The 219,131-nt window shown below is 36.6% G+C and carries 192 protein-coding genes and 4 pseudogenes; 180 read left to right on the top strand and 16 right to left on the bottom strand.

Annotated elements, in window-relative coordinates; all coding sequences use genetic code 11:
* The first annotated feature begins 383 nt into the window (after positions 1–383).
* From APF76_06740 to APF76_06725, 4 genes are all read left to right on the top strand, one after another.
* On the top strand, positions 384–2,024 hold the full coding sequence (locus APF76_06740; protein KUO50151.1) for a hypothetical protein: 1,641 nt from the start codon (positions 384–386) through the stop codon (positions 2,022–2,024).
* Between the two features lie 49 nt (positions 2,025–2,073).
* A complete protein-coding gene (locus tag APF76_06735) occupies positions 2,074–3,498 on the top strand; it encodes a trimethylamine--corrinoid methyltransferase (GenBank protein ID KUO50150.1) in 1,425 nt (474 codons plus the stop codon).
* Positions 3,499–3,532: 34 nt separating this feature from the next.
* Complete coding sequence (locus tag APF76_06730) at positions 3,533–4,516, top strand: trimethylamine methyltransferase (protein ID KUO50149.1); 984 nt, start codon at positions 3,533–3,535, stop codon at positions 4,514–4,516.
* A 99-nt stretch (positions 4,517–4,615) separates the two neighbouring features.
* The gene (locus APF76_06725; protein ID KUO50148.1) at positions 4,616–5,017 is read left to right on the top strand and encodes a trimethylamine methyltransferase; all 402 of its coding nucleotides are present in this window, start codon (positions 4,616–4,618) and stop codon (positions 5,015–5,017) included.
* A 284-nt stretch (positions 5,018–5,301) separates the two neighbouring features.
* Here APF76_06725 and APF76_06720 read toward each other — a convergent pair whose 3' ends face one another.
* Complete coding sequence (locus APF76_06720; protein KUO50147.1) at positions 5,302–5,952, bottom strand: hypothetical protein; 651 nt, start codon at positions 5,950–5,952, stop codon at positions 5,302–5,304.
* 431 nt (positions 5,953–6,383) lie between these two features.
* On the opposite strand from APF76_06720, the gene APF76_06715 reads away from it, so the two are divergent.
* The 3 genes from APF76_06715 to APF76_06705 are packed head-to-tail and all read left to right on the top strand — an operon-like array spanning position 6,384 to position 9,602.
* Positions 6,384–6,929 carry a hypothetical protein gene (locus APF76_06715; GenBank protein KUO50146.1) on the top strand — a complete coding sequence of 182 codons (546 nt, stop codon included), beginning with the start codon at positions 6,384–6,386 and terminating at the stop codon, positions 6,927–6,929.
* Complete coding sequence (locus tag APF76_06710) at positions 6,930–7,265, top strand: hypothetical protein (protein KUO50145.1); 336 nt, start codon at positions 6,930–6,932, stop codon at positions 7,263–7,265.
* A 54-nt stretch (positions 7,266–7,319) separates the two neighbouring features.
* Positions 7,320–9,602, top strand: a complete 2,283-nt coding sequence (locus tag APF76_06705; GenBank protein KUO50144.1) for a hypothetical protein — start codon at positions 7,320–7,322, stop codon at positions 9,600–9,602.
* Between the two features lie 120 nt (positions 9,603–9,722).
* Here the strand turns inward: APF76_06705 and APF76_06700 are convergent, their stop codons facing one another.
* The 3 genes and pseudogenes from APF76_06700 to APF76_06690 all read right to left on the bottom strand — a co-directional run bounded on the left by APF76_06700 (position 9,723) and on the right by APF76_06690 (position 14,274).
* Positions 9,723–11,654 carry an acetyl-coenzyme A synthetase gene (locus APF76_06700; protein ID KUO50143.1) on the bottom strand — a complete coding sequence of 644 codons (1,932 nt, stop codon included), beginning with the start codon at positions 11,652–11,654 and terminating at the stop codon, positions 9,723–9,725.
* An 845-nt stretch (positions 11,655–12,499) separates the two neighbouring features.
* Positions 12,500–13,636: pseudogene (locus APF76_06695) on the bottom strand.
* A 14-nt stretch (positions 13,637–13,650) separates the two neighbouring features.
* Positions 13,651–14,274, bottom strand: a complete 624-nt coding sequence (locus tag APF76_06690) for a hypothetical protein (protein ID KUO50142.1) — start codon at positions 14,272–14,274, stop codon at positions 13,651–13,653.
* A gap of 295 nt (positions 14,275–14,569) precedes the next feature.
* On the opposite strand from APF76_06690, the gene APF76_06685 reads away from it, so the two are divergent.
* The 3 genes from APF76_06685 to APF76_06675 all read left to right on the top strand — a co-directional run bounded on the left by APF76_06685 (position 14,570) and on the right by APF76_06675 (position 16,553).
* Entirely contained in the window at positions 14,570–15,115 is a 546-nt protein-coding gene (locus tag APF76_06685; protein ID KUO50161.1) for a hypothetical protein, read from the top strand.
* A 23-nt stretch (positions 15,116–15,138) separates the two neighbouring features.
* Positions 15,139–16,050, top strand: a complete 912-nt coding sequence (locus tag APF76_06680) for a hypothetical protein (protein ID KUO50141.1) — start codon at positions 15,139–15,141, stop codon at positions 16,048–16,050.
* A gap of 257 nt (positions 16,051–16,307) precedes the next feature.
* Positions 16,308–16,553, top strand: coding sequence for a hypothetical protein (locus tag APF76_06675; protein KUO50160.1), 246 nt, complete (start codon positions 16,308–16,310; stop codon positions 16,551–16,553).
* Positions 16,554–16,632: 79 nt separating this feature from the next.
* Here the strand turns inward: APF76_06675 and APF76_06670 are convergent, their stop codons facing one another.
* Positions 16,633–18,546 carry a carbon monoxide dehydrogenase gene (locus APF76_06670; protein KUO50140.1) on the bottom strand — a complete coding sequence of 638 codons (1,914 nt, stop codon included), beginning with the start codon at positions 18,544–18,546 and terminating at the stop codon, positions 16,633–16,635.
* Positions 18,547–18,692: 146 nt separating this feature from the next.
* On the opposite strand from APF76_06670, the gene APF76_06665 reads away from it, so the two are divergent.
* From APF76_06665 to APF76_06655, 3 genes are all read left to right on the top strand, one after another.
* A complete protein-coding gene (locus tag APF76_06665; GenBank protein ID KUO50159.1) occupies positions 18,693–19,037 on the top strand; it encodes a hypothetical protein in 345 nt (114 codons plus the stop codon).
* Positions 19,038–19,239: 202 nt separating this feature from the next.
* The gene (locus tag APF76_06660; protein KUO50139.1) at positions 19,240–19,662 is read left to right on the top strand and encodes an inosine-5-monophosphate dehydrogenase; all 423 of its coding nucleotides are present in this window, start codon (positions 19,240–19,242) and stop codon (positions 19,660–19,662) included.
* Positions 19,663–19,676: 14 nt separating this feature from the next.
* Complete coding sequence (locus APF76_06655) at positions 19,677–20,498, top strand: hypothetical protein (GenBank protein KUO50138.1); 822 nt, start codon at positions 19,677–19,679, stop codon at positions 20,496–20,498.
* Here APF76_06655 and APF76_06650 read toward each other — a convergent pair.
* Positions 20,488–21,114: a hypothetical protein gene (locus tag APF76_06650; protein KUO50137.1), complete on the bottom strand. Its 627-nt coding sequence runs from the start codon at positions 21,112–21,114 to the stop codon at positions 20,488–20,490. The two genes, APF76_06655 and APF76_06650, sit on opposite strands and share 11 nt — an antisense overlap.
* 207 nt (positions 21,115–21,321) lie before the next feature.
* Between APF76_06650 and APF76_06645 the strand changes: the two genes are divergently transcribed.
* Positions 21,322–22,656: a hypothetical protein gene (locus tag APF76_06645; GenBank protein ID KUO50136.1), complete on the top strand. Its 1,335-nt coding sequence runs from the start codon at positions 21,322–21,324 to the stop codon at positions 22,654–22,656.
* A gap of 212 nt (positions 22,657–22,868) precedes the next feature.
* Here the strand turns inward: APF76_06645 and APF76_06640 are convergent, their stop codons facing one another.
* A complete protein-coding gene (locus APF76_06640) occupies positions 22,869–23,756 on the bottom strand; it encodes a hypothetical protein (protein ID KUO50135.1) in 888 nt (295 codons plus the stop codon).
* Positions 23,757–23,997: 241 nt separating this feature from the next.
* On the opposite strand from APF76_06640, the gene APF76_06635 reads away from it, so the two are divergent.
* The 3 genes and pseudogenes from APF76_06635 to APF76_06625 all read left to right on the top strand — a co-directional run bounded on the left by APF76_06635 (position 23,998) and on the right by APF76_06625 (position 26,603).
* Positions 23,998–24,912: a selenide, water dikinase gene (locus tag APF76_06635; protein KUO50158.1), complete on the top strand. Its 915-nt coding sequence runs from the start codon at positions 23,998–24,000 to the stop codon at positions 24,910–24,912.
* A 39-nt stretch (positions 24,913–24,951) separates the two neighbouring features.
* Entirely contained in the window at positions 24,952–25,920 is a 969-nt protein-coding gene (locus APF76_06630) for a hypothetical protein (protein ID KUO50134.1), read from the top strand.
* A gap of 332 nt (positions 25,921–26,252) precedes the next feature.
* Positions 26,253–26,603: pseudogene (locus APF76_06625) on the top strand (hypothetical protein).
* Positions 26,604–27,081: 478 nt separating this feature from the next.
* On the opposite strand, the gene APF76_06620 reads toward APF76_06625, so the two are convergent.
* Positions 27,082–27,693, bottom strand: coding sequence for a hypothetical protein (locus APF76_06620; GenBank protein KUO50133.1), 612 nt, complete (start codon positions 27,691–27,693; stop codon positions 27,082–27,084).
* A gap of 252 nt (positions 27,694–27,945) precedes the next feature.
* Between APF76_06620 and APF76_06615 the strand changes: the two genes are divergently transcribed.
* The 17 genes from APF76_06615 (at position 27,946) to APF76_06535 (ending at position 46,740) form a co-directional block, all read left to right on the top strand.
* The gene (locus APF76_06615) at positions 27,946–28,833 is read left to right on the top strand and encodes an acetaldehyde dehydrogenase (acetylating) (protein KUO50132.1); all 888 of its coding nucleotides are present in this window, start codon (positions 27,946–27,948) and stop codon (positions 28,831–28,833) included.
* A gap of 45 nt (positions 28,834–28,878) precedes the next feature.
* Positions 28,879–29,835 (top strand): 4-hydroxy-2-oxovalerate aldolase, encoded by a 957-nt coding sequence (locus APF76_06610; protein ID KUO50157.1) that lies wholly within the window; start codon positions 28,879–28,881, stop codon positions 29,833–29,835.
* A gap of 28 nt (positions 29,836–29,863) precedes the next feature.
* Positions 29,864–30,640, top strand: a complete 777-nt coding sequence (locus APF76_06605) for a hypothetical protein (protein KUO50131.1) — start codon at positions 29,864–29,866, stop codon at positions 30,638–30,640.
* 54 nt (positions 30,641–30,694) lie between these two features.
* A complete protein-coding gene (locus APF76_06600) occupies positions 30,695–31,615 on the top strand; it encodes a hypothetical protein (protein ID KUO50130.1) in 921 nt (306 codons plus the stop codon).
* 250 nt (positions 31,616–31,865) lie between these two features.
* Entirely contained in the window at positions 31,866–33,458 is a 1,593-nt protein-coding gene (locus APF76_06595; GenBank protein KUO50129.1) for a hypothetical protein, read from the top strand.
* Positions 33,459–33,668: 210 nt separating this feature from the next.
* Positions 33,669–35,228 (top strand): hypothetical protein, encoded by a 1,560-nt coding sequence (locus APF76_06590; protein ID KUO50128.1) that lies wholly within the window; start codon positions 33,669–33,671, stop codon positions 35,226–35,228.
* Positions 35,229–35,485: 257 nt separating this feature from the next.
* Positions 35,486–36,481: a C4-dicarboxylate ABC transporter substrate-binding protein gene (locus APF76_06585; protein ID KUO50156.1), complete on the top strand. Its 996-nt coding sequence runs from the start codon at positions 35,486–35,488 to the stop codon at positions 36,479–36,481.
* A 75-nt stretch (positions 36,482–36,556) separates the two neighbouring features.
* Positions 36,557–37,057: a hypothetical protein gene (locus APF76_06580; GenBank protein ID KUO50127.1), complete on the top strand. Its 501-nt coding sequence runs from the start codon at positions 36,557–36,559 to the stop codon at positions 37,055–37,057.
* Complete coding sequence (locus APF76_06575; protein ID KUO50126.1) at positions 37,058–38,338, top strand: C4-dicarboxylate ABC transporter permease; 1,281 nt, start codon at positions 37,058–37,060, stop codon at positions 38,336–38,338.
* 39 nt (positions 38,339–38,377) lie between these two features.
* Positions 38,378–40,042: a dihydroxy-acid dehydratase gene (locus APF76_06570; GenBank protein KUO50125.1), complete on the top strand. Its 1,665-nt coding sequence runs from the start codon at positions 38,378–38,380 to the stop codon at positions 40,040–40,042.
* A 103-nt stretch (positions 40,043–40,145) separates the two neighbouring features.
* Entirely contained in the window at positions 40,146–40,940 is a 795-nt protein-coding gene (locus tag APF76_06565; GenBank protein KUO50155.1) for a 3-methyl-2-oxobutanoate hydroxymethyltransferase, read from the top strand.
* Between the two features lie 141 nt (positions 40,941–41,081).
* On the top strand, positions 41,082–41,837 hold the full coding sequence (locus APF76_06560; GenBank protein KUO50124.1) for a hypothetical protein: 756 nt from the start codon (positions 41,082–41,084) through the stop codon (positions 41,835–41,837).
* Positions 41,838–41,894: 57 nt separating this feature from the next.
* A complete protein-coding gene (locus APF76_06555) occupies positions 41,895–43,598 on the top strand; it encodes a dihydroxy-acid dehydratase (GenBank protein ID KUO50123.1) in 1,704 nt (567 codons plus the stop codon).
* Between the two features lie 63 nt (positions 43,599–43,661).
* Positions 43,662–44,000: a cupin gene (locus tag APF76_06550; GenBank protein ID KUO50122.1), complete on the top strand. Its 339-nt coding sequence runs from the start codon at positions 43,662–43,664 to the stop codon at positions 43,998–44,000.
* A 256-nt stretch (positions 44,001–44,256) separates the two neighbouring features.
* Entirely contained in the window at positions 44,257–44,646 is a 390-nt protein-coding gene (locus APF76_06545; GenBank protein ID KUO50121.1) for a GntR family transcriptional regulator, read from the top strand.
* A 4-nt stretch (positions 44,647–44,650) separates the two neighbouring features.
* On the top strand, positions 44,651–45,760 hold the full coding sequence (locus tag APF76_06540) for a hypothetical protein (protein KUO50120.1): 1,110 nt from the start codon (positions 44,651–44,653) through the stop codon (positions 45,758–45,760).
* Between the two features lie 71 nt (positions 45,761–45,831).
* On the top strand, positions 45,832–46,740 hold the full coding sequence (locus APF76_06535) for an abortive infection protein (protein KUO50119.1): 909 nt from the start codon (positions 45,832–45,834) through the stop codon (positions 46,738–46,740).
* A gap of 81 nt (positions 46,741–46,821) precedes the next feature.
* On the opposite strand, the gene APF76_06530 is transcribed toward APF76_06535, so the two are convergent.
* On the bottom strand, positions 46,822–48,057 hold the full coding sequence (locus tag APF76_06530) for a hypothetical protein (GenBank protein KUO50118.1): 1,236 nt from the start codon (positions 48,055–48,057) through the stop codon (positions 46,822–46,824).
* A gap of 348 nt (positions 48,058–48,405) precedes the next feature.
* Here APF76_06530 and APF76_06525 point away from each other — a divergent pair, with 348 nt between their 5' ends.
* Positions 48,406–49,362 (top strand): glutaminase A, encoded by a 957-nt coding sequence (locus APF76_06525; GenBank protein KUO50117.1) that lies wholly within the window; start codon positions 48,406–48,408, stop codon positions 49,360–49,362.
* 283 nt (positions 49,363–49,645) lie between these two features.
* On the opposite strand, the gene APF76_06520 is transcribed toward APF76_06525, so the two are convergent.
* A complete protein-coding gene (locus APF76_06520; GenBank protein ID KUO50116.1) occupies positions 49,646–49,849 on the bottom strand; it encodes a DUF378 domain-containing protein in 204 nt (67 codons plus the stop codon).
* A gap of 281 nt (positions 49,850–50,130) precedes the next feature.
* Between APF76_06520 and APF76_06515 the strand changes: the two genes are divergently transcribed.
* From APF76_06515 to APF76_06230, 58 genes are all read left to right on the top strand, one after another.
* Complete coding sequence (locus tag APF76_06515) at positions 50,131–51,039, top strand: hypothetical protein (GenBank protein ID KUO50115.1); 909 nt, start codon at positions 50,131–50,133, stop codon at positions 51,037–51,039.
* Between the two features lie 35 nt (positions 51,040–51,074).
* A complete protein-coding gene (locus tag APF76_06510) occupies positions 51,075–52,082 on the top strand; it encodes a hypothetical protein (GenBank protein ID KUO50114.1) in 1,008 nt (335 codons plus the stop codon).
* Positions 52,083–52,137: 55 nt separating this feature from the next.
* Entirely contained in the window at positions 52,138–53,298 is a 1,161-nt protein-coding gene (locus APF76_06505) for a hypothetical protein (GenBank protein KUO50113.1), read from the top strand.
* A 171-nt stretch (positions 53,299–53,469) separates the two neighbouring features.
* Complete coding sequence (locus APF76_06500) at positions 53,470–54,132, top strand: hypothetical protein (GenBank protein KUO50112.1); 663 nt, start codon at positions 53,470–53,472, stop codon at positions 54,130–54,132.
* A gap of 223 nt (positions 54,133–54,355) precedes the next feature.
* Positions 54,356–55,714: a hypothetical protein gene (locus tag APF76_06495; GenBank protein ID KUO50111.1), complete on the top strand. Its 1,359-nt coding sequence runs from the start codon at positions 54,356–54,358 to the stop codon at positions 55,712–55,714.
* Between the two features lie 256 nt (positions 55,715–55,970).
* Positions 55,971–56,513, top strand: a complete 543-nt coding sequence (locus tag APF76_06490) for a MerR family transcriptional regulator (protein ID KUO50110.1) — start codon at positions 55,971–55,973, stop codon at positions 56,511–56,513.
* Positions 56,514–56,653: 140 nt separating this feature from the next.
* Complete coding sequence (locus APF76_06485) at positions 56,654–57,862, top strand: hypothetical protein (protein ID KUO50109.1); 1,209 nt, start codon at positions 56,654–56,656, stop codon at positions 57,860–57,862.
* A gap of 13 nt (positions 57,863–57,875) precedes the next feature.
* Entirely contained in the window at positions 57,876–58,862 is a 987-nt protein-coding gene (locus APF76_06480) for an ornithine carbamoyltransferase (protein KUO50108.1), read from the top strand.
* A gap of 51 nt (positions 58,863–58,913) precedes the next feature.
* Positions 58,914–60,020: a hypothetical protein gene (locus APF76_06475; protein KUO50107.1), complete on the top strand. Its 1,107-nt coding sequence runs from the start codon at positions 58,914–58,916 to the stop codon at positions 60,018–60,020.
* Positions 60,021–60,132: 112 nt separating this feature from the next.
* On the top strand, positions 60,133–61,458 hold the full coding sequence (locus tag APF76_06470; protein ID KUO50106.1) for an amidohydrolase: 1,326 nt from the start codon (positions 60,133–60,135) through the stop codon (positions 61,456–61,458).
* 117 nt (positions 61,459–61,575) lie between these two features.
* Positions 61,576–62,619 carry a hypothetical protein gene (locus tag APF76_06465; protein KUO50105.1) on the top strand — a complete coding sequence of 348 codons (1,044 nt, stop codon included), beginning with the start codon at positions 61,576–61,578 and terminating at the stop codon, positions 62,617–62,619.
* 277 nt (positions 62,620–62,896) lie between these two features.
* Positions 62,897–63,565, top strand: a complete 669-nt coding sequence (locus APF76_06460; GenBank protein KUO50104.1) for a hypothetical protein — start codon at positions 62,897–62,899, stop codon at positions 63,563–63,565.
* Positions 63,566–63,582: 17 nt separating this feature from the next.
* Positions 63,583–64,974 carry a hypothetical protein gene (locus APF76_06455; GenBank protein KUO50103.1) on the top strand — a complete coding sequence of 464 codons (1,392 nt, stop codon included), beginning with the start codon at positions 63,583–63,585 and terminating at the stop codon, positions 64,972–64,974.
* Between the two features lie 130 nt (positions 64,975–65,104).
* On the top strand, positions 65,105–67,411 hold the full coding sequence (locus tag APF76_06450) for a hypothetical protein (protein KUO50102.1): 2,307 nt from the start codon (positions 65,105–65,107) through the stop codon (positions 67,409–67,411).
* The gene (locus APF76_06445) at positions 67,408–68,277 is read left to right on the top strand and encodes a hypothetical protein (GenBank protein ID KUO50101.1); all 870 of its coding nucleotides are present in this window, start codon (positions 67,408–67,410) and stop codon (positions 68,275–68,277) included. The genes APF76_06450 and APF76_06445 overlap by 4 nt, the downstream gene beginning before the upstream one ends.
* Positions 68,278–68,751, top strand: coding sequence for a (2Fe-2S)-binding protein (locus APF76_06440; GenBank protein KUO50100.1), 474 nt, complete (start codon positions 68,278–68,280; stop codon positions 68,749–68,751). It abuts the gene before it with no gap.
* A gap of 28 nt (positions 68,752–68,779) precedes the next feature.
* Entirely contained in the window at positions 68,780–70,678 is a 1,899-nt protein-coding gene (locus APF76_06435; protein ID KUO50099.1) for a hypothetical protein, read from the top strand.
* Between the two features lie 102 nt (positions 70,679–70,780).
* Positions 70,781–72,361 (top strand): hypothetical protein, encoded by a 1,581-nt coding sequence (locus tag APF76_06430; protein ID KUO50098.1) that lies wholly within the window; start codon positions 70,781–70,783, stop codon positions 72,359–72,361.
* A gap of 325 nt (positions 72,362–72,686) precedes the next feature.
* Positions 72,687–73,763 (top strand): hypothetical protein, encoded by a 1,077-nt coding sequence (locus tag APF76_06425; GenBank protein KUO50097.1) that lies wholly within the window; start codon positions 72,687–72,689, stop codon positions 73,761–73,763.
* A gap of 223 nt (positions 73,764–73,986) precedes the next feature.
* Entirely contained in the window at positions 73,987–75,540 is a 1,554-nt protein-coding gene (locus tag APF76_06420) for a hypothetical protein (GenBank protein KUO50096.1), read from the top strand.
* Positions 75,537–76,616: a hypothetical protein gene (locus tag APF76_06415; protein KUO50095.1), complete on the top strand. Its 1,080-nt coding sequence runs from the start codon at positions 75,537–75,539 to the stop codon at positions 76,614–76,616. Before APF76_06420 ends, APF76_06415 begins: the two co-directional genes overlap by 4 nt.
* Before the next feature lie 167 nt (positions 76,617–76,783).
* Entirely contained in the window at positions 76,784–77,704 is a 921-nt protein-coding gene (locus tag APF76_06410) for a hypothetical protein (protein KUO50094.1), read from the top strand.
* Positions 77,705–77,870: 166 nt separating this feature from the next.
* Positions 77,871–78,953 carry a hypothetical protein gene (locus APF76_06405; GenBank protein ID KUO50093.1) on the top strand — a complete coding sequence of 361 codons (1,083 nt, stop codon included), beginning with the start codon at positions 77,871–77,873 and terminating at the stop codon, positions 78,951–78,953.
* A gap of 55 nt (positions 78,954–79,008) precedes the next feature.
* On the top strand, positions 79,009–79,635 hold the full coding sequence (locus tag APF76_06400; GenBank protein KUO50092.1) for a hypothetical protein: 627 nt from the start codon (positions 79,009–79,011) through the stop codon (positions 79,633–79,635).
* 93 nt (positions 79,636–79,728) lie between these two features.
* A complete protein-coding gene (locus APF76_06395) occupies positions 79,729–80,727 on the top strand; it encodes a hypothetical protein (GenBank protein KUO50091.1) in 999 nt (332 codons plus the stop codon).
* A gap of 67 nt (positions 80,728–80,794) precedes the next feature.
* On the top strand, positions 80,795–81,553 hold the full coding sequence (locus APF76_06390; protein KUO50090.1) for a hypothetical protein: 759 nt from the start codon (positions 80,795–80,797) through the stop codon (positions 81,551–81,553).
* Between the two features lie 34 nt (positions 81,554–81,587).
* Entirely contained in the window at positions 81,588–82,616 is a 1,029-nt protein-coding gene (locus APF76_06385; GenBank protein ID KUO50089.1) for a hypothetical protein, read from the top strand.
* Positions 82,613–84,085, top strand: a complete 1,473-nt coding sequence (locus APF76_06380; GenBank protein KUO50088.1) for a hypothetical protein — start codon at positions 82,613–82,615, stop codon at positions 84,083–84,085. The genes APF76_06385 and APF76_06380 overlap by 4 nt, the downstream gene beginning before the upstream one ends.
* 55 nt (positions 84,086–84,140) lie before the next feature.
* On the top strand, positions 84,141–84,890 hold the full coding sequence (locus APF76_06375) for a hypothetical protein (protein ID KUO50087.1): 750 nt from the start codon (positions 84,141–84,143) through the stop codon (positions 84,888–84,890).
* A 34-nt stretch (positions 84,891–84,924) separates the two neighbouring features.
* Positions 84,925–86,268, top strand: coding sequence for a hypothetical protein (locus APF76_06370; GenBank protein ID KUO50086.1), 1,344 nt, complete (start codon positions 84,925–84,927; stop codon positions 86,266–86,268).
* A 14-nt stretch (positions 86,269–86,282) separates the two neighbouring features.
* Positions 86,283–87,413, top strand: a complete 1,131-nt coding sequence (locus tag APF76_06365; protein ID KUO50085.1) for a hypothetical protein — start codon at positions 86,283–86,285, stop codon at positions 87,411–87,413.
* On the top strand, positions 87,406–88,827 hold the full coding sequence (locus APF76_06360) for a hypothetical protein (protein KUO50084.1): 1,422 nt from the start codon (positions 87,406–87,408) through the stop codon (positions 88,825–88,827). The genes APF76_06365 and APF76_06360 overlap by 8 nt, the downstream gene beginning before the upstream one ends.
* Entirely contained in the window at positions 88,824–89,840 is a 1,017-nt protein-coding gene (locus APF76_06355) for a hypothetical protein (GenBank protein KUO50083.1), read from the top strand. The genes APF76_06360 and APF76_06355 overlap by 4 nt, the downstream gene beginning before the upstream one ends.
* A 40-nt stretch (positions 89,841–89,880) precedes the next feature.
* On the top strand, positions 89,881–90,756 hold the full coding sequence (locus APF76_06350) for a hypothetical protein (GenBank protein KUO50082.1): 876 nt from the start codon (positions 89,881–89,883) through the stop codon (positions 90,754–90,756).
* 178 nt (positions 90,757–90,934) lie between these two features.
* The gene (locus tag APF76_06345; protein KUO50081.1) at positions 90,935–91,564 is read left to right on the top strand and encodes a hypothetical protein; all 630 of its coding nucleotides are present in this window, start codon (positions 90,935–90,937) and stop codon (positions 91,562–91,564) included.
* A 282-nt stretch (positions 91,565–91,846) separates the two neighbouring features.
* A complete protein-coding gene (locus APF76_06340; GenBank protein ID KUO50080.1) occupies positions 91,847–92,722 on the top strand; it encodes a hypothetical protein in 876 nt (291 codons plus the stop codon).
* Between the two features lie 40 nt (positions 92,723–92,762).
* On the top strand, positions 92,763–93,683 hold the full coding sequence (locus APF76_06335; protein KUO50079.1) for a hypothetical protein: 921 nt from the start codon (positions 92,763–92,765) through the stop codon (positions 93,681–93,683).
* Positions 93,684–93,720: 37 nt separating this feature from the next.
* Positions 93,721–94,575: a hypothetical protein gene (locus APF76_06330; protein KUO50078.1), complete on the top strand. Its 855-nt coding sequence runs from the start codon at positions 93,721–93,723 to the stop codon at positions 94,573–94,575.
* The gene (locus APF76_06325; protein KUO50077.1) at positions 94,563–95,429 is read left to right on the top strand and encodes a hypothetical protein; all 867 of its coding nucleotides are present in this window, start codon (positions 94,563–94,565) and stop codon (positions 95,427–95,429) included. Before APF76_06330 ends, APF76_06325 begins: the two co-directional genes overlap by 13 nt.
* A gap of 280 nt (positions 95,430–95,709) precedes the next feature.
* Positions 95,710–96,687 (top strand): hypothetical protein, encoded by a 978-nt coding sequence (locus tag APF76_06320; GenBank protein ID KUO50076.1) that lies wholly within the window; start codon positions 95,710–95,712, stop codon positions 96,685–96,687.
* A 171-nt stretch (positions 96,688–96,858) separates the two neighbouring features.
* Positions 96,859–98,298, top strand: coding sequence for a hypothetical protein (locus APF76_06315; protein KUO50075.1), 1,440 nt, complete (start codon positions 96,859–96,861; stop codon positions 98,296–98,298).
* A gap of 5 nt (positions 98,299–98,303) precedes the next feature.
* Positions 98,304–99,470, top strand: coding sequence for a hypothetical protein (locus tag APF76_06310; protein KUO50074.1), 1,167 nt, complete (start codon positions 98,304–98,306; stop codon positions 99,468–99,470).
* A gap of 14 nt (positions 99,471–99,484) precedes the next feature.
* Positions 99,485–99,913: a hypothetical protein gene (locus tag APF76_06305; GenBank protein KUO50073.1), complete on the top strand. Its 429-nt coding sequence runs from the start codon at positions 99,485–99,487 to the stop codon at positions 99,911–99,913.
* Between the two features lie 28 nt (positions 99,914–99,941).
* Complete coding sequence (locus APF76_06300; protein ID KUO50072.1) at positions 99,942–101,552, top strand: hypothetical protein; 1,611 nt, start codon at positions 99,942–99,944, stop codon at positions 101,550–101,552.
* Positions 101,527–102,597: a hypothetical protein gene (locus APF76_06295; protein KUO50071.1), complete on the top strand. Its 1,071-nt coding sequence runs from the start codon at positions 101,527–101,529 to the stop codon at positions 102,595–102,597. Before APF76_06300 ends, APF76_06295 begins: the two co-directional genes overlap by 26 nt.
* A 6-nt stretch (positions 102,598–102,603) precedes the next feature.
* Positions 102,604–103,668: a radical SAM protein gene (locus APF76_06290; protein ID KUO50070.1), complete on the top strand. Its 1,065-nt coding sequence runs from the start codon at positions 102,604–102,606 to the stop codon at positions 103,666–103,668.
* Positions 103,665–104,639 (top strand): hypothetical protein, encoded by a 975-nt coding sequence (locus APF76_06285; protein ID KUO50069.1) that lies wholly within the window; start codon positions 103,665–103,667, stop codon positions 104,637–104,639. The genes APF76_06290 and APF76_06285 overlap by 4 nt, the downstream gene beginning before the upstream one ends.
* Before the next feature lie 169 nt (positions 104,640–104,808).
* Positions 104,809–105,363, top strand: a complete 555-nt coding sequence (locus APF76_06280) for a hypothetical protein (protein KUO50068.1) — start codon at positions 104,809–104,811, stop codon at positions 105,361–105,363.
* Between the two features lie 176 nt (positions 105,364–105,539).
* Entirely contained in the window at positions 105,540–106,208 is a 669-nt protein-coding gene (locus APF76_06275; GenBank protein ID KUO50067.1) for a hypothetical protein, read from the top strand.
* A 10-nt stretch (positions 106,209–106,218) separates the two neighbouring features.
* Positions 106,219–107,583 (top strand): hypothetical protein, encoded by a 1,365-nt coding sequence (locus tag APF76_06270; protein KUO50066.1) that lies wholly within the window; start codon positions 106,219–106,221, stop codon positions 107,581–107,583.
* 57 nt (positions 107,584–107,640) lie between these two features.
* Positions 107,641–108,654, top strand: coding sequence for a hypothetical protein (locus APF76_06265; protein ID KUO50065.1), 1,014 nt, complete (start codon positions 107,641–107,643; stop codon positions 108,652–108,654).
* 75 nt (positions 108,655–108,729) lie between these two features.
* Positions 108,730–110,307: a hypothetical protein gene (locus APF76_06260; protein KUO50064.1), complete on the top strand. Its 1,578-nt coding sequence runs from the start codon at positions 108,730–108,732 to the stop codon at positions 110,305–110,307.
* Positions 110,304–111,383 carry a hypothetical protein gene (locus APF76_06255; GenBank protein KUO50063.1) on the top strand — a complete coding sequence of 360 codons (1,080 nt, stop codon included), beginning with the start codon at positions 110,304–110,306 and terminating at the stop codon, positions 111,381–111,383. The genes APF76_06260 and APF76_06255 overlap by 4 nt, the downstream gene beginning before the upstream one ends.
* The gene (locus APF76_06250) at positions 111,383–112,297 is read left to right on the top strand and encodes a hypothetical protein (GenBank protein KUO50062.1); all 915 of its coding nucleotides are present in this window, start codon (positions 111,383–111,385) and stop codon (positions 112,295–112,297) included. Before APF76_06255 ends, APF76_06250 begins: the two co-directional genes overlap by 1 nt.
* A 13-nt stretch (positions 112,298–112,310) precedes the next feature.
* Entirely contained in the window at positions 112,311–112,781 is a 471-nt protein-coding gene (locus APF76_06245) for a hypothetical protein (GenBank protein KUO50061.1), read from the top strand.
* A 6-nt stretch (positions 112,782–112,787) separates the two neighbouring features.
* A complete protein-coding gene (locus APF76_06240) occupies positions 112,788–115,031 on the top strand; it encodes a xanthine dehydrogenase (protein KUO50060.1) in 2,244 nt (747 codons plus the stop codon).
* Between the two features lie 185 nt (positions 115,032–115,216).
* The gene (locus APF76_06235; protein KUO50059.1) at positions 115,217–115,420 is read left to right on the top strand and encodes a hypothetical protein; all 204 of its coding nucleotides are present in this window, start codon (positions 115,217–115,219) and stop codon (positions 115,418–115,420) included.
* 109 nt (positions 115,421–115,529) lie between these two features.
* Positions 115,530–116,678 carry a hypothetical protein gene (locus tag APF76_06230; GenBank protein KUO50058.1) on the top strand — a complete coding sequence of 383 codons (1,149 nt, stop codon included), beginning with the start codon at positions 115,530–115,532 and terminating at the stop codon, positions 116,676–116,678.
* A gap of 5 nt (positions 116,679–116,683) precedes the next feature.
* On the opposite strand, the gene APF76_06225 is transcribed toward APF76_06230, so the two are convergent.
* Positions 116,684–117,070 carry a hypothetical protein gene (locus tag APF76_06225; protein KUO50057.1) on the bottom strand — a complete coding sequence of 129 codons (387 nt, stop codon included), beginning with the start codon at positions 117,068–117,070 and terminating at the stop codon, positions 116,684–116,686.
* Positions 117,071–117,333: 263 nt separating this feature from the next.
* Here APF76_06225 and APF76_06220 point away from each other — a divergent pair, with 263 nt between their 5' ends.
* From APF76_06220 to APF76_06100, 25 genes and pseudogenes are all read left to right on the top strand, one after another.
* The gene (locus APF76_06220) at positions 117,334–118,149 is read left to right on the top strand and encodes a hypothetical protein (protein KUO50056.1); all 816 of its coding nucleotides are present in this window, start codon (positions 117,334–117,336) and stop codon (positions 118,147–118,149) included.
* Positions 118,146–119,072 (top strand): cysteine synthase, encoded by a 927-nt coding sequence (locus tag APF76_06215; GenBank protein ID KUO50055.1) that lies wholly within the window; start codon positions 118,146–118,148, stop codon positions 119,070–119,072. Before APF76_06220 ends, APF76_06215 begins: the two co-directional genes overlap by 4 nt.
* A 234-nt stretch (positions 119,073–119,306) precedes the next feature.
* Entirely contained in the window at positions 119,307–120,356 is a 1,050-nt protein-coding gene (locus tag APF76_06210) for a dimethylamine methyltransferase (protein ID KUO50054.1), read from the top strand.
* 54 nt (positions 120,357–120,410) lie between these two features.
* Entirely contained in the window at positions 120,411–120,701 is a 291-nt protein-coding gene (locus tag APF76_06205) for a dimethylamine methyltransferase (GenBank protein ID KUO50053.1), read from the top strand.
* A 107-nt stretch (positions 120,702–120,808) separates the two neighbouring features.
* Positions 120,809–121,450: a dimethylamine corrinoid protein 3 gene (locus APF76_06200; protein ID KUO50052.1), complete on the top strand. Its 642-nt coding sequence runs from the start codon at positions 120,809–120,811 to the stop codon at positions 121,448–121,450.
* 629 nt (positions 121,451–122,079) lie between these two features.
* Complete coding sequence (locus APF76_06195; GenBank protein KUO50051.1) at positions 122,080–123,159, top strand: hypothetical protein; 1,080 nt, start codon at positions 122,080–122,082, stop codon at positions 123,157–123,159.
* A gap of 7 nt (positions 123,160–123,166) precedes the next feature.
* Positions 123,167–124,795, top strand: a complete 1,629-nt coding sequence (locus APF76_06190) for a hypothetical protein (GenBank protein ID KUO50050.1) — start codon at positions 123,167–123,169, stop codon at positions 124,793–124,795.
* Positions 124,796–124,799: 4 nt separating this feature from the next.
* Positions 124,800–126,353: a D-lysine 5,6-aminomutase subunit alpha gene (locus APF76_06185; protein KUO50049.1), complete on the top strand. Its 1,554-nt coding sequence runs from the start codon at positions 124,800–124,802 to the stop codon at positions 126,351–126,353.
* Positions 126,354–127,106, top strand: coding sequence for a hypothetical protein (locus APF76_06180; protein ID KUO50048.1), 753 nt, complete (start codon positions 126,354–126,356; stop codon positions 127,104–127,106).
* Positions 127,107–128,144, top strand: coding sequence for an L-erythro-3,5-diaminohexanoate dehydrogenase (locus APF76_06175; protein KUO50047.1), 1,038 nt, complete (start codon positions 127,107–127,109; stop codon positions 128,142–128,144).
* Between the two features lie 11 nt (positions 128,145–128,155).
* Entirely contained in the window at positions 128,156–128,560 is a 405-nt protein-coding gene (locus APF76_06170) for a 3-aminobutyryl-CoA ammonia lyase (protein KUO50046.1), read from the top strand.
* Position 128,561: 1 nt separating this feature from the next.
* Complete coding sequence (locus APF76_06165; GenBank protein ID KUO50045.1) at positions 128,562–129,401, top strand: 3-keto-5-aminohexanoate cleavage protein; 840 nt, start codon at positions 128,562–128,564, stop codon at positions 129,399–129,401.
* Between the two features lie 13 nt (positions 129,402–129,414).
* On the top strand, positions 129,415–130,077 hold the full coding sequence (locus APF76_06160; protein ID KUO50044.1) for a branched-chain amino acid dehydrogenase: 663 nt from the start codon (positions 129,415–129,417) through the stop codon (positions 130,075–130,077).
* Positions 130,070–130,732 carry an acetate CoA-transferase gene (locus APF76_06155; GenBank protein ID KUO50043.1) on the top strand — a complete coding sequence of 221 codons (663 nt, stop codon included), beginning with the start codon at positions 130,070–130,072 and terminating at the stop codon, positions 130,730–130,732. The genes APF76_06160 and APF76_06155 overlap by 8 nt, the downstream gene beginning before the upstream one ends.
* 100 nt (positions 130,733–130,832) lie before the next feature.
* Positions 130,833–132,014 carry an acetyl-CoA acetyltransferase gene (locus tag APF76_06150; GenBank protein KUO50042.1) on the top strand — a complete coding sequence of 394 codons (1,182 nt, stop codon included), beginning with the start codon at positions 130,833–130,835 and terminating at the stop codon, positions 132,012–132,014.
* 45 nt (positions 132,015–132,059) lie between these two features.
* Positions 132,060–132,908 carry a 3-hydroxybutyryl-CoA dehydrogenase gene (locus tag APF76_06145; GenBank protein ID KUO50041.1) on the top strand — a complete coding sequence of 283 codons (849 nt, stop codon included), beginning with the start codon at positions 132,060–132,062 and terminating at the stop codon, positions 132,906–132,908.
* 73 nt (positions 132,909–132,981) lie between these two features.
* Positions 132,982–133,749, top strand: a complete 768-nt coding sequence (locus APF76_06140) for a crotonase (protein ID KUO50040.1) — start codon at positions 132,982–132,984, stop codon at positions 133,747–133,749.
* Positions 133,750–133,860: 111 nt separating this feature from the next.
* Positions 133,861–135,315, top strand: coding sequence for an AAA family ATPase (locus APF76_06135; protein KUO50039.1), 1,455 nt, complete (start codon positions 133,861–133,863; stop codon positions 135,313–135,315).
* Positions 135,312–136,247, top strand: a complete 936-nt coding sequence (locus APF76_06130) for a hypothetical protein (protein ID KUO50038.1) — start codon at positions 135,312–135,314, stop codon at positions 136,245–136,247. Before APF76_06135 ends, APF76_06130 begins: the two co-directional genes overlap by 4 nt.
* A gap of 133 nt (positions 136,248–136,380) precedes the next feature.
* Positions 136,381–137,955: a hypothetical protein gene (locus tag APF76_06125; protein ID KUO50037.1), complete on the top strand. Its 1,575-nt coding sequence runs from the start codon at positions 136,381–136,383 to the stop codon at positions 137,953–137,955.
* Between the two features lie 334 nt (positions 137,956–138,289).
* Positions 138,290–139,522, top strand: a complete 1,233-nt coding sequence (locus tag APF76_06120) for a lysine 2,3-aminomutase (protein ID KUO50036.1) — start codon at positions 138,290–138,292, stop codon at positions 139,520–139,522.
* A gap of 800 nt (positions 139,523–140,322) precedes the next feature.
* On the top strand, positions 140,323–141,807 hold the full coding sequence (locus APF76_06115; GenBank protein KUO50035.1) for a hypothetical protein: 1,485 nt from the start codon (positions 140,323–140,325) through the stop codon (positions 141,805–141,807).
* Between the two features lie 117 nt (positions 141,808–141,924).
* A complete protein-coding gene (locus tag APF76_06110; GenBank protein ID KUO50154.1) occupies positions 141,925–143,136 on the top strand; it encodes a glutamate-1-semialdehyde 2,1-aminomutase in 1,212 nt (403 codons plus the stop codon).
* An 80-nt stretch (positions 143,137–143,216) separates the two neighbouring features.
* Positions 143,217–144,836 (top strand): hypothetical protein, encoded by a 1,620-nt coding sequence (locus tag APF76_06105; GenBank protein KUO50034.1) that lies wholly within the window; start codon positions 143,217–143,219, stop codon positions 144,834–144,836.
* A 413-nt stretch (positions 144,837–145,249) separates the two neighbouring features.
* Positions 145,250–147,448: pseudogene (locus tag APF76_06100) on the top strand.
* A gap of 233 nt (positions 147,449–147,681) precedes the next feature.
* Here the strand turns inward: APF76_06100 and APF76_06095 are convergent.
* A complete protein-coding gene (locus APF76_06095; protein ID KUO50153.1) occupies positions 147,682–148,986 on the bottom strand; it encodes a histidine kinase in 1,305 nt (434 codons plus the stop codon).
* A gap of 253 nt (positions 148,987–149,239) precedes the next feature.
* On the opposite strand from APF76_06095, the gene APF76_06090 reads away from it, so the two are divergent.
* The 18 genes from APF76_06090 (at position 149,240) to APF76_06005 (ending at position 167,188) form a co-directional block, all read left to right on the top strand.
* A complete protein-coding gene (locus APF76_06090) occupies positions 149,240–149,611 on the top strand; it encodes a hypothetical protein (protein ID KUO50033.1) in 372 nt (123 codons plus the stop codon).
* An 11-nt stretch (positions 149,612–149,622) separates the two neighbouring features.
* The gene (locus APF76_06085; protein ID KUO50032.1) at positions 149,623–151,194 is read left to right on the top strand and encodes a bifunctional ADP-dependent (S)-NAD(P)H-hydrate dehydratase/NAD(P)H-hydrate epimerase; all 1,572 of its coding nucleotides are present in this window, start codon (positions 149,623–149,625) and stop codon (positions 151,192–151,194) included.
* Positions 151,187–152,314, top strand: a complete 1,128-nt coding sequence (locus tag APF76_06080; GenBank protein KUO50031.1) for a hypothetical protein — start codon at positions 151,187–151,189, stop codon at positions 152,312–152,314. The genes APF76_06085 and APF76_06080 overlap by 8 nt, the downstream gene beginning before the upstream one ends.
* 137 nt (positions 152,315–152,451) lie before the next feature.
* On the top strand, positions 152,452–153,021 hold the full coding sequence (locus APF76_06075) for a xanthine phosphoribosyltransferase (protein ID KUO50030.1): 570 nt from the start codon (positions 152,452–152,454) through the stop codon (positions 153,019–153,021).
* Positions 153,022–153,118: 97 nt separating this feature from the next.
* Complete coding sequence (locus APF76_06070; GenBank protein ID KUO50029.1) at positions 153,119–153,394, top strand: CopG family transcriptional regulator; 276 nt, start codon at positions 153,119–153,121, stop codon at positions 153,392–153,394.
* A 1-nt stretch (position 153,395) separates the two neighbouring features.
* Positions 153,396–153,746 (top strand): PemK family transcriptional regulator, encoded by a 351-nt coding sequence (locus APF76_06065; GenBank protein KUO50028.1) that lies wholly within the window; start codon positions 153,396–153,398, stop codon positions 153,744–153,746.
* Positions 153,747–153,823: 77 nt separating this feature from the next.
* Positions 153,824–154,525 (top strand): hypothetical protein, encoded by a 702-nt coding sequence (locus APF76_06060; protein KUO50027.1) that lies wholly within the window; start codon positions 153,824–153,826, stop codon positions 154,523–154,525.
* Between the two features lie 46 nt (positions 154,526–154,571).
* Positions 154,572–155,735 (top strand): amidohydrolase, encoded by a 1,164-nt coding sequence (locus APF76_06055; protein ID KUO50026.1) that lies wholly within the window; start codon positions 154,572–154,574, stop codon positions 155,733–155,735.
* Between the two features lie 187 nt (positions 155,736–155,922).
* On the top strand, positions 155,923–156,405 hold the full coding sequence (locus tag APF76_06050; protein ID KUO50025.1) for a hypothetical protein: 483 nt from the start codon (positions 155,923–155,925) through the stop codon (positions 156,403–156,405).
* Positions 156,386–157,093: a hypothetical protein gene (locus tag APF76_06045; protein KUO50024.1), complete on the top strand. Its 708-nt coding sequence runs from the start codon at positions 156,386–156,388 to the stop codon at positions 157,091–157,093. The genes APF76_06050 and APF76_06045 overlap by 20 nt, the downstream gene beginning before the upstream one ends.
* Positions 157,094–157,582, top strand: coding sequence for a ribosomal-protein-alanine acetyltransferase (locus APF76_06040; GenBank protein KUO50023.1), 489 nt, complete (start codon positions 157,094–157,096; stop codon positions 157,580–157,582).
* Entirely contained in the window at positions 157,576–158,586 is a 1,011-nt protein-coding gene (locus APF76_06035; GenBank protein ID KUO50022.1) for a tRNA threonylcarbamoyl adenosine modification protein TsaD, read from the top strand. The genes APF76_06040 and APF76_06035 overlap by 7 nt, the downstream gene beginning before the upstream one ends.
* Before the next feature lie 93 nt (positions 158,587–158,679).
* Positions 158,680–160,113, top strand: coding sequence for a hypothetical protein (locus APF76_06030; GenBank protein ID KUO50021.1), 1,434 nt, complete (start codon positions 158,680–158,682; stop codon positions 160,111–160,113).
* 196 nt (positions 160,114–160,309) lie between these two features.
* Positions 160,310–161,647 (top strand): hypothetical protein, encoded by a 1,338-nt coding sequence (locus APF76_06025; protein KUO50020.1) that lies wholly within the window; start codon positions 160,310–160,312, stop codon positions 161,645–161,647.
* Positions 161,648–162,087: 440 nt separating this feature from the next.
* Positions 162,088–162,579 carry an NADH dehydrogenase gene (locus tag APF76_06020; protein KUO50019.1) on the top strand — a complete coding sequence of 164 codons (492 nt, stop codon included), beginning with the start codon at positions 162,088–162,090 and terminating at the stop codon, positions 162,577–162,579.
* 14 nt (positions 162,580–162,593) lie between these two features.
* On the top strand, positions 162,594–164,441 hold the full coding sequence (locus APF76_06015; GenBank protein ID KUO50018.1) for an NADH dehydrogenase: 1,848 nt from the start codon (positions 162,594–162,596) through the stop codon (positions 164,439–164,441).
* A 56-nt stretch (positions 164,442–164,497) separates the two neighbouring features.
* Positions 164,498–165,556: an NADH dehydrogenase gene (locus APF76_06010; protein KUO50017.1), complete on the top strand. Its 1,059-nt coding sequence runs from the start codon at positions 164,498–164,500 to the stop codon at positions 165,554–165,556.
* A gap of 48 nt (positions 165,557–165,604) precedes the next feature.
* On the top strand, positions 165,605–167,188 hold the full coding sequence (locus tag APF76_06005) for a formate dehydrogenase (GenBank protein KUO50016.1): 1,584 nt from the start codon (positions 165,605–165,607) through the stop codon (positions 167,186–167,188).
* Positions 167,189–167,352: 164 nt separating this feature from the next.
* On the opposite strand, the gene APF76_06000 is transcribed toward APF76_06005, so the two are convergent.
* Positions 167,353–168,171 carry a hypothetical protein gene (locus APF76_06000; protein ID KUO50015.1) on the bottom strand — a complete coding sequence of 273 codons (819 nt, stop codon included), beginning with the start codon at positions 168,169–168,171 and terminating at the stop codon, positions 167,353–167,355.
* Positions 168,172–168,562: 391 nt separating this feature from the next.
* On the opposite strand from APF76_06000, the gene APF76_05995 reads away from it, so the two are divergent.
* The 7 genes from APF76_05995 to APF76_05965 all read left to right on the top strand — a co-directional run bounded on the left by APF76_05995 (position 168,563) and on the right by APF76_05965 (position 174,991).
* Positions 168,563–168,742, top strand: coding sequence for a hypothetical protein (locus APF76_05995; protein ID KUO50014.1), 180 nt, complete (start codon positions 168,563–168,565; stop codon positions 168,740–168,742).
* On the top strand, positions 168,721–169,959 hold the full coding sequence (locus tag APF76_05990; GenBank protein ID KUO50013.1) for a hypothetical protein: 1,239 nt from the start codon (positions 168,721–168,723) through the stop codon (positions 169,957–169,959). Before APF76_05995 ends, APF76_05990 begins: the two co-directional genes overlap by 22 nt.
* A gap of 5 nt (positions 169,960–169,964) precedes the next feature.
* Positions 169,965–171,932, top strand: coding sequence for a LysR family transcriptional regulator (locus APF76_05985; protein KUO50152.1), 1,968 nt, complete (start codon positions 169,965–169,967; stop codon positions 171,930–171,932).
* The gene (locus APF76_05980) at positions 171,905–172,879 is read left to right on the top strand and encodes a cyclic pyranopterin phosphate synthase MoaA (protein KUO50012.1); all 975 of its coding nucleotides are present in this window, start codon (positions 171,905–171,907) and stop codon (positions 172,877–172,879) included. Before APF76_05985 ends, APF76_05980 begins: the two co-directional genes overlap by 28 nt.
* A gap of 1 nt (position 172,880) precedes the next feature.
* The gene (gene moaC, locus APF76_05975; protein ID KUO50011.1) at positions 172,881–173,366 is read left to right on the top strand and encodes a cyclic pyranopterin monophosphate synthase accessory protein; all 486 of its coding nucleotides are present in this window, start codon (positions 172,881–172,883) and stop codon (positions 173,364–173,366) included.
* Positions 173,367–174,284: a molybdenum cofactor biosynthesis protein gene (locus APF76_05970; protein ID KUO50010.1), complete on the top strand. Its 918-nt coding sequence runs from the start codon at positions 173,367–173,369 to the stop codon at positions 174,282–174,284.
* A 476-nt stretch (positions 174,285–174,760) separates the two neighbouring features.
* Positions 174,761–174,991 (top strand): hypothetical protein, encoded by a 231-nt coding sequence (locus tag APF76_05965; GenBank protein KUO50009.1) that lies wholly within the window; start codon positions 174,761–174,763, stop codon positions 174,989–174,991.
* 215 nt (positions 174,992–175,206) lie between these two features.
* Here the strand turns inward: APF76_05965 and APF76_05960 are convergent, their stop codons facing one another.
* On the bottom strand, positions 175,207–175,980 hold the full coding sequence (locus APF76_05960) for a hypothetical protein (GenBank protein ID KUO50008.1): 774 nt from the start codon (positions 175,978–175,980) through the stop codon (positions 175,207–175,209).
* Between the two features lie 641 nt (positions 175,981–176,621).
* On the opposite strand from APF76_05960, the gene APF76_05955 reads away from it, so the two are divergent.
* From APF76_05955 to APF76_05910, 10 genes and pseudogenes are all read left to right on the top strand, one after another.
* The gene (locus APF76_05955; GenBank protein ID KUO50007.1) at positions 176,622–177,701 is read left to right on the top strand and encodes a hypothetical protein; all 1,080 of its coding nucleotides are present in this window, start codon (positions 176,622–176,624) and stop codon (positions 177,699–177,701) included.
* A 78-nt stretch (positions 177,702–177,779) separates the two neighbouring features.
* Positions 177,780–179,981, top strand: coding sequence for a dehydrogenase (locus APF76_05950; GenBank protein KUO50006.1), 2,202 nt, complete (start codon positions 177,780–177,782; stop codon positions 179,979–179,981).
* A complete protein-coding gene (locus APF76_05945) occupies positions 179,982–180,524 on the top strand; it encodes a 4Fe-4S ferredoxin (protein ID KUO50005.1) in 543 nt (180 codons plus the stop codon).
* A gap of 13 nt (positions 180,525–180,537) precedes the next feature.
* Positions 180,538–181,701, top strand: a complete 1,164-nt coding sequence (locus APF76_05940) for a hypothetical protein (GenBank protein ID KUO50004.1) — start codon at positions 180,538–180,540, stop codon at positions 181,699–181,701.
* Between the two features lie 98 nt (positions 181,702–181,799).
* On the top strand, positions 181,800–182,426 hold the full coding sequence (locus APF76_05935; GenBank protein ID KUO50003.1) for a hypothetical protein: 627 nt from the start codon (positions 181,800–181,802) through the stop codon (positions 182,424–182,426).
* A 16-nt stretch (positions 182,427–182,442) separates the two neighbouring features.
* Entirely contained in the window at positions 182,443–183,693 is a 1,251-nt protein-coding gene (locus APF76_05930; GenBank protein ID KUO50002.1) for a hypothetical protein, read from the top strand.
* Positions 183,694–183,812: 119 nt separating this feature from the next.
* A complete protein-coding gene (locus tag APF76_05925; protein KUO50001.1) occupies positions 183,813–185,048 on the top strand; it encodes a hypothetical protein in 1,236 nt (411 codons plus the stop codon).
* A gap of 469 nt (positions 185,049–185,517) precedes the next feature.
* Positions 185,518–185,847 carry a PadR family transcriptional regulator gene (locus tag APF76_05920; GenBank protein ID KUO50000.1) on the top strand — a complete coding sequence of 110 codons (330 nt, stop codon included), beginning with the start codon at positions 185,518–185,520 and terminating at the stop codon, positions 185,845–185,847.
* Between the two features lie 17 nt (positions 185,848–185,864).
* Complete coding sequence (locus tag APF76_05915) at positions 185,865–186,653, top strand: low-complexity protein (protein ID KUO49999.1); 789 nt, start codon at positions 185,865–185,867, stop codon at positions 186,651–186,653.
* Between the two features lie 102 nt (positions 186,654–186,755).
* Positions 186,756–187,526 (top strand): annotated as a pseudogene (locus APF76_05910) (ABC transporter permease).
* Between the two features lie 214 nt (positions 187,527–187,740).
* On the opposite strand, the gene APF76_05905 reads toward APF76_05910, so the two are convergent.
* Positions 187,741–188,853, bottom strand: a complete 1,113-nt coding sequence (locus tag APF76_05905) for a hypothetical protein (GenBank protein ID KUO49998.1) — start codon at positions 188,851–188,853, stop codon at positions 187,741–187,743.
* Between the two features lie 440 nt (positions 188,854–189,293).
* Between APF76_05905 and APF76_05900 the strand changes: the two genes are divergently transcribed.
* From APF76_05900 to APF76_05870, 7 genes are all read left to right on the top strand, one after another.
* Complete coding sequence (locus tag APF76_05900; GenBank protein KUO49997.1) at positions 189,294–189,584, top strand: molecular chaperone GroES; 291 nt, start codon at positions 189,294–189,296, stop codon at positions 189,582–189,584.
* A 30-nt stretch (positions 189,585–189,614) separates the two neighbouring features.
* Complete coding sequence (gene groEL, locus APF76_05895; protein KUO49996.1) at positions 189,615–191,264, top strand: molecular chaperone GroEL; 1,650 nt, start codon at positions 189,615–189,617, stop codon at positions 191,262–191,264.
* 749 nt (positions 191,265–192,013) lie between these two features.
* Positions 192,014–192,235 carry a hypothetical protein gene (locus tag APF76_05890; GenBank protein ID KUO49995.1) on the top strand — a complete coding sequence of 74 codons (222 nt, stop codon included), beginning with the start codon at positions 192,014–192,016 and terminating at the stop codon, positions 192,233–192,235.
* Positions 192,225–193,361 (top strand): 2-oxoglutarate ferredoxin oxidoreductase subunit alpha, encoded by a 1,137-nt coding sequence (locus APF76_05885; protein KUO49994.1) that lies wholly within the window; start codon positions 192,225–192,227, stop codon positions 193,359–193,361. Before APF76_05890 ends, APF76_05885 begins: the two co-directional genes overlap by 11 nt.
* The gene (locus APF76_05880) at positions 193,362–194,183 is read left to right on the top strand and encodes a hypothetical protein (protein KUO49993.1); all 822 of its coding nucleotides are present in this window, start codon (positions 193,362–193,364) and stop codon (positions 194,181–194,183) included.
* Positions 194,183–194,752, top strand: a complete 570-nt coding sequence (locus APF76_05875; protein KUO49992.1) for a 2-oxoglutarate ferredoxin oxidoreductase subunit gamma — start codon at positions 194,183–194,185, stop codon at positions 194,750–194,752. The genes APF76_05880 and APF76_05875 overlap by 1 nt, the downstream gene beginning before the upstream one ends.
* 18 nt (positions 194,753–194,770) lie before the next feature.
* Positions 194,771–196,015, top strand: coding sequence for a glutamate dehydrogenase (locus APF76_05870; protein KUO49991.1), 1,245 nt, complete (start codon positions 194,771–194,773; stop codon positions 196,013–196,015).
* A gap of 60 nt (positions 196,016–196,075) precedes the next feature.
* Here APF76_05870 and APF76_05865 read toward each other — a convergent pair whose 3' ends face one another.
* Entirely contained in the window at positions 196,076–197,449 is a 1,374-nt protein-coding gene (locus APF76_05865) for a citrate synthase (GenBank protein ID KUO49990.1), read from the bottom strand.
* A 198-nt stretch (positions 197,450–197,647) separates the two neighbouring features.
* Here APF76_05865 and APF76_05860 point away from each other — a divergent pair, with 198 nt between their 5' ends.
* The 20 genes from APF76_05860 (at position 197,648) to APF76_05765 (ending at position 219,101) form a co-directional block, all read left to right on the top strand.
* Positions 197,648–199,453 (top strand): transcriptional regulator, encoded by a 1,806-nt coding sequence (locus APF76_05860; GenBank protein ID KUO49989.1) that lies wholly within the window; start codon positions 197,648–197,650, stop codon positions 199,451–199,453.
* Positions 199,454–199,472: 19 nt separating this feature from the next.
* A complete protein-coding gene (locus APF76_05855; GenBank protein ID KUO49988.1) occupies positions 199,473–200,432 on the top strand; it encodes a hypothetical protein in 960 nt (319 codons plus the stop codon).
* Positions 200,433–200,557: 125 nt separating this feature from the next.
* Complete coding sequence (locus APF76_05850; GenBank protein ID KUO49987.1) at positions 200,558–201,247, top strand: hypothetical protein; 690 nt, start codon at positions 200,558–200,560, stop codon at positions 201,245–201,247.
* A 224-nt stretch (positions 201,248–201,471) separates the two neighbouring features.
* Positions 201,472–202,011, top strand: a complete 540-nt coding sequence (locus APF76_05845; protein KUO49986.1) for a hypoxanthine phosphoribosyltransferase — start codon at positions 201,472–201,474, stop codon at positions 202,009–202,011.
* A 17-nt stretch (positions 202,012–202,028) separates the two neighbouring features.
* Positions 202,029–203,570, top strand: coding sequence for a GMP synthetase (gene guaA / locus APF76_05840; GenBank protein KUO49985.1), 1,542 nt, complete (start codon positions 202,029–202,031; stop codon positions 203,568–203,570).
* Between the two features lie 120 nt (positions 203,571–203,690).
* Positions 203,691–204,299, top strand: coding sequence for a hypothetical protein (locus tag APF76_05835; protein ID KUO49984.1), 609 nt, complete (start codon positions 203,691–203,693; stop codon positions 204,297–204,299).
* 132 nt (positions 204,300–204,431) lie between these two features.
* Positions 204,432–204,746, top strand: a complete 315-nt coding sequence (locus tag APF76_05830; protein KUO49983.1) for a hypothetical protein — start codon at positions 204,432–204,434, stop codon at positions 204,744–204,746.
* A gap of 341 nt (positions 204,747–205,087) precedes the next feature.
* On the top strand, positions 205,088–205,591 hold the full coding sequence (locus APF76_05825; GenBank protein ID KUO49982.1) for a N5-carboxyaminoimidazole ribonucleotide mutase: 504 nt from the start codon (positions 205,088–205,090) through the stop codon (positions 205,589–205,591).
* A 27-nt stretch (positions 205,592–205,618) separates the two neighbouring features.
* The gene (locus APF76_05820) at positions 205,619–206,914 is read left to right on the top strand and encodes an adenylosuccinate lyase (protein ID KUO49981.1); all 1,296 of its coding nucleotides are present in this window, start codon (positions 205,619–205,621) and stop codon (positions 206,912–206,914) included.
* 102 nt (positions 206,915–207,016) lie between these two features.
* The gene (locus APF76_05815) at positions 207,017–207,730 is read left to right on the top strand and encodes a phosphoribosylaminoimidazolesuccinocarboxamide synthase (protein ID KUO49980.1); all 714 of its coding nucleotides are present in this window, start codon (positions 207,017–207,019) and stop codon (positions 207,728–207,730) included.
* Complete coding sequence (locus APF76_05810; GenBank protein KUO49979.1) at positions 207,731–207,979, top strand: phosphoribosylformylglycinamidine synthase; 249 nt, start codon at positions 207,731–207,733, stop codon at positions 207,977–207,979.
* Positions 207,980–207,982: 3 nt separating this feature from the next.
* On the top strand, positions 207,983–208,681 hold the full coding sequence (locus APF76_05805; GenBank protein ID KUO49978.1) for a phosphoribosylformylglycinamidine synthase: 699 nt from the start codon (positions 207,983–207,985) through the stop codon (positions 208,679–208,681).
* A gap of 2 nt (positions 208,682–208,683) precedes the next feature.
* Positions 208,684–210,885 (top strand): phosphoribosylformylglycinamidine synthase, encoded by a 2,202-nt coding sequence (locus APF76_05800; GenBank protein ID KUO49977.1) that lies wholly within the window; start codon positions 208,684–208,686, stop codon positions 210,883–210,885.
* Positions 210,870–212,273, top strand: coding sequence for an amidophosphoribosyltransferase (locus APF76_05795; protein ID KUO49976.1), 1,404 nt, complete (start codon positions 210,870–210,872; stop codon positions 212,271–212,273). Before APF76_05800 ends, APF76_05795 begins: the two co-directional genes overlap by 16 nt.
* On the top strand, positions 212,270–213,298 hold the full coding sequence (locus APF76_05790) for a phosphoribosylaminoimidazole synthetase (protein KUO49975.1): 1,029 nt from the start codon (positions 212,270–212,272) through the stop codon (positions 213,296–213,298). Before APF76_05795 ends, APF76_05790 begins: the two co-directional genes overlap by 4 nt.
* Positions 213,283–213,894, top strand: coding sequence for a phosphoribosylglycinamide formyltransferase (locus APF76_05785; GenBank protein ID KUO49974.1), 612 nt, complete (start codon positions 213,283–213,285; stop codon positions 213,892–213,894). Before APF76_05790 ends, APF76_05785 begins: the two co-directional genes overlap by 16 nt.
* Positions 213,895–214,088: 194 nt before the next feature.
* The gene (gene purH / locus APF76_05780; protein KUO49973.1) at positions 214,089–215,615 is read left to right on the top strand and encodes a bifunctional phosphoribosylaminoimidazolecarboxamide formyltransferase/inosine monophosphate cyclohydrolase; all 1,527 of its coding nucleotides are present in this window, start codon (positions 214,089–214,091) and stop codon (positions 215,613–215,615) included.
* A 15-nt stretch (positions 215,616–215,630) separates the two neighbouring features.
* The gene (locus tag APF76_05775; protein ID KUO49972.1) at positions 215,631–216,896 is read left to right on the top strand and encodes a phosphoribosylamine--glycine ligase; all 1,266 of its coding nucleotides are present in this window, start codon (positions 215,631–215,633) and stop codon (positions 216,894–216,896) included.
* A gap of 148 nt (positions 216,897–217,044) precedes the next feature.
* Positions 217,045–217,968 (top strand): hypothetical protein, encoded by a 924-nt coding sequence (locus APF76_05770; GenBank protein ID KUO49971.1) that lies wholly within the window; start codon positions 217,045–217,047, stop codon positions 217,966–217,968.
* A gap of 302 nt (positions 217,969–218,270) precedes the next feature.
* Complete coding sequence (locus APF76_05765) at positions 218,271–219,101, top strand: hypothetical protein (protein ID KUO49970.1); 831 nt, start codon at positions 218,271–218,273, stop codon at positions 219,099–219,101.
* The last annotated feature ends 30 nt before the right edge of the window (positions 219,102–219,131 follow it).

Raw genomic sequence — 219,131 nt, 5'->3', positions numbered from 1 at the left:
CGACCGTAGTTCTAGCATTGTGTTTTAGCAATGCGTAGAAATACTAGTGCAGAGCCGACCGTAGTTCTAGCATTGTGTTTTAGCAATGCGTAGAAATACTAGTGCAAGGCTAGAAGATGGGGGTCTTAGCGGTGATAGTCATCGGATAAATGTAGTGTACTTATAAAAGTTATAAGTATAGGTTATAACAGATAGTTATTAGTTCAAGTAAACTAATGACATTTTAGAATTGGTAAAAAACAATTGGAAATTGTATAATTTTTTCAAAGAATTAAAAAAATATTTTCTGGCTAGGGGGTGATGTTTTTTGATAGTATCTATCCTGAAAAGATTATGCAGAATTTAGGGGTTCATCAAATTAATTTGGAGGTGCATAAGTCGTGATGAAAGAGATTGATGGTAAAGTATTTTGGCCTTTAACAATAGTTATTTTAACGATTAGTCTTTATATGTTTTTGGATCCTCAAGGAGCAACTACCATAACAAGTGCAGCATTTAATTTTGTTGTAGTTAATTTCGGTTGGCTCTTCTTAGTAGTCGGGGCATCCAGTTTTTTATTTTTAGGCTATGTTGCATTTACTAAATATGGAAATATTAAATTGGGAGAACCAAATGATAAACCTGAATTTGGGACATTCAGTTGGGGAGCAATGCTTTTTACTGCTGGTTTAGGTGTAGGTATTCTATACTGGGGAATTAATGAATGGGCAAATTTTGCCATTAACCCTCCGATGGGCGTTGAGCCAGGCACCCCAGAAGCTTTTACGTGGGCCACCTCATATAACATGTTCCATTGGGGGCCAACGGCTTGGGCTCTTTATACTATTCCAACTATTCCAATTGCATATGCTTACTATATTCGTAAAAAGCCTGTAGTTAGAATGAGTGAAGCATGTAGACCTATCTTAGGTAAATATACTGATGGTCCTCTTGGTTCAATAATTGATATCTTAGTTTTATTTGGTGCAATAGCTGGTACTGTTGCAGCTTTAGGTATAGGGACCCCACTAGTAGCAGAAGCCCTTCATCATTTGACTGGTGTGCCTGTCACTCTAGGGTTAAACATAGGCATAGCAGTATTTTGGGCTATGATCTTTACTGTGAGTGTTTATTTAGGACTAGCAAAGGGACTTTCAAAACTTAGCAGTCTAAATGCCTATTTAGTTATAGGAGTTATGGCCTTTATTTTGGTGGTAGGCCCAACACTATTTATTATAGATACAACTCTAAATGGAGTAGGTAATATGTTTCAAAACTATATAAGAATGAGTACCTGGACCGCACCATTTACAGACAGCATGTTCCCGCAGTGGTGGACTGTATTCTACTGGGCATGGTGGTTGGCAATAGGTCCTTTCATGGGCATATGGGTTACCAGGATTTCAAAGGGAAGAACACTTAGACAGGTGGTTTTAGGTGAAGTAATATTCGGTAGTACAGGTACCTTTATGATTCATGGTATTTTAGGTGGTTTTGCACTTTTTCAAGATGTCAATGGCATAGTACCTGTTAGAGAAATCATTGCAAGTGGAGCGACATATGCAGGACAAATTGCAGTTGTAGAAACAATCACCTCATTACCTTTTGGAAATATTGTTCTTGCTGTATTCACAATTACAGGTTTGATTTTCATGGCAACTACTTTGGATTCTGTGGCTTATACTTGCGCTATGGTTAGTTCAAAAGACTTAAGAGGAACAAACCTGGAACCAGCCAGATGGCATAGAACATATTGGGCAATCCAGTGTGGTTTAATAACTGTGGCATTAGTCTACTTGGTTGGGCTCGGTCCCTTACAAAGTATGTGTGTAACATCAGCTCTTCCATTAGTCTTTGTTTTCATCATCATGGCTATGGCTTTTATGAGGTCTGTCAAAAGCGATTTTGGGCATATGAGTGCAGAAACTATTAGTAGTGGTATGTATCTATTAACTGATGGAAAGGTTACAGAAGTTATATCTCCTCAAATTGAAGGTTCACAGGCATATACTGCAGCTACCAAAGAAGTAGAGAATAACGAATAATATTCGCAATGTTAACCTTAGCTTAACAACATATGAGGGAGGATGTTTGATGACATTAAAAACGAAGCTAGAAGTTATTTCAAAAGAGGACTTTACCAGAATTCATGACGCATCCATAAAAATTCTTCAAGAAACGGGTATAGTATTTCATCATAAAGAAGTATTGGAAATATTCAAAAAACATGGTGCTAAGACTAATGACAAAACTGTTTATCTTTCCAGAAGGATGGTCGAAAATGCGTTGAAGACATGCCCTAGTACATTTAAATGGAAAGCTAGAAATAATAACCGGTCCGTAATAGTAGGAGAAGGGTTTTTAACACAGCCAAATGCAGGTCCCGTATATATACAGGATTTGGATGCTGGTCGTAGATTAGCAGTTTTGCAGGATTATAGTAATATTCAAAAGCTTTGTCAGGCGAGTGATGTTATAGATTTGGTTGGTTCTATTCCCATAAATCCTAGTGACGTTAATACAAACGAAAAACATTTGTATATGCTTTATGAAACAATAAAAAATACAGATAAACCTCTTATTGGACATACCGTCTACAGCAAACAGGCACAAGAAATGCTTGATATGACAGAAATTGCAATGGGGAAAAATGATTTTTTGAAAGAGAATTATTGCATAGGTGTAATCGTTAATTCTCTAAGCCCCTTAGCTTATTCTGATGATGCAATAGAAACCATAATACAATATGCCAAGCGAAATCAGATAATTATTATCGCACCTGCAGCTATGGCAGGGGTATCAGGTCCAATAAATCTTTTTGGAACAGCCGTTTTAACAAATGTTGAGATTCTTGCTGGAATAGTATTAACCCAGCTTATTAATCCAGGTAATCCGGTAGTATATTCAACTGCTTCCAATGTGGCTAATATGAAAAGGGCCAGTTTTTGTGGAGGATCACCAGAAACGATGTTGATGAATATTGCCAATTTACAAATGGGCTTGGAGTTTTATCAATTACCCGTTCGTACTATGTGTGGTATTACTGACGCAAAAACAATAAACTGCCAAGCAGGGTATGAAACCCTACAAAGTTTAATAATGGCTATGCTAGGGGGTGCCCATATGGTTGTTCAATGCTTGGGGGTTCTGGATACCCTTATGACAACATCCTATGAAAAGTTTATTATTGATGAAGAGTTAATTAGAAGGGTTATATGTATTTCTAAAGGGATAGATACTTCTGAGCAGGCACTTTCCTTAGAATTAATTCAAGAAGTAGGTCATAATGGATCTTATTTAACACATAAAGACACTTTTGACCATTTCAGAGACAGATGGCTGCCTACTATGAGTGATTGGGAATCTTATGAAGGTTGGAAGAAAAATGGTTCAGAGGACATTGAAATAATCGCAAATAGAAAATATAGAGAAATATTAAAGAACGCTCCAGAAACATTAATTGATGATGAATTAGATAAAGATCTAAAAACATATATTAATAAAACTTTTAAGAAATAATGAGTTAAGATGGTTTTTGACAGGAGGAATAGTATTGAGAAGAAATTGTCAAGTAGGTTTTAATAGGATTGCTGGTTTCGGGCTGAATCTATTTAGTGAAGATGAACTCTATGCAATTCATTGTGCTATCCTGGAAATTTTGCATTATACTGGACTTAAGGTAGAAAGTAAAGAAGCCCAAGATATTTTTTATAGTAATGGATGTTATGTTGATCGCCAAAAAAATATTGTAAAGATTCCACCTCATGTTGTAGAAGATGCAATACGTTCCGCACCCAGCACCTTTTTCTTAGCCGGAAGAGACCCAAAAAATGATTATGTTGTAGGTGATAAAGGTTCAGCATTTTTTAACTTCGGTGAAGCTCTTAATATATATGACCCATTTACCATGGAGTATCGAAAGACTACTAAAAAAGATGTTGGTAATGCTGCTCTAGTTTGTGATGCTATAGAAGAAATGGATATTTGTAACAGAGCAGTTGGTTCTGATGAATATCCAGGACAAATGCAATCATTGCATAACGCAGAAGCAATTTTTAATAACACTACAAAGCATTGTTTTATTGGACCTAATAGTGGATATAATTACAAGAAAATTGTAGAGATGGCTTCTGCTATTCAAGGAGGAATGGATAAGCTAAGAGAAAGACCTATTTATAGTGCTACCGTTTGTCCTACCAGCCCTTTACAATTAACACCGGAAATGTCTGATGTTGTTGTTGAAGCAGCCAGAGCAGTTTTACCGGTAAATATCGTGTCTATGGCCATGGCTGGTGCTAGTGCACCTGTAACCTTAGCAGGAACTCTTGTTACTCAAGGGGCAGAGGTTCTAGGTGGTATTGTATTAAATCAATTAACACATAAAGGTGCCCCTGTTACATTCGGAGCTGTCAGTACCATTATGGATTTGCGGATTGCTACAGCACCAGTAGGTGCTCCTGAACTAGGAATGCTTAGTGTGGCAATGGCAGAACTTGCTAAATATTATCTAATACCCAGTTTTGGCGCAGGTGGATAGTCAGACAGCAAAGTTCCTGATGCCCAAGCAGCCCATGAAAAAGCCGTTAGTTCCGTTCTATCCGCAATGGGCGGGGTTAACCTAGTTCTAGGAGTTGGAATGCTTGAAGGTGGACTGACATATGATTATGCTCAAATAGTCATGGATTGTGAAATGATTAAAATGATAAGAAAAGTAATAGGCGGAATTGAGGTTAATCAAGAAACATTGGCAGTGGATGTCATCAGTCAGGTAGGGCCCGCTGGTGAATTCATGAGTCATGCTCATACTTTCCGTCATTATAAGGCAGAACAATCTCAAAGTAAATTAATTGATCGAAATATGCGTAGTACATGGCTGGCTAATGGTGGAAAAGACTTTACTGAAAGAGCCTATGAAAAGGCTAGGTACATTCTTGAGAACCATAAGCCTGAGGCATTATCAGAAGGTGTGAAATCTAAAATACGTGATATTATTGAAGAGGCAAATGGGTATTATGGATTAAAAGATGATGTGCGCTAATTATTTATAAGATTATAAACTTTAGACATATATTTAGAATCCTTATACAAAATCCGGCTCTTTCGATAATGGTCTATACTGCCTAAGTTAAAAGTTGCTAAGCAAAAAGTAAGAGAAGCTTGGGCTATAGAAAAAGTCCAATTAACAATTTGCTGATAAAAAAGCTGGATTACCGTGAAATAGGTAATTCAGCTCTTTTTATACAACGCCCTAGAGATAGAAAGATAGTTACAACAAAAGAGTTTATAAACTACAAGGAAGAATTGCTAGAAGCTTTAAGGTAACTAATTCTTCCAAGTTCTTTTGACCTTTATGACTAGGAGTAAACCCTTTTCAATGGTGATAGTTGCCATATTGTTAATGAACTCATTGCTTAGCCCCCGAGTAGATGCAAAATATAATATTTCTCCATTTAGAGGAAATTTTAAACCCTCAGTTGTAACACCTGAAACGTCTTCAGTCAAAGGGTAAAGGGAAAGATAATCATCAGAGTTTCCATTGATGGTTATTTTTTTATTAAATAATTGTACCTGGTGGTATTCATCAACAATTGATGCTTTAATATCATTTCGTAGAGGCAACAATAGGATGTTGATGTTATTTAATGTTTGGTCAAGGCGATTACCTAGAGCACCAAATATCACTATTTCTTCTGGTTGGTACTCTATTGCCTTTTCTAGAGCAATTTCTAAATCTGACATATCCTTTTCACAAGGGTATTTTTCAATTGTAGTACCAAGATCAAGAAGTTGCTTATATACTGTCTTATCTATAGAATCAAGGTCTCCAACCACCATATCTGGTCTAACCCCAATGCTAAGTGCATAGTTTGCTCCACCATCTGCACAAATAATATAGTCATTTGATGTAATTAGTTCGCTATAAAAGTTCATATTATTGTAGTAGCCATTAGAAAAAACAATTATTCTTTTCAAGTCTTACCCCCCCTTGGCCTCAGGTGAATTAAATATCATTTATATCTTACCTAATACAATTATATCCAAATATAACTACTATTACAATGTAGCAAAAGATAGCTTATACTATACTTTATCCGATGACTAACTACCACTAGCCTTGCATGGGTTCAGCTATGTCAACAAGTTGACAAGTTTCACTCCAAGACTCCCACCTCTTGCTTTGCACTAGTATTTCTACGCATTGCTAAAACACAATGCTAGAACTACGGTCGTAGGTGGGAGATAAGTGGTACTAAGCCCCTGGATAACGGTTTCTAATATTCAGATGGAGTCAAAACTCCACCTGAATAAAGAATCCTGTTTATAGATAAAGCTATCTTTTAATTTTTTTTGCGACTTTTTTGATTAAAGATGTGTCTAATAGGGTGAAGGAGAGGACGTGAGTCATGACTAGGGCCCCCGGGGAACTTATAAAGAGATTATTAGTAAGTGATGAAACAGCATATGTGGAACTGGTCAATACATATGGCGAAAAGCTTCTCCACCTTGCATACATGGTAGTGGGAGATAGACAACTAGCAGAAGACGTGGTACAAGAAAGCTTTTTAGCACTATATGCGAAACTTCAAAATTTCAGGGGAGAAAGCTCTCTATCCACCTGGCTAACTAGAATTACTTTGAATAAAGCTAAAAACAAAATCAGACCTAAGTTGTTTCAAAAAATAGCATATTTCTGGGAGATAAATGCGACTGATACGGCACCTTTACCCCAAGATAATTATGAAAAGCAAGAAAAGCAGTCTATAGTAAGAGAAATAATGCTCTCCTTACCAATAAAGTATAGAGATGTCCTTTACCTTCATTATTTTGAAGAACTGAAGATTAAAGAAATTGCAGAAATCCTCGATGTTAGTCAATCAGGTGTTAAGACAAGGCTTCAACGGGGCAGGAATCAAATGAAGGATTTACTAAAAGAAAGGGGGCTGGACTAAGTGAGTAACAGGGGCATAAAAGATGACTTAAATTTGGATGAAAACATAAAAGATCTATTTCAAAAGAATATGACTGATATTAAACTTGATAATTTTTTTAAAGAAAAGCTAATAGCCATGAAAAATGATGTCAAACCAGTTTCACCAGTTCGTGCGTTTTTGGAAAAGGAAATTTGCATACCTGTAGCTTCAGTTTCAGCCGCCGCAGGAGTCATGATAATAGTGGCAGGATTTTTAATAAATTCATTATTGCTGCCAGGTGAAATACCACAACCAAAGTATCAAATTATTGAGATGATGCAAATCTCGGAAGCTCAATTGAATGTTAAGGATTAATTAAGTGACCTTTTAACGTTAATAAATTAAGAAAAGCAAAAGGGTGATATTTTCATGAAAAGCCATATTAGATTTAAAGTTAAACATCTACTTGGTGTAATTGCCGCGGCTATAGGGATAGTAGCGTTGAGTTATGTCTTTATGCCTTCTGCCATGATGTTCATTGCAGAAGGCTACTATAGAGAAGGTGAGCAGGCAGAGGCAAAAATATACTATGATAGAATGAATCAATACTTTCCAAAGCACTGGAAAACTCCTGAAGCCTTAGAAAGGGCAGCTCAAATAGCTGAAAGTGACAATTTGCTTATGGTTTCACCTATGGGCATAGGAAGTGCTCCCAGGTCTTCTGGAAATGTCTCCAAGGAAGCTCTAAAATACTATGAAATTTTAGCTGACAATTTTCCCGATACATGGCAGGGGGAAAGAGCTATCAAGGAATTAGCTATTCAAGAAATAAGAAATTATATAAACCTAGGCAATATTTCTGCAGCCCTTGAAGTAATAAATAACTATTTTGAGAAACAAACACGTGTAAGCTGGCACTATGATGTAATTTTGGAGGTAGCAAGGGCTTTAAAAACAAAGGGATATCATAATGAAGCTGCTAATTTAATTGAAGATTCAATTGAGAACATGGATGGCATCCAAAATTCTCCTGATACGTTTGAGCTACTAGCAGATATCTATGGCGTATTAGGTAATAAAGAAAAAGCTTTATTTAACTACAATCGGGTTTTAGAAAGTCATGAGGAGATATTAAAGCTTGAAAGAGAATATGCTGGCGATGAGTATGATAAAGGGACTAATATCTATTATGAAGAAAAAGAGGATGAAATAAATCGGAAGATTTCAATGCTCACTACAAACCCAATAAATACTGGTTCAATAATTGGGAGTATAACCATAGCAGGCAAGCCGGTAGCTGGTGTTGAAATGATTTTGCAGCCTTTACCCAATCCTAATGAATATTCCATGGGTTCCATGGATGCAATATGGTTGCCAAGCAATGAAAAGGGTGAATTTTCTTTTGAAAGTATTATACCTGGCAGATATGGGTTAGGTTTTGTAGTAGATCTTGAGCAGGTGGGTGATGTGGTTTTAAAGGGTGGACGTTTTCCAAAATCTATCATTTATGTTGAGGAAGGCCAAACATACAGATGGGATTTTGAGTTAGTTGATACTATGAAAATAGTTGCGCCAGCAGATGGTGAGGTAATTCAAGGCGACTATATTGATCTAACTTGGGAGCCGTATGAAGGTGCTGCTTACTATACATTAGAGCTTGGGACATATTTTGAAAATGGTTCAGGCAGTTCAGGATATGGAGAAAAGTATTATTCAAACAGTACTAGGTTTAACATCCAGGAACTAAAATCCATCCAGACAGGCATGAGCTATGATGAAGAAGGTCCAATGCCCCAGTCGCTATTTGGATATGCAATGCCAGGGGGACGGTTCTTCTGGTCAGTTTCCGCTCATAATCATGATGGAAATGTTCTAAGTTCATCCCAAGGCTATTTAAAAAGCCAAGATAGTGATTTTTCTTTCCCTGAAGAAGAATTAAGTGAAGGTGATAAGCTACTGCTTGAAAGAAAGTATGGTGAAGCAATTGCAGCTTATGAAAAGTCACTAGAAAAAGATACTGAAGACATTCATTCCATGTCAATGCTTGCAAAACTATATGGGATTTCAATAAATGAAACTATAGGGGAATATAAGTATTCAGATTTAGATAAAGCATTAGAATACTACCATAAGCTCTATGATATAACTGGAGATGTAGGATATTTAGATAGTATTACAGGTATTTATTATATCCACAAGGAAGATTTTGAAAAGGCGCTGGATATCCTTAAAGAAATAGAGAAAGAACAAGCTCTAAATGACTGGCAAAAGCAGCAGGTTGCGAAGCTAGAGAGTCATTTTGGAAACTATGGTCCTGCCTTAAATAAACTGATAAGTTCTGAAAGAAGATTTCTAAGTGAAGAAGCAGCTTTAAGGATAATTACAGGGGATTTTTCAGATGCACTTAATGAATACAATCTTAGTAATGTTGAAGAAGTATGGCAAGAAGCCTTAAGCCAATATGAAAGAGACTATGCTATGGTCGATAGTGATCTTCAAAATTCAATTAAAGATATGCCTGCATTAGAAGCAATTACTATGCTAGATAATAAAGACCTAACACCCAATGAAGAATTTATAAAGCTCTCACTAAAAGTGCTCGACCCTACATTTAGACGCAGCTCAACTGAAAATATTGAAATGTTTATTAATAAATATTCTTCTAAGGATCCTGATTTAGCAAGATATGCTAAAATATTATTTATGGATTAATTAATAAAGCAGAGTAAAAAAATAAGATAGTTTTAAATTGGGGGCTAATACCGGCCCCTAATTTATACTATCTTTCAAAATAAGGTGGATATTGTGAGTATAAGGCAAATCGTCATTGAGTTAATTTGCCTGCAACAGTTTAAGCTGTTCAATAACATTTGTATCTGCAAGTGTAGTTGTATCTCCTAAGGACCTATTTTCTGCAATATCTCTCAATAAACGTCTCATGATTTTACCGCTGCGTGTTTTTGGTAGTTCTGTAAAGAATATATTCTCCGGTCTTGCCAAAGCACCAATTTTTTCTACCACATGCTGCTTAACTGCCTTTGCAAGCTCGGCACTATCTTCAAACCCTTCTCTAAGTGTGATAAATGCTACAACCGCTTGACCTTTTATCTCATGGTTCTTTCCGATTACCGCTGCCTCAGCAACAGCTGGGTGATCAACCAAAGCACTTTCTACTTCCATGGTTCCTATTCGGTGCCCAGCCACATTTATTACATCATCAATTCTGCCCATTATCCAGAAGTAACCGTCTTCATCGATTTTTGCACCATCTCCCGTAAAGTAGGTATTTTCGAATCTACTCCAATACTGGAAGATATATCGATCTGTATCCCCATAGATATTTCGTAGCATTGCAGGCCATGGTGATTTTAGTATAAGAAAACCTCCAGTACCTTTAGGTACTGGATTTCCAGCTGCATCGACAATTTGGGCGTCTATACCAGGCAAAGGTACAGTAGCTGATCCAGGCTTTGTTGAAGTAATGCCAGGTAGTGGAGCTATCAGAATCATGCCAGTTTCAGTTTGCCACCAAGTGTCAACAATAGGGCATTTTTCACCGCCAATATGCTTGTGATACCACATCCATGCCTCGGGATTTATAGGTTCACCAACGGTACCTAAAAGTCTTAGACTTGATAAATTTTTCTTCTCGGGCCACTTTGAACCCCACTTCATAAATGACCTTACTGCAGTTGGTGCGGTATAGAAGATAGTTATTTTATATTTCTCAATAATATCCCAGAAACGATCCTTTTCTGGCCAATCTGGTGCTCCTTCATACATTACCGTTGTAGCACCATTGGCTAAAGGACCATACACAATATAGCTATGGCCTGTTATCCAGCCAATGTCTGCAGTACACCAATATATATCGTCTTCTTTTAAATCAAAAACCATCTTATGTGTTGAGGCAACTCCTGTTAAATAGCCACCTGTGGTATGTACTATACCTTTTGGTTTGCCAGTTGTACCGCTTGTGTAAAGTATAAATAGCATATCTTCTGAATCCATTTCTTCAGCTGGGCAATCTTCAGAACTATTTTCCATTAGTTCGTGCCACCAATAATCTCTACCATCCTGCATTGCTGCAAGAGCATTGTCTCCAATACGACCAACTACAATAACACTCTCAACAGTGGGAGTATTTTCTAAGGCTGTATTTACACTATGTTTTAGAGGTATAACCCCACCTCGTCTATAACCACCGTCAGCGGTTATAACAAGCTTTGATTGGCAATCATTAATACGTTCTGCCAATGCTTGTGAGCTAAAACCACCAAATACAATACTGTGGACCGCACCGAGACGGGTACAGGCAAGCATAGCAATAGTCAACTCTGGAATCATTGGCATATATAGAGTAATCCTATCTCCCTTTTTAATTCCCTGATTCTTTAATACATTTGCAAAACGCTTGACTTCTCTGGTTAATTCCTTATATGTTAGAGTCACAGAATCCCCAGGCTCTCCCTCCCAAATGATAGCAGGTTTATTTCTGCGAGGTCCTTCGGCATGTCTATCTAAACAATTGTAAGCTACATTGATTTTTCCATTCAGAAACCACTTTGCAAAGGGTGGTTCCCACTCTAGAACTTTATCCCACTTCTTAAACCAGTATAGTTTATCTGCTTCTTTTCCCCAATAAGTCGTGACATCCTCTGATGCAGATTTATATATACTATTACTCTTAATATTTGCTTGCTGTGTAAAATTGGAAGGCGGCGAAAAACTTCTCTCTTCTCTTAATAACTCTTCCAAAAATATTCCTCCATTCTTTGTTTCCGAATTATAAACAGCTAATCTAAATGAACTAAGAATCTTGCTTTATTCTATATTACGTTGTTAGTAAAAGAAAATAAAGAGAAATGAGGTTGACTGTAGGATATTTGAGTTAATATGAGTGTTTTTGGAGGTAAATGGATGATGGATGCAAAATAAAAAAGACTCCTTATGGGGAGTCCTAAATGTCAAATTCCAAGCATACAAAGCTTTTTAAACCGTTCTATGGTCTCTTCATTAACCTTTTTTCCTACTCTAACAGAGAACATATTTGCAGGATGAGAGATAATTTCTGGCTCATCTGTTACCCAGGTATCAAAATCTACTGAGGTTAATAACTTTTCCATTAAGTTTCTATATTCCCACATCTTAAGGTTTGTATCTTCTAAATCCCAATGCCAGTAGTACTCATTGGAAATCACAACTTTATCTTCAAAGTGATTTGTTGAAAAAGCAACCTCAAGAATTTTAGAAGCTAACCCATAATGTCGCCAATATTTGCTAACTTCAATTCCACCTAATTCTAGCATTTGTGATAATTCAGGGTGGCTCCAGCGTTGGTAATCATCAGGCCTATGAAATGTTACATATCCAACAACTAAGTTGTCATGGCGGGCTATAAAAACTCTTCCTTCAGGCAAAGCTGATATCTCTATAAGAGCACTTTTTTGTTTTTCATGGCTTCTAAAAGCTTTTAGACATGGTTCTAAATCTAGTGCTTTTAAGTAATCAGGGGTTACAGGGCCTTCTATAACAATATAGCCAACTGGTGTTTCTAATCTTAATTGTTCTAAGGAATTATTTTTTGCTGTGATGATGACACCTCCTTGGCTTTGTAAAAGACGAGTCAAGGTGATTATATTTTTTTCTTTAATTTCATTTATGCGAGAGTGGGCTTTATAAGAACAAGGTTGGTCATTTAGCGTTTCCAATAGAGGAACTGGGCTAAGCTTTTGCCAGTTTTTTAACCATTCATCAGGCAAGAGATTTGGAAGAACTCGATCTGACACTTCCCCCCATACAAAAGACCAGGCACGGGGGACAACATTCCAAATATCATAACCTCCACCCCCTACAGCAACCCATCTTCCTTGAGCATATTCATGGGCTAGTTGATGAACACGTTTCGGTATATAGGAAAGGGTTTTATTAGTTACTGAAATATGGCTTAATGGGTCTAAATGGTGAATATCACATCCATTTTGACTAATGATTATATCAGGTCTAAATTTTTTGGTAATTTCAGGCAAAAGATTTTCAAGACATTCTTGATATGAGGAATCGTTGGTATAGGGTTCCATAGGTAGGTTTATGCAGTTTCCCTTACCTAATCCAACACCTAACTCATCAATGTTACCAGTTCCGGGAAAAAGATAACTACCCGACTCATGTATAGATACTGTTAAAACATTGGGATCACTATAGAAAAACCACTGCACTCCATCACCGTGATGGGCATCAGTATCAATGTACATAACTTTTAGCTGATATTTTTTTCGCATCCAAGCAATAGCCACAGCTATATCATTGTATATACAAAAACCTGAAGCCTGATTCTGCTGGGCGTGATGTAAGCCACCACTAATATTAATGGAATGAGTAGCCTGATTTTCAAGAACTACTTCAGCCGCCTTAATGGTGGCTCCTACTGCAAGGCTGGCTGCTAAATGCATATTTCTGAATATGGGATTGTCATCAGTTCCTAGACCGCATGACAGGCTTCTGCCAGTTGGAGATTTTTCCAGACATGCATTTTTCACCATTTCAATGTAAGGTGGATCGTGTACAAGAGCTAAATCTTCAAAGGAGGCAGGCGATGGTGAAAGAATATCACTTGAACTAAGGACACCCATTTTTATAAGCAAATCAGTAGTTAATTCTAGGCGAAGGGGGTCAAAAGGGTGCCTATCAGTAAACTTATATTTGCATAATTGCTGTGAGTATACATATTTCCCAGAACCGGGCATAGCAGAGTGCCTCCTTATGGCCACAATACTTTAAAACCAACTTTTCTGACCTCTTTAATGATTCCTTCTGGATTCATTGTTCCTACACGCATAGTTAGCGTACTAAATCCAGGTTTATCTTTTACTTTTCGAAGAAAGACGTTATTGATATTAATGTCCATCTTCTTCATGATTTCAGCTATGTCCGCTAATATGCCAGGTCTATCTAAAAACTCCACAATAATTAGAGAACCCGGTGTTTCGACTCCCATTAATTCAACAAGTGCCCGAATTAAATCTCCATGGGTTATAATACCTACTAGGTTGCCTCCATTAATAACTGGTAAACAACCAATTCTATTATGATAAAGTAAACGGGCTGCTTCATCTACTGAGTCTAATGGATGGGCAGTTATTACCTCAGTATTCATTATTTGGTCTACTGTAATAGATTGTATTAAGCTAATGTTTTCGCCTTCTAAAGTCGAAGGTTTTGCATCTCTTAAGTCCCTGTCAGACACTATTCCCACAATCTTTTCATCTAAAGCAACGGGCAGGTGTCTTATTCTGTGGTTATTAACTAATTTTAGTGCATCATATATATTGGTATTGGAAGATATGGTAATCACTTTTTTTGTCATTATTTCCTCTACTAGCATAGTAACATCCTCCTTACTTGCAAAATTGAAATAATTAAACCTTTTCTACCTTTACATGATAATTCCTCCTTGAAAAAAGTTTTTCATTAGGTTTAATATTTTGCTCTAAAGCTTACAGTATATCTAGAGGATGATTTGTAATATATTGCATACAAATTATTTAGTTTAAATGTCTTGGAATAATTTACATTACTTATGAGACAAGGTAGAATAATTATAGAGAGATACTAATATTATTATGATAACTAAGAAGGGAGGGAGCAATAAGGGAATAGAGCCTTATTGCGCTCATATTATGGAAATATTGCTAGGTATCGTCGGTGTTCTTATACTAATTGCAGTTTTTATGTACAATAGGCTGATTACATTAAGAAACTCTGTGAAAAATGCATGGTCCGGGATAGATACTCAATTACAAAGAAGGTATGATCTTGTGCCAAATCTTGTCGAGACAGTAAAGGGTTATGCGGCTCATGAAAAAGATGTGTTAGAAAGTGTAACAAAGGCCAGAACTGCGTTTTTAAATGCAGGTTCAGTCAAAGAAACAGCTCAAGCGGAAAATATGATGGCTGGAGCCCTCAAGTCTCTTTTTGCAGTATCTGAGAACTACCCTGATCTTAAAGCATCTCAAAATTTCTTGATGCTACAGGAAGAGCTTGCTGGAACAGAAAACAAGGTTGCCTATGCTAGGCAAAGGTATAACAATTCTGTAATGGATTACAACACTGCTACTCAAAAGTTCCCGGCAAATATATTTGCCAATATGTTTAATTTTAAGGAAGCTGATTTCTTTGAAGTTGAGAATCTTGAAGTTCGCCAAGCTGTAAAAGTTAAGTTTTAACAATAGTTAGGAAGGTAGATATTATGGGAATTTATCAACAGATACAAAGGAACAAAAGGAAGACATATGTCTTTTTAGCATTCTTTATCTTTTTGATAGTGGCTGTTGTTTATGCCACAGGTATAATGCTAGACCCTGGAACTGCTTATGTTTTTGCCACTATTGCTTTTATTTTTACTTTAGTAGGTAGCTTTTTTTCATATTATTATAGTGATAAGATACTATTAAAGATGGCAAAAGCCAGGCCAGTTTCTAAAAAAAAGGAACCCTATCTATATCATACAATTGAAGGGGTAGCAATTGCAGCAGGCATCCCAACACCAAAAGCCTATGTAATTGAAACAGATGTGCCAAATGCTTTTGCTACAGGGCGCAATCCTGACAATTCAGCTGTGGCAGTTACCAGGGGACTAATGAATATGCTAAATAGAGAAGAGCTTGAGGGAGTAGTAGCCCATGAAATGGCCCATATTAAAAACTATGATATATTATTTGCTACTTTAGTAGTTGTTCTTGCTGGCACATTAGTGTATTTATCATTTATCTTGAGAAATGCCTTTTTCTTTGGCGGCATGAGGGGTGGTAGAAGAGGGGGAGGCAAAGCTAATCCCATTATTATGATTGTTGGTATCATAACAATAGTGCTTGCTCCAATTGCTGCAAAGATAGTTCAAATGGCAGTATCTAGAAATAGAGAATACTTGGCTGATGCAACTGCCGCAAATACGTTGGGATATCCATTAGGATTGGCCTCAGCACTTGAAAAGCTAGGAAAGCATAGTAATCCTGCTAAGGCACAAAAAGATGGTTTTGCCAATGAAGCTAATGCAGGGCTTTTTATAGTAAATCCCCTATCAAAGAGAATCAATGTTAACTCTTTGTTTAGTACCCACCCTTCAATTGAACAACGAGTAGCCAAACTGAAAAATATGTAGATGTTTTTTAAGGTATAAAATATCTTAGATGGCGATGAATTTGTATGCCTAGAGTGACTATTTAGTGAATACTACATAGCTAGTCAGAATGTATTTAGTGTCTGTCTATCTAAGGTTAAAGTAATTTAATGGATGATGAACCATTAAATTTAAAAATTGTAAATATAATGTAGCAGATATATTCTCCTTTCATAGTATAAATTAGATAATTGAAAGGAGAGATAAAGATGTCTATGTTTTATAATAGTGACAAAAAGATAGAGACTTCCGACAATCTATCAGCACGTCAAAAGGGTTGTCCCCAATTACCAGGTACTTTACTTCGTATTTTTATTCCACCAGGAGCTGTGATAAATCTACTGAATCTATTAGAAGTAAGTTCACCTGGGGGAATATGCATTATTGTAAGGATACCTTTATTAGGTGATAATTTAAACTTTAGCCAAATCCTTGATAGTATTAAAGCAGCTGGAGGCACAGTAGAGGTAGTTAACCAGAAGTAAGTTATCCAATAAACATGTGGTAGCAAAGAAGATCGGGCCTTTTAAAATAAAAGACCCGATTTTTTACTTTAGACTTTATTCAAATGCCTAGCTTTTGTCTCTTTTTATTTATATGATCTTCTATTGCCTGGGCAATTTCTGCTGGATTATCACCAATAGCAACCTTTCCACCTGTTATTCCTTCAAGGTCCTCGGTTAACAGTTTGGTAAGTTCAGGTCCACCTGTAACAGGAGGTGTTGGTGATAGGTGAGTGTATAGACCATAGGCCAAAGCAAAGAGTCCATCTATAGTTGCTTTTTGCTCCATCCATTCTGGTGCACTAACAGCAACAGGTAAATCGGATGTATCCACTCCTAAAGCATCTGCTAGGGCTGTTACCAGCATGGAGATTCGTCCCGTGTCTGTACAAGTCCCAAAGGGAAGTACAGGTGGAATGCCAAGGGAACTACATACCTCTTTTAAGCCTTCTCCCGCATACTGCAGGGCATCCATATTTGCCATGCCAGCTACCTCTAAACCATGGTTTCCGCAGCCTCCTGCTAGTATTAGGATATCTCTCTTGACCAACTCTTTGGCAAGGTTAACTGTTACCCAATCCTGAGGACCATTTTTTAAAGATGCACAGTTTACTATTGCTACAACGCCTTTTATCTTACCAGCCTTAATCACATCCAGTAAGGGGTCTAGTTTTCCACCTAAAGCATTAAGTATTGATTCTGTTGAAAAACCCGCAACAGCCTTTGTCTTCATCTGAGGTACATATGGCTTTACGTGCTCCCTTCTTATTGGATAGTTCGCGATTCCCCACTCTAGTAGTTTATGAGCAATTGCTAGTCCTTCGGGAGGTTTGTAATCAAGATTTTTTTCAACCTTGGGTACTCGAACTAAATCATTGATGGATACCAAAGTAACCTTGTATTTTTCACCATAGGGGTGTAGGTTTGGTGGTGAACAGTTTTCATCCATTGCGAAGACATCAACAGTACCAGTAGCAAGTAGTGGTTCAATTGCCAGCCAGTTTCCTGTATGCCCTACAAACACCTCATCCATCTCAAAACGCTGAAGTAATTCTTGCCCAGTTTCAATAGAACCTATTACCCTAATTCCTTTGGCACCTGCCCGTCTTGCTTTTTCCTGCCACTCAGGCTTTCTAGCTTCATAAATTGTGGCAACACCTACCCATGGTTCATGGCCGTTAAATACTATGTTTACGTAATCTGGATCCATGACCCCAAGATCCATATCCACCTCATGGGGTACTGGTGTTCCAAAAAGGATGTCTTGAACCATCTCCAACGGTATCTGAGCTCCATATATACAGGCTATTCCTAACCTCATGGCTTTTTTTGCTAGGGATATATAGTCTCCATCAACGTTTGTCAAGCAGCTAGCAGTTGCATCTTTGATTTCGTGTAACACTCCTGCCGGGAATATGGCCAGATCCTGCCACAGCTTTTGCCTCTTCTGTGGAGCAAAGACCTGGATGAGTTTGCTTGGTTCCTGGTAATCCTTTGATAATTCAGCTATAAAGTAATCAGCTAGTCTTTCAGCAACCTGTTCCTGGGAACCAGATGTATCAATTCCAAGCTTTTGTGACATGTCATACAGTTTGTTTTTGTCTTTAATTCCAAATGGGGTTTTGCCTTGAGCTGTTGATTTTAGTGTGCTAAATGCCATGAAGGCATGGTGAGCATATGTAGCTGTACCCATAACATTTCGTAACAGCATATCCCTCATGGCCATGGCATCTGGGCTTATACCACAGACTCCTAACTCAGCGCCAGATTTATTTGAAATTCTACAGGGACCATTACTACAAAGCTGGCAACTTACTCCATCAGTACAAAAGTTACAGCGAATCTTTTCCTGAGGATCCATACGGTCAAAAACATTACTCATTTCGTCAGGCACTAATCGGTTTTCATACATGTTCTGAACAGAATCATGATAGCTAATACGTCCATTTAATCTGTGTATCATTTCCTTGGCCATTTACATTCCTCCATTTACGTATTCTTTAGTTAGTATTGGAAAATACTTTAAAAAAAATCACTTTAGTTCTCTGGAATATTATGGATAGTCATAATGAAGCTATGTTTTCTGTGATAAATATCATAGAAATTCAAGATGCTTATTATATAATTGTCCTAGAAAGGGGAATGATTATGGCAAATAAAGACAAGGACATAAAAATACTAGTTGATTTCATAGACATATATTGTAAGAAAAACCATGAGGAAAGTAAGAAGTACCTCCTTGATGGACATAATATTTTGTTGTGTAAAGAGTGTATGGAGTTAGCTTTGTATGCCATAAAAAAAAGAAAATTTTGCAAAAAGGATCCGAAGCCAGCTTGTAAAAAGTGTGATACTCCATGTTATTCAGCAATCTACAGAGATAAAATTCGTAAAATTATGAAGTTTTCTGGGATCTATTATGTTAAGAGGGGGAGGTTAGATTACCTATATCACTACTTATTCTAATGGCGTTACTAAGATTCCCGATTAAGAACTATTCGAAATAAGATACATATAATATAGTCCTGAAATTGGATATTAATTTTTTATGAAGTTTACTATGCTTTTCTTGTTATAGTTAGACTTTTGCATTATCATTATAGTTAGCTATGAACAATTTTCATAAGCATAATCTAATTTGATTATGCTTAGAAGGGAGTTTTTACGTATGATTATTCCATTTTTTCTCACACCAAAACAGGAGGTTATAATATTATCTCCCAAAAATACAATGAGGCAGGCTTTAGAGAAAATGGAGCACCATAGATACTCTGCTATTCCATTAATTGATGAAAAAGGAAAGTATGTAGGCACAATAACAGAAGGTGATTTGCTCTGGAAGATAAAGAACACTCCCGGTTTAAGCTTTGAAAATACCAACAAAATATTATTGACTGAGGTTCCATGGCACATTAAAAATAGACCAGTAAAGATTACTGCAAGAGTGGATAGCCTGTTAATGCTTGCTATATCTCAAAACTTTGTTCCTGTAGTGGATGACAATGATGTTTTCATTGGAATTGTTAAACGTAGTGATATTATAGAATACTGTGCCGACTTATTAGAGAAGAAAGAAGGAAAGGTTGGCTAAGGAAAGGCATTTGCATGAATATAGAATCAAAGTATTGGGAAGTTCCACTAAATGATCACGAAAAACACCATATTGATATGGAATTGGTTGAAGAATTAAATGAAAGATATGATGATGAGGAGGAAGCCGAAATAGTCGGTAACCCATTTCTTAGGGATTTAGCTATTAGGGTAATAGGTATAGTTACCGTATTAGTTTTCATACTGTTAATTCTGGGTAATGGGTTCAAAATTTTCACGCTCCCTTCCATTGATTTTTTAGCCAAATCGAGAGAATTGGCTGGGAATCCTGAAATAGGGCAATTAAGAGAATCAGTAGTGGTTGTTAATGCCATGCGTAGCAAGGGGACAGGCTTTAATATATCGCCAACGGGTTTGATTGTTACTAATTATCATGTGATTAGTGACTCCAGAATAGTGTATGTAAACTTCATTGATGGAGATATTTATCATGTAAAAGAAATAGAGAGTTTCCCAGAGATTGACTTAGCTATTTTAAAGATAGATGGAGAAGATATTCCTGTTATTGATCTTGAAAAGGAAGAAACACCTAGAACAGGTGATGAGGTTTTAATAATAGGAAATCCCCTTGGCTTTACAAGAGTCATTAATAAAGGCCAAATCACAGGAATTACCAGATTAAATGGGTGGGATAAAGAAGTTTTAATGATAGAAGGAGCTATTCATAAAGGTAGTAGTGGCAGTCCTGTATTTAATGACGAAGGCAAAGTGATTGCTGTTGTGTTTGCTACTTTAAGATCTAATACAGATAATGATGATCCTGTAGGCTTGGCGGTTCCTATCAATCATCTTTTAGAGAGGCTGTCTATTCATTAATGAATGGCACAAAAGCAAAACCAGGATAAACTTCTTCTTCGTAGCTTCTAGAGGTAATTTTGTTGAGTAGTTTCAAATGTCCATAAGCATTGTCAAGAGGAATTACCATTTTACCCCCTGTTTTAAGTTGCTCGGTTAATGCAGGGGGTATAGTTTTTGCCGATGCATTTACCAGTATCCTATCAAATGGAGCATTTTCAGGCCAACCTTTTGCACCATTTCCCTCCATAAATAAAACGTTTTCATATCCCAGCTTGGATAAGTTTTCTTCCCCAAATTTTTTTAATGAATTAATTCTTTCAATAGCATAAACATTCCCGTCTTCACCCACGAGCTCTGACAGTAATGCTGTTGTCCATCCTGAACCTGAACCAACATCCAATACATGATGCCCATTTTTTGGTTGTAAAAGCTCTAGCATGAATATAACTGTAAGAGGCTGGGATATTGTTTGACCTTCCTTTAATGGTAGTGGTCTATCCTGATATACGTACTCTTTATATTCTGGGATAATAAAATTGATCCTGTCTACCTTTAAAAGAGCTTCCTTTATTGATGAAGTTTTTAATACACCTCTATTTTCAAGCTTTTGTACTAGTTCTTCTAAGCTTTCCATAGTATCCTCCAGATAATAGATCTTACAAACATATTATTACCAAAAAATAGTTCTTTATGGGTTATTTTTATTATTGTTTAAAAGTCTAATAGTAGCAAGCTTAAAACATCTTTTCATATTTTAACAAAGTAACTACAAATTAAACAGGGAATTTATATATTTATGGAGAATATCATTATTAATATAACATAATACGGGGGGCAATGAATGGAAAAATTATTTGTGCTGGACACAAGCGTTTTGTTGCAGGACCCTAACTCCTTATATGCTTTTGAAGAAAATGAACTTGTAATACCTGCGGTTGTTTTAGAGGAGATTGATAGTAAGAAAAGACAGGCTGATGAATTGGGTCGCAATGCTCGACAAATAGCACGTACCCTTGACAGTCTGCGAAAGAAAGGAAAGCTCGATAAAGGAGTCGATCTAGGAAATGGAGGAAAACTACGAATTGAACTCAATCACAGACATATTACTTGTTTGCAAGGTGTTTTCCATGAAATAAACAACGATAATAGAATACTAGCTGTTGCTCTTAATCTTTTTGAAGAGGAACAGAAAAAAGAAAAACCTCGAAAAGTTTATCTTGTTAGCAAGGACGCTTTAATGCGTATTAAGGCAGACACATTGGGAATTCCTGCCCAAGATTATCTGTCTGATATGGTTATAAAACAAAATGACCTGTATCCAGGTTATGAAACACTAGAAGTAGATCCTTTGATTATAGATAAATTTTATAGTGAAAAATTCCTCGACATTTCTATTGAACCCTTTTCCAAATATCAAGTTTACCCGCATGAATTTTTTGTTTTAAAAGATAAGCTTGGCTCATCAAAATCTGCAGTTGCCTATTATAACGATGAGAAGAAGGCCCTTGAGCACCTTTGGATTTCTGATAAAGATGTCTGGGGTATTTATCCAAGAAACCTACAGCAGAAAATGGCTATGCAGCTTTTGTTAAGCGACAATATTCCTTTAGTAACCTTGACTGGTAGAGCTGGTACGGGAAAAACACTCCTAGCCTTAGCCGCCGGCTTGTATAAAACGGAGGAATTAAACTTGTTCAATAAGCTTTTAGTAGCCCGACCCATTGTTCCTATGGGTAGAGAACTAGGTTTTCTGCCAGGTGACAAGGAAGAGAAGCTACACCCATGGATGCAGCCAATCTATGATAACATGGAGTTTTTGTTTGGCACACATAAAGAAGGGAGACTTGAAGATATTCTAGTTGGGTTAAAGAAAGTAGAAGTGGAAGCCCTAACTTATATCCGAGGTAGGACCCTCCCTAATCAGTTTATTATCATTGATGAGGCCCAAAATCTAACAAAGCATGAAGTAAAAACTATTGTATCAAGGGTAGGAGAAGGCAGTAAGATTGTCCTTGTTGGAGATCCAGAACAAATTGATCATCCATATATGGACTTCACTAGTAATGGTTTAACATATCTAGTAGAGAAATTTAAGGATCAGTCTGTTGCTGCTCATGTTACCTTAGAAAAAGGAGAAAGATCTACTTTAGCACAGCTTGCATCACAGCTTTTATAAGGATATTCTACCAATCCACAAGAAACGCCTGTTTTTGTCTCGAACAGGCGTTTCTGCTTTGTTAGGGGCACTTAGACACGGTCTAATGGAAGGAATATGTATATAAGGATTGTATAATTAAAATATATGAGTCCTAGCTGAACATTTGATAGATAATGTGTAACTTCCAATCACAGATGCTATGCATTCATTAATGTTGAATTAATGGTCTGTTAGCCATTAATTCTAATGAAATTTTTCTTTAACAATGCTGAAAAAGCTAATGCTGCTGGAGAGAGCCTTGCTCCTTTAGGATAAACCAACAAGAATGGGCGTGTTGATTTCATTTGCTCGAGTGGAAGTAGAAGTCCTAATTGTAGCTCATATTCAAATGTGTATTTAGATAAAAAAGCAATTCCCATATTATTAATAACTCCTCGTTTGATTGCCTCTGTATCTCCTAAAGTCATTTTGCTCTTTGGTGAGATATTTCTTTTTACCAATAAATTATTCAATAAACGCTGGGTATCAGACCCATCTTCTCTACAAAGAAAGGTCTCCTCGGACAATTGTTTCAGAAGACTGGTAGACTTTATAAACCTATGATCCTTTGCTACTACTAAATAGAGCATGTCATCAGCAAAGTGTTCCTGATACAGTTGTAGGATATCTGTTTCACCAGCCACCAACCCTACTTCAACACTACCCTCAGCAGCCATTTTTTCTATTTCCCTGCTGTTTCCTATTTTTAAGTTAATTATAATTCCAGGATTTTTACAGTTGTATTGGGCTAACATGTTTGGCAGAAAATAATTAGCAATGGTGGTGCTAGCTCCGATAGTGAGTTCCCCACAAGTCAAATCTTTAAATTCTAACATTTCCTTTCTTGCCTCTATCGAGAGATTTATAATCTTTTCTGCATATACCATTAATCTTCTGCCTGCATCTGTAATAATTACCTGACGACCTTGCCTGTTAAAGAGTTGTAATTCTAACTCTTTCTCTAGTGCTGCCACCTGTCGAGATAGTGCAGGTTGACTTATGAATAACTCATTGGCAGCTTTGGAAAAATTACCACTAGTTGCAACCTGATAGAAAGCTCTTAAGTTTGAAAAATCCATGTGTTACCTCCTTGCTATACGCATACTGCATAGATATCATGTTATATATGCATTTCCATTATAACAAAAGTCATGCTATATTAGAACAAATAAAAAACGTCGAGGTGTTGGAATGAAACAAGAACTATTATTTAAGCTAACAGCCTATTCTCCAGGATCTGGTTGAGCCTGTAAGATAGGTCCAGCGGACCTAGAGCAGGTACTAAGTTGTTTGCCATCAGTAAAAGATGATAAGTTATTAATTGGTCTAAAGGAAGATGCAGCTGTATATCAAATAAATCCATCATTGGCTATTGTACAGACAGTTGATTTTATAACACCTGTGCTTAATGATCCATATGCCTTTGGTGCTGTAGCTGCAGCCAATGCTATCGGGGATATCTATGCTATGGGTGCTAAACCCGCCTATGCCTTAAACATAGTGGAGTTTCCAGTTAAAAGCTTACCCTTAAGTATATTACAAGAAATTTTAAAAGGGGGAACTGATAAAGCTTTAGAAGCGGGAGTTACAATTGCTGGCGGACACTCAGTAGAAGATAATGCACCCAAATATGGTATGGCTGTAACTGGATTTGTGAATCCAGCTCAGATGGTAAGAAAATCTGGATCCCAGAAGGGAGATGCGTTGTTTCTAACAAAACCATTAGGAATAGGTATTTTAACTACTGCGATTGATCGTGGATTGACGGGTAGTGAAACAGAACAAGAAATATATAATATCATGGCACATCTAAATAAAGGAGCTTCGGAGGCGATGATAGAGGTAGGTGTTCATGCTTGTACAGATATAACGGGTTTTGGGTTGTTAGGGCACTTAAGAGAGATGATGAATGGCAGTAATACTTCAGCTCAGGTTTTTCTAAACAAGATTCCATTAATAGAAGGTGCTAAAGAATTAGCTAAAGCTGGAGCAATCCCTGCTGGGACTCACAATAATTACCGTTATATTAGAAATAACGTTAAGTGGGAAAGACATAGCTCTAAGGAAGAAGAAATGCTTTTATGTGATGCTCAGACAGCTGGGGGTTTGTTGATAGCTGTTTCACAAGAAAAAGCAGAACAATTAAAAACAGCATTAATGAAGGCAGGTTGCTTGGTAACAGCAGAAATTGGACGAGTGATAGAAAAAAGTGAAAGGGTTATTGAGGTTTTTTAATAAATACTTGGAATTAAAAAAGCATAAGGAGGATTTATCATGAAGTTTACACCTTTTAAATTTCAGTTGCCCTTAGCTGCAGGTGGAGTTGCACTAATGGCTTTCAATTATTTAATGTTTGCAGTACCACATGGGGAAGGACTAATAACAATATCAAATATAACATGGGCTAAACTATCCTTGGGTCAAATCTTTACATTTTACCCTTTAATTGGAATTATGTTAGCATTAACTATAATAAACTTGCTCTTTAGTATTGTTTTTGTGAAAAGCCTCATTCAATGGTTGTTCAATAATAAGGAATATAAGGATTTTATGAATGGAGCACCAACACAAAACATAGGGATTTTAGTACCTATTGCCTCTCTGTCTATGAGTGCAAATGTGATCTTGGGTCCAGTAGGTTTTTTTATTCCAGAATTATCATCTAATTTGCAATCTATGATGTTACCAGCATTAATCTTTTATGGCTTCTTATTGTGTATGCTGTTTGTGCTTGAACTTAAGCTTGTAAAAGCCTGGTTTTGCCAGCCACTTGATTTACCTAAATTAAATTTTGTTTGGTTAATTGACGTTTTTGCATTTGGTGTAGTTAATTTAACTGGTTCTGGAATTGCCTCTATGGCAAGTGATAGGGTGATCTCGTCTATAGCAGCTTTTGCTTCATTTTTTGCGTTAAGTGTTGGGATTTTCTTATTAATAACTAAATTGACATATTTGGTTTATCTACAGATACAATCCAGCAGCTTACCTCCAAAGCAGGTTCTGCCAAGCTACTTTATAGTAGTTCCCATTACCTGTCTGTTCGGATTTAGTTTTTATAGAATTACATCCTATTTGAGCTCGCATTTTGAATTTAATGTAGATGTTTTATCCTTCTCATTTATTAATTTTTCCTACGTTATCACAATCAGTTGGGCTATTTTTTGTTTATACTTGCTAAGTGATTACTTTAAGAACTATTTTTATAAAAGTGATTTTTCTCCAACCCAATGGAGTATGGTCTGAGCTTTTGTTGGCTCTCAAGTTTTGGGAGTTTATGTTTGGGGAAATTACTATCCGAGTACAATACTTCTAGTTTTAAATTATGTAAGTATAATTTTTGCAACGATCCTATTTACCTTTATTTCAATTAAATTTTATCAGGCAGAAAAGAAAAATAGCTTAGTCATAGCAAAAGGTTCGCTCCAATCGTCCAGAGCATAGTTTGAATTATTACTGAAAGGAGGCTGAGGTTTGATAGACTGAAAAATTTGGGTTCAGGTGCCATTTTGCTGGATTTACTATAGGGTTGAATATTAAGAAATAGAAAAGTTTAATTTAGAAAGGATAGGTGACAAATGAATTGCTTATTTATATTAAATGAAAGTCCTTACGGTTCTGAAAAAACATATAATGCTTTACGACTAGTTATGGCATTACAAAAAGAACAAAACAACGACGTGATAGTTAATTTATCAGCAGATGGAGTTTACAATGCTGTTAAAGGTCAGAATACCCCCCAAGGATTCTATAATGTGGAGCGTATGTTTAAAGGCATTTTGGCAAAAAAGGGCAAAGTAAAACTCTGAGGTTCCTGTATGGACGCTCGTGGATTGAGCGAAGAAAATATGATAGAAGGCACAGAAAGGAGTTGCATGGCAGAGTTAGCTGAACTGACTGAAAAAGCCGATAAAGTTTTTATATACTAAGCTTGCTAGTTCCATGTAGTAAAGGGATTGTTGTCCAAAGAGATTTAAGTGATAAGGCTTTTATCATGGATGCTGTAAAGTGAGTCGTATATACGTACCCGAAATTATTATAGCTTAAAATTGGTATATAGAATGGCATCTAAATTAGCAATGGGTGAATAATTCTATTCATAGTCTGTATTGCTATTTTATATTTTGAGGTCATTCAAACTGAGAATTGGCATGTTTTTCATATCAAAAGCCTTCCAAAACGGAGCTTGCTATAAAAACAGGGGTGCTTCAATACAGACCCCTGTTTTTTTGTACTATCAGAAAGTATAAGTTCAACAAGGTAGATAGTATTCACAAAGACTAAGGCTCCCGCCTGCGTCAAAGACTTGGCGCACTATAGTACTGGTATTTCTACGCATTGCAAAAGACACAATGCTAGAACTACTGGCGCAAGCCAAGTTTTGTTTTAGTGTTTAAATTTAAGAAACTATTCTTTAATGCTTTCTTTGTTAATCAGATCTCCTAACCTCAAGTGAGGATCTTTACTATCCAATTGTATTTCGAGATATTTTTCAAGATAAGGCCGAATATCCTCTTTACAGGCAACATCAGCTATTTTTACTGCAAGTTGTGGATGCCTACCCAACTTGCCCCCAACAATAAGTCGCCAGAATTCTTGACCAGTACTTATCGCTTCCTGTGCACAAAACTTTAGGCAATCCCCACAGCCTATACATTTTTCCAAATCAACTAAAACCTTATTACTGCCGTCCAAAAAAAGTGCACCTTCCCTGCACTGCCTTATACAATTTTCACATAAGGTGCATTTCTCTTCAAAAACCTCAGGGTATATTGCTTTGTAAGCTCCAAAATCTTTTATTTGTGGTTGGGAGCAGCAATTTGGGCATCCTGCTAAGCTGATCTTAAAAACCTTGGAGTGCTTAAGGCTATCTTGTAGTACTTTTTGTCTTCTTAAAGAATAATTCGTGTTTTTGAGTGCTTCAGTAACATATTTTACTAGCTCGCCTGGATCGCCTAAAGCCCTGGGGCAACTATCTTTGGCGCGGCAGCATTCAATTTTTACAAGCTCATTTTGCATTTAAAATCCTCCAAAAATCATTCTTGTATCATTATACATTTATTGAGGAGTTTTGGAAGAGGTTTCTCATGAAATGATTCTGCGCTAAACTTAAAGAAATTATTTTTGCTAATTAAAAGGAAATTTTAAGGACATGAAGAATTATATCTGTATAATATAACTAAATGGTGTTTAGCATTACTAAACAACGGAATTACATCTTTGATAGTGCTGGGTGTCATAAAAGTTTAAATCATATGGAGGTATAGTTAAATGGCACAAAAAATTAAAGTAGCAATTATTGGTCCTGGAAATATTGGGATTGACTTAATGTATAAGTTAATGGAAAGTAAGTATGTAGACCTAGACATTATGGTAGGTATTGATCCAAACTCAGAAGGACTTAGACTTGCCAGAGAAAATGGGTTTAGAACGTCCGATAAAGGTATTTCTGCAATTCTTGGAAATGATGAGATTAAAATAGTCTTTGATTCAACAGGAGCTAGGCCTCACTTAAAACATGCTCCATTATTAGAAAAGGACGGAAAAGTGGCTATTGATTTAACTCCGGCTGCAGTTGGTCCTTATGTAATACCTACTGTAAACCTAGATGAGTATATAGATAGCCCAAATATCAATCTAGTAACCTGCGGGGGGCAAGCTACAATTCCCATGGTAGCAGCAGTTAGCCAGGTGGCAGAAGTTGAATATGCAGAAATAGTAGCAACTATAAGCAGTAGAAGTGCGGGACCGGGTACCCGTCAGAACATTGATGAGTTTACCAAGACAACTGCAAAGGGAATTGAAATAGTAGGTAGAGCTAAAAGAGGAAAAGCAATAATTATATTAAACCCTGCCGAACCACCTATTATGATGAGGGATACAATCTATACTAAAGTAAAAAATCCAGATGAAAAGGCTATCAGGGAATCAGTAGCAGCTATGGTTTCCAAGGTCCAAGAATATGTACCTGGTTATAAATTGAGAGTTCCTCCAATAATTGATGGAGACAAGGTCACTATTATGGTGGAAGTGGAAGGTGCAGGTCATTATTTGCCTAAGTATTCTGGTAACCTCGATATAATAACCTCTGCAGCAAAAGCAGTTGCTGATAAGATAGCCCAAAAAATTGTCAAGGATATTGAAAAGGAGGTAGTTTAATTGCAAAAGCGAATACGTATAGTTGATTCAACATTACGAGATGGTATGCACGCTGTTAGTCACCAGTTTTCACCAGAAGATATGGCACAAATCGCTACGGCATTAGATGAAGCAGGTATAGATACCATTGAAATTGGGCATGGCGATGGTTTAGGGGGGACTTCATACCAATATGGATTTGCCAGAGCTTCTGACGAAGAATATTTAAAAGCTGTTTCTGGAGTGTTAAAATATGCTAAACTAGATGTATTATTATTACCAGGAATAGGAACGAAAAAAGACTTGGAATTTGCTGCAAAGTATAATGCCAAAGTTGCTAGAATAGCAACACACGTTACTGAAGCAGATGTTGGAGAACAGCACATTAAGTTAGCTAAGGAACTTGGAATGGAAGCTATAGGGTTTTTAATGATGTCCCATATGGTAACCCCTGAAAAAGTTGTAGAGCAAGCAAAGCTTTTTGAAAGCTATGGTGCAGATGTAGTGTATGTAACAGACTCAGCAGGAGCCATGGTTCCTGTCGAGATTGCTGCGAGGATCAGAGCAGTAAAAGAAGCGGTGAGCATTCCGGTTGGACATCACGCACACAATAATTTGAGTTTAGCATTAGCTAATACGTTAGCAGCTATTGAAGCAGGTGCTGATATGGTAGATGGTACATGTAAGGGATTAGGTGCAGGAGCTGGAAATACCCAAACAGAGGTATTAGTAGCAGTTTTAAATAAGCTAGGATACGAAACTGGTGTAGATCTATACAAAATAATGGATGTTGCTGATGATATAGTTGCTCCTAAAATGAAAAGGCCACAGGTCATAGATAAAAACTCTCTTAGCATCGGTTATGCTGGAGTATATGGAAGCTTCTTATTACATGCAGAACGCGCAGCAGAGAAATTTGGTGTTGATGCAAGGGATATACTAATTGAGTTGGGACAGAGAAAGACAGTTGGTGGTCAAGAAGATATGATAATTGATGTTGCTTATGAATTAAGTAAAAAATAGAAGCTTGTAAAACTGGAGGATTATCTAAATGGGGGAGGACAAAAATAATCTTAAGTCAGTTGATAAGGCATTCCGGATCATTGAACTTATGGCACAGGAAAGTCGACCTATGGGTGTTACAGAGATTAGCAAAAAGCTAAACATAAATAAGAGTACAGTTCATGCAACTTTAAACACATTAATCGGAAGAGGGTATTTCGAACAGGATGCTGAAGGTGGTAAATATAAATTAGGTATTGCATTTACTTTTATTGCTAATGCCTCATTAAACGGAATTGATTTCCGCAGCAAAGCAAAACCCATTATAAAACGCCTTTCGCAGCAGATTAATGAAACTGTACACATGGTCATAATGCGCCAGGGAAAAGTGGTTTATATAGAAAAGCAGGAAAGTATTCAATCCATGAGAATTCATACTGAAATAGGTAAAAGTCAACCTTCCCACTGTACAGGTGTTGGCAAGGCCATATTGGCATGGATGGATGCTGAAGAGAGGGAACAAATAATTAGAGAATATGGACTTCCTAAATATACAATTAATACTATTACAGATGAGGAAGTCTTTAATCAACATCTAGAGGATATTAGAAAAAAGGGATATGCAATTGATGATGAGGAGAATGAGGAAGGTTTAAGGTGTGTAGCTGCACCGATTATGGACCATTCAGGCAAAGTAATAGCTGCAATCAGCATTGCTGGGCCAACAACAAGAATGACCTTGAATTCTCTAAAAAAAATGGCTGAATTAGCTGTAGCGGCTGGCTTAGAAATCTCCAAAGAACTAGGTTTTAAGGGTCAGGCTTGACAAATTGACATTTTTGAAGGCATAAACAATGAAGTGTAGGGTGGTAGATGTAGATTGTATTTAAATGTTATAGAAACCATTGGTATATTCTTTTTATTAATATTTATGGGATTAGCGGCTAAACAGTTAAAATTGTTAAATGGTAACATAAGTCCTGCTTTGACACAATTAGTTATGAATTTAACTTTACCATTACTTTTATTAACTGCCTTTGATTTTGAATTAGAACTTGAATTAATAAGGCAAAGCTTATTAGTAGCCTTCACCTCCTTAGTAATTATAGTAGTGACTGCTCTAATGTTTAGACAAACAGTTAAGTACTCAAATACTGTGGAGAAAGAGAAAAACCTTCTAGAGTTTCTGTGTTTGTTTGGAAATACGGTTTTTATAGGCTTTCCAATTGTATTAGTAGTATTTCAAGAGACGGGTTTATTTTTAGCAATTATTTTTAATCTGGTTAATGTAGTTATAGTATGGACTTATGGGTTGTGGTTAATGACTCCAAAGGACATCAAAGTTACCAAATTAAAATTTCTTAAAGAACCGACTGTTGTTGCTATGTTCGCAAGTATTGTGATGGTCGCATTAAAGCTGAGAATACCATCTCCGTTTCTGGAAACCTTTGAAACAATTGGTTCAATGACATTTCCATTGTCCTTTATAATAATAGGGCTTACATTGGAAATTGATAAAATAAGGTTTAAGGAATTAAGAAAGTACTTTGCCATAACTTTTATACGATTACTTTTTATACCCATACTTTTATTTGTGATACTAAAACTGGCTAGTGTTTCTCTTATGGTTGCAGGTGTGGTTATTATTATGGCAGGCACACCTTCTGGTGTTCTTGCAACAATTTTTGCAGAAACGTATGAAGGCAACGTAAGAATGGCTAGTGAAGGAGTTGTGTTTACTACATTAGTAAGTATCGTAACAATCCCAGTTTTATTATTTCTTATCTTTAAGTTTTATTAAACAGGATTATTCAGACAACACAGAGCTACTAGTATGATATATAGAAACAGCGGTAAAAATCAGTACGACATGGTTGACGCTGTTTTTTTGTACGTTTCAAGTTATATATGTTATTATATAACTTGTTCAAAGGCTAATATGCTCTTGTATGGTCGACTGTAAATTTGATAATAGTTAAACGTAAAGTGTAATAAATGCCAAAGCCTTAATATGTAAGCTTTAATAAACTATAGAATATTAGGTGATACAGGTGAATGAACAAATTCAAAAAACAATTCATAAACTATTTGATTTAGAAATCATAGATGAACAGCATTATGAATGGGGAGACTTGTATTGGCTACAAATGGACCCAGACGGTTTTAATACTCAGCCAACCCTTTCTTTTGGCACAGCATTTCCAGGTAAAGAACAAGAGCTACACACACATGCTGGATATATAGAAATTTTGTATGGTATAGAAGGGGAAAGTATTCACATAATTAACGGAAGAAAGCTTGTTTTAAGAAAAGGAAAGCTTGGGTATGTTCCAGATGGTGCCCAACATTATCTGACTAATAAAACTGACAAACAATCTCAATTCTTAAGTATAGTATATCCTGCTTTACTAGAACCTCTTAATGAAATGGAGACAATAGATGACTTAAATCTATATGATATAGACAAATTAGTTAATCTTAATATAATTGCGGATAAATTTGCCCAAAGTGTTAGCCTGGCTGTCACATTAGTGGATTGTTCTGGTGACTTGCTAGCTGAACCAAAAAACTTCCCGGATTTTTGTACTCTTTGTATGAGACAAAAAGCAGGAAATTGTGTGTTGTGTACTGATAATGGAGATAAAAAGGGCAATGAACTTGTAGTTTTTAAATGTAAATTTAATGTGTATTCCATTCAATCACCTATTATTATTAATCAAAGACTGCTTGGTTATTTAGGATGTGGCTATGGAAGGGTTGAGGTATCTACAGATTATGATGAAGTTTTAATAAAGAGTTCTTTTTCAGAAAGGGATTATTTATTAGCTCACAAAGCTTATGTGAATCTAAACATTATCAATAGAAATCACTTAAAATCTGTTGCAGAAACTCTTTCCATTTTTAGTGCGTCTCTTGTACAGATGATAATACACTCAGCAAGGGGGAAGCAAATAAGTGCTTACAAACTTAGCTTGGCAAAAGAAGAGCAAAGAAAGGCAGAACTTGAAAGTTCTTTAAATGAGGCAAGGTTAAAGTTCTTAGAATCACAGGTAAACCCACATTTTCTTTTTAATACTTTAAACACAATAGCCCAAACTTCATTAATGGAGGGTGCTACCACAGCCTCTAGTCTCACTTACGCATTATCTAATTTGTTAAGAAGAAGTTTAGGTAAAACTGAATCACTTTTATCCATTGCAGAGGAGATAGACCAAATAAATGACTATCTGTTGATACAAAAGACTAGGTTTCCAACTAGATTTTCAGTAGAAATCAATATAGTTGAAGAAGTGTTGTCAATAAAAGTTCCCAACATGACATTAATGGTTTTGGTAGAAAATGCCATTCTGCATGGATTTACCAATATTAGTTGGCAGGGCAAATTAATTATTAACGGGTTTTTAAAAAACAATAAGGTTGTTCTAGAGGTTATTGATAATGGTTGCGGTGTGGAAAATAAGGTAGTACAGGAAGTACAGGAATTTACAAATCAAAACTTCAGCTCATTGTCATCCATAAAAGGGATAGGTTTAAAAAATATTTACAAGAGACTTGAGTATTACTATGGAATAGATTTTAGTTTTAATATTGAAAGGCTTTGTGAAAATGGTACAAAAGCGACCATAGAGTTGCCATTATCTTAATTAAATGAGCGCAAATGTAGTAGTTATAGCAGGTTTCATATTATTATTATATTGTTTTAATATTGGATGAGGGCATATATATTTTTATATGCTCTTAGTTTATTAAATTAGCGACCAAGTTGTTTTGGGGCTTGAGAAAAATTTTCCAATGCATAATAGTGTGTATAGGTATACAATCAAGGAATGATTTTTAATGAAGGAGAAATCTATATGTATAAATTATTAATTGTTGATGATGAACTAATTGAATTACAGTTTCTCCGATATGTCATTGATAAGTATAAAATGCCTTTAAAAATTTGTGGAGAAGCACAGAATGGGTATCAAGCTGTGGAATTGGCAGAAAAATTTCAACCAGACTTTATGATTATTGATATATCAATGCCTCATAAAAATGGTCTAGAAGCAGCAGCCATGATTAAGGAAAAGTACCCAGGGATCAAAATCTATATTTTAACAGCTTATGAGCGGTTTGATTATGCAAAAAAGGCAATTGAAATAGATGTAGAAGATTATCTTAGTAAACCCATAAGTCCGGAAAAACTTATCAATGTACTAAAAAGAGGCATAAAAAGTAAGTTAAAGGAAAAGTTGGAGACTTCTAAAGCCTTAAGATTGCACAATAACCTTAAGACTATAGAGCCCAACCTAAAAAAACAGTTTGTAGTGGATCTAATAAACGACAATTTAAAGATAGGCCAAGAAAAAGTGGCTAAAAAAATTTTAGGAATTAAGGATTACAACTACACTCAAATCCTTGTTGCTACATTTGTTGATGAGAAAAGTAGTAGAATTATTATAAATGAAACTACTATTACAAAAATAGCGGCAGCAATAAACAAATCTTTAGATAATGGATTGTATACTGTCCTAACTGGAGGAAAGTTAATAGTTTTTGGTAAAAAACAACTAACCAAGGATATGATGAAAGACATAAACATATGGTGCTCTTCAAATGGTTATGGTATTTATGCTGGTGTACTAACCCTTTCAATGGAAGGCAATATTCATTCAGCATTTAATAAAGCCAATGAAATCTGTGAGAATGCACTATTCTGGCTTAATAGTGGGATACATTTTAGTGCAAACATGGAAGAAAAAAGTTGCGTATTACCAAAGGTGTCAGATGTTCAAGGTGAGGTTTTTAGTGCTGTTTTGCGGAAAGAGTATAGTTTTATTTTAGAGCTAATTAATAGAAGCCTTACAGTAATGAATGATACTTTTTGCCGTAAAGATAAAGCTATTGGATTTACTTCAGACTTGCTTACGCTTATAGTCTGTGTATCAGCAAAAGATATCTTAACTAGAGAAGAAACTGAATTCTTTAGAGAAAAGATTGCATCCATTAATAATCAACTAATTACAGTAACAGACTTAAAAAACGCCATAGAGAACATAATCAGCGAGTTATGTTCCAAGATCACTCCTGCAAGGATTTCATCTTCTGACTACTATATTAATTTGACCATTGATTATATAAAACAAAACTATCATGCAGAAGTTACTTTAGAAGGAGTTGCGGGTAAACTCTTTATAAGCCCATTTTATTTGAGCAGAATATTTAAAAAACAAACGGGACAAGGATTTGCTGAAGTTTTAACAAAAACTAGAATAGAAAAGGCAAAAACTTTACTTATGACTGGAAAGTTTTCGGTAGGTGAAGTAGGTAGACAGGTTGGAATACATGACCCTAGCTATTTTAGTAGTGTTTTCAAGAAGCACACAAGTATTAGTCCTAGTAAAATCATCGAAGATGCTAAAGGTCAATAATTTAATATTCAATGTCAAAATACTCTCAAGGGAATTATTGATTACTATAGAATTAAGATAGCAGAGAAACATTCAACCATCCTCCTCTTTTATATAGTACTACTTTTAAGTGATAAGTTTGTTCGGTGTAGCCGAATAAACTTATCACTAATAAAGAAGGAGTTTATGGGGGTTTCTTTAAAGGATATATTTAAATATATCTAAATATATCTAAGCAAGAAAAAATGTGGGGGGTTAGGAAATTGAAGAGATTTTTAATGATTGCTGTTGTAATTGCAATGATGTTTACTTTAGTAGCCTGTGGTGGTAATGATAAGGCACCAGATACCGACAATGGTTCAAATGAACCTGAAAAAGTTGTTCTAAGATTGGGAATGACTGCAGAAGCTGATAGTCACTATGGAAAAGGTGCACAGGTTTTTGCTGATAAGGTATCTGAGTATACTGATGGTGAAGTCGAAATACAGATTTTTCCAAGTAGTCAGCTTGGAAATGAAAGAGACTTGGTCGAAGGTGTGGGTATTGGAACTATTGAAATGAGTTTAACTTCTACTGGACCACTACCAAACTTCTCCTCCGATTTCATGTTATTTGATTTGCCATTTATAATAACTGATAGACAAAAGGCTTATGAGGTTATGGATGGAGAAATTGGTCAAGAGATACTTGGGAGTTTAGAACCTATGGGAATTAACGCTTTAGGCTTCTGGGAAAATGGGTTCCGTCACGTGACCAATAATGCAGGTCCTATTGTTAGTCCGGAAGATATTGAAGGTATGAAAATTAGAACTATGGAAAACCCAATCCACCTTGAAACTTTCCGCCATCTTGGCGCCCAACCAACACCAATGGCATGGGGTGAAGTGTTTATAGCACTACAGCAGGGTACAATCGATGGGCAGGAAAATCCCCTTGTAATTCTTGATACGGCTAAGGTATATGAAGTTCAAGAGCATGTTTCTTTAACGGGGCATTTCTACTCACCAGCTGTAATGTCAATTAATAAAGAGCTTTTCGATGGATTTTCTTCCGACACTCAAGAAGCTATTGTAAAGGCTGAAAAGGAAGCTAGAGATTGGGAAAGACAGTATAGTAGTGACCTTGATGCTGAACTGGTTAGTGCTTTAGCAGAAAAAGGCATGGTTGTTACTGAAGTTGATAAATTAGAATGGCAAAAGGCATGCGAACCAGTATATGAAAAATTTGCGGATCAGATTAATCCCGAATATATTGAAGCATTAATAGGTCAATAATTGAAAAGTAAATAGAGTACAGATTTACTTCTGTACTCTATTTTTATAAAAATAATTGGTAAAAGGAGTAAGCTAATGAATAAGATAGCAAGTTTTATTGATAATTTCGAGGAGAATCTTATTGTCATTTTACTTCCTTTAATGGTCTTGCTAGTATTCATAGCCACCTTTTTTAGGTACACAGGTTTTATGACAATTTCGTGGGCTGAAGAGCTAGCTAGATACATGATGATATGGATTATTTACTTGGGAATAGGTACAGGAGCAAAGAAAAATTCGCACTTTGCTGTTGAGGTTTTCTATAAACTCATGCCGGAGAAAGTTCATAAATACTTTAAGATTTTGAGAACAATTGTTATTATCGTGTTTTGTTCTACGGTTGTTAGTCTAGCGATAAATCTAATTAAAGCCCAAATGGCCATGGGGCAAAGTTCACCTTCTTTAGGCATACCTATTTGGATAGCATATGCTGCTATACCCATAGGTTGCTCATTAATGGCACTTAGGTCAATTCAATATATTGTAATTCAATGGAAAGAGAATAAGCTTATGGATGTAGATAAGGTGGTGAAATAAATGGCCCTAGTACTTTTTGGAACACTATTATTAATGTTAATTATTAATGTGCCTATTGGTATCTCTATGGGTATGGCAGTTTTAGCTGCTTTAACATTTGTTGATACCACAACTTCAAGCATGATTATAGCTCAAAGAATGTTTACAGCAGTAGATAACTTTCCATTTATGGCGGTACCTTTCTTTATATTGGCTGGAGATTTAATGGAACGGGGAGGTATTTCAAAAAGACTCATAAACTTTGCAAAGGCCTTACTTGGTAAATTACCTGCCAGCCTTTCAATTATTACAACTACAGCCTCAGCTTTTTTTGGGGCTATATCAGGCTCAAACCCAGCTACTGTAGCTGCTATAGGTGGATTAATGATACCTGCCATGACTAAGGCAGGTTATCCAAAGGATAAGGCTGCAGCTATTGCAGCAGCATCAGGTACTCTTGGAGTTGTTATTCCGCCAAGTATATCAATGATTACGTATGCTGTAGTAGCTTCGGTATCTGTAGGTTCAATGTTTATTGCAGGTATAGTGCCAGGATTATTATTAGCATCTGGAATAATTCTAGTTAGTGTCATTACGTGTAGCAAATATGAGAAAAGTGGCACGGATACCATTGGTTTTGTCAATTTGTTTAAATCTTTTAGAGAGGCTATTTGGGCGTTGCTAATGCCTGTAATTATTTTGGGCGGAATATACGGGGGAATTTTTACACCCACAGAGGCAGCAGCAGTCTCCTGTGTCTATGCATTTTTAGTAAGTAAGTTTATCTATAGGGAATTAAAGTATTCTGAGCTCAGAGGTATTTTTGCAAAGTCTGCTACAAGTACTGCAATTGTATTATTTATTGTAGCAGTATCATCATCATTCTCATGGCTTATGACAAGTGCTGGCGTTCCTGGCCAGATTGCAGGGTTTATGCTGGATTCCTTTCAAAATAAATATATTATTTTCATAATGATAAATATAAGTTTGTTATTATTAGGGTGTTTCCTCGAAACCCAATCAATTATTCTTTTGATGACTCCAATATTGCTTCCATTGGCAATGCAGCTTGGAATTCATCCCGTTGCTCTGGGTCTAATAATAATTATAAATACATCTGTTGGGATGATTACTCCACCTATGGCAGTAAATCTTTTCGTGGCTAGTGGAATATCTAAGGTATCTATTGAACAAATAAGTAAGCGGATTATTCCTTATTTCTTAGTATTAGTTGGGATACTTTTAATGCTAACTTACTTTTCAGATGTTATTATGTGGTTACCTAATTTGTTGGGCAAATAATAAATACAATTTAAACTAAGTAATAAGGAGGCAAATATAATGCGAAGTCATGTTACTACTAAGGGTTTAGAAAGGGCTACCCATAGAGCTCTATATTATTCCATGGGCTTTTTGCCTGAAGAGTTGGATAAACCTTTAGTTGCAATTGTAAATTCCCAAAATGAAACTATGCCCGGGCATACTCATCTAGATAGCATTGCAAAGGCAGTTAGAGAAGGAGTAATTGCAGCAGGGGGAACTCCCATAGAGTTTCCAACTATTGGTATATGCGATGGTATTGCTCAAGGCAATTATGGAATGCATTATCCTTTGGCAAGTAGAGAGCTAATAGCAGATTCCATTGAAGTAATGGTAAATGCCCATTCATATGATGCAATGGTTCTAATTACAAACTGTGACAAGGTAACTCCAGGAATGTTAATGGCAGCAGTTAGATTAAATATTCCTGCTATTATGATTAGTGGCGGACCAATGGCTACTGGATGTATAGATGGCAATGAAGTGGGTTATTCGGACCTTATGGCAGCCCAAGGGGATGTTGCTAGGGGAATTATGACCAACGAAGAATTGGCAAGGATTGAGAAAGAAGCACTACCTGGATGTGGGGCTTGTAACCTACTTGGCACAGCAAATTCAATGAACTTTTTGACTGAAGCACTTGGAATGTGTTTGCCGGGAAGTACTATACCAGCAGTATCAGGACAAAGAGTAGCATTAGCAAAAAGGACCGGGCATAAAATCATGGAACTATATAAAAAGAATCTTTTACCTAGAGATATTGTAACTGCTAAATCATTGGAAAATGCTATTAGTGTAGATCTTGCAATTGGAGGGTCAACAAATACAGTTTTGCACTTTACAGCGTTAGCTCATGAGGCGGATATTGATTTCGATATTAATAGCTTTGCTGACAGGGCAAAGAAAGTACCACATCTTGTTAAAATGAAGCCTGCCAGGGGAGGGCATTACCCAGCAGATGTTCATAGGGCTGGTGGTGTTTCCGCAGTTATGGCTCAACTTTGTGAAGCAGGACTTCTACACAAGGATATGATTACAGTTAGTGCAAAGACGGTGTTTGAAAATGTGAAAGGTATAAAAGTAATAGATGCAAATGTTATTAGACCCATGGATAACCCATATTCAGCTACAGGTGGTATCCAACTTTTATATGGAAACTTAGCACCAGAAGGTTCAGTATGTAAAAGTGCTGCTGTAGCACCAGAGATGCTAAACCATAGAGGTCCAGCTAGGGTATTTGATCAGGAGGAACCAGCAGTTGCTGCTATTTATGAAGGAAAAATATATCCTGGTGATATTGTGGTTGTTAGATATGAAGGTCCCAAAGGTGGTCCTGGAATGAGGGAGATGCTTACACCTACTGCAGCAATAGTAGGTATGGGATTAGATAAGCAGGTTGGACTTATAACTGATGGAAGATTTTCAGGTGGAACTTCTGGTGCAGCAATTGGACATATTTCTCCTGAGGCAGCTGAAGGCGGCCCACTTGCTTTAGTTGAAGAAGGAGATACTATCATTATAGACATTCCTGCAGGAATACTAACCCTAGAGGTTAGTGATGAGGAGTTGGCAAAGAGGAAAGCAAAATGGGTAAAGCGAATTCCTAATGTACAAAAGGGAAGCTATTTGGATAGATATGAAAAACAGGTCACTTCCGCAATGGCTGGGGCAGTCTTTAAAAGGTAAAAGGTTCATTTGCTCAAAGTGGTATGAATAATCATTTAAATTACTGGTTAAGGAGGTAAATATTTTGGCTAAGAAAAAGGTAACAATTCCAGGAATTCTCGAGATGAAGAATCTAGGCAAGAAATTTAAGATGATTACAGTTTATGACTATCCCATGGCATCCATGGTAGATCAATCAAAAGCAGAGCTCATATTAGTTGGGGATTCGCTCGGGATGGTAATTCAAGGGCACGAGGGAACAGTTCCAGTTAATATTGAAGATGTTATTTACCATGTAAAAGCAGTAAAAAAGGGAGCTCCTAACACATTTATAGTAGGAGATATGCCATTTTTGTCATATCAGGTGAACACAGAAGAAGCTATAAGAAATGCTGGCACTTTACTAAAAGTAGGTGCAGACTGTGTTAAGATGGAAGGTGGCATGAAGGTTGTTGAAAGGGTAAGAGCAGTTGCTGATGCAGGTATACCTGTAATTGCTCATATTGGATTAACCCCACAAACAGCAGCTCTAGTTGGTGGTTTTAAAGTTCAAGGTAAAAGCGTAGAGGCAGCAGAAAAGCTTGTGAAGGAAGCCTTAGCTTTAGAAGAAGCAGGAGCATTTGCAATTGTTCTGGAGTGCTTACCAACAGGTTTAGCTAAGTTAATTGATGAAAAACTATCAATTCCTACAATTGGTTGTGGGGCTGGCCCATATACTACTGGTCAAAACCTAAATGCATATGATCTTCTAGGGATATTTAACAAATTTGTGCCTAAATTTGTAAAGCAATATGCTCAGATGGGACAGCAAATGGTAGATATATTTGATACATGGTGTACTGAAATAGATGAAGGCCAATTTCCAGAAAAAAAGCACGAGTTTACCATGAAGGATGAAGATTTGGAAAGGCTTTATTAGGGTCAGGCTTTATTAGGGTCAGGCTTGACAAATTGACATTTCGTTATAAAGGGGGTTCTCTATCAAGATGTTTGAGTAGAGAACCCCTCTTTAAAAACTTCTGCCTGGTAAAATAAGTAACGTAAAGAGGGGAAATAAATTATGTTATTTAAAGATAAGCTTAAACAAAAAGATCATCTTTTAGGAATGTTTTTATTATGTCCTGTACCAGAAATAATGGAAATATTAGGGTATGTTGGATTTGACTACGGAGTAATCGATTTAGAACATGGCAGCTATGAGAGTATGGCTGCATTAAACATGGTAAGGGCTGCATCGTCTTCAACTATATCACCATTGATCAGGGTTGCCTCTAATGAACAGGTTCAAATATCCAAGGCACTTGATATGGGTGCCGAAGGAATCATTATTCCAGGGATTTTTACCAAAGAAGACGCAGAAAAAGCCGTTAAATATTCAAAATTTTCACCAATAGGCAACAGGGGTGTGAATCCATTTGTACGAGCTAACACGTACGGCGCTGTGGATGGAGCAGATTATGTTGAAATAGCGAATGAGAAAACATCTATAGTTTTGCTTGTAGAGGGGGTAGAGGGAGTAAGAAATTTCAAAGATATTGCACAGGTATCAGGAGTTGATGCCATTACCATTGGGCCATATGATTTGTCTCAGTCATTAGGTCTACCAGGGCAGATTAATCATAGAGAAGTATTAGATGAAGTTGATAAGATGGTGGAGATCGGTCATCAATATGGGATATCATTAGGAATGTTTTTTGTGAATAGCCAAGGTTTAGATGAATGGAAGCAAAAGGGCATTAAAATGTTTTCATTATCTGTTGATACCAAAGTCTTCTATGATGCTTGCTCTAAATTAAAAGAAAGCTTTCAAGACTAAAGATATATGATTTGAAATAAATAATCGAGTTCACGCAAAGAATGGGAGGGTTTTAAGATGAGAAGCCATATAATGCTTAAGGGCGTGGAAAATGCAACTAACAGAATGATGTTTCACTCAATGGGTTTCATTCCTGAAGAAATGGAAAGACCACTAGTAGGAGTGGCAAATGGTTTTAATGAAATGCATGCTGGTAATATCCATCTAAATACGATAACTCAAGCTGTAAAAGATGGGGTGCGTATGGGTGGAGGAACCCCAATGGAGTTTCCAATTATTGGAGCATGTGATGGGTTGGCTCAAAGGCATGTAGGAATGCTGTACCCTTTAGCTAGTAGGGAACATATTGTTGATTCTATAGAAATTATGGTAATGGGTCATGCTTTAGATGCTATGGTGCTAGTAACAAATTGTGATAAAATTAGTCCTGCTGTTTTAATGGCAGCAGCACGCTTAAATATTCCAACTGTAATAGTAAGCGGTGGTCCCATGTATGCGGGTTGCTGGAATGGAAACAAGGTTAGCCTACCTGACGTTTATGAATGTATAGGGCGCGTAAAAAGAGGAGAAATGAGTGAAGAGAAACTTCATGAATTAGAATCTGTAGCTCTTCCTGGGGCAGGCTCTTGTAATTTATTGGGAACAGCCAATACGATGAACATATTAACCGAAGTAATGGGAATGGCTTTGCCAGGCTCAGGAAATGTAATGGCCGTAACTGGCAAAAGAGTAGGACTTGCAAAAATGGCAGGTATGCAAGTAATGGAATTACTGAAAAATAATATAAAGCCACGGGATATAATTACTATGGAAGCTATTGAAAACGCAATCGCAGTAAATATGGCAATAGGGGGTTCAACAAATACTGCTTTGCATCTGCCAGCGATAGCACATAGTGCTGGACTTAAGCTGAATCTAGATAAATTCAATGATTATGCTAACAAGGTTCCTCAAATAGTAAAAATGAAACCAGCTGGAAAGCATTTTCCAGAAGATTTTGATCGAGCAGGTGGTGTAGCTGCCGTTGTAAAACAGTTGATTGAGCTAGGAGTTATTAATGCGAACAGCCTTACTGTAACAGGAAAGACACTTGGAGAAAATGTAGCAAAGGCTAAAGTTGTTGATGCAGATGTTATAAGAACTTGTGATGATCCTTATTCCCATAATGGTGGATTGGTCCACCTTAAAGGAAGCCTAGCTCCAATGGGAGCTATCTGCAAAAGAGGTGGAGTACTACCAGAAATGCTAAGCCATAGAGGACCAGCGAGGTGTTTTAATTCCGAGAGAGAGGCTTTAGATGCCCTGTTTGCAAGTGCTGTTAATCCAGGCGAAGTCATTGTTGTTCGATATGAGGGGCCTAAGGGTGGTCCAGGCATGAGGGAAATGGTTACTGCAACAGCGGCATTATTTGGAATGGGGCTAGAGAAAACAGTAGCTTTAGTTACTGATGGACGTTTCTCAGGTGCAACTAGAGGAGCTGCCATTGGTCATGTATCACCTGAGGCAGCAGAAGGAGGACCTATTGTACTCATCGAAGATGGCGATATAATTAACTTTAATCTTAATGATGGAATAATTGAGTTAGAAGTTTCTCAAGATGTATTAGCTGAAAGAAAGGCAATCTGGGAATCTAAAGAAGCGATAGATGCCAGACGAAAAGCAGGCATATCAAACCATCCTGACATGCCTGAAGACAGCTATTTACTAAGATATGCAAAAATGGTTAGTTCAGCAGCATCAGGAGCGGTTTTAGAAAGATAGGATGGAAAAATAAAATTAAGAAATTATTGCAAGGGTAAATAATTCAAATAGGAGCTGAAAAAAATGATTCCGTGTAGAGTTAGCAAAGTTGAAGAAAATGGCTTTATTAAGATCACAGAAGGTATAGATCGTAAAGCAGTTGTATATGGTAAGGAAACCTTATTATGCGAATTCAAACTAGAAAAAAATGCAGTAATACCTATGCATGAGCATCCACATGAACAGACAGGTTTCTTAGTTTCTGGCAAAGTTTTGTTTACAATTGATGGTAAGGAATATGAAATGAAGGCTGGTGATACTTGGTGTATCCTAGGAAATGTGGAACATAAAGCGAAAGTATTAGAGAATTCCTTTATAATTGAAGTATTTTCACCTGTTCGAGAAGAATTTATTAACAAGTAGAACCAATATTAAACTTTTTAACAAAAACTGCCTTGAAGAGCATATTCTTCAGTTGGGAAAAACCTCCATAGAGGCTATAATGCTTGCACCTTCTGCAGTAGACAGGCAACCCTAGAAATTTGCTTTATTGAACAATTCTAAATTAGCCATAGAATTTTCATAGTTCTATGGCTTTTAATATTGACATTAATATATAACTGTTATATATTATATATAACAGTTATATATGTTAGAACAGGCAAGAAAGGAGACTGCCGTGATAATTAAAATTGACTTACAATCAGATACACCTATCTATACACAGCTAAGAAACACTATTATAGAAGGAATAGTTTCAGGAGATTTAAAACCAGGAGAGCCTTTGCCTTCGGTACGGAATATGGCTTCTGATTTAGGAGTAAATATGCATACAGTTAATAAAGCATATAATTTACTGAAGCAGGATGGTTTTATTCAGATACACAGGCAAAAAGGAGTTGTTATAAACCCTGATGGTATGCCAGAGGTAACTGCAGATTATTTAGAAAATTTACGAGATACATTAAGGCCCATTATTTCCGAAGCCATGTGCAGAGGAATGAATGAAGATGATTTTAAAAATCTTTGTAATGAAATCTTTGAAGTATTAAAGGGCAGAAGGGAGTAAATATATGGAAAACTTAATGGTTATTTTAGTTATGTATAGCACCTATATTATTTTGGGAGCTTTAATAAGTTTTATGCCATACCTTACTAGGAGAACAGAAAGTTTTGGTGTGAGTATTCCTGAAGATATATACTACAGTAAAGAATTAAGAGATATGAGAAAGATATATTCTAAACAGGCTTTTTTGGTATTTATTCCACTTACAGTTATATTTTCAATATTATCATCTAATGCACCAAATCCAGATCAGGCAACATATGTTTTTATGAGTGGCATTGCTATCCTGCTAGGTGCATTGTTTGCTCTTTATTTAAAGTACTATTTTCAGATGAAGAATTTAAAATCTGAACGAAATTGGGTTCAAGACAAGCCTCAAGCAGTTGTAGTAGATACTAGTTTTAGAAATAAAAAAATAGCCTATTCAAACCTGTGGTTCATAATTCCCACGTTTATAATGTTTATTACTCTAATAATGACAATTATATTTTTTGAGCAGATACCTAATAGAATCCCTATTCATTATGGGTTCAATTGGGAACCAACAAATATGATCGAGAAATCCAATAAAACAGTTTTATGGGTACCTGTTCAGCAAATTTTTATGATTGGATTGTTTGTTTTCATTAACAGTATGATATCTAGAGCTAAACAACAGATAAATGCAGCGAATCCGGAAAAATCTCTTATTCAAAATCAAAGCTTTAGACGTAAATGGTCAGGGTTTATCATATTTACAGGGACAATTATGGTTCTAATATTTGCTTTTGTTCAGTTATCATTAATATTTGACATTGATCCAAAAACCCTTACTTTTCTTAATCTGAGTTTTACAGGCTGCATCGTCCTGTATGCTATAGTCCTATCAGTTTTTACAGGGCAGGGTGGCAGCAGAATAAAGGTTGCTAGTGGAAAAGATGCAAAGGAAATTGACAGAGATGATGATATATATTGGAAACTTGGTCAGTTTTATTTTAATCCTAATGACCCTACTATATTTATCGAAAAGCGTTTTGGAATAGGCTGGACTCTTAATTTCGGTAACATAAGGGGTTGGCTGATTATTATCGTCACAATACTTTTAATAATGGGGTTGCGATATTTATTTTCATTCTAAATATACTGGGTTAATATATGTTTAGAGTATAAATAAAAGTGTTTAGCATATAAAAAGTGGAGGTTTAAGTAATGACTTCAAAAAATAGGAGAGCAATAGAGTTTGTAGCTTTGACATATGTTTTTAGCTGGCTCATGATAGCAATTTTTGTGGGATTAGGTGGGCAATGGAATACTTCTATGGCTTTCATAATTGGGATCCTATATATGTTTGTTCCAGCATCAGTCGCAGTATATCTTCAAAGATTTAAATATAAGCAAAGGGTTAAGGAAACATTGGGGATTTCCTTTAAATTGAATAGATGGTTCTTATTTGCCTGGTTAATTTCCCCTGGCATAGCATTTATGACCTTTGGAATCAGTCTATTATTTGGTGGTGTTGAGTACTCACCAAATATGCTGGGTTTGTTCGAAAGGTTCGGAGATTTATTGTCTCCAGAACAAATGGAGGATATGCTTAATCAAATAGAAAACATGCCGATACATCCAATTTGGTTAAGCTTAATTCAAGGTTTAATTGCTGGAGTTACTATTAATGCAATAGCAGGCTTTGGAGAAGAGTTGGGATGGAGGGGGTATTTGTTTAAAGAAGTAAAGCATCTGGGCTTCTGGAAATCTTCCTTTATAATTGGTGTGATTTGGGGTATCTGGCATGCACCCATTATACTATTAGGACATAACTATCCGGAACATCCAGTAGCTGGTATGTTTATGATGACTATATTTGCTGTGCTTATTTCTCCTATTTTCACCTATGTAAGAATAAAATCTGGGTCAGTAATTGCTGCAGCAATAATGCATGGTACCTTTAACGCAGTAAGTGGCCTGGCTATTATGCTACTTGTAGGAGGAAACGACCTGATTGTGGGAGTTACAGGTTTAGCAGGATTTCTAGCCTTAGTGATCATAAATATTCTCTTATTTGGCTATGACAGGTATTTTTCGAAAGAAGCAGTTATGCATAGCGGGGGTCAGGCCTGACAAATTGACATTTTTAAAGAGTTAGCCATAGAATTTAAAAAAATTCAATGGTTTTTAAGATTGACATTAATATATAATATATTACCAAAGCACGGCCATTATTATAGCAGATATCAAGAGTATTAATTGCAGAGGAATTAGTATACGGTAGCTTTCCAAATAATCAGCCTTGAAATACTCATTAGAAACAATAAGACAAAGATGAATAGGCGATACTACATAACCAAACAGCATACCAGAAAGTATTAAAGATAGATAAGTAACATTTTCTGGGCCTACCAAGGGCAAAAAGATTGGATAGACTATAGCTCCACCTACTATGGGATGACCTGCAGCAAAGCCAATTAGTACTGAAGTAACGATTACTATTAACAGTAGGGGCATGTTTGACCTTGTAATCAATTCTGCCAATTGCGGAATGGCTCCTGAATCTTTTACGAATTCACCAAAAAGAAAAATAGTATATACTGACAAGCCTAATTTCCAGTTAATACCTTTAATGAAAAACTCACTAATATTCGCAAGTTTTAGGATTTTCTCTGATTTGTAGTCAAAAAATATGCTAAGCAAGATGGCTATTACAAGTGTGATTACAAAGCTAACTTCGAATACTAGTGCTAATACTATGGCCACAACTAAAGGTAATCCAGAAAAAATAAATTGTTTAAAAGCTTTATTGTAAGGCATATTGTCAGATTGTAAAGTAATGTTTTCTATATCTTCCGCATTTAATGGCCAAAAATGTATCATTATTAAATAGGATACAATTAAACTTACTGCTACTGGTACAAGGTGAAATTTCATAATTGGCAAGAAACCCAATGTGCTTAGGTCTGCTACTACAATAAGTAAAGGTGATAGAGGATTAAAGAATACTGCAATGTGTCTAAAAAATATATTTACACCTGACTTATAACCTGAAGACATTTTAACTTTATCGCCTAGTTTATCAATAAAAGGTACTGACATTACTGCACCGCCTGGGACGGCCAGAAGTCCCACCAGGGCCGGTATTACGGAAATAAGGACATGAATATTTTTAATTAGGTTGATTAATGACTCTAATAGTTTATCTAGTAAAAGTGTTTTATACATTATTGAACTAAAAAGGGTTATTAACAAAACTATGATTACAAGGGATATTGTATCAATATTAATGGTTACTTCCATAATTATCGAAATAATAGTATTCATTGACATTGATGAAAAAAATGCAATAAGTATGTTACCAAAGAGTAAGGCATAAATAACCTGATGCCATTTAGATGTTATTATAACAATTGCTAGTAAAGCAATGAATAAGCCTATTAATTCCAAAGAAATTACTCCCTTTATTCTAAACTATATACTGCAAGGAATAAACAAAAGGGGCCACAGCCCCTTAAAAAATAACTTTATGAAACTTTCTATATTTTTGTTAGAAAATCCTTCTTTCAACCTCTAACTAACAAGGGGGTGGTTATAACTATTTGCTTGCAACTTGGATCATCCATTCTGTAAGCAGAATTAGTCCAAGAACAAGCTAGTTCACACCTTCTGCAACCCCTACATTTTAGGAAAGCATCTTCTTTTTTAGTACAAAAAAGTATAAGTATTTTATATATTACCCTAACAAATTGTACACAATAGAATTAAGTTACTAACATCTGGGAAAAGAGGTCTATTATGATTGAACCATGCATTCTTGAGATGGAATTAAGCAATTGGCTGGAGGAAATCAGGCCAATTGCACAACAAGGTGAAGTGGCTACATATATCCCTGCTTTAGCCATGGCCAATCCAAATGATCTGGGAGTAGCTATTGTTGATCTAAAAGGCAGAGAAATTACAGCTGGTGAGTGGCAGACTCCATTTACCTTACAGAGCATTTCAAAAATACTTGGTTTAATAATAGTTCTTATAGAACAGGATTTCGATTTCGTTCTTTCAAAAGTTGATATGGAACCTACTGGGGATCCATTTAATTCTATAGCGAGGCTAGAAACAGTAAAACCTGGAATACCTTTTAACCCACTAATTAATGCTGGAGCAATTACAGTCTGTTCCTTAATAAATGGGAAAAACGTTGATGAAAGATTAAACAAAATCTTAAATTTAATATATAATTGTACTGGAAAATTGCCGAAAATTAACCACCAAGTACTATTATCTGAATGGGAAACTGGTTATCGCAATAGGTCTCTAGCATATTTTTTAAAAGATGTTGGAATGTTAGAGGCTGATCTCGAGGAGACTCTAGAGTTGTACTTTAAACAGTGTTCCATTGAATTACATTGTCTTGATTTAGCTTGGATTGGAGCAATTATTGCAAATAATGGTCTTCACCCAACTAAAAACCTACAAATAGTTCCAACTGAATATACACGTATCATAAAATCTCTAATGTTTACATGTGGTATGTACAACGCATCGGGAAAATTTGCTGTATCAGTTGGTATTCCTTCAAAAAGTGGAGTAAGTGGAGGGGTTTTATCAGCATTTACCTCTTCTAAGAACACAATATTCGCAGACGGATGTGGGATAGGGGTTTATGGACCCTCATTAGATGAATATGGTAATAGTATAGCGGGAATTCAACTTCTTAAAAGAATTTCTAGCAATTGGCAATTACATGCCTTTTAAGACAAAAACACCTCAACATAAACAGGATTCTTGAACTCAGGTGGAGTTTTGACTCCATCTGAGTTTTAGAAACCGTTATCCAGGGACGTAGCGCCACTTATCTCCTACTTGCGACCGTATTTCTAGCATTGTGATTTTGCAATGCGTAGAAATACTAGTGCAAGGCTAGAAGATAGGAGTCTTGGAGTGAAACTCGTCAACTTGTTGACATAGCTGAACCCATGCAAGGCTAGTGGCGATTGTCATCGGATAAATAAATGTTAAGGTGCTTTTATCAGTATAATTATTTCACTTCTGTTTTTGGTCTTACAAGCAAGGAAATTGCCCAAATACCAGCAACACCGACTAGGGTATAGATAATTCTGCTTATGATAGCATCTTGGCCACCAAAAATTGTGGCTACAAGATCAAGGCCTAATACACCCACTAATAACCAATTTAGGGCACCAATAATTACTAAAATAAGAGCTATTCTATCTAGTGACATTTAGTAAATACCTCCTTTCATATGATGACCTGTAAATGCTCAACAGGTTACACTTATAATATCTCCAAAAAATAGAAAAATATTCTTATATTCTAATTTATTTCCAAGTAGTATTAATAAAAAGTTTGACAGGACAATGGTCTATTGCATAAAATAGATGTAACTTAAGAGATAAATGGTCAGATTTATTAGATAAATCGGGCGTTAAGCAGCAGGTGTACCTGCGGGACCTTTCCTGCGGGTATTTTTATTTTTTTGTAGTCTGAAATGGAGGTTTTGGAGTGGAACCTAGCCACATTTGTGGAGATGAAAAAAATAAATATGGAGAGAAAGTTTCTCTTCATATCTTAGTACTTAATGTTTTCCTATCCATTATTAAATTTATAGCTGGCATATTTGGTAATAGTGTTGCACTAATAGCAGATTCTTTTCATTCTCTATCAGATGTACTTACTACAATCTGTGTTATAATTTGTTTACGTATTTCAAGACAACCTCCTGATAGGGAACATCCATATGGACATGGGAAGGTAGAATCCATTGCTGCAAAAATTATTTCATTAGTTTTAATAGTAGTGGGTGCACTTATGTTGGTTGCTGCTATCAAGAGAGTATTAAGTGGCACTTTGTTAATTCCTGCCGGGATTACTATTTGGGCAGCAGTTTTGTCCATAGTAGTAAAGGAGTTTTCATACAGATATACCGTCTCTGCAGCAAACAAAATTCAAAGTACTATTTTAGCGGCCGATGCATGGCATCATAGGACAGATGCTTTGAGTTCTATTGCTGTTTTATTTGGCATAGTAGGAGCACGAATTGGCTATCCTGTATTAGATCCTATTATGGCAGGTGTTGTTTCCATCTTTATAATCTGGGCAGGATTTAAGTTACTACGTGAATCTATTGATGAACTGATGGATACAATCCCAGATAAAAAAATACCTCAAAGGATCACCGAATTATCTAAAGAGGTGCCAGGAGTTAAAGCTGTTAGAAATATTAAAATTAGAAAGTACGGCATCTTTTTGGTAGTAGATTGTGTTATTGTTGTTAACCCTCATATTACAGTAAACGATGGACACAACCTTGCGACCCTTGCTGAAGAAAAGATAATGGAAGCTAATGATAACATAAAAGAAGTATTTATCCATGTTAGTCCCAATGAAGAGGAATATAATATACAAGATTGATCTACTAGAGCAACTTGGATTGTGAGGTTAATAGTATGGAATTAATAATAATTGTCATGCTGATGGTGTTAATATTAATAGCTCTATACTTTGTTTTCAAGAAAGGTAATGAAAATGCAAAAGTTTTAGATCTTGTTGTAAAGAATCATTTGGAAGGCTTTCGCAGAGAAATAGAAGGATCTATACAGGCTTCAAAAAATGAGATGACAGACGCTCGAGTTGATCTAAACAGGCAGGCTACGGACACCTTGAAGTTTCTTGTTGAAATGCAATCCACTATAGAGAAAGTTATTTCTCAACAAGAGGAAGCAAATAAACTGGGCCAATCTTTGAAAGATGTTCTGGCAATGCCTAAATTAAGGGGAAACTATGGGGAGATAATTCTTGAGGATTTGTTAGAAAAAATTCTTCCATGTGGGATGTGGGAAAGACAGTATAAGATTTCTGATGGATGTGTAGTAGATGTAGTAGTGAAATACAAGGATTTGTTAGTTCCTATAGATGCCAAGTTTCCCAGAGACAACTATTTAAAATATCTTGAATGTGACCAAAAGCAGGACAAGGACCAGTATTGGAAATTATTTGAGAGAGACTTGCTAAACCAAATTAAAGAAACAGCAAAATACGTTCAACCAGAGCATGGGACAGCAGATTTTGCCTTGATGTTTATTCCTTCAGAGGCTGTTTATTATGAGACTATAGCAGATAAGAACTTTTATGGACAGACATCTAGAATTGCCGAAGCTTTAGAAAAACAAAAGGTTATTGCTGTTAGCCCTAAAAATTTCTATGCTTTTTTACAAATAGTCTTAACAAGCATGAGAAACTTGGAAGTTTTAAACCATGCCAGGGAAGTGCAAAAAAAATTAGCTAAACTACAAAAGAAATATGGACATTTTTATAGTAATTATGAAAAGATTGGTCTGGAATTAAGTAAGGCCTTTGAGGCATATAAGATAGGTGATAGGCACATTGGTCTTTATAAAAAGGAACTAGATGAGATACTTGAGATTGAAGAGGTAGAAAATGAGAACGTTAGTTAAAATTCATCCATAATGTCATAATACTCTTATCAAAGATAGTCACGGGAGGCAAGAGATGATAGATGTAAATAAGGAAGAACTAGTACAGTTATGCAAGAAAATCATATCCATTCCTAGTGAAACAGGAAATGAAGGGCAATTAGTTGAATTTATAGCATCTCAAATGAATAACTGGGGTTTTGATAATGTAGAAGTTGATAAATATGGTAGTATTGTTGGCATGATTAGAGGTACTTGTGGTGGAAAATCAGTATTACTTGATGCACATCTCGATACAGTAGGAGTATCAGATATAGATAAGTGGAAACAGAGTCCATTTTCTCCATGGGTTCAAGATGGCAAGATTTATGGTCGAGGAGCAGCTGACATGAAAGGCTCATTAGCAGCTATGATTATGGCTGGTAAATATTTGGTAGAGAAAAGGCCTGTAGGGGACATATATATTGTAGGTACAGTTGCTGAGGAACCTGCTGAAGGAATTTCTCTAATCCCTGTATTGGAAAAGTATTTACCTACATATGTGGTGATAGGAGAGGCAACTTCCTTAAGAATCAATATAGGGCAACGGGGGAGAGGGGAAGTTACTATTGAGACTTTTGGTAAATCAGCCCACTCGTCTAACCCACAATCAGGACAGAATGCTGTATATATGATGCTAGATGCAGTTGATAAGATAAAGGGCATGAGTCCAAATGAAGATAAACTATTAGGAAAGGCTATAATGGAATTAACTGATATTGTATCTAGCCCTTATCCAGGTTTGTCAGTAATTCCGAACTACTGCAAAGCAACCTATGATCGTAGACTATTAGTAGGCGATTCAAGTGAAACTATAATTAAGGAAGTTTCAAATTGGATAAATAGTGAAGAATCCAATAAACTTAAAGTAAGTATTGCAGAAACTGATATATTAACCTATAAAGGTGAAAGACTACAAGCACCAAAGTTTGCCCCAGCATGGAAGACTAGCCTAGAAAGCTCACTAGTAAAGGATGCCATTAGAGCTATTCAGAGTGTAGGAATAAAACCTGAACTAGGTGCCTATTCATTTTGTACAAATGGAAGTGGTTCAGCAGGAATAATGTCCATACCTACCATTGGTTTTGGCCCTGGGAACGAAAGCGAGGCTCATATTGCAAATGAGTGGGTAGAAATTGATGATTTAGTACAAGCTGCGCGGGGTTATTACAGTTTAGGAATAAACTTAACTATGTAGTGAACTCGTTCAGCCAAAGCTGAACATCGGGGAATCAGATGGAGACTTTACTCCACCTGAGTTAGAGCCCACTTACAGATTGGGGACATTTCTGGTTCTACTCACAGGTGTGTCCCATTTCCTTAAGAGGGGTCTTAATCCATATAGAATATTTTGGATAAAGGAGAAGCTATGAAATTAGCAATATTTGATTTTGATGGTACATTATTTCCATTTGAAACCTTTCCATATTTATATTCGCAGTGGAAAGAGCAAAAGAAATCCCACCTCAAATATATTAATGGTATGCTTTCATTTATGCCTGTTTACCTCTTATATAAAGCAAAGCTTGTTTCATCAGAAAAAATGAGAAGAAAGGCAGTTTTTGCATTGGCTAGCCTTTTTAATGGTATGGACATGAAGCAGGTAGATGCATTTTTTAATGAAGCATATGCCAATATGAAGAAACGTATAGATAGTAAGATGGTCAAGGAAATCAAAAAATGCCAAGAAGAGGGCTTTCACCTTGTCTTGCTGTCGGGAGCATTAAAGCCTATACTAGATAGGGTGGCCGAAGAGTATAATTTTAATGATGTTATTGGTACAGAACTGACTATGAGGGGAAATACGCCATTTTTTTATAAAAATTTTCAGTACATACAGGGAGAAGAAAAAGCAATAACTGTAGTTAAAAAATATAGAGACTATGAGGTAGACTGGAAAAATAGTCGTGCATATGCTGATAGCTTCTCAGACCTAGCTATTATGGAGTTAGCGGGAGAACCAGTTGCTGTCAGACCAGATAAAATTCTTTTGGAAGTTGCGAAAGAACGGAAATGGAAGATAATTTCCTAGTCCTTCTAATTGATTTTGGAGGACTTTTTTTATATCTATTTGCGCAATTATTTAATAAGCAAGAAAGTTACATTCATAGTTTGAGAGAAATGGTGCGGGGAAGTCCATATGTTTAAAAGTCATAAATAGGATTTTTGTTTAGTTGGAAATTGTAATCGAATTTTGAAGGAATATATCACATACTGTAGAAAATATAATCACTACGGTTCAGAGGAGAAGACGAATGAAATTATTATTAAAGGGTGGGTTGGTTGTACTTGAGGAAAGAACTGTTTTAAAAGATATGCTTATTTCTAAAGGAGTAATACAAAGTATTAAAAGCAATTTGCAAGCTGATTTAGATACACATATTATTGATTGCACAAATAAAATAATTCTACCAGGTGTAATTGATTCACATGTTCACTTTAATATGCCTTGTGGGATAAATGATCGAACAATAGATGACTTTTATAGTGGGAGTCTTTCAGCAGCGTGTGGAGGTGTTACAACTGTGGTAGATTATGTTGAGCCATTAGATAATCAACCTCCTCAAAAAGCAGTAGACAATCGCATGATAGAAGCAAAAGATATATGTATTGACTATGCTTTACATTATGTCATAAGACAGTGGAATGAATTATTTTTAAAAGAACTTGAGGAAGTAATTAACTCAGGAATTAATAGTTTAAAAGTTTTTACAGCTTATGAGGATATGATGCTCTCATATAATGAAATAAATGATCTTTTAGAATGGAGTAAGAGGAATAATATTCTGGTATCATTTCATGCAGAAGAGGAAGGGATAATAGTTGATAAAAAGAGGGAATTACTAGAAACTAGTAGGACTGATTCAACTTTTCATGCCATAAGTAGACCAGTAGAAGCCGAAGTTGAAGCGGTTAGAAAAATTATAGATATTTCATCGAGGGTTGATACGCCAGTATACTTTGTGCATATATCATCATCTGAAGCTGCAGAAGAAATTCGAGAGGCACAAAGGAAAGGTCTTAAAATTTTAGCTGAAACCTGTCCACATTATTTATTTCTAAATTCTGAGAAGTATTTAAATAGTGACAATCCTCAAATGTTTATTATGTGTCCGCCTTTAAGAGAAGAAAGACAGAGACTTGAACTATGTAGGGCAATAAAGGAGGATGTCTTTTCTGTTATAGCAACCGATCATTGTGCATTTACTAAAAGTCAGAAAGTGAGAAGCCTTAAGTTTTTCGAAGTACTGCCAGGAATACCAGGTGTAGAAACTCTATTACCTCTTATGTACAATTTGGTTGCTTCTGGGGAAATGGATATTAATAAACTGAGCAAACTTTTGTCTACCAATCCTGCAAAAATATTTGGATTATATCCACGTAAAGGTGTGATAGAAGAAGGTAGTGATGCGGATATAGTCATATTCAATCCGAATAAAAGGAGAGCATTAAGAGCAAAAGATTTACACTCTAAGGCAGAGTATACACCTTTTGAGGGTATCATCCTCCAAGGATATCCTGAAACAACAATACTTAGAGGAGAAATAATATATGACAATGAGAAATTTCTCGGCAAGAAGGGCTACGGTAAATTTGTACCTGGAACAAAATAGGGTAATTTTTAGTGAATTAGCATCCAATGGATGCTTTTTTATTTTTTTATAACATTTATAAGTATAGTGAGACTAAATTTTTCTTAAAAAAATAGCCTAACACTAAATATATTTTGAAAATATAGAAGGAATTTTTAGAATTCTATAGAATAAATTACAATAAAGATTTAGTACTCATGTATTTTTAGGCAAAAAATTTAGTATTAGTATTTCAGAATGCACAAGAAGCAATAAATAATTTAAAAAAGGTGATAAAGTGATAGGAAAAAAGATTAGAGAAAAAAGACAAGAACTTAACATGAGCTTGAAAGACTTAGAGGAAAAGACAAACCTTACACGAGGTTTTATCAGCCAGGTAGAACGCGACATAGCAGAGCCTTCAATATCATCTCTAAGAAAGATAGCTGAGGCGCTTAATGTTCCAATATTCTATTTTCTCATGGATAACCAATCTCATGACCCAGTAGTAAGAAAAAATACAAGAAGAGTGCTAAATGTTCAAGATTCTGACTTAAGCCTTGAAATGTTATGTCCAGAGTTAAATAGAAATATTCAGATGGTAATAGGACGTTTAAAACCTGGGTCTTCTGATTGTGATGAACCTTTAGTTCATTTAGGGGAAGAAATAATATTGGTAATGGAAGGAAAAATGCAAATCACCCTTGGGGATTCAGATTATACATTAGAAGAGGGGGATAGTGTTTATTGTCATGACCATCTACCGCATAAGATTTGGAATGTCGGGGAATTAGACTTGGTCTATGTATCAGCTATAGCAAACGTCTCATTACTACCGTAGATTATTGTATTTGTGAGGAGGGTTAATCTTTAAAATAAAAATTACCTATTTTAAAGATAAACTCCTAGAAAATGATCATGTCTATTTTTGGCTATCAATTATAGGAGGTTAAGAACTTATTCTAGAGAGGAGAGTGACATATGACAGATTATAAAGATTTGGCTCAAAAGGTTAACGAACAGGTGGAAAACTACTCGGAAGAATTGGTAGACTTTTTAAGAAATTTCATAGCAGCAGAAAGTGTAACAGGAAACGAAGCGCAGGCAGCAAGGCTCTTAGCAGAAGAAATGAGAAGAATAGGCTTTGATGAAGTTTCAGTAGATCAAATAGGTAATGTAGTAGGTAGAGTAGGAAGTGGAAAAACTGTAATCCTCTATGATGCACATATGGATACAGTAGGACCTGGAGATCCAGCTGTATGGGGGTTTGATCCAATAAAAGGAAAACATGAAGATGGGTATATTTACGGCAGAGGAGCTTGTGATGATAAAGGTCCTCTAGCTGCAATGGTTTACGCAGGAAGAGCAATTAAGGACCTCGGCCTAGACAAAGAAGACTTCACCTTATACGTAGTAGGAATAACTGGTGAAGAAGAATGTGAAGGCTTGGCTGTAGCTCATTTAATTGAAACAGAAGGAATAAAACCAGACTATGTAGTTATAGGAGAAGCAAGTGAGCTAAGAATATGTCGAGGACATAGGGGTAGAGCGCTCTATCAAATTACTGTTCCTGGAAGAGCAGGACATGCAAGTGCTCCTCACCTATCTGATAACTCACTATATAAGGCCGCTAGAATTGTGTCAAAAATAGAAGACCTTAATGAACAGCTTATGGAAGATTCCTTTTTAGGAAAAGGCACCATAGCAGCAACCAAAGTAGAAGTTAAAAGTAATTCAATAAACACCATTCCAGGAGAAACAGTAGTGTTTATAGATAGAAGATTGACAGCAGGTGAAACCAATGATTTGGCCTTACAGCAACTAGAAGAAATTGCTAATCCATATGAAGGCAAGGTTGAATTAATGTATTTTGATAGCCCAAGCTATACAGGCTATGTTAAAGAGGCCGAAGAGTTTTTCCCGGCCTGGGTATTAGAAGAGGAGCATTCTTTAATTCAGTCTGGAGCACAGGCTTTCGAAGCACTTTTTAACGAAAAAGCAGTAATTGATAAGTGGGGCTTTAGCACAGATGGAACCTATACAATGGGAAGAGCAGGTATCCCTACCCTAGGCTTTGGGCCAGGCGAAGGAGTTTTATGCCACTGTGAAGGCGAGCGGATATCAGTATCTGATTTAAAGAAAGCATCAGCTTTTTATACATTACTACCAAAAATGATTACAAAAAACTAGGAGGTTACTTATTATGGCATCAACACAATTAAAATTAAAGCACTTTATCAATGAGCAGGATTGGACAAACGAAGAACTAGAAACAGTTATGGACCTAGCAGCTGAACTAAAAAGACAGTCAGGACTAGAAATACCTCATGAGATTTGCAAAAACAAAACATTATTCATGCTATTTTTTGAAGAGTCCACAAGAACTAGAAATGCCTTTGAGTGTGGAATTACACAACTAGGAGGACATGCCAACTACTTAACTCCAAAAGCTACCCAAATTGATCATGGTGAAGGGCCAAAGGATACTGTAAATGTTTTGGGCCGCTATGGTCATGCAATGGGCATAAGAAATACCCTTGTAGGTGGACATGAGTATATGAAAGAGATGGCAAAGCATGCAAAAATTCCTGTTTACAATATGCAATGTGATATTTACCACCCTACTCAAGCCTTAGCTGATTTATTTACAATTAGAGAAAAGTATGGCAAGAATTTAAAAGGACGCAAGTTTGTAATTTCATGGACATACGGCCCTGGATATATTAGACCTTTGTCAATGGCTCAATCTCTAGTTACCTTGATGCCAAGATTTGGAATGGATGTAACTCTAGCACATCCTCCTGAATTTGGTTTACTTCCTGAAGTAATGAAGCAAGCTGAAGAAAATGCAAAGAATGCAGGAGCGAAATTCGAAGTGGTTCACAGTATGGAAGAAGCATGTAAAGATGCAGATATTATTTATGCTAAAAGCTGGGGACCAATAATGCATACAGAAGATGAACAAGAAGGCTTGGCTATCATTGACAAATATAAGGACAAAGGTTGGGTCTGTGACCAAAGAAAATTTGATGTAGCAAAGCATGATTCTATTTATATGCATTGTATGCCAGCAGATAGAGGAATTGAAGTTACTGACGAAGTAATTGATGGGCCACATTCGGTAATATATGATGAGGCAGAAAATAGATTACATGTACAAAAAGCCTTAATGGCATTAACTATGAGATAGAAGTTTTAAAAACTTTTTCAGTAATCCATTGGGAGGAAGGAATGGATAAAAATGAGTGAAATTCAAAAACAAATAGATCTTAGTACGCAGATAGCTGGTGTAAAACTCAAAAGCCCATTTGTGTTAGCTTCGGGACCTCTTTCGTTTGATGCTGAAGGAATGATTAGGGCATATAGGGCTGGGGCAGGGGCTTGTGTTACAAAGACATTAAGAGATAACGCTGCTATTAATCCTGTGCCTCACATAGGGTCATTCGGAAGAGACACTTTAATAAATTGTGAAAAATGGTCTGATTTTGATGCAGACATTTGGATTGAAAAGGAAATACCTAAAGCTAAAAAAGAAGGTGTTGTGGTAATAGGGAGCATTGGCCATACGCCAGAGGAAGCTAAAAACTTGGTAAAAGCCGTTGCAGATGCTGGTGCAGATATGATTGAATTAGTATCTTATTCAGAAGATACAATGATTCCCATGGTAGATATTGCCTGTAGGAATGCAAACATTCCCATCATATGTAAGATGAGCCCAAACTGGCCTGATCCAGCTAGTACAGCAGTCAAATGTTTAGAGGCTGGTGCTCAGGCAATTTCTGCAATAGACTCAATTGGACCTACATTAAAAATTGACATCTATAATGCTCGGCCAGAGATGAATAGTGAAGATGGTTATGGATGGATGTCTGGTTCAGCTATTCGTCCAATTGCTATTAGAATAGTTTCTGAAATAGCAAGGAAGGATTGTAAAGAACTGATAGGTATTGGTGGGGTTACTAAAGCAGAAGAAGCCGTAGAAATGCTGATGGCGGGAGCCGGAGCTGTTGGTGTTTGCTCGATTGCTATGCTAAAAGGTATTGGGGTCTTTGAAAAGCTCAACAAGAATTTATCTAAGTTATTAGCTGAGTTGGGCTACTCATCCATTGAAGCGGTTAAAGGGGCAGCGTTACCAAATTTTCCTAAAAAAGAAATAATAGGGACCCTTGATTTTAAATTTGATGAAAGCCTTTGTACAAAATGTAAAAAGTGTGAAATTGTCTGCTGCTACCTAGCTCGAAAACTAGAATTTCCACAAATGAAGTTGGATGAAGACTTATGTCGCTATTGTGGTTTGTGCATATCTACCTGCCCTACTGGGGCTCTGAAAGGGAAGGTATCTGTTTAATTATAATTAAATACATTTTCTTTATATTTCACAGGAAACAAGGTAAGATAACCATAGTATAAAACATCTTGCTTTGTTTCCTGTTAGTTATTAATTCGAAGGGGGTGACTTTGTGTCACAAACTATTATTCTTGGAAGATATATTTTAATAAACTCTGAGGAAGGCATAATGGAAAATTGGGGAGTTTGCATAGAAGCGAATTTAATAAGCAGGGTAGGTTCCCATGAGGATTTAAAAAGAGAGTATCCGAAAGCAGCTATTATAGATGCTACCGATAAAATAATTGCGCCTGGTTTTATAAATGGACACATGCATATGTATGGAATTTTGTCTCATGGTATAACTGTGGATGCAGCACCAACAGAATTCACTAGTTTTTTAGAAGATTTTTGGTGGCCATATGTAGAAGATCAATTAGACCATGAAATGGTAAAAGCATCAACAGAAATGGCATGTGTAGAGATGATCAAGTCTGGCATAACCACATTTTATGACTGTTTAGAAGGACCAAACTCAATACCAGGGGCTTTAAAGGTTTCAGCTCAAGTGGTAGAAGAGGCTGGTATGCGTGGAATTCTATCATTTGAGGCTTGCGAGAGAGTTGATGAGAGCAATGCTGAGCTCGGTCTCCAGGAGAATGTTGACTTTATTGAGTGGGCAAAAAAGAATTATAAGCTTGTTGCAGGAATGATGTGCATACATACAACTTTTACATGTTCTAAAGACTTTATTAAAAGGGCAAAGCAGTTATCCCAAAAGGTTGGAAGTAAAATTCATATGCACTTGTCAGAAAGTGTATATGAACCTGAATACTCTATGGATAAATACGGGAAAAGGCCAGTAGATATTTATAGTGAGTTAGATTATTTGGATGAAGATGTAGTTGCTTCTCAATGTGTACAGTTAAATAATGTTGAGGTCGAAATTCTAGCTAAAGCAGGTACAAAAGCGGTACACATGCCATTGAGTAACTGTGAAGTTGGGGGTGGTGTTGCACCCATTCCTGATATGCTTGAAAAGGGAATACTAGTAGGATTAGGAACAGATGGTTATATAAATGATTTTTTTGAAGTGATGAGAGGAGCATTTTTGATTCATAAAGCTTATAGGCAAGATCCTCAGGTGATGCCTTCAAGTTTAGTATATAAGATGGCAACTTCAATGGGTGCAAATGTATTAGGCTTTAAAAAATTGGGAGAAATTAAGCAAGGCTACTTAGCTGACCTAATAACAATAGATGCATCTTTACCTACTCCATTAAATAGTGAAAACATATATGACCAGCTTGTATTATTTAAGTCATCGATAGATGTAAAAGATGTAATGATTAATGGCAAATGGATTATGCAAAATAGAGAAATACTTTCAATTAATGAGAAGCAAGCTATAGATAAATGCCAAAAGGCAGCAAAAAAAATGTGGAATAAGCATCAATAATTTGCAAACGTGTGCAGGAATTTGATCTTATCTATAGAATTAAATAAAAAAGGCTTCGTTAATAAAGAGTGGTTTTAATAGTTAATCAAGCTATTTAAAGTACTAGGAGGTCCATTGATGCCTAACTCTTCATCAAAAAAAACAACTGACAAACCAGCCACCTTGAAAGATGTGGCAGAGCTTGCAGGAGTTACACATTCTACAGTATCTAGAGTGATAAACCATCCTGAGATAGTAAATCCCAAAACAAGGGAAAAAATATGGCAATGTATTAGAGACTTAGATTATCAACCTAATCCATTTGCACGTGGACTTCAGACATCCTTAAGCGGGATGATTGCTTTAGTGGTGCCAAGTATAACTAACTTAGCATTTGCAAATTTTGCTCGTGGTGTTCAAAGTTGCTTGGAGCAAAATGAATCATACGGTTTAACTATTGCAAGTTCTGATGAAAATTGTGCCAAGGAACAATCTATCTGTTTAATGCTACGGCAGCATTGGGTAGACGGAGTAATATTTGTTAGTTCTGCTGGCGGGATACCACCTATTGAGTTGTTACCTCAAAAAATGGCTAAGGTTTTAGTAGAACGAAGCTGCAAATCTGAGGATATTGACACTTACCAACTAGATCTGGATGAAGGTGTAAAAAAAGCATGTGAGCATTTATATGGCTTAGGTCACAGCAAGATCGCAATTATATTGGGAGATTCCATGAGTATTACTAGTAAAGAGCGACTAAAATCATTTAAAAAGGCATTGAATGTATTAGAACTGTCCTACAGAAATGAATATATCGAAAAAGGCATGTGGACATCTTGGGATGCAAAGGCTGCAATGATTAGATTATTGCATTTAGAAGATCCTCCTACTGCTGTTTTTGCTATTACAGATACAATGGCAATGGGGGCTATTGCAGGGGCTGCTGAACTTGGACTTAATGTCCCAATGGACGTTTCTATTATTGGTTTTAACAATGAGCTAGGAAGTGCTGAGTATAATCCGCCGCTAACCACTTTGGATACTTCCTCCTTTGAAATGGGTAGAGATGCAGCAGAAACTTTACTTAGGAGAGTTGGAGAACCTGGGAGACCATCGGTTGAGATAATGTATTCCACTAAGCTACTTATTAGAGCTTCCACGGCACCCCCTAAAAAGCTCTAATAAGTGTGTAAAATACTTAGAAATTTTTTAATTTTTTTGCACACGTTAGCAGGAATATTGATGCAGAATGGAGAATACTGAAAATTAAATATACATTGAATTTTAAAAATATCATTATTTATATTTACAGCTTATTTATATGTTCATTTATTTTTATGTATTTTGCATAGAATTAATTGCAAAGAAAAATGAACACGTTAACACATGGAGGTGAGATATGGTCGTTATTGATGGTTATAAATTGATTAGAAAATAATAATAGAAGGAGTGAATTACATTGTCAAACTTATTATTGAAAATTTCTGATGCTGTTAGATATGGCAACAAGGATGAGATTGAAAAGTTGGCGGAAGAGGTAATTGCAAATAATATTAATCCAATTGATGCAATTCAAAAAGGTGGAGTAGCAGGACTGGATAGACTTGGTGTGGCATTTGAAGAGTTAGAGGCATTTTTGCCTGAATTAATGATAGGCGGAGAAACAATGAAGGTATTAATTGATAAGCTTGCTCCTTATATGAAAAATGAAAAGAGTGCCTTTACTGGCAAGGTAGTAATTGGAACTTGTAAGGGAGATCTTCACGATATAGGGAAAAACCTTGTGGGAACAACATTATCAGTTAACGGTTTTAATGTTGTTGATCTAGGTGTGGATGTTAGCACTAATAAGTTCATTGAATTGGCAACTCAACATGAAGCAGATATAATTGCAATGTCATCTTTATTAACCACATCAGCTTATTACATGGAAGATTTAGCTAACAGATTAGAAAAAGAAAATTTAAAATCAAAGTTTAAGGTAATAGTTGGTGGGGGACCCATTGATCCTAATTGGGCGAAAACCATCGGTGTGGATGCGTATGCTAGAACAGCAGTTGGTGCAGTTAAGACACTTAAAGAATTGATGAAGCTTGATAAGGTTTCAGAAACTATAATTGGTGATTAAAATTTGGAGGTGACAAAATGACAAGTTCTGCTAAAGCAATTAAAACGTTAGATAAGGCAAGAATTGGTGAAAGATGTACGGAAAAACAATGGGATTATGAAATAGTTCCAAAGACAATAGCGGAAATAGTGAAAAAATACAAGTTAGAGAAAACATGTGATATAAACAACCCAGTTAATACAGATATGGAATTAGCAGACAGATTTTATCAAGCGGGCTTTGAAGCAGCTACAAGACTTGGTTTGTTATGTACTGATACTGAGACAATTATAAAAGTAAGCGAAGAAGAATTATTAGTAAGTCTCAAAAATGTTCCATCCTATTTGACAGTAGGAGAAGGGGATGAAAAATGTACAATCGCTACTAGAACTCCGAGTGACGGCAATCCCCCAAAATATGGAGGACCCCTATCAATTCAAATGAACGAAGAATACTATGTACCAGTTGCTCAAGGAATACTAAGCAGTAGGTTAATTGATATTCATGAAGGGCCCTCACTTGATACTGTAATGGGATCACCTTTATTAGCTAACAGCCCATACGAAACATTTGCTGGATTTTATGAAGCTCGTTTAAGAAAGGAAGCTCAATGGAGAGCTGGAAGAGTTGGCATTGGCAATATGCTTATAGCTAGTAGCAGCACGGAGTATGGAAATTTAGCAGCTTTTGGTATTTTTAACAAGCCACAAATTTCTTTATGTTTAATACCTTCGGCATTAAAAACTAATTACCCGACACTGCATAAAGTAGTTCAAACCCTTGAGTTTGGGGGATATGTAGAGTCTGGTTCACCAACAATGATAGGTGGCTATACTGGAGGTCCAGAAGGCTGTGCAGTAGGTTCTATTGCAACGGATTTACTGCAGTCTCCTGTACACTTTGCACATATGTCGGGAGCTCCAACTTACGATTTAAGGTACGCAGGAAACTGTGGACGTCATGCACTATGGTCACAAACCATTGCATCACAAGCTACTTCTAGAAATACTAACATAGTTATGCTTAAAACAATCAACCAGGTTTCTGGACCTTGCACAGAAATGTTTTTCTATGAGAGTTTAGCTGGTTTTGTAGCAGCTTCCGTTTCTGGCCTGGAATTTACAATTGGTCCAAGATCAGGCGGTGGAAAATATAAGAACCATTTAACTCCTTTTGAAGCGTGGTATACTTCAGCAGTATTTAAAGGTGCTTCTGGATTAAGTGCAGAAAAAGCTAATGAAATCATTAAGGAAGTGTTACCAAAGTTTGAAAATGAACTTCGTAACCCTCCAAAAGGCAAGAGCTTCCCTGAATGCTTTAATGTACAGACACTAGAACCATCAAAAGAATACTTAGATATGTATTTAAAAATGAGAAAATATGCTGAGGACCTTGGAGTACCAATGCCATCGGATGGAGTTGTATCTTAACATCTACGTTAGTTAACCTCTTTAAATTTCTATATGATTAAGAGTAGCCTTTGTAAGTGGGGGAACCAAACCCCCACTTAATTTTAAATATAGGCACTTTAAATACTTCTAACTACATGGAGGTGAAGATATGCCAATAATTGGTGAAAAAAAGTTTGCATATATTAATAAGCCTTTGCCAAGGGTAGATGGCGTTGACAAAGCTCTTGGTAGATCTAAATACGCAGCAGATCTTGTTTTCCCTAATATGTTATATGCAGGAATGCTGAGGGCAGGATTAAGTCATGCGAAAGTTATTAAAATAGACACTACAAAAGCCAAAAGCATTCCAGGTGTATGTGAGGTTTTGACCCATGAAGATCTACCCAAAACAAAGAGTTGGGCCAACTATATGTATATAACAGATCGGGCAAGGTACGTGGGTGACGTTGTAGCAATCGTAGCAGCAGAAACACGTGAAGCAGTAGAGGATGCGATCAAGGCTATTGAAGTAGAATATGAAGAACTTCCGGGAGTGTATACTATTGAGGAAGCGTTACAAGAGGGCGCCCCTGTAATACATGAAAATGCTCCAGATAATATTTTTTTGGATTCCTGTTTTCCTATTAGAAAAGGTGATGTAGTCAAAAGCTTCTCTGAATGTGATGTGATTATTGAAAGAGAATACAGAACCCAATATATTGAGCACGCTTATATTGAACCAGAAGCTTGTGTAGCAGTTCCTAATCCTTTAGATAGTTCTATGACTGTTTACTCTTCATCGCAAAACCCATATTTTACTAGACGATATATAGCTGATATTCTTCAGTGCGGTGTTCACAAAGTAAGAATTATACAGCAGACCTTAGGTGGAACTTTTGGGGGAAAAGAGGAAGGTGTAGGGTTGATATCTGCTAGGGCTTCCTTTCTTGCAAAAAAAACAGGACGCCCTGTAAAAATTGTACTTACAAGAGAAGAATCCATTCTAGAAAGTTCAAAACGTCATCCATTTAGGCTTAGGTATAAGATTGGTGCTACCAATGAAGGAAAAATAAAAGCTTTAGAGGCTGAGTTAGTTGATAACATTGGAGCTTATACAAACCAAACACAGTACATGAATTTTAGAGCAGCTGTTCATTCTGCAGGTGTTTATGAGATTCCAAATGTAAAAGTAGATGTATATGGTGTATATACTAATAATGTTCATTCAGGTGCAATGAGAGGTTATAGTTCTCCACAAGTTATTTTTGCACAGGAACAGGTTGTAGAAGAGCTTGCCGAGGAGTTGGGTATTGATCCTGTAGAGTTTAGAAGGATAAATGCTCTTAAAACTGGATCCATAACGGCTACTGGCCAGAAAATGGTTCAGCCTGTTACGATACATGAAATAATAGATACTATTATGGAAAAAACACAGTTTGCTGAAAAAAGAATGATATATAATAGTGAAAAAGGTCCAAAAGAAAAAGGTATTGGAATGGCAATTTGTTATAGAGGATGTGGGTTTGGGGCAGAGGCTGTTGACGCAGCTGGGGCTACTGTTACAGCATTAGAGGATGGGACAGTAATAATAAATAGTGGTCTAGTAGAGAATGGCCAGGGATTAAAAACTGCTTATTCTCAAATTGTGGCAGAATCACTAAGAATTCCTCTCGACAAAATTCAATTCATCGGTGTTGATACCCACTCAATGGCGGACTGTGGTATGTCAGTTGCTTCAAGAGGTACTGTAATGGGAAGCCAAGCGATGAAAATTGCTTCTGAACAGTTAAAAGAGATATTGAAGAAGACTGCTGCAGAAATGCTATCACTATCAACTGAAGAAGTTGAATTAGATGAAGGAATTTTTTATAACAAAAATAATTCTGAAAAGAAAGTCTTTTTTAGTGATGTTTGCAATACCCAGCTGTGGACTGGCAGACAAATGTCGGTATTTGTGTGGCACCAACCAAAAGAATTAAATTACAACCATAAAACTGGGCAGGGGGATGCTTTTCCTACCTATTCTTATGGATGTGTTGTTGCTGAAGTAGAGGTTGATACAGAAACTGGTTATGTGGACATTCTGAAGGTTGTATCCTGCCATGACGTTGGAACTACTATAAATCCCGCGTTAGCTAAGGGACAGATATTTGGTGGAATAGCTATGGGGATGGGGTTTGCTATTATGGAAGAAGTAGAATCAAAACAAGGGCAAGTTTCTACCCTGAACCTTGACACCTATTTAATCCCAACAGCATTGGATGTTCCTGAGATGGAAGCAATCCTCTTTGAATGTGATGATACAGAAGGTACTTATGGGGCAAAAAGTTTAGGTGAGCCTGCAACAGAGGCAGTAGGTGCTGCAATTGCAAATGCAGTATATAATGCAACTGGGAAGAGAGTTCGTAATTTACCTGCTAATCTTGAGAAGGTTCTTTTAGGTAAGGACTTAAAAGCAGGAGGTGCTAAACAATGATTAGGTATGGATATAAAAGACCAGATTCTTTAAAGGAAACTTGTCAATTATTAGAAGAATACAATAAACAATCAAGAGTTATTGCCGGCGGAACGGACTTGCTTGTTCAACTCCGTGGTGATGATTCAAAATACATTGGACTAGAATACTTAATAGACATCAGCTTCTTGAAGGAATTAGATTATATTCTTGAGGACAATGATGTTATTCGGATAGGTGCGTTAACTACGCATGACAAAATATCCAAATCTTCTTTAATTCATGAAGAAGCATATTTCCTTGCTGAAGCAGTTAATACTGTTGGTTCTCCCCAAATCCGTCATACAGGTACCATAGGTGGTAGTGTTTGTAATGCATCTCCAGCAGCTGACCCTATTCCCCCCCTCGTTGCTTTAGATGCACAGGTAAAGCTATTAAGCACTAGGGGAACTCGAGTTGTTTCACTAGTAAGCATATTTGAAAAACCATATTCAACAAATATTGCAGCAGACGAGATATTAGTGGAAATTTCATTCAAAAAACTTCCTGCAAATAGCAAAACAGCTTTTCTAAAAGTAGGTCGTAGAAAAGCACTTGCTATAGCTAGAATTAACATTGCTGTCTGTGTTACATTAGATGATGAAGGAAAAGTGAGTGAGGTAAGGATATCTCCAGGGTCGGTTCTGCCCAATCCAGGACGAGTTACAGCAGCCGAAGAAATTCTATTAGGAAATAAACCTGAATTAGATTTAATCGATGAAGCAGGCAAAAAAGTCTCAGAGGAAATGCTTAAAAGATCGGGGATCCGTTGGTCTACTGAGTACAAAAAGCCTGTAATTGAAGCCTTGACAAAGAGGTGCTTAAAAAAAGCATTGGGGGTGTGCTAGGTGGAAAAAATTATTATAAAACTCATAGTGAATAATAAAGAGGTTATGGCAGAAGTTAAACCTTATACTAGGTTAATTGACTTGTTGCGTGAAGAATTAGGTCTCACTGGCACAAAAGAGGGGTGTGGAATTGGGGAGTGTGGTGCATGTACTGTAATAGTTGATGGTAATACTGTCAATTCCTGCCTAACACTTGCTGCTTCAATGGAAGGCAAGAGTGTTTTAACAATTGAAGGCCTAGCTCAAGAAGAAACATTACACCCATTGCAGGAGGCTTTTATTAGACATAATGCAATACAGTGTGGTTTCTGCACCCCTGGATTATTAATGAGTGCAAAAGCATGCTTGGATGAGAATTCCAACCCTTCAAGAGAAGATATCAAGGTTGCAATTTCTGGGAACCTTTGCAGATGTACTGGGTATGAACAGGTTGTAGAGGCAATCGAAGAGGTAGCAGCAAAAGCAAAAGAATGATTATGATAACAAAGGGTTTAAAGTTTTGATGAGGGGTGAAATAATTGGGATAACTGCATATATTAACCTGACAGATAGAACATATAGATTAGAGGAAACTCCAAGTAAAGAGTTACATCGATTTATTGGTAGTCGGGGTTATGCTGCTAAAATATTATATGATAATGTGGGACCAAAAATAGAACCATTAAGTCCAGAAAACTTTTTGATCTTTTCTCCTGGTCCTTTAACTGGTACTCCGTGGCCAAGTTCAGCCAGGTATACTGTGACTGCAAAGTCCCCCCTGACCGGAATTTATGGATATGCCAATTCTTCTGGGCATTTTGGACCAGAAATGCGGAAAGCTGGGTATGATGCTGTTGTATTTACAGGTAAGGCAGAGAACCCCACAGTTGTATGGATAGAAGATGATAAAATAGAATTTATTAATGGCGATAGATATTGGGGTATGACAACATCTGTGGTTGAAAAGGCACTTAGAGAGAGATTTGAAGGTTCCAAGGTAGCCTGTATTGGTCCAGCAGGAGAGAATCTAGTAAAAATTTCTTCTGTAATAAATGACTATGGGAGAGCGGCAGCACGATGCGGTTTAGGTGCTGTAATGGGTTCAAAAAATCTCAAGGCTGTTGTTGTAAAGGGTAAACAAAAGGTTTCGATACCCCCTGAATTCAAAAAGGTTGCACTTAAGTGTATGAAACAAGTAAAAGACCATCCTGGATCGGCAGGGCTTAGGGAATGGGGAACAGCACTATTAATGGACCCCAAGAATGTAGTGGGTGATCAGCCAACAAGAAATCATCAACAGGCTCAATTTGAAGGGAACTTGGGCGTAAATGCAAAAGCCTTAAAAGAATATGTCCAAAAAAATATGGCTTGTTTTGCTTGTCCTATTAGATGCTCAAGATACTCTAGAGTGAGTCATGGGGACTTTGCTTGTGAAACTGAAGGACCAGAATATGAGACAATTAATGCTTTAGGTCCCCTGCTAGGCAATAGAAACATAGAATCAGTAATTTATGGGAATTTATTATGCAATGAGATGGGGATAGATACTATCTCTACTGGAGTAGTAATAGCTTTTGCAATGGAATGTAGAGAAAGGGGCCTGTTAACGAATGAAAGCCTAACACTAGAGTGGGGCAATGAAAAAGAAATCATGGAACTTATAAGAATGATTTCGTACAGAAGAGGTATTGGAAATCTCCTCGCAGAAGGTGTAAAAAGAGCATCAGAGGAAATAGGCGGTGGTGCAGAGGACTTGGCAATGCATGTAAAGGGAATGGAGATGCCAAGGCAAGAACCTAGAATTGTTAAAGGTTTTGGTTTAGCTCATGCAGTTGCAAATAGAGGAGCCGATCATCTATATGCTCTCCCCACCATTGATCTTGCTGGGCATGTTGAGGTAGCAAAAAAATACTTTAGTGATATATTTCCTGAAATAATGGATATAGGTATGGAAAAGCATAAGGGAAGGATGTTAAAGTTTACTGAAGCCTTTAATGCAATTAGTGACAGTGTAGGAATCTGTAAATTCTCTACTACAGAAAACTACTGTTTGTATCCAGAAGACATTAGTGAAGGGCTTTCAGCTTTAGGGCAGAAATATACTCCAGATGAGCTAATGAAAGCTGGAGAGCGCGTAGTTAATTTGGAAAGAATGTATAATGTTCGTTTAGGTTTAGATCGAAAAGCAGATCAGCTTCCAAAAAGATTTTTAAAAGAAGGAATTTCAGTTCATAAGATGGTTTCTGAAGATGGCATTACTTTAGAAAGAAAAGAAGTAATGAAGAAGGACTTAACAATAAAGCTTCAGGAAATGCTTGACGAGTATTATTGTGTTAGAGGATGGGATATTAACGGTATCCCAACAGTAGATAAATTAGAAGAACTAGATTTGGAAGATATGATAGGGGATTTGCCAACATAAAAGCTAACTAAATGGATACTAAGAAGCAAAATTTATAATTTGCTTCTTAGTATTTGTGCTTTGCGAGAATATAATGGGGTTAGAATAAAAGGGGGTGTATCAATGCAAACAGTTCTTACTGTGGCATTAGGATATATTATTGCTGTGATTATTTCTATGCTCTTTAACGTAACTGGATGGAGTGGATTTATTATCATAGGTGTTATAAATACAGGTCTAGTTACGGCAGGGTTACACTTATTTTCTAAAAAAAATGATACTAACAGCATTGCGTCTAAAATCTCTGAATTGGCAAATGGAAATTTAATTCTGGATTATCAAGATCAAGATAAAGGCTATGAAGCAGTAAATGATTCATTGTTTGAGCTATCAAAAAGCTTAAAAGAATTGTTATTTTTTAATTTACAAAACTCTGTACAGATAGCAAGAAATGTTCAAGAAATAAAAGCTGGTTCTATGGAAGGTGGTAGAGCATCTGAGGAAATTGCCTCCAAAAACCTATTTATTGCCGAAAAGAATTCCTCTCAATTAGAATCTGTTAATAAAACTCTATACTTTACAAAGCAGATTGCTGAAAATGTAGAGGAGACTTCACGATCTGCTTCTGAAGCATTTGCTGCTGCAAACACCTCAACTAATGCAGCTGCCCAGGGAGGAGAAGCTGCTGAGGAAGCCCTTGTTAAAATGCATGAGATCAATGAAAAAGTATCTCAAACTGTTCAAAAGGTGGTTTCGTTGGAGGATAAGTCGCTTAGGATCAGTAATATAACTGAGGTAATTAGAAACATAGCAGAAAGGACAAATCTTCTTGCTTTGAATGCTGCAATAGAGGCTGCACGTGCTGGGGAACAGGGAAGAGGGTTTGCAGTTGTAGCTGATGAAGTTAGAAAGCTTGCTGAACAATCAAATAAAGCTTCTCTTGAAATAGCTGTTATTATATGTGAAATACAGCAGGAAATTGGTTTAGTTATTAATGTCTTTAATGAACTAACAAAGTTTGTTAAAGAAGGTGTTGTTGTTATGCAAAGTACTGGAGGAGCATTAGAAAATATTATTTTATCAGTTAAGAATACAGAAGAAAAAATAAGCCTAATAAGGGATTTGATGGAGAATACTAATAGAACTAGTGGAAAAGTACTAGAAATAATGACACAAACACAAGCCTTAGCCCTAGAAACGAGCAACTCAACTGAAGAAGTCGCCGCTGCATCACAGGAACAAAATTCTTCTTTGGAAGAAATTAACGAAGCAGTAGATGTCCTTTCTGGTTTGGCGGAAAAAACAAAGCAAGTTATTGCTTCCATGGTGATGGATAGACTAATGTATACAAAGGTTTTAGAATTAAGAAAATACTTTCAATCAGACATTTCACTAGAAAAATTATCCATTGCTAATTTGCAGGATTTAGCTGACAGCTTAGGTGTTGATCAAGTAAGTATATCAGATACAAATGGAGTTTTTCAGTATTCTAGTAAAGAGACAATAATCGGGCTAAAGCTTTTTGAGATTGACCCTCAAATTAAAGAGACTTTATTTATACATAACAAACCGTATTATGTTAGTCCCATAGTGCCTAGCGCAGATGATGGGAGATTATTTAAATACTTAATGATTAGTTGTGAAAACGGACATATATATCAGGTTGCATTATCCTACGATTTTCTTGTTAAATTATTGAAATAGAGAAAAAATACATAACAATTCTATTATGGCAATCTTATGAAAACTTACATAATATTAGAAGGAAATTACACTATTTTATAGAAATGTAGAAAAGAGATTAAGCAGATTTATAACTTACTGACAAAATGAACACGTTAACATATGACTTTATGAATTTCTAAAATCAGGACATTAATCAATCTTCCTGAAAATGAACACCTTAACATTAATGTTTAACAATTACAAGACTTCCTTGTAATTGAAGCGCATATACACTTTCATATGCTCTATGACCCCAGTAGAAAAACTATGTAAGGGGGGATGAAGAGAAGAAAGAAGTCATATCATGAACATTTATGATGAGATAGTTCTGTTAGGAGAGGGTTCTACCCAGGTTTTTATTTTGAAATGGGAGGAAGTAAAATTGATGAAAAGTAGTAGGATTTTTATAGTTATAGTTGCGGTTTTGTTTAGTACCATTTTGTTTTCTGCTTGTGGGAATGATGTAGCTGAAGAAGATGGTACTTTCAGAGTAGCTCTACTTCTTGATGGAAATATTGCTGATGGTGGCTGGAATCAACTTCCATATGAAGGTTTGATGAAAGCAATAGATGATTTTGAAATAGAAGGAAGCTATACTGAACAAATTGCAACTGAAGAGATTTCAGATGTAATGCTTGATTATGCATACAACGATTATGATTTGATTATTGCAAATGGGTATACATTTAGTGATGCCCTGCAAACAATTTCAGAAGACTTTCCTGAAATTATGTTTATCGGTCTTAATGTTCCACTATCCGGACCAAACCTTGCAACGGCCAGAACAACTTATGGAATCAACGGACATCTTGCGGGAGTATTAATGGGAGAAATGACAAAAACAAAAAAAATAGGATGTGTAGCAGCGGTTGACTCCCCCCAGATGCAAACTGAACTTGGAAACTTAAGGTCCGTGTTAGAAACAATAGATCCAGAAATAGAGTTGAGTGTAGTATATACAGGTGACTGGTCCGATATTAGTTTAGCAAGAGAAGGAGCCTCCTCATTAGCGGATGATGGAGTTGACATTATCCTTAATAATATCGATGGGGCAACCGGAGCTGTTGCTGCATTAGCTGCAGAAAGAGGCATATATGTGGTAGGTTGGACTGGGGATGAAGCACATCTTGATCCTGATGTTATTTTGTCAAGTCTCGTTATCAGAAATGACGTAGTTTTATATAATGTAATTGAAAGAGTTCTTGCAGGTGAATATTCTCCTGGAGAATCTATGAAGATCGGTCTTGAAGCCGAGGCGATTGGATTTGGGGAGTTTGGAAATGCTGTTCCTCAGGATTTGATTAACAGATGCATAGAAGAACAAGCAAGCGTTGAAGATGGAAGTATCGCAGTCAATATTGATGTGCCAGGCTGGGATTAATCTCAAATAACTCTAAAAGGAAGAAGGCATGGCCCTTCTTCCTTTTAGAAGATTCACAAAACTAAATAATCTCAGTAATAAAGCATAGAAAAATTAGGCATAACCAACAAATACTACAATACTACAATGCAGCAAATTACAATAATATGTCTTTAGTTGAAAAGTGGGGGTCTTTTAGCAAAAGACTAATCCTTCTTCTTTTTTAAAAGGAGGTTGTTGCCAAATGAAAAAACTGGAAGTGGTAGGACTTAAGAAGTCATTTGGAAATGTTATAGCCAATGATTCTGTAAATTTTGACTTGAATAAAGGAGAAGTACACTGTATTCTCGGAGAAAATGGTGCCGGAAAAACAACAATGATGAATTGTATATATGGAATTTATCCGCTGGATGATGGGGAAATCTTCTATGAGGGTCAAAAATTTACTGTTCATAGCGTCAATGAATCAATTAAAAAGGGTATTGGAATGGTACATCAACATTTCATGCTCGTTCATAATATGACAGTATTAGAAAATATTATGCTTGGGTTGAAATCTGCCAAGGCACCTTTCTTAGATAAAAAGAATGTTTCATTGGAACTAAAAAAGCTTATGAGTAAGTATCAGATAGGATTAGATCTTGATCAGGAAATAAGAAACCTTTCTGTAGGGTCACAGCAAAGTGTAGAGATTTTAAAGGTGCTTTACAGGGAAAGCAGTCTATTAATTTTGGATGAACCGACTGCGGTATTAACCCCCTCAGAGACCAAGAAACTATTTGAATTTATTAAACAGTATGTCAAGCAGGGTAACTCAGTTGTTCTGATAACCCACAAATTAGAAGAAATATTAGACATATCTCATCGTATTACTGTTATGCGAGCAGGTAAAAATGTAGGAACTTATGAAAGAAAGGATATTAAGGATAAAAAAGAACTTGCTTCGAAAATGGTTGGAGAGATTATAGATTTAAAACTAAAGAATTCTTCCCAAAGGCCCTCTGAGCAAGTCCCTGCCTTGAGAGTTAAAAATCTGTTGGTGAAGGATAATAGAGGATTGGACGTTGTAAGAGATGTCTCGTTTGATATATATAAAGGAGAGATTTTAGGTATTGCCGGGGTATCTGGAAACGGGCAGAATGAATTAACAGAAGCTTTAGCAGGAATCAGAAAGCTTGATGGTGGGAATATTACTATCGGAGACAAGAAGATTGTGAAACACAACTCCAGGGAAATGCAGAAGAACAAAGTAAGATATATTCCGGAAGATCGACATAGATACGGGTTAATACTTAGCTTTTCAGTAAAAGACAATCTGTTGTTAAGCAGGTATTACGAGGAGCCTTATTCAACTCAAGGTAAATTGAACCATAGTTACAATCTATCATATGCGGAAAATAAGGTTAAAGAATTTAATGTTATTACACCCAGCGTAGATGTACCAGCTGAAAATCTTTCTGGGGGGAATCAACAAAAGCTTATCCTTGCTAGAGAATTGGCTTTTCAGCCAGATGTGCTGATAGCGACACAGCCTACAAGGGGACTGGATGTTTCAGCTGCAAAATTTGTGCAAAAATGTATAATAAAACAAAAAGAGATGGGTACCGCTGTGTTGTATGTGTCCACAGAACTTGATGAAATAATTGATATGAGTGACAGAATAATTGTCATGTATAACGGCAGAATTGTAGGAACATTTAATTCTTCTTCAGCGAATATCGGTGAAATAGGGGCCCTCATGGCTGGAAATATTCAAACTACAGCAATTGAGAATATTGAAGGAGGTACCGGTTCTTGAAATTTTTAGATTTTTTTAAGAATAAAGGGATTTATACTGTCTTATTTCCAGTGCTTTCAATTGCTCTAGGTATGATAGGTGCGGGAATAATTATTGCCTTTATCGGAGTTAATCCAATCCAAGTATATATAGAAATATTCATTGGTGCATTTGGGTCAATACATGGTTTTTTCGCCACCACCCAAAGATTTATTGCTCTTGCATTTGCGGGACTTGCCGTAACACTAGCATTCAGAGCAGGTCTCTTTAATATTGGAGTAGAAGGGCAACTCTATATTGGGGCACTTTTTGCTACATGGGTAGGAGTATCCTTTGCAAATCTACCGGTTTTTATTCACCTACCTCTAGCATTGTTAGCTGGTTGTGCAGCCGGAGCTTTTTGGGCGTTTATTCCTGGTTATCTAAAGGCAACAAGGGGGTTTAATGAAATCATTATTTCAATTTTTATGAATTTCATCGCCATCTATATTTTAGGAGCCAGTCTAAGTACTTTTTTAAAAGTACCTGATCAGGGAATACCATGGAGTCAAAGGATTTTAGTATCAGCACAAATTCCCCGAATACCTGAAACAACAGTTCATTATGGAATTGTTTTGCTTTTAATTCTTGCTTTGATTATTCACTACATTCTTAAACACAGAACATTTGGATATGAAATTAAAGCAGTTGGATGCAATAAAGATGCCGCCATTTTCGCGGGTATAGATACTACAAAAATTATTATACTGACGATGATATTAAGTGGAGCAATGGCTTCTCTGGCAGGAAGTGTAGAAATTTTAGGGATACAACATAGATTGACAGAAAGGTTTTTGGTTAACTATGGTTACAATGCCATTCCAATTGCCTTACTTGGAGGGTTAAGTCCACTTGGTACACTTTTGGTAGCATTTTTCTACGGAGCGCTATTAAGAGGGGCTAGTTCTATGCAAGTTGCTATGGGCATACCTGTTTCTATAGTCCAAGTCATTATGGCTTTAGCCATTCTTGCCTCTATTGGGATGAATGGACTCCAGAAATATTTAGGGGAGAAACACAAAAGAGTGAGTAAACTTCAAAAAAACAAAGAATGTTAAATTACTTAATCAGGGTAATTAGGATAAATTTGTCCAGTAATGTATTTAGGAATTTTCTTATAATCTTGAAAAAATTTTGAGTTGTAATTCATTTATTAAATTTCAAATTTCATTATTCTAGAGTTTTTAAGAGCGTACTAAGAATAAGGAAGAGGTGTTACGACGTCATGGAAAGTTTGATTATCTCAGGGATATTATTAACAATTCCTATACTTCTTGCAGCCATTGGAGACTTATATGCTGAAAAAAGCGGTGTTTTGAATTTAGGAATCGAAGCTTCAATGATTATAGGGGCATATTTTGCGTATCATTTTGCATTTTTTTCCGGTAACGTATATATCGGTTTAATAGCAGCTATTGTTTTTGGATTGATTATAGGTTTTATTAATGCAGTTTTTTTAGTAACCCTGAAATGTTCCCAGGTTGTCTATGGTGTTGCAATTAATATATTGGCATTAGGTTTAACGAGCACAATCTTCAGACTGTTTTTTGAAGTGGAAGCGGGATATAAAAAAGCACCGGGGCTTCCCAAAATAGTTCTACCTTATCTAAGTGATACACCTTACATCGGACCGATAGTGAACAATCAGACTATCTTATCCTATATTGCGGTCGGATTTGTTTTTATTACGATTATTATTTTTAAATATACGTCTATAGGTTTAAAAATCAAAGCGGTAGGAGAGAACCCGTTTGCTGCAGATTCGCTAGGAGTCAGCGTAGTAAAGACGAGATATGCAGGTCTTCTTATTAGTGGCATTTTCGGAGCCCTAGGTGGTGCCGCCTTAACGATAGGAGTATTGCATTACTTCCAGGACGGGATGACTGCGGGTAGAGGGTATGTTGCCTTAGCTGCAATCGTTTTTGGAGGATTTACGCCACTTGGAGTTTTGCTTGGGACTTTTTTGTTTGGTATGGCAAATGCATTTCAACTAAAGATGCAAGTAATTGGTTCCAATATTCCTTATCAGATATTTCTGGCTCTGCCGTACTTTCTCACAATTATAGCTCTTTTTATCGTTGGTCCCTCAACAACTCCCCGTTATAATGGAATACCTTTCTCCAGGGGTGGAGATAACAAATTATAACCCTAAATATATAATGTCATAAAAATATTCTAAATCTTTTAAAAATAACTATTGAATTTAACTAACTATTCTGTTAAACTTTAATTAAATGATATAATGTTATAACAACTACTTAAGTATAGAGAGTATCGGTTTATAATTAAAGCAGATTATAGGGGGTACAAACATGAAGCCAAGAGAAAGAATTATGGCTACTCTTATGGGTGAGGAGCCAGATAAAATCCCAGTTGTAGCTGCAGATTGGTTAAGAAAAGGCTCGCAAGGAGGTTGGAGTCGTCGTCTAATGGAAAGGGGATTGGGAATTATACGTTGGGTTTCACCCTACAAACCATTCTTTATACATCCACACAACATGAATCCGCAAATTGAGGGGATAGATTTTACTCAGAAATTTTTCGTTGAAAAGGGTACTGCCAAATGTAGAAACACTTTTGATACTCCTGTGGGCAGTCTTACTGAACTGCTTAGATTCAATAAGCTTGACTTTGGGGCATGTGCTACAGAAGAGAATTTAGTAAAAGAACCATCTGATTGGCGTGTAATGAATTATATATTCAGAGCTAGTCTAGATAAGCTTGCACCTAATTATGAGCCTTTTGAACTAGAAGAAGATGAGCTAGGTGATAATGGCATGACTTTCGCAGTAGTAGAAAAGACTCCATTTCAAAGATCCTTTGTGGAACTCGCATCAACTGAGAGAACCATTATGGACTTTGCTGAAAAGCCTGATGATTTTATTGAGTTTTTGGATATACAAAGAAAGTTGCATGAGCGAATAGCAGAAATAGTTGCTGGATGCCCAGCTAAGTTTGTAGAAATAGTAGATCATATCTCGGATGTTATTTCCCCTGCTTATTATAAAGAGTATTGTATTCCTTATTATGAAATCTACAGTAATTCTTTGAAAGGTACCGGCAAGATACTTGGCGTACATATGGATGGCCGGTTTGGACATATAAAGAAAGAAGTCGTAAATGCACCATTTAATGTAGTCGAATCTTTTACGGTTCCTCCACTCGGTGATCTTTCTATAACTGAAGCTAAAGAAATTTGGCCTGATAAAATGCTATTTGTAAACTGCCCTCCACATTTGAATTGGGCTGAGCCAAAAGATGTTCGGAATGGATTTAGCTCCATCTTAGAAGAATGGGGAAGCAAAAAGGGTTTGATTATTGAACACTCTGAAGAAATACCTCTAGAAACATTAGAAACTAACCTTTCCTGTGCTTTAGATGTATTTGGGTATTAAGGAAATTTCAGCAAAGTGACTATTAAAACTCCAAAGAATAGAGGGGAAGATAATCATGTATTATGAAGAAATACAAAATTCTGTTGCAAATGGGAAAAAGGGTAAGACCCTTGAATTAGTTCAAAAATCTCTCAATGGTGGAGCTTCAGGATTGGACATAATTAATCAAGGACTAATACCAGGAATAAATATCGTAGGAGATAAGTTCGAATCGGGAGAATGTTTTGTACCAGATATGTTGCTGGCTTCCTATGTCGTGAAAGATGCTATGAAGCTTGCATCAAAAGGATTAACAGAAGGTCCATCAACCAAAAAAGCTACTATTGTATTAGGAACGGTAAAAGGGGATTTGCATGATATTGGCAAGAATATGGTAGAAATGATTTTGGATGTTAGTGGTTTTAGAGTTATAGATTTGGGCGTGGATGTTCACGAGGAAGATTTTGTGAAAGCTATAAGAGAGTATAAACCAAATTTTTTAGGAATGTCATCATTAATTACTACTACAATGGTAGAAATGCAAGTTGTAATTGATGCACTAAAGAGTGCTGGTCTAAGGGAAGATCTTAAGGTTATAATTGGTGGAGCAGCTGTTTCAGAAGGCTTCGCTGCTCAAATCGGAGCTGACGCATACTCTCGGCATGCTGCTTTAGCTGCCAGGCAACTCAAGCAGTGGTTATAGAAACGTTGACTATTACAAACAGCTCAAATGTTATAACAATATAATGTAATAATGTTAGTAAAACCGATAACTTATTACACAGGGGTGTCAATAGTGAAATCAAGAGATATAGTTCTTAATGCCCTTCTTGGAAAAGAAGGCCCCATACCTTGGATTGAGATAGAAACCAGGGATGAACTTATTGCAAAAACGTTTAACGTAAAAAATGTGGGCTGGACAGAAAGAGTTGAGTATGCAAAATTTGTAGGTCAGGATGCTGTAGGTATGGCTCACTGGGATAGGTTTGGAAATAAATTATTAGAAAAGAATGGAGTTCTAGGTTTTCAGCCACTAATAAAAGAAAGGGGGGACTTAGATAAGTTCTTTAATATGCCTAATGAAATAGATGAAGAAGCCATAATCAGGCAGGTAAAGGAAGCAAAGGAGGCAATAGGAGATTCTGGACTGGCACTATTTGTTGCTCACTTATTATGCCTTGATCCTGTAATGATTGATCTTGGCTTCGAAAACTTTTGCTATAAGCTGTACGATGACTTAGATCTTATCAAGGACATGTTGGAAAGATATACACAATACTATATGAAGATTACAAGTATCTATAGTTCACTACCAGAAATAGATTTCATATGGGTTGGAGAAGACATAGCCTATAATAGTGGTACCTTTATTTCACCCAAGCAGTTTAGAGAGTTAATCATGCCATATTTTAAGAGAATTACTGATAAAATCGAAAAACCTTGGATCTATCATAGTGACGGCAATATTTTGCCAGTCATTGATGACTTGTTGGGTTTAGGAATGAATGCGATTCATCCTATTCAACCTGATGTAATGGATATTTACGCTTTGAAAAAAACTTTAGGGCAAAAAATAACGCTTGTGGGTAATGTAGATTTAAACCTCTTATGCACGGGAAATAAAGATAGGGTTAAAAAAGATGTTAGATCATTAATGACTGTGATAGGCAAAGGAGGCAATTATATTCTCTCTAGCAGCAACTCTCTAGCAAATTATTTAAATACCGAAAATATTATTGCAATGGGTGAAGCCAAAAAGAATTGGAATATGGAAAAGTATAGTGCCCACTTATAGAAATGAGGGTCTTAACCCATATAGTATTTTGGATAAAATTTAATAAAAAGGATGTAGTGTAAAAAAGATGAGTGTGTTTAAAATCGATCGAAATGCTCCAGAACCACTGTATTATCAAGTAAAACAGATACTTTTAAAACAAATAAATCATGGAGAACTTAAGCCTGGCGAGATTATCATGACTGAGAAGGAACTATGCGAAAAATTTCAGGTTAGTAGAATAACTGTGCGGGCTGCTATTCAAGAAATGGTACAGGAAGGTTACTTACAACGCCGTCAGGGTGTAGGTACTTTTGTTTCACAACCTAAGCTTAGCCGTGGCACTAACAGCCGTAGAAGCTTTTCCGAGGAAGTTAGTTTAAGTGGACGTAAGCCCGGGTCAAAACTTTTGGAACTAAGGTTTGAGTCTGCTGTAGGACAAATCGCTGAAGCTTTAGGCATTGAAGAAGGCAAGAAAATATGGGTTATTGAACGTTTAAGGACTATTGACGATGAACCCGTAGCTTATAGTACTTCGCATTTAAACCTTCCTCAGGAAATATATTTGCATCCAGGGGAGCTAGAAAAGGAAGTATCTTTATGGGCACTATTGTTTCAAAAGGGAATTATTATTAAGGAGACAGAAGATACAGTTCAAGCTATTGCAGCAAATAGCCATCAAGCAAGGGTTTTGAAAATACTTCAGGGCAATCCACTTTTACTTGTTGAAGGAATTTCTTATGATGGAGATGGTTGTCCAATAGAATATAGCTATGTATATAATAGGGCAGACCGTTTTAAGTATTCAGTACGGTCAACCACTAACCAGTATGTAAGTATGGACTAAATTACCGCACAAATAAAGATTGAGGAGGCAATATATGGCTAAGATCATGAATTCTATGTGGTGTGTTGAACCAGGAGTAATTGAAATGCGTGAAAAGCCTGTATATCAGATAGGCCCTAAAGATGTTCTTGTAAAAATCGCTTATTCAGGAATTTGTCCTTGGGATCTTAGGGTTTACTTGGGCAAAAAGAATGTTCCATTACCACGCATTCTCGGTCACGAAATCGCCGGTATAGTTACTGAAGTTGGTTCAGATGTAAAGGACTTAGAGATAGGAACTCCTGTTGTTGGTGATTTCATAGTCAAATGTGGTGTTTGTAAAAACTGTAGGAATGAAAGAGAAAATAAGTGCCTTAACCCTACATTTCTGCCTGGAGGTTATGCAGAATATGCTGCTTTTCCAAGAAAAAACATTCATCCCATTAAGCCTGGTGTTAGTTTAAAAGCTGCTGCTTTTACTGAACCTTTGGCTACAGTTTTTAGAGGTCAAACAGTACTAAGATTAAAACCTGGAGAAACAGAAGTAGTAGTGGGTGTTGGACCCATCGGTCAGCTTCATGCACAAGTAGCTAAAGCATATGGGGCTCGGGTTATTGCAGTAGATTTAATCCAAGAACGTCTTGACTTAGCTAAGAAACTGGGCGCAGATGCTATTGTTAACAGTTCCCAGCACGATATGGTGGCAGCTATAGAGGAATTAACGGATGGTAAGGGAGCAGATGCAGCTGTTGTTGCAGTACCTTCATCACCATTAGTTTCCGAAACTGCTAAAGCTTTAGCAATTGGAGGACGTTTGAATATTTTTGCAGGGATTTATCCTGTAGATCCAATAAGTATCGATCCTAATTTAATTCATTACAAGGAGTTAAATATATTGGGTTCTGCTGATAGTACATCTACAGATTTTTATAAAGCACTTAAAATGATTGAAGACGGAACTATAAAAGTGGAACCTTTAATCTCTCATCTCTTGCCTTTAAATAAGCTTCAAGAAGGTTTAGATATAGTAGCTAAATGTCAAGGGCTGAAGGTGATGTTTGAAGTAGGAGGGGAAGAAGGGTGAGCAATATAGCCCCCAGCATTTTAGGAATAGATGTCGGTACTTCATCTTTAAAAGCTGTCTTATATTCAATAGATGGCCAGATAATAAGTATTGTAAATGAGAAATATTCCTATGAAACTTGTAAGACTGGTTGGGCTGAAATAGATCCAGAAGTATGGTGGGAAGCTTTTAAAAAGGCAATGACGTCTTTAAGAAAATCAGGAATAAGTTTAGATCAGATACAATCAATAGCTTTTACTGGGCAAATGCATTCTGCCGTTCTCCTGGACAGAAAAGACAATGTTATATGCCCATCCATACTATGGCTTGATAGAAGGGCTATAAAAGAAACAGAAGAGCTTCAGAGTATGTTTCAAATTCCGTTATATCAGTTAAATAGCACCTATACAATATCGAAACTTTTATGGATATATAAGAACAGAAACGATATTACTGAAAGAATTAGTAAAATAATTTGGCCTAAGGACTTTTTACGCTGGAAGATGACTGGACAATATTATACAGATAGAACTGAAGCTTATGGTTCAGGACTATATGATTGGGAGAAGAATACATGGGCTATTGATAGGATAGCTGCAGTTGGGCTTAAACCTAAAGCAATGCCAACAATACAACCAGCAAGCCATGATGGCGGAACAATACATAAGCATATAGCGGATGAGCTAGGGTTTAGTGAAAGTATAAAGGTTGTAATAGGTATGGGTGATATGGCGGCTTTAATTGGCGGTGCACCACCAAAGCAAGGTAGAGTTGTATGTTCTCTAGGCAGTTCTTCAATGATATTTACTACTATTGAATCAAGTAAGATTATAAGTGTTCCTAATGACGCTTTATACAAACTTAATATGGAAAATTATCATTTGTTTGGTGGAGTATCCTCAACTACTGGCGCAGCAATAATGTGGTTTTATGAAAATATATTGTCAGGTCTAGAAAATAAAATAGAATTTAATGAGTGGATTCATGAAGCTTTGGAAATTGAACCAGGATCAGATGGTGTATGTTTTATCCCATATCTAACAGGAGAAAGAAGTCCCTATTGGAGTGATGATATACGAGGAGGGTTTTATGGTTTAAAGTTGTCCCATGACAAAAGACATTTAGCTAGGGCAGTCTTAGAGGGGATAGCTTATAGTCTAAAACACTTGCTGGATCTTTACGAAGAATCTGGTGTTATTGTAAAAGAACTAGCACTAGCAGCTGGTGGCATTAGAACTCCTGGTTTGTTGCAGATTATTGCTGATGTATGCCAAAAGGACGTATTTGTGTACGCTGGGCAGGAAACAGTTACAAGAGTATTGTTTGCTTTATCCAAAGAAAATCTAGGATTAGGTAATTTTGAGAACAACCTGATGTCTACTTTTAATAAACCAGAAATAGTAAATCATAGTAAACAAAATAAATTAGCTTATGAAAAGGTCTATAGTAATTATCTCAAGTTTTCCAAATTTGCATCTAGTTTAAACTAAATTTTTTAGAAATAAATATATTAATGAGTTTTCAAAAAAGAAGGGAGTGCTTCACATGAGTGGGAAGAAGCGAAGAATGGAAAGATTATTTAGAGGTCCTGAAAAACGTTGTCTAATGGTTCCTCTAGATCATGCTCCTTGGTTGGGTCCAATTAAAGGAATTAATAAACCGAAGGAAATTGTGGGGCAGGTTCTAGATGGAGGGGCAAATGCTTTGCTCGTTACTCCAGGTTTCCTAAACCAAGTTGGACATATAGTAAAGCCAGAAGTTGGTATTGTTTTAAGGGTTAGTATCGTAGCAGGACCTAGTGAGGAAGCGTTTCAAGAAACCCCAGCTGCCACACTTAAAACAGCTCTTCGATTAGATGCAGATGCTGTTGCAGTTTCTATTTTCTTTGGAAGAAGTGGCGAATGCAGTATTATGAGATGGATGAGCGAATTGATTGAAAAGAGTTATGAATATCAGATGCCAGTATTAGCTGAAATGATGCCTTCAAGTGATAAGTTTTTTGATGCAGAAGCAATAGCCCATGTATCAAGATTGGGAATGGAACTTGGCGCAGATATAATAAAGACAAACTATTGTGGCGATCCAGAAGCTTTTAGGCAAATAGTTGACTCAGTAGGCTTACCAATCGTTGTGGCCGGAGGAGCTAACCAAAATGGCGCTGATGGAACTATAAATATGGTCAAGGAACTTATGCAGGCTGGAGCTTCAGGGGTAGCAATAGGCCGAAGAGTGTGGCAGTCAGATAATCCAGGAGAACTTGTAAGCAATATGCGTAAAATAATGTTCACTGCATAATCTATGGCTTAAACATAAGGGAGAGTGTGAATAAGTGGATATTAATATGCTTCTAGATAAACTGAAAGCAATTGTTGGAGATAATAATGTAACAACTGAAGAATTCATTCTTCATACTTATACAAATGATTTTTCTGTTTCACCTTCAGTTGTACCTCTAGCAGTTGTAAGACCCGGTACTACTGAAGAAATATCAAATATCGTTAAGCTTGCAAATGAATATAAAATCCCTATTTCTCCTAGGGGCGGAGGTTCGGCTCAAGAGGGTGGTTGTCTGGCAGTAGAAGGTGGAATAGTCATAGAAACTCTTCGTATGGATCGAATACTTAATATAGATGAGGATAACAGCATAGTCAAGGTTGAGGCTGGAATCACCTTTGGCAAGTTAATGGCTGCCTTAGAAAAAAAAGGCTGGAAAATTGGCATTGCTCCTTCAGGCGCATTGGCTGGAACGGTTGGTGCCCATCTCTCGCGACCAGGAGTAGGCTGGGGAAATGTAAAATATGTAAGCCAGGGAGATCAAGTTTTAGGAGTTAAAGCTGTGCTTCCAATGGGAGACGTTGTTAATACTGCAACAGCAGCTAATCCACATTCTGAAGTCTTTTTTCGATATGCTTTAGGTCCAGATTTAACCGGACTTTTTATTGGGGCTGAAGGTGTTTATGGCATAGTTACAGAGGCAACCTTGAGAATGTATCCTTATCCTGAAGAGATATATCTTGAAAGATTTTCAGTAAGGAGCTTGAAAGATGCTGTATCTATTTTTAGAGAAATTGCAATTCACAATCTTACATGTTTTATTTCGGCACCTTTTATCAATTCAAATGAAATAGTATTTGATATTAACATTGAAGGCTTCGAAAAAGAAGTGGAAGCTAAAAAAGAAGAAGTTAGAAAAATCATCAATAAATATCCGGATGTAAAACATCTAGGTTCCGATGAACCACTAAAGTTTTGGGAGAATCGCTGGTATAATACTGGTTTAGAATTTGTAGATGGTATTGCAGGTGTTGTAAACTTCTTTTTACCTTACTCAAAGATTGAACTCGGTATTAATGAAATGCGAGAACTCATTGATAAGCATGGAGTGACAAAATATGTGCAGCAGGTGTTTCCTGGGCCGACTGGAGCAGAGGTTGTAGCACTTTTATTTCATAATCCATCTGATAAAGAAGAACTAAATAAAATCTATTCTGCTATGAAGGAAATGATGAGCAAAAGTTTGATTTTGGGTGGAGCACCATATTCAAAAGGAAGACAATGGGCACCCTTTTTGAAAGAAGAAATGAAAGAAACTGGATATTGGAGCATGTCAAAAACTATTAAGAAGGCTTTAGATCCCAATGCAATAATGAATCCAGGTGTAATAGGTTTTTAAAAGGAGGTCCAGGGATGCTAGAAAAATATCTTGATGAAATAAATAAGTGTACTAGATGTGGATTTTGTAGAGTGTGGGGTTGGAAGGATGTTGATTCGGTCTGTCCAGTTTATAAGTATACAGATGGATGGGAAACCCAATATCCCCGTGGAAGAGTAAAACTAGCAAAGCTTTTAACCGAGAAAAAAATAAAAATATCTGAAAAAATGGTTGACCATTTGCTTATGTGTACACTTTGCGGTCATTGTAAAATTTCGTGTCCAATTAATATTCCATTAGACAAAATTTTCCATGCTATACGAAAAGAAATAGTCGAAAACGATTTGTCAGATCCTGCACATAGAGAGATGGCAAACAATGTAATAAAAGATAGTCATCCATTTGGTAATAGAAGAAGACACAGTTATGCTGAAAAGAATATGTCAGGTAAAATAAAAGTTCTTTATTATCCTGGATGTAATGCAAATTATAACGCTCCAAAAATAATTAGAGCCACAAAATCAGTATTTGCTAAACTTCAGATTAATTACCAAGTTTTAGATGAAGATGCCTGTTGTGGCTATCCGCTATATGAAAGCGGTCATATTAGTGATATGAAAATGGCAGCAGAAGAAACGCTAAGTAAGATAGAGAAGTACGAAGCCGACATAATAGTTACTGCATGCCCAGGATGTTTAAATGCTTTAAAGCATCTTTATCCTAATGAGTTAAGTTTAAACCACAATTATGATATTAAAGACATTTCTGAATTTTTGATACCTTTGGTTAATGGAAAATTGTCTTCTCATAATAAAACTGTTACTTGGCACGACCCTTGTGTACTTGGTAGACACCTAGGTATTTACGAAGAACCTAGAAATTTACTAAAAGTGATACCAGATATTAATTTTGTAGAAATGAAGCTACATCATGAAAAATCTAGATGCTGTGGAGCTCCATTGGCAGAAATTCCTAGAATGAATGAATTATCTATTCAGGTAGCCTCTGAGAGGGCAAAAGAAGTAGAAGAAGTAAAGGCTCAAGAAGTAGTAACCTCATGTCCAGCTTGTTATTCAAACCTTAAAAGAGCAGTAGGTTTTAATCAACTTGATGTTAAAGTTAAATTTCTTACAGAACTAATTAATGAGGTGTTGTCGGATGAGTGAAACTAAAATGAATATAGATATGTTAATAATGAATGGTTTAGTCGTTCCAGTTACTGGACCAAATCAAGTTATTGAAAACGGTGCAGTAGCTGTAAATAAAGGCAGAATCCTTGAGGTTGGCACAACAGATACTTTAATAGATAAGTACAATGGTAGAAAGATTATTAATGCAAGAAATAAGGCGGTAATGCCTGGGCTGATAAACGCTCATTGTCATTTCTTACAGGATTTCCTGAAAGGTGCTAGAGATGATTTGCCATTAATTGATTGGATTGATCAAGTGAGTTTTCCGAGAATTAGGGTGGCTGTACAGGACTATCTAAATGGCAGAAATGAACTCCAAAACTTTGCCACTTTACATGGATGCATTACAAATATAAAATCGGGTATTACGAGCGTGGTTAATATGGAATGGGCAACACCTGTTGATACTATTAAAGTGTATGAAGACATTGGGATTAGGGCGGCACATACACTGACTATTACAGATAATCATAAATGGACACCTTCAGCGGCCATATTAAGTAATGACATATTGTTTAATTTAGCTGATGAGCTTAACGAACGATGTAAGGGTTCTAAGGATAATAGGGTTTCATTTTGGTATGGTTTAGCCTGTCCCAATTCATGTACCCCTGGTATGTTAACTAAAGTACGTGAACTAGCTGACATGAAGCATATCCCAATTCACATTCATTTAGCGGAAACAGAATATGAGTATAATAGCTTTAAAAAGAATTATAACAAAACTCCAACCGAATTCTTAAAGGATCTAGGAGTTTTAGGAAATGATGTTCTAGCGGCTCATTGTATCTGGGTAACAGATGAAGACATAAAGATACTAAAAGAGACAGGAACATCGGTAGTTCATAATCCTGAATGCAATATGAAAATAGGATCTGGAATAGCTCCTATAGCAAAAATTCTAAAAGAGGGCATAAATGTATCATTAGGTACAGACAGTTGTGCAGTTAATGATAATACAGATATTTTTCAAACCATGAGAATAGCAGTTATGCTTCAGCGGGTTGCAAATCTAGACTCTATGATTGTTTCAAGCTATCAAGCTTTAGAAATGGCTACTATAGGAGGAGCAAAATCCCTTGGGTTAGGAGATCAATTAGGAACTTTAGAATCCGGTAAGCTAGCTGATATAATTCTGGTTGATCTTAAATCAGCTAACATGAGACCTATAAACAATATTATTAATAACCTAGTATATTGTGCTCAATCTGGAAATGTAGATACGGTTATAGTAAACGGAAATATAGTCATGGACAATAAAATCATGCTAACTGTAAATGAAGAAGAGGCACTTTATGAAGCTGAAGCCTATGCATTAGGGCGTTTTAAAGAAGCGGGGTTAAGTGTACCCTCATATTACCTTACATCTATAAAGGAGGGCAAAGAATGAAGGCAGCTGTATTAATTAAACCTCTGAAATTTCAGATTATTGAAATAGAGCAACCTGAGCCTGGACCCTTTGAGGTAAGGATAAAAGTGAAAGCAGCTGGTATATGTGGAACAGACCTAGAGGCTTATAAAGGCAATAGCCCAAAAGGGTGGACTATACAGTATCCATTTCAAATGGGTCATGAATTATCTGGTGTTGTAGATAAATTAGGAACAGAAGTACAGGGTTTTAAAATTGGAGACCACGTTGTACCGGATGGAAGGCTTGTTTGCGGTAGATGTATTAATTGTCATAAGGGTCACTTCAATGCATGTTTGAATGCTGGGTATACTTCTGGGGGATTTAAAGAGTATAGTGTTTATCCTTTTCAAAATCTTGTGAAGATTCCCAATGGTGTCTCATTTGAAGAGGCGGCTTTAACTGAACCACTATCTTGCTGCATATATGGCACTAGCCAATTAAACATACCATTAGGCTGTAATGCAGTAGTAATAGGTGATGGGCCAATTGGACTTTTACATGCACAGATTTTACGAAGTCGTGGTGCCAAAACTACAATAATAGGAATAACCAAGGAACGCCTAGAGGTAGCAAAAGGTCTAGGTTTTGATTCTATAATAAATGCTGAAAACCAGGATATGGTTGAAGAAGTAAAGCATATAACTGGCGGCTATGGTGCTGATATTGTGATATCAGCTGTAGGTAATGAAAAGGTTTTAGAAGATGCATTAATTATTTCAGCAAGAAAAGGACAGGTGTTATATTTCGCTGCAGTAATGAAAGATAAAATTCAATTAGATTTAGACCTCGTCCACTATAAGGAGTTAAGGCTAATAGGCAGTTATGATTCAACTTTAGCAAATTATAGAGATGCTCTAAAACTTATGTTTTTAAATCAGATTGATGTTAAACCACTTATTACTCATTCATTTTATTTAACAGACATTAAACAGGCATTTGAAGCAGCACATTCTCAACAGGGAATGAAAATTGTAATTAAAAATGAATGCTAATCTTGAATTAATTTAAGTAAAGCAAATTGGAGGTATCGAGGTGTCTATGCTATTAAATAATGTTTATATTGAAGATACTTATGCAGAGTCTTGGAAGTTAGAAGTGGTACGTTTGGTTATTACAGCTGTTTCATCAGATATTGCAATGGATGCTGCTCAACAGTTTACAGGAGCTGCTGGTTCAAGTGAGTTGGGCTCAAAAATTAATGGTGGCATTGAGAGAAATGCTTTACCTCAAGAAACTCCTGATAATAGACCTGGTGTTATTATAGCAATGACTATGCCCCCTCATATGAGAGATCAGTTTCTTGAAGAATTAGCTTTAAGATATCACCTTGCTACATTGATACCTACTATTACAATATTTGATTGTATGTTATCGGGCTTAGAGAATGTCGAAAAATTTAGAATTAATAGTCTCCTAGAAGAGAATTGGCAAGGAGTAAATTCTTTTAGGAATGAAAGTGGAAGAGATATATGTATTGTACCTACGACTACAGGATTTTTTAAATATGAAACAGAGGTATCCATTTCAACCAGCGGGGTAGATGGCCATTTCGTTTGCTATGCAGAAAATGAGGTTTCAGCTGTAATAGCCATTAAAGCAGCGAAAGATGCATTTGAGGGAATTGATGGAGTGTCTCCTATGGGATTTGGTCTTGAGCAGATTTATAAGCTTCATCAGTATTGCCCTGAATTAAGAAATAGAGTTGATGAAACAAAGGTACCAGAAGGTGTTGGTTCAATTCTAAATATATTATTCTTTGGCGTCAGCGAAGACTTAGTGGCTATAGCAATTAAACAGGGGATAGAAGCTGCAGTTAGAGTACCAGGTGTTATACAAATTGGAGCAATGAATTTTGGGGGGAACTTTGGACCACATAAGTTTTACCTACAAAAACTATTTAAAGTGTAAAGTATATTAATCAGTTATTTAGAGACTGAGTGTGCTATTGAGCAGGATTATTATTCAGGAAGGAGGGGTAAAAGAGTCTAACCATTATAGAAAGGGAGTGATGAGGAGAAAAATGGGTTTTATTGTCAGAGTATTCTAGGTTTATTGATACCAAAAAAATATGGAGGTGTTAATTAAAATGGCACAGATGACACCAAATACTGGGTCAATTGAAAGAGTTCGGGAAACACTACCAACCCCTACAACAATTCACATTGTAACTTGTGCTATATGGGCAGGTATTATTGCAGTATTGCAAACTATTTCCATGTTAGGGTTTGGAATTTCAGCAGTAATAGTTAGTTTAAATATTGCTGTAAGTCTTTATGTTGTAGCAGGTTTGTGGTTTGGAGTATGGGGGATACTTGGTGCATGTATCGGAATGATTATAGGTAATTCTATAGGGGGCATGCCCTTAATTACAACATTATTATTTCAATTAGCTACAGTTTTTGAAATTGCTGTTCCCGCCTTAGCATTTCGTTACTTTGCATGTAGTCCTTTAGCAAGAGATATGAAAAGTATTGTTGTGTTTATTCTTTTTGGAGCTTTAATCAATAGCTTGATATCATCATTTTGGAGTGCTTGGTACGTCGTGTTAGGACAGACAGCTCCCGAATTTTGGTTAATGGCAGTTTGGCCTTCTTGGTTTGGCGGCTCTTTTGTTGGCAGAATTATTTTAGGGCTCATCGCTTTATGGGTATTGTCACCATTTATTGTACGTTTCCGAGGACATGTGCCAAATGAACCAGGTCGCTGGTTGGCGTAACTATAATATAGGAGGTGCAACCACATGGTAGAAGATGTAAAAGAAGTTAAGAATGCTGATGATAGTTGGACCAAAGGTATTATGATTTACAATGTTGTGTTTACTTTGGCAGCTACTGGCTTAGTAACGTATGTTTTATTGGTGGTAATTCCAAATTTAAGTAAATAGTAAATATAATATATTGATAGGTTGATCAGTTCCATCTAAACTGATCAACCTATCTACCAATAATAAGAGCAAAAAATACTCCTAGAAAGTAGTCTGGATTGGGAGGATTGGAATATGGTACAGAATTTTCTTCGTGGAAAGCTTTCATATGCAAAAGGAACAATTGAGTTTGGAATAGGAAAACCTATCTTGTGTATCAATGATCAGATGGGATATTGTATAGAAAAACCTGAAGTACTTGCAGAACTGCAGGATGGCTGTCTGGCCAGTTTATTAAAACTTGCTGAGGATGGCATGGAAATGGGAATAAATGTTGTTAATGTTCAGCTTATGCAACCTAAACTAGACCAGCTAAAGTTGCTGCCAAGAGTAATAGAGTTACTTGTGGAAAAAACAGGCTGCTGTATTGCAATTGACGCCCGGGATACTAAAGTGGTAGAAGCAGGCTTAGCAGTTTATCCATATAAGGCCATGTGTAACATAGTAAATGGAGAAAAAGATAATCTAAAAAAGATGTTGCCAATAATAGCTAAGTATGGTGCAGCTGTTGGAACGGCTTTAGTTTATGAAAAGGGAATACCTGAATCTGTAAAAGATAGAGTGTTTGTTGCAAAACGTATAGTAGATGCCGCAGAAGCACATGGTATACCTCGTGAAGATTTAGCTATAGACGCTGTGTGTTTACCTATTGGGGTAGTCCCAAATAGTATGCAGGTTACTCTAGAAACAATTAAAGCATTTCATGAAGAGCTGGGAGTACCAGCACTACTCGGTATAAGTAATGCAGGATATATGATGCCAAACCCGGGACTAATTGACTTAGCGTACTTTGTTTCTGGAGCTTCCTGGGGGTTAAATGTGGCAATGGTTAATCCATCAACCCCACATTTAAGCCAGATGACTTCGACTATGGATTTTTTGAATGGTATAGACCCATATGGCGTTGAATTTATCAAGCAATACAGAAAAAGTCTTTCTTATAAACAATAATGGATAGATATAGACACTTAACTAAAAGGAGTGGAGGACCGTGGAAACAGCCACATTGGCAACACCAGGATCAAAAATAGAGTATAGAAAAACAATTTTTGGCTACACGCCCAAGGAGACACCGTTTTCGGTATTACATCCGTTGGCAAGGATAATGATCGTTATAGTTTTCAATATTCCTTTCCTTATTGTCAACCCTTTTCTGAACTTAATTTTTCTTGCTACTGTTTTAATCTGCTATAGGGTAGCTAATGTACCAAAAGCTTACTTGTTAAAGTTTACACCTTTTTTGTTTATTTTAACGTTCTTCTTGTTTTTAAGCTTTGCTTTTTTCCCTTCAGTATGGATAAAGCCACCTTACGAGTATGTTATTTTTCAATTCGGCTTTACGTATTATTATGAAAACTTTATAGCAACTGTAACAATGTGGGTTAGATGGATGTCAGCCATTTTTGGTGTAATATTTGTTTTATCTATCATTGATGAAAGAGATATAAACATTGCATTAAAGAGTCTACGCTTTCCATATTTTTTTAGATTTATAGTAGCTACTGCATTACGTTGTTTCTTTACCTTCTACTACGATGCAATGCAAATAATTGAAGCACAAAAAGCTCGAGGATTAGATTTAGATAGCATGGGGATGTTAAGAAAAGCCAAATATTATGCTGCTGTTATGGTGCCATTAATAATGATTGAACTCAAAAAAGCAGATGAGATGTCTGATGCTTGTGATTCAAGAGGATATGTGACAACGTTTAAATCAAAGGATTATAACAGAACTGAATATATCGGACATGATAAAATCCTTAAATTTCATGATAAGGCATTTATAATATTTGTAGTATTGTTCCTTCTGGCAGTTTTAATTGCAAGATTTCTACCAATAATTGGTCCAATTATAAAATGGATTCCTGCTGACCCTGCTTTCTGGCCATCATTGTTTCAAAGGTTTTTTTAAATAGCACTAATAAAATAACTGAAGGGGGTATAGATAAATGTCTCAGCCTTTTATAAGTGTTAAAGATGTTCACTATAAGTATCCAGATGGCACTAAGGCAATTTATGGGGTTGATTTGGATATCTATGAGGGAGAAATAGTATCTATTGTAGGACAAAATGGTTCTGGAAAAACCACTCTGGTAAAGCATTTTAACGGACTGCTTAAACCTACAGAGGGAGACGTGTTGATAGGTGGAGTAAGTGTAAAAGAACAACCACTAGGTACTCTTGCAAGAACTGTTGGTTATGTATATCAAAATCCAAGTTTGCAACTGTTTTGCAGAAGTGTAAGAGACGAAGTATCCTTTGGTTTGAAACTATTAAAAGTGCCAAAGGATCAGATAGCTAAAACAGTTGAAGAAGTTTTGGAAACAGTAGGGTTGCTAGATAAAATTGATGAGTATCCTTTCTTTTTAACCATGGGTGAAAAACAGAGAGTAGCTATAGCTGCAATACTGGCTTTACAACCAAAGGTATTGATAGTGGATGAACCTACTACTGGTCAAGACTATAAAATGGCTTATCAGTTTATGAAACTTTTTGAGAAACTAAACAAAGAAGAAGGAAAAACAATAATATTTATTACTCACGAGATGAGATTTTCAACAGAATTTGCAAAAAGAACTGTAGTAATGAGCCGTGGGAAGATATTATTGGATGGGCCATCGGGACACGTTTTTACTCAAGTTGATAAATTAAAAGAAGCTTTCGTTGCACCTCCTCAAATTACTGAGCTAGTTTTAAAAATGGGTGAATCAGGTATAAAATCAGACATACTTACCGTTTCGGAATTATTTGCTGAAATTAAAAAGATTCACAAGAAAAGGGGGGGCGGCAAGTGGAGTATATAATTGATATTGACAATTTATCCTGGCAGTACAAAGATACTGAGAAGTGGGTGCTTAAAGATATTTCATTGAAAATTAAAAAAGGTGAGTTCATAGGTATAATGGGTCAAAATGGTGCAGGTAAAAGTACTTTCTGCCGATGCCTGAATGGTCTAATACCACATAGATTTAATGGATCTATGAAAGGTAAAGTGATGATAGACGGTGAAATAGATACCTTTGACATGCCCATTGCTGAATGTGCCAGGAAAGTTGGTATGGTATTTCAGGACCCTGATGCCCAGTTCATTAGGGGAACTGTAGAAGAAGAGATAGTCTTTGGTGCAGAGAATGCAGGTTTCTCGATACAAGAAATAAAGGATAGGCTAGAGTGGACTTTAAACGAAGTAAATTTGGATAGGGGTTTTTTAGACAAGCCCCCTAGTGATCTATCGGGTGGCCAAAAACAGAGAGTAGCTATTGCCGCATCCCTCATACTAAAACCTAAAATTATGGTTTTAGATGAACCTACTTCTCAGGTTGATCCCATTGGTAAACTGGAGGTATTTAAAGTTATACAAAGACTTCGTAAAGAGCATGACATGACAGTAATACTAATTGAGCACAGATCAGATGAAATTTTAAAATTCGCTGATAGAGTATTACTATTAGATGAAGGACAAATATTGATGTCTGAACCACCTAATAAGTTCTTTCAAAAGGTAGACTTGTTAGAAGCAAAATGTGTATATCCACCACAAGTTGCACAGTTAGGGTATTTGCTTCACAAAGATCCCGATATTCAACTGCCAATGGAAGAAATACCTGTTACTGTTGAGCAAGGTATTGAATGTTTAAAGAAGATATTACAACTTTAACTGACTAACTTGGTGTAAGTCTCGCATCTTCTAGCTTTGCACTGGTATAAGTAAAATTTTATTCTAAAATTAACTTATACTGGCGTAAGTGGGAGTACAACGCCAACTAAGTCATTCATTCGTAGCTCTAACTTTGTATTAGCAGTTCTAACCTTAGCAAATAAAAAACAATTTACTAAGCTAAGAACTGCGTCAAATTCAGCGGGAGTAGAATCTCCCCCTGAATTAAGATCTTACTTCAATTTTACAAGTTTTTTATCAAAAAGGAGGCTATTCATTTATGAAGTATAGAATAATGGGAAAAACAGGGTACAATGTTTCAGAAATAGGTTATGGTGCATGGGGTATTGGTGGCGATTGGTGGAAAGGTGGGTCTGATGACGAGGCATTAAAGGGATTGCATAAAGCAATAGATTTAGGTGTTAATTTTATTGATACGGCTTTAGGTTATGGGAATGGTCATAGTGAGCAGCTAATTGGTAAAGTATTAAATGAAAGGTCAGAGAAAATTTATGTTGCTACAAAAATTCCCCGTAAGGACGTTATGAGACCCGTAGAACCGGGCACTCCGATTTCCGGGGCTTATCCTAAAGATTGGATTATTGAATGTACAGAAAAGAGCTTGAAAAACTTAGGTTTAGAAAAGATAGATATTCAGATGTTCCACTTTTGGACAAATGAGTGGGTTAATGATGATGGTTGGAAGGAAGCAGCGGCATTATTAAAAGAGCAGGGTAAGATTGGTGCCTTTGGTGCTTCAATAAATTTCCCATACAATAATCTAGATAATGGAATTCCAGCAATAGAATCAGGACATTTTGACGTTTGCGAGGTTGTTTACAATATATATCAGCAGGAACCAGAAGAAGATATTTTTAAAGTAGCATTAAAAAATAATGTAGGTATCATTGCAAGGTGCCCTTTGGATGAAGGTTCATTATCTGGAAAGGTTGGCCTAGATTCAGTATTTCCTGAAGGAAGCTTCCAGGAGTATTACTTTAGAGACGAACGTAAACAAGAAGTATATGATAAAGCCAAGGAACTACAGTGGTTAATTGATGAAGGTTATGCTTCTTCTTTACCTGAAGCAGCTTTGCGTTTTCCATTAAACCAAGAGGCTGTTTCAACTATAATCGTGGGAATGAGAAATGAAAAGCACGTCGGTAGTAACTGCGGTGCCTCAGATAAAGGTCAGTTACCTCAGGAAGTGATAGAAAGACTTAAGGCCCACAAATGGCCACACGATTACTGGGCTTAAACGTATTTAGCTATTTCCTTTATATATAGATTTTTAATAGTTTAACGTAACTGGCTTCACTCCAACTTGATAGCATATATGGGAAAACAAATGGAGTGAAGCCAGTTTAATTTCCAATGCAAATATCTAAAGGTTTATGACTAGTTTTGGTAACGGTAGGAGGGGGATATCATGACAGAAGGCCTAACAGAATTGGAAAAAAAGTTAAATGGCAATGCAACAAGTAATGAATTTGAAAGAAGCTTTTATACTAGAGATTTAGCTCCTGTTCCAGATATCTTAAGTAAAGTGTTGTTTAATAGTATGCCGGACATGGTCATTCGCCCAACTAGTGTAGACGAGATTGTCCAAGTTTTGCAAACAGCCCATGAAGATCAAATACCGGTTACACCACGTGCGGGTGCTACTACAGCATATTTAAATGCTGTTCCTACTCAAAAAGGAATTGTGGTTGATCTAACATCATTAAAAGGAATCATAAATATAGATTTGGATAATTTACAAGTAGAAGTTTACGTAGGTACATCATGGAAAGAGTTAAATGCGGAGCTAAAGAAGCATGATTTAACAGTTCTTTCAGTACCTAGTAGTGGTGAGGCTTCTACAGTCGGTGGATGGTTTGCCATGGAGGGATATGGTATTGGAAGCTTGAAATATGGTTCATTCCATAAACAGGTAATAGCTGCAGAAGTTGTTCTTCCTCATGGAGAAATAATTAATTCTACTGTGGATAGTGATTATCCGCTAAGCTGGTTTGCTGGTTCAGAAGGCACATTAGGAATTGTTACCAAAATTACATTTAAGGTAAGAAGAACTCCTGAAAGGGAAGTTCATATTGCCATTGAATATAAAAATATTAAAGATATTCAGGACGCTTTGTTAATTATAGAAGATTTAAATAGTGATGACATTCCTTATAATGTTCATTGGTCTAATCCAGATTTTTATTATATGTTAAAGAAGATTGGTTATCCTGCCCATGAGGAGAATCATGTTTTGCTGGTAAGTTGCCAGGGAGAACATGAGAATACACAAGCAAGCATACAGATTGTAAATGAAATAGCTATTAAAACAAATGGTGAAATAGTTCAAAATAAGACAGGGGAAAATGAATGGAATGAAAGGTTTCGGTCTTTGAGAATAAAAAGGGGTGGACCTACGCTACTAGCAGCAGAAGTGATAATTCCAATTAATAGTTTAGGTGAATACTATAAACTAATTGAGAATTTTGGACAGAGAGCTGCTACCTATGGTCATATGTTAGATGACCATAGAATAGTATTACTGCTTATGTATTATGCAGATGAAACAAAATCATTAGAGTATTTGTTTCTAATGGCCAAAACACAAAAAGTATATAATGGTGCAATAAAACTTGGGGGTAGACCCTATGGCATTGGAGTATGGAATTCTGTATATATACACAAGGCCTATTCACCAAAATTTATCAAGGAAATCTGGGGACGAAAGAAACTAATTGACCCTAAAAATATAATGAATCCTGGGAAAATATACGGGAATTCTAAATTGTTACACCCAAAAGTTTTTCAGATTGCTTCATCGAGTGCCAACGTAATAAGTAAGTTTTTAGGCATTGGAAAGGGGAGATGAGAGATATGAATAAACCTTTCTATACTGATTTGATAAATGAAACTTTGATATGTGCTCGATGTGGATACTGTAGAGTTGATTGTCCAATCCATAAGGTAATAGGATGGGAATCAAGTTCTCCAAGAGCGAGGATTAAGATTGTTAAGGATATGCTAGATAAAGATAAAGCTTTCAGTAAGCATGAGATAGAACGCATTTTTCAATGCACTTTATGTGGAAAATGTAGGGACGTATGTGCTACAGATATAGATACTGTGAGACTATGGACTGAAATAAGAAAAGAGATTGCTAGCAGGAAAAAGCATCCAGAAAATTTACAGGTTTTAAGTCAATCCATTCTAGAGAGTAAAAATATTACAGGTGAAGATTCACAAAGCCGTGAAATATGGCTTGATTCTCTTGATGATGAATACAAAAATAATATAGGAAAGCCTTCAAAACTATTATACTATCCTGGATGCACCAGTTCTTTATTTCCAATAGGGTACAAAATACCTCAGTCCTTCGTGCAGATACTAAAAATTGCTAATGTTGATTTTTCATTATTGGGTAAGATGGAACAATGCTGTGGGTTTCCGTTGATATGTTCAGGAGAATTTGACCAATGTGAAGAATTAATTACGGCTAACGTAGAAAACATAAAGCATCTTGGTGTCGAGGAAGTAGTTACCACCTGCCCTTCCTGTTACAATACTATTAAAAAGAATTGGCCGGAAGTGCTTAAAAGAGATCTGCCTTTTACTGTTAGTCATGTGTCACAATTTTTAGATAGAACTATTAAGGCTGGCAAAATAGAATTAGGAGAGTTTAATAAAAGAGTTACGTACCATGATCCTTGTGATCTAGGACGAAATGGAGGTATCTATCAAGAACCGAGAAGTGTTTTAAATAGTATTCCCGGGTTAGAATTAGTGGAAATGGAGTTTTCTAGGGAAAACGCAAATTGCTGTGGCGGAGGTGGCAGCCTTGAATCCGTTGATGCTGGGTTGTCAGGTAGTATAGCAAATAATCGGTTATCTGAGGTGTTAAAGGTGGGGGCGGAAATTCTTGTCTCGTCTTGTCAACAATGTAAAAGGACTTTTCATAGTGCAAGCAGAAAAAATAAGATTAGGATAACAGTTTTAGATTTAACAGAAATAGTATTAAAATCAATTAAAAATGTAGAAAAATAAGGAGGTATATCAATTTGGATATTAAAGGATATATATTACCGGATGAATTGCTTTATGATAAAAAACATTTTTGGATAAAAGATAAGGATACCTTTATAACTCTAGGAATGACTGATTTTGCAGTAAGACTTGCTGGAGAATTTGTATTTGTAGATATAGTTGAACCTGGAAAGAAGGTAGAAAAAGACAAAGTTTTTATGTCAGTAGAATCGGGAAAGTGGGTTGGAAGAGTAACCTCACCTATTGATGGAGAAATTGTTGAGGTTAATGAAGAGTTAGAGTTTGAACCAGAAAAGCTTAATGAGGATTGCTACGAAGAAGGTTGGTTAGTAAAAATAAAAATTAGAGACAGAAGTCAACTGGAAGAACTAATGACGGTAAAGGAAGTTGAACCCTGGCTTTTAGATGAAATAAAGCGTGTTAAGGGTGAAGACAAAGAATAGCATGATTTGGAAAGATAGGTGTTAATTGATGACAGCTTGGCGTTTATTAGATACAGGTGTATTGAATGCTGCTGAAAATATGGCACTTGATGAGGCGATTTTATTAGCTAAAGCAAATAACTGGGTGCCAAATACCTTAAGGTTTTTACAGTTTAGCCCACCATGTGTATTAGTAGGTTATCATCAAATGATGGAACAGGAAATTAGAATTGATTATTGCGAGAATAATGGTATAGAAATGAACAGGCGAATAACGGGTGGTGGAGCATTGCTCTGGGATGAAACACAACTGGGATGGGAAATATTTGCAAGCAAAGATCATCCTGCTATACCTTCTAAAATAGAGGATCTCTATGAAAAAATGTGTGAAGCGGTCTGCTATGCTTTAAATATATTGGGGGTAAATGCACGTTTTAGATACAGAAATGATATTGAAGTAAACAAACGAAAAATATCTGGTACTGGAGGAACAGAGCTAGAGAATGCATTTATGTTTCAGGGAACATTGCTGATTGATTTTGATGTAGATGTAATGTTGAAGGCGTTAAGAATACCAACTGAAAAGTTAAAAGACAAAGAGATTCAGTCTGTCAAAGAGAGAGTAACATGTCTTAAATGGGAACTAGGATATGTACCTCCTTTAGAGGATATTAAAAGTGCGATTGAGAAGGGTTTTAGCAAAATATTAGGAACTACATTTATTCATCAACCTTTATCATCCCAGGAAAACCAACTATATATAGAGGCTTTACCGAGATTTAAATCCAATGAATGGATAAACAAAATACGATTTTCTAATTTAAAACGCCAGGAATTAAGGAGTTTGTATAAAAACAAAGGTGGTTTAATACGAGTATCCCTGGTCTTAAATTCACTTTCAAGAAGAATCAATAGTATATTAATAACTGGGGATTTTTTTGTATATCCTCGTAATGCTATTTTTGATTTGGAGTGTTTATTAAAGAACTCCTCAGCTAACAATCTGGAACTAAGAAAAACGATAACTAATTTCTTTAAGCTGAACTCTGTGAGAGTTCCCGGTTTATCAGCATCTGATTTCACAAATGCAATTTGGGATGCAGTTAAAAAAGTCGATTTGTTGAAAGAAGGTATCTCTTCATCAGATGTTAATTCAATCTTTACTGTCTGTGGTGATTTTTTAAACATTAATAACCCATCAGTTTTACTTTTACCTTATTGCGGAAAAACACCAACTTGTAAATATCGAAAAAAAGAGGGGTGTAGTGTGTGTAAACAATGTTCCATCGGAGATGCCTTTCAGCTTGCAAAGGATTATGATTTGCTCCCAGTTACAATTCAAAATTATGAAATGTTAGAAGAAACACTATGGAAGCTTAAAAAAGAAGGTGCAAATTCCTTTATAGGATCATGCTGTGAAGCGTTCTATGCTAAACACAAAGATGATTTTGAAAGAATAGGTATGCCTGGAATATTAATAAATCTTGATAATACGACTTGCTATGATTTAGGAAAAGAAAGAGAAGCTAAAATAGGCACATTCGAAAACCAAACATTCTTAAACATGAAATTAATTGAGCAGGTTATAAGGTTAAAAAGTACATCAAAATCAACTATTTGTAGGAGTTTGAGCAATGTTAAGCATGAAGGAAAAATATGATGTAGCAGTTATTGGTGCAGGCCCTTCAGGGATAGCCGCAGCCAACTGCTTAGCTAAAAAAGGTTTAGATATAATTATTTTTGAGAAGCGCCCAAACTTGGGACCACCTGTGAAATGTGCAGAGTTTGTGCCAAAACTATTATATAACTACTGTAAAATTCCTAAAGATACAATCGGTCAAGAAATTGAACATTTAGAAACTCATCTCCCAGATTGTAAAATGGTGGTAACTAAATCCCCTGGATATATTTTAAATAGACATCTTTTTGAAAAGCATTATTTGGAGGAAGCTCTTAATAATGGTGCAAACCTCAGCTTACATTCTGAGGTTTTAAATGTCGATCACCACCTATTGCTGGTTAAGAAGAAAGAACAAACCAAATTAATAGAGGCTACCTATATAATAGGTGCGGATGGTCCCCTTTCAGTTGCTAGAAAATATATAACCACAGAAAAGACTCACCTGGCACAATCATTACAATGTGTCATAAAGTTACAAAGAAAACAAGACAACACACAGGTTTATTTTCACTCTGATTATTATATGGGCTATGGATGGGTATTTCCAAAAGGTCCAACTGCAAATATTGGCCTTGGAATTTCCTGCAAATCAGGTGTAAGAATCAAGGATGTTTGGGGTAAATTTCTTGAAAGATTGCGGATTGATAGCTCAGACATAATATCATTCACAGGTGGATTGATACCTGCAAGTGGATTGTTGAGAAATATCGTAAAGAATAATGTGATACTAATTGGAGATGCAGCAGGTATAACCCATCCAATAACAGGTGCAGGAATTGCTAATGGTATTATAAGTGGTGAAATTGCAGCTTCAATAATTACTGAAAACGGTAACCGAGGTTACAAATCTCTAGAAAAATATGAGAAAGAAATTCAAACGTTATTTGGTAGAAGTAATGAATTAGCGTTAAAAAATAGAAGATATCAAGAAAATCATTGGACAAGAGATCCCAAAATATTAACCGACGTAATAAAAAACACATGGATAGCATTTCCATCTTACAGTCACAAAACAAAGAGGTGAGCTTGAATGCAAAATAATTTATCAAATGAGGAATTTCAGAGCCCAGACTATGTTCAAACAAGTTTAGCTGCAAGCATAACATTAGGTTTTAAGGATGGATTATTCTATAGAGATGCAAAGTTAAAAGGTTTAAACTTGCTTGTTACCTATAATAATAAATGTATAGCTAACTGTAGTTATTGTGGATTATCTAAGGACAGAGACTTAAACAACAAAAAAAAGACATTCATTCGTGTCTCATGGCCAACTTACTCTCTAGAAGAGATTATTAATGCAATGAAGACTCGTAAAAGTCCCATTCAACGTGTTTGTGTTGGTATGATAACACATCCTAGGGCAGTTAAAGATTCTATAAAAATAATACAAAATATCAAAAAGGAAACAGGGTTACTAATCAGCACCTTAATTACACCTACGGTTTTAAAAGACAACGATTTATTGGAGTTAAAAATAGCTGGTGCAGATATGTGTGGAATAGCAATTGACTGCGCTACGGAATTGTTATTTGAAAAACGCAGGGGAAAATCTGTATCAGGTCCTCATCGTTGGGCCAAGTATTGGAGTACAATTGAAAAGGCAGTAACAGTTTTTGGCAAATACAAGGTGGGAATTCATCTGGTTGTAGGGTTAGGCGAAAGTGAGTTTGAAATGACCTCCATTATTCAAAAAGCACATAATTTAGGAGTTCTCACTCATTTATTTAGCTTTTATCCAGAACATGGAAGTCAAATGCAAGAGTATCCCCAACCATCCTATGGAACTTATCGAAGAATTCAGATGGCTAGGTACTTGATTAACAATAACATAGCCAGTATTGATCAAATGCACTTTAATTCAAAACAGCAGATAACTGATTTTGGTCAAAACATTGAAAAATATTTAGAAAATGGTGAGATATTTATGACATCTGGATGTGCTGGTACTGATGGGAAGGTTGCATGTAACCGTCCATATGGAAATGAACGTCCTTCTCAACCAATTAGGAATTTTCCATTTTTACCTAATAAGGATGATCTAAATTTAATAAAAAAACAGCTTTGGCATGACCTTATTAGTGAGGAAAATTTATGATGACACTTAAAGAAGAACTAAAACAAGCCTTTAAACAACCACTAGAAAAACTATTAAATGAAGCATGGTCAATTAGAAAGAAATATCATCCAAATGAGATTAAGTTTTATGCACCTAGTTCTAAATATTATGAAGCCACAAATTACAAAAATGACCCTTGGAAATTTGTAACGATATCAGTAACCGGGGACAAATGCAACCTGAAATGTGATCATTGTAAGGGTAATCTTTTAAAGACAATGCACCATGTTAATAAACCAGAAGAAATGATTGCATTGGGGAATAAGCTCTTAAAGAATAATTGTGAAGGTGTTTTAATTAGTGGAGGAGCAGATCAACATGGAGAAGTTCCATTGCTAAAGTTTAAGGATGGGATTATATATTTGAAAAAGATTGGATTAAATGTTATTGCTCATACTGGCCTAATTAGCTCAGAAACAGCTAGTATGCTTAAAAGGTGTAAAGTTGACCAGGTGCTACTAGATCTGATAGGAGATAGAGATACGATTCGTAACGTTTATCATTTGAATAAGACACCTGAGGACTATGAGAAATCCTTATCTATTTGTAATGACTTCGGATTAGAAGTTGCACCTCATATTGTTATTGGATTAGATTATGGTTCTATAATAGGTGAAATTGAATCCATCTTGATGTTAAGAAAATATCAGGTGCAAACTATTATTTTAGTGGTTTTAGTTCCATTAAAAGATACACCGATGTCAAAAATAGAAGGACCAAGTATAGATGATATAGCAAAAGTAATTTCACTAGCTAGAATTTATAATCCAAGAGCTAAATTGCAGTTAGGTTGTGCTAGACCTCCTGGCAAAATGAAGGTGAAAATTGAGAACCACGCTGTAAAGGCAGGAGTAAATGGTATTGCATATCCTTCGGAGCAAACAGTAGAAATATGTGAGGAATTAGGTTTTATTACTTCATTCAATTCACAGTGTTGCAGCATGCTTTAATTTTTTTTAAATTTTTAAAATTCTGGGAGGAAGTTTTTAGTTTTAGTCGAATTGTATAAACTAATTATATATAATGAAAATTATTAGTGAAAAGTTGCATATTTGAAAAACAACAAAAGTAAAAGTAACTTCGACTAACTAAACGTAGTCTATCCAGGAGGATAATGAAATGACCATAGGAGCTAAGATCAAAAAATTGCGTAACATTAAAAGCAAAACTTTAAAAGAATTAGCAGAAAAAACTGGTTTGTCTACTTCCTTTCTTAGCCGTTTGGAAAATGATAAAGCTGAAGCAACATTGAATGACCTAAGAAAGTTAGCTGATGAATTAGATGTATCAGTTATCAGTCTCCTTCCCGATGAGTTTGAAGAGGATATTAGACTTGTTAGGAGGAAGGAACGCCATACGATTTTACAGCCTTCGTCAAATGAAAACTGTGAACCATGTGTGTTGGAATTCTTATTATGGGGAAGCAAAATAAATTTAGAACCAACATTAATGACCATACCGCCCGGATCTGATTCTGGAGGAGTGGCTATACATGCAGGCGAGGAATTTTTATTTGTTCTTGAAGGTGAACTGAAAGTTTATTGTGGAGAAAAAAGTTTTGATTTAAAAGAAGGAGATACCCTAGGTTTTCCTGCACAATACCCTCATAGGTGGGAAAATATAACTGGACAAAACAGTAGGATTATTGTAGCAAGCTCGCTTCCTACATTTTAATTATAATTAATTGAATACGATCCATTTACATAATAATAGTCAAAAAAAAGAATAAAGAAATAGTTAAATAATTTGAAAATTTAAAAAGGGTTTTTAAGATAAATAGAGAATATTTCTAATATGAGAAATTCTCTATTTATTTTGCATATCTGCAAATTTAAGGTGGTGTTCAAGTAATGACAGTTAAAATTTTAGGGATAAACGGAAGTGCTAGGAAAAAAAGTGGGACTGAATTTGCGTTGGAGCAAGCCTTAGAAGCGGCTAAAGAAATAGACGCAGATGTAAAAACGGAACTTATTAGTCTTAGAAGTAAAAACATTAAAATGTGTATACATTGTGATGGTTGTTTTAGAAAAAATAGTTTGTGCATAGTTCAGGATGACTTTCAGGAGGTTCAAAAGGCCTTTCTGGAAGCAGATGGATATATTTTTTCTAGCCCCGTATATAACATGAATGTAACACCTGTAATGAATGCTTTTATGAGTAGGGTTAGACCTACATGCCTAGTTTATCCTGGTCATTTCACACGTAAAGTTGGTGGTGCAATAGTTGTTGGTGGTGGAAGAAATGGCGGCCAGGAGATGACAATTCTTACTATTCATAATTTTTACCAGACATATGAAATATTATGCTGTGGTGGATCCTTACATGAGCCTGCAGGTGCAATGATTTGGAGTGTAGATGGTTCATATGAGGGTGCAACCAAGGATAAGGTAGGCATTGAAGGTGCTCAAAGATTAGGCAAAAGGGTTGCTCAAACAGCTGCACTATTAAAAACTGGTTGGGAACAGTTTGAAAAGGAGAACAAAACCATATATCAAACTGAAAACTGGTGGGAGTACTGATTAACAGTAAATGCATAAAGGAAAAGGTGATATGATGGGAAGCATTCTAATTAAAGATGGTTATGTAATTACAATGAACGAAAACTCGGACAATATTCATGCCGATATTTTAATAGATGATAATAAGATAAAAAAAATAGAAGCTAATATTGCCTCTGATGAGGCAGATGAGGTAATTAATGCGAAAGATAAAATAGTAATTCCAGGACTGATTCAAACACATGTACACTTATGTCAGACTCTATTTAGAAACGTAGCTAATGATCTGGAGTTAATGGATTGGTTAAATATTATCATGCCCTTAGAAAGTTGTCATGATGAAGAGACGGCATATATATCAGCGAAATTGGCAATAGCAGAAATGTTAAGATTTGGAACTACAACAATTAATGATATGGGAACAGTTAGTTTTGCAGATGCAGCTGCGCAGGCTGTAAAGGATACTGGAATTAGAGCCCAGTTAGGTAGAACTATAATGGATAGTGAATGGACACCAGAGTATATACGTCACGATACTGACCAGGGTTTGCAAGAAACTGACGAATTTATTAAAAGATGGCACAATGATCCCAGTTGTAACATTACCTGCGGAATACCTATAAGATGGGTTTTAAACATTAGTGATCCATCAATTATTGGTATCAGAGAAATTGCAAAGAAATATAGCATCCCAATTCATACACATGCTAATGAGAATACACAGGAATGCCAGGTTATATTGCAGGAAAAGGGTATGAGTACAATAGAGTACTTTTATAAGTTTGGCTTAATGGAAAGTAAGATGCAAATAGCCCATTGTATTTGGGTGTCAGAACGAGAAAAACAGATTTTCAAAGAAAACAATGTGAGTATCCTACACTGTCCATCTTGTAATCTTAAGGCTGCATCTGGAATTGCTCCAATAACTGAATACATAAAGGAAGGGATTAACGTATCAATTGGTAGTGATACAGCTGCATGTAATGATAACCTTGACCCATTTATAGAAATGAGATTGGCTAGTTTAATTCAAAAGGTGAATAAAGGAGCAACATCTATGTGTGCTAACGATGTCTTTTCTATGGCTACAATAGAAGGCGCTAAAGCACTTGAACTAGAAAAGCAAGTAGGAAGTCTAGAAGTTGGAAAGCAGGCGGATTTAGTCATTCTAGATAAGAATATTTGGAACACTCCTTTTTATGACGATAAAGTATTCTCCTCGTTGGTATATTCATTTAATGGTCGAGATGTTAACACTACCATTGTAAATGGAAAAGTATTGGTAAAGGATGGGCAGATTATTGGATTTGATACTGACGAGCTTAGAAAAGAAGCAGAGAAAGCTATTAAGAGAGTTACTGAAAGAGCAATTAAAAGAGGGTTGTATAGGGGGTAAATTATATTATAGCTTTTTATGATTTGCCTACTTCAAAATAAGGGGAGGTATGTTAAGGTGAAAATTTTAAGTAAAAAACTATTATTGGTTGCAGTATGTGTGCTTTTAGCTTTCGGTTTAGTTGCCTGTGGCGGAGGCCAAGAGCCTGCGGAGGTTGAAGGGGAAGATCAAAAGGTTAAAGTTGCATTGATGATGGATTCATCCATTACAGATGGAGGTTGGTCTCAGAGTGTATATGAAGGTTTGCTAATGGCCGAAGAGGAATTTGATATTGAAATTGCCTATACTGACATGATTGGTCCTGCTGATCAAGAGGCTATCATGAGAAACTATGCTCAAAACTATGATGTGATTATGGCTAATGGTTATCCATTTGAAGATGTTATTCATCGAGTTTCTGAAGAATTCCCAGATAAAATGTTTATTGGTATAGAGCTTCCAACGGCTGGGCCCAACATAATGACAGCACGGATTGAGCGGGGAGAGTCAGGGTACATTCAGGGCACAATAGCTGCTAAAATGACTAAAACAAACAAGATAGGTTATGTTTCTGCCTTTGAAGCACCTCATACGGACAAAGAGTTGGAGATCCTTAAAGAGGTAGTCGCAGAGTTAAATCCTGAAGCTGAGGTAATTGCTGTTTATACTAGTGACTGGGCAGACGTGAATTTGGCAAAACAGGCAGCTGACTCTCTGGCTGATAGAGGTGCTGACATTTTCACTACTGCTTTCCATCCTGGTAATATGGCTGCCATTCAACTGGCTCAGGAGAGAGATGGTATTTATGTTATAGGTATGCAAGTCGATTCTTATGATCTTGGACCAGATGTAGTGTTAACAAGCACTTTAACAAATACAACTATGGTTGTAAGAAATGCTATTAAGGATGTTTTAGAAGGTAACTATAAACCAGGAACTTCAGCTACCTATGGTTATAAAGAAGGAGCAAACTCTTTAGGTAAATTTGGAAACAACATGCCTGAAGAACTAAAAACAGAAATTGAACAGCTTGTTGAAGATATTAAAGCAGACAAAGTGGATATTAACACAGACGTACCAGGATACGATTAAAAACTCTTTAAGGGGAGTGAGAACTCCCCTTAAACCCTTTAACCCTTTAAAACGTATTCAGGAGAGGATTATAGTATGAGTGTTTCGATGCTTGAATTAAAGAATATGTGTAAGTATTTTTCAAGGGTGGTTGCTAATGATAGGGTTTGCTTGGAAATATTTCCAGGTGAGATTCATGCTCTGTTAGGGGAAAATGGTTCGGGAAAAACAACTTTGATGAATTGTGTGTATGGCCTTTACACTCAAGATGAAGGCAAAATAATATGGCAGGGTAAAGAGCTTAAGAATAATAACATATTAACAGCAATTGAAAAGGGAATAGGCATGGTCCATCAACATTTTATGTTGGTTCAAAACCTTACTGTTTTGGAAAACATAATACTTGGTTTGCCATCAGGTAAAGGACCTTTTCTAGACAGGAAAAATGCAGCTAAGAAAGTGAGAGAAGTTCTTCAGACATATAATTTGAAGATTGACTTAGATGCCAAAATTTCTGATATGCCAGTAGGTTTGCAGCAATGGGTGGAGATTATTAAGGTTTTATGCCTTAACACTAAACTGCTTATTTTAGATGAACCTACTGCGTCCCTCACACCTGAGGATATTAAGGAATTGTTTAAGTTTTTAAAGGAGTTTACATCAAAGGGTAATTCCGTTATATTAATTACTCATAAATTAGAAGAGGTTCTGAGAGTCTCTGATCGTGTAACAGTATTGAGAGATGGAAAATTAATTAAGACTCAAGATACCAAGGATGTAGATAAGCAAACATTAGCTGGTTTAATGGTTGGTAGAGACATAAGGATAGCAGAAAAAAAGGAATTTAATCATACTGATGAAGTAATTTTAGAAGTTAAAGGACTAGAGGCCCCAAAAAATAATGGGACCAAAGCTTTAAAAGGTATTTCCTTTACTGTAAAGGCGGGAGAAGTATTAGGAATAGCCGGCGTGGCAGGTAATGGGCAGACAGAGTTGGCAGAAGTTTTATGTGGCTTGCGAAATGCTGCAGGTGGGAGTGTGCATTTGAAGGCCAGAGATATTACCAATTATTCTCCAAGACAGTTAACTGAACTAAATATTGCTCATATACCTGAAGATAGGCACCATACGGGGTTAATATTGGAATTTTCAATCAAGGAAAATGCTATGATAGGGCTTTATTACCGTAGTCCATATTCGACTGGTGTAAAAATTAACCATAAATATATAAGTAATCACACAGAGCAACTTGTCAAAGAATACAGCATTAAGACACCTGATATAGATACGCAAATACGTTTACTTTCTGGTGGGAATCAACAAAAATTAATTCTAGCTAGAGAATTATCCAAGAACCCTGATTTAATTATCTTATCTCATCCTACAAGAGGCCTTGATATAGGGGCAGCGGAGTTCGTTCGTCAGCAGATTCTAAAGCAGAGGGAAAGGGGTACGGCGGTAATCTATATATCAGGGGAAATAGAGGAGATTTTTAATATTAGTGATAAAGTTGCCGTGTTTTTTGAAGGTCAGATAGTTGGCATTAAAAGTGTTAAAGATATAGATCAAAAAACTGTTGGCTTAATGATGGCAGGGTCTTACAATTCAAATGAGACATCAACACATTCAAGCTCGTCTTTTCTTAAGCAAAAGAAAGGAGCAAGCAGAGTATGAGGGTCAATATAAGAGGGAAAACACTTAAAATTGATGGGCTAGATGTTTTTATTACTTCTACAATTGGCATTATCTTCGGGTTTATTGTTGCGTCGATAATTATTGCCTTAATTGGGGTAAACCCACTAATAGCATATAGAGAGCTTTTTATGGGTGCATTTGGATCTTCTCAGGGTTTTAGTTTCACTCTAATGCGTTTTATTCCGTTAGCACTTACAGGTCTGGCTGTAACTTTTGCTTTTCGAGGTGGAATGTTTAATATTGGTGGTGAAGGGCAGCTTTATGTATCAGCTTTGGCAGCGACATGGGTCGCAGTAAACATAACGGGGCTACCTTCTATTTTGCATATAGTACTGGCAGTTTTAGCTGGAGCTGTTGCCGCCGCCTTATTTGCTTTTATACCTGGTTTTCTTAAAGCCACAAGAAATTTCAATGAAATTTTAGTAACGATTTTATTAAACTATATAGGTGTATATCTTGTAGGGCTTGCTTTAAACACTTTCTTGATGGCACCGGAACAAAGAATACCTTGGAGTTCTAGGATAGCTGAGACTGCAGTAATACCTAAAGTAATGGGGGGCAGCCCATTACATATGGGAGTATTCTTAGTTCTTATTTTGGCTATTTTAGTGTATTATATTTTCTGGCATACTACATGGGGATATGAAGTCCGTAGTGTAGGTGCTAACCCTGAAGCGGCTACCTATGGAGGTATAAATGTTAAACGGATTATGATTATAACAATGGTTTTTAGTGGAGTTCTAGCTTCCTTTGCTGGTAGCCTGGAGATTCTTGGAGCTCAGCATCGCTTGCAAGAGGGGTTTTTAGTTAATTATGGGTATTATGGCATACCTGTGGCATTGTTGGGTGGTTTGCATCCTCTGGGAACTTTACTAGCAGCATTTTTCTTCGGTGCTCTGTTTAATGGTGCTGTTGCTATGCAAGCATCTACAGGAATTCCTGTTTCAATAGTTGGCATGGTCCAAGCACTAGCTATTTTTGGAGTAATCGGTATTACTGGAGCCCGTCAAGTTTACCTGTCTTCAAAAGGCGTTAAAAGGAGGGAGAGTTCCTGATGACTAATTTCCTTGTATCTACCTTAATTTTAGCCACTCCATTAATACTGGCTGCAGTAGGTAGCATTTATTCTGAGCGTTCCGGGGTAATAAATATGGGACTTGAAGGTTTAATTCTTGTCGGAGCTTTTACTTCGTATATTGTTACCTTTTATTACGGAAGTGTATATTTAGGAATATTAGCTGCTATTGTAGCAGGATTACTAATGGGGATAGTACAAGCATATTTTACCGTTACTTTACGTGCTGATCAGGTGGTTTATGGAATAACTACAAATATATTTGCATTAGGTCTAACCTCTACCTTATATCGAATAGTCTTTGCTAAACAGTCTACAGTAATTCAAGTTGAAGTATTGCCGAAACTGACAATACCTTTTCTTAGCGAAATACCTGTGTTGGGCAGAGTTGTATTTAACCATAATATCTTAGTGTACCTAGCCTTGGGCATGGTTATTGTTACATTTATTATAATGTTTAAAACAAAGTGGGGGTTGAAAATACGGGCTATTGGAGATCACCCTCGTGCTGCCGATACTATGGGGATAAATGTTTTTAGATATAGATACATTGGACTTATGCTTAGCGGAATCTTCGCATCTCTCGGCGGAGCAAGTCTAATAGTTGGTGATTTAGGATATTTTGTTGAGAACATATCTGCAGGGCGGGGATATGTTGCTCTGGCAGCTATATTTTTTGGGCGATTTAATCCTACTGGTGCATTTTTAGGAGCTTTACTATTTGGTGCCGCGGATGCCTTCCAATTAAGAATGCAGGCCATGGGATTTGATTTACCTAGTCAATTATTTTCAATGTCTCCCTATGTAATTACATTGTTGGTTTTAATCTTTTTGATGGGACCATCCACAACACCGCGATCTTATACTATTCCTTATGTTAGAAGCGGGAGATAAGGGGGCCTAAAACATGCAGGATGTTAGTTTAAGCATTAACGGCGAAACTTACAATATAACTGTTGATAAGGAGTGGACATTATTATATGTACTTAGAGAAATTCTTCATCTTACTGGTAGCAAAGTGGGCTGTGGTACTGGAGATTGTGGAGCTTGCAAAGTGCTACTTGATGGCAAACCTGTAAACTCTTGCATGATACCAGCTGGTAAGGCGGTAGATAAAAAGATTATAACTATAGAAGGCCTGGCTAATGGTAGTAAATTGGATCCCATACAAGAGGCTTTTATAGAAGTAGGTGCTGTTCAATGCGGATATTGTACCCCAGGAATGATTATTTCCGCTAAAGCACTACTAAATGAAAATTTATATCCTACTAAAGATGATATTGTTGAAGCACTTGACAATAATCTTTGCCGTTGTACGGGCTATATTAAAATAATTGAAGCAATAGAATTAGCTGCTATTAAATTGAGAGAGAGGTGAATACCAGTGAGTGGCAAGGAATTTAAGTATATTGGAAAAGATTACTCCATCAGAGATGGGGCTGGAAAAGTTGCTGGTCAACTTAAATATACTGCAGATTTAAAAATGCCACGTATGTTACACGCTAAGATTGTTTTTAGCGAAGTGGCCCATGCTAAAGTTAAACATATCGATGTTTCCAAGGCTATGGCACTTCCTGGTGTAAGGGCAGTAGCTACTTACCTTAATTCCCCTGGTATCTCATATAATAGTGCTATGCGTTATGTTGGTCACATTCTGCCAGAAGAGGAATATATTTTCGATAAGACAGTTCGGTTTATTGGAGATAGAGTAGCGGCAATTGCTGCGGAAGATCTAGAAACAGCTAAAAAAGCTGCAAGTATGATTAAAGTGGAATATGAAGAACTACCTACTGTGTTTGATCCGGAAGAGGCAATAAAAGATGACTCCCCAGAAATACATCGCGGTGGTAATATCATCTCTGAAATTAAAGTTGAAACTGGAGACATTGAAATAGGCTTTTCTCAAGCAGATTCTATCTTTGAAGATCGATATTTCGTGCCGGCAGTTCATCATGGAGCCATTGAAAACCATGTAGTTATAGCGGATTATGATTATAATGGAAAGTTAACTGTTTGGGCTTCTACTCAGAATGTGTTTGCTTATAGATTAATTCTTTCTAAGGTTTTAGAACTACCATTAAATAAAGTAAGAGTAATCAAACCTGCTATCGGCGGTGCATTTGGTGGCAAGTTAGAAATGACGATAGAGCCTGTAGCAGCCCTTTTGGCTAAAATGACAGGCAGACCTGTAAAATTAGAGTTAAATAGAAGAGAGAGTATAGTTTCCACTAGGACTAGACATGCGGCAGTAATTTACTTAAGAACTGGAGTAAAGAAAAATGGGGTAATTACTGCCACGGATGTAAAAGTAGTCGCAAACGCTGGGGCTTATGCAACTGGATCATCACATGTAGTAGGAACCATGAGCCATGATATATTTCGAATATATAAAAATCAAAACTGCCGTTTCTATGGCGTGCCAGTATATACTAATAGCCCAACTGCAGGGGCAATGCGAGGTTTCGGGGCTCCTCAAGTCTTTTTTGCTCAACAAGCCCAAATAAATAAAATTGCTAGAGCTTTGAACTTAGATATAATTGAGCTACAGTCCAATAATCTAGTAGAACCAAATGGTGATGATATTTATGGTAAGCCTCTTGGTAATCCTAGACCAATTGATTGTCTTGTAGTGGGAAAGGATATTTTCGGTTGGACAAAAAGGAAGCTATTGCAAAATAATGAAAGATACAAAAGGGGTATAGGCATGGCTGTTGGTTGCCATGGAAATAGCTGTTTTGGTGTGCATCGGGACGCCACCGCTTTAATTTTGAAACTCAATGAAGATGGGACAGCTATTTTATATACTGGAACCCATGATATGGGAAATGGCTCCATAACAGTCCAAACCCTTATTATTAGTGAAGTGTTGGGTATAAAACCCGAACACATTGAGTGTATTGAGGCAGATACTGAAACGACACCGTGGAATTTAGGGGACTATGCCAGTCGAGGAACATTTGTATCTGGAAATGCTGCAAAAAAAGTTGCAGAAAAAATGAAGAATAGGATTTTAGATGAGGCTTCTGAAATAACCGGGATCAAAAAAGACGAGTTAGAGTTAGGAGATGGATATATATATCCTAGAGATGAGCCCAACAAAAAGCTTAGCTTAAGCCAAGTGATAAACCACGTTCATCAGGTTAAACAAGAGGAAATCATTGTATGTGATACTTTCGTGTCCCCTGCTGGGCCCTCGTCTTATGGTGCTCACTTTGCAGAAGTTGAAGTAGATACAGAAACAGGGAAAGTCAAAGTCTTAAAATACTTAGCAGTTCATGATGTGGGGAAGGCGATTAACCCCATGGCAACAGTAAGTCAAATACAAGGGGGAATCCAAATGGGAATTGGATATGCCCTTACTGAAATATTGGAATTAGATGTTAGAGGAAAAACATTGAATAACTCTTTTAGAAACTACTCAATCATTAAAGCTAAGGAGATGCCTGAGATTCAGGTTGTACTAATTGAAGAAAAAGAATCCCCTGGCCCGTATGGAGCTAAAGGTATTGGGGAATGTGCAACAGTTCCATCTGCACCAGCTGTTGTAAATGCTGTTAGTAATGCCCTGGGTCTTGACTTTTATAACTTGCCAGTTAATCCAAAAAAAGTATTAACAACCATATTGTAGTACCTTCACATATTCTACTTTGGTATCATTAATTTTTTAATGAAACTTTCTAGTAAATGTACGTTTTCATAGAATTTTTTATTTAGACTTAAACTGCAGGTTAAATCTGGAGCCTAAAAAAGGTTGCTAGATTTTATAATATGTGATGTAATTATGTAGAAATAAAATTGTATTGGGAGGTTGTCATGAGCAAAAATGCTGAAGAGATCTACATAGCTGATAATAAACTAATCTGTCCGGTATGTAAGCATGATAAGTTTTGGCATAGAAACACTTTAATGAATACAGCAGGAGCTACTTTTTTTGGATTTGATTGGGCAAATAAGGAAGCAGATAATTATATCTGTGACAATTGCGACTATGTTTATTGGTTTCATAGCAAAAAATAATAAATGTGAAGCTTTGCAAGATATATACAGTACAAGTCTAGTTGCAATAGGCTTGTTTTTTTTGGACTAACAAATCAATTTCTATCATAGATTATCTTAGGGTGATATTATGAAGGATATTGTGCTAAAAAAGTCCTTAAAGATTTGGATAGGTGTGTTGGTTATTGGGTTATTTTTAATAAGCTCTAATTTAGCTTACTTTAAATTTATGTATAACCCATTAGTAAAAGTAGAAATTTCCTATGCATGGCCAGAGTATAAAGGTAAGTTAATAATTGAAGATAAAAATGAGCTGAATGACTTTTTAAAGATTTATAAAAGAGCAGAAAAGATTCAAGGACAAACGCGTGAAGAAGATGTTTATTACAAAGTGAGCTTGGACTTTAAAAATAGCAATTACCAATTGTTACTTAACAAGGAATTAGATGTCTATAATCCATTAGAAAAAGAATATGAATATTCTCCTCAATTGCAAACCTTTTTTGCTAGCAAAGCAAATGAACTGGATAGTGCATTTTTTGGGGAAATTGTTCCATGGCAAGATATAACGCACAAAATTCCAAAAGGCAAGGTTATAGAACTTCGAGATATAGAAGCTGGGGTTAGATTTAATATTAAAAGATATGGTGGTTTAACCCATGCAGATATTGAACCGTTAGATCTAGAGGATACAGAAGTATTGAAAAGCATTTATGGTAATTGGAATTGGAAAAGAAGGGCAGTAGTGGCTACTATTGATGGAAAACAATATGCAGCTTCTATAAATGGAATGCCCCATGGTGGAGGAAAAATATGGGACAATGAGTTTAAGGGGCATTTTTGTCTTCATTTTTTGGGAAGTAAGACACACGGTGGTGGAAAGGTGGACCCTGCTCATCAGTTAATGATTCATAAAGCCGGAGGGAAACTTCCTGAATTATTGGATTATGCCGATCCAAATAGTCTCGCTGAATACATATTAGCCGCATTAGTAACCGAAGATATATTGCCAATTAGATATATTGCTTTAGAAAATTTAGACCAAGAGCAATGGCAAAACTTGAAAAATTCAATAAGATACATTAGTATAAATAAGGTAGCAACAGGGGAGCAAAGTAATGATAAAAGTACAGTTGTAGTTGTGGATGCTACAGTTTATTTTGAGAATACATCAGTGTATATTAGAAGAGATTTTCAACTAGAATTTGTATTGGATGAGATAAGAAACAGTTGGAGACTAAAGCCTAATATTTTATCCGATTTTTATATGCAATCATAAAAATCTCACATGCTCTTATTTAGATACTCTGCATCAAAAGAATTATTGCCTGCATGGACTGATAGTAGGGTATCAGCATAGCCTACCAGTCGGTTTACCAATTCTTCTGCAATTGCGTAGACCAAAGGAAGTAGTTCAGGACTATATAAATCAGGATCATTAAAAATAACAGTAGTATTAATAAAAACGTCCTTATTTCCATATAAGTTGTAGTGTATAATAGCTTTCCCAGCGGCACCTTGTGCCCGAGGGTCACTAAAGTTAGGCAAGAAAAAGTACCACTCCTCGGCAGATGCTGATCGGAAATTCTTTGTAAAGTACATGCCTTTTAATTCATCAGAAATTTTACCTTCCATTTCTGGAGTAACTAATTTTGATAGCTTTTTTTTCAAATAAAACATCTCCATTTAAAGCTGGACTTCAGCCTATTAATTTTTATCTTTTCTTTCCTAGTCTTTAGCATACCATACTAGAGTTAAGTTTGGCTCCGAAGGTTTGGTTATTAATAAATAGTATTATGCTATTTATTAAAATATATATAGTAAACTTCACAAACAAACCATAATTTAATGATAAAATAGAGATATTATAAAAGAGGTCAAATAGGCTTCTTTTCTTGTGTATACAATAATATTATTTGCTAAGGAGTGAAGCTGTGTTACCAAAAGTTAGAAAAGCAAAAGATGAAATTAAAAAATACAAAAAGGTAATAATCGCTTTTTCAGGGGGAGTGGATAGTTTATACCTGCTAAAGCTTGCTGTTGATACCTTGGGTAAGGACAATGTCCTAGCTGTGACTGCTACATCACCACTTTCCACAGTTGGTGAGGCGGAAAATGCAAAGGAGTTAAGCAGTAGCCTTGGAGTAGAACATATAATTGTAGAATTAGATGAATTATCTGTACCTGAAATATGTAGTAATCCAGTAGATAGATGCTACCATTGTAAAAGATTTCGCTATGAGCAGTTAGTGAAGCTAATGAATCAAAGAGGATATGAGGTTATTCTGGATGGGTCAAATTTTTCTGATTTAGGTGATTACCGTCCGGGAATGCGGGCATGCAAAGAATTGGGTATTGTGAGTCCTTTAAAAATCGCGGAATTAACAAAGGATGAAATAAGAAAGGGGCTTAAGGAGGCAGGAATATCTCAATGGAATACTCCATCTCGAGCATGTTTAGCATCTCGGATACCTTATGGGGACAAACTTACCCAAGAAAAATTACATAAAATTGATAGAGCAGAACAGTTTCTAATGTCATTGGGTTTTGAAAATTTGCGTGTCAGGCTTCATGGAGATATAGCTCGTATTGAATTGCCGAAAGAAGATTTATACCTAGTGTTCGAAAAAAAATTAACGGAGATAATTTTAGACAGGTTTAAGGATTATGGTTTCAAATTTGTCACCCTAGATATTGAGGGTTTGCGAAGTGGAAGTTTAAATCCGGATAAAGAGGTGGTTAAGAAATGAAGGTAGCAAGTTCAATAACAGATTTTATAGGTAAGACACCCCTATTGAGAATCAATAAAATGAATAGTGCTGGTGTTGCCCAAGTTCTAGCAAAATTAGAAGCTTTTAATCCAGGTGGTAGTGTCAAAGATCGAATAGCCCTAAGTATGATAGAAACTGCAGAGAAAGAGGGTGCTCTCTCTAAGGGCTTCGTGATTATTGAACCAACAAGTGGAAACACAGGAGTTGGGTTAGCCATGGTTGCAGCTGCAAAGGGCTATAAATTACTACTTACTATGCCAGATACCATGAGCATTGAAAGAAGAAAGTTGATGGTTGCCCTTGGAGCTGAAATTGTATTAACTCCTGGTGCTGAGGGAATGAAGGGAGCAATAAAAAAGGCAGAGGAATTAGTCTCACAGACAGAAAAAAGCTTTATGCCACAACAGTTTATTAACAAAGCTAACCCCCAAGTACATAGGGAAACCACAGCCATGGAAATCTGGGAAGACACAGAAGGCAAGGTAGATATTTTTGTAGCAGGGGTAGGTACAGGAGGTTCCATTTCTGGAGTCGGTGAGATTTTAAAGTCTAAAAAAGAATCAGTCAAGATTATTGCAGTTGAACCATATGACTCCCCGGTATTATCTGGAGGAAAGCCAGGGCCTCATAAAATTCAGGGAATAGGTGCTGGATTTATTCCTGAAGTGTTAAATATGGATATACTGGATGAAATAATTAAAGTAAAAACAGAAGAAGCTTTTGAAACGGCTCAAAGATTAGCTAATGAGGAAGGCGTTTTAACTGGAATTTCATCAGGTGCAAATCTATATGCAGCCCTACAGATTGCCAAAAGAGATGAAAATAGAGATAAGATAATAGTGGTTATCCTCCCAGATACTGGAGAAAGGTATCTTTCAACTCCCATGTTTGATGTAGATTGAAATAGTTAACAAGCTACCTTTATACAGAGTGTATAAAGGTAGCTTGTCTTTTTCTTATACTTTGCATATGTAAAAGTTAGTTAGAAAATAGTACCATATAAGTGGGAGTATAGGAAAACTCTTGTTATTCTCTGCAATTTTAGATATCATTAAAGAGATTGTATAGGAGTTTCTATTTAGTCTTTTTGGTGTACAAGTATTTAATACAATTTCAACTTAAGGAGGGAGAAGCATATGGGTAAATACTTTACCCGAATGGGTGATGGTTCAGGGATTTATTTAACTGCAGATGACATCCGCTGTGACCTTGAAGAAGGTACAAAAGATGCTGCTGATCGTGGTAAAATACCTGAATTGACTCAAGAGGAATTAGATCATTTATTTGAAATTATTACCATGCCCGGTAATGTTGTAGGTGTGGAAAGGGGTAGTGAAGTTGTTACAACATCAGACTCAGGTGGCTGCAAAATTTCCTACCATGCAAATATTGCTATTGATCGATCAACTGCTGTTTTAATACATGAAAAGGTTTTGGGAGCCGATTCTCTTGACATTGGACATATTGACTATAGTTATAAGGCAGTTAAATCAGTCATGCATAATGAAGCTGCAGTCATGGAGCTTGCTCAATTAAATAGCGTAATGCCTGTTTTATATGGGTCAATGCCAAATCTGGGATTATATACTAAACCAGACGGACCTGTTGATAACTGGGCAGAGCTATTACCAGAAGGCAAAATTTCTGAGGCAAGGGCAGCACAGGAAGAAGCGGTGGAACATGCAGTAAGAGACATGGTATATATAGCCGGTGGAATGTATGAAGCCGGTGCTGATGGAATGAACTTTGATACATGTGGTGCTTCAGGTGATGCAGATGTTTTAGCCGCATTAAAAGCAATTGAAATAATAAAACAAAAGTATCCTGATTTGGGTATAGAAATGGGAATGGCTGGAGAGTTTAACTTGGGTATGCATGGCCAACTAGAGTATGATGGTGTGCGTTTGGCTGGGCTCTACCCTCATAAACAAGTTAAATTAGCAGAAAAAGCAGGAGCAAATATTTTTGGTCTTGTGGTTAATACAAACAGTAATATGAGTTTCCCATGGAATATTGCACGTACGGTTACATTTGTAAAGGCCTGCACAGAAGTTGCAAATATTCCTGTACATGTGAACGTTGGTATGGGTGTTGGAGCGATCCCCATGACTGAGGTTCCTCCGGTAGATGCGGTTTCCAGGGCAGATAAAGCTATTGTGGAGATTGGTAAGGCTGATGGGTTGTAGATAGGCGTAGGCGATCCCTTCGGCTTAGAGGCTACTCATGAAGTTGCTGTTGGTATGGGCGGAATTCGTACTGCCGGAGATCTGGTATTACGGATGCAACTATCCAAGAGCATGAAAATAAATGAGGCTAAAAAGTACGTTGCAGAAAAACTAGGTGTTGATCCTATTGAACTTAGCGACTGTTATACTATGCAGGAGATAAGAGAAGACCTTGATATTGGTCGCACTATTCCTGTAACTGGTATTGCTAGAGGAATGGAAGCAAAAATGCGTATTGCAAAAGCTTTGGATATTAAAATTAATTCAGTAGAGCGCTTTATGGCAAAGTCTGGACTATCAAGGTAAGGGGATACACCTCTAAATAGAGCTATACTATGTGAGGAATGTCCCCAACGTGGTGCGTTTAAGTCCAGAAGCCTATAGACTTATAGAAATTGTAAGGGGGAGAATGTGTGAGTAAAGAATTAATTCTTAATCAGGCAAGAGAGGCTATCTTGAAATGCGATCCCAAGAAAGCAGTTGAGGTTGCAAGACAAGCATTAGCTGAAGGATTGGATCCCGTAGAAGTACTAAGTGAGGGTTTTAGTGATGGCATTAGGCAAGTAGGTGATCTTTTTGGTAGAGGTGAATTATTCCTACCGGAGTTGATTTCTGCTTCTCAGGTTATGAAGGAAGCCTCTGTTGTCTTAGAGGAAGCTATTGAAGCAAAGGCAAGAAAAAATAAGGGTAAAATGCTCATTGCTACTGTTGAAGGGGATGTACATGATATTGGTAAAGGCATAGTGGTTTCCCTAGTTAAAGCACAGGGTATTGAAGTTATTGACTTAGGTCGCGAAATACCTGTCAGCACAATTATTGAAAAAGCAGTAGAGCATGATGTTAATATTATTGGTACAAGTGCCCTTCTTACTACAACAATGCCAGAACAGAAGAAATTAGAGGGAGTTCTTAAAAAAGAAGGACTTAAAGATAGATTTAAAACAATGGTCGGTGGAGCACCGTGCACGCAACGCTGGGCAGATAGAATAGGTGCCAATGCATATGCTGAAGATGCAGCGGAAGCGGTTACAAAAGCTTTAGCACTATTAGGTTAATAATATATGTTTGTAATGGACTGTTCCAAAGGGGCAGTCTTTTTTATACTAACAGAAAGAAGTATAAGTTCAAACAAGGTAAATAGTATTCACAAAGACTAAGGCTTCAGCTTGCGTCTAAGGACTTGGCGCACTATAGCACTGGTATTTCTACGCATTGCGAAAGACACAATGCTAGAACTACTGGCGGCTTTGCACTGGTATTTCTACGCATTGCGAAAGACACAATGCTAGAACTACTGGCGTAAGCTAAGTTTTGTTTTATCCGATGACTATCACCGCTAAGACTCCCATCTTCTATAAGGGGGAGATAAGCGGTGCTATGTCCCTGGATAACGGTTTCTAACCTTCAGATGGAGTAAAAACTCGGGTTACCCATTAACAGGTGACCCCGTTTCAGTAACTGTAAAGCCTGAAGGTGGTTGTCTAGTATAAATTTATTTGACAATTTTAGATGAATTATTATCTTCTTTTTGGTATTTGCTTGCAGCTTTTCTTGTGAGATTGGCCCATTTATACATATTGTATAAATGGACCAATCTTTTTTTCTGCTAATCTGCATATGTCAAATCTATAGGTCAACAAGTATGATAGTAGTAAGAGGAATGACCGAAAGGTGTTGTCTGGTTATGTTTTTAGATGCCATTACAAAAAAAGGTTATCAGTCAATATCTTTTATTGGTATGGCCAAAAATGTGGGAAAAACAACAGCTTTTAATTATTTGCTTAAAGAATGCTTTCAGAATGACTACCCTATTGGCATAGCTTCACTAGGGAGAGATGGTGAGAAGAAGGATTTAATTTTTGCTTGTGACAAGCCAAGAATTTGGATAGAAAGAGGAACCATAGCTGCAGTAGCTATGGAAACAATAATTCAAAATAATTTTCCTTTGGAAATATTAGAGGATACTGGTTATTCTAGCTCACTTGGACAAATATATATTACCAAAGCAAAAGGATCCGGTTATGTGGAAATTGCTACTACACCATCATCCCGGAAAATGAGGCACATCATCAAGTTAATGAAAGCATATGGTGCTAGACTAATAATAGTTGATGGCGCTTTAGATAGGGTTAGTTCTTCAGCACCAGAGGTTACTGATTGCACTATTTTGGCTACTGGTGCTTCACTTCACCCAAGTATGGAGCAAGTAATTCGCAGAACTACTGCTAGGGTTCAACAGCTCACCCTTCCAACCATAAAGCACAATATGAGTTTTTTAAATATAAATGAAGTAATAGAAAGCTCCCAATCACCTTTAATAATTGGTCAGGAAGGTTTAGTTGTAACTATGGGTAAAGAATCTCTAAGCTATGAAAAACAACTGTTTAGTTTTTTAAATAAACAAAAGATTAATTATGTTTATATTAATGGAGCAGTTGTTGATGGATTACTAAAATTCTTTATCTCTAATAAGTGGTCGCTTCAAAATACTACCTTAATTATAAAGAATGGATCTAACATTTTAGTTGATCATCTAACATGGGAAAAGTACTTGAAGTACCATGGGAATATTAGTGTAACTAAACCTATTAATTTAATAGCGCTTACATGTAATTCTACTTCTCATAAAGGAGATACTTTTCCTCCGGAGGAATTTGCTAAGAGACTTTCCGAGAGCATAGGAGACACAACTGTAGTAGATGTTGCTATGAACATAAAGGAAAGGGTTAAAGTTCAGAACAATCTGAAGCTAGGGTGTATTTAATGTCTAAATGGAGGGATTTACTCTGGCATATTATATAAGAGATACTAAAGAGAACCTGAGAAAAAATGATATTTTGAATTTATTTGCAACAGCAACTCCCTATGGAGATAAGATTAAAGAAAATTTAGCGCCATATCCTGCTGATAAAGAAGAGTTGCTAAAGCAGGAATTTGAAGAATTAAAAGCTGCTATTACTTATCTTAAGGAGGTGCCAAAGTCAAGGTTTGAAGAAATAAAGGATAGTTTAATGCAGATAGTTTCTGTGGATTTAGTAATTGAATACTTAGAAGGTAAAGCAATATTAAATTCCCCAATGTTATTTAACTTAAATAAATTTTTGTTCATAGCAAAAAGAGTTGCAGACTTAATGGAAAATACAAGTTGGTTTTCTAATACTCAAATAAGGTGGCAGTTTAACGAAAAACTTTATAAGCTATTAAAGATTAAAGCTAGCTATAGCTTTTACATAGGGAGCTACGGAGATGAAGCATATGAGCAATTCATATTTAATCTGCGCAAATTGGAAGTTGAGTTAAGTAATCTAATTAAAAATGAAGAGAACAGACTTCTTAAATACTATGCATTAGAAGGTAGAGTGTTTATAGATGGAGCTCTTTTAGTAAATAAAAATAGTGAGGAATTAGTAAGCGAGCTTGCTGGTAGTGATGCTTTTATTGTTACAAAAGAAACCTTTACAGCCGTTACCTTTTCGAGGAAAGAGATTAAACAAGAAATTCTTCTTAAAGAGAAAATAGATGAGTTAAAGAGTGTACTTCAAGCAAAGGAAAACCAATTATATGAGAACCTGTCTGATGAAATTAGAGAACATAGTAGCTATATTAGAGAACTTACTGAGAAAGTGGGAAAGTTTGACTGGTTACTGGCCAAGGCAGTTTATGCTGTTAACCATAGTGCCACTATCCCAGTAATAAATTCCCATGAATATATTTTTAAAGTTCATGACGGAGTTCACCCCATAATCAAAAAAGAGTTGCAGGGGTTAGGAAAAGAGTTTAGTCCTCTTACCATTAAATTGGAATCAGGAGTTGCTGTTCTAACTGGGGCCAATATGGGAGGAAAAACAATTACCCTTAAGACCGTAGGTGCTTTATTGATAATGGCTCAAATGGGGTTACCCGTTACAGCAAGATATTTTGAGTTTAAACCAGCAGATTTTATTTATACTTCACTAAACGAAGAAAAGGATTTAGTAGGATTAAGCAGCTTTGGAGCAGAGGTTCAATCCTTAAATGAAGTTATAGAGTTAAAGAATATGTGGGGTCTAATTCTTTTAGATGAAATTGCAAATGGTACTAATCCTGAAGAAGGAATTGCTTTAGCTAAAGCAATATTAAATACACTTATGAAAGGGAAATGTAGTGTATTAGTAACAACTCATTTTGATGGGCTATCAAGCGAAAAAGGTGTTGTACATTGGCAGGTAAAAGGTTTAAGAAAGCTAAAGGACATTGTAAGTATTGGCGATATTTACGCAAATTTTGATTATGGTTTAGAAAAGGTAACCGCTAAGGATACTGTTCCGAAAGATGCTCTAAAGGTGGCTTATTTAATGGGAATGAACAAAGAGGTTTTACTGCTGGCAGAGAAATATCTTGTAACAAATGGAGAGGAGTAGTTTTATGAATAGGTTGGATCTAGATGTATCTCAAATACTCAAGGCGAGGTCTGCTGCAAAAAAGATTTCTGAAGATATCCAAAGTCATATTAATCAACGAACAACTACTTCAGTAGAAAGAGCTGTATTACGGCTTTTTGGAATAGATGGTGCAACGGAAGATGGAGTTCCATTTCCTAATATTATTGTAGACCAAATTTTAGACTCTGGAAGACTTGGTCTGGGGGCAAGCTATTGGTTTGCAAATGGAGTAGTATATTATCAAGTAACCCCTCAAGAGTTAGCAGAACAAATCGCTGCAGGTAAAATACAGGTCACAAAGATCCCCATCCAAGATGATGGAGCAATTAGAGATGAAATAGAAAGATTATCACAATTTGGAATAACCAAGATCAATGCCAAGAGACAAGAGAGAGAAAGCTTACTTGCAAAATTGGGACAGGGTGCAGAACCGTTCCTTTATGTAATTGTTGCTACAGGCAACATTTATGAGGATGCTAAGCAGGCACAAGCTGCGGCTCGCCAGGGTGCTGATATTGTGGCGGTAATTCGGACAACTGGGCAGAGTCTTCTTGATTATGTTCCATACGGTCCCACAACTGAAGGCTTTGGAGGAACTTACGCCACCCAGGAAAATTTTAAGATTATGAGAGGTGCCTTGGATGAGGTGGGCGAAGAGGTAGGGAAATATATACGCCTGACAAATTACTGTTCAGGATTATGCATGCCTGAGATTGCTGCCATGGGGGCATTAGAAAGACTTGATGTTATGCTTAACGACTCCATGTATGGAATTATATTTAGAGATATTAATATGCAGCGTACCTTTGTTGACCAGTACTTTTCTAGATTAATCAATGGGTTTGCAAATATTACTATCAATACAGGTGAGGATAATTATTTGACAACAGCAGATGCCTATGACGCAGCTCACACAGTTACTGCTTCTCAATTTATCAACGAACAGCTTGCATTACAATCTGGAATGACAGCAGAGCAGGTAGCTCTTGGCCACGCTTATGAGTTAAACCCTGAAATGGAAAATAGCTTTGTTTATGAATTAGCACAGGCTGTTTTGGCAAGAGAATTGTTTCCAAAGGCTCCTCTAAAATATATGCCTCCAACGAAGCATATGACGGGAAATATTTTTAAAGGCCATATTCAGGATTGTATGTTTAACATGGCATCAATTATGTCTGGGCAAAGTATTCATTTGCTTGGAATGTTGACGGAAGCTTTGCATACTCCTCATATTGCTGATAGATACTTGGCACTAGAAAATGCAAAATATGTCTTTACTGCAATGAAAGATATAGCTGGAGAGCTATCATTTAAACAGGATGGTCTTATTCAAAAAAGGGCCCAAAAAGTTCTTAATGATGCTGTAAATTTTCTGGAAGCAATTGCAGATAACGGACTCATGGAATCAATCAATAAGGGTATGTTCGCTGATATCTCACGTGGTCCAAAAGGTGGAAAAGGATTAAATGGGGTGGTATTTAAAGAACCGGATTATTACAATCCATTTTTAAATACAATGTTGAAAGGAGGCAGCTAAATGGATGTGGATTTGAAAAGCGTTAAACCATATGGTGATACCTTAGACGATGGGGCTGTTCAACTATCATTTACATTACCAATTGATTATAGTGATGAAGCTATAGAGGCAGCAAAGCAGTTGGCGGGCAAAATGGGTCTTGATGAGCCAAAGGTAGTATTCTCAAAAGACATAGGAAAAGGTTTTTCCTACTTTATAATCTACGGAAGAGCAATAGAGAGTATTGATGTTACGAAAGTTAGAGTAGAAAAAATAAAAGTTAAAGTAATGGAAAAGGCAGAAGTAGAGGCATTTATTAAAGATAACTTTGGTAGACATCTGAATATAGTAGGTGCATGTATTGAAAGTGATGCTCATACAGTTGGTATAGATGCCATTATGAATATGAAAGGAATTAACCATCATAAAGGGCTAGAAAGCTATAAGGGGATAGACGCGTATAATTTGGGTTCGCAGGTTACATGCGAAGAGCTGGTTGCCAAGGCAATTGAGATTAAAGCCGATGCTATATTAGTGTCTCAGGTTGTAACACAAAAGGAAATTCACATTACTAACTTAACTAGATTAATCGAAATACTGGAAGCTGAAGGCATCAGGGACAAAGTAATTTTAGCTGTAGGTGGACCTAGGATAGACCATCAACTTGCTCAGGAATTAGGATATGATGCAGGCTTTGGTCCAGGCACCTATGCAGAAAATGTTGCTTCATATATTGTACAAGAACTTAAGAGGAGAAAAAGGGAGGTTTTTTAGATGAAAAAAGGATGTCCATATGGTACTCACAGAGTGATAGAGCCAAAGGGGGTTTTACCTCAACCAGCATGGCAAATAGATAACAATATGGAGATATTTGACAACGAGATACTTATTGAGGTTAGAACATTAAATGTTGATAGTGCAAGCTTTACACAAATAAAGAAACAAGCCAATGATAATGTCGATAGTGTTAAAAAAATAATGCTTGATATAGTAGCGAAAAGAGGAAAACATCATAATCCTGAAACAGGTTCTGGTGGGATGCTCATAGGTACAGTTGAAAAAATAGGTAGTGCCCTAGAAGGAAAGATACCATTGAAGGTAGGGGACAAGATAGCCACTTTAGTATCCCTTTCATTGACACCACTACGTATTGATGAAATATTAGAAGTACATCTTCATAAGGATCAAGTTGATATAAAGGGTAAAGCCATTCTATTTGAAAGTGGGATTTATTCTAAACTGCCTCAAGATATGTCAGAGCCTTTGGCCCTTGCAATTCTTGATGTTGCAGGTGCTCCTGCCCAGACGGCAAAGCTTGTTAAGCCTGGGGATAGGGTATTTATCATAGGGGCGGGAGGAAAATCAGGTATGCTTTGTGCCTATGAAGCGAAAAAAAGAGCAGGAATTACAGGTAGAATCATAGGAATGGGCTCTGGCAATAGCAGCTGTGAAAGAATGAGAGAGCTTGGCCATGTTGATGAAGTTATTCAAGCAGATGCAACAGATGCCCTGGCAGTTTATGAAGAAGTAAAAAGCTTAACAAATGGGGAAATGGCAGACGTTACAATAAACTGTGTAAATATACCTAATACGGAAATGGCTTCAATCCTAGCTACAAGAGATGGAGGTACAGTATATTTCTTTAGTATGGCTACAAGCTTTACTGCGGCAGCTTTAGGTGCAGAAGGTGTTGGCAAGGATGTTAACATGATTGTAGGTAATGGATATACAAAAGATCATGCTGAAATTAGCTTAGCAATTGCCAAGGAGTCTCCTGATCTACTAAGAATGTTGGAAAAGCTTTACGTATAGGAGGGGCAGCTATGGACTATCAGGCAATGGTAAGGGTACGGATGAGTGATCATGATGCTCATTATGCAGGTGGATTGGTAGATGGAGCTAAAATGGTGCAGCTTTTCGGTGATGTAGCTACAGAGCTATTAATAAGACTTGATGGGGATGAAGGTCTCTTCGTTGCTTATGATAATATTGAATTTTTAGGACCGGTATATGCAGGAGATTTCATTGAAGCATGGGGCAGAATTGTAAAAATTGGAAATACATCAAGAAGAATGGAGTTTGAAGCTAAAAAGGTGATTACGGCTAAAAAAAATGGCAAGCATGAATCGGCAGCTGATGTTCTAAGTAAGCCGATATTGGTGGGTAGGGCTTCAGGAACTTGTGTGGTTCCAAAGAATAAGCAGAGAAAATCAGGGGGTGAGAGTTAACATGCAAAAGCTCATCATTACTGCGGCAATTAATGGAGCGGAAGTAACAAAAGAACAGCAACCAGGATTACCCATTACTCCAGATGAAATTGCTCAGGTAGCTGTAGAATGTGAAAAGGCAGGAGCTTCGATTATTCATCTTCATGGAAGAGATATAAAAGGCAGGCCAACCCAGGATAAAGAAGTTTTTAGGAGTTATATTGAATCTATTAAATCCAAAAGCAATATCATTATCCAAACATCAACTGGTGGTGCAGTTGGCATGACCCCAGAAGAGAGACTACAGCCAGTTTCACTTAAACCTGAAATGGCAACCCTTACTACAGGAACAGCAAATTTTGGGGATGAGGTTTTTTATAATCCACCTAAGGATATTGAAAAATTTGCTTCCTACATGCAAGAAATGGGTGTCAAGCCAGAAATTGAAGTTTTTGATGTTGGCATGATTAATAATGCACTAATGCTTGTAAAAAAGGGCTTGCTCTCGTTACCTCTTCACTTTGACTTGGTTATGGGAGTACCAGGTGCAATCCCCGGGACACCAAAAAACCTTATACATTTGGTTGAGACATTGCCTGTTGGGTCTACTTGGACAGTTGCAGGAATAGGAAGGATGGAACTACCCTTAGGAGTCATGGCAGTTTTACTAGGAGGACACGTAAGGGTGGGCTTTGAAGATAATATTTTTTATACAAAAGGGGTACTTGCTAAAAGCAATGCCCAACTGGTAGAGAGAATAGTAAGAGTGGCTGGAGAGCTTGGAAGAGAAATAGCAACACCGGATGAAGCTAGAGGTCTTTTGGGTATAAGCAGGCCCTGTTCTATTAAAAAACCTTCTTAAAGGAGATAGAGACATGGTAGAAATTCTTTTAGTGGAAGAGGCAATAAGTAAAATGCAGGATGGAATGAGTGTAGCCATTGGAGGTTTTCTTGGCTGTGGTTGCCCTGATTTGTTAGTAGATGAAGTTATTAACCAGGGTTATAAAAGTCTAACATTAATATGTAATGATACTGGCTTCCCTGGAAAAGGAGTAGGAAAGCTTCAGGATCATAATAGGCTCTCCAGGGTCTACGCTTCATATATAGGAGCTCATCCAAGTACAGGGAAACAGATGCAATCAGGTGAAATGGACGTAATCCTTACACCTCAAGGTAGCTTGGCTGAAAAGCTAAGGGCAGCAGGTGCAGGACTAGGAGGAATACTGACACCAACTGGAGTGGGAACTGTTGTAGAAGAAGGAAAAGAGATCATCACAGTAGAAGAAAAGAAATATCTCCTAGAATTGCCTTTAAGGGCAGACGTTGCACTACTTAAAGCACACAAGGCTGATAAAAATGGTAATCTAGTTTTTAGAAAAGCAGCCCGAAATTTTAACCCAGTAATGGCAACAGCAGCTGATCTAGTGATTGTTGAAGCAGAAGAAATCGTAGAAGTCGGTGATATAGACCCAGATATGGTACACACACCTGGTGTTTTTGTGGACATTTTGGTAAAAGGGGGGAGCCAAAATGGATAAAAAAGAGGCCAGAATAATGATAGCAAAAAGAATTGCCAGAGAGCTTGTAGGTGGAACAGTTGTCAATCTTGGAATTGGAATGCCAACAATGTGTGCGAATTATGTACCAGCAGATGTAAATGTAATGTTCCAATCAGAAAATGGTTTTATAGGAATAGGTCCAGCACCATTGGAAGGTGATATAGATGCAGACTGTGTTAATGCAGGAGGCAGTCCTGTAACAATTTTACCAGGGGGTTGCTGTTTTGATAGTGTAACATCATTTGGGATAATTAGAGGTGGGCATATTCACACAACTGTCTTAGGAGCACTACAGGTAGACCAGGAAGGAAATCTTGCAAATTGGATGGTTCCAGGCAAAATGGTACCTGGTATGGGTGGTGCCATGGACCTAGTAGTTGGGGCAGGAAGAGTAATAATTGCTATGGAACATGTAGCTAAGGATGGAAGCCCTAAGATATTAAAGAAGTGTACATTGCCCCTTACGGCGATTAATGAGCTTGATTTGATAGTCACAGATATGGCTGTTATTAGTGTTACAACAAATGGACTAGTTCTTAAGGAAGTGGCACCTGGTGTTACTGTGGAAGATGTAATAAAAGCTACAGAAGCGGATTTGATAATACCAGCAGAAGTTAAAACTATCTGTGTATAGAAAGAGGACATGCCGGTTAATTAGAAGCCAGCATAAAACCTTAAAATCTGCTTTTTAGAGGCCGAGTGTTTTAATATTGTAGCGAAAGGAGACGATAAAGATGAAACGACCTGTGATAGTGAGCGCGGTAAGAACACCAATTGGTTCCTTTGGAGGAACATTAGCTAACACCAGCGCAGTAGAACTAGGAGCTATTGTTATCAAGGAAGCATTAGAGAGGGCTAAGATTTCTCCTGAACAGGTGGATGAAGTAATAATGGGTAATATACTACAGGCTGGACTTGGGCAAAACCCTGCAAGGCAGGCATCGATTAGCGCTGGATTATCCCATGTAGTTCCAGCAATGACAATCAATAAGGTGTGTGGCTCGGGGCTGAAATCAGTTAATTTAGCAGCTCAAGCTGTTGCCTTAGGTGATGCAGAGATAGTAGTCGCTGGTGGCATGGAAAACATGTCCATGGCACCCTATCTTCTAGATAAGGCTCGTTCAGGATATAAAATGGGAGATGGAAAACTGATTGATTCCATGATAAAGGATGGATTATGGTGTGCATTTGAAAATGTGCACATGGGTATTACTGCAGAAAATATGGCAGAAAAGTGGAACATAACAAAAGAAGAACAAGATGAATTTGCAGCAAAAAGTCAACAAAAGACGGAAAAAGCAATAAATGAAAAGCTATTTGCTGATGAGATAGTTCCAGTCATTATACCCCAAAGAAAGGGAGAACCAATAGTATTTTCGGTAGATGAATTTCCCAGGAGTGGATCAACAGTTGAAGGTCTGAAAAAAGTTCGTCCAGCCTTTAAAAAAGATGGTACAGTATCAGCGGCAAATGCTTCAGGAATCAATGATGGTGCAGCTGCAGTAGTAGTGATGTCCGAAGATAAAGCAAAGGAATTGGGGATTAAGCCCCTAGCAAGTATAAAGTCCTATGCATCAGCAGGAGTTGAACCAAGGATTATGGGAATTGGTCCTGTACCAGCTACAGAAAAAGCACTAAAAAAGGCAGGAGTAACATTAGAAGACATTGATGTTATAGAAGCTAATGAAGCCTTTGCAGTACAATCATTAGTAGTATCAAAGGAACTTGGATTTGATATGGAAAAAGTCAACAAAAATGGAGGAGCTATTAGTTTAGGTCATCCTGTTGGAGCAAGTGGAGCTAGAATCCTTGTTACATTATTGCATAGAATGGAAAAGGATAATGCTAAATTAGGTTTGGCAACCCTATGTATTGGTGGAGGGCAAGGGGTTGCAGCTGTATTAGAAAGAGAGTAATACGCTCGGCTAGTAAATCTCTAGGCTATGGAGAGGATGAGTGCTATGGATATCAACAAGATAATGGTAGTTGGAGCTGGCCAAATGGGTTCTGGCATAGCTCAGGTTGCAGGGGCTGCCGGAATTGAAGTGTATCTTTATGATATAGATGAAAGCTTTGTTCAAAGGGGATTAAAGTCCATAAGTAAATTTCTAGAAAGAAGTGTGCAAAAGGGCAAGATTACACCAGAGACAAAAGGTGCTATAATAAAGAAAATACATCCATGTACTAACTTAGAGGAAGCTCAGAAAGTTCAATTAGTTATTGAAGCTATAGTTGAAGATTACAATATTAAAACTAAAATTTTCAAAAAGCTAGATGAGGTTTGTTCTAAAGAAACTATTTTCGCATCAAACACTTCTTCCATTTCTATTACAGCTCTAGCAAAAAACGTTCAGCGACGAGATAAGTTTATTGGAATGCACTTTATGAACCCTGTTCCCCTTATGAAACTAGTAGAAATAATAAAGGGGCTTGATACATCTCAGGAAACTTATGAATCAGTCAAAAAAGCTGGTGAAAAGATGGGGAAAACATGTGTTGAGGTACAGGATTTTCCTGGATTTGTCCTAAACAGAATTCTCATACCAATGATTAATGAGGCTATATACACAGTTTACGAGGGGATAGCTACAGCAGAGGATGTAGATACTGTTATGACCCTTGGAGCAAACCAGCCCATGGGACCACTTGCGTTGGCTGATCTAGTAGGTTTAGATACCTGCTTGGCAATAATGGAAGTGTTGCATGAAGAATTTGGTGATAGCAAATATAGGCCTTGCCCCCTATTAAAAAAATACGTTAATGCAGGATATTTGGGTAAAAAGACTGGGAGAGGTTTTTACTGTTACTAGAAGTAGAAGCATGATGCATTATGCCTCTTGAAATAGGACATGTCCCCAAACTTATAAAGTAGGAGGAACAGTCATGTACAAGAATATTAAATTCACAGTAGAAGAGGATATTGGAAGTCTTATTGTAAATAGACCGAATTCTTTAAACAGTTTAACAATAGAGGCTTTGAAAGAAATTATATCCGTGCTGGACAATCTATCCCCTAAGGTAAAGATTCTTATGGTTGCAGGTGCTGGAGAAAGGGCCTTTATTGCAGGAGCAGATATTAAGGAAATGGCTGAGTTTACTCCAGAGGAAGCTATGGAATATGTAAAGCTGGGACATAGAGTTTTCTGTACAATTGAAGAACTGCCTATACCTGTTATTGCCGTTATTCAAGGATATTGTCTAGGTGGAGGACTTGAATTAGCCATGGCTTGTGATATAAGAATTGCATCTGATAAAGCCCGTTTTGGTCAACCTGAGGTAGGCCTTGGAATTATTCCGGGTTTTGGAGGCACTCAAAGATTGCCTAGACTTGTTGGTAAAGGAATTGCTTTAGAGTTGATGATGACAGGTAATATTATTGACTCTAAAAGGGCATATCAAATAGGCCTAATAAATCATGTTGTAAATCCCAAGAGTCTACCAGAAAGATCTTATGAAATTGCCAATATATTAAAAGCTAAAAGTTCCAATGCAATATCACTAGTTAAAGATTCTGTTCATAACGGTTCAAATATGGCCATTAAAGAGGCCTTAGCTTATGAAACCAGGTTATTTGGATACTGTTTTACCAAGGAAGATTTTAAAGAGGGCTTTAAAGCATATTTTGAAAAGAGAAAACCCAAATTTAAGTGATGGTGAAGGGTATTGAGTTAATTGTATACATGATATACATGATTTATTATTAAAGTTATGTAGGAATTCTTGCTATCAATGTAGAATATTATTAATTGGGGTGATAGCAGCATGGAGTTTCATCTAAGGGGAAATATTGAAAAACATATTTTTATTAGTATACTAGATGCCATTGATAGTGCAATTACCGTTATAGATTGTAATGGTGTAACGATTTTTTATAATAAAGCTGCTACTAGGATGGAGGGTTTAAATCCTGAGGAAGTTATAGGAAAGCATCTTTTGTCTATATATCCAAGTCTTAACGAAAATAATAGTTCATTATTAAAAGTTTTAGAAACTAAGTGGCCAGTTGTTGAGCAACAACAGACTTTGGTTACAAATACTGGCAAGAAAGGAACTGTTCTTTATTCAACATATCCTCTCTTCAAAGACGGTGTATTGATAGGTGCATTTGATATTTCTAGGGATATAACAGAGATAAAGAATTTATCAGAGAGACTTGTAGACTTACAAGCAAAACTCATGGATAATAAAAAAAAATTAGCATCTTCATCCTATAATAACAATTATTCCAGCAGATTTACTTTGGATGATATAATTGGTGAAAGCCAAGCAATTATTAAGTTAAAAAAGCTTGCTAGAAGGGTTGCATATAGCCCGTCTCCTATACTTTTATATGGAGAAACAGGTACTGGCAAAGAAGTTTTTGTGCAAGCTATACATAATGAAGGAGATAATGGGAATAAACCATTTGTAGCTCAAAACTGTGCCGCATTACCTGCTACTCTATTAGAAAGTATTCTCATGGGCACAGTAAAGGGAAGTTTTACTGGTTCAGAAGACCGGCCAGGATTATTAGAGATTGCCCATGGGGGAACGCTTCTTCTTGATGAAATTAATTCTATGCCCCTTGAATTACAAAGTAAAATTCTTCGAGTGCTTCAAGAGGGGTGTTTTAGGAGGATTGGTGATACAAAACTAAGGCATGCTGAATCAAGAATTGTGGCATGTACAAATGTGGACCCAACTGAAGCTGTTAAGAATAAAAATCTGCGCATTGACCTCTATTATCGACTAAATGTTATTTCCTTGTACATTCCTCCATTAAGAGAGAGGAAGGAAGATATTCCACCCCTGGTTAATCATTTTATTAATAAACTTGGTGACCGGTTTCATGTAAGCATAAAAGGTGTTGAGGACAGGGTTATGACAGTTTTTGATAATTATGATTGGCCGGGTAATGTAAGAGAACTGCAGCATTGTTTAGAACATGCTATAAACGTTATGTCAGGTTCAATAATAAAATTAGAACATATGCCATTATATCTTACGAAGCATTTTAGTAGAAACAATATTTATGGAGTAAGTTTGCCGAGTATTTTAGATGTTCAATCATTACCTGAAGCTTTAAGCACTATAGAGGCTAATTTCATTAGGGATGCGCTAGCAAAATGTAGTTGGAATGTAACTCAGACTGCTCGAATGCTTAAAATTCCTAGACAAACACTTCAGTATAAAATGCGTAACTTGGAATTGAATACTAACAATGGTGGCAATTTATGAGCCTGCTAGTTGTATCCTTGTTAGGTGGTATTTTTGTAGGTTACAGTAAGTTTTTTTCAGAAAGATTACTGCAAATTTTAGGGAAATTAACTGTTGTTAGTTTGATTTGCCTCATAGGGGCATTAGGTGCAAAGATTACTTTAGATGAGGCTGTCTTTAATAGTATTGGAGTACTTAGTATAAAAGCACTACTGCTCATGCTCACCTCCGTAGCTGGTAGTGTGGTAGTCGTTTGGCTAATGGAAAAAAGGCTTCATTTGTTTCAATATGATAATGTTGTAAGTCAAAAAGAAATCTCAACCCAAACTAAGAATGAAACACAGCAAGCAACTAATTATTCCTTTGTCAAAAGGGTGCTTATAACACTTTTCATTGGTGGTATTCTAGGTAAGGTCTTCACTATTAACTTGGAAACCTTAGACTTGACAATTACACTATCCTTATATATCTTATGTTTTGGGGTAGGAACTGATATAGGTAATGATGAAAATTTAATTAATAGTCTAAAGAGCTTGAGTTGGAAGTGCATTCTTGTTCCATTTGGGGTATTATTTGGAAGTTCCTTAGGAGCGTTTTTAGCAGGTCTGGTTGTAAATATAGATGCTAAAAGTGCTATTGCCATAGGAGCCGCTTGTGGGTTTTATAGCGTTGCAGGGGGGGTCTTGGCAAATCTTGCAGGTTCTGAGATGGGGACAGTAGCCTTTTTGGCTAACTTCTTTAGAGAGATTGGCTCCTTTATAATAATTCCAATTCTAGCAACAAAGGTAAGCCCTGTTTCTGCTAGTACTCCAGGAGGAGCAACTGCCATGGATACAACTTTACCATTAATATTTAAAACTTTAGGAACAAAGGTAGCCTTAATTGCTATGATTAGTGGGGTAGTACTAACCATACTTATTCCAATCTTGTTGCCCATTATCTTATCCTTTTAATAAGGTAAGATGCAATATAGAAGGTGAAATTTAGCCTTCAGTTATGATGCAAAAAAATGAAGGGGAGGTGAAGAAACAGGAGGAAAAGTAAGAATTGTCAGTTTAGTAAAAAAATGAAATGGGAGGTATATTTGTGGAACATTACGGCTGGATATCATTGTTACCACCTGTGATAGCTATTGTATTAGCTATCGTGACCAGGGAAGTATTATTATCTTTAACTGTTGGTATTATGGTAGGATCTTTTATACTCTTTGATGGTAACCTGATGGCAAGTTTTACTGGAGTGTTTGATTTTGTTTTTCAAAGTGCCGGTGATCCTGACTGGAATATGCGTACAATAATTTATACATTGTTCTTAGGAAGTGTTCTTGGGATGATAACAAAAGCTGGCGGAGCTAGGTCTTTCGCTGACTGGTCTTCGAAAACCATTAAATCAAGAAGAGGTGCTCAGGGAGTAACATTTGCAACAGGGATTGCGCTATTCTTTGATGATTACTTTAATGCATTGACAGTAGGTTCAGTTATGAGAACTGTTACTGATAGATTTAAAATTTCAAGAGAAAAGCTTGCTTATATTACTGACTCTACTGCTGCACCCGTTGTTATATTAATGCCTATATCTACATGGGTTGCTTATATTGTTGGTATGATGGGGGATCAGTTTAATCAATTAGGACTTGATAATAACCCATTTATGGAGTTCATCTATACAATTCCATATAACTTCTATGCATGGTTAACATTAATAATGGTAGCAGTAATCATTTTCACTAATCTAGAGTATGGACCCATGGCTAAAGCTGAGAAAAGGGCAGTTGCCAAGGGAATTCTTTATGAGGAAGGAAGTGTAGCTCCTCCAGGGGATGAGCTAAATAGGATTGAAGGCTCACCAAATGGAAAAGTTGCAGATATGGTCTTCCCAATTGTTATGTTAGTCGCTTCAATAGTAATATTTATGCTATATACTGGTGGATTTTTTGATGGAGGTAAAAGCGTATCACAAGCATTACAGGATACTGATTCTGTAACTGCCATGGTGTACGGTACATTCTTAACAATAGTAATATCTATGTTATGGTATAAGGTCAGAAAAGTTATTGGTATTCTTGAATCAATTGAAGCTGTTGTTGCAGGTATGAAGGCTATGCTTCCAGGTATTTTAATTCTAGTTCTAGCCTGGAGTATTGGTTCAGTTACGAGTGAACTAGGTACTGGCATGTTCCTAGCAGAAGTAGTAACAGAATCATTGCCTGCATGGACACTACCTATGGTGATATTTTTCGTTGCTTGTTTTATGGCCTTTGCAACTGGTACTTCATGGGGAACCTTTGCTATTATGATACCAATTGCTATTCCATTAGCAGTTTTTTCCGATACATCCATAGCTTTATGTATGGCTGCTTTATTAAGTGGAGCTGTATGGGGTGATCATAGTTCACCATTGTCAGATACCACAATTCTTTCATCTACCGGTGCAGGTTGTCCTCACGTTGATCACGTAAGGACACAAATCCCATATTCATCAACAGGTGCTGCAGCTGCATTAGTTGGCTTTATTGTTGCAGGAATAACTCAAAGTGTCATAGTTTCACTTATTGTATCAGTGGCTGTATTAATTGGATTAATTTACTTGTTCCATAAGTTTAACAAGGATGAAATCGAGAAAATTGATCAGCATATAGAGCAAGTAGATGCAAACCTGTAAATAATATTGAGGAATAAAAATTATCATTACAATAATTCTAGTAGTAGCTAGTAATATAGAGTTTCTGGGAGTTATTGTATGCATCAAAAGACTATGATTAGGTGTTAAGGGTAACCTTGCTATGGAAGATGTTAATAGCACCATAGAGAAATTGCCTAAAACATAGGTGTCGATGTATAATAAATATAAAAGACGGTGCAACAAATGGTTGCACCGTCTTTTTGTGTCATGTTTTAAATTTATACACACTCAAAATAGATGGCATAAGTTTTGCATTGAAAAAAGGTGAATGGGATGAGATGACCAGCACAATTGAAATAGGGGGAAAAAGAAAATGAGACACTATAAAGAGATTTCGTTATGGGAAAACATTACTGACGAGCAGTGGAATGACTGGAAATGGCAGGTCAGCAATCGTATAACTACTGTTGAAGAGCTTAAGCAAATCATAGACCTAAGTGAAAAGGAGGAAGATGGGGTAAAAAATTGTCTAAAAACCTTTAGGATGGCAATAACTCCATATTATGCTTCACTAATTGATAAAGATAATCCTAGTTGCCCCATTAGAAGGCAAGCAGTTCCTACTTATAATGAATTAAAGGGTTCTAAATGTGATTTAGAAGACCCATTAGATGAAGATGTTGATTCTCCTGTGCCATGTATAACCCATAGATATCCAGATAGGGTACTGTTTTTGGTAACTGATCAATGTTCCATGTACTGTAGACATTGTACCAGAAGACGTATGGCTGGTACTAATGATCAGGCAAGAAATAAAGATCAGATAGAAGCAGCAATTGAGTATATTAGGAATAATAATGTGGTTCGAGATGTCATAATTTCTGGTGGAGATGGGTTATTAATTTCTGATAGTCTTCTTGAAGATATTCTAAAAAAATTAAGGGATATTCCTCATGTTGAGATAATCAGGATTGGCACTAGAACTCCAGTTGTTATGCCCCAAAGGATAACACAAAGCCTATGTAATATGATCAAAAAATACCATCCTGTATGGGTCAATGTACACTTTAACCATCCAAATGAGGTAACTCCTGAAGCAAAAAAAGCTTGTGCTATGCTAAGCGATGCTGGCATTCCTTTGGGTAATCAAAGTGTATTACTAAAATCAGTAAATGACTGTCCGCTAGTAATGAAAAAATTATTACATGAGCTTTTAAAAATGCGTGTTAGACCATACTATGTATATCAATGTGATTTAGCTAAGGGAATCGAACATTTTAGAACTCCAGTTAGTGCTGGAATTCAAATGATGGAGTATTTAAGGGGACATACCTCAGGACTTGCGGTTCCTGTATTTGTTGTGGACGCTCCAAGAGGAGGGGGAAAAATACCTGTAATGCCCCAATACTTAATATCTCAATCTCCAAACAAGGTAATTCTGAGAAACTTTGAAGGTGGTTTATATAGCTATACACAACCAAAACATGAGATTGACCCTGAAAAACCTTGCGAACATTGCGGTGAGCATCATAATGACTATGATATGGGACTTGCAAAGATGTTAAATGGGCATACAGTTGCCATGGAGCCTGTAGTAAAAAGATAGCACAGGTAACTGCCCAAAAATGAGCAGGGCCCAAAAATGAGCACAATCGAGAAGTTTGCTTGAATACCTAGAAAATACTGAAAAATTATCCTGTAAATAATTAAGAACGCCTAGAAATGGGCGTTTTTTAACTTTTGTCCGATGACTATCACCGCTAGCCTTGCATGGGTTCAGCTATGCCCGTAAAACAAAACTTAGTTTACGTCAAATCTATTGTTCAAGGCGGAAGCTTTAATTGCGCTAATATTATCTACCTATGAAAATTATGCTTAATGATAGTGCAAGTTGGCAAGTTTCACTCCAAGACTTCCATCTTCTAGCCTTGTACTGGTATTTCTAAGCATTGCCGAAATCACAATGCTAGAACTACGGGCGTAAGGGGTGCTGTGTCCAGCCTTGCACACACTCAATACTAATGAACAAGTTCATAAGTGTTACTAGCGTGGATAACGGTTTTCCCTAAAGGATTAGCTTAGCTAAACATTTAATCTGCTGATTAAATAAAGTTTCCCTCTATAACCTTCAGATGGAGTAAAAATCATAGTACTAAAAAACATGGCATAGGGATTGCATTATAAGACATTATTAAGGTAGCCATAGTTAATTGTTCTTCCATAAGTATTGAAAAGATGAATTTAATGCAGAAAGAAGAATTGTACGAAAGGATATATGAAGTTATACTGGAAGATAGAGTTATACAATATGTCTAATAACATAAATTTGGGGACATTCCTCAGCCCTCAGAGGCTAAGTCAAAGGAGGTGTATCCCCATACATTATTTATTAAAGGAGGCAACATAGTGGCAAAATTTACATTTGAAGGACAACCTAGGTTAAAGCTTTTATCAGATTCACAAATTGAGAAAATTCATGATCAGGCAATTGCCCTGCTAGAAAAAACTGGAGTAAAGTTTGACTCAGAGGAAGCATTAAAAATATTAGAGGAGCATGGAGCAACTATAGACTATAATAAAAGGATTGCTAAAATTCCAGGACGGCTCGTAGAAAAGGCAATTAAAACAGCTCCAGAAGAAATTAAATTATTTAATAGACAAGGGGAATTAAGTGCAAATCTAAGTGGAAGTAATGTTTACTTTGATCCTGGTTCATGTGCTATTAGAATGATGGCATCAGATGGTATTACAACTAGGAGTTCACAGAGCCATGACTTAATTAAGATATCAAAGGTTACTGATGCATTAGATAATCTAGTGTTACAGAGTTCGGCTGTCACCCCATATGATGTTCCGAAAATTATTGGAGATAGCTTTAGACTCTACCTTTTATTAAAGAACTCACCAAAAGCAATTATAACAGGAGCTTTTACCATAAATGGTGTATCAAATATGAGAGATATGCTTGCAGTTGTTAGGGGTGGATACAAAGAGCTAGAAGAGAAACCACTAGCTGTTTTTGATATTTGTGCTTCTCCACCACTTAAGTGGACTCATATTAGCTCCCAAAACATTATTGATTGTGCCCGCTATGGTTTACCCCAAGAGTTTATTACCATGGCTATGCCAGGTGCTGCCTCTCCAGCAACTCTGGCAGGATCAGTACTTGTACAGGTGACAGAAACTCTGAGCGGTCTAACACTAGCACAATGTACCAAGGAAGGGGCCCCGTGTATTTATGGTAGTGCACCTGTAAGTTTTGACATGAGACACGGAACTACTCCAATGAGTGCTTTAGAGGCTACTATGATTGGCGCAGCATATGTCCAAATGGGTAAGTATTATGGCCTGCCAACCCATACCTATGCAGGTCTTAGTGATTCAAAACTCGTAGATGTACAGGCAGGCCTAGAAACTGCAATGAGCGGTATAATTGCCCAGTTAGCTGGAATTAATGTTATTTCTGGAGCTGGCATTTTGGATTTTGTGGGTTGTTTTAGTCTAGAAAAGCTAGTTATTGACAACGAAATATGTGGTATGGCTCTAAGATTAAATGAAGGTATCAGAGTAGATGATGAAACACTAGCAGTTGATTTGATCTCTGAGTTAGGACCTGGTGGAGATTATTTGCTGGCCGACCATACTCTAAGATGGTATAAAAAAGAGCCTTATTTACCTTCAAAGGTAATTGTTAGGAATAGCAACAGTTCCTGGGAAGCTGAAGGATCTAAGGGAAGCTTTACATTAGCTCAGGAAAAGGTAAAAGATATTTTAGAAAACCATGTTCCTGTTGGAATGAATACTGAACAGGAAAAGGAATTAGACAATATTGTTAGAGGTTTTATGAAGGAACATGATATTAAAGAAATACCTAATGGACCAATTTTATAACATACGCTTTGTCAAAGCATAATCGTCTACGCACATGGTTGAAAATTAACATTTAAAAGAAGGGTGGAACAAAACGTGAAACACAAACCTAAACTTAAGCTAGAGAAGTCACTTCAGATGTTTGAAGAAGCACAGCGCCTTTCCCCAGGAGGTTTAATGGGGATTCGTAGACCCTATAATTTTATACCAGGAGAATATCCGATTTTCATTGAACATGGATACGAAGGTCACATTGTTGATGTGGATGGCAACGATTATATAGATATGCTTTGCGGATATGGTCCAATTATACTGGGCTACAATGAAAAAGAAATAAATAATGCAGTAATTGAACAACTGGATAAAGGGTTCTGTTTTGCATTAGTTCAGCCTGTCCAAAACCAGCTTGAAAAAAGACTAGTTGAATTAATCCCATCAGCTGAAATGGCTATATTAGTGAAGACAGGCTCGGATGCAACAGGAGTAGCGGTCCGAATTGCAAGAGGTTATACTGAAAAAAATATAATTTTACGTTGTGGTTATCATGGTTGGCATGATTGGTGTGTGGAAGTAGAAGGCGGTGTACCAAGTGCAATAAGAGATTTAACACGTGAATTTCCCTATGGAGATTTAGATGCTCTGGAAAAACTGTTAAAAGATAATGCTAATGATGTTGCTGGAATTATCATAACTCCTGTAGGCCATCCTCTAGCAGCACCTGTTACAGCCCCTCCTGAAGGCTACTTAGAAGGGGTACGTGAACTTGCTGACAAATACAAGACCGTATTAATCTTTGATGAAATAAGAACTGGTTTCAGGGTAGCATTAGGAGGGGCCCAAGAAAGGTATGGTGTAACACCTGACCTTTCTACCTTTGGAAAAGCAATGGCCAATGGTTATGCTATAAGTGCATGTGTGGGCAAAGAAGAAATAATGAAGGTGGCAGAAAAAAAAGTTTTTATAAGTTCCACTTTCTTTCCTAACAGTCTAGAAATGACAGCTGCAATGAAGTGCATTGACATACTAGAAAGGGAAAAGGTTATGGAAAGCATTTGGAAACGCGGACAAATGTTTTTGGATAGTCTTAGTAGTATTGTGGAGAAGTCTCAGGTCCCTGCCTCAGTATCTGGAATACCACCAATGCCATTTTTAACCTTTGAAAAGGTAGATAATCGTTATAAAGAACGCAGAAACTGTTTCTATACAGAAACAATCCGTAGAAACCTATTTATTCAACCATACCATCATTGGTATATTGCCCATAGACATACCGACAAGGATCTCACTAATGCATTAGATGTAATAGGAGAAGCCTTGGAGGTTGTAAAAGAAAGATTTCCTCTAAAATAGAAGTAAAGGATTCTTTTTTTCACTAATTCTAAGGAATTAATTAAGTGGTTATATGGGGTGTATTGTGAGGGGGATCCGAAATGTCATTTGCTATAGAGAATATCTTTACAATAGAAAATTTAAAAGGTCTTAAATTGGTAGCTGGTGGAAAAGGCTTAGATAGACAGGTCAAATGGGTAACAATCCTGGAGGTTTTAGATGAATTAGCTTACTTGGATGAGGGAGACCTACTTGTGACAACAGGGTACGGACTTGCTGAAGATGAAGAACTGCAAAACACTTTAATAAACTTTCTAGCTGAAAGAGGTTTGGCAGGCATTGCAATTCAACCAGGATTTTCTCTTACAGAAATTCCAGCAGCTTTATTACGAGAAGCGGATAGACTGGGTTTTCCAGTTTTATATTTACCAAAGGATCTGTCCTTTAGTAGATTTACACGTCATATATTGAAGCATCTTATCAATCATCAATTCTATTTGCTTGAATATTCCCAGAGAATTTACAACCAACTAACTAAGCTAGTATTAAATAACCAGGGGCTAGATAGCATTGCTGAAAGCCTTGTAGCAATGATTGAAAGACCTGTTATTATATTAGATTTATTTTATAATCCAATTGCTGACGCTTTTCCTGAAACAAATCATTTTGAACCATGGGGTAATCTCTCGGATATAATAAGAAATGTAACATCACTTACAAGTATCAAGGCGCAAATTATTAGCTTACCAAATGACCGTCATCTTAGTCTAGTTCCCATTACTACAGGTTCTGAGGTTTTAGGCTATTTAGCTATTTTAAATCCAAAGAATCCCATGGAAGAAATGGATTCTATAGCAATAGAACATGCAGCAACCCTGGCTGCACTTGTTATTCTAAAAGAAACTGCAGTAAGAGAAACCAAAAACAGTCTAAAAGAGGACTTTCTTGAAGAAACCTTAAAGGGTATAAATTCCCCACAAATACTTGCAAAAAAAGCAGCAGCCTTTGGTTATGATAAAAGTAAGGGATACCATTTGGCCCTTTTTAATATGGGCAATTGGGACCTGCTTTCTAATACCCAAAGGGAAACTGAGATGTATCATCTTAAGAATTATCTTTTGTCCTCTATAGAGCATTGCATATCAAAATATGGCTTCAGGTATATGTATAAGTTTTCTTCTCCAGAAAAAATTCTACTTCTACTACAGGTAAGAAGTAAAAAAGAGCTGGCAGATGTTCAAAAAGTAATTGGGGAAATAATAAGTCTTATTAAAAACAAGTACACAGACATTAGCATTATGGCAGGTATAAGCAATTATTACAGTAAACTTGAGAGCCTGAGCTTGGCATACAAGGAAGCATCCAGAGCATTGGATTTAGCAAAGATTCACAATAAACCTATAACCCTATTTTCAGATATTGAAGTTTATAATTTATTCTATGAAATTTCCAAAAAGAACTTTTCCCAAAGCTTTTTTAAAGAGAAGTTAGGATTTCTAATAGAATATGACACAAAAAACAATTCACAACTAGTAACAACCTTAGAGTATTTTCTCAAGCATAACGGTAATTTACAAGAAACTTCAGCTAGTTTATATGTACATCGACATACATTAAGATATAGACTACAGAGGATTAAGGAAATTACAGGACTTGACCCGTTAGCCTCTGAAGATAGATTGAAATTGCAAATTGCTCTAATGTTATCAAAAGTAATATAAATGAGTCAAAAGAACACCTTCTTTAAAGCAGGTGTTCTTTTATCCGATGACTATTATCGCTAGCTTTGCATGGGTTCAGCTATGCCAACAAGATGGCTAGTTTTACTCCAAGACCCCCACTTCTCTTAAGGAAATGGGACACACCTGTGAGTAGAACCAGGAATGTCAAATCAGGTGGAGTAGAGTCTCCATCTGATTCCCATGTTCAGCTTTGACTGAACGAGTTTACTGCTGGAAAAATAATTTTTGGAACTTTATAGTTTCACTTAATAACCGATGTTGTTAAAATTTACAGTATCGGTTTGAGTTTTTATCATGGAAATCACATATTATAGAGTATAAATAAATAAAGGATTATAAAATTCTGCACCGAATCTGTGTAAAAGACTCTTAAGATAGGAAGTGAAAATTTTATGAGAGAATTTAGAGTTGAAAATAAGAAATTAAGAAATATTTGTGATCTAGATCAATTGGATTTTAAAACTACTAGTGAAGTAGATATTCTAGAAGGCATAATAGGCCAGGAAAGAGCTGTCAACGCAATGGATTTCGGTCTAAAAATCAATAACAAGGGCTATAACATTTATATGGCTGGATTAAATGGAACTGGGAAAACGAGTTATGCTAACTCATTGGCACATAAAATTGCTGTTGCTGGAGAAGTTCCTAATGATATATGTTATGTATATAATTATAAAGAACCTGATAGGCCCTTAATTATTGAAGTTTCTTCTGGACTTGGAGAGTCATTTGCAAAGGATATGGATAATCTGGTTGACATAATTAAGAAGGAAATACCCAAAGCCTTTGTAGGTGAAGAATTTGATACCCAAAGAAGAATGATTAGAGATAAATACCAAAAGGATACTAGTGAGCTATTACAAGAGTTGGATAAGATAGGAAAAGAAAAAGACTTTATTGTGCGTCAATCGGGTAAAGGGTTGGTAAGTGTTCCTTTGGTAAATGGCAAACCAATCGATCAAATGGATGAGGAATTAATAACTGATGAAATTACCAGGGAGATTCAGAACAAGCTTCCAGAAATGCAAAAGCTCTTGGATGAAGTAACAAGAAAGATTAAGTTGCTAGAAAAGGAGGCTTCAAGTGAGCTTGCTTCTATAGAAAAAAAAGTTGCTATGGCAGTAATAAAGCCAGAAATTGCGTTGGTTAGAGAAGCCTACAATGCTCATTCTAAAATACTGTCCTATTTAGATAATGTTGAAAAAGATATGGTGGATAATCTACAGGTCTTTAAGGTGAAAGAAGAGGACCAAAGTTTAAATCCGTTATTACCCCAATTGCAATTAGAAAACAATCTAATAAGATACAAGGTTAACCTATTTGTTAATAATGCTAAGCAAAAAGGTGCCCCTGTTGTATGTGAAACCAATCCAAACTATTATAACCTTTTTGGGAAAATTGAAGGAAAGGCTAATTTTGGAGGTATAAGTACAGACTTTACAATGATAAAATGTGGGTCGATCCATAAAGCAAATGGTGGTTACCTAATTATTCATGCCAATGAAATATTAAAAGATCCATTTGCCTGGGGTGCATTAAAGAGAACTTTAAAAGGGCAAGAGTCAATTATTGAAAATATTGGAGAACAATTTAAGATAATGCCTACTGCTACAATTAAACCAGAGGCCATGCCCATTAAAGTTAAGGTTATTTTAATAGGTAGCTCCCATATTCAGCAGCTACTTTACAGCTATGATGAAGATTTTAGTAAATTATTTAAGATTAGAGCCAACTTTGATACATCTATGGAGCGAAATCCTGATAATATACTTATGTACTCCCAGTTTATTAGTGCAGTATGTAAGCAGGAAAACCTTAAGGCATTTGATAAATCAGCAGTAGCGAGGGTAATAGAGTTTAGTTCAAGGTTAGCTGACCACCAGAAAAAACTTTCTACTAAATTTAACGAAACTGTAGAGATTGTATACGAAGCTAACGCATGGGCAGAAATTGAGAACAATGAATATGTTACTGCATACCATGTGGAAAAGGCTATCAATGAAAAAATAAATAGAGCTAATTTACTCGAAGAAAAGATTCAAGAAAATATGATTGAAGGGCAAATCCTCATTGAAACCCATGGAAGCACTATTGGTCAGATAAATGGGTTGTCAGTCTACAGTTTAGGTGATTATTCCTTTGGAAAGCCTTCTAGGATCACAGCTAGAGCATTTAAGGGAAAAAAGGGTCTTATAAATATTGATAGAGAAGTAAAAATGAGTGGTAAGATTTATGACAAAGGTGTTTTAATTCTTGCTGGCTATATAGGTGGCAAATTTGCACGAAATACACCACTAAGTATTACCGCAAGCATCTGTTTTGAACAAAACTATAGTGGTATAGACGGAGATAGTGCATCGTGTGCAGAACTTGTTGTACTACTTTCAGCTATTGTAGATATTCCGGTTAGACAGGATATAGCCATTACAGGTTCAATGAATCAGAGAGGTCAGGTCCAACCAATTGGTGGGGTAAATCAAAAGATCGAGGGATTCTATGGCTTATGTAAAGAAAGGGGACTCACCAAGACTCAGGGTGTAATAATCCCAAAACAGAATATTGATAATTTAATGTTGAATAACGAGGTTGTAGAGGACTGTAAAGCGGGAAATTTCCATATCTATGCAATCTCAGATGTTGAAGAAGCAATTGAAATCCTTACTGAAACCGCTCCTCATGAATTTTTTAAAATGGTTCAAAAAAAATTGGAGAAAATGGCAGAAAAAGAAGAGATCGAAGGTACCCTAGATTAAAGGATAAAACAAAGCCCTTATGTGCAGTTCAGTTTCAGTATAGCACATAAGGGCTTGCTTTTTAACTTAGATTATTGAATCGTAAGGGTGCTTTCATTAATATTTATATTAGAATTGGATTGTTCTTCTTCTACATTCTTAATAGGCACTCTTATTTGAACTGTAGTGCCCTGATCTGCGCTGGAGCAAATTCTTAAACCATAGTTAGGGCCATACAGGCTGATGAGCCTGTCATGAACATTACTCAAACCTACTCCATTTCCAGACCCATAGCCTGGTTGAAGGACAAGATGAATTTTTTCTTCAGGGATACCAACACCATCGTCAGAAACCATCATCACCAAATGGTCATCTTTCATAATCGCAGAAATTTTCAAAGTTCCTCCACCCACTTTAGGCGTTATTCCGTGCTTTACTGCATTTTCTACAATGGGTTGGAGACTCAAAAATGGTATTTTTAACCCCAGCAAACTATCATCAATTTCTTGAATAATTTTTAACGAATCTTCGAAGCGGGCCTTTTCCAAAGTTAAATAGGTTTCAATGCACTCCAGCTCTTCTCCTAAAGTTATATAGTGACCTCTTCTCCTGAGAGTTTGTCTGAAAAAGTCAGCCAGGTGAATTAAAAGCTGCCGTGATTTTTCAGGGTTAGTTCTACTATAAAGAACAATAGTGTTAATTGTATTGAAAAAGAAGTGTGGGTTTATCTGTGCATGTAAAGCATCAAGCCTTGCTTTAGTTAACAGTTGAGACTGCCTGTCAAGTTCAGCTAATTCAGTTTGCATACTTAGTAACTGGCCAATACCTAGTGCAAGTCTAATTGAATGATCAGAAAGGGGTCCCGGCCTTGTATCATACAATTTTAAAGTCCCTATAACTTTACCCTTTACCTTTAAGGGCACAATTATTACTGCTCCTAATGGACACTGGCAATCCTTAACTGGGCAGTTAAAGCCTTCAGAAGTTTCAATTACTTGATATTCTCCCGTCTTTAATACATCCTTAGTTGCTGAAGTCACGATAGGATCACCAGGTCTGTGTCTTTCACATCCAATACCTATAAAAGCAAGTATTTTATCCTTATCAGTTATTGCAACCGCAGGAAGCTCACTAATTTTTTTGATTATTTCCGCAGTATTCTGAGCTGTGTTCTCATCTAAGCCGCGCCTTAGGTATGGTAAAGTTTCATGGGCAATGAAAAGGCTGGTATTGGTAGCTTGTCTGTTTTCATCTTGACTTTTAAAAGGTTTTGTGTATAACTTAAGTATTAACCAGAAGAAAGTAACATTTACAGGAATTAATAGAAGTGCTTTTAAAGTTATTTCTAAAGGAATTACAATAAGAAAGAATGCTTCTATGAGAGAAAATATTATTATGAATAAAACAATTCTGGCATTTTGCATTTGAGTTCCTCCACTTTTAAGTCGTTAATTATTATGATGCATAATTCCCCTTTTTGTCAAACAACTCCTGCAAAAAGAAACATTTAAGAAGGATTTAACGAGATAATGTTGAAAATTATTAGTGTTAGATATTTACCTAAATAAGATAGTCTAAGACTACTTCGTAATACTAGCTACTGAAAAATGTATAATTTCTGATAGTAAAAGTAAAGGAGAGAAAGATTAAGTGGTAAAAGGGATAGGTACTGATATTGTAAGTATACACAGAATTAAGGCCTCAGTTATTAAGTTTAAAGAAAAGTTTCAAAGTAAAATTTTTACATTCGATGAATGGAATTATTGTTGGAACAAAAAAAACCCATTTCCATCCTTGGCTGCACGCTTTGCTGCAAAGGAAGCAGTATTAAAAGCATTAGGAACAGGAAAGGGGAAGATAAGTTGGCTGGATATTGAGGTTAAACTAGATAGTAAGGGAAAACCAAGCATTAACTTATGCGGATCAGCAGCTGAATCAGCCAGATCCCAATATATTAGTTGTTTTAATTTAAGTTTGTCACATTGCTCTGAATATGCGGTAGCCTTTGTAGTAGCCGAATAGGGGGAAAAGAATTGAAACTTGTTACTTCTAATGAAATGATGAATTTAGACAATATTGCTATTAATAAGTATTCTATACCTGGTATTGTTTTAATGGAGAATGCAGGTTTACAAGTGGTGCACAAGATAAAGCAACTATTTAACTACTTTTTAGAAAATAAAAGGATTATGATTTTTTGTGGTAAGGGAAACAATGGAGGAGACGGAATGGTCATTGCTCGGCATCTAATAAACAAAGGTGCTGATGTGAAGGTTTTTTTGCTTAGTAGTCCATCAGAGATAAAAGGTGATGCAGCTACAAACCTAAAAATCCTCCAATCCATGGGAGTGAGAATATATCCAATTATTAATGAGAAGGATCTACACAGAGTTAATATCGCAATGATTTATTCGGACTTAATTGTAGATGCTATTTATGGTACGGGATTTAAGGGAGAAGCTAAAGGAATATCTACAAGTCTCATAAAACTCATAAATGAATCAAAAAAAATAGTATTAAGTGTAGATTTACCCTCAGGTTTAGAAGCTGACACAGGAGAAGTTTGCGGAGAATGTATTAAAGCTACCCATACAATTACTTTTGGATTGCCAAAAATTGGTCTCTATTTAGAGCCAGGATGTAGATTTAGCGGACAGATAGAAGTTGTAGATATCTCACTACCACAAAAGTTATTTAATCAGAATTCCTTAAATAGGGAACTAATAACTTTAGATTGGGTAAAAAGTAAGCTAACTAAAAGGGAGTCAAACACACATAAAGGCAACTACGGTCACGTACTTGTAGTAGGTGGTTCTCCTGGAATGACGGGTGCTGTATACTTAGCAGCTACTGGGGCATTAAAAGCAGGAGCTGGTCTTGTAACAGCAGCGATTCCTCGCTCATTAAATTCCATACTTGAACAAAAACTTACCGAGGTTATGACAAAACCATTGCCTGAAAATGATAAGGGCTTTCTTGGGAGAGATTCCTTAGAACCAATCTTGGAGATGATTAAATCTGTAGATACTATAGTTATAGGCCCTGGAATGAGTGTTTCAATTGAAGGAGAAACCTTATTAAAAGAATTAATGCCTCAAATAAAAATTCCCATCGTTCTTGATGCTGATGGTTTAAACCTTTTGAGTAGAATTGTAGCAAGTGATAAAGAGTTTCTAAAAAAAATACAAGCAGAGATTATATTTACACCACATCCAGGAGAAATGGCACGTCTATGTCAAATCAATATCCAGGAAATTCAAAAAGACAGATTAACCATTGGAGAAAAATTTGCGAAAGAGTGGGGTGTAATCCTTGTATTAAAAGGATCTAAAACACTTATTGCTTCTCCAAAGGGTAAGACTTTTTTAAATATTACCGGAAACCCAGGAATGAGTACAGGAGGGACAGGTGATGTCCTGGCGGGTATAATAGGGGCCCTTTTAGGTCAAGGTTTTAATATGGATACAGCTGCAGCTATGGGTGTATTTCTTCATGGTTATGCTGCAGATAAGGCTGTTAAACAAACAGGTGAGTATTCTCTGACAGCCATGGATATTATTGATTATCTTCCTATAGTCTTAATGGAAATAAGTGAAGGTGAATAATTTGCGACCAGTTAAAGCAGAAATAAATCTTAATAATCTAGCCCACAACATAAGGGAATTAAGAAAAAGGTCAATGTCTAAAAACTTTATGGCTGTTGTAAAAGCTGATGGTTATGGACACGGTGCTGTTCCAGTTGCTAAAATCTCTCTTAATAATGGTGCAGATAATTTGGGAGTTGCTACAATTCAAGAAGGTATAGAATTAAGGGAAGCAGGTATCAAGGTTCCTATTTTAATTTTTGGATGGACCCCCGATGAGTATGCAGAGTATCTCCCCAAGTATAAGCTTACACAGACTGTGTTTTCATTTACGCAAGCTGAAAGGCTTTCTAGTGCAGTAAAAAAAATTGGGGAACAGGTGGACGTTCATTTAAAGATCGATACTGGTATGAATAGACTTGGATTTCAAATTAATCAGAAGTCCAAAGAGGAAATCAAAAAAATATTTTCTTTTAATAGCATTAATGTATTAGGGATATTTACACATTTTGCTGAAGCTGATAATAGGGCTTCGAACTATACAATTAATCAATATAAAAATTTCAAGAAATTCCTACTGGAGTTAGAAAGCTATGGATTAAAGTTTCCCGTTAGGCATTGTGCTAATAGTGCTGCGATTATTGATTACCCTAGTACACATATGGATATGGTTAGAGCAGGCATAAGCATCTATGGATTTTATCCTGACTTGATTATGAAAGACATGATTAAATTAAAACCTGTAATGAGATTACTAGCAAGAATCGCTCACATAAAGAATATTAGTGCGGGTGAAACAGTTAGCTATGGCCGGACCTTTGGGGCCCAGCAGAATAGGAAGATTGCTACAATTCCTGTGGGTTATGCTGATGGATATAATAGATTGTTATCAAATAAAGGTAAGGTTATAATAGGAGATAGTTTTGCTCCAGTAGTAGGTAGGGTATGTATGGATCAGTTTATGGTGGATATAACTCATATTGAAGAAAATATACAACCTGGAGACGAAGTGATTCTCTTTGGAGAGAATGATAACGGTATACAGGTTAGTGTTGATGAAATTGCAGATATAACAGGAACCATTAATTACGAGATAGTTTGTATGGTTAATAAAAGAGTACCTAGAGTCTATCTTCAGTGAACTCGTTCAGCTAAAGCTGAACATTTTAACCCACAATAACCGGTGTGTCCCTTACCTTATAACTTAATGCAATAAAATGATATTTACTATTGTATATAATTAAAAATTTAGGAAACAAATATATAGGAGAGAACATTATGAATCTGCTAAAGGAAAAAATACTTGAAGAAGGTCACGTATTATCGGCAAACATTTTAAAGGTGGACTCCTTTCTAAACCATCAAATGGATCCCGTCTTGATGTATAAGATTGGAGAAGAATTTGCAAAAAGGTTTGAAGGAGAAATAATAACCAAAGTTTTAACTGTTGAAGCATCAGGTATTGCTGCAGCATTAATGACAGGGTTGGTTTTAGGAGTTCCTGTTGTTTTTGCGAAAAAGAAGAAGCCCTCCACTATGGATGGAGCATTTTTTAGTGGTAGGATTCATTCGTTCACAAAGAATGAGACAGTAGATATAGTTGTAGCTTCCAAGTATTTAAAAAGTGAAGATAGGGTATTGATAATTGATGATTTTTTAGCTACAGGTGAAGCTGCAAAAGGTATGATTGAAATAGCTCGCCAGGCAGCCTGCCACTTAGTTGGTGTTGGTATTTGTATTGAGAAATCCTTCCAGGATGGAGGTAAACAACTAAGGGAAATTGGTGTAAGGGTTGAAACACTAGTAAGCATAAATGCTTTGACTAATGGAAAAGTTGACTTTGTATAAAATTATTGTTATTATTTGTTCTTGAACACGTATAGCATAAAGGATATAATAGAGTATAGCATATGCAAAGAAGTATTTGTTGCAGGGGGTGCCCTTATTGTCGCATGTCAAAAGAATCATGATTAGTATACCAGAAAACTTATTAAAAGAAGTAGATGGACTAGCTAATAGAGAAAAGAGAAATCGTAGTGAATTTATAAGGGAAGCGATGAAGTTGTATATATCTGAGCAAAACAAAAGAGGTATTAGAGAGCAAATGAAAAAAGGTTATCAAGAAATGGCTCAGATTAACTTACATTTAGCTGTAGAAAACTACGAAGTAGAAAACGAAGCACAAGAATATTACGAAGAGAAATTAGCGGAGTGTAAATAAGATGCATGTCAGAAGAGGAGATATATTTTATGCCCAACTAAATCCAGTTGTTGGTTCAGAGCAAGGTGGAACACGACCTGTTCTTATCATTCAAAATGATATTGGTAACCAATATAGTCCTACCACTATTGTGCTGGCAATCACTTCACAAATTTCTAAAGCTAAGTTGCCAACCCATATAGAAATGCCCAGTTCTAAAAGCGGGCTTGAAAAGAATTCTGTTATTCTTGCGGAACAAATACGTACTATTGACAAAAGCCGCTTAAAACACAAAGTAGCTTTTTTAGATGAGGAGTTCATGGTTAAGGTTGATCAAGCACTGGAAATAAGTCTAGGTTTAACTGAGGTTTAAAAGTTTTCCGTGTCTACTTAGATGTAGGCATTTTTATTTTCCCCTTGGAATATTTTAATTAACAGGGGGGGATAAAAATGGCTGCACCAAAGATTGGTATTACTTGTGGTGAAGATATTAAAGAAGGGAAAGTATTTATAACTAATTATTATTTAAGGTGTGTGCAAAGGGCTGGAGCTACTCCCTTGTTGATACCATCAATAGAAAAAAATATTAATGATTATCTGTCCAGCCTTGATGGGATAATTTTATCAGGTGGAGTTGATGTGGATCCATTTTATTTTAATCAAGAGCCTATAATTGGAATGGGTGAAATTACACCAGGAAGAGACAACTTTGAAATTAAGCTAGTCCAAGCTGCAGTTATACTGGATATACCTATTTTAGCAATTTGTAGGGGTGTTCAAGTATTAAATATTGCTCTTGGAGGTAATATATATCAAGATATATTACTCCAGGTACCGGGAGTATATCAACATTCACAAAATGCTCCCAGATGGTATCCAACACACACGATACATATTATTAGAGACTCTTTGTTAGGACATATATTTAAATCAGATACCGCAAAAGTAAACTCATTTCATCACCAAGCTGTGAGTACCTTGGGTGAAGGAGTGGTTTCCATTGCCAAAAGTTTAGATGGGATTGTGGAAGCAATTACAATGCCAGGTAAAGAGTTTGTTCTTGGGGTACAGTGGCATCCAGAATGCATGGCAGATAAATTCAAGGAGCAACAGCAGATTTTCAATGAATTTGTTAGAGCTTGTACAACATGATATATACCTATAATAATATTGAATAGAATAGTAAGGAAGTGATATTTTGCTGGCATTAACTAATGGTAGGATAATTACAATAACTGGCCCAATATATGAAAAAGGAACAGTACTTGTAGATGGAGAAAAGATAAAGCAAGTAGGTAGTATTACAGATGTAAAGATACCATCTGACAGTAAAATTATAGATCTTGAGGGCAGTACAGTTATTCCTGGTTTCATTGAGAGCCACTGCCATGTGGGTATCATGGAAGAGATGTATAGGATCGAAGGTGATGACTTAAATGAAACTACTAATCCAATCACACCTACCTTAAGAGCTATTGATGCGGTTTATCCAGGGGATTTGGCTTTTAAAGATGCCCTTCAAGCAGGCGTAACTACTATACATATATTACCTGGAAGTGCTAATGTAATAGGTGGAACCACTCTTATCATGAAGACCCATGGACTAATTATTGATAAGATGGCAGTCAATACCTGTGCTGGACTAAAGATTGCTTTTGGTGAAAACCCTAAACTGGTTTATGGAGAGCAGTCAAAAGCACCCAAAACAAGGATGGCTACTGCAGCTTTACTAAGAGAACAGTTTGTAAAGGCAATTTACTATAGAGATAAGCATCAAAAGGCTAAATGGGACCCAGATAAAAAACCGGAAAGAAATTTAGCTATGGAAATGATAAATCTTGTATTAGACGGAACGATTCCATTAAGAGCTCATGCACATAGAACTGATGATATCATGACAGCTATTAGAATTGCAGAGGAATTTAAAGTAAATATCATTATAGAGCATGGAACAGAAGCCCATCTAATTGCAGAAGAGATTGTCAAGAGAAAGATTCCTGTGGTTACCGGACCTAGCTTTACATCCAGGGCTAAGGTTGAAATGGGTCAAAGGACATTTAAGACTCCCGGAGTTTTGGCTAAAAAAGGAGTTAAGGTAGCCATTATGACAGATCACCCTGTAATCCCCATAGAATATCTCCCACTATGTGCTGCTTTAGCACTTAAGGCAGGTATGGATTCTGAGGAGGCATTGAAGTCGATTACAATAAATGCTGCTGAGATACTGGGAATAGCTGATAGAGTTGGTAGTATAGCTGAAGGTAAGGACGCTGACCTGGTTGTTATGGATGGCGATCCACTCGAGATAAAAACCAAAGTTAAGGAAGTTTTTATAAATGGTAATTCAGTTTATAAAAACTAAATAATACTTAATGAAACCCACTACCTTGGTGGGTTTTTCCGTTGCCTTTGTTTGCCCTAAATGTTAAAGATTGGTGTAATCTAAGTTTTCTTTGCTTTCTTGATGATGTTTGGATAATATAGGACATAAAAGAGGTTTTACAGGGAAAACTTCTCAATATCCGGTAATCAGTTTTAGGAGGCCACTAATGATAAAAATCCATGTTAATAACGAAAAAGAAACTATGAAACTAGGACAAGTTATAGGGAACTACATTGTCCCTGGTATGGTTATTTGTCTTCAGGGTGATTTAGGTACTGGAAAAACAACTCTGACTAAGGGAATTGTAAAAGGGTTTGGGATAAATGATTCTGTAACTAGTCCTACCTTTACAATCATTAATCAGTATGAGGGTAAAAATAATTTATACCATATTGATACATACAGGATAGAAAGTAGTGAGGAAATGATTGATTTGGGAGTGGAAGATTACCTTCCTGCAAATGATGGAGTTACAGTTGTTGAGTGGCCTGAGTTAATTGAAAATTTGTTGCCTAAAGATCGGATAATTCTATCCTTTTTTGCTAAAGGAGATAATCAAAGGGATATTAGCATTTACATTAAAGGAGATAATCCTGATTATGAAAAGTTCTTACAGGAGTTGAATAAACATGATAGTATTGGGAATTGATAGTTCTACACAAGTAAATACAGTTGCTTTGATTGACCATGGAAGATTATTAACCGAAACAATAATGAACACCCGAAAGAACCATTCTCAGAGGCTTATGCCTACGATAGATATGATTCTAAAAGAAGTAGGTATAAACATTACTGATATTGATGGCGTAGCAGTCTCCTCAGGACCAGGTTCATTCACGGGTTTAAGAATTGGCATGACAACTGCAAAGGCCATTGCCTGGTCTCTTAATAAGCCTCTGGTAGGGATACCTAGTCTTGACGGAATTGCGTATAATGCTCAAGGAGTATCAGGAATTATCTGTCCCATATTAAATGCGCGAAGAAATGAAGTGTATACCGCTCTTTATAGAATTAAAAATGGAGAATTAGAACGACTTTGTGACTATATGGTAATTGATCCAGTTAAGTTAATAAAAAAATTAGATGCCAATGAGGGGCAGATCACATTATTAGGAGATGCAATAGAGGAATTTGCTTTAGTGTTTGAGAAAAATCTTGGAGACAGACTTACAATTCCCACATCAGCAAATAGGCTGCCAAGAGCTTCTCAGGTTGCCTATCTTGGTTGGAAACGTCTCCTAAAGGGAGAAACAGACAATGTAATTAATCTATCCCCGCTATATATAAGAAAGTCAGACGCAGAAATGAAACTGGATCAAAGGAAACGGAGTACATAAATGGCTGAAGAATACTCAATTAGAAAAATGACATTTCAAGATATAGACCAGGTACTAGAAGTTGAAAATCTCTCCTTTCCGAGCCCTTGGTCAAGGAGCTCTTTCGAAGCGGAGATAAATGATAATTTGTTTGCTCATTATTATGTGGTTTTTAAAGATCATAAAGTAGTAGGTTATGCAGGCATGTGGATGATTATTGATGAAGCGCACGTGACAAATATTGCAGTTCATCCAGAATTTAGAGGATTGAATTTTGGCAAGAGACTTACCCAAACACTTATTATGCAGGCATTTAGGCAGGGTGCTAATAGGATTACTCTAGAAGTAAGGGTATCTAACTTAATAGCTAGAAATCTATACAAGGACTTAGGCTTTAATGAAGCTGGGATTCGCAAGGGTTATTATTCCGATAACAATGAAAATGCTATTATAATGTGGAAGAATATTCTAGTAAGTGGTGATGAACCAGGAGGTGATATACTATGCTAATTCTAGGAATTGAGACTAGCTGTGACGAAACATCTGCAGCTGTAATAAAAGATGGTAAGACTATCTTGAGTAATATAATATCTAGTCAGATTAGTACCCATCAGCCTTACGGAGGTGTTGTTCCGGAGATTGCATCAAGAAAACACTTGGAAAACATAATACCTGTTATTAATGGGGCTATGGAGCAGGCCGATGTGACTTTTGAAAAAATTGGAGGAATAGCTGTAACCTATGGGCCTGGGTTAGTGGGAGCACTATTAGTTGGAGTTTCTGCTGCTAAAGCGCTTGCGTATTCTCTCAATAAGCCTTTAATTGGTGTGAATCATCTTGATGGTCACATTTATGCTAACTTTCTGGAGCATAACTTAGATATGCCACTTGTATGTTTGGTAGTATCAGGTGGTCATACAAGCCTTATTTATATGGAAGATCATGATAAAAGAACACTTTTGGGAGCAACAAGAGATGATGCAGCTGGAGAAGTATTTGATAAAATTGCACGTAAGATGAATTTGGGATATCCAGGGGGGCCCGCTATTGAAGAAATAGCTACAAAAGGACAGCCACTAATTGATTTTCCAAGATCGTGGCTTGAGCCTGATAGCTTTGATTTTAGCTTTAGTGGTTTAAAAACCTCTGTAATAAATTATATGCATAAGAAAGAGCAGATAGGAGAGGAGGTAAGTGTTCCTGATATAGCTGCAAGCTTTCAAGAGGCCATTTTTGAAGTTCTAATAACTAAAACCATCAAGGCTGCAGAAATGAAAAGAGTTAAAACCATAGTGCTAGCCGGTGGAGTTGCTGCCAATTCAAATTTAAAGAACAAGATGACAGATCAGGCCAATGAGTTAGGCATTAAGGTGTATTTTCCATCAACAATTTTATGTACAGATAATGCTGCTATGATAGCTTGCGCTGGACATTATAATTTATTAAAAGGTCAGACAGCAAATTTGGAACTTAATGCAGTTCCTAATTTACAAATGTCCTTAACCTCTATTTAAGAGGATGCTAGACCCACCTTCAAACTATCATTACTAATAAGGATAGTTCATGGGAGTGGGCTTTTTTACTTAATAAGAAAGTCTGGTGATAATATGCAATCATTTAGTAAATTTATTGATGATAGGTTTAAAATGTTTCCTCCAAAAGATGAAGTATCTGTTCAGGGAGAACCTGTTAAACCATTACGTAGTGGTGATCATGTAGTAATCGTTGGCGGGGGCATAGCTGGAAGCGCATTAGCGAGACGTCTGTTAATGCTCATGGAAAAAGAAGATCTAGATATTAGAATAACCATCATTAACACCATTAGCTGTAATTACTGTGGGGGCTTAATAACCAACCTTGCCCTCAGGACTTTTAATGATGTGTATAAACTGAGAATTCCAAAAGATGTGGTGCTAACTAGGATTAAGGACCTTGCATATATAAACAGGGCTGGAACTATTAATATTGATATTGACTATACCATGCTTGGTGTGTTAAGAACCAGCAGGTTTAATGTGCTTGGTTTTGATGATGCCTTTAAACAGATGATAACTCGGGGTTTATCAGACAAAGTAGAGAAGGCTTTGACCATTATTGAGCCTGCTAAAGTAATTGACATTATTTCCGGAGAACAACTTAATAAAAAGTGGAAAATTTGTTATGAGGAATTAAATTCACTAGGGGAGAGCATTAAAAAGGAAATGGAGGCAGATTTTCTTGCAATTGCGGGTGGACTGAAAATGCTTAACCAACCTGTCTTGAAAAAGTTTATGCAATTGACAGGATATCAACCACCACCCCTTATGCCAGCAAGTGTAACAGAAATAGATACTAGTAATGCCAAAGTTAATATTATGGATGATAAGCTTTATATAGTTGATGGGATAATTCCGGGAGCTGTTTTAGGATTAGTTTCCAAGGGTAAAAATTGGCTTACATTGACTTCACTAGGTAAGAAAATAACTAAAAATGAACTGGACATTATATTCAAACATCCTGTAGTGAAAGAGCACCTTGATTTACCTGAAATCTCCGGGCATTTAAGATGTAAATGCATATGCAAAGCAAATGTCTACATAGGAGCAGCCGAGAACTTTTATGGTGATAATTGGGCTATAATTGGGGACTTAAATGGTTTGGGTAGAGTGTTAAAGGATGGTTACCTAGCATCGCTTCTTAGCGGAAAATTAGTTGCAGAGACCTTAATATATATTGGTAAAGATAGGCATAGCCTGCATGATAATTATTATAAAGCAATAAAGAGGATTAGGAATGATAACCACGTTGGCATAGGATTGTTTAAATTAAACACAATATTAAGCCGAAGTAGTTTTTTTAATAGGTTTCTAATACGCTCTGCTAACATAGAAAAGGAAAAGCATCAAAATAGTGGCCCTCTAATTGTAGCGCTACGGGCATTAATGACAGGTGATTTACCGTATAAATGGATAACCGTCTTATTTATTCAGGGGATACTTAAAAGGATATTAACTCCCTGGAAATTTCTAAATAAACACAAGCTGCGAACAAATAGGAATTAAGTCCTATCTATACTACATTAACAAATGACAATTGTGATAAATGTGGAAAACTGCCCTAGGTTTTGGGGCTCAATTATCTTGACTGTGGATGATAAAATATGGAATATAGGTTCGATTGCCTGTGGATATGTGGACAAATACTGTGGATAAAGAGTATCCCGTAGTATATATTGTGGAAAGAAGGTTGACATAAAAAGTGGAAATGGGTTATCAAAAACAATTACTATTACAAAATGCACAATCATTTAATATATTACCAGTAACCTCGATATGCAATACTTCCTGTATTTTTTGTTCTCATAAACAAAATCCAACTAGTGTACAGACATATAGATTTGGTAATCTTTCAATAGAAGATATAGAGTTAATACTACCCTTTTTAGATGACAATAGGAAGATATTTATAGGTGAGTCTGCCACCAGGCTTATAGAAGGTGAGCCTTTTTGTAATCCTGATTTCAAGGAGATATTATGCAAATTAAGAAAGATGTATCCAGATACTTCATTATCAATTACTACTAATGGTAGTTTGCTTGACCAGGAGTGGTTCAAGTTTTTAGCAGATATTAAACCATTGGAAATTAATTATTCTATAAACTGTATAAATGCAAATCTTAGAAAAACTATTATGGGTATGGATAAATCTAATAATCCAAAATATGTCCTGGAAAACCTTGGAAAGCATTCTATTAAATACCATGGAAGCTTGGTAGCCATGAACTGGTTAACTGGATGGGAAGATATGGAGGAAACAGTATCTTTAGCGGAAAAGAATGCTGGTTCAACAATGCGTATTTTTTTGCCTGGCTATACCAAGCTGGCATCAGAGAAGATTAGGTTTCAAGAGGGTTATTTACAAGAGTTAAAATATAATGTTCAAAGGCTTAGATCAATATATACCATTCCAATAACATTAGAACCTCCTCTATTAACTACACTAAATCCACAAGTAGTGGGGGTTATCAAAAATTCCCCAGCTGATATTTATGGTGTTTCCAAAGAGGACATCATAAAAGAAGTGGATGGTATTAATCTTTTAACAAGGGTTGATGCTTTTAATCTTATAAAAAAGAAGAAAAACCCTAAATTAAAGATTGAGAGAAATGGTTCAGAAGTTTACGTAGAAATGAAAAAAGAGCAAGGGGAAATGTCTGGTCTTGTGATGGATTATGATGTAGAAAGTTCTTTAAAAAAGGATATTAAAAGAGTATCCAATAAATATAGAATGGGTAGAACATGGATTTTAGCATCTAAGTTAGGAGCTCCAATTCTAAATGAGCTTATAAAAGGTATCGATGCAAATATAGAAATAGTTCAAACAGAGAGTGTTTTTTTTGGTGGTTCAATTATGTCGGCTGGGTTACTAACAGTTCAAGATTTTTTGACAACCTTTGAGAGAACCAAAAATGAAGTGACAAGCTATGATGTCTTAGTAGTGCCCAGCATAGCTTTTGACCATCTAGGTAGAGACTTAGTAGGCAAATTCTATGGTGAGATCGAAGCAGAAACAGGTGTAAAGACAATAACCCTTTGAATAGACTCTTAAAACCTTAAGAGCCTATTTTTTTTGCACTATCAAAAAGATTTCATTGTCCTTTCCATGGTTTCCATGTACTTTAAGGAGCAATTGCTTTATTCTTTTAATATCGTAGGTTATTTGTAACCTTTAGTGTATTTTAGTGGTATTTTAACTAAAGGAATTTATAAACCATTGTCGAATACCATATTTTATAGGTTTTTTTCTGGAAACCATGGATTTATTATTCTAAAATTAATATGAAAATTGAATTTATCCGATGACTATCACCGCTAAGACTCCCATCTTCTATAAGTGGGAGATAAGCGGTGCTATGTCCCTGGATATCGGTTTCTAACCTTCAGATGGAGTAAAAACTCCACCTGAAGTCAAGAATCCTGTTTATAGTAATTTATCCAGAGTTTAATTTTAGTTTAGTGATGGAAGGAGGTAAAAATATGTGTCAATGCTGCTGTTCAACTGAAAAAGTTGTAGATCCCAAGATGGTACAATTAGAAGAGGTGCTGCAAAAGTACAGCGGTAAAAAGGGAGCTTTAATACCAGTAATGCAGGAAGCCCAAGAAATCTATGGCTATCTTCCCGAAGAGGCCATGGTACAAATTGGAAAAGGGCTTAAAATTCCTGCAAGCAAGATATTTGGTGTAGCTACTTTTTATGCTCAGTTTCACCTAAAGCCAAGGGGCAAAAACATCATTAGAGTTTGCCTTGGAACTGCCTGTCACGTAAAAGGTGGAGCGAAGATAATGGAAAAGGTAGAGGAGACTTTAAAAATTGGTGATGGTGAAACAACAGAGGATTTACTATTTACGTTAGAGTCAGTTGCCTGTATCGGAGCATGTGGTTTGGCTCCAGTAATAATGATTAACGATGATACTCATGCCAGGTTAACTCCTGATTTAGTATCAAAAGTTTTAAAGCAATACAAGTAAGGAGGTGCAAATAGATGATAAGTTTGAATGAAAAAAGAATAGAACTTAAAAAGGAACAAGGCATTGTAAATAAACCTAAAGTGATTGTAGGAATGGGTACTTGTGGAATTGCTGCTGGTGCTAACAAGGTTTATGATGTTTTTAAGAAAGAAATTACGAAAAAAGGTTTAGATGTGGATTTAACTTATACAAGCTGCCTAGGTGTTTGCTACTGTGAAGTAAATGTAGAAATACAATTACCAGATGGATCAAAGGTAATTTATGGCGATATTACTGAGGAACTTGTCCCTAGTCTAGTTGAAGAGCACTTAGAAAAGGGTCAGGTTGTTAAAGAAAAAGCTGTAGCTCAAACTGGAAGTAAAGTAGTTGAAGGCGTTCCCGAAATAAACACATTAGACTTTTACTCCAAACAAAAAAGAGGAGTCTTGAAAAACTGTGGGCAAATGAATCCTGACAGCATTGATGAGTATATAGCAAATGATGGTTACATTGGTTTGGAAAGTGTATTGTCAGGAATGAGCCAAGAAACAGCTATAGAAGAAGTAAAAACTAGTGGTCTTCGTGGCAGAGGTGGCGGAGGCTTCCCAACTGGCTTAAAATGGCAGTTCACCTTTAAAGCAGAAGGCGATAAAAAATATGTTGTTTGTAATGCTGATGAGGGTGACCCAGGAGCATTCATGGATAGAAGTGTCCTAGAAGGAGATCCTCATGCTCTTATTGAGGGGATGCTTATATGTGGTTATGCAGTAGGTGCTTCAGAAGGATATGTTTATGTTAGAGCGGAATACCCACTAGCAATTAAAAGACTGACAAACGCTATTAAAAAAGCCGAGGAATATAATCTCCTAGGTAAAAATATTATGGGTACCGATTTCAATTTTGAATTGCATATTAAAGCTGGAGCAGGAGCATTTGTGTGTGGAGAAGAAACTGCGTTATTAGCGTCAATTGAAGGGGAAAGGGGTATGCCCAGAGTAAGGCCTCCATTCCCAGCAGTAAAGGGCTTGTGGGGTAAACCAACGAATATCAACAATGTTGAATCTTATGCAAATGTGCCACAGATATTTAGAATTGGTGGTAGTGAATATGCTAAGGTAGGTACTGAAAAAAGTAAAGGTACAAAGGTATTTGCCATCACAGGTAAGGTTAATAGAACTGGCCTGGCTGAAGTTCCAATGGGAATTAAGTTAAGAGATATCATCTTTGGTATAGCAGGTGGTATCCAGGACGACAAAGAATTCAAAGCAGTACAAATTGGTGGACCCTCGGGTGGATGTATTCCTACAAAACTCTTAGATTTACCCGTAGATTATGATTCACTAGTTGAAGTGGGTGCCATGATGGGCTCAGGTGGTCTGGTTGTCATGGATGAAAATACATGTATGGTTGACTTGGCAAGATTCTTCTTGAACTTTACTCAAAAGGAATCATGTGGGAAATGTACCCCCTGTAGGGAAGGTACCAAGAGGATGCTTGAAATATTAATCAAGATTACCGAAGGTCAAGGCAAGCCTGAAGATATTGAAACATTAAAAAGACTTGGCAAAAATATTAAAAGCACAGCATTATGTGGATTAGGTCAAACAGCACCGAATCCAGTACTGTCAACATTAAGATATTTTGAAGATGAATACTGGGCACATATCAATGACAAAAAGTGTCCTGCAGGAGTATGTAAAAAACTTATAACTTACGGAATCAATGAAGAGCTTTGTAATGGATGTACCCTATGTGCAAGAAATTGCCCTGTTGATGCAATTACAGGTGAAAAGAAAGAAACTCATTACATCGATCCTGACAAATGTACAAGATGTGGTGTTTGTATCACCAAGTGTAAAAAAGGTGCTATTTATTTAGCTTAGACTCGCAGTTAGAGTATATAGGGGAGAAATAGAGTAAAAAAAGGAGGGTATCTAAAATGGGTAATGTATCCTTAACCATTGATGGGAAACAGGTACAGGTACCTTCAGGAATTACAGTTCTTGAGGCAGCTCGCCTTATAGGAATAAATATTCCCAGCTTATGTTATGATAGGGAATTGACAAAGCCTGGAGCTTGTCGTATATGTGTAGTTTCTGTAGAAGGTGCAAGGAATCTACCTGCATCCTGTGTTACTGAAGTAAGAGAAGGTATGGTTGTTAATACCAGTACACCAGAAGTTATTGAAGCAAGAAAAACTATTCTTGAACTTCTACTTGCAAATCATCCACTAGATTGTATGACCTGTGAAAAGACTGGCGATTGCCATCTGCAGGATTATGCTTATGAGTATGGAGTTAGAGAAATACCATATCAGGGAGAAGTAACCTGTCACGAACTTGATGATTCAAATCCATTTATTTATAGAGATAACAATAAGTGTATTCTTTGTGGAAAATGTGTTAGAGTCTGCGATGAAGTTGTTGGAAGAAACATTTACGGATGGGCCAATAGAGGTTTTCAAACTAGTGTAGTACCGACATTGGGGAAGGATCTTGAGAAGACTGATTGTGTATTTTGTGGTAGCTGTGTATCAGTTTGTCCTGTTGGTGCATTAACTGAAAAGGATATGATGGGCAAAGGAAGAAAATGGGAAATGGAAAAAGTTAGAACTACCTGCCCATACTGCGGTACAGGATGTACAATTGACCTTAATGTTAAAGATGGGAAAATTGTAGGAGTTACTTCAACAGAAGACGGTGCGGTAAATGGCAGAGCGTTATGTGTAAAAGGACGCTTTGGTTATAACTTTATCCAGCACCCTGATAGATTAAAGACCCCTCTAATTAAAGAAAATGGTGAGTTTAGAGAGGCAAGCTGGGAAGAAGCGTTAAAGTATACTGCTGATAAACTTTTAAAGAATAAAAAAGACCATGGTAGTAATAGCTTTGCGGCCCTTACCTCGGCCAGAGTTACCAATGAAGACAATTATGTTTTTAATAAATTTACACGTGTAGTGATGGGAACTAATAATATTGATCACTGCGCACGTCTCTGACACTCCGCTACTGTCGCTGGTCTAGCGACTGCATTTGGTAGTGGAGCAATGACAAACTCAATTGAGGAAATAGCTGATGCAGACTTCATTTTGGCTATTGGAACAAACACAACCGAGACTCACCCAATTATTAGTCTCAAAGTTAGAAAGGCTATTGATAATGGAGCTAACCTGGTGGTTGCTGACCCAAGAAGGACAGAAATGGCTGAGCTGGCAAACACCTATCTATCACTTACTTCAGGTAGTGATTTGGCATTATTAAATGCAATGGCCAATGTAATTATCAAAGAAGATTTATACAATAAATCCTTTGTAGAAGAAAGAACAGAAGGTTTTGAAGAACTTAAAGCTGGAATAGAAAAATACACAGCTGAGTTTGCTGAAAGCATTTCAGGTATACCAGCAGATGTAATAAGACAAGTAGCTAGAGACTATGCTACTGCCGAAAAATCAACAATTCTTTATACAATGGGTATTACTCAGCATATTACAGGTACAGATAATGTGTTAGCTATTGCTAACCTGGCCCTTTTAACAGGTCAAATTGGCAGAAGGTCTACAGGTGTTAATCCTCTTCGTGGCCAAAACAATGTTCAGGGTGCTTGCGATATGGGTGGTTTGCCAAATGTATACCCAGCATATCAGAAAGTAGATGATCCAGAAGTAAAAGCGAAATTTGAAAAGGCTTGGGGTACTGAGTTAGACTCAAAGGCTGGTTTAACCCTAGGAGAGATCCTAAAAGCTGCTGGACAGGGAACAGTTAAATCACTTTATATTATTGGAGAAAACCCTGTAATTAGTGATCCTGACACTAAACATGTTGTTGAAGCCATTGAAAACGTAGACTTCTTAGTAGTGCAGGATATTTTCCTGACAGATACTGCTAAGTATGCTGATGTGGTATTGCCTGCTACTTCCTTCGCTGAAAAAGAAGGTACCTTTACAAATACTGAAAGACGAGTACAAAAGGTTAATAAAGCTATTGATCCTGTTGGAGATAGCAAGGAAGATTGGGAGATAGTTCAGTTAGTTGCTCAGGCAATGGGTTATCCTATGAATTACTCTTCTCCATCTGAGATAATGGATGAAATAGCAACAGTAGCTCCTTCTTATGGAGGAATTAACTATCAGAGACTAGCCATAGAAAAAGATGGTTTACAATGGCCATGTCCAACTACAAATCATCCTGGTACTCCTATCCTGCATACTGAAAAGTTTACAAGGGGCAAAGGAAAACTATCTTTTGTTGAATATCAGCCACCTGCTGAGCAGACTGATGAAGAGTATCCTCTTGTATTAACTACAGGTAGAAAACTGTGGCACTACCATACAGGGACCATGACAAGGCGTTCCAAAGGGTTGGATTGGAAACTACCAGAGGAAAGAATAGAAGTTAACCCTGCTGAAGCGCAAAAATACTGTTTGCAGAGTGGTGACAAGGTGAAGTTAATGTCACGTAGAGGTAGCATAGAATCAACAGTAGAAGTAACGGATAGGGTACAGCCTGGTTTAGTTTTTGGTTCCTTTCATTTCAAGGAGGCAGCAATAAATAAACTAACAAACCCGGCATACGATCCCAAGGCACAAATACCTGAATTTAAAGTATGTGCCGTAAAATTAGAAAAAGTATAATGAAGGGGGACACACCTGCTGAAGTCGAAGCTATTTCCTAAGGCAGGAATGTCCCCAACTTATGAAAGGGGACACACCTCAATATAGGTATTTCTATATAGCCGAGGAATGTCCCCAATCTAAAGAATAAGGGGCCTTACCAAAATATTTGGTAAGGCCCTATCTTAAACCAACAGCTCTTTGAGAGCTGTTAGGTTCTCATAGACTGCTTTTTTTCCTAACTCTACCAATTCTGTGGTTTTATTAATCTCCCAGAAGTTGACTTTACCTGTTTTAGGCTCTATTATTATATTAGCGTAAGAAGTAAGTATAGATTCACTTAGTCTTTTACCCATAATGCTGATGGTCTGCATTATCATTTGAGGCGCACTATTTATATTGGGTGATAATCCAAAACCTAAATTTATTCCAACTATATTTTTGGTGCCTAAGTACTTTAATATATCAACAGGTACATGGCTTATCAAAGAACCATCTACCAGGGTATCGTTCCCTATTTTTTTGGGAAGGAAGATAGCAGGTATTGAAATACTTGCCCTGACTGCTTCCCACGGTTTGGCCTTATCAGAAAAAGTATAGTCGTGGGCGCTAGCCTTAGCTAAGTCTTTACTGGTAAAGACTACTCCTTTACCTGTTTCAACATTGGTGGTTACGATAGCCAATTTTGGGGATAGCTGATCAAAGCCTTTACCTTTTGTCAAGGCTCTTAGAGCTAATTCTATGTAATCACCTTTTATTAAACCGGCAGGAAGTTTAAGTGCTTGTGTAGAATATTTAGGCACAAGAGTACTTTCATATTGTGAAACCAATGACACCATTTTTGTTGGTGAGATTCCTGAACAGTATAATAGTCCAACTATAGAACCGGCACTACTACCGGCTATAATATCTGGATTTAAATTGTTTTCCATAAGTCCTTGGAGGATACCTATGTGCACAGCTCCACGAATTCCTCCACCACTAAGAGCAAGACCAAAGTTCAATGTAATCACTCTCCTTATCTAATGTATGAATTAATGTATAAGGATGTGACAAAAGAATAGATTTTCTCCGAGTCAATTAAGTCTAAGGCATAAAGCTATGGCTTATGACCTGTAGGTATTGAGGGAAACCTTAATGTCTCCCGTGTTTGGAAAGGAGGACTGTTGTATACTATAAGGCACCTTTCCCGGATTGGTGTCTTTTATTTGTACTATCAGAAAGAAGTATAAGTTCAAACAAGGTAGATAGTATTCACAAAAACTAAGGTTTCCGCCTGCGTCTAAGGACTTGGCGCACTATAGTACTGGTATTTCTACGAATTGCAAAAGGCACAATGCTAGAACTACTGGCGCAAGCCAAGTTTTGTTTTATATAAAAATGGAGGGATATAAAATGGAAGGAAAATGGGACAAGATAGCTGAAGAAATGAAAAAGATCTCAAAGGATGGAAAAATCACATGTGCACAGGCAAGAAAGCTCGCTGAAGATTTAAAAGTTCCCTATAGGGATGTGGGAGAAACAGCTGATAAGCTCAAAATAAAGCTCCATAAATGTCAATTGGGGTGTTTTTAATGCTTGATGTTTTAACTGTGGACGAAGCAATTAATATTATAAAAGAAAACTTTAAACCTGCCTTAGAGGTAGAAAGGGTGGACTTATTTAATGCTTTGGGTAGGTCTCTTGCAGAGGATATTTGCTCAGAGGAACCAATTCCTGGCTTCACCAGGTCTACCATGGACGGGTTTGCAGTAAACTCGTCTGATACATTTGGAGCATCACCTTCGCAGCCGGGTTATTTACAGGTGGTGGGTGATATTAAAATGGGAGAGGTTTCTGATGCTCAGCTAAACTCTGAGGAGGCATTTCAAATTGCCACAGGGGGAGCATTACCTGAAGGAAGTAACGCTGTTGTAATGCTAGAGGAAACAGAATGGTTAGATGATAATACAATTGGTGTACACAAACCAGTAGCTCCTGGAGAAAATGTTATATTTAAAGGAGAAGATGTAAAGGCAGATCAAAAAGTGTGCTGCAAACTAAGTATTATTAGACCTCAGGATTTAGGCATTCTTGCAGGAATAGGTGTAACAGAGGTTTCTGTCTTTAAGAGAATGAGGGTTGGCATCCTGAGCACAGGTAATGAAGTGGTAGAACCCCAAGTAAAAGAACTAAAACCAGGAAAGATTAGAGATGTGAATTCCTATACAATATATGGACTTGTAAAAGATATGAATGCCGAAGCTAATTTTTATGGGATCGTACCTGATCAGTTTGAGATGCTTAAGCAAATAGTAGAAAAGGCACTAAATGAAAATGATATAGTTGTACTTTCTGGAGGCAGCTCTGTAGGCACAAAGGACTTAACAGCTAAGGTTTTAGAGGAATTGCAAGGTTTCAAGCAATTGTTTCATGGGATATCAATAAAACCAGGCAAACCAACTTTAGCTGCTACAAAGGGAGATAAATTAATTATAGGTCTTCCAGGACATCCTGTTTCAGCTATGGTCGTTTTTGATGTAATTGTTGGCCCGCTTATAGCTGACAAATCTAAAGGACCTAAATGTATGGCAGTAATGGGTTCTAATGTGGCATCTTCACCGGGAAGGCAGGATTATGTAAGAGTAAAATTGATAGATGAGGATGGGCATCTAAAAGCAGTACCTATCCTAGGAAAATCTGGACTTATATCTACCATGGTAGAAAGTGAAGGCTTTGTGGTGATACCATTAGATAAAGAAGGAGTAGCAGAAGGGGAAAAGGTTGAAGTAAATCTATATGAGGGTAGGTGAGGCAGTTGGGTAGAAAGATTTATTTAGAGAATAAATCTAGGGTTGAGGCCCTTGAAAATCTAGTTGGGGTTTTAGAAGAAGCAGAATTTTTTAACTCAGAGTATGAAGAAATTTCAGTAGATGATAGCCTTGGTAGGATTACATCGGAACCAATCTATGCTAAGGTTTCAACTCCCCATTATAGAGCATCTGCCATGGATGGGATTGCTGTTTTCTCAACAAAAACATTTGGCGCAGCCGAAACAAATCCTATTATTCTAGACCTGGAAAAGGATGCCCAAGTGGTAGATACAGGAGACCCTATCCCAGATAGATTTGATTCGGTGATCATGATTGAACATGTAAATTTTGCAGATGATAACAGATTGCAGATAATTGCCCCATCTTTTCCATGGCAGCATGTTAGAGCAATTGGTGAAGATATGGTTAAACAAGAAATGCTTTTGCCATCTAATCACCAAATTAGACCATATGATATTGGAGCAATGGTAGCTGCAAATATAGATAGTGTCAATGTAAAGGCTAAACCAAGGGTAGCAATTATTCCTACAGGGGACGAGTTGGTGAAACCAGGAACTGAACTTAAGCCAGGTGACATTGTAGAATTTAACAGTAGAGTTATGTCTGGACTTACTATAGAGTGGCATGGAAAACCAGTAGTTTTCCCTATTGTTCCTGATGAATATGAGAAGATTAAAGAGACAGTTTTACAGGCTGTAGAAAACAGTCATATAATAATTATCAATGCTGGGTCGTCTGCCGGAAGAGATGACTATACTTCATCGGTCATTGAAGAATTGGGAAAGGTATATACCCATGGTGTTGCAATAAAGCCTGGGAAACCAGTAGTACTAGGAGTAGTATCTGGCAAGCCTGTAATAGGCATTCCAGGTTATCCCGTTTCTTCCGCCCTTACCTTTGAATTGTTTGTGAAACCATTAATCTATAAAAAGCTAGGTGTAGAAATGGTAGAAAGAGAAAAGGTGAGTGTTAAAGTAGCTAAACCACTCTATTCAACCCTTGGTATGGAGGAAATGGTTAGAGTGAAAATAGGAAGGGTTGGAGAAAACCTAGTAGCAACTCCCCTTGAGAGAGGGGCAGGTGTGATGATGTCTCTTGTTAGAGCAGATGGTATTATCAAGGTACCACGTTTGTCTGAAGGAATTGAGGTAGATCTACCTGTTGAAGCGGAACTGTTTAGAACGTTACGGGAGATAGAAAAATCGATTTTGATGTGTGGAAGTCATGACTTAACATTAGATGTAATCAATGACCTGTTTCACAGAATATATCCAGGATTTTCTCTGGCATCAAGCCATGTTGGAAGTTTAGGTGGTATTACTGCTTTAAAACGTAAAGAAGCACATGCAGCTGGAATGCATTTGTTAGACACAGAAACTGGAGAATATAATGTATCTTACTTGCAAAAGTATTTACCAAATGAAGAGCTTTTGTTATTAAACCTGGTTTATCGTCAGCAGGGTTTGATGGTAGCTAAGGGAAATCCATTGGGAATTAAAGGTATAGAAACTTTAATAGATCCTGAAATAAAGTTTATAAATCGCCAAAAGGGTGCAGGAACCAGAATATTACTAGACTATTTACTTGAAAAGGAAGGAATTAAGGGGAGTCAAATTTCTGGTTATAAAAAGGAAGAGTATAACCACCTTGCAGTTGCCGCAGCTATTGTAGCAAATACAGCTAATGTGGGAATGGGAATAATGGCAGCTGCAGAAGCTCTAGACTTAGACTTCATACCGATAACCGAAGAAAGATATGATATTTGTATTCCAAAAGCATTTATAGCTGATGAGAGAATACAAAAATTATTGCATATTGTTTGTAGCGAAGATTTTAGAAAAGAAGTGGAAAACTTTGGTGGATACGGAACAAAGCAAACAGGACAAATTGTTTGGTCCAATTTTCTAATAAAGGAGGGGAGACTATGCGAGATCAATTTGCAAGAAATATAGATTATCTACGATTAAGTATTACTGATAGGTGTAACTTGCGTTGCCTTTACTGCATGCCTGAAGAAGGAGTTAGTTTAAAAAAGCATGAGGAAATACTAACCTTAGAAGAGCTACATTCTATTGCTGAGGTAGCAGTATCAATAGGTATCAGAAAAATTAGATTAACAGGCGGGGAACCGTTAGTTAGAAAAGGTCTTATAGAACTAATTTCAATGATAAAAGGTATTCCAGGGATTGAAGAGCTTAGCTTGACTACAAATGGAACTAGGCTAAAGTCACGTGCATCAGCTTTAAAGAATGCTGGTTTAGATAGGATTAATATTTCTCTTGATACCCTAGATGCTGAAAAGTACAAGTATATTACAAGGGGTGGAGATCTGAAGCAGGTTATGGCCGGCATTGAGAGTTCGTTAGAGGCAGGCCTAAATCCAGTTAAAATAAACTGTGTTTTAGTAGATGGTTTCAATAACGAAGAGATACACAAATTTGTTCTGATGGCAGAAAATAAATCTCTTCATATTAGATTTATTGAATTAATGCCTATTGGAGAAGGCCAAAAGAAGCAGGATGGTTATCTACCCCTCGAACCTGTAAAGAACTGGCTTGTGGAAACCTATGGGTTGCTTCCTTCCTCAAAGGTGACAACTAACGGACCTGCAGAACAATATGTATTACCAGGAGGTAAAGGGACCATTGGTTTTATTGGTGCAGTAAGTAATCATTTTTGTAGTAAATGTAATAGATTAAGAGTTACTGCTGATGGTAAAATTAAACCCTGCTTGGCTAGTGATTATGAAGTAGATATGATAAGTGTTTTAAGGAGCGGCAGTTCCAAAGATGCGGTAAAAGAAGTATTCTTGCAGGCAATTAAAGCAAAGCCTGAAGGTCATAATATGAAGTTGTGGGAAGAAGGCCATAACAGGCTTATGTCCCAGATTGGAGGTTAAGATGGAGGGATTAACCCATTTTGACAGCACTGGAAATGCTATTATGGTAGATGTATCAGAAAAGAAAACAACTGCTAGGGTTGCAATCGCTGAAGGTCGGATATCCATGACACAGGAAACTCTGGAACTGATTGAGGCTGGAAAAATGGGCAAAGGGGATGTTTTAGGGGTGGCAAGAGTTGCCGGCATTATGGCCGCAAAGAGAACCTCAGAACTTATTCCAATGTGTCATCCTCTTATGCTTACAAAATGTAATGTAGAATTTGAGATGGAAAAGAAAACTAATTCTATTAGAATTATAACTACAGTAAAGGTAATGGGTCAGACAGGTGTTGAGATGGAAGCACTTACAGCTGTATCAGCAGCGGCCTTGACAATATATGATATGTGTAAGGCAGTTGATAAGGCTATGATAATAAGCGATATATGTTTGCTTGAGAAAACTGGAGGTAAAAGCGGAACATATAGAAAGGTAGAGGTGAAGTAAATGGCAAAGGTGCTAGCAGTCTGTGTTTCGAAGAATAAAGGAGAACGTAAAAAGAACGTAGGTCGGGGAAATCTTATTCTGAATAGGGGATTAGAAAGTGATGCACATGCAGGGGATTGGCATAGGCAAGTGAGCCTTCTGGCCATGGAAAGCATAGAAAAAATGCAGAAGATGGGCCTTGATGTTGGTCCGGGAGATTTTGCTGAGAATTTTACAACCCAAGGAATAGATCTTGTAAATCTACCTATTGGTACGCGTTTTAAAATAGGCAAAGAGGCATTGCTTAGAGTTACCCAAATAGGAAAAGAATGTCATACAAGGTGTGCAATATACTATCAAGCAGGGGATTGTGTAATGCCTAAAGAAGGAATTTTTGGTGAAGTCTTAAGAGGTGGGCAGGTAAATGTGGAAGATGAAATAGTAGTGGTGCCAGGATACAAACTTGGCATAATTACAGCAAGTGACAAGGGTTCAAGGGGTGAAAGAGAAGATATAAGTGGAAAAGTGATTAAAGATAAATTAAAACCCCTTGCGGATGTGGTTGATTACAGAGTTGTTCCTGATGAGAAAGAAGAATTAGAAAAATCAATTAAGGAAATGACAGATGAACTTAAGGTAGACCTAATTTTTACTACTGGAGGGACTGGCTTTAGTCCAAGAGATATCACGCCTGAAGTAACTATATCTCTTTGTGACAGGCTAGTTCCTGGAATACCTGAGGCAATGAGAGCAGAGAGCTATAAAATAACTCCTAAGGCCATGCTGTCAAGAGCAGCTGCAGGTATTAGAAAACAAACCCTAATAATAAACTTGCCTGGCAGTCCAAAAGCAGTATCTGAATGCCTGGATGTTGTGCTACCAGTATTAGACCACGGCTTAGAAATATTAACAGGAAAAGGCGGAGAATGTGCACGATAGACAAGAATTGGTTCTCCTGTTTTTGTGCTGAGGGAAGCATGGGGACTGTTCTTTTGCTACTTATCTTAAATTGAAAAAGCGATTTTTGTATATTAAAAGTTCTAAAGGATTATTTATGAACTGAGCCCTATTAAGGACTTTTTATGTGTCCATTAATAGGGTGTCATCTCACTTAAAACAGTAATTTTTAAAAATAATCTTTTATCTTGATAATATCTTAATAAGTATGCTTTATAATTGTATTATATAGAAAAACTTAAACCGACGAAGAATTCATTCATTATAAGTTAATGTTAAGAGCAAAATATAATACAAAGGAAAGTGGTGAGAATATACGAAGAAATAAGATAATCTAGGCAACGGTTTTAGTTGTTTCATTATTATATAACAGCGAAAAAATGTCCATCGAGAAGATAAGAAATACTGTTGAAAATTATAATTTCACATGATGAAAAATAAAGAAGGGTGGGTTTAATATGATGGGATGGGGATACGGTATGACAGGAGGTTGGTTTGGAATGATGCTAATTCCTCTGCTTTTAATTGTAGTTATTGTATATGCGGTTATTAATCTAACAGGCAATAACAATATAAGAAACGAAAGAGAATTTGACAGTGCATTGGAAATCCTTAACGAACGATTTGTTAGAGGAGAAATCAGCGAAGAAGATTATAAACAGAAAAAAACCTTATTATTGAGACGTTAAATTTAGCCCATTATGAGTCATCCATAATAAATTTGCTTTCTATGTTTGTCATCAATGGCGTATATAAAATATACGCCATTTCAGGTCGTTGAAAAACCCAGTTTTTTAAACAAATTAATGATATAATCTATTTAAACTATAAACACCTCAATCCACTATGTGTGAACTGAGGTGTTTTTTGTAACCCGATAAAGCAAGTTTTGTTATAGCCTCTACTATTTAAACTTTGGGTTGTTTAACATGTCTATATAGTTTAATACCATTTTAAGTTTATCAGGAGTCATTGTACATGTGGATCCGAGAATTGTCTGTACTTGCGGTTGAAAAAGTAAATCTCTTAATTCAGGGCTTAGAGCACCTATAATATCCTCAATTTCATCCTGTTCTAGGATTAATGAGCAGACTGACACTCCCAAGGCATCGCAAATTTTTTCTAAAGTTTTCAAAGATGGATGTACTTTTCCGGTTTCCAACTGTCCAATTAGTCCAGGGGAAAGGTCTGCCTTATCAGCCAATTCTTTTTGGCTAATATTCCTGTTTTGCCTTGCCCTTTTAAGCTTCTCTATTACCAAAGTGTTTTTACGTTTGTTGCCAATAAATAAGCTTATTGGAACATTAAAGACCGTAGCTATTTGCCTTAATGCGGTCAGGGATGGGGTTGTTTCCCCTCTTTCAAGTTCACTTAAATAGGTAATAGACAAACCAGTAAGTGTTCCAAGTTGGGCGAGACTTAATCCCTTGCTTTCCCGTAAAGCCCTTATTTTATCTCCGATATAGAGGGTGGTCTCATTAGAATGATCTATATCAAGTTGTTCATTAGAAATGTTAAAGACTTTTGCAATACGATCTCCTATCCTGTTTGGTACTTTCCTTTTTCCGTTTTCCAAGTCAATTAAATAATTGATTGGAATCTGAAGTTTTTCTGCAAATTCCTCTTGAGACATTTTATTATCCTGCCGTATTTTAATAAGATTTTCCCCTGAAATCATATTTCTCCTCCTATATTCACTCTATTACTCATAACCATTATATCACTTTGTACACATATGGCTATCTCAAAAAAATAAAAAACAAATAATTAGTATATACGAAAATATTATCTTTACCTGAATGTTTGTATGATGCAATTTTTAATCTTTAACTGTTTAATATAAAAATATTTAAATTTAATAATAACTTAGTAAGGTAGTAAATAGAGATTAATCCATTTAACATTGAATTTTATTATAACTAAAACAAGTAGCCATAAGAAAATTTTATGTAGAAAATAAATTTGAAAAATACACTTAGTAAAGGAGGAATTAAGTAACACTTGCAGAACTAATAGACTATATTATCAATATAAATGCATGCTTATAAACAAGAAAATGATGAGAATATCTGCTTAGTAGAAACAGAATATTGATTATGTAAGTAATGATGGCCTTGAATGTTAAAATAAAATAGGCAAGGAGGTGTATCTGGAAAAATACATTCACATAGGAGCAAAAAAACTTAGTTTATAAGGAAATCGTCAAGAGCGAGGATTAAAAAATATTAATTAATTTTTTTCTTTGGTGCAGGACTAAATGAAAACGATCAGGAAAATTTGAAATATACTTAGTAAAACTGAAACAAAGGAGAGGTAAAGATGGTTTCAAAACGTGTTGCCTTAATAATTATTCTCATAGCAGCATCTATTACAACTGCAGCCTGTGGAAATATGTTGCTAGCTGAGGTTGATAGCAATACTCACAGCACGGAGATACAGCAGGTTGATAGGTTTGATGAACTTGTTGCGGTTGCTGATGAATTGTTGAAAACGGGTGGGATTCCAGTTATAAGCTCTGCGGAAGTTTATGAAAAAATCAATCTGCAGCCAGATCCATCCTATTATGTTGTGGATTTAAGATCAACTATTGATTTTATGAGAGGAAGTATTCTAGGAGCAGTAAGTATTCCCTACGAGACTTCCTGGCAACAAGATCAAATTGACAAGCTTCCAATGGATAAAAGATTAATATTAATATGTGATGATGGTACAAAGTCGGCTCAAGCGGCTGTTCAGTGGAAAATGATGGGGTATCAAGTCATGATTATGGAAAATGGAATGAATGCATGGAATAAAGCAGACCCCCATGAGTGTGCAATCACAGATAATCCTATTTCAAGTGATGAAACAAGTGCATCTTCAAATAATCAAATTCCAGAGGTCATGTATGAATCTGAATTGGAATTTAATGAAGTGTTGGTGAAAATAAATGAAAAAATCTTTCAAGAAGAATTGACAGGTACAATGGACCCTATCAATTTACGAAACAGTATTGACAATAGGGAAGATAACTTTTTGGTTGTAGATCTTCGTGCAAGAGAGCATTATATGCTGGGGCATATTCCAGAAGCAATCAGTATTCCATTTGAAGAGGTAGTTGATGGTAATAACCTAGAAAAGCTGCCCATGAAAAAGGAAATTGTATTGGTTGATTATTATGGTAGTAGATCCAATCAAGTAGCAAGAATGCTCAACCAATTGGGATATAATGCAGTACCCATGGATGGCGGTATGGGTGGTTGGACTATTGAAAAAGAAATTATAGGTACTGAACCAATAGATTGTCAGTGGGGAAGTTGTTTATCTAACGATTTAAACGATAATACCATTGGTGGGTGTAGTTGGAAGAATTTGCCGACAGTTGTCACAAGAGTACAGATTTTAGACGGAGGCGGCTGAAGCTAATATACAAAACCCTAGTTTAGGGTTTAGGTTGAATAGTACCGCATAAACTGCAATACAGTAGGGGGTAGTTTAATGAGAAGTATTACACGAAGAACCTTTTTAAAAGGAGCAGCTGCAGCGGGAGCTGTAAGTACAATTCCGGTTTACATGAGCTTTGGCAAATTTAGTCAAATGGCAGAAAGTGCTCCTGTAACCAAAATTCCTACATTGTGTAATGGATGCACAAATCAGTGTGGTATGTTTGTATATACAAAAAACGGCAGGATATGGAAAGCAGAAGGCCATCCAATTCACTTGAAAAGTAGGGGAAAGATTTGTGCACGGGGACATGGAATGATTGCAGATGTTTATAATCCAGATAGAGTAACCAGACCCATGAAAAGAGTAGGAGACATGGAATTTGAGCCCATATCCTGGGATCAAGCCTTTGAGGAAATAGGTGAAAAACTTAATAAGGTTGTAGAGAATTACTCGGGGGACTCTGTTGTTTGGTTAGAGCATGGAGTAAAAGGAAAACACTATGCTGATATACTTTTGGATTATGTTGGATCACCAAACTATATTACCCATTATGCAACTTGTTTTACATCTAAAAGTAATGTCTGGGCCAATATGGTAGGTGACAGCCTGTATGGTGATCATGAAAACAGCAATTATATGCTTTTTGTAGGACGTAATTTTGCTGGGGGGATAATTCCCAATGGCATGAAAAAAGTTTTAAATGCAAGGGAAAAGGGTGCAAAGATTGTTGTGGTAGATCCACGTTATTGCGAGTTGGCCATAATAGCAGATGAATGGATTCCTATTCGTCCTGGTACTGATTTAGCTTTTTTCCTGGCACTCGCTCATGTTTTGATTACTGAAAACTTGTATAATAGGCATTTTGCAAATAGATATGTTGAAGGATTTGATGAATTCTGGAATGCAAATAGGAGCTGCACCCCTGAATGGGCAGAAAAAATTACTGATGTTCCAGCAGCAAAAATAAGAGAAATAGCTAGAGAAATGGCTGCAAATGCACCCAAGGCATTTCTAGAAACGGGATACCATGGTTTAAATGCGCATTATAAGAATAGTGTTCAGCAAGCACAAATGAATGTAATTATTAACTCCCTGCTAGGTAATATGTTTATGAAGGGAGGCCTTCTTCCAACAGCTAAGCTTGAATTAGGCGAATTAAACATTACCAAGCCACCAACCACAGAGAAAGGTCCTAGAGTGGATGGTGCAGGGGTCGAAGGCAAATACCCAACTGTGGAACCAAGCAGGGGGATACCACAGTTAGTTCCGCAGCTTGTTGAAGAAGGTAAAGTAAAAGCACTTTTTATTTATCACTATAATCCTCTTCGGACAGGTCCAGATCCTGAATACCAGAAAAAAATGAAAAATGCAGAACTGGTTGTATCAATTCCAACAGATTGGAATGAAACTTCCCTGTATGCAGCTCATTATATTTTGCCAGAAAGCTATTTTCTTGAAAGAACAGAACTACCTGTATTGACTAGCGGAAATATTACCCATGATCATCCTCAGGTAGCCTGGCGTCAAAAAGTCATAGATCCTATTAATGATACCAAACAACTCTTTGATATGATGCAGGGAATTGCAGCTAAAATTGGTGCTAGGCAGTACTTTGACTTTACAATTGAACAGCAGGTTTGGGCAATGATTAAACCCCTGGGGATCACTATTGAAGAGCTTAAGGAGTCTGGGTGTATAGAATTTCCTGCAAATGTAAAGGAAGGCTTTCCGCTTAGAAATGGAAACCCTAATTTAACTACTCCTTCGGGTAAAGTGGAGTTTTCGGTTGGTAATTATAAAGTAAATGGTTTTAGTGGAGTTCCAAGATGGGTTGCTCCAAAGGTTATGCCTGATGGAGATGATGAGTTTAGACTTATTCATGGGAAGCAGCCATATCACTCCCACCACGTTACCAGCAATAATCCATATCTCATGGCCATTACAGAAGTCTATAAAGGAACATGGGTGTGGATGAATAAAGGCAGAGCGGATAAATTGGGTATAAAGGATGATGACAACATAGTTTTGGAGTCTGCAAAAGCAAGTAAACAGGCTAAAGTAAAAGTCACAGAATTGCTGCATCCTGATTGTGTATGGGTACCTTCAGCTTATGGAGGCTTTTCCAAAAAAGCCAGGACGGCCTATGGAGTTGGAATAAACTATAATGACTTTATTCCTGCCATGGTTGAACCAATAGCTGGAAGTGTTATGGGTCAGGAAGTAGTTGTAAAAGTAAGAAAGGGGGCACTATAAATGGCCAAGTATGGAATGCTAATTGATGCCTCTCGTTGTACAGGATGCTCAGCGTGCCGTATTGCCTGTCAGATGCAGTGGCAGCTGCCACCTAATATTGCTTTTAATCGGTTAGAATTTCGCGAAAGAGGGACTTATCCTAAAGCTAAATTGGACATTATTCCTGTTCAATGCCAGCATTGTGATAATCCGCCATGTCTTAAAGTATGTCCTACAGGTGCGACCTATAAGCGAGATGATGGGATAGTACTTATTGATCATAAAAAATGTATAGGATGCAAGTATTGCATGATTGCTTGTCCATATAATGCACGAACAATAGATGAGGAAAAACATGTTCCTGAAAAGTGCAAATTCTGTGCAGACTTTGTGGTCAAAGGAGAGAAGCCTCCATGCGTTACTACTTGTATGAATGGGGTTCGAATTTTCGGAGACCTGGATGATTCAAATAGTGAAATAAGCAAACTTATATTAACAAAAGATGTACATCAACTGCTTCCTGAAAAGGGAACAAAACCGAGTATCTATTATATTTCTAAATGAAAGGGGGATTAGAATGGATAGTTTATTAAACAGCAGGCTAAAGATTATTACATTAATAATGACATTATTTGGGCTTATCGGTGCTGGAGCTATTCTAATCTATGGTGAAAGGGTATTAGGAACCTCTGATTCAGTCCCGTGGGGATCTCTTATAGCTATTTACTTGCTATTCGCAGCATCCAGTGTTGGATTAACAATAATGGCATCACTTTGGTATATATTTAGAATTGAAGTTTTTAAAGTCGTTACTAAAAGAGCATTAACCCTGGCGATTATCTCAATAGTGCTTGGTTTCATAGCCATTGGTCTTGAATTAGGTAATCCACTCAATATGGTGTGGCTGTTATTATCTCCTAACCTGACTTCAGGTATTTGGTGGATGGGAACCTTATATGTGATGTATTTAGGGCTGAGGGTATTAACTGTTTATAATATTTACCTGGGTAATGACAATAGGGTTATGACCTTTAGTAGATTGACATTTTTTGCAGGTATAGCAGCAGTTAGTAATCTTGGAGCAGTATTTGGAAATATTCATGCCAGACCTTTCTGGCAGGGATCAACAATGTCATTCCAGTTTTTACTAATAGCTTTCATGTCTGGTGCAGCTATTCTTGCAATTGTTACTTATCTGCTTAACAGCAGACAGCCAGGTCAGGAGTCAAATGATAATGAAAAACTGCTTACCTTAATTGGAAAAATTTTGGCAACATTAATTGGAATATTTGCCTTTCTTACCATATGGAAATTAATAATAAACCTGTATGGACAGGTGCCTGGTAAATATGAGGCAGCAATGGCACTCTTAGCAGGGCCTTTAAGTATCAGTTTCTGGTTGTTTGAAGTTGGAATTGGTATGGTAATTCCCATGTATTTATTGCTTACTACTAGAAAGTTTGCATCTGATAGGGTCTTTAAAGCTTCCGTTTTAGCCATGATTGGCATATTTTTTGGTCATTACAATATGGTCATTGCTGGACAGATATTTTCTCCTGTTGTCATAGAAGGTATGACGGGAGTCCCCTACAATTTCTATTTCCCTTCATGGCCAGAGATTTCAATACTAATTGGGACAATAGGTGGAGCTATTTTCCTTGCACTTTGGGTAGAAGAAAACATTATGAGAGGCAATGGAAAGCTTCCACATAAAATTATAGCTAATTTCAAATATGAATAAGGAATCTACTTGAATAAGCTGGGGATATTCCTCGGATTAAGATTAGATCCAAAATAGAGGTGTGTCCCCTTTGGTGAAAATGGAGGTGGTTAGAAAAAATGGTTCCTGATACTCGAAAAGAGATGCTGGCTGATCTATTTACAATATTCGCAGAGTTTTATAAATATCCCGACCAGGGATTCCATGGGCAGCTTTCCTCAGGTAAGCTATGGTCTCAGATGAAAGACCTGCTTCAAGAAGTTGAGTTCTCTACTGAAGGAATTCCATGTGAAGAAATGACCTTGAATTATCATGATTTGAAGCAGGAATATACCAGATGCTTTATTGGGATGGGACAGAACTATGCTATTCCAGTTGAGTCAGTCTATAAAGTATGGACAGCAGATAAATCTTTTCAAATAAATATTGCTAGTCAAAAAGGATATCTAATGGGTGATTCTGCCCAACATATATTGCACATTATTGAAACAATGGGGCTGGAAATTCCAGAGGAATTTTCTAAAACTCCTGATCATCTTGCTATTTTACTAGAGCTTCTATCCCATATGTTAGTTAACTGTCAGTCGGATGAGATTTATCTTTTTCTTCAGGAGCATTTTGACTGGCTGGAGGATTTTTTAAAAACGTTAAAGGAGGTTGAAGCAGCAAGTCTATATATTCAAATTACTCAATTGTTAATAGATTGCATAGGTGAGTTAGGTAAAGATAAAAAGCATCAATATTAGGGAGGAGAAAAACAAAATGAAAAAATTATTTGTGTTGTTGCTTGTACTAATGCTGGCTGCTGGGGTGTTTACGGGGTGTGGCAGTACTGGGGAAGATAATGTAGAACCTCCGGCTTCTGAGGAACAAACTCAAGGAATTGAGGATAATACAGAACAGGAGAAGGAAGAAATAAATGCTGTTCCTCTAGATCCAAATTTAAACTATATTGACACAGAGTATCTTACTAATCTAATGAAAAATGAACTTCCCACAAGTGAGAGAGTCGCATATGATGAATCACCACCCGAATGGAATTTTGTGCTTGTAGATTCAAGGCCAGATGTGAAATATATAGAAGGTCATATAAATGGGGCGGTAAGTATTCCAGATGCACAGTTTGATGAGTATCCATGCAGACTCCCAGTTGAAATGGACACAATGCTTATCTTTTACTGCGGAGGATTAGATTGCCCATTAAGTTCTAATTCAGCTAGAAAGGCAGTAGAACTTGGTTATACCAATGTCCATGTATATCAAGAAGGTACACCATTCTGGACAGAAGCAGGGAATTATCTGACTATAACACCAGAGTATGTAGTAAATCTAATTACAGAAGATTACGTTAATGACATAGAAAATAAACCAGTAGTAATAATTGATGCTAGACCTTATAATCTGTATTTTAAGGGACATATACCTACTGCTATTCAAATGGATGATACTATCTTTGAAGAAAAATACTTAAATACAGTACCTGCTGACAAGAGTACAGAAATTATAACATATTGTGGTGGCTTTTTCTGTGGTAAGAGTCATTTTGTAGCAAAGATTTTAGTTGATAATGGTTATACAAATGTGAAAGTCCTAGCAGGAGGCAACCCTGCCTGGGCAGATTTGGGTTATCCATTGTTCGGTGCCGAATCATCCGGTGGCAGCTTCGATGTATCAGGTAGTAATAAAGTTGACAGAGGTTTAAAAGCTGAAGAATGGCAGAAGAAATTAGAAGCTGGAGGCAAGGTAGTAGTTATTGATATACGAAATGATACTGAAGTTGCAGGTGGAATGATTAAGGGAGCTATTCATATTCCAGATAGCGAGATTCACAAAGATCCTCAAGCAATTGCATCAAAATTACCAGATGATAAGGAAACTACCTTGTTGATTCACTGTGCTACAGGTGCAAGATCTGCAGGAGTAGTTGAGAAAATTGCCGCTCTGGGTTATGCAAATACTTTCTTTTTAGATGGCAGAATTCATGTAGATGCAGAGGGCCAATATAGTTTCTAAAGAAACAATTAAAGCCATGTATCAATCAATAACATTGTTACATGGCTTGTTCTATTATACTAGAAAACAACTGCTTACCCCTTAGCTTATAACTACATTAAAAAATATAAGGAGTCGCTATGAAATTACTTGTAAAAGAATTAGAGGAAGCTCAAAGGTTATTGCTTACTAATCTTGAGAAAATGGTTTCAATTAGAACACCAATTGAAGCTTCTTTGGATCAAGTGGTCTATAATGATGTCCATGCAAGTACAAATGTGCCTGCATTTTCAAAATCAGCCTTTGATGGATTTGCACTTAAGGCCTCAGATACTATTGGGGCTACACAGGAAGGTCCTGTCAAAATTAAAATCCTAACGGAAATAAAGGCTGGTGATACTAGACAAGACTATAAAATAGAACAGAATAATGGAGTAAAAGTCTTGACAGGGGCTCCTATTCCTAGGGGAATAGATGCTGTTGTTAAAAAAGAGGATGTAGATTATATTGACAGCACAATAAGCATAAAGCAAAAACTCGATAGCAGCAGTAATATTATAGAAAAAGGCGCAGACATAAAAAATGGAGATCTAATAATTAAAGCAGGAGATTCTATTAGCCCCTATCACTTAGGAGCATTTACAGCTTTGGGTATGACAGAGGTTTTAGTCTATAATACACCCAGAATTGGCGTTATAAGTACAGGCGGGGAGCTCAAAGAATTGGGAGAAGAATTACAGTATGGACAAATTTATAATAGTAATCTATACACCATAGTTGCATTAATAAATAGTTTGGGAGCTAGTGGTAAGGGATATGGGTGTGTGGATGATAACATTGAGCAAATAAAAGACGTAATTAATAGAGCAATCAAGGAAAATGATTTAGTGATAACCACAGGAGGAGTTTCAGTTGGAGATTATGACTTAGTTGAAGAAGCCCTAGTTAGTCTTGGTGCAAGTGTTATATATAATCGATTAAATATAAAGCCTGGCACATCTTCCATGGCAGCAAAAAAGGAGGGTAAATTAATAGTAGCTTTATCCGGAAATCCAGGTGCGGCCTTAATTAGCTTTGAGCTTCTGATTAAGAACTTAATTAAAAAAATGAGAGGGTTTGAAAATTATCACTTCAAAAGGATACAGATTCCAATTCTTGATGGATTTAAAAAGAGTAGCCCACATAGAAGGTTTTTGAGAGCAAAGGTTTTCTATGAAAGGGATACTCTGGTAGCTGTACTTACGGGTAACCAGCAGTCAAGTGTGCTAAAATCCATGATTGGATGTAATGCCTTAATTGATATTCCTGCTGGTTCAGATCCTATTGAAAAGGGGACGTTGGTCAATGCTATATTACTAAAAAACGAAATAGATTAACTTTAAACCCTTTTACACCAGGGACAGGTTTTCTTTGAATTATCATCAGACAAATGCCAGAAGTCCTCGTCGCATTCTTTGCATTTTGTGCTCATTCCAGATGCTAAAGTCCTTGGCTCATCAGATAGAAAATCTTCTCAAAGACTCATTTTAGGTTAGCATGTTTCGTATGGCATCTATTACACCTACTGAAATCTTTTCACCTATATAGTTATACTGTCGGGGAAAATTATTCAATGGTAAGTTGAGGGGCTGGAAGTTTGAAAGATAAACAAATAAAAGCTATGTATCAATGAAAAAATCATTGGCACATGGCTTTTTCTATACAAACAGCCATTATCACTATAAGCGGAAATAAATCGGTATTATATTCTATCAAATGTATAAAACTAATGACAGTATAGCGATGATAAAAGTACCTTGACAGCCAGGGTAATATGATGTATATTGTATCTATGGAGGTGACGCAATGGTCGATAATAAAATCTCCTCGGATTTATTGAGAGGACATACGGATACCATTATCTTGAAGTTACTAAAGGGCGGCGATAAATATGGGTATGAAATATCTAAATTGATACATGCAAACTCTAGTGGTGAGTATGACCTTAAGGAGGCTACTATGTATTCCAGCCTGAAGAGGCTAGAGATTGATGGTGGTATAACTTCATATTGGGGTGATGCAACCCAAGGTGGAAGAAGAAAATACTATACGATTACTGAAAGAGGAAAAATGACTTATCTTGAAAATAAAAAGAATTGGGAATCCGCTAAGCGTATTCTTGATCAATTATTATAAGAGAGGTGGTAAAAACAATGAATGAGAAATTAATGAAATATTTAGACGGGGTATTTGCACCCTATCAAGACTTGTATACGGTTGAGGGATTGAAAGAAGAGTTGCATGTTAATTTACAGGAGAAAGTCAGAGATCTTAAAAATCAGGGTTATGATGACGAAGCGGCTTTACGCATGACCATCGATTCCGTGGGAGATATTGAAGAGATTATAGAAAGCATCACCGATAAGACAAGAGAACTGCGGCAGACTGTGAAAAGAGATTTGTCTACGAGCAACCTCCAAGATTCGGATTTAAAAGGGATAGCAGTACAAGATGGAAAGTTTGATATGAGCGACTTGAGAGGTTCGGATTTTAGTAATTCTGATCTGGTTAACGCTTCTTTTAAATGCAGTAATCTGAGAAATGTGAGATTTGATGGTGCTGATCTTACCGGAGCAAGATTAAATATGTCTGACCTGAGAAATGTAAGTTTTAATGGTGCTGATCTTACTGGAGCAAAAATAATCATGTGCAACCTGAAAGATAGTACTTTTAAGAATTGTGTCTTAAATAATACGGATTTTAGCAGTTCGGATTTATCCGGGATATGTTTTGAAAATCAAACGCTCAACGGCACAATTTTTGATAAAGCAGGATTGGCGGGGACATCTTTTAGAAACGCTGTCCTTCGAAATGTTTCCTTTCGCAATGTTCCAAAAAAGTCTATCCTTAAAGCTATCTTTGACGGTTCCACAATGGATAAACTGACTTACGCTGCTTTGAAAGGGTACAATGCTAACCTGACCAATGTCACAGTTTCTTGAAAAAGCAGGGATTTCGGTTGTTGAATTTACACAAAAGCTGCCAACACTAGAGGATGTGTTCCTTGCGATTATCGGTAGAAATCAGGGAAAGGAAGATGTGAAATGAAAATCATATCAGGAATGAAACATAATTTCAGCGATACAGCGGTGATGGGCGGACGTCTACTGCGCCATACCTTCAGGAGCATTGACACCTTGATCACGGTCGTCATAATGCCGGTTATGATGCTGCTAATGTTTATTTATGTGCTCGGTGGAGCGATGAACACCGGTTCTGTAGATTATATCAATTTTGTGGTGCCCGGTATCGTTCTGCTTACTACCAGCGGCGTGGCTTATACAGCCTTCCGTATAAACAACGATGTCACAGCGGGGATTTTCGACCGTTTTTATTCGATGCCTATCTCGAAATCCTCGATTCTGGGGGGCATGTGCTGATCGGTGGTGTTTAATATGTTTTCAACCATGCTGGTTCTGCTGGTTGCATTATTGGTCGGATTCCGTCCAGAGGCGGGGTTCACCGGATGGCTGCTTGTTTTTGGAATTCTGTTGCTGTTTACGCTTGCGATGACATGGGTTTCGGTAACATTTGGTCTATTGGCAAACAGCGGCGAAGGGGCAGCGGTCTTCTCCTACCCTCTACTGGGACTGCTCTTTATCAGCTCCGCCTTTGCGCCGACCGAATCCATGCCTGGGGTTGTCCGTGCTTTTTCCGAGCATCAACCGATGACGCCGATTATTGAGGCTGTACGCGCCCTGATGATGAATGAACCTGTTGGAAACAATGCTTTGATTGCAGTTTTATGGTGCTTGGGTATTCTCATTGCTTCCTATATTGCTGCAATGCAAATCTACAAGCATAAGACGGCATAAATATACTATGGAATACTATCAACGGAATAATAAAGTAGACTATTTTAAAGCATGGCACGCTTCTCTTGTGTCCAGATGGGAAGCATAGGGACGCAGACTGTGTGATATCTAAACCATAGAAAAGCTGGTACTTTTAGACAAATGCTAGTTTTTTGTGGGAGTAACATACTATTGGAGAGTAACGATTTTGATTTTGATGCTATTTGATAAAATATTAACCTTTTTTACACCATGGACAGGTTTTAATAGTATCACCAGGCACATACCAAAATTCGTCATTGCATTCTTTGCATTCCATACTCACTCCAGTTGCTAAAAGCTTTGGCTCACCAGATAAAAAATCCTCATTAGAAATATTGCCTTGCCATTGAATTTTACCAGTAAAACAAATATCCATGCAGATATTACATTCGGTGCATAATTGGGGTTGAAACATTAGTTTTTTGCTATTTTCTTCTTCAATGATTGTCAGGGCTTTAGTGGGACATAATTTTGTACAGGCAGAACAAAAGTTACAGTCAATAACTGCTAAGTGTTTATATGGTAGTAATGTGTCTGGCTTAAAGTGAACAGTTTTTGCTAAGTCTAAAATATGTTTCTTCTTTGTAGGTTTAGATTTTTCTAAGCTTCCTGTTTTGGACTCAGTTGATTTTTGGATATCAAGGTTTTCCAAAGTATAGCTAAGAACCTCTTGAGGCGCTTTTTTTGTGTTTGAGACTATAGTTTTAAAGAATTCTCTTCTATTTGCATTTTCTTTAGGGTTATTAGTTTTATTTTTGGATAAACTTAAGTCATTGGGATTAGTAATTATACTAACTTTATTGCTTAAATTAGTATTTATAAGTGGTGCAAAAGTTTTTATAGAAGAATGTAGATTGGCTATGTCATATCCTTGGCACTTTTTGCAGAAGTCTGTGTCTATCAATACAACTAATTCTTCTATAATACATATCATTTTAATAATCAGCTCAGGATATAATTGATGTAAACAGTTTACTTTTAGAATATCCTCGTGATTAGCTATATTAATATTTTTCAACATTGGAGGGCATGCTATAATTAGTTTTTGATTTTTTATTACTTTATTTAGTATAAAGTCTTCATCCAGTTTAAATACGTGGTTTGGACATACAAAAACGCAATTTCCACAATAGTTGCATTGATCTACAATTAATTGTTCATTAGCAAAAGAGATGCCCTTTGTAGGACAAATTTCTAAACATTTACTACAGGAAGATCGGGGAGTTATTTGCTTACTACACAATTCTGAACGAACCTTTAAAGGTGATAAGCTGGAAAAAAGTCTAGAAAAGAAATCTAAATTCATATATGTCACCTCCATTTAGAAAACTTATATTGCAAGTTTATTGTCTCATAAGTTAAGCTGATTTTAAAGATAATTGTATAGGTGCAATTATTAACGAAAATAGTATATTTTATGATATATTTTTTTAAATAATTATACTAATTCCTGCATATTTACAAAATAATAGTGTATAATTTTCGGCCATTTGTGGAATTATTTTTGATGGAAGTGTATTAATAAGAAAATATAGGGAAAACTAGCTCTGAATGGAAGATTTGAGGGGTTATCGTAGGAAAAAACAAGGTAAACAAACAATAATTAGCCATTTTAGCCATTTTCGAGACTTGCACATACTCAACCCCTCTAATATTATAAGTAGTAAGTGTTAGCACTCGCCACTAACGAGTGCTAACAATAAGTTGTAAAATTAAAATACATATATAAAAAAAGGAGGCAATAGAATGAACATTAAACCATTAGGTGACAGAGTTGTTGTTAAAATTTTACAAAATGAAGAAACTACCAAGAGCGGTATAGTTATTCCTGATACTGCAAAAGAAAAGCCACAAGAAGGAGAAGTAGTTGCTATCGGTTCAGGTAGAGTTCTTGAGAATGGACAGAAGGTTGAATTAGAAGTAAGTGTTGGAGATCGTGTATTTTATTCAAAATATGCTGGAAATGAAATCAAATTAGATGGCCAGGATTACTTGATTTTAGCTGAAAGAGACTTACTAGGTATAGTAGAAAGATAAATATTAAAATAGTTAAGGAGGTAAAGATAAATGGCTAAACAAATTATTTTTAAAGAAGAGGCAAGACATGCGCTAGAAAGAGGCGTTAATGCTTTAGCTAATGCAGTTAAAGTTACTTTAGGACCAAAAGGTAGAAACGTTGTTTTGGAGAAAAAGTTTGGATCACCTACTATCACAAATGATGGTGTTACTATTGCGAGAGAAATCGAATTGAAAGATCCATTGGAAAACATGGGTGCTCAATTAGTTAAAGAAGTAGCCACTAAGACTAATGACGTAGCTGGTGATGGAACTACAACAGCTACAATTTTAGCACAGGCAATCATTAGAGAAGGCCTAAAGAATGTTACAGCTGGTGCTAATCCAATGATACTAAAAAAAGGTATTCAAAAGGCTGCTGATGTTGCAGTAGCGGAATTAAAAAATCTTTCAAAGCAGATTGAAAGTAAAGAAGCTATCAGCCAGGTCGCTTCAATTTCTGCTAATGATTCTGAAATTGGAACCCTAATTGCTGATGCTATGGAAAAGGTTGGTAAAGACGGCGTTATTACTGTTGAAGAATCACAAGGTATTGGAACAGCATTGGATGTAGTTGAAGGTATGCAGTTTGATAGAGGATATATTTCTCCTTATATGGTAACTGATACTGAAAAAATGGAAGCTGTCTTAGATGATCCATATATACTAATAACAGATAAGAAGATTGCGGCTATTAATGAAATTCTTCCAGTTTTAGAAAAGGTAGTTCAGGCATCCAAGCCATTATTGATAATTGCTGAAGATGTTGAAGGTGAAGCATTAGCTACTATGGTTGTTAACAAGATCAGGGGTACATTTACATGTGTAGCTGTGAAAGCTCCAGGCTTTGGTGATAGACGTAAAGCTATGTTACAGGATATAGCAATTCTTACTGGTGGTCAGGTGATTTCTGAAGAAGTTGGTATCAAGCTAGAAAATGCTACAATGGATATGCTTGGTACTGCACGTCAAGTGAAAGTTGGCAAGGAAGATACCACAATGGTAGAAGGAAAGGGCTCTTCGGATGCTATCCAAAAGAGAATATCTCAGATCAAGAAGCAGTATGAAGATAGCACTTCTGAATTTGACAAGGAAAAGCTTCAGGAAAGATTGGCTAAGCTTGCTGGTGGTGTAGCTGTAATCCAGGTTGGAGCAGCAACTGAGACTGAAATGAAAGAGAAGAAGCATAGAATTGAAGATGCTTTAGCAGCCACAAGAGCAGCTGTCGAAGAAGGTATAGTATCTGGTGGTGGAACTGCATTAATTAATGTAATTCCAGCCCTAGAGTCAATTACAGGTGAAGGCGACGAAATGACAGGCGTTAATATTGTTAAGAAAGCGTTAGAAGAACCTGTTAAGCAAATTGCTTTCAATGCTGGAGCTGAAGGTTCAGTTGTTGTTGAAAAAGTTAAGTCATTAGAAGTAGGAATAGGCTTTAATGCTCTAACTGGTGAATATGTTGACATGATAGCTGCTGGTATAGTTGACCCAGCTAAAGTAACAAGATCAGCATTGCAGAATGCAGCTAGCATTGCATCTATGTTATTAACAACTGAGACTTTAATTGCTGACATACAAGATGAAAAAGATCCAGCTGGCGGCGGAATGCCACCAGGCATGGGCGGTATGGGCGGCATGGGTGGAATGGGCGGAATGATGTAATAAAAGCCCAACAGCCCTTAAGTATCAAGGGCCGCTCGTTTGAAAATCTATTTGCGGTAACAAAAAGGTAACATTGGTCAAATTTAGAGACTCCTCATTAATTTAGTAATTTCTGAGGGGACTCTTTTTTTTAAAGAAGATAAATGCCCTAATGTGGACCTCAATAGTAACAACATAACAATAATTACCATATTATGTATAAGAATTAAATTAAGGGAGGCTTAATTATGGGAAGACCAGGTCCGGGGCCAGTATTGCCAATCTTTGATGATAACTTAATTCTTATTCTTATTCTGTTCTTCTGCTGCTTAATGCCAAAACACCATCATCATCACCATGATCATCACCACCATAAATCATAATCATCATAATCATCATAATAAACATTTTAATAATGGCGAAGCATAATTAGTTATTTTCCTCACTTAGCCCCAGCTTTATAGCTGGGGTTTTTACGTTTGTGGTGTACAAACATCTCAAAATGACATGAGTATCAAATTGAGAGGATAATGCTATCAGGTACTCCTAAACCCTACTCTCATAATGAGATGAATAAATACCACCATACAGATGCGGCAAGTATTCCTGTACTTGGTGCATCTTTTACTTTATCAGTTGTTATCAACGGGTTCTGCATATTTGCCATATTGCAAAAATATACAAATTAGGGAATAAATATAATGCCCTGTTTTTGGCACGGTTCTTGCTATATAATGATATGAAGGCCAGACAATATAGGGGTGAAGATTATGACTGATAAACTAAAGAAGAAGGGCCTAGTACACATCAAAGCAGAATGGTGTAAGGGTTGTGGCATATGTGTGCACTTATGCCCAAAAAAAGTACTAGCACTAGATGAAATGGGAAAAGCAAAAGTAGTAAAACCAGATGATTGTAGTGCATGTAAAATATGCGAGATGCACTGCCCTGATTTTAGCATCCTTGTAGGGGAGGTTCAAGATGCCAACTAAAACACGTTTAATACAAGGTAATGAAGCATGTGCAGAAGGAGCTTTGGCTGCAGGCATAAGATTTTTTGCTGGATACCCTATCACTCCTTCTACTGAAATAGCAGAGATTTTAGCAGAAAAACTGCCTCGATATGGTGGACATTTTCTGCAAATGGAAGATGAGATAGCCGCTATGGCAGCAATAATTGGAGCTTCTTTGACTGGAGTAAAATCCTTAACTGCTACAAGTGGGCCGGGGTTTTCTCTAAAACAGGAAAACATTGGTTATGCAATAATGACAGAGGTACCTTGTGTAATAGTAGATGTTCAAAGAGGAGGGCCCAGTACTGGTTTGCCCACTTCGCCTTCACAGGGTGATGTGATGCAGGCAAGATGGGGTACACATGGAGCACATCCAGTTATAGCATTATCTCCATCATCTGTACAGGAAACATTTGATCTTACTGTCAAAGCAGTAAATTTTTCCGAGAGATTTAGAACTGCCGTTATTATTTTATTAGATGAAGTTATTGGCCATATGAGAGAAAGTGTAGAATTACCAGATCATTCTGAGGTCAAAGTAGTGAATAGAAAAGCACCTACAGTACCACCAGGGGAATACCTTCCTTATAAACCTGACGAAAACGGTGTTCCTCCAATGGCAAACTTTGGTGAAGGATATAGATATCATGTTACTGGACTTTCACATGACGAAAGTGGTTTTCCGACTGGGAGTTCTAAACTAACAAATGAACTAATATTGCGACTTCATGACAAGATTGAAAGATACAAAGATGAGATTACCATCACAGAAGAATATATGGTGGAAGATGCAGATGTAATTATTTTTTGTTATGGATGTATTACTAGGCCAGCTAGGAAGGCCGTAAAGGAAGCTAGGGCAGCAGGAAAAAAGGTAGGCATGCTGAGAACGGCAACAATTTGGCCATTTCCAGATAAAGTATTACTCAGAGCTACAAAGAATGCAAAGGCTGTCATAGTTCCTGAAATGAATATGGGTCAAATATTAGAGGAAGTTCAAAAACATCTAGGTTGCAAGATGATTAAGGTTGAACCTGTTGATAAAGTTGATGGAGAATTAATAACTCCTGCTGAGATTCTGGCTAAAGTAGAGGAGGTATTATAGATGTTATTAGCACAAAAGTATTTAAGGATGAACAAAATGCCTCATATATGGTGCCCGGGATGTGGAAATGGCATAGTACTACAGGCAATTATTAGAGCAGTTGATGAATTACAGCTTAGTAAGGATAATACCGTTTTTGTTTCAGGTATTGGGTGTTCTTCTAGGGCGTCAGGTTATTTGGACTTTAATACCTTGCATACTACCCATGGTAGAGCGTTAGGTTTTGCAACGGGAGTCAAGGTTGCTAAACCCAAATTGAATGTAATAGTAATTATGGGCGATGGTGACGCTACTGCAATAGGTGGCAATCACTTTATTCACGCAGCTAGAAGAAATATTGATTTAACTGCTATTGTATTTAATAATAGTATTTACGGGATGACTGGTGGACAATATTCTCCCCTTACTCCTACTGGGAGCATGGCTACAACTTGTCCTTATGGGAACCTTGAAAGAAATTTTGATATAGCTAAGCTCGCCATAGCAGCGGGGGCTACCTATGTTGGTAGAAGTACAACCTATCACGCAAAAATGTTAAGCAATCTTATAGTTAAAGCAGTAAAAAACAGGGGCTTTAGTCTAGTAGAAGCCATAACTGGATGTCCAATAAGCTATGGTAGAAAGAATAAAATGGGGTCACCAGTTAAGATGATACAGTCACAAAAAGACAATAGTGTAATGGTAAAGGCAGCTGCGAAAATGCAGCCTGAAGAGTTAAGAGGCAAGACGATCATTGGAGAGCTTCACAACCAAGAAGCACCGGAGTTTTGCGATCAATACGAAAATTTGATAAGTACCTTACGTGAAAGGAGACAATCCTGATGAACAAGGAAGTAAGGTTAAGTGGTTCTGGTGGCCAAGGTATTATACTTGCAGGAATTATATTAGCAGAAGCAGGCATTATTGATGGCAAAAATGTGCTACAAACCCAGTCTTATGGTCCTGAGGCAAGGGGGGGAGCAAGTAAGGCGGAAGTGATTATAGGGGAAGACGATATTGATTATCCAAAGGTCATAACGCCAGATATTGTTCTCGCAATGACACAGGAAGCTGCTAATAAGTATATTACATCTTTAAAGGACAATGGTTTAGTCCTTGTAGACAGCACTTATGTTATCAATTTGCCGGATTTTAAGAATATCTACCAAATACCCATCACAAAAATTGCCAAGAATGATGTAGGCAAGGGAATAGTATCTAACATGGTAGCCTTAGGTGCCCTTGTTGGTTTGACAGAAGTAGTGACATTTGAAGCTTTGCAAAGGGCTGTCCTTGCTAGAATACCAAAGGGGACAGAAGAACTTAATAAAAAGGCATTAAATTTAGGTTATGAAGCTGGAGTGGAATTAGCTGAGTCTGGTAAGAAGAGCCTAGTTAAAATGTGTTCCTAATTAAGGAGGAAAAGCAATATGAAGCTAAGTATTCTTGAGGCTACACGTGTCTGGCTTAAAAAAGCAGTTGAGATTATGAATTATGGTGAAGATGTTTATGAAATTTTAAAAGATCCACAAAGAGTATTATATGTACGTTTTCCAGTAAAGATGGATGATGGCACCATCAGAATTTTTACAGGTATTCGCGCACAGCATAATGATGCAGTTGGACCCACTAAAGGTGGCATCCGCTTTCATCCTATAGTTGATATAGATGAGGTAAAAGCATTATCCATAATGATGACGTTGAAGTGTAATATTATGTGTCTGCCTTATGGTGGAGGAAAAGGTGGAGTAATATGTGATCCTGAGAAAATGTCCAAGGATGAGTTGGAAGGGGTAAGCAGGGGCTATGTAAGAGCTATTAGTCAGATTGTTGGTCCAACAAAAGATATTCCTGCCCCAGATGTTTTTACAAACCCACAAGTAATGGCATGGATGATGGATGAATATAGCAAAATAAGAGAATATGATTCGCCAGGCTTTATAACTGGTAAACCAATTAGTTTAGGAGGATCTTTAGGTAGGGCATCTGCTACTTCTAAGGGATGTTCAATTACAATGGATGAGGCAGCAAAAAAAATTGGTTTAGATATATCCAAATCAACTATAGCTATCCAAGGGTGTGGCAATGTAGGTTCCTATATGGTTAAGTTTGCTGAGGAAATGGGGGCCAAGATAGTTGCTGTTTGTGACGTAAAAGGTGGGTTATACTGCCCTAATGGAATAAGCTATGAAAAAATCAGAAAAGAAATGGAAACATGTGGAACTATTAGAAATTTAGAGGATTGCGAACGAATAGCACCTAAGGATGTCTTAACAATAGACTGTGACATCTTAATTCCCGCTGCAATTGAAAATGTTATTTCCATGGATAATGTTCATGATATTAAAGCTAAGTTGATTATTGAAGCAGCAAATGGTCCGACTACACCAGAAGCACATACTATTTTACAAGACAAAGGAGTACTTATTGTACCAGATATTCTAGCAAATGCTGGAGGAGTTACAGTAAGTTATTTCGAGTGGGTACAAAATAATGAAGGTTATTACTGGTCAGAGGATGAAATTCATGAAAAATTAGAGCTAAAGATGAGATTGGCATTTAATAGGATTTGGGATATAGCTCAGGAGAAGAAAGTTGATTTACGACTTGCAGCTCATTTAGCAGGTATTGAAAGGGTAGTAGAAGCAATGAGGTTAAGGGGCTGGGTACGTTAAAAAGTTCTTTTGAAATAGAAAAGATCTAGCAGAGCTATGATTTGCTAGATCTTTTCTATCCTATCTATTGTACAATGGCAGATAATTGGCTGTTTCTTGTACACTTTTATATGCAGGTCTAATTATTTTCCCCCCACTTACAATTTCTTCTAACCTATGGGCGCACCATCCGGGTATTCTGGCCATTGCAAAAATAGGTGTATAAAGCTCCTTTGGAATATTAAGCATTTCATATACAAAGCCTGAATAAAGGTCCACATTAGATGGCACTATTATTTCCTTATTGTATTTTTTTGATAAAATCAGAGGAGTTAGTTTTTCGATAAGACTATAAAGGTAAAAATCATCCTCCATATTTTTTTCTTCAGCTAGCTTTTTTGCTTTAGCTTTTAATAGTATTGACCGTGGATCTGACAAGGTATAAACTGCATGCCCCATACCATATATTAGACCTGTCCTATCATAAGCCTCTTTCATACTTACTTTAGTAAGATATTCTTCTACCTGTTTTTCATCTGTCCAATCGACTACATTAGATTTTAAGTCCTCTATCATTTCTACAACCTTAATGTTAGCGCCTCCATGTTTATTGCCCTTTAAAGCTCCTATAGCAGCAGAAATTGCAGAGTAAGTATCAGTATCAGCTGATGATACAACATGAGTGGTAAAGGCGGAGTTATTTCCACCACCATGTTCAGCATGGAGCATTAAGCTTAGGTCAAGGGTTTCAGCTTCAAGTTCTGAGTAGTTGTGATCTGGTCTTATCATGTGCAAGAAACATTCTGATGTACTTAATTCATCCTTGGGTAAATGTATAACTAGACTCTTACCATCAAAGAAGTGTACCTTTGCTTGATATCCATAGGCAATCATTGTTGGAAAGCGAGCAATTAATTCGATTGATTGTCTGAGAACATTTTCAACATTAGTGTCATCAGGATCATCATCATAGGAATAACTTGTCAATACACTCCGTGCTAATTTATTCATGACACTTCTGCTTGGAGTTTTTAGGATCATATCCTCATGAAAGCCATTGGGTAAATATCGCATGGTACAGAGCATTTCTTTAAATGTGCTTAAATGCTCTTCATTTGGCAGATTTCCAAATAACAATAAGTAACATACTTCTTCAAAACCATGTCTATGTTCGTCTTGTATACCTTCAACTATTTCTTTAATATCTATACCCCTATATAGAAGTTTACCTTCCTGAGGTGTCTTTTCTTTATCATCTTTTAAGTATCCTTGTACCTCTCCAATTTCTGTAAGGCCAATCAATACTCCTGTACCATCGCTATTTCGTAGACCGCGCTTAGTGTTGTGTAATTTATACAGTTCAGGATCTATCCAGTTGTGCTTTTCTGCAAGTAAGGATAGCTCGCGAAAAAATGGATCTTCAAAAGGATTGTTCTTTACAGTTAAACTTACCATAGTATATTTATTCCCCCCATTCTAATGTAGTACACACGTATTATTGTATACAATTATACCGGAACGAAAGTCTCTCGTCAATTATCACTTCTATCCTATTATTAGATTTGCTAATCTGATTTTCAGGGTTTTGAAGGACTTAGATGTAATATGGCGAATTTTTTATTAATGAAATGTTTGAACCATGGGAGGTTCGTGGTGAATAGATTATACCAAGTTAAAGAAAAAGGTCAAAAAGTCGCTGAAGCTATAGCTACTGTTTTAAATGTTGAAGTAGAAATAGTAGATGAGGATCTGGTCAGAGTGGCGGGTACTGGACGTGTTAAAGAAAACATAGGTTCCAGAATGTTAAGAGGTCTAGTTAACAAGAAAGTGTTAGAGACTGGTCAATACCTATATATCAGCTCTCCGGGTCATCATGAGATTTGCAAGAAATGTACATTAGCAGGTGGATGTTTTTATAAGGCATATATTGTATATCCTATAAAAGTAAAAGGAGAAGTAATTGGTAATATTAGCCTAAGTGCTTTTAATAAAGAACAAGAAGACAAACTCAGGGATCAAAGAGTGTCTATGATTGATTTTGTAAGCAAAATGGCTGATTTTATTAGTTCTAAGGTTATAGAAAAACAGATGGCAGCAGATAGAACGGTAATGGTAAATAGATTAGAAGCTATTCTGGATTCTGTACATGAAGGTGTAATGGCTGTTGATAAAAGTGGGTATGTTACACACCTCAATAAATCTTCTGAGCAAATTTTTGGACTTGAAAGAAGCAAAGTTGTTGGTAAAAACTTAAATGATCTTGCTCCTAATCTGCCTTTACTAGACTTACTTAATGGAGGAGAAGGTTTTACTTATAAAGAAGTATTTGCAAATTTTAACACGCAAAAATTTCATCTTTTGAGTACAGCTAGACCTATTTTATCTGAGACAAAAGAAGTTGTAGGTGCTGTGGCTTCGTACAGGGATTATAGTGAAACCCAAAAAAATGTATATGAAACATTCAATAAACAACAGCACCTTTCCTTTGACGATATTATTGGTTCAAGTGCATCGCTGCAGGAAGTTGTAAAAAAGGCAAAGAAAATTGCTAGCAGCAATTCAACAGTTCTAATATTAGGAGAAAGTGGAACTGGTAAGGAATTATTCGCAAGGGCAGTACATGAGGCAAGTACTCAGAGGAACAAACCATTTGTATCTATAAATTGTGGTGCTATCCCAGAAACTTTACTTGAAAGCGAATTATTTGGATATGAAGAAGGAGCATTTACAGGAGCTAAAAGGGGAGGGAAAATAGGTAAATTTGAATTGGCTAATAGTGGTACTATCTTTCTAGATGAAATAAGCAATATGTCTCTCTATTTGCAGGCAAAATTATTAAGGGTATTGCAGGAGAGGCAGATTGAACGGGTCGGTGGAAATCAGTTAGTCCATGTGGACATTAGAGTAATTGCAGCTGCAAATACTGACCTCCAGGATCTTGTAACTAAGGGACTTTTTAGAGATGACCTATATTATAGATTGAGTGTCATTCCATTAGAGATACCACCTTTGAGAGAGAGAAAGGAAGATATCCCCCAACTTTTGGATTATAATAGAATCAGATATGGCAAACTCCTCAATAAAAAAGTAATTGATTTTGAAAAAGAGGCTTTGAATGTATGCTTAAACTATAGTTGGCCAGGTAATGTGAGAGAATTAATTAATACTGTTGAATATGCCATTAATATTGAAGAAAGTCCTATTATTCAAGTAGAAAGTTTACCGCCTAGGATTTGGGAGGACGTTAATGGTAAAGAAGTTATTGATTATGATGCGACTGGAGAAACTGTTGTCAAGAGCCTAGATGAGATAGAAAAAGACGCTATAATAAATGCATTAAACCACTTTGGGTGGTCTGAACAAGGCAAAATAAAAGCTGCTAAAGCTTTGGGAACTAGCAGAGCAACTATATACAGAAAAATTCAGAAGTATAAAATAGAACCAGAAATACTTAATTAGTAGTGAAAAGGGGTCTAAAATGAATTCTCGAGAATTAATTTCCAAAAAGCTTTCTGGAGAAAAAGTTGATATTATGGCTAAAGGTGAATTCTTTCTGGAAAAAGGATTAACTTTGCAGTTAGCCAGTAATGTAGATAAGTGGCAGGCCAAAAAAGATGCTGTTAAAACCCTGGGGATGGATTATATAGCGCAAGGTGTTGATAAAAAGCTCGATGGAAGAGACCATTGGGGAAGATTAGATTTTGGGCAAAGAGGCTATGAAAGGCCTGTATATGCTAGTATTGAAGACTTATGCACTAATCTTAAAGTGGATCATTTTAATTATGAACGTCTTTCTCGTTGGAAAAAAGAAACTGATCTTTTCATATTTGCTCTAATAGACGGTCCATTTCAAACGTTAAGCAGTTTACTAGACTATAATCAATTTTTAATGGATATAATGCTAAAAAAAGATCTCATGCAGCAAGGGGTAGAGGTACTTACTAAGGAAATAATAAGATTAGTTAATAGTGCACTAGAAAATGGTGCTGATGGCATAATTATAGGAGAGGATATTGCATACTCAAAAGGCTTAATAGTTTCTCCAAAGATACTAAGAAATATGTTTTTCCCGAGGATTGAAGAGATTGCAGGCAATACGAGCAAACCAGTAGTTTTTCATAGTGACGGTAACCTAACAGATGTATTACCTGATATTGCAAAAACGGGTATTTCCGGTATCCATTCCATTGAAGAAGACTCAAACATGGATATTAGAAAAGTACGTGAAGCTGTTGGCCCTGAGATATGTCTGTTGGGCGGCTTTGACCTAAAGAATTTTTATGAATATGATGGTGAAGAATTAGTCAAAAAAGTGAAGCAAATTGTCGACATAGGCAAAAGATGTGATCCATTCATATTTGGAACATCTGCTGGTATATTAGATGATAACTTACCAGTAGAAAAGGTGAAAATAGTTTATCAATTAGTAAATATTTAAAAATGTGAACTTATTATCGAAAAATTTCTGTCATAATCCACCCTCCTTATAAGTACAATTGAAGTAATATAGACTTCGCCAAGTTAGGCAGTTAAAAGGCGGAAAGTAAGGAAGGAAGTGGGAGGTTGGCAATAAACTATAAATTCAATTGGAAGACTTTAATAATTTTAATCCTAGTTATCATTTTGGCTATGTCAGGTTACCTGTATTATGCATGGGTAAACAGAGTGATTCCAGAGGAATTACTTCCACAAGCTATAGAAAAAACCACATCTGTAGATAGTTATCGCTACCATGTTGCGCTAGAGCTAAACGTAAATGATCAGGATCGGCTTTTAAGCAAGGTTAAAGGAGAAAGACAAGGAGAAGAGTTTCAACTAGAAGGAGAAATAGCTGGCCAAGAAGTAGATGTAATTTATGTTGAAAATAAAGTTTACATGAGGGATAGTGTATCAGGTCGTTGGATGGTTAATCATGGTGGTGATATTTTTCAGCAAGACTTGTTTATGATAGAAGTCAATCCCATAGCTAGTTTAGAGTATGAAACATTAAATAATATTTATTATCTTGGAGTTGAGAAAGACAGTGTTACCGCAGTTGTTATAGAATATAGTCCGGTAGTTACAAACAAAATGTTGACTACTTATTGGAATGATTTTAAATATAAAGTTTGGATTGATAGAAGGACAAAACGGGTTTTTAAAGCAGAGATATTTGCGAATCATAAAGATAATCCTCAAAATGGATTACATATGCAATTAGTCCTTTATGATTTTAATAAAAATGTTAAAATTGAAGCTCCTTCTACAGAATAATACAAAGATGTAAATTCTTCCTCGGAAATTCCTTTCTGAAGAAGGATTTTTTTTTATTTGAGAGAAGTATATGCTTTATGGAATTTTGTCCAAAAATCATGCTGTTTTCTATTACTAGAATATTTTTCATTTACCAGCTAGAAACTATTGTTAAATAGTAATGATTCACTTTCACGCAATACATTACAAAGACCTACAAGTATTTTATAGAGGGAGAGCTGTATATGGAAAAAGATATAAAGCAAATATTAGTAAGTGAAGATGACATTAAGAGAGTGGTTGCAAAACTAGGAAAAGAGGTTACAAGTACCTATGAAGGCAAAGAAATAATGGTTATTTGTATATTAAAAGGAGCAGTTATTTTCTGTTCGGATTTAATTCGGGAAATTAAAGTTCCTTTAAAATTGGACTTTATGGCTGTATCAAGCTATGGAGACTTAACAGAGAGTTCTGGAGCTGTGCAAATACTTAAAGACCTAGAATCTAGTGTGGAAGGCAGACATCTCTTGATAGTTGAGGATATCGTTGATACTGGCTTAACCTTAAAATACCTGATTGGGATTTTAAATGCTAGAGGACCAGCTAGCATAAAAACGTGTTCATTTTTAGATAAACCTGACCGTAGAAAAGTAGATGTAAAAGTTGACTTTAGTGGCGTTGCAATACCTGATGCTTTTGTGGTAGGATATGGATTGGATTATGCTGAGGATTATCGACACCTACCATACGTAGCTGTTCTTGAGCCAGAAGTATATGGAAAATAAGAAATAGGAGGCTGAATATGATTGATAAAGTAGATGAAGTAATCGTACTTGACTTTGGTGGACAGTACAGTCAATTAATTACACGTAGAATAAGGGAGTTGGGTGTGTTTTGCGAGATGTTTCCATACACTATTTCCTATGAAGAAATAATTAAGAGGAATCCTAAGGGTATTATATTTAGTGGGGGCCCAGCTAGTGTATATGCAGAAAATTCTCCTAGTATAGACATGAAATACTATGAAAGCAATATACCTATACTGGGTATTTGTTATGGAATGCAAATGATGACTCATCAGTTAGGAGGAAAAGTTGAGCCTTGTAAAAGTAGAGAATATGGAAAGGCTCTCTTGAATATACTTCAGACATCGGATTTACTAGAAGGAATTAGTGGTGGTCATGAACAGATTTGGATGAGCCATGGGGATTATATAAGTAAACAACCTGAAGACTTTGAAGTAGTGGCCGGGACAAACCATGCACCAATAGCTACTATAGTAAACTTGGAAAAAAAACTATGGGGCGTGCAGTTTCACCCTGAGGTTAAGCATACACCTAAAGGTAATACAATACTTGAGAATTTTCTCTTTAAAATTTGTAAATGTGAAAAACAATGGACTATGAAATCATACATCGAAACTGAAGTAACTAAGATAAAAGAGCTGGTTGGCGATAGGAAGGTATTGTGTGCTTTAAGTGGTGGTGTTGATTCAGCAGTTGCTGCTCTTATTGTTCATAAGGCTGTTGGTGAACAGCTTACTTGTGTTTTTGTAAATCATGGCCTCTTAAGAAAAGGAGAGCCTGAACAGGTAGAAGAAACCTTTAAAAGAACCTTTGGGCTAAACCTAGTTGTTGTAGATGCAGTGGATAGATTCCTGAGTAGATTAAAGGATGTTACTGATCCCGAAACTAAAAGAAAGATTATTGGCGAGGAATTCATCCGTGTTTTTGAAGAAGAGGCTGAGAAACTTGGGGATTTCAGTTTCCTTGTTCAGGGAACAATATACCCAGATGTTATAGAAAGTGGTACAGATACGGCTGAAACTATCAAGAGTCACCACAATGTAGGTGGACTTCCTGAGGATATACAATTTGAGTTAATAGAACCACTCTATTTCTTATTCAAGGATGAGGTAAGAAAGGTGGGAGAGGAAATAGGCTTGCCAACGGAAATTGTATGGAGACAGCCTTTCCCAGGACCGGGACTAGCTATTAGAATTCTTGGTGACATTACAGCTGACAAACTAGATATATTACGAAATGCTGACTTTATTGTCCGAGATGAAATCCGAAACGCAGGTTTAGAAAAAGAAATTTGGCAGTCATTTGCTGTGCTTCCATCTATTAAGAGTGTAGGAGTTATGGGAGACAGTAGAACATATGCTTATCCAATTATTCTTAGGGCAGTTACAAGTGATGATGCTATGACTGCTGACTGGGCAAGATTACCATATGATTTAATGGAGAAAATCTCCAACAGAATAGTCAATGAAGTAGATTATGTGAACAGGGTATGTTATGACATCACCTCTAAACCCCCTGGGACCATCGAGTGGGAATAAAAAAGCGCATCCTCCTTACCTGTACTTGGTTATGTGGCAATAATTACATTAGTATTACTGAAGTAATAATGTTACAATTTTAACATGCTTAAATTTCAAGTTACAGAAGGAGTGTTTTTTTTGAAAAAAGTATTAATTGTAATAATAGCAGCAATTTTTTTAGTAGTTAGTGGGTGTGGTGCTCCAGAAAGTCAATTAGACCTAGATAAGGCCAATATTGAAGACTTAAATAGAGGTTCCAGTAAACAGGAAGGTACTAATAGCAATGATAACAAAGAGGGCCAAGACCAGCCTAAGCCTTACTTAGAAAAAATCGAACACTTCTTTAATGCCAAAGAAGCTCAATTAGGTGACATCGTAGGTGACATGACTATTACTTCAATAATTCATTTAGATAGTGATCCTGCTAACTTTCAGGCTTTGATTAACCTATCTGGTGCTACTACGATTAGTGGTCAGTATGTACATTATGACAACCACGAAACACTAGGTAACATAGTGGTTTTTGTAGTAAATGAAGACTCATTAGCAGTTTTACCCCAACTAGAGCAAGATGAAAGGTACATTTGGTTTAGTTTTTCTAATCAAGATGAAGCTAAAGAAGCTTTTGGAAAGCCTGGTAGTAAAGGCACAGCGACTATTGTAATTGATGACTACCAAATTAACTTTGCGGAAAGCTATGACTTGGGAAATATGGCTAAACTTATAGAAGTGGTTGAGAAAAAATAGACAGGTTTTTATATTAGCATGTTCCTCACTTCAACTAAAAACGGAGTGAGGTTTTTCTTTGAAAAAACTTAACAATTGAAAGGTCAATTTAGTGTTATAATGGAGTAACTAATCATATAGGGGGTAAGAAACATGGCAATTAGTGAAATTTTTGGTGGTATTTGTGGATTCAATACAAAGGTAACTGCAAAAGATGAAGCGGGAAAAATAAAACTAGTTTTTGAAACAGATTGTCCAAATGTCAAAAAACTGGCTGAAGAATTAACTGAAGTAGGTGCATTTAGTGAGGCTTTTAAAAGAGCTACATCAACACTAACTTATGAACTAGCTAGTAAGCATCTACCCCATCCTGCTTGTTTAGTGCCATCTGGAATTCTTAAAGCTGTGGAAGTAGAGGAGAACTTAGCTTTACCCAAGGATGCATCTGTAAAGGTGAGTAGATCTTAAATTCAAATAGCAAATCCGAACATTTATGATAAAAACTTAAATAATGTTCGGATTTTTTATTGACAGTATAACTTGCATTTGTTACTATGTAGTTAAATAAATAACTTATTACTGCAAGAAAGTGTACCTAGGGTTCCGCAAGGTATATATTGTTGGTCAGGTCCGAGTGGTACAGGCACCTTTGTGTGCTACACCGAAGGGATAAAAACCCAGACGGGGAGGTTTAACGCAGAAACTTCCCTTGCCTGGGTTTTATTATTTTCACTTATAGATACAAAGAGTATAAATCTAAATAAGGAACAAAATATAGTTAACTACTTAATTATAAGAGGGGGAGTAAAATGGCCAAGAAGGTTATGATTATTGTGGGTAGTGATTCAGATTTACCAATAATGAAAAAAGCTGTAGATGTTCTACGAAATTTTGGAGTTGATTTTGAGATAGCTATTTCTTCAGCTCACCGTGTACCAGAGCGAACTGCCGAGTATGCAAAAAAGGCTTCGGAAAGTGGTGTTGAGGTTATAATAGCTGGAGCTGGTTTAGCGGCGCATTTACCAGGGGTTATAGCAAGCTTTACCATCTTACCAGTGATAGGAGTTCCAATTAGTGGTGGACCCCTTAAAGGTGTAGATGCTCTTTACTCAATTGTCCAAATGCCTGGTGGAATACCTGTTGCTACCATGGCCATAGATGGAACGAAAAATGCCGCCCTTTTTGCTGTACAAATATTAGCACTAAAGTATGATGATTTAGCACTAAAATTGAAGGAATACAGGATAAATATGGCTAAAGAGGTAGAAGAAAAGGATATTAACTTGTCTAGGATTGGTATAGATAATTATTAAAAGAAAATACGAAAGGGTGGTATAAACTTGATAGAAAAATATAGTCTACCTGAAATGAAATCAATCTGGACTGAAGAAAATAAACTCAGAAAGATGCTGGAAATAGAAGTTTTTGCCTGCGAAGCTATGGCTAAGTTAGATTTAATTCCAGATTGGGCTTTAAAGGATATTCAAGAAAAAGCCGATTTTGATATTAACAGGGTTAAAGAAATAGAAGAAACTACTAGGCATGATGTTTTAGCCTTTCTGACTAATGTTGCTGAAAATGTTGGAGATGCTTCAAAATACATCCATTTGGGAATGACCTCATCTGATATTTTAGATACAGCTTTGGCAATACAAATGAAGGAGGCCTTGGAGCTAATATTAAGTAAGTTAGATATTTTGGTCGGTGAAATAAAGAGTAAAGCAATTGAACATAAATATACTTTAATGGTTGGCAGAAGTCATGGAATTCATGCTGAACCAGTTACGTTCGGTTTAAAAATGGCACTTTGGTACGATGAGATATATAGAAACATAAAAAGGTTACAAGCAGTTAAGGAAGAGGTTTCAGTTGGCAATATATCTGGAGCTGTAGGCACATTTGCCAATATTGACCCTTATGTTGAAGAGTATGTATGTGAAAAGCTAGGACTAAAACCAGCACCAATTTCCACACAGATCATCCAAAGAGATATTCATGCAAGCTACATGACTCAACTGGCTGTTACTGCTAGCTCATTAGATAAATTTGCGTTAGAAGTTAGAAACCTGCAAAGAACAGAAATACATGAGGTAGAGGAAAGCTTTGCCAAGGGTCAAAAGGGTTCTTCTGCAATGCCACATAAGAAAAACCCTATTTTAAGTGAAAGGGTTTCTGGATTATCTAGAGTTGTTAGAAGCAATGCATCAGCTGCTTTAGAAAATGTCGCTTTATGGCATGAAAGAGATCTAACCCATTCATCTGTGGAACGTGTAATAATTCCTGACTCTACCCTGCTTGTTTACTATATGCTGGATAAGTTCATAACTGTGGTTAAGAACCTAGTCATTAAAAAAGATAATATGGAAGCTAACCTTAACAAAACTTTTGGACTTGTATTTTCCCAGAGAGTTCTATTGGCATTAGTAAATAAAGGAGTAATGAGGGAAACTGCCTATGCATGGGTACAGAAAAATTCTATGGAAACATGGGAAAGCAAGGTACCTTTAAAGGAACTAGTATTAAAGGATGGAGATATTATGAGTAAGCTATCTCAAGAAGATATAGAAGAAATATTTAACTATGAGTATCATTTGAAAAATGTAGACTATATTTTTAATCGTGTAGGGATAAAGTAAAACTCTTAGTGTAACTGGGAGTTAAATAAATAAGCAGGGTTTAGGTGATGTTTTCTGACATCTGACTTCTGGATTCTGACTTTAACTAGGAGGGTATTATCAATGGTAACCAAAAAGGATGAGATATATAGGGGCAAAGCAAAATCTTTATATTATACGGATGATCCGACTGTAGCGATAATGGAATTTCATGATGATGCAACTGCATTTAATGGGCAGAAAAAGGGAACCATTCAGGATAAAGGGTATTACAATTGCCAAATATCCGCCATTTTCTTTGAAAAGCTTCAAAAAAAGGGAATTAGAAATCATTATCAAGAGCTAATATCTGATAGGGAAATGCTAGTTAACAGTCTTAAAATTCTACCGGTTGAAGTAATAATTAGAAATATTGCCGCAGGCAGCATTTCTAAAAGATTAGGGGTAGAATCAGGGTTGCCCTTTGAAAAACCAATTTTAGAACTGTGTTTAAAGTCAGATGAATTAGGTGATCCATTTATTAATGATGATCATGTCATAGCTTTAAAACTAGCCACAGGAGATCAGTTAAGTGAAATAAGAGAGATGACCCTAAAGATTAACGAAATACTAAAAGACATCACATCTAAAGCAAAATTGATACTAGTGGACTTTAAATTAGAGTTTGGAGTACAAGATGGAATTATATATTTGGGTGATGAAATATCACCAGACACATGCAGATTTTGGGATGCTGACACAAAGAAGGTTTTAGATAAGGATAGATTTCGAAAAGACCTTGGAGAAGTTACTGATGCTTATCAGGAAGTTTTAGAAAGACTAAGGAGGTTAGCATAAATGTATCTAGCTAAGGTGTATGTTGCTTTGAAAAAGGGAGTGCTAGATCCTCAAGGAAGTACAATACAAGGTGCCTTAACATCTATGGATTTTGAAGGAATACAGGATGTTAGAGTGGGTAAGGTTTTCGAAATAAAACTGAATGGAGATTCCAAAGAAAAGATAGAGGCTGACTTAGAACAAATGTGTAGAAAGCTTCTTGCAAATCCTGTGATTGAAGAATACAGTTTTGAAATTATGGAGGTTTAATTCATGAAATTTGGGATAGTAGTTTTTCCAGGCTCAAATTGTGATGCAGATGTAAAGAATGTGCTTGATGAAGTTGTAAAACAAGAAACAAGCTTCATCTGGCATAAAGACACTTTTCCTAAAAATCTGGACTGTGTAGTGCTTCCAGGAGGTTTTTCGTACGGGGACTATCTTAGAACTGGTTCCATTGCCCGCTTCTCTCCGGTAATGGATGGAGTTTTGGAGTATGCTTCAAAGGGTGGATTAGTTCTAGGAATTTGCAATGGTTTTCAGGTTCTGACTGAGGCTGGATTATTACCAGGAGTCTTAAGAATAAATAAGGATTTAAAGTTCATATGTAAACCTGTATATCTAAAGGTGGAAAATACTAATACACCCTTTAGTAATACCATGTCTCCAGGTGACATTTTTAAAGTGCCAATAGCACATGGAGAAGGAAACTATTATGTGACCTCGGATGAGTTGGAAGAGCTAGAGCAAAATAACCAGATTATTTTTCGCTATTGTACGTCAGACGGAAAGCTAACAGATGCTGCAAACCCTAATGGATCTATTAATAATATTGCTGGAATTATCAACAAAGAAGGTAACGTGTTGGGAATGATGCCTCATCCCGAGAGATGTTCAGAAAGCATTTTAGGTAACGAAGATGGTATAAAAATCTTTCAATCCATAATTAATTGGTGGCAGGGGAGGAGTTAACAATGGAACCTTCTGTATGGAGAAGTATGGGACTAAGAGATGATGAGTATACAAGGGTTAAGGAACTGCTCGGGAGAGATCCAAATTTTGTTGAAGTTGGCATATTTGCAGTTATGTGGTCAGAACATTGCAGCTACAAGACTTCTAAACCTCTTCTGAAAAAGTTTCCAACAAAGGGTAAGCAGGTGATCGAGGGCCCTGGAGAAAATGCAGGGGTAGTTGACATTGGTGATGGACAGGCTGTTGTTTTTAAGATAGAGAGTCATAATCACCCTTCCGCAGTAGAACCCCTTCAGGGTGCTGCCACAGGAGTGGGTGGTATCGTTAGAGACGTCTTTACAATGGGTGCCAGGCCAGTAGCCTTATTAAATTCCCTGCGTTTTGGTGATCTTGAAAATAACAGGACGAAATATCTATTTTCTGGGGTAGTATCTGGAATTAGTTGGTATGGAAACTGTATGGGAATACCTACTGTGGGAGGAGAAGTGTTTTTTGATAAATCCTACGAAGGTAACCCCCTTGTTAATGCCATGTGTGTTGGCCTTATTGAGGCAAATAAACTTAAAAAGGGACTTGCAGAAGGAATAGGAAATCCGGTAATGGTTGTTGGTGCGAGAACAGGGAGAGATGGTATCCATGGTGCAACCTTTGCATCTGCAGAACTAACAGAAGACAGCGAAGAGAGTCGACCATCTGTTCAGGTGGGAGATCCATTTATGGAAAAACTCCTTTTAGAAGCCTGCCTAGAAATTATTGAAGAGGACATTGTTGTCGGGATGCAGGATATGGGGGCAGCTGGATTGACTAGCTCTTCATCTGAAATGGCTTCTAGAGCAGGTACAGGCTTAGAGATAGATACATCTTTAGTGCCGGTTAGAGAAGAAAGCATGACACCTTATGAGATCATGTTATCGGAATCCCAGGAGAGAATGCTTTTAGTTCCCAAAAAGGGAAGCGAAAAAAGGGTACGGGAAATCTTTGAGAAGTGGGGACTAAATGCAGTCAAAGTAGGAACAGTTATAGAAAAACCTGTCTTAAGGATCAAAGATGGAGAAAGTGTTGCAGCAGAAATTCCTGTAACAGCATTAGTTGAGGAAAGTCCTGTTTACCATTATCCAGTTAAAACCCCAGATAGAGATGAAAGGCTTAAACTCAATTTAGATACCGTTCCCCAACCCGAAGATTACAATAAAGTTTTTAAAAGTCTCCTTTCATCACCAACAATTGCTAGTAAAAAATGGGTATATGAGCAGTATGACCATGGTGTTGGAAATAATACTGTAGTCTACCCTGGTTCTGATGCTGCAGTAATAAGAGTTAAGGATACAAATAAAGGAATAGCACTATCTACTGATTGCAATGGAAGATATTGTTATCTTGATCCATATGAAGGTGCAAAAATTGCAGTTGCCGAAGCTGCCCGTAATGTAGTTTGCTCAGGAGCCTTGCCTTTGGCTATAACTAATTGCTTGAATTTTGGAAACCCTGAAAAGGAGGAAGTCTTCTGGCAGTTAAGCAGATCTATTGATGGAATGGCTGAAGCATGTGAGCATTTTAATACACCTGTAACAGGAGGAAACGTTAGTCTATACAATGAGTCTCCTCAGGGTGCTGTACATCCAACTCCTGTAGTGGGAATGATTGGTCTCCTGGAAAATATAGAGACTAGATTAAGCCAGAGCTTTAAAAAAGAAGGTTCTAAAATAGTTCTGTTTGGTGAAACCAAAGGAGAACTAGGGGGAAGTGAGTATCTCTATACAAATTATGGTTTAACAGCTGGAAATCCACCAAGATTAGACTTAGAGACTGAAGGCAATCTTCAGAAAGTTGTTTTGGAGGCAGCAACTCAAAAATTACTCCTTTCAGCCCATGACTGCTCTGAAGGTGGCTTGGCTGTAGCACTAGCTGAGTCAGCGATAACTGGCAGTCTTGGCATTAATGTAACTCTACCTAAATATGCTGAAAGATTAGATGCACTTCTATTTGGAGAGGATCAGTCTAGAATTATAGCGAGTATGGATACTGACAAGATTCATGAAGTTGAAAATATGTGCAAAAAATATAATGTACCATTTACAATACTAGGAGAAGTTAAAGGAGATAGGTTTATCATTACAGTTGAAGAGCAGGGTACAGTTATTGACCTGACCATACAGGAAATAAATAAAACCTGGCAGGAGGAGATACCATGCCGAATGAATTAGTTTTATCTGACAAGCCAAAGGATGAATGTGGTGTTTTTGCTATCTACTCTCCTGATACCGATGTTTCTGCTTTAACCTATTACGGTCTTTATTCACTACAGCATAGAGGGCAGGAAAGTGCTGGGATAGCAGTTTCCGATGGTGAAAAAATTCAATTGTATAAGAACATGGGTTTAGTTTCTGAGGTCTTTGATGAGGAAATATTGGCCAGGTATTCTGGCAAAATGGCTATTGGTCATGTGAGATATTCTACAACAGGTGAGAGTAATATTTTAAATGCTCAACCCTTATTATTTCATTACCTTCAAGGACAGTTGGCATTGGTCCACAACGGAAACCTAACAAATGCTAATCACTGGAGAAACAATCTTCAAACAACAGGATCAGTATTCCAAACAACTAGTGATACTGAAGTTTTTGTAAATCTAATTGCAAGGTATAGCCAAAATCCTATAGAAGAAGCCTTGATGAAGTGTATGATAGATTTAAAGGGAGCCTATGCCTTGATAGTAATGACAGAAAACAAGCTAGTAGGAGTTAGGGACCCCTTTGGAATTAGACCCTTGTGTCTAGGTCGTTTAGGAAAGGATGGATATATTCTAGCATCGGAATCATGTGCTCTTGATGTTGTAGGAGCTGAATTTATCAGAGATGTTGAACCAGGGGAAATAATTGTAATTGATGAAAATGGTTATAAAAGTATCAAAGTACCTACTAGAAGCAAAGGGGCACTTTGTTCTTTTGAATATATATATATTGCAAGGCCTGATTCAATAATAGATGGAAAATCCGTCAATCTCATACGCAAGAGAATGGGGAATATTTTGGCCAAAGAGAACAATATTGAGGCAGATTTAGTTTGTCCTGTTCCTGATTCTGGTATAGTAGCAGCCTTTGGATATGCCGAAGGCTCTGGAATCCCATTAGCTGAAGGCTTAATGAAAAACAGATATGTGGGTAGAACCTTCATACAGCCTTCTCAAGAATTAAGAGAATTAAGTGTAAGGTTAAAGTTGAATCCAATACGACCAGTCATCGAAGGAAAGGACATTATTTTGGTAGATGATTCTATTGTTAGAGGTACTACCAGCAGAAAGCTTATAAGTCTTTTGAAAAAAGCAGGAGCAAAAAAAGTGCATCTAGTAATAAGCTCCCCACCTGTACTACACCCCTGCTATTATGGAATTGATATTGTTAGTCGCGAAGAACTGATTGCTGCTCAGAATGAAGTTGAAGAAATAAGAAATCATATAGGGGCAGATTCTTTAAAATATTTAAGTCTACCAGGTTTGTTAGAGGCACTTGAAGAAGATAAGTTTTGCCAGGCATGTTTTAATGGAAAATATCCTGTAGAAATTCCTGATTGTATAGGGGGAATTCATTCATGAAAAAAGGCTTGGATTACAAACAAGCAGGAGTGGATATTGAAGCTGGTAATGAGGCAGTAAAATTAATTAAGTCAGAGGTAGAGAGCACTTATCGTCCTGAAGTACTATCCCCTTTAGGAGGGTTTGCTGGGATGTTTGCTCTAGACCTAACTAGATATCGACAACCAGTTCTTGTATCTGGAACAGATGGAGTAGGAACAAAACTTAAGGTTGCTATAGAAATGGATATGCATCATACAGTTGGAATTGATCTGGTTGGAATGTGTGTTAATGATATTTTGGTTACTGGCGGAGAACCTTTGTTTTTTCTAGACTATTTGGCTGTCGAAAACCTTGAACCAGTAAAAGTAAAGGGCATAGTTTCCGGAGTAGTTCAGGGTTGTAAGGAAGCAGGATGTTCTCTATTGGGTGGGGAAACAGCCGAGATGCCTGGATTTTATCATAAAGATGAGTATGATATGGCTGGTTTTGCCGTTGGGATAGTAGAAAGAGATAAGATTATAGATGGTTCAACCATAAAACCTGGTGATGTGGTAATCGGCATCAATTCTTCTGGACTTCATTCAAACGGTTTTTCATTGGCTAGGAAAATACTTGAAAAGTATAATATTCCATTTAAAAGAATCAATGATGATTTGGGTAAGACTTGGGGAGAAGCACTTTTGGAACCCACTAAAATTTATGTTAAACAAGTATTACCCTTGTTAGATAAGTACAATATTAAGGGGATGGCCCATATCACAGGAGGAGGACTTTTGGAAAACTTAAACAGATGCCTTCCCAATAATGTGGATATTAGATTAGATATAACATCATGGGAAATACCAACTATCTTTAGTATCCTCCAGGACTTAGGAAATGTAGATAAGGCTGAGATGTTTAAGACATTTAATATGGGTATCGGTTTTTGTCTTGTCATGGAGAAAGAAGAAGCAACTAGGTTGATAGATCAGGAAGATGCTACATTAAAAGTTATAGGTAAAGTAACATCAGGTAAGGGAGAAGTAAAATGTCCAGGCCTATAAAAATAGCTGTACTTGCTTCTGGAAGAGGAAGTAATCTCCAATCCATAATTGCAGCAATAGAGGAAAGAACTCTAAATGCATCCATTGTTTTGGTAGTAAGTGATAAGCAAGATGCTTTTGCATTAAATAGAGCAGGTACTAATAAGATACCAAACCTTTTTCTGAATCCAAAAAAATACTCAGACCGAGAAGAATATGATCATGAGCTCGCACAAAAGATAAGGCAGCAAGGAGCGGACATGGTAATCTTAGCCGGTTGGATGAGAATTTTAAGTCAAAAGTTTTTAGAAAATTTTCCGGATAAAGTTATCAATATCCACCCCTCTTTACTACCAGCATTTCCAGGGCAAAATGCTCAAAAACAGGCATTTGAATACGGAGTTAAATATACAGGATGTACTGTTCATTTTGTAGACTCAGGTATGGATACAGGTCCCATTATTGCTCAACAGTTAATACCTATTCTAGCGGATGATACTCTAGAAGGTCTAACAGACAGGATTTTGGTTGAAGAACATTTACTCTATCCAAGGGTTATTCAGTTTTTTAGTGAAGAGAGGATAGTTAAAGAAGGCAGAAAGGTACGGATAAAATAGAATTGAGAAAGAAAATGTCATAACTCCGCTCCCCTGGCAATTAAATCTTAAAACAAACAATGCAAATCATTACGTTTTTTTCCTTCATAAACTAACAATTGCACAATAATTAATTATGGGTCGCTTTATATGATCATTTTCTTGTCATAGTATTGTAGGTAGAAAAATTTTTCAGGAAGGATGAGGTGAAAAGGATGCCTAGGACTTTAATAAGTGTCTATGATAAAAAAGGAATAGTTGAATTTGCCCATGAATTAGTAGAACTAGGATATGAAATTATTTCTACGGGCGGTACCTTTAAGCTGCTTCAAGATAAAGGAATTAATGCACTTAAAGTAAGTGAAATTACAGGTTTTCCTGAGATTTTAGAAGGCCGTGTAAAAACACTACATCCCAAAATCCATGGAGGTATCTTAGCTAAGGGAACTTCGGAACATTTTCAACAATTAAAACAGCATGACATTGAACCAATAGATCTAGTAGTAGTAAACCTATATCCATTTGAGGATACAATCAGCAAACCTGGAGCAACCCTTGATGAGGCATTAGAAAATATTGATATCGGTGGTCCAACTATGGTCAGGGCATCAGCGAAAAACTTCCATCGCGTTACAATTGTTGTTAATCCAAATAGGTATACTGATCTGATAGATATGTTAAAAGAAAAAGGCAAATCCAGTTTTGAGTTTCGCAAACAATTAGCTACAGAAGCTTTTGCCCATACTGCTAGATATGACAGCATGATTACTAATTATTTAGGTAGTCTAGAGGGAAATGAAGAAAAACCTTTAACTGAAGATATTCTAATTTGCGGAACTAAAGGTAAAACCTTGAGATATGGAGAAAATCCACATCAAAAAGCATACATATATAGCTTGAAGAAACAGGGAAAAAGCCTTGCAAATATTGAACCTATCCAGGGCAAACCCCTTTCATATAATAATTATTTAGATACTTTTGCTGCCTGGGGTTTAGTTGAAGAATTGGATACACCAGCAGCCGTTATAGTTAAACATAATAATCCATGTGGAGTAGCCATAGGTGATAATTTGATCGCGTGTTATAAAAAAGCCTTAGAATGTGATCCTATTTCGGCCTTTGGTGGAATAGTCGCTTTTAATAGGGAGATTGATGCTGAGATAGCAAAGGAACTTGTAAAAATGTTTTACGAAGTAATAGCTGCACCAGGTTTTTCTGAAGAAAGTCTACAGATACTTAATTCAAAACCTAATCTAAGACTACTTCCTTTAAAAGCACTAGCGAAAGCTGAGTTGGAAATCAAATCAATGGGTGATAGTTTATTAGTCCAAGATTATGATAAAAAGGTTATTGAATATTCTTTTGAGGTAGTTACAAAAAATCAACTAAGCAATGAACAGAAGAGTAATCTGCTATTTGCCAATAGGGTAGCTAAATGGGTTAAATCAAATGCAATAGTAATAGCCAAGGATGGTGTAACATTAGGTATTGGTGCTGGTCAGATGAATAGAGTAGGCTCGGCAAAAATTGCTTTAGAACAGGCACGAGAAAATGCTAAGGGCGGGGTGCTTGCTTCTGATGCTTTCTTACCCTTTGCTGATACAGTAGAATTAGCTGCAAGTCATGGAATATCTGCTATAATTCAGCCTGGAGGCTCATTAAAGGATCAAGAAGTCATAAAAAAGTGTGATGAGCTTGGAATTGCTATGGTGTTTACAGGCATGAGACATTTTAAGCATTAAGGAGGCAACTGGTAAATGAATGTATTGGTCATCGGAGGCGGAGGTAGAGAGCACGCATTAGTTTGGAAGCTATCGGAAAGTTCAGGTGTGGATGAAATATACTGTGTTCCAGGTAATGGTGGCATTTTAAATTTAGCCAAATGTATCGATATTGATGTCTTAGATTTTAATGCTCTAATAGATTTTGCCAAAAATAACAAGATTGAGTTAACCATAGTTGGGCCTGAAGTTCCCCTGACAGAAGGTATAGTAGATGCCTTTGAAGAAGCAGGACTAGCTATTTTTGGACCATCAAAAAAGGCTGCAGAACTAGAAGGAAGCAAAGCCTTTGCTAAAGATTTTATGAAAAAATATGCCATACCTACAGCGGAGTATATGAAATTTGTATCTGCAATTGAGGCAAAGGAATATATAAAGAAAATAGGTGCTCCATGTGTGGTAAAAGCAGATGGACTTGCAGCAGGCAAAGGTGTTGTTGTTGCCATAACAGAAGATGAAGCTATCAGGGCTGTAGATGAGATAATGGAAGACAGAAGGTTTGGAGATGCGGGGCAACAGATTGTAGTAGAAGAATTTTTAGATGGAGAAGAGGTTAGCTTGCTTGCGTTAACTGACGGAAAAACTGTTGTACCCATGCTTCCAGCCCAAGATCATAAAAGAGTATTTGATAATGATCAGGGGCCAAATACGGGTGGTATGGGAGCGTATGCTCCTGCTCCAATATGTGATGCTGCTATGCTTGAATGGGTACAGCAAAACATACTAAAACCTACAGTAGAAGGAATGAAAAATGAAGGCAGGCTTTTTAAAGGAGTACTATATGCGGGGCTAATGATTACTAAAAAAGGACCTAAGGTCCTGGAATTCAACGTGCGATTTGGAGATCCAGAAACACAACCTATTCTCCTTCTGCTAGAAAGTGATCTTGTAGAGGTTTGTAGCTCTGTTATAAATGGTACATTAGATAAAGATATTCTTAAATGGCATCAAGGCTATGCTGTATGCGTTGTTGCTGCCTCAGGGGGATACCCTAATGACTATGAGAAGGGTAAGCCAATTGCCATTGGTGAGATTCCCGAGTTTACAAAGATATTTCATGCAGGGACAATTATAAGCAAAAATAACCAGTTAGTAACTTCTGGAGGTCGTGTCTTAGGAGTGACTTCAAAGGGTGATAACCTTGATGAGGCAATAAAAAATGTATATGAATCAATAAAGAAAGTCAATTTTGCAGATATGCATTTTCGAAAGGATATAGGATGTAAGGCTCTTCGGTTATAACTGAAGAGCCTTACGTATGTTAAAAGAATTAATTGATTTGATTGATTATTCTTTCTTTTTAGAGGATTGTAGTTATTTATGTAGAAATATAACATAGTTGCCAGAAAAAGCGGTAAAAATGAAAAATCATTCTGGGAGGAAAGAGAATATGAAAAAAGCTATTGTTTCCGTAAGTAAAATAGTACTATTAACCCTTATATATGGTGTCTGTTTTACTATTCCAGCGATTATATTCCCACTTTCTCCTCACTTAACTATTTCTCCTAGTGAAGCACAAGCTACATCTTTAATGTTTATACTATTCTTATCCATAAACACTCTGGTGCTTTCTCTTCTAACAATCTACTCTAAGTGGAGCGGGTTAAAGCTAATTGGTTCTATGATTATTGTTTTCTTTGGCTTGCAAACTTTTATGACTCAGATAGAAACTTACTTTTTTATTGAAGCATTTCCATTATTAAATAATTCAGATTTTATAATGCTTGTGCTAAGGGGTTTTATTACTGCTGTTCTTTTTGTACCCTTTCTAGTTTGGCTATTAGGAAAAACAAAACCAAAATTGGGAGATATTCAATTCTATAATAGAACTATAATTGTATTTAAGAGCTGGGCTTGGAAATGGCTCTTGCTTTCTGGTGTTTATGTAGTCATATACTTTATATTTGGTTATTTTATAGCATGGCAGTACCCAGAAGTCCGTCAGTTTTACTCTGGAAGTACAGATATTACGGGGATTTGGAATCACTTGTTACATGTTTTAAATACAAACCCAGAAATCTTTCTTTTTCAATTTATTAGAGGAGCATTATGGATTCTCTTTGCGATACCTATAGTTTTGATGTTGAGAGAGGATAAGTGGAAAGTTGTAGTGATACTAATTTTATTGCTCGGCTTGCTACCCACAACCCAGTTAATGCTATCCAATCCGCTAATGCCTAGTGTGGTAAGAATAGCACACCTTATTGAGGTGTCCATATCTATGGCTATTTTTGGAGGATTAATCGGCGTATTGCTTTACAATCCAAATCATGGAATAGGGCAATTTTATCGAAAATATCAAAATCCCTGGTAAGAAATATATCTGCTATCATCCACTAAGTACTTCCTACCATGAAACCATTTCATATCTTTTCCTTCACGCTGTTCTAAATTAAATATCTCCCAAAGAGTAAGATCAGAAGCATTTACTTTTATTAGAGGATTTTGGATAATCATGTAGAAAAAGTAACCTTAATTGGTGAATTTATCAGCAGGTTTGCAAAATTGCTTTTCCGGACAAGAAAACCACTTGTCCTCCAAAGCAACTTCGCAAACCCGCGCCACGTTAGGCAAAAATTGCCTGGGTGAAATTTTTTGAGGTCATAGGAGTCAAAAATGAGCAAACGTGAAGAATATGGAATACAATTGAAACCGTTAATAATTAAGAGTGAGAGTGCTTTTAGAGAACTGAAAGACATATTAATTTTTAATTCCAACTTACCAGGGGCAAGAGGTAATTTGGAGTTAGCTTATGCATTTGCCGATAGCTTAAAAGAAATGCAATACATTGATGATAAATTATGGCTAACTTTAAATGAATGGGCAGGAGTAGCATCTGAAGATACTCCATCAGATAGCCCTCAAGAATTCATCCCTTTTTGTGCTGTACAAGCTCTGGGAGCTATATTTAAATGTGCCGATTTTGAAAAGAAAGAAAAAATTATTGAACTATTGCAGGCTGCAGCAAATGATTCAAGATGGCGAGTTAGGGAAGCTGTAGCTATAGGTCTTCAATGGATTGAAGAGAATGATTTTAGACAAGCAGAATTAATCTTTAATAAGTGGATTGATGATGACGCTTCTATTTTAGAAAAAAGAGCAATTATAGCGGCCCTAGCACACCCTCCTGTTTTGAATGAAAAAGATAATGTACTATTCTGCTTTAAAATTACGGAAAGAATTTTGAAAGACATAATTAACTTGGGGAGAGAAATTCGAAAGACTGAAGAATTTCGTGTATTAAGGAAAGGACTTGAGTACGCAATAAGTGTATTTGTTGCAAAACTACCTACTGAAGGTTTTGATCTTATGAAGGAGTGGGCTCAGAAAAATGATCCTGATATAAAGAAAATAATAAAGTCTAATCTAGGCAAGTCTAGATTGACAAAAAAATTCGGGCACCAGGTGAATGAAGTATTTGTTGTACTGAACGGCAACTCTGCCTAACACGATGATTTGCGGCTCCGGCTTTCGCTT

The sequence above is a fragment of the Desulfitibacter sp. BRH_c19 genome (assembly GCA_001515945.1).
In the GTDB taxonomy this organism is placed as follows: Bacteria; Bacillota; DSM-16504; order Desulfitibacterales; family Desulfitibacteraceae; genus Desulfitibacter.
The sequence above is the reverse complement of the archived record's forward strand: the minus strand, read 5'-3'. Positions and strand labels throughout refer to the sequence as shown.

Excerpts from the sequence above, each read along its gene's own strand:
- APF76_06260 (KUO50064.1), top strand. The coding sequence starts at position 108,730 with ATGAGTGTTTCGATGCTTGAATTAAAGAATATGTGTAAGTATTTTTCA.
- APF76_06295 (KUO50071.1), top strand. The coding sequence starts at position 101,527 with ATGTTAAGCATGAAGGAAAAATATGATGTAGCAGTTATTGGTGCAGGC.
- APF76_06740 (KUO50151.1), top strand. The coding sequence starts at position 384 with ATGAAAGAGATTGATGGTAAAGTATTTTGGCCTTTAACAATAGTTATT.
- moaC (KUO50011.1), top strand. The coding sequence starts at position 172,881 with ATGGAGGGATTAACCCATTTTGACAGCACTGGAAATGCTATTATGGTA.
- purH (KUO49973.1), top strand. The coding sequence starts at position 214,089 with ATGCCTAGGACTTTAATAAGTGTCTATGATAAAAAAGGAATAGTTGAA.
- APF76_05925 (KUO50001.1), top strand. The coding sequence starts at position 183,813 with ATGAAATTACTTGTAAAAGAATTAGAGGAAGCTCAAAGGTTATTGCTT.
- APF76_06245 (KUO50061.1), top strand. The coding sequence starts at position 112,311 with ATGCAGGATGTTAGTTTAAGCATTAACGGCGAAACTTACAATATAACT.
- APF76_06165 (KUO50045.1), top strand. The coding sequence starts at position 128,562 with ATGCAAAAGCTCATCATTACTGCGGCAATTAATGGAGCGGAAGTAACA.
- APF76_06280 (KUO50068.1), top strand. The coding sequence starts at position 104,809 with ATGACCATAGGAGCTAAGATCAAAAAATTGCGTAACATTAAAAGCAAA.
- APF76_06105 (KUO50034.1), top strand. The coding sequence starts at position 143,217 with ATGTCATTTGCTATAGAGAATATCTTTACAATAGAAAATTTAAAAGGT.
- APF76_06065 (KUO50028.1), top strand. The coding sequence starts at position 153,396 with ATGCATGTCAGAAGAGGAGATATATTTTATGCCCAACTAAATCCAGTT.
- APF76_06010 (KUO50017.1), top strand. The coding sequence starts at position 164,498 with ATGGGTAATGTATCCTTAACCATTGATGGGAAACAGGTACAGGTACCT.
- APF76_06365 (KUO50085.1), top strand. The coding sequence starts at position 86,283 with ATGCTAGAAAAATATCTTGATGAAATAAATAAGTGTACTAGATGTGGA.
- APF76_06680 (KUO50141.1), top strand. The coding sequence starts at position 15,139 with ATGGGAATTTATCAACAGATACAAAGGAACAAAAGGAAGACATATGTC.
- APF76_05825 (KUO49982.1), top strand. The coding sequence starts at position 205,088 with ATGGCCAAGAAGGTTATGATTATTGTGGGTAGTGATTCAGATTTACCA.
- APF76_05845 (KUO49986.1), top strand. The coding sequence starts at position 201,472 with ATGGAAAAAGATATAAAGCAAATATTAGTAAGTGAAGATGACATTAAG.
- APF76_06390 (KUO50090.1), top strand. The coding sequence starts at position 80,795 with ATGAGTGTGTTTAAAATCGATCGAAATGCTCCAGAACCACTGTATTAT.
- APF76_06270 (KUO50066.1), top strand. The coding sequence starts at position 106,219 with ATGCATAAAGGAAAAGGTGATATGATGGGAAGCATTCTAATTAAAGAT.
- APF76_06275 (KUO50067.1), top strand. The coding sequence starts at position 105,540 with ATGACAGTTAAAATTTTAGGGATAAACGGAAGTGCTAGGAAAAAAAGT.
- APF76_06290 (KUO50070.1), top strand. The coding sequence starts at position 102,604 with ATGCAAAATAATTTATCAAATGAGGAATTTCAGAGCCCAGACTATGTT.
- APF76_06075 (KUO50030.1), top strand. The coding sequence starts at position 152,452 with ATGAATCTGCTAAAGGAAAAAATACTTGAAGAAGGTCACGTATTATCG.
- APF76_06605 (KUO50131.1), top strand. The coding sequence starts at position 29,864 with ATGGGGGAGGACAAAAATAATCTTAAGTCAGTTGATAAGGCATTCCGG.
- APF76_06655 (KUO50138.1), top strand. The coding sequence starts at position 19,677 with ATGAATATAGAATCAAAGTATTGGGAAGTTCCACTAAATGATCACGAA.
- APF76_06500 (KUO50112.1), top strand. The coding sequence starts at position 53,470 with ATGAAATTAGCAATATTTGATTTTGATGGTACATTATTTCCATTTGAA.
- APF76_06400 (KUO50092.1), top strand. The coding sequence starts at position 79,009 with ATGTATTATGAAGAAATACAAAATTCTGTTGCAAATGGGAAAAAGGGT.
- APF76_06155 (KUO50043.1), top strand. The coding sequence starts at position 130,070 with ATGGATAAAAAAGAGGCCAGAATAATGATAGCAAAAAGAATTGCCAGA.
- APF76_06345 (KUO50081.1), top strand. The coding sequence starts at position 90,935 with ATGGCACAGATGACACCAAATACTGGGTCAATTGAAAGAGTTCGGGAA.
- APF76_06355 (KUO50083.1), top strand. The coding sequence starts at position 88,824 with ATGAAGGCAGCTGTATTAATTAAACCTCTGAAATTTCAGATTATTGAA.
- APF76_05935 (KUO50003.1), top strand. The coding sequence starts at position 181,800 with ATGGTTCCTGATACTCGAAAAGAGATGCTGGCTGATCTATTTACAATA.
- APF76_06340 (KUO50080.1), top strand. The coding sequence starts at position 91,847 with ATGGTACAGAATTTTCTTCGTGGAAAGCTTTCATATGCAAAAGGAACA.
- APF76_05885 (KUO49994.1), top strand. The coding sequence starts at position 192,225 with ATGCCAACTAAAACACGTTTAATACAAGGTAATGAAGCATGTGCAGAA.
- APF76_05810 (KUO49979.1), top strand. The coding sequence starts at position 207,731 with ATGTATCTAGCTAAGGTGTATGTTGCTTTGAAAAAGGGAGTGCTAGAT.
- APF76_06535 (KUO50119.1), top strand. The coding sequence starts at position 45,832 with ATGACTTCAAAAAATAGGAGAGCAATAGAGTTTGTAGCTTTGACATAT.
- APF76_06420 (KUO50096.1), top strand. The coding sequence starts at position 73,987 with ATGAAAAAACTGGAAGTGGTAGGACTTAAGAAGTCATTTGGAAATGTT.
- APF76_06045 (KUO50024.1), top strand. The coding sequence starts at position 156,386 with ATGATAGTATTGGGAATTGATAGTTCTACACAAGTAAATACAGTTGCT.
- APF76_05995 (KUO50014.1), top strand. The coding sequence starts at position 168,563 with ATGGAAGGAAAATGGGACAAGATAGCTGAAGAAATGAAAAAGATCTCA.
- APF76_05775 (KUO49972.1), top strand. The coding sequence starts at position 215,631 with ATGAATGTATTGGTCATCGGAGGCGGAGGTAGAGAGCACGCATTAGTT.
- APF76_06120 (KUO50036.1), top strand. The coding sequence starts at position 138,290 with ATGAGACACTATAAAGAGATTTCGTTATGGGAAAACATTACTGACGAG.
- APF76_06180 (KUO50048.1), top strand. The coding sequence starts at position 126,354 with ATGGATGTGGATTTGAAAAGCGTTAAACCATATGGTGATACCTTAGAC.
- APF76_05880 (KUO49993.1), top strand. The coding sequence starts at position 193,362 with ATGTTATTAGCACAAAAGTATTTAAGGATGAACAAAATGCCTCATATA.
- APF76_06510 (KUO50114.1), top strand. The coding sequence starts at position 51,075 with ATGGAATTAATAATAATTGTCATGCTGATGGTGTTAATATTAATAGCT.
- APF76_06205 (KUO50053.1), top strand. The coding sequence starts at position 120,411 with ATGGGCGGAATTCGTACTGCCGGAGATCTGGTATTACGGATGCAACTA.
- APF76_06735 (KUO50150.1), top strand. The coding sequence starts at position 2,074 with ATGACATTAAAAACGAAGCTAGAAGTTATTTCAAAAGAGGACTTTACC.
- APF76_06020 (KUO50019.1), top strand. The coding sequence starts at position 162,088 with ATGTGTCAATGCTGCTGTTCAACTGAAAAAGTTGTAGATCCCAAGATG.
- APF76_06195 (KUO50051.1), top strand. The coding sequence starts at position 122,080 with ATGTTTTTAGATGCCATTACAAAAAAAGGTTATCAGTCAATATCTTTT.
- APF76_06210 (KUO50054.1), top strand. The coding sequence starts at position 119,307 with ATGGGTAAATACTTTACCCGAATGGGTGATGGTTCAGGGATTTATTTA.
- APF76_06005 (KUO50016.1), top strand. The coding sequence starts at position 165,605 with ATGACAAACTCAATTGAGGAAATAGCTGATGCAGACTTCATTTTGGCT.
- APF76_06250 (KUO50062.1), top strand. The coding sequence starts at position 111,383 with ATGACTAATTTCCTTGTATCTACCTTAATTTTAGCCACTCCATTAATA.
- APF76_06480 (KUO50108.1), top strand. The coding sequence starts at position 57,876 with ATGGCATCAACACAATTAAAATTAAAGCACTTTATCAATGAGCAGGAT.
- APF76_05790 (KUO49975.1), top strand. The coding sequence starts at position 212,270 with ATGAAAAAAGGCTTGGATTACAAACAAGCAGGAGTGGATATTGAAGCT.
- APF76_06645 (KUO50136.1), top strand. The coding sequence starts at position 21,322 with ATGGAAAAATTATTTGTGCTGGACACAAGCGTTTTGTTGCAGGACCCT.
- APF76_06455 (KUO50103.1), top strand. The coding sequence starts at position 63,583 with ATGACAAGTTCTGCTAAAGCAATTAAAACGTTAGATAAGGCAAGAATT.
- APF76_06185 (KUO50049.1), top strand. The coding sequence starts at position 124,800 with ATGAATAGGTTGGATCTAGATGTATCTCAAATACTCAAGGCGAGGTCT.
- APF76_05965 (KUO50009.1), top strand. The coding sequence starts at position 174,761 with ATGATGGGATGGGGATACGGTATGACAGGAGGTTGGTTTGGAATGATG.
- APF76_06565 (KUO50155.1), top strand. The coding sequence starts at position 40,146 with ATGAAGAATCTAGGCAAGAAATTTAAGATGATTACAGTTTATGACTAT.
- APF76_06030 (KUO50021.1), top strand. The coding sequence starts at position 158,680 with ATGCAATCATTTAGTAAATTTATTGATGATAGGTTTAAAATGTTTCCT.
- APF76_06300 (KUO50072.1), top strand. The coding sequence starts at position 99,942 with ATGACAGCTTGGCGTTTATTAGATACAGGTGTATTGAATGCTGCTGAA.
- groEL (KUO49996.1), top strand. The coding sequence starts at position 189,615 with ATGGCTAAACAAATTATTTTTAAAGAAGAGGCAAGACATGCGCTAGAA.
- APF76_06650 (KUO50137.1), bottom strand. The coding sequence starts at position 21,114 with ATGGAAAGCTTAGAAGAACTAGTACAAAAGCTTGAAAATAGAGGTGTA.
- APF76_06620 (KUO50133.1), bottom strand. The coding sequence starts at position 27,693 with ATGCAAAATGAGCTTGTAAAAATTGAATGCTGCCGCGCCAAAGATAGT.
- APF76_06475 (KUO50107.1), top strand. The coding sequence starts at position 58,914 with ATGAGTGAAATTCAAAAACAAATAGATCTTAGTACGCAGATAGCTGGT.
- APF76_06405 (KUO50093.1), top strand. The coding sequence starts at position 77,871 with ATGAAGCCAAGAGAAAGAATTATGGCTACTCTTATGGGTGAGGAGCCA.
- APF76_06130 (KUO50038.1), top strand. The coding sequence starts at position 135,312 with ATGAGCCTGCTAGTTGTATCCTTGTTAGGTGGTATTTTTGTAGGTTAC.
- APF76_06465 (KUO50105.1), top strand. The coding sequence starts at position 61,576 with ATGCCTAACTCTTCATCAAAAAAAACAACTGACAAACCAGCCACCTTG.
- APF76_05855 (KUO49988.1), top strand. The coding sequence starts at position 199,473 with ATGAATTCTCGAGAATTAATTTCCAAAAAGCTTTCTGGAGAAAAAGTT.
- APF76_05940 (KUO50004.1), top strand. The coding sequence starts at position 180,538 with ATGGATAGTTTATTAAACAGCAGGCTAAAGATTATTACATTAATAATG.
- APF76_05770 (KUO49971.1), top strand. The coding sequence starts at position 217,045 with ATGAAAAAAGCTATTGTTTCCGTAAGTAAAATAGTACTATTAACCCTT.
- APF76_06570 (KUO50125.1), top strand. The coding sequence starts at position 38,378 with ATGCGAAGTCATGTTACTACTAAGGGTTTAGAAAGGGCTACCCATAGA.
- APF76_06435 (KUO50099.1), top strand. The coding sequence starts at position 68,780 with ATGAGGGGTGAAATAATTGGGATAACTGCATATATTAACCTGACAGAT.
- APF76_05765 (KUO49970.1), top strand. The coding sequence starts at position 218,271 with ATGAGCAAACGTGAAGAATATGGAATACAATTGAAACCGTTAATAATT.
- APF76_06560 (KUO50124.1), top strand. The coding sequence starts at position 41,082 with ATGTTATTTAAAGATAAGCTTAAACAAAAAGATCATCTTTTAGGAATG.
- APF76_06660 (KUO50139.1), top strand. The coding sequence starts at position 19,240 with ATGATTATTCCATTTTTTCTCACACCAAAACAGGAGGTTATAATATTA.
- APF76_06445 (KUO50101.1), top strand. The coding sequence starts at position 67,408 with ATGATTAGGTATGGATATAAAAGACCAGATTCTTTAAAGGAAACTTGT.
- APF76_05830 (KUO49983.1), top strand. The coding sequence starts at position 204,432 with ATGGCAATTAGTGAAATTTTTGGTGGTATTTGTGGATTCAATACAAAG.
- APF76_06385 (KUO50089.1), top strand. The coding sequence starts at position 81,588 with ATGGCTAAGATCATGAATTCTATGTGGTGTGTTGAACCAGGAGTAATT.
- APF76_06160 (KUO50044.1), top strand. The coding sequence starts at position 129,415 with ATGGTAGAAATTCTTTTAGTGGAAGAGGCAATAAGTAAAATGCAGGAT.
- APF76_06525 (KUO50117.1), top strand. The coding sequence starts at position 48,406 with ATGATTGAACCATGCATTCTTGAGATGGAATTAAGCAATTGGCTGGAG.
- APF76_06230 (KUO50058.1), top strand. The coding sequence starts at position 115,530 with ATGAAGGATATTGTGCTAAAAAAGTCCTTAAAGATTTGGATAGGTGTG.
- APF76_06035 (KUO50022.1), top strand. The coding sequence starts at position 157,576 with ATGCTAATTCTAGGAATTGAGACTAGCTGTGACGAAACATCTGCAGCT.
- APF76_06170 (KUO50046.1), top strand. The coding sequence starts at position 128,156 with ATGGACTATCAGGCAATGGTAAGGGTACGGATGAGTGATCATGATGCT.
- APF76_05815 (KUO49980.1), top strand. The coding sequence starts at position 207,017 with ATGGTAACCAAAAAGGATGAGATATATAGGGGCAAAGCAAAATCTTTA.
- APF76_05800 (KUO49977.1), top strand. The coding sequence starts at position 208,684 with ATGGAACCTTCTGTATGGAGAAGTATGGGACTAAGAGATGATGAGTAT.
- APF76_06320 (KUO50076.1), top strand. The coding sequence starts at position 95,710 with ATGAAGTATAGAATAATGGGAAAAACAGGGTACAATGTTTCAGAAATA.
- APF76_05930 (KUO50002.1), top strand. The coding sequence starts at position 182,443 with ATGAAAAAATTATTTGTGTTGTTGCTTGTACTAATGCTGGCTGCTGGG.
- APF76_05805 (KUO49978.1), top strand. The coding sequence starts at position 207,983 with ATGAAATTTGGGATAGTAGTTTTTCCAGGCTCAAATTGTGATGCAGAT.
- APF76_06015 (KUO50018.1), top strand. The coding sequence starts at position 162,594 with ATGATAAGTTTGAATGAAAAAAGAATAGAACTTAAAAAGGAACAAGGC.
- APF76_05960 (KUO50008.1), bottom strand. The coding sequence starts at position 175,980 with ATGATTTCAGGGGAAAATCTTATTAAAATACGGCAGGATAATAAAATG.
- APF76_05955 (KUO50007.1), top strand. The coding sequence starts at position 176,622 with ATGGTTTCAAAACGTGTTGCCTTAATAATTATTCTCATAGCAGCATCT.
- APF76_06040 (KUO50023.1), top strand. The coding sequence starts at position 157,094 with ATGGCTGAAGAATACTCAATTAGAAAAATGACATTTCAAGATATAGAC.
- APF76_06110 (KUO50154.1), top strand. The coding sequence starts at position 141,925 with ATGTTTGAAGAAGCACAGCGCCTTTCCCCAGGAGGTTTAATGGGGATT.
- APF76_06050 (KUO50025.1), top strand. The coding sequence starts at position 155,923 with ATGATAAAAATCCATGTTAATAACGAAAAAGAAACTATGAAACTAGGA.
- APF76_06375 (KUO50087.1), top strand. The coding sequence starts at position 84,141 with ATGAGTGGGAAGAAGCGAAGAATGGAAAGATTATTTAGAGGTCCTGAA.
- APF76_06495 (KUO50111.1), top strand. The coding sequence starts at position 54,356 with ATGAAATTATTATTAAAGGGTGGGTTGGTTGTACTTGAGGAAAGAACT.
- APF76_06690 (KUO50142.1), bottom strand. The coding sequence starts at position 14,274 with ATGCTAGTAGAGGAAATAATGACAAAAAAAGTGATTACCATATCTTCC.
- APF76_06670 (KUO50140.1), bottom strand. The coding sequence starts at position 18,546 with ATGGCCAAGGAAATGATACACAGATTAAATGGACGTATTAGCTATCAT.
- APF76_06360 (KUO50084.1), top strand. The coding sequence starts at position 87,406 with ATGAGTGAAACTAAAATGAATATAGATATGTTAATAATGAATGGTTTA.
- APF76_06425 (KUO50097.1), top strand. The coding sequence starts at position 72,687 with ATGAACATTTATGATGAGATAGTTCTGTTAGGAGAGGGTTCTACCCAG.
- APF76_06235 (KUO50059.1), top strand. The coding sequence starts at position 115,217 with ATGAGCAAAAATGCTGAAGAGATCTACATAGCTGATAATAAACTAATC.
- APF76_06135 (KUO50039.1), top strand. The coding sequence starts at position 133,861 with ATGGAGTTTCATCTAAGGGGAAATATTGAAAAACATATTTTTATTAGT.
- APF76_06060 (KUO50027.1), top strand. The coding sequence starts at position 153,824 with ATGGCTGCACCAAAGATTGGTATTACTTGTGGTGAAGATATTAAAGAA.
- APF76_05980 (KUO50012.1), top strand. The coding sequence starts at position 171,905 with ATGCGAGATCAATTTGCAAGAAATATAGATTATCTACGATTAAGTATT.
- APF76_06590 (KUO50128.1), top strand. The coding sequence starts at position 33,669 with ATGTATAAATTATTAATTGTTGATGATGAACTAATTGAATTACAGTTT.
- APF76_06485 (KUO50109.1), top strand. The coding sequence starts at position 56,654 with ATGACAGATTATAAAGATTTGGCTCAAAAGGTTAACGAACAGGTGGAA.
- APF76_06555 (KUO50123.1), top strand. The coding sequence starts at position 41,895 with ATGAGAAGCCATATAATGCTTAAGGGCGTGGAAAATGCAACTAACAGA.
- APF76_05785 (KUO49974.1), top strand. The coding sequence starts at position 213,283 with ATGTCCAGGCCTATAAAAATAGCTGTACTTGCTTCTGGAAGAGGAAGT.
- APF76_05900 (KUO49997.1), top strand. The coding sequence starts at position 189,294 with ATGAACATTAAACCATTAGGTGACAGAGTTGTTGTTAAAATTTTACAA.
- APF76_06640 (KUO50135.1), bottom strand. The coding sequence starts at position 23,756 with ATGGATTTTTCAAACTTAAGAGCTTTCTATCAGGTTGCAACTAGTGGT.
- APF76_06725 (KUO50148.1), top strand. The coding sequence starts at position 4,616 with ATGCTTGAAGGTGGACTGACATATGATTATGCTCAAATAGTCATGGAT.
- APF76_05990 (KUO50013.1), top strand. The coding sequence starts at position 168,721 with ATGTCAATTGGGGTGTTTTTAATGCTTGATGTTTTAACTGTGGACGAA.
- APF76_06410 (KUO50094.1), top strand. The coding sequence starts at position 76,784 with ATGGAAAGTTTGATTATCTCAGGGATATTATTAACAATTCCTATACTT.
- APF76_06705 (KUO50144.1), top strand. The coding sequence starts at position 7,320 with ATGAAAAGCCATATTAGATTTAAAGTTAAACATCTACTTGGTGTAATT.
- APF76_05870 (KUO49991.1), top strand. The coding sequence starts at position 194,771 with ATGAAGCTAAGTATTCTTGAGGCTACACGTGTCTGGCTTAAAAAAGCA.
- APF76_06505 (KUO50113.1), top strand. The coding sequence starts at position 52,138 with ATGATAGATGTAAATAAGGAAGAACTAGTACAGTTATGCAAGAAAATC.
- APF76_06175 (KUO50047.1), top strand. The coding sequence starts at position 127,107 with ATGAAAAAAGGATGTCCATATGGTACTCACAGAGTGATAGAGCCAAAG.
- APF76_06255 (KUO50063.1), top strand. The coding sequence starts at position 110,304 with ATGAGGGTCAATATAAGAGGGAAAACACTTAAAATTGATGGGCTAGAT.
- APF76_05865 (KUO49990.1), bottom strand. The coding sequence starts at position 197,449 with ATGGTAAGTTTAACTGTAAAGAACAATCCTTTTGAAGATCCATTTTTT.
- APF76_06190 (KUO50050.1), top strand. The coding sequence starts at position 123,167 with ATGGAGGGATTTACTCTGGCATATTATATAAGAGATACTAAAGAGAAC.
- APF76_06315 (KUO50075.1), top strand. The coding sequence starts at position 96,859 with ATGACAGAAGGCCTAACAGAATTGGAAAAAAAGTTAAATGGCAATGCA.
- APF76_06575 (KUO50126.1), top strand. The coding sequence starts at position 37,058 with ATGGCCCTAGTACTTTTTGGAACACTATTATTAATGTTAATTATTAAT.
- APF76_06450 (KUO50102.1), top strand. The coding sequence starts at position 65,105 with ATGCCAATAATTGGTGAAAAAAAGTTTGCATATATTAATAAGCCTTTG.
- APF76_06715 (KUO50146.1), top strand. The coding sequence starts at position 6,384 with ATGACTAGGGCCCCCGGGGAACTTATAAAGAGATTATTAGTAAGTGAT.
- APF76_06430 (KUO50098.1), top strand. The coding sequence starts at position 70,781 with ATGCAAACAGTTCTTACTGTGGCATTAGGATATATTATTGCTGTGATT.
- APF76_06585 (KUO50156.1), top strand. The coding sequence starts at position 35,486 with ATGATTGCTGTTGTAATTGCAATGATGTTTACTTTAGTAGCCTGTGGT.
- APF76_05950 (KUO50006.1), top strand. The coding sequence starts at position 177,780 with ATGAGAAGTATTACACGAAGAACCTTTTTAAAAGGAGCAGCTGCAGCG.
- APF76_06310 (KUO50074.1), top strand. The coding sequence starts at position 98,304 with ATGAATAAACCTTTCTATACTGATTTGATAAATGAAACTTTGATATGT.
- APF76_06150 (KUO50042.1), top strand. The coding sequence starts at position 130,833 with ATGAAACGACCTGTGATAGTGAGCGCGGTAAGAACACCAATTGGTTCC.
- APF76_05920 (KUO50000.1), top strand. The coding sequence starts at position 185,518 with ATGGTCGATAATAAAATCTCCTCGGATTTATTGAGAGGACATACGGAT.
- APF76_05795 (KUO49976.1), top strand. The coding sequence starts at position 210,870 with ATGCCGAATGAATTAGTTTTATCTGACAAGCCAAAGGATGAATGTGGT.
- APF76_06615 (KUO50132.1), top strand. The coding sequence starts at position 27,946 with ATGGCACAAAAAATTAAAGTAGCAATTATTGGTCCTGGAAATATTGGG.
- APF76_06610 (KUO50157.1), top strand. The coding sequence starts at position 28,879 with ATGCACGCTGTTAGTCACCAGTTTTCACCAGAAGATATGGCACAAATC.
- APF76_05970 (KUO50010.1), top strand. The coding sequence starts at position 173,367 with ATGGCAAAGGTGCTAGCAGTCTGTGTTTCGAAGAATAAAGGAGAACGT.
- APF76_06685 (KUO50161.1), top strand. The coding sequence starts at position 14,570 with ATGGAAATATTGCTAGGTATCGTCGGTGTTCTTATACTAATTGCAGTT.
- APF76_06285 (KUO50069.1), top strand. The coding sequence starts at position 103,665 with ATGATGACACTTAAAGAAGAACTAAAACAAGCCTTTAAACAACCACTA.
- APF76_05875 (KUO49992.1), top strand. The coding sequence starts at position 194,183 with ATGAACAAGGAAGTAAGGTTAAGTGGTTCTGGTGGCCAAGGTATTATA.
- APF76_05915 (KUO49999.1), top strand. The coding sequence starts at position 185,865 with ATGAATGAGAAATTAATGAAATATTTAGACGGGGTATTTGCACCCTAT.
- APF76_05890 (KUO49995.1), top strand. The coding sequence starts at position 192,014 with ATGACTGATAAACTAAAGAAGAAGGGCCTAGTACACATCAAAGCAGAA.
- APF76_05945 (KUO50005.1), top strand. The coding sequence starts at position 179,982 with ATGGCCAAGTATGGAATGCTAATTGATGCCTCTCGTTGTACAGGATGC.
- APF76_06215 (KUO50055.1), top strand. The coding sequence starts at position 118,146 with ATGAAGGTAGCAAGTTCAATAACAGATTTTATAGGTAAGACACCCCTA.
- APF76_06140 (KUO50040.1), top strand. The coding sequence starts at position 132,982 with ATGTACAAGAATATTAAATTCACAGTAGAAGAGGATATTGGAAGTCTT.
- APF76_06145 (KUO50041.1), top strand. The coding sequence starts at position 132,060 with ATGGATATCAACAAGATAATGGTAGTTGGAGCTGGCCAAATGGGTTCT.
- APF76_06520 (KUO50116.1), bottom strand. The coding sequence starts at position 49,849 with ATGTCACTAGATAGAATAGCTCTTATTTTAGTAATTATTGGTGCCCTA.
- guaA (KUO49985.1), top strand. The coding sequence starts at position 202,029 with ATGATTGATAAAGTAGATGAAGTAATCGTACTTGACTTTGGTGGACAG.
- APF76_06540 (KUO50120.1), top strand. The coding sequence starts at position 44,651 with ATGGAAAACTTAATGGTTATTTTAGTTATGTATAGCACCTATATTATT.
- APF76_06580 (KUO50127.1), top strand. The coding sequence starts at position 36,557 with ATGAATAAGATAGCAAGTTTTATTGATAATTTCGAGGAGAATCTTATT.
- APF76_06330 (KUO50078.1), top strand. The coding sequence starts at position 93,721 with ATGTCTCAGCCTTTTATAAGTGTTAAAGATGTTCACTATAAGTATCCA.
- APF76_06550 (KUO50122.1), top strand. The coding sequence starts at position 43,662 with ATGATTCCGTGTAGAGTTAGCAAAGTTGAAGAAAATGGCTTTATTAAG.
- APF76_05905 (KUO49998.1), bottom strand. The coding sequence starts at position 188,853 with ATGAATTTAGATTTCTTTTCTAGACTTTTTTCCAGCTTATCACCTTTA.
- APF76_06630 (KUO50134.1), top strand. The coding sequence starts at position 24,952 with ATGAAGTTTACACCTTTTAAATTTCAGTTGCCCTTAGCTGCAGGTGGA.